At 61.9% G+C, this 229,400-nt stretch carries 207 protein-coding genes and 1 riboswitch (2 of these 208 cut by a window edge); of the genes, 136 read left to right on the top strand and 71 right to left on the bottom strand.

Features of this window, described 5'->3' with window-relative positions; translation table 11 throughout:
• Positions 1-384: the 3' portion of a DUF2177 family protein gene (locus PSH59_RS18520; protein ID WP_305393381.1), read on the top strand. The gene continues 15 nt to the left of window position 1, outside the view; only the last 384 of its 399 coding nucleotides appear in the window; its start codon lies off the left edge, out of view; its stop codon occupies positions 382-384.
• Between the two features lie 197 nt (positions 385-581).
• Complete coding sequence (locus PSH59_RS18515; RefSeq protein ID WP_305393380.1) at positions 582-2,024, top strand: NCS1 family nucleobase:cation symporter-1; 1,443 nt, start codon at positions 582-584, stop codon at positions 2,022-2,024.
• On the opposite strand, the gene PSH59_RS18510 is transcribed toward PSH59_RS18515, so the two are convergent.
• The gene (locus PSH59_RS18510; protein ID WP_305393379.1) at positions 1,936-3,135 is read right to left on the bottom strand and encodes a YbfB/YjiJ family MFS transporter; all 1,200 of its coding nucleotides are present in this window, start codon (positions 3,133-3,135) and stop codon (positions 1,936-1,938) included. The two genes, PSH59_RS18515 and PSH59_RS18510, sit on opposite strands and share 89 nt — an antisense overlap.
• A gap of 105 nt (positions 3,136-3,240) precedes the next feature.
• Here PSH59_RS18510 and PSH59_RS18505 point away from each other — a divergent pair, with 105 nt between their 5' ends.
• Entirely contained in the window at positions 3,241-4,134 is an 894-nt protein-coding gene (locus PSH59_RS18505) for a LysR family transcriptional regulator (RefSeq protein WP_305393378.1), read from the top strand.
• Between the two features lie 143 nt (positions 4,135-4,277).
• A complete protein-coding gene (locus PSH59_RS18500) occupies positions 4,278-4,400 on the top strand; it encodes a PA1414 family protein (protein ID WP_003193089.1) in 123 nt (40 codons plus the stop codon).
• 132 nt (positions 4,401-4,532) lie between these two features.
• Here PSH59_RS18500 and PSH59_RS18495 read toward each other — a convergent pair whose 3' ends face one another.
• The 4 genes from PSH59_RS18495 to speB are packed head-to-tail and all read right to left on the bottom strand — an operon-like array spanning position 4,533 to position 8,854.
• Entirely contained in the window at positions 4,533-5,915 is a 1,383-nt protein-coding gene (locus PSH59_RS18495; protein ID WP_248078018.1) for a sodium:solute symporter, read from the bottom strand.
• Between the two features lie 33 nt (positions 5,916-5,948).
• Complete coding sequence (locus PSH59_RS18490; protein ID WP_305393377.1) at positions 5,949-7,460, bottom strand: cytosine permease; 1,512 nt, start codon at positions 7,458-7,460, stop codon at positions 5,949-5,951.
• Positions 7,461-7,481: 21 nt separating this feature from the next.
• On the bottom strand, positions 7,482-7,904 hold the full coding sequence (locus PSH59_RS18485) for a nuclear transport factor 2 family protein (protein ID WP_305393376.1): 423 nt from the start codon (positions 7,902-7,904) through the stop codon (positions 7,482-7,484).
• Positions 7,904-8,854, bottom strand: coding sequence for an agmatinase (speB, locus tag PSH59_RS18480; protein ID WP_003175388.1), 951 nt, complete (start codon positions 8,852-8,854; stop codon positions 7,904-7,906). The genes PSH59_RS18485 and speB overlap by 1 nt, the downstream gene beginning before the upstream one ends.
• A gap of 148 nt (positions 8,855-9,002) precedes the next feature.
• On the opposite strand from speB, the gene PSH59_RS18475 reads away from it, so the two are divergent.
• The 8 genes from PSH59_RS18475 (at position 9,003) to PSH59_RS18440 (ending at position 22,615) form a co-directional block, all read left to right on the top strand.
• Positions 9,003-9,896: a LysR family transcriptional regulator gene (locus PSH59_RS18475; protein WP_017134867.1), complete on the top strand. Its 894-nt coding sequence runs from the start codon at positions 9,003-9,005 to the stop codon at positions 9,894-9,896.
• Positions 9,897-9,900: 4 nt separating this feature from the next.
• Positions 9,901-10,491 carry a tRNA-uridine aminocarboxypropyltransferase gene (locus PSH59_RS18470; protein ID WP_305393375.1) on the top strand — a complete coding sequence of 197 codons (591 nt, stop codon included), beginning with the start codon at positions 9,901-9,903 and terminating at the stop codon, positions 10,489-10,491.
• 73 nt (positions 10,492-10,564) lie between these two features.
• Complete coding sequence (locus tag PSH59_RS18465) at positions 10,565-16,471, top strand: NEL-type E3 ubiquitin ligase domain-containing protein (protein WP_305393374.1); 5,907 nt, start codon at positions 10,565-10,567, stop codon at positions 16,469-16,471.
• A gap of 106 nt (positions 16,472-16,577) precedes the next feature.
• Positions 16,578-17,480 carry a cysteine synthase CysM gene (gene cysM, locus PSH59_RS18460; RefSeq protein WP_305393373.1) on the top strand — a complete coding sequence of 301 codons (903 nt, stop codon included), beginning with the start codon at positions 16,578-16,580 and terminating at the stop codon, positions 17,478-17,480.
• Entirely contained in the window at positions 17,480-18,832 is a 1,353-nt protein-coding gene (gene rlmD, locus PSH59_RS18455) for a 23S rRNA (uracil(1939)-C(5))-methyltransferase RlmD (RefSeq protein ID WP_305393372.1), read from the top strand. The genes cysM and rlmD overlap by 1 nt, the downstream gene beginning before the upstream one ends.
• 123 nt (positions 18,833-18,955) lie before the next feature.
• Positions 18,956-21,202 (top strand): GTP diphosphokinase, encoded by a 2,247-nt coding sequence (relA, locus tag PSH59_RS18450; RefSeq protein ID WP_248078004.1) that lies wholly within the window; start codon positions 18,956-18,958, stop codon positions 21,200-21,202.
• Between the two features lie 8 nt (positions 21,203-21,210).
• A complete protein-coding gene (gene mazG, locus PSH59_RS18445; protein WP_248078003.1) occupies positions 21,211-22,044 on the top strand; it encodes a nucleoside triphosphate pyrophosphohydrolase in 834 nt (277 codons plus the stop codon).
• A 25-nt stretch (positions 22,045-22,069) separates the two neighbouring features.
• On the top strand, positions 22,070-22,615 hold the full coding sequence (locus tag PSH59_RS18440; protein WP_248078002.1) for a DUF2058 domain-containing protein: 546 nt from the start codon (positions 22,070-22,072) through the stop codon (positions 22,613-22,615).
• Positions 22,616-22,782: 167 nt separating this feature from the next.
• Here PSH59_RS18440 and PSH59_RS18435 read toward each other — a convergent pair whose 3' ends face one another.
• From PSH59_RS18435 to purM, 4 genes are all read right to left on the bottom strand, one after another.
• Complete coding sequence (locus PSH59_RS18435) at positions 22,783-22,971, bottom strand: hypothetical protein (RefSeq protein ID WP_305393371.1); 189 nt, start codon at positions 22,969-22,971, stop codon at positions 22,783-22,785.
• A gap of 268 nt (positions 22,972-23,239) precedes the next feature.
• Positions 23,240-23,953: a DUF3108 domain-containing protein gene (locus tag PSH59_RS18430; protein WP_248078000.1), complete on the bottom strand. Its 714-nt coding sequence runs from the start codon at positions 23,951-23,953 to the stop codon at positions 23,240-23,242.
• Between the two features lie 8 nt (positions 23,954-23,961).
• Positions 23,962-24,612, bottom strand: a complete 651-nt coding sequence (purN, locus tag PSH59_RS18425) for a phosphoribosylglycinamide formyltransferase (protein ID WP_305393370.1) — start codon at positions 24,610-24,612, stop codon at positions 23,962-23,964.
• Positions 24,612-25,670, bottom strand: coding sequence for a phosphoribosylformylglycinamidine cyclo-ligase (gene purM, locus PSH59_RS18420; RefSeq protein WP_248077998.1), 1,059 nt, complete (start codon positions 25,668-25,670; stop codon positions 24,612-24,614). Before purM ends, purN begins: the two co-directional genes overlap by 1 nt.
• A gap of 355 nt (positions 25,671-26,025) precedes the next feature.
• On the opposite strand from purM, the gene PSH59_RS18415 reads away from it, so the two are divergent.
• From PSH59_RS18415 to PSH59_RS18395, 5 genes are all read left to right on the top strand, one after another.
• The gene (locus PSH59_RS18415; protein WP_248077997.1) at positions 26,026-27,066 is read left to right on the top strand and encodes a DUF2066 domain-containing protein; all 1,041 of its coding nucleotides are present in this window, start codon (positions 26,026-26,028) and stop codon (positions 27,064-27,066) included.
• A 36-nt stretch (positions 27,067-27,102) separates the two neighbouring features.
• The gene (locus PSH59_RS18410) at positions 27,103-28,176 is read left to right on the top strand and encodes an AI-2E family transporter (protein ID WP_248077995.1); all 1,074 of its coding nucleotides are present in this window, start codon (positions 27,103-27,105) and stop codon (positions 28,174-28,176) included.
• Positions 28,177-28,380: 204 nt separating this feature from the next.
• On the top strand, positions 28,381-29,085 hold the full coding sequence (hda, locus tag PSH59_RS18405; protein ID WP_027603798.1) for a DnaA regulatory inactivator Hda: 705 nt from the start codon (positions 28,381-28,383) through the stop codon (positions 29,083-29,085).
• Between the two features lie 212 nt (positions 29,086-29,297).
• Complete coding sequence (locus tag PSH59_RS18400) at positions 29,298-29,927, top strand: C40 family peptidase (RefSeq protein WP_248077993.1); 630 nt, start codon at positions 29,298-29,300, stop codon at positions 29,925-29,927.
• A gap of 144 nt (positions 29,928-30,071) precedes the next feature.
• Positions 30,072-30,611 carry a C40 family peptidase gene (locus PSH59_RS18395; protein ID WP_248077991.1) on the top strand — a complete coding sequence of 180 codons (540 nt, stop codon included), beginning with the start codon at positions 30,072-30,074 and terminating at the stop codon, positions 30,609-30,611.
• Between the two features lie 40 nt (positions 30,612-30,651).
• Here the strand turns inward: PSH59_RS18395 and PSH59_RS18390 are convergent, their stop codons facing one another.
• The gene (locus tag PSH59_RS18390; RefSeq protein WP_248077989.1) at positions 30,652-31,965 is read right to left on the bottom strand and encodes a sorbosone dehydrogenase family protein; all 1,314 of its coding nucleotides are present in this window, start codon (positions 31,963-31,965) and stop codon (positions 30,652-30,654) included.
• A 99-nt stretch (positions 31,966-32,064) separates the two neighbouring features.
• Positions 32,065-32,311, top strand: a riboswitch (cobalamin riboswitch).
• A gap of 78 nt (positions 32,312-32,389) precedes the next feature.
• Here PSH59_RS18390 and cobO point away from each other — a divergent pair.
• The 14 genes from cobO (at position 32,390) to PSH59_RS18320 (ending at position 43,579) form a co-directional block, all read left to right on the top strand.
• A complete protein-coding gene (cobO, locus tag PSH59_RS18385; protein WP_305393369.1) occupies positions 32,390-33,001 on the top strand; it encodes a cob(I)yrinic acid a,c-diamide adenosyltransferase in 612 nt (203 codons plus the stop codon).
• Positions 32,998-34,302 carry a cobyrinate a,c-diamide synthase gene (locus PSH59_RS18380; RefSeq protein WP_248077985.1) on the top strand — a complete coding sequence of 435 codons (1,305 nt, stop codon included), beginning with the start codon at positions 32,998-33,000 and terminating at the stop codon, positions 34,300-34,302. Before cobO ends, PSH59_RS18380 begins: the two co-directional genes overlap by 4 nt.
• Positions 34,299-34,949 (top strand): 5,6-dimethylbenzimidazole synthase, encoded by a 651-nt coding sequence (gene bluB, locus PSH59_RS18375; protein ID WP_248077983.1) that lies wholly within the window; start codon positions 34,299-34,301, stop codon positions 34,947-34,949. The genes PSH59_RS18380 and bluB overlap by 4 nt, the downstream gene beginning before the upstream one ends.
• Entirely contained in the window at positions 34,946-35,854 is a 909-nt protein-coding gene (gene cbiB / locus PSH59_RS18370) for an adenosylcobinamide-phosphate synthase CbiB (RefSeq protein WP_248077981.1), read from the top strand. The genes bluB and cbiB overlap by 4 nt, the downstream gene beginning before the upstream one ends.
• A complete protein-coding gene (cobD, locus tag PSH59_RS18365; protein WP_305393368.1) occupies positions 35,847-36,836 on the top strand; it encodes a threonine-phosphate decarboxylase CobD in 990 nt (329 codons plus the stop codon). The genes cbiB and cobD overlap by 8 nt, the downstream gene beginning before the upstream one ends.
• Positions 36,833-38,299, top strand: a complete 1,467-nt coding sequence (locus PSH59_RS18360) for a cobyric acid synthase (protein WP_305393367.1) — start codon at positions 36,833-36,835, stop codon at positions 38,297-38,299. Before cobD ends, PSH59_RS18360 begins: the two co-directional genes overlap by 4 nt.
• Complete coding sequence (cobU, locus tag PSH59_RS18355; protein ID WP_248077978.1) at positions 38,287-38,808, top strand: bifunctional adenosylcobinamide kinase/adenosylcobinamide-phosphate guanylyltransferase; 522 nt, start codon at positions 38,287-38,289, stop codon at positions 38,806-38,808. Before PSH59_RS18360 ends, cobU begins: the two co-directional genes overlap by 13 nt.
• The gene (cobT, locus tag PSH59_RS18350; protein WP_248077977.1) at positions 38,805-39,860 is read left to right on the top strand and encodes a nicotinate-nucleotide--dimethylbenzimidazole phosphoribosyltransferase; all 1,056 of its coding nucleotides are present in this window, start codon (positions 38,805-38,807) and stop codon (positions 39,858-39,860) included. The genes cobU and cobT overlap by 4 nt, the downstream gene beginning before the upstream one ends.
• Positions 39,857-40,432, top strand: a complete 576-nt coding sequence (gene cobC, locus PSH59_RS18345) for an alpha-ribazole phosphatase family protein (RefSeq protein WP_305393366.1) — start codon at positions 39,857-39,859, stop codon at positions 40,430-40,432. The genes cobT and cobC overlap by 4 nt, the downstream gene beginning before the upstream one ends.
• Before the next feature lie 2 nt (positions 40,433-40,434).
• A complete protein-coding gene (locus tag PSH59_RS18340; RefSeq protein ID WP_305393365.1) occupies positions 40,435-41,163 on the top strand; it encodes an adenosylcobinamide-GDP ribazoletransferase in 729 nt (242 codons plus the stop codon).
• 42 nt (positions 41,164-41,205) lie between these two features.
• On the top strand, positions 41,206-41,610 hold the full coding sequence (locus PSH59_RS18335; RefSeq protein ID WP_248077974.1) for a MarR family winged helix-turn-helix transcriptional regulator: 405 nt from the start codon (positions 41,206-41,208) through the stop codon (positions 41,608-41,610).
• A gap of 63 nt (positions 41,611-41,673) precedes the next feature.
• On the top strand, positions 41,674-42,873 hold the full coding sequence (locus PSH59_RS18330; protein ID WP_248078198.1) for an MFS transporter: 1,200 nt from the start codon (positions 41,674-41,676) through the stop codon (positions 42,871-42,873).
• Positions 42,870-42,992, top strand: coding sequence for a hypothetical protein (locus PSH59_RS18325; RefSeq protein WP_282445859.1), 123 nt, complete (start codon positions 42,870-42,872; stop codon positions 42,990-42,992). The genes PSH59_RS18330 and PSH59_RS18325 overlap by 4 nt, the downstream gene beginning before the upstream one ends.
• Positions 42,993-43,027: 35 nt before the next feature.
• A complete protein-coding gene (locus PSH59_RS18320) occupies positions 43,028-43,579 on the top strand; it encodes a glutathione peroxidase (protein ID WP_248077972.1) in 552 nt (183 codons plus the stop codon).
• Positions 43,580-43,644: 65 nt separating this feature from the next.
• On the opposite strand, the gene PSH59_RS18315 is transcribed toward PSH59_RS18320, so the two are convergent.
• The 4 genes from PSH59_RS18315 to PSH59_RS18300 all read right to left on the bottom strand — a co-directional run bounded on the left by PSH59_RS18315 (position 43,645) and on the right by PSH59_RS18300 (position 46,814).
• Entirely contained in the window at positions 43,645-44,931 is a 1,287-nt protein-coding gene (locus PSH59_RS18315; protein ID WP_248077971.1) for an OmpP1/FadL family transporter, read from the bottom strand.
• 146 nt (positions 44,932-45,077) lie between these two features.
• Positions 45,078-45,560: a hypothetical protein gene (locus tag PSH59_RS18310; protein ID WP_305393364.1), complete on the bottom strand. Its 483-nt coding sequence runs from the start codon at positions 45,558-45,560 to the stop codon at positions 45,078-45,080.
• Between the two features lie 279 nt (positions 45,561-45,839).
• Positions 45,840-46,064, bottom strand: coding sequence for a hypothetical protein (locus PSH59_RS18305; protein WP_003175353.1), 225 nt, complete (start codon positions 46,062-46,064; stop codon positions 45,840-45,842).
• Positions 46,065-46,508: 444 nt separating this feature from the next.
• On the bottom strand, positions 46,509-46,814 hold the full coding sequence (locus PSH59_RS18300) for a hypothetical protein (RefSeq protein WP_305393363.1): 306 nt from the start codon (positions 46,812-46,814) through the stop codon (positions 46,509-46,511).
• 457 nt (positions 46,815-47,271) lie between these two features.
• On the opposite strand from PSH59_RS18300, the gene PSH59_RS18295 reads away from it, so the two are divergent.
• Together PSH59_RS18295 and rmuC are read left to right on the top strand one after the other, a co-directional pair.
• The gene (locus tag PSH59_RS18295) at positions 47,272-47,595 is read left to right on the top strand and encodes a sel1 repeat family protein (protein WP_248077968.1); all 324 of its coding nucleotides are present in this window, start codon (positions 47,272-47,274) and stop codon (positions 47,593-47,595) included.
• A 175-nt stretch (positions 47,596-47,770) separates the two neighbouring features.
• Positions 47,771-49,135 (top strand): DNA recombination protein RmuC, encoded by a 1,365-nt coding sequence (gene rmuC / locus PSH59_RS18290; RefSeq protein ID WP_305395313.1) that lies wholly within the window; start codon positions 47,771-47,773, stop codon positions 49,133-49,135.
• Between the two features lie 11 nt (positions 49,136-49,146).
• Here the strand turns inward: rmuC and PSH59_RS18285 are convergent, their stop codons facing one another.
• From PSH59_RS18285 to PSH59_RS18275, 3 genes are all read right to left on the bottom strand, one after another.
• Positions 49,147-52,617 carry a PAS domain-containing hybrid sensor histidine kinase/response regulator gene (locus PSH59_RS18285; protein ID WP_248077967.1) on the bottom strand — a complete coding sequence of 1,157 codons (3,471 nt, stop codon included), beginning with the start codon at positions 52,615-52,617 and terminating at the stop codon, positions 49,147-49,149.
• A 114-nt stretch (positions 52,618-52,731) separates the two neighbouring features.
• Entirely contained in the window at positions 52,732-53,115 is a 384-nt protein-coding gene (locus PSH59_RS18280) for a YbaN family protein (RefSeq protein WP_305393362.1), read from the bottom strand.
• 20 nt (positions 53,116-53,135) lie between these two features.
• Positions 53,136-53,723 (bottom strand): YecA family protein, encoded by a 588-nt coding sequence (locus PSH59_RS18275; protein WP_248077965.1) that lies wholly within the window; start codon positions 53,721-53,723, stop codon positions 53,136-53,138.
• Between the two features lie 277 nt (positions 53,724-54,000).
• Between PSH59_RS18275 and recQ the strand changes: the two genes are divergently transcribed.
• Positions 54,001-56,127, top strand: coding sequence for a DNA helicase RecQ (recQ, locus tag PSH59_RS18270; protein ID WP_248077963.1), 2,127 nt, complete (start codon positions 54,001-54,003; stop codon positions 56,125-56,127).
• A gap of 121 nt (positions 56,128-56,248) precedes the next feature.
• Positions 56,249-56,683, top strand: a complete 435-nt coding sequence (locus PSH59_RS18265; RefSeq protein WP_017527592.1) for a MarR family transcriptional regulator — start codon at positions 56,249-56,251, stop codon at positions 56,681-56,683.
• 215 nt (positions 56,684-56,898) lie between these two features.
• Here the strand turns inward: PSH59_RS18265 and PSH59_RS18260 are convergent, their stop codons facing one another.
• Entirely contained in the window at positions 56,899-59,088 is a 2,190-nt protein-coding gene (locus PSH59_RS18260; RefSeq protein ID WP_248077960.1) for a patatin-like phospholipase family protein, read from the bottom strand.
• Positions 59,089-59,172: 84 nt separating this feature from the next.
• Between PSH59_RS18260 and PSH59_RS18255 the strand changes: the two genes are divergently transcribed.
• Positions 59,173-59,460 carry a SelT/SelW/SelH family protein gene (locus PSH59_RS18255; protein WP_248077958.1) on the top strand — a complete coding sequence of 96 codons (288 nt, stop codon included), beginning with the start codon at positions 59,173-59,175 and terminating at the stop codon, positions 59,458-59,460.
• 41 nt (positions 59,461-59,501) lie between these two features.
• On the opposite strand, the gene PSH59_RS18250 is transcribed toward PSH59_RS18255, so the two are convergent.
• From PSH59_RS18250 to PSH59_RS18240, 3 genes are all read right to left on the bottom strand, one after another.
• Positions 59,502-59,783: a hypothetical protein gene (locus PSH59_RS18250; protein ID WP_305393361.1), complete on the bottom strand. Its 282-nt coding sequence runs from the start codon at positions 59,781-59,783 to the stop codon at positions 59,502-59,504.
• A gap of 128 nt (positions 59,784-59,911) precedes the next feature.
• Positions 59,912-60,796, bottom strand: coding sequence for a DMT family transporter (locus PSH59_RS18245; RefSeq protein ID WP_248077955.1), 885 nt, complete (start codon positions 60,794-60,796; stop codon positions 59,912-59,914).
• Positions 60,797-60,894: 98 nt separating this feature from the next.
• The gene (locus tag PSH59_RS18240) at positions 60,895-61,644 is read right to left on the bottom strand and encodes an AraC family transcriptional regulator (protein WP_305393360.1); all 750 of its coding nucleotides are present in this window, start codon (positions 61,642-61,644) and stop codon (positions 60,895-60,897) included.
• A 137-nt stretch (positions 61,645-61,781) separates the two neighbouring features.
• Here PSH59_RS18240 and PSH59_RS18235 point away from each other — a divergent pair, with 137 nt between their 5' ends.
• On the top strand, positions 61,782-62,591 hold the full coding sequence (locus PSH59_RS18235; RefSeq protein ID WP_305393359.1) for a UDP-2,3-diacylglucosamine diphosphatase: 810 nt from the start codon (positions 61,782-61,784) through the stop codon (positions 62,589-62,591).
• A 60-nt stretch (positions 62,592-62,651) separates the two neighbouring features.
• Here the strand turns inward: PSH59_RS18235 and PSH59_RS18230 are convergent, their stop codons facing one another.
• The 3 genes from PSH59_RS18230 to phhA form a co-directional block, all read right to left on the bottom strand.
• Positions 62,652-63,851: an amino acid aminotransferase gene (locus PSH59_RS18230; RefSeq protein WP_248077952.1), complete on the bottom strand. Its 1,200-nt coding sequence runs from the start codon at positions 63,849-63,851 to the stop codon at positions 62,652-62,654.
• Entirely contained in the window at positions 63,851-64,207 is a 357-nt protein-coding gene (locus PSH59_RS18225; protein WP_213547755.1) for a 4a-hydroxytetrahydrobiopterin dehydratase, read from the bottom strand. Before PSH59_RS18225 ends, PSH59_RS18230 begins: the two co-directional genes overlap by 1 nt.
• A 98-nt stretch (positions 64,208-64,305) precedes the next feature.
• Positions 64,306-65,112 (bottom strand): phenylalanine 4-monooxygenase, encoded by an 807-nt coding sequence (gene phhA / locus PSH59_RS18220; RefSeq protein ID WP_305393358.1) that lies wholly within the window; start codon positions 65,110-65,112, stop codon positions 64,306-64,308.
• Positions 65,113-65,370: 258 nt separating this feature from the next.
• On the opposite strand from phhA, the gene PSH59_RS18215 reads away from it, so the two are divergent.
• The 51 genes from PSH59_RS18215 (at position 65,371) to yegS (ending at position 117,014) form a co-directional block, all read left to right on the top strand.
• On the top strand, positions 65,371-66,933 hold the full coding sequence (locus PSH59_RS18215) for a sigma-54-dependent transcriptional regulator (RefSeq protein WP_305393357.1): 1,563 nt from the start codon (positions 65,371-65,373) through the stop codon (positions 66,931-66,933).
• A 318-nt stretch (positions 66,934-67,251) separates the two neighbouring features.
• Positions 67,252-67,992: a flagellar basal body rod protein FlgF gene (locus PSH59_RS18210; protein ID WP_248077949.1), complete on the top strand. Its 741-nt coding sequence runs from the start codon at positions 67,252-67,254 to the stop codon at positions 67,990-67,992.
• 61 nt (positions 67,993-68,053) lie between these two features.
• Positions 68,054-68,839: a flagellar basal-body rod protein FlgG gene (gene flgG / locus PSH59_RS18205; protein ID WP_248077947.1), complete on the top strand. Its 786-nt coding sequence runs from the start codon at positions 68,054-68,056 to the stop codon at positions 68,837-68,839.
• A 53-nt stretch (positions 68,840-68,892) separates the two neighbouring features.
• On the top strand, positions 68,893-69,588 hold the full coding sequence (gene flgH / locus PSH59_RS18200; RefSeq protein WP_065924947.1) for a flagellar basal body L-ring protein FlgH: 696 nt from the start codon (positions 68,893-68,895) through the stop codon (positions 69,586-69,588).
• Positions 69,589-69,615: 27 nt separating this feature from the next.
• On the top strand, positions 69,616-70,704 hold the full coding sequence (locus PSH59_RS18195; protein ID WP_248078194.1) for a flagellar basal body P-ring protein FlgI: 1,089 nt from the start codon (positions 69,616-69,618) through the stop codon (positions 70,702-70,704).
• Positions 70,705-70,708: 4 nt separating this feature from the next.
• Positions 70,709-71,977: a flagellar assembly peptidoglycan hydrolase FlgJ gene (gene flgJ / locus PSH59_RS18190; RefSeq protein WP_248077945.1), complete on the top strand. Its 1,269-nt coding sequence runs from the start codon at positions 70,709-70,711 to the stop codon at positions 71,975-71,977.
• Positions 71,978-71,987: 10 nt separating this feature from the next.
• Positions 71,988-74,036, top strand: coding sequence for a flagellar hook-associated protein FlgK (gene flgK, locus PSH59_RS18185; RefSeq protein ID WP_305393356.1), 2,049 nt, complete (start codon positions 71,988-71,990; stop codon positions 74,034-74,036).
• Positions 74,037-74,050: 14 nt separating this feature from the next.
• Complete coding sequence (locus PSH59_RS18180) at positions 74,051-75,679, top strand: flagellar hook-associated protein 3 (protein WP_305393355.1); 1,629 nt, start codon at positions 74,051-74,053, stop codon at positions 75,677-75,679.
• Between the two features lie 276 nt (positions 75,680-75,955).
• A complete protein-coding gene (locus tag PSH59_RS18175) occupies positions 75,956-76,885 on the top strand; it encodes a ketoacyl-ACP synthase III (protein WP_305393354.1) in 930 nt (309 codons plus the stop codon).
• A gap of 274 nt (positions 76,886-77,159) precedes the next feature.
• Positions 77,160-78,584 carry a flagellin gene (locus PSH59_RS18170; RefSeq protein ID WP_305393353.1) on the top strand — a complete coding sequence of 475 codons (1,425 nt, stop codon included), beginning with the start codon at positions 77,160-77,162 and terminating at the stop codon, positions 78,582-78,584.
• A gap of 74 nt (positions 78,585-78,658) precedes the next feature.
• Positions 78,659-79,009: a flagellar protein FlaG gene (locus PSH59_RS18165; protein WP_305393352.1), complete on the top strand. Its 351-nt coding sequence runs from the start codon at positions 78,659-78,661 to the stop codon at positions 79,007-79,009.
• 80 nt (positions 79,010-79,089) lie between these two features.
• Positions 79,090-80,481, top strand: a complete 1,392-nt coding sequence (gene fliD / locus PSH59_RS18160; RefSeq protein WP_305393351.1) for a flagellar filament capping protein FliD — start codon at positions 79,090-79,092, stop codon at positions 80,479-80,481.
• Between the two features lie 139 nt (positions 80,482-80,620).
• Positions 80,621-81,025: a flagellar export chaperone FliS gene (gene fliS / locus PSH59_RS18155; RefSeq protein WP_248077923.1), complete on the top strand. Its 405-nt coding sequence runs from the start codon at positions 80,621-80,623 to the stop codon at positions 81,023-81,025.
• A gap of 25 nt (positions 81,026-81,050) precedes the next feature.
• Entirely contained in the window at positions 81,051-81,347 is a 297-nt protein-coding gene (locus tag PSH59_RS18150; RefSeq protein WP_033901076.1) for a flagellar protein FliT, read from the top strand.
• A 167-nt stretch (positions 81,348-81,514) separates the two neighbouring features.
• Positions 81,515-82,990 (top strand): sigma-54 dependent transcriptional regulator, encoded by a 1,476-nt coding sequence (locus tag PSH59_RS18145; RefSeq protein ID WP_248077921.1) that lies wholly within the window; start codon positions 81,515-81,517, stop codon positions 82,988-82,990.
• Positions 82,991-83,100: 110 nt separating this feature from the next.
• Complete coding sequence (locus PSH59_RS18140) at positions 83,101-84,312, top strand: PAS domain-containing sensor histidine kinase (RefSeq protein ID WP_305395312.1); 1,212 nt, start codon at positions 83,101-83,103, stop codon at positions 84,310-84,312.
• A gap of 8 nt (positions 84,313-84,320) precedes the next feature.
• On the top strand, positions 84,321-85,697 hold the full coding sequence (locus PSH59_RS18135) for a sigma-54 dependent transcriptional regulator (protein WP_248077919.1): 1,377 nt from the start codon (positions 84,321-84,323) through the stop codon (positions 85,695-85,697).
• A gap of 132 nt (positions 85,698-85,829) precedes the next feature.
• On the top strand, positions 85,830-86,159 hold the full coding sequence (gene fliE, locus PSH59_RS18130; RefSeq protein ID WP_248077916.1) for a flagellar hook-basal body complex protein FliE: 330 nt from the start codon (positions 85,830-85,832) through the stop codon (positions 86,157-86,159).
• Between the two features lie 16 nt (positions 86,160-86,175).
• Entirely contained in the window at positions 86,176-87,957 is a 1,782-nt protein-coding gene (fliF, locus tag PSH59_RS18125; protein WP_248077914.1) for a flagellar basal-body MS-ring/collar protein FliF, read from the top strand.
• Positions 87,950-88,969 carry a flagellar motor switch protein FliG gene (gene fliG, locus PSH59_RS18120; RefSeq protein WP_248077912.1) on the top strand — a complete coding sequence of 340 codons (1,020 nt, stop codon included), beginning with the start codon at positions 87,950-87,952 and terminating at the stop codon, positions 88,967-88,969. The genes fliF and fliG overlap by 8 nt, the downstream gene beginning before the upstream one ends.
• 10 nt (positions 88,970-88,979) lie before the next feature.
• Positions 88,980-89,744 carry a flagellar assembly protein FliH gene (fliH, locus tag PSH59_RS18115; protein ID WP_305393350.1) on the top strand — a complete coding sequence of 255 codons (765 nt, stop codon included), beginning with the start codon at positions 88,980-88,982 and terminating at the stop codon, positions 89,742-89,744.
• Positions 89,734-91,092, top strand: coding sequence for a flagellar protein export ATPase FliI (gene fliI, locus PSH59_RS18110; protein ID WP_248077908.1), 1,359 nt, complete (start codon positions 89,734-89,736; stop codon positions 91,090-91,092). The genes fliH and fliI overlap by 11 nt, the downstream gene beginning before the upstream one ends.
• A 3-nt stretch (positions 91,093-91,095) precedes the next feature.
• A complete protein-coding gene (gene fliJ / locus PSH59_RS18105) occupies positions 91,096-91,545 on the top strand; it encodes a flagellar export protein FliJ (protein ID WP_248077906.1) in 450 nt (149 codons plus the stop codon).
• A 77-nt stretch (positions 91,546-91,622) separates the two neighbouring features.
• The gene (locus PSH59_RS18100) at positions 91,623-91,928 is read left to right on the top strand and encodes an STAS domain-containing protein (protein ID WP_248077904.1); all 306 of its coding nucleotides are present in this window, start codon (positions 91,623-91,625) and stop codon (positions 91,926-91,928) included.
• On the top strand, positions 91,925-93,643 hold the full coding sequence (locus tag PSH59_RS18095) for a fused response regulator/phosphatase (RefSeq protein ID WP_305393349.1): 1,719 nt from the start codon (positions 91,925-91,927) through the stop codon (positions 93,641-93,643). Before PSH59_RS18100 ends, PSH59_RS18095 begins: the two co-directional genes overlap by 4 nt.
• A gap of 30 nt (positions 93,644-93,673) precedes the next feature.
• Positions 93,674-94,021 carry an Hpt domain-containing protein gene (locus PSH59_RS18090; protein WP_305393348.1) on the top strand — a complete coding sequence of 116 codons (348 nt, stop codon included), beginning with the start codon at positions 93,674-93,676 and terminating at the stop codon, positions 94,019-94,021.
• A gap of 87 nt (positions 94,022-94,108) precedes the next feature.
• On the top strand, positions 94,109-95,449 hold the full coding sequence (locus PSH59_RS18085; RefSeq protein WP_305393347.1) for a flagellar hook-length control protein FliK: 1,341 nt from the start codon (positions 94,109-94,111) through the stop codon (positions 95,447-95,449).
• A 183-nt stretch (positions 95,450-95,632) separates the two neighbouring features.
• The gene (gene fliL, locus PSH59_RS18080) at positions 95,633-96,139 is read left to right on the top strand and encodes a flagellar basal body-associated protein FliL (RefSeq protein ID WP_248077897.1); all 507 of its coding nucleotides are present in this window, start codon (positions 95,633-95,635) and stop codon (positions 96,137-96,139) included.
• 9 nt (positions 96,140-96,148) lie between these two features.
• The gene (fliM, locus tag PSH59_RS18075; RefSeq protein ID WP_248077896.1) at positions 96,149-97,117 is read left to right on the top strand and encodes a flagellar motor switch protein FliM; all 969 of its coding nucleotides are present in this window, start codon (positions 96,149-96,151) and stop codon (positions 97,115-97,117) included.
• Between the two features lie 55 nt (positions 97,118-97,172).
• Positions 97,173-97,640: a flagellar motor switch protein FliN gene (gene fliN, locus PSH59_RS18070; protein WP_248077895.1), complete on the top strand. Its 468-nt coding sequence runs from the start codon at positions 97,173-97,175 to the stop codon at positions 97,638-97,640.
• 1 nt (position 97,641) lies between these two features.
• Positions 97,642-98,076 carry a flagellar biosynthetic protein FliO gene (gene fliO / locus PSH59_RS18065; RefSeq protein WP_248077894.1) on the top strand — a complete coding sequence of 145 codons (435 nt, stop codon included), beginning with the start codon at positions 97,642-97,644 and terminating at the stop codon, positions 98,074-98,076.
• Positions 98,076-98,819, top strand: a complete 744-nt coding sequence (fliP, locus tag PSH59_RS18060) for a flagellar type III secretion system pore protein FliP (RefSeq protein ID WP_248077893.1) — start codon at positions 98,076-98,078, stop codon at positions 98,817-98,819. Before fliO ends, fliP begins: the two co-directional genes overlap by 1 nt.
• Positions 98,820-98,823: 4 nt before the next feature.
• On the top strand, positions 98,824-99,093 hold the full coding sequence (gene fliQ / locus PSH59_RS18055) for a flagellar biosynthesis protein FliQ (RefSeq protein ID WP_010208761.1): 270 nt from the start codon (positions 98,824-98,826) through the stop codon (positions 99,091-99,093).
• A 4-nt stretch (positions 99,094-99,097) separates the two neighbouring features.
• Positions 99,098-99,883 carry a flagellar biosynthetic protein FliR gene (gene fliR, locus PSH59_RS18050; RefSeq protein ID WP_248077892.1) on the top strand — a complete coding sequence of 262 codons (786 nt, stop codon included), beginning with the start codon at positions 99,098-99,100 and terminating at the stop codon, positions 99,881-99,883.
• A gap of 2 nt (positions 99,884-99,885) precedes the next feature.
• Positions 99,886-101,022 carry a flagellar biosynthesis protein FlhB gene (flhB, locus tag PSH59_RS18045; RefSeq protein ID WP_305393346.1) on the top strand — a complete coding sequence of 379 codons (1,137 nt, stop codon included), beginning with the start codon at positions 99,886-99,888 and terminating at the stop codon, positions 101,020-101,022.
• A gap of 302 nt (positions 101,023-101,324) precedes the next feature.
• Positions 101,325-101,531 (top strand): cold-shock protein, encoded by a 207-nt coding sequence (locus PSH59_RS18040; protein WP_248077888.1) that lies wholly within the window; start codon positions 101,325-101,327, stop codon positions 101,529-101,531.
• A 227-nt stretch (positions 101,532-101,758) separates the two neighbouring features.
• Positions 101,759-103,873 carry a flagellar biosynthesis protein FlhA gene (flhA, locus tag PSH59_RS18035; protein WP_282445872.1) on the top strand — a complete coding sequence of 705 codons (2,115 nt, stop codon included), beginning with the start codon at positions 101,759-101,761 and terminating at the stop codon, positions 103,871-103,873.
• 12 nt (positions 103,874-103,885) lie between these two features.
• The gene (flhF, locus tag PSH59_RS18030; protein WP_248077884.1) at positions 103,886-105,202 is read left to right on the top strand and encodes a flagellar biosynthesis protein FlhF; all 1,317 of its coding nucleotides are present in this window, start codon (positions 103,886-103,888) and stop codon (positions 105,200-105,202) included.
• A 106-nt stretch (positions 105,203-105,308) separates the two neighbouring features.
• Positions 105,309-106,142 (top strand): flagellar synthesis regulator FleN, encoded by an 834-nt coding sequence (gene fleN, locus PSH59_RS18025; protein WP_003192912.1) that lies wholly within the window; start codon positions 105,309-105,311, stop codon positions 106,140-106,142.
• A complete protein-coding gene (gene fliA / locus PSH59_RS18020) occupies positions 106,139-106,879 on the top strand; it encodes an RNA polymerase sigma factor FliA (RefSeq protein WP_248077882.1) in 741 nt (246 codons plus the stop codon). The genes fleN and fliA overlap by 4 nt, the downstream gene beginning before the upstream one ends.
• A 169-nt stretch (positions 106,880-107,048) precedes the next feature.
• Complete coding sequence (locus tag PSH59_RS18015) at positions 107,049-107,423, top strand: chemotaxis response regulator CheY (protein WP_003192908.1); 375 nt, start codon at positions 107,049-107,051, stop codon at positions 107,421-107,423.
• An 18-nt stretch (positions 107,424-107,441) separates the two neighbouring features.
• Positions 107,442-108,230 carry a protein phosphatase CheZ gene (locus PSH59_RS18010; RefSeq protein ID WP_248077880.1) on the top strand — a complete coding sequence of 263 codons (789 nt, stop codon included), beginning with the start codon at positions 107,442-107,444 and terminating at the stop codon, positions 108,228-108,230.
• A gap of 11 nt (positions 108,231-108,241) precedes the next feature.
• The gene (locus tag PSH59_RS18005) at positions 108,242-110,485 is read left to right on the top strand and encodes a chemotaxis protein CheA (protein WP_305393345.1); all 2,244 of its coding nucleotides are present in this window, start codon (positions 108,242-108,244) and stop codon (positions 110,483-110,485) included.
• Between the two features lie 48 nt (positions 110,486-110,533).
• A complete protein-coding gene (locus tag PSH59_RS18000) occupies positions 110,534-111,667 on the top strand; it encodes a chemotaxis response regulator protein-glutamate methylesterase (RefSeq protein WP_248077876.1) in 1,134 nt (377 codons plus the stop codon).
• Positions 111,667-112,407: a flagellar motor protein gene (locus PSH59_RS17995; protein ID WP_248077874.1), complete on the top strand. Its 741-nt coding sequence runs from the start codon at positions 111,667-111,669 to the stop codon at positions 112,405-112,407. The genes PSH59_RS18000 and PSH59_RS17995 overlap by 1 nt, the downstream gene beginning before the upstream one ends.
• A gap of 64 nt (positions 112,408-112,471) precedes the next feature.
• Positions 112,472-113,359 (top strand): flagellar motor protein MotD, encoded by an 888-nt coding sequence (gene motD / locus PSH59_RS17990; RefSeq protein ID WP_248077873.1) that lies wholly within the window; start codon positions 112,472-112,474, stop codon positions 113,357-113,359.
• Between the two features lie 50 nt (positions 113,360-113,409).
• The gene (locus PSH59_RS17985) at positions 113,410-114,198 is read left to right on the top strand and encodes a ParA family protein (RefSeq protein WP_248077872.1); all 789 of its coding nucleotides are present in this window, start codon (positions 113,410-113,412) and stop codon (positions 114,196-114,198) included.
• A gap of 2 nt (positions 114,199-114,200) precedes the next feature.
• A complete protein-coding gene (locus tag PSH59_RS17980) occupies positions 114,201-115,001 on the top strand; it encodes a CheW domain-containing protein (RefSeq protein WP_305395311.1) in 801 nt (266 codons plus the stop codon).
• Between the two features lie 81 nt (positions 115,002-115,082).
• Positions 115,083-115,565 carry a chemotaxis protein CheW gene (locus PSH59_RS17975; RefSeq protein ID WP_005790025.1) on the top strand — a complete coding sequence of 161 codons (483 nt, stop codon included), beginning with the start codon at positions 115,083-115,085 and terminating at the stop codon, positions 115,563-115,565.
• Positions 115,566-115,961 (top strand): DUF2802 domain-containing protein, encoded by a 396-nt coding sequence (locus tag PSH59_RS17970; protein WP_248077871.1) that lies wholly within the window; start codon positions 115,566-115,568, stop codon positions 115,959-115,961. It begins immediately after the preceding gene.
• Positions 115,962-116,093: 132 nt separating this feature from the next.
• The gene (gene yegS, locus PSH59_RS17965) at positions 116,094-117,014 is read left to right on the top strand and encodes a lipid kinase YegS (RefSeq protein ID WP_305393344.1); all 921 of its coding nucleotides are present in this window, start codon (positions 116,094-116,096) and stop codon (positions 117,012-117,014) included.
• On the opposite strand, the gene PSH59_RS17960 is transcribed toward yegS, so the two are convergent.
• From PSH59_RS17960 to PSH59_RS17950, 3 genes are all read right to left on the bottom strand, one after another.
• Positions 116,973-117,632, bottom strand: coding sequence for a response regulator transcription factor (locus tag PSH59_RS17960; protein ID WP_248077869.1), 660 nt, complete (start codon positions 117,630-117,632; stop codon positions 116,973-116,975). The genes yegS and PSH59_RS17960 overlap by 42 nt on opposite strands.
• A complete protein-coding gene (locus PSH59_RS17955) occupies positions 117,629-118,522 on the bottom strand; it encodes a sensor histidine kinase (RefSeq protein ID WP_305393343.1) in 894 nt (297 codons plus the stop codon). Before PSH59_RS17955 ends, PSH59_RS17960 begins: the two co-directional genes overlap by 4 nt.
• Before the next feature lie 370 nt (positions 118,523-118,892).
• Entirely contained in the window at positions 118,893-119,342 is a 450-nt protein-coding gene (locus tag PSH59_RS17950) for a hypothetical protein (RefSeq protein ID WP_305393342.1), read from the bottom strand.
• Between the two features lie 557 nt (positions 119,343-119,899).
• Between PSH59_RS17950 and PSH59_RS17945 the strand changes: the two genes are divergently transcribed.
• Positions 119,900-120,835: a chemotaxis protein CheV gene (locus PSH59_RS17945; RefSeq protein WP_248077864.1), complete on the top strand. Its 936-nt coding sequence runs from the start codon at positions 119,900-119,902 to the stop codon at positions 120,833-120,835.
• Between the two features lie 40 nt (positions 120,836-120,875).
• The gene (locus PSH59_RS17940; RefSeq protein WP_248077862.1) at positions 120,876-121,682 is read left to right on the top strand and encodes an MOSC domain-containing protein; all 807 of its coding nucleotides are present in this window, start codon (positions 120,876-120,878) and stop codon (positions 121,680-121,682) included.
• Positions 121,683-121,745: 63 nt separating this feature from the next.
• On the opposite strand, the gene PSH59_RS17935 is transcribed toward PSH59_RS17940, so the two are convergent.
• The 8 genes from PSH59_RS17935 to PSH59_RS17900 form a co-directional block, all read right to left on the bottom strand.
• Positions 121,746-122,030, bottom strand: coding sequence for a pyrimidine/purine nucleoside phosphorylase (locus tag PSH59_RS17935; protein ID WP_058424671.1), 285 nt, complete (start codon positions 122,028-122,030; stop codon positions 121,746-121,748).
• Between the two features lie 64 nt (positions 122,031-122,094).
• On the bottom strand, positions 122,095-122,637 hold the full coding sequence (locus tag PSH59_RS17930) for an exonuclease domain-containing protein (RefSeq protein WP_248077860.1): 543 nt from the start codon (positions 122,635-122,637) through the stop codon (positions 122,095-122,097).
• 73 nt (positions 122,638-122,710) lie between these two features.
• Positions 122,711-124,594 carry an acetyl/propionyl/methylcrotonyl-CoA carboxylase subunit alpha gene (locus PSH59_RS17925; RefSeq protein ID WP_305395310.1) on the bottom strand — a complete coding sequence of 628 codons (1,884 nt, stop codon included), beginning with the start codon at positions 124,592-124,594 and terminating at the stop codon, positions 122,711-122,713.
• Positions 124,595-124,617: 23 nt separating this feature from the next.
• Positions 124,618-125,379: an enoyl-CoA hydratase/isomerase family protein gene (locus PSH59_RS17920; RefSeq protein ID WP_305393341.1), complete on the bottom strand. Its 762-nt coding sequence runs from the start codon at positions 125,377-125,379 to the stop codon at positions 124,618-124,620.
• Entirely contained in the window at positions 125,376-126,533 is a 1,158-nt protein-coding gene (atuD, locus tag PSH59_RS17915) for an acyl-CoA dehydrogenase family protein (protein WP_248077856.1), read from the bottom strand. The genes PSH59_RS17920 and atuD overlap by 4 nt, the downstream gene beginning before the upstream one ends.
• A 16-nt stretch (positions 126,534-126,549) precedes the next feature.
• On the bottom strand, positions 126,550-128,166 hold the full coding sequence (atuC, locus tag PSH59_RS17910; RefSeq protein WP_305393340.1) for a geranyl-CoA carboxylase subunit beta: 1,617 nt from the start codon (positions 128,164-128,166) through the stop codon (positions 126,550-126,552).
• A gap of 3 nt (positions 128,167-128,169) precedes the next feature.
• Positions 128,170-129,042 (bottom strand): SDR family oxidoreductase, encoded by an 873-nt coding sequence (locus PSH59_RS17905; protein ID WP_248077852.1) that lies wholly within the window; start codon positions 129,040-129,042, stop codon positions 128,170-128,172.
• An 11-nt stretch (positions 129,043-129,053) separates the two neighbouring features.
• A complete protein-coding gene (locus PSH59_RS17900) occupies positions 129,054-130,832 on the bottom strand; it encodes an acyclic terpene utilization AtuA family protein (RefSeq protein WP_305393339.1) in 1,779 nt (592 codons plus the stop codon).
• Positions 130,833-130,985: 153 nt separating this feature from the next.
• Here PSH59_RS17900 and PSH59_RS17895 point away from each other — a divergent pair, with 153 nt between their 5' ends.
• From PSH59_RS17895 to PSH59_RS17885, 3 genes are all read left to right on the top strand, one after another.
• Positions 130,986-131,609, top strand: coding sequence for a TetR/AcrR family transcriptional regulator (locus PSH59_RS17895; RefSeq protein WP_305393338.1), 624 nt, complete (start codon positions 130,986-130,988; stop codon positions 131,607-131,609).
• Between the two features lie 93 nt (positions 131,610-131,702).
• Complete coding sequence (locus tag PSH59_RS17890; RefSeq protein WP_305393337.1) at positions 131,703-132,491, top strand: ABC transporter substrate-binding protein; 789 nt, start codon at positions 131,703-131,705, stop codon at positions 132,489-132,491.
• 65 nt (positions 132,492-132,556) lie between these two features.
• Positions 132,557-133,570, top strand: coding sequence for a GNAT family N-acetyltransferase (locus tag PSH59_RS17885; RefSeq protein WP_305393336.1), 1,014 nt, complete (start codon positions 132,557-132,559; stop codon positions 133,568-133,570).
• A gap of 43 nt (positions 133,571-133,613) precedes the next feature.
• Here the strand turns inward: PSH59_RS17885 and PSH59_RS17880 are convergent, their stop codons facing one another.
• Complete coding sequence (locus tag PSH59_RS17880; protein WP_248077842.1) at positions 133,614-134,165, bottom strand: RNA polymerase factor sigma-70; 552 nt, start codon at positions 134,163-134,165, stop codon at positions 133,614-133,616.
• A gap of 299 nt (positions 134,166-134,464) precedes the next feature.
• Here PSH59_RS17880 and PSH59_RS17875 point away from each other — a divergent pair, with 299 nt between their 5' ends.
• A complete protein-coding gene (locus PSH59_RS17875) occupies positions 134,465-135,217 on the top strand; it encodes a thioesterase II family protein (protein WP_305393335.1) in 753 nt (250 codons plus the stop codon).
• A gap of 52 nt (positions 135,218-135,269) precedes the next feature.
• A complete protein-coding gene (locus PSH59_RS17870; RefSeq protein WP_305393334.1) occupies positions 135,270-148,193 on the top strand; it encodes a non-ribosomal peptide synthetase in 12,924 nt (4,307 codons plus the stop codon).
• 61 nt (positions 148,194-148,254) lie between these two features.
• Here the strand turns inward: PSH59_RS17870 and dsbG are convergent, their stop codons facing one another.
• From dsbG to dsbD, 3 genes are read right to left on the bottom strand one after another with little or no spacing between them, the layout of a single operon-like run.
• Entirely contained in the window at positions 148,255-149,016 is a 762-nt protein-coding gene (gene dsbG, locus PSH59_RS17865; protein ID WP_305393333.1) for a thiol:disulfide interchange protein DsbG, read from the bottom strand.
• A complete protein-coding gene (locus tag PSH59_RS17860) occupies positions 148,992-149,837 on the bottom strand; it encodes a TlpA disulfide reductase family protein (RefSeq protein ID WP_305393332.1) in 846 nt (281 codons plus the stop codon). The genes dsbG and PSH59_RS17860 overlap by 25 nt, the downstream gene beginning before the upstream one ends.
• Positions 149,837-151,564, bottom strand: coding sequence for a protein-disulfide reductase DsbD (dsbD, locus tag PSH59_RS17855; RefSeq protein WP_305393331.1), 1,728 nt, complete (start codon positions 151,562-151,564; stop codon positions 149,837-149,839). The genes PSH59_RS17860 and dsbD overlap by 1 nt, the downstream gene beginning before the upstream one ends.
• A gap of 176 nt (positions 151,565-151,740) precedes the next feature.
• On the opposite strand from dsbD, the gene PSH59_RS17850 reads away from it, so the two are divergent.
• From PSH59_RS17850 to PSH59_RS17830, 5 genes are all read left to right on the top strand, one after another.
• On the top strand, positions 151,741-152,421 hold the full coding sequence (locus tag PSH59_RS17850; protein ID WP_003175260.1) for a response regulator: 681 nt from the start codon (positions 151,741-151,743) through the stop codon (positions 152,419-152,421).
• Positions 152,418-153,740 carry an ATP-binding protein gene (locus PSH59_RS17845; RefSeq protein ID WP_305393330.1) on the top strand — a complete coding sequence of 441 codons (1,323 nt, stop codon included), beginning with the start codon at positions 152,418-152,420 and terminating at the stop codon, positions 153,738-153,740. The genes PSH59_RS17850 and PSH59_RS17845 overlap by 4 nt, the downstream gene beginning before the upstream one ends.
• 120 nt (positions 153,741-153,860) lie before the next feature.
• A complete protein-coding gene (locus PSH59_RS17840) occupies positions 153,861-154,634 on the top strand; it encodes an N-acetylmuramoyl-L-alanine amidase (protein ID WP_305393329.1) in 774 nt (257 codons plus the stop codon).
• Between the two features lie 139 nt (positions 154,635-154,773).
• Complete coding sequence (locus PSH59_RS17835; protein WP_305393328.1) at positions 154,774-156,186, top strand: aspartate aminotransferase family protein; 1,413 nt, start codon at positions 154,774-154,776, stop codon at positions 156,184-156,186.
• A gap of 82 nt (positions 156,187-156,268) precedes the next feature.
• Positions 156,269-156,490, top strand: a complete 222-nt coding sequence (locus PSH59_RS17830; RefSeq protein ID WP_248077824.1) for an MbtH family protein — start codon at positions 156,269-156,271, stop codon at positions 156,488-156,490.
• A gap of 27 nt (positions 156,491-156,517) precedes the next feature.
• Here PSH59_RS17830 and PSH59_RS17825 read toward each other — a convergent pair whose 3' ends face one another.
• The 7 genes from PSH59_RS17825 to minC all read right to left on the bottom strand — a co-directional run bounded on the left by PSH59_RS17825 (position 156,518) and on the right by minC (position 163,178).
• Complete coding sequence (locus tag PSH59_RS17825) at positions 156,518-158,686, bottom strand: mechanosensitive ion channel family protein (RefSeq protein WP_248077822.1); 2,169 nt, start codon at positions 158,684-158,686, stop codon at positions 156,518-156,520.
• Positions 158,687-158,738: 52 nt separating this feature from the next.
• Positions 158,739-158,915: a hypothetical protein gene (locus PSH59_RS17820; RefSeq protein ID WP_016970148.1), complete on the bottom strand. Its 177-nt coding sequence runs from the start codon at positions 158,913-158,915 to the stop codon at positions 158,739-158,741.
• Positions 158,916-159,028: 113 nt separating this feature from the next.
• Entirely contained in the window at positions 159,029-160,318 is a 1,290-nt protein-coding gene (locus PSH59_RS17815) for a M18 family aminopeptidase (RefSeq protein WP_248077820.1), read from the bottom strand.
• Between the two features lie 118 nt (positions 160,319-160,436).
• Positions 160,437-161,072 carry an RluA family pseudouridine synthase gene (locus tag PSH59_RS17810; RefSeq protein WP_005789965.1) on the bottom strand — a complete coding sequence of 212 codons (636 nt, stop codon included), beginning with the start codon at positions 161,070-161,072 and terminating at the stop codon, positions 160,437-160,439.
• Between the two features lie 96 nt (positions 161,073-161,168).
• Entirely contained in the window at positions 161,169-161,423 is a 255-nt protein-coding gene (gene minE, locus PSH59_RS17805) for a cell division topological specificity factor MinE (RefSeq protein WP_003175252.1), read from the bottom strand.
• A 3-nt stretch (positions 161,424-161,426) separates the two neighbouring features.
• Entirely contained in the window at positions 161,427-162,239 is an 813-nt protein-coding gene (gene minD / locus PSH59_RS17800; protein ID WP_248077819.1) for a septum site-determining protein MinD, read from the bottom strand.
• A gap of 201 nt (positions 162,240-162,440) precedes the next feature.
• Complete coding sequence (minC, locus tag PSH59_RS17795; RefSeq protein ID WP_248078186.1) at positions 162,441-163,178, bottom strand: septum site-determining protein MinC; 738 nt, start codon at positions 163,176-163,178, stop codon at positions 162,441-162,443.
• 119 nt (positions 163,179-163,297) lie between these two features.
• Between minC and PSH59_RS17790 the strand changes: the two genes are divergently transcribed.
• Both PSH59_RS17790 and PSH59_RS17785 read left to right on the top strand, forming a co-directional pair.
• Positions 163,298-164,230 (top strand): lipid A biosynthesis lauroyl acyltransferase, encoded by a 933-nt coding sequence (locus tag PSH59_RS17790; protein WP_248077818.1) that lies wholly within the window; start codon positions 163,298-163,300, stop codon positions 164,228-164,230.
• Positions 164,231-164,260: 30 nt separating this feature from the next.
• Positions 164,261-165,409, top strand: coding sequence for a patatin-like phospholipase family protein (locus tag PSH59_RS17785; protein ID WP_248077817.1), 1,149 nt, complete (start codon positions 164,261-164,263; stop codon positions 165,407-165,409).
• Positions 165,410-165,455: 46 nt separating this feature from the next.
• Here the strand turns inward: PSH59_RS17785 and PSH59_RS17780 are convergent, their stop codons facing one another.
• From PSH59_RS17780 to puuE, 7 genes are all read right to left on the bottom strand, one after another.
• On the bottom strand, positions 165,456-166,241 hold the full coding sequence (locus PSH59_RS17780) for an outer membrane protein OmpK (protein ID WP_305393327.1): 786 nt from the start codon (positions 166,239-166,241) through the stop codon (positions 165,456-165,458).
• 233 nt (positions 166,242-166,474) lie between these two features.
• Positions 166,475-167,821, bottom strand: coding sequence for a nucleobase:cation symporter-2 family protein (locus PSH59_RS17775; protein WP_305393326.1), 1,347 nt, complete (start codon positions 167,819-167,821; stop codon positions 166,475-166,477).
• 109 nt (positions 167,822-167,930) lie between these two features.
• Positions 167,931-169,214: a urate hydroxylase PuuD gene (locus PSH59_RS17770; protein ID WP_305393325.1), complete on the bottom strand. Its 1,284-nt coding sequence runs from the start codon at positions 169,212-169,214 to the stop codon at positions 167,931-167,933.
• A 51-nt stretch (positions 169,215-169,265) separates the two neighbouring features.
• The gene (locus PSH59_RS17765) at positions 169,266-169,769 is read right to left on the bottom strand and encodes an ureidoglycolate lyase (RefSeq protein WP_248077812.1); all 504 of its coding nucleotides are present in this window, start codon (positions 169,767-169,769) and stop codon (positions 169,266-169,268) included.
• 83 nt (positions 169,770-169,852) lie between these two features.
• Positions 169,853-170,848, bottom strand: a complete 996-nt coding sequence (gene alc, locus PSH59_RS17760; protein WP_248077811.1) for an allantoicase — start codon at positions 170,846-170,848, stop codon at positions 169,853-169,855.
• A 41-nt stretch (positions 170,849-170,889) separates the two neighbouring features.
• On the bottom strand, positions 170,890-171,405 hold the full coding sequence (uraD, locus tag PSH59_RS17755) for a 2-oxo-4-hydroxy-4-carboxy-5-ureidoimidazoline decarboxylase (RefSeq protein WP_248077810.1): 516 nt from the start codon (positions 171,403-171,405) through the stop codon (positions 170,890-170,892).
• Positions 171,402-172,328: an allantoinase PuuE gene (puuE, locus tag PSH59_RS17750; protein WP_248077809.1), complete on the bottom strand. Its 927-nt coding sequence runs from the start codon at positions 172,326-172,328 to the stop codon at positions 171,402-171,404. The genes uraD and puuE overlap by 4 nt, the downstream gene beginning before the upstream one ends.
• Before the next feature lie 378 nt (positions 172,329-172,706).
• Between puuE and uraH the strand changes: the two genes are divergently transcribed.
• Entirely contained in the window at positions 172,707-173,060 is a 354-nt protein-coding gene (gene uraH, locus PSH59_RS17745; protein WP_305393324.1) for a hydroxyisourate hydrolase, read from the top strand.
• 175 nt (positions 173,061-173,235) lie between these two features.
• Positions 173,236-178,458, top strand: coding sequence for a dermonecrotic toxin domain-containing protein (locus PSH59_RS17740; protein ID WP_305393323.1), 5,223 nt, complete (start codon positions 173,236-173,238; stop codon positions 178,456-178,458).
• A gap of 25 nt (positions 178,459-178,483) precedes the next feature.
• Here the strand turns inward: PSH59_RS17740 and PSH59_RS17735 are convergent, their stop codons facing one another.
• From PSH59_RS17735 to PSH59_RS17725, 3 genes are all read right to left on the bottom strand, one after another.
• A complete protein-coding gene (locus PSH59_RS17735) occupies positions 178,484-179,110 on the bottom strand; it encodes a LysE family translocator (protein WP_305393322.1) in 627 nt (208 codons plus the stop codon).
• 63 nt (positions 179,111-179,173) lie between these two features.
• Positions 179,174-180,532, bottom strand: coding sequence for an NCS2 family permease (locus PSH59_RS17730; protein ID WP_370694385.1), 1,359 nt, complete (start codon positions 180,530-180,532; stop codon positions 179,174-179,176).
• 237 nt (positions 180,533-180,769) lie between these two features.
• The gene (locus tag PSH59_RS17725) at positions 180,770-181,204 is read right to left on the bottom strand and encodes a MarR family winged helix-turn-helix transcriptional regulator (protein WP_305393321.1); all 435 of its coding nucleotides are present in this window, start codon (positions 181,202-181,204) and stop codon (positions 180,770-180,772) included.
• A gap of 82 nt (positions 181,205-181,286) precedes the next feature.
• Here PSH59_RS17725 and PSH59_RS17720 point away from each other — a divergent pair, with 82 nt between their 5' ends.
• The gene (locus tag PSH59_RS17720) at positions 181,287-182,453 is read left to right on the top strand and encodes a PLP-dependent aminotransferase family protein (protein ID WP_305393320.1); all 1,167 of its coding nucleotides are present in this window, start codon (positions 181,287-181,289) and stop codon (positions 182,451-182,453) included.
• Positions 182,454-182,463: 10 nt separating this feature from the next.
• Positions 182,464-183,066: a glutathione S-transferase family protein gene (locus PSH59_RS17715; protein ID WP_248077803.1), complete on the top strand. Its 603-nt coding sequence runs from the start codon at positions 182,464-182,466 to the stop codon at positions 183,064-183,066.
• Positions 183,067-183,133: 67 nt separating this feature from the next.
• Here PSH59_RS17715 and PSH59_RS17710 read toward each other — a convergent pair whose 3' ends face one another.
• Together PSH59_RS17710 and folE are read right to left on the bottom strand one after the other, a co-directional pair.
• On the bottom strand, positions 183,134-183,505 hold the full coding sequence (locus tag PSH59_RS17710) for a glutathione S-transferase N-terminal domain-containing protein (RefSeq protein ID WP_248077802.1): 372 nt from the start codon (positions 183,503-183,505) through the stop codon (positions 183,134-183,136).
• Between the two features lie 100 nt (positions 183,506-183,605).
• Entirely contained in the window at positions 183,606-184,151 is a 546-nt protein-coding gene (folE, locus tag PSH59_RS17705) for a GTP cyclohydrolase I FolE (protein WP_019826593.1), read from the bottom strand.
• Positions 184,152-184,334: 183 nt separating this feature from the next.
• On the opposite strand from folE, the gene PSH59_RS17700 reads away from it, so the two are divergent.
• Both PSH59_RS17700 and PSH59_RS17695 read left to right on the top strand, forming a co-directional pair.
• Positions 184,335-185,063 carry a zeta toxin family protein gene (locus tag PSH59_RS17700; protein ID WP_305393319.1) on the top strand — a complete coding sequence of 243 codons (729 nt, stop codon included), beginning with the start codon at positions 184,335-184,337 and terminating at the stop codon, positions 185,061-185,063.
• Positions 185,060-185,248 carry a hypothetical protein gene (locus PSH59_RS17695; RefSeq protein WP_248077798.1) on the top strand — a complete coding sequence of 63 codons (189 nt, stop codon included), beginning with the start codon at positions 185,060-185,062 and terminating at the stop codon, positions 185,246-185,248. Before PSH59_RS17700 ends, PSH59_RS17695 begins: the two co-directional genes overlap by 4 nt.
• A 44-nt stretch (positions 185,249-185,292) precedes the next feature.
• On the opposite strand, the gene PSH59_RS17690 is transcribed toward PSH59_RS17695, so the two are convergent.
• From PSH59_RS17690 to PSH59_RS17680, 3 genes are all read right to left on the bottom strand, one after another.
• The gene (locus tag PSH59_RS17690; RefSeq protein WP_305393318.1) at positions 185,293-185,850 is read right to left on the bottom strand and encodes a Smr/MutS family protein; all 558 of its coding nucleotides are present in this window, start codon (positions 185,848-185,850) and stop codon (positions 185,293-185,295) included.
• Positions 185,851-185,924: 74 nt separating this feature from the next.
• Positions 185,925-186,245, bottom strand: a complete 321-nt coding sequence (locus tag PSH59_RS17685; RefSeq protein ID WP_248077794.1) for a hypothetical protein — start codon at positions 186,243-186,245, stop codon at positions 185,925-185,927.
• A 135-nt stretch (positions 186,246-186,380) separates the two neighbouring features.
• Positions 186,381-186,971 carry a cysteine hydrolase family protein gene (locus tag PSH59_RS17680; RefSeq protein WP_248077792.1) on the bottom strand — a complete coding sequence of 197 codons (591 nt, stop codon included), beginning with the start codon at positions 186,969-186,971 and terminating at the stop codon, positions 186,381-186,383.
• A gap of 238 nt (positions 186,972-187,209) precedes the next feature.
• Here PSH59_RS17680 and prmB point away from each other — a divergent pair, with 238 nt between their 5' ends.
• Positions 187,210-188,118 carry a 50S ribosomal protein L3 N(5)-glutamine methyltransferase gene (gene prmB, locus PSH59_RS17675; protein WP_248077790.1) on the top strand — a complete coding sequence of 303 codons (909 nt, stop codon included), beginning with the start codon at positions 187,210-187,212 and terminating at the stop codon, positions 188,116-188,118.
• An 88-nt stretch (positions 188,119-188,206) separates the two neighbouring features.
• Here the strand turns inward: prmB and PSH59_RS17670 are convergent, their stop codons facing one another.
• On the bottom strand, positions 188,207-189,013 hold the full coding sequence (locus PSH59_RS17670) for a hypothetical protein (protein ID WP_248077789.1): 807 nt from the start codon (positions 189,011-189,013) through the stop codon (positions 188,207-188,209).
• A 99-nt stretch (positions 189,014-189,112) separates the two neighbouring features.
• On the bottom strand, positions 189,113-190,072 hold the full coding sequence (locus PSH59_RS17665) for an alpha/beta hydrolase (RefSeq protein ID WP_305393317.1): 960 nt from the start codon (positions 190,070-190,072) through the stop codon (positions 189,113-189,115).
• A gap of 142 nt (positions 190,073-190,214) precedes the next feature.
• Here PSH59_RS17665 and aroC point away from each other — a divergent pair, with 142 nt between their 5' ends.
• The 4 genes from aroC (at position 190,215) to PSH59_RS17645 (ending at position 193,494) form a co-directional block, all read left to right on the top strand.
• Entirely contained in the window at positions 190,215-191,306 is a 1,092-nt protein-coding gene (aroC, locus tag PSH59_RS17660; RefSeq protein WP_248077787.1) for a chorismate synthase, read from the top strand.
• 4 nt (positions 191,307-191,310) lie between these two features.
• Entirely contained in the window at positions 191,311-192,477 is a 1,167-nt protein-coding gene (locus PSH59_RS17655) for an MFS transporter (RefSeq protein WP_305395309.1), read from the top strand.
• Positions 192,474-193,004, top strand: coding sequence for an acireductone dioxygenase (locus PSH59_RS17650; RefSeq protein WP_305393316.1), 531 nt, complete (start codon positions 192,474-192,476; stop codon positions 193,002-193,004). The genes PSH59_RS17655 and PSH59_RS17650 overlap by 4 nt, the downstream gene beginning before the upstream one ends.
• Before the next feature lie 211 nt (positions 193,005-193,215).
• On the top strand, positions 193,216-193,494 hold the full coding sequence (locus PSH59_RS17645; RefSeq protein WP_248077785.1) for a response regulator transcription factor: 279 nt from the start codon (positions 193,216-193,218) through the stop codon (positions 193,492-193,494).
• Positions 193,495-193,546: 52 nt separating this feature from the next.
• On the opposite strand, the gene PSH59_RS17640 is transcribed toward PSH59_RS17645, so the two are convergent.
• Complete coding sequence (locus PSH59_RS17640; protein ID WP_010208870.1) at positions 193,547-193,825, bottom strand: DUF3509 domain-containing protein; 279 nt, start codon at positions 193,823-193,825, stop codon at positions 193,547-193,549.
• Between the two features lie 390 nt (positions 193,826-194,215).
• On the opposite strand from PSH59_RS17640, the gene PSH59_RS17635 reads away from it, so the two are divergent.
• The 5 genes from PSH59_RS17635 to PSH59_RS17615 all read left to right on the top strand — a co-directional run bounded on the left by PSH59_RS17635 (position 194,216) and on the right by PSH59_RS17615 (position 199,889).
• Positions 194,216-196,042, top strand: a complete 1,827-nt coding sequence (locus PSH59_RS17635) for a long-chain-acyl-CoA synthetase (protein WP_248077784.1) — start codon at positions 194,216-194,218, stop codon at positions 196,040-196,042.
• A gap of 94 nt (positions 196,043-196,136) precedes the next feature.
• Positions 196,137-196,652, top strand: a complete 516-nt coding sequence (locus PSH59_RS17630) for an ankyrin repeat domain-containing protein (protein WP_248077783.1) — start codon at positions 196,137-196,139, stop codon at positions 196,650-196,652.
• Between the two features lie 41 nt (positions 196,653-196,693).
• Positions 196,694-197,224 carry a hypothetical protein gene (locus tag PSH59_RS17625; protein WP_305393315.1) on the top strand — a complete coding sequence of 177 codons (531 nt, stop codon included), beginning with the start codon at positions 196,694-196,696 and terminating at the stop codon, positions 197,222-197,224.
• Between the two features lie 67 nt (positions 197,225-197,291).
• Positions 197,292-197,483 carry a PLDc N-terminal domain-containing protein gene (locus PSH59_RS17620; protein ID WP_003172956.1) on the top strand — a complete coding sequence of 64 codons (192 nt, stop codon included), beginning with the start codon at positions 197,292-197,294 and terminating at the stop codon, positions 197,481-197,483.
• A 318-nt stretch (positions 197,484-197,801) separates the two neighbouring features.
• The gene (locus PSH59_RS17615) at positions 197,802-199,889 is read left to right on the top strand and encodes an LTA synthase family protein (RefSeq protein WP_248077779.1); all 2,088 of its coding nucleotides are present in this window, start codon (positions 197,802-197,804) and stop codon (positions 199,887-199,889) included.
• Between the two features lie 55 nt (positions 199,890-199,944).
• Here the strand turns inward: PSH59_RS17615 and PSH59_RS17610 are convergent, their stop codons facing one another.
• The gene (locus tag PSH59_RS17610; protein ID WP_010208879.1) at positions 199,945-200,097 is read right to left on the bottom strand and encodes a DUF3309 family protein; all 153 of its coding nucleotides are present in this window, start codon (positions 200,095-200,097) and stop codon (positions 199,945-199,947) included.
• Positions 200,098-200,426: 329 nt separating this feature from the next.
• Between PSH59_RS17610 and PSH59_RS17605 the strand changes: the two genes are divergently transcribed.
• Together PSH59_RS17605 and PSH59_RS17600 are read left to right on the top strand one after the other, a co-directional pair.
• The gene (locus PSH59_RS17605; RefSeq protein ID WP_248077777.1) at positions 200,427-201,242 is read left to right on the top strand and encodes an SDR family oxidoreductase; all 816 of its coding nucleotides are present in this window, start codon (positions 200,427-200,429) and stop codon (positions 201,240-201,242) included.
• Between the two features lie 127 nt (positions 201,243-201,369).
• A complete protein-coding gene (locus tag PSH59_RS17600; protein WP_305393314.1) occupies positions 201,370-201,567 on the top strand; it encodes a carbon storage regulator in 198 nt (65 codons plus the stop codon).
• On the opposite strand, the gene PSH59_RS17595 is transcribed toward PSH59_RS17600, so the two are convergent.
• The 4 genes from PSH59_RS17595 to PSH59_RS17580 all read right to left on the bottom strand — a co-directional run bounded on the left by PSH59_RS17595 (position 201,568) and on the right by PSH59_RS17580 (position 206,697).
• Complete coding sequence (locus PSH59_RS17595) at positions 201,568-201,795, bottom strand: YheU family protein (protein ID WP_003236706.1); 228 nt, start codon at positions 201,793-201,795, stop codon at positions 201,568-201,570.
• Positions 201,796-201,854: 59 nt separating this feature from the next.
• Positions 201,855-203,039: an osmoprotectant NAGGN system M42 family peptidase gene (locus PSH59_RS17590; RefSeq protein WP_159936516.1), complete on the bottom strand. Its 1,185-nt coding sequence runs from the start codon at positions 203,037-203,039 to the stop codon at positions 201,855-201,857.
• Positions 203,040-203,175: 136 nt separating this feature from the next.
• Entirely contained in the window at positions 203,176-204,921 is a 1,746-nt protein-coding gene (ngg, locus tag PSH59_RS17585) for an N-acetylglutaminylglutamine synthetase (RefSeq protein WP_248077774.1), read from the bottom strand.
• A 3-nt stretch (positions 204,922-204,924) separates the two neighbouring features.
• Positions 204,925-206,697, bottom strand: a complete 1,773-nt coding sequence (locus tag PSH59_RS17580; protein ID WP_248077773.1) for an N-acetylglutaminylglutamine amidotransferase — start codon at positions 206,695-206,697, stop codon at positions 204,925-204,927.
• Positions 206,698-207,189: 492 nt separating this feature from the next.
• On the opposite strand from PSH59_RS17580, the gene PSH59_RS17575 reads away from it, so the two are divergent.
• On the top strand, positions 207,190-212,013 hold the full coding sequence (locus tag PSH59_RS17575) for an NEL-type E3 ubiquitin ligase domain-containing protein (protein ID WP_305393313.1): 4,824 nt from the start codon (positions 207,190-207,192) through the stop codon (positions 212,011-212,013).
• Positions 212,014-212,033: 20 nt separating this feature from the next.
• On the opposite strand, the gene mnmC is transcribed toward PSH59_RS17575, so the two are convergent.
• A complete protein-coding gene (mnmC, locus tag PSH59_RS17570) occupies positions 212,034-214,025 on the bottom strand; it encodes a bifunctional tRNA (5-methylaminomethyl-2-thiouridine)(34)-methyltransferase MnmD/FAD-dependent 5-carboxymethylaminomethyl-2-thiouridine(34) oxidoreductase MnmC (protein WP_248077771.1) in 1,992 nt (663 codons plus the stop codon).
• Positions 214,026-214,181: 156 nt separating this feature from the next.
• On the opposite strand from mnmC, the gene pap reads away from it, so the two are divergent.
• From pap to PSH59_RS17510, 12 genes are all read left to right on the top strand, one after another.
• The gene (gene pap, locus PSH59_RS17565; RefSeq protein ID WP_305393312.1) at positions 214,182-215,696 is read left to right on the top strand and encodes a polyphosphate:AMP phosphotransferase; all 1,515 of its coding nucleotides are present in this window, start codon (positions 214,182-214,184) and stop codon (positions 215,694-215,696) included.
• A gap of 186 nt (positions 215,697-215,882) precedes the next feature.
• A complete protein-coding gene (locus PSH59_RS17560; RefSeq protein WP_248077769.1) occupies positions 215,883-217,067 on the top strand; it encodes a thiolase family protein in 1,185 nt (394 codons plus the stop codon).
• A gap of 470 nt (positions 217,068-217,537) precedes the next feature.
• Positions 217,538-218,059 (top strand): fimbrial protein, encoded by a 522-nt coding sequence (locus tag PSH59_RS17555; RefSeq protein WP_248077767.1) that lies wholly within the window; start codon positions 217,538-217,540, stop codon positions 218,057-218,059.
• Positions 218,060-218,110: 51 nt separating this feature from the next.
• Positions 218,111-218,671 (top strand): fimbrial protein, encoded by a 561-nt coding sequence (locus PSH59_RS17550; protein WP_248077765.1) that lies wholly within the window; start codon positions 218,111-218,113, stop codon positions 218,669-218,671.
• A gap of 19 nt (positions 218,672-218,690) precedes the next feature.
• A complete protein-coding gene (locus PSH59_RS17545) occupies positions 218,691-221,294 on the top strand; it encodes an outer membrane usher protein (RefSeq protein WP_305393311.1) in 2,604 nt (867 codons plus the stop codon).
• Positions 221,291-222,040 (top strand): fimbria/pilus periplasmic chaperone, encoded by a 750-nt coding sequence (locus PSH59_RS17540; protein ID WP_282445857.1) that lies wholly within the window; start codon positions 221,291-221,293, stop codon positions 222,038-222,040. Before PSH59_RS17545 ends, PSH59_RS17540 begins: the two co-directional genes overlap by 4 nt.
• Before the next feature lie 21 nt (positions 222,041-222,061).
• The gene (locus PSH59_RS17535; RefSeq protein WP_248077761.1) at positions 222,062-222,634 is read left to right on the top strand and encodes a fimbrial protein; all 573 of its coding nucleotides are present in this window, start codon (positions 222,062-222,064) and stop codon (positions 222,632-222,634) included.
• Between the two features lie 10 nt (positions 222,635-222,644).
• The gene (locus tag PSH59_RS17530) at positions 222,645-223,139 is read left to right on the top strand and encodes a fimbrial protein (RefSeq protein ID WP_248077759.1); all 495 of its coding nucleotides are present in this window, start codon (positions 222,645-222,647) and stop codon (positions 223,137-223,139) included.
• A gap of 34 nt (positions 223,140-223,173) precedes the next feature.
• Positions 223,174-223,653 (top strand): fimbrial protein, encoded by a 480-nt coding sequence (locus PSH59_RS17525; protein ID WP_305393310.1) that lies wholly within the window; start codon positions 223,174-223,176, stop codon positions 223,651-223,653.
• An 11-nt stretch (positions 223,654-223,664) separates the two neighbouring features.
• Positions 223,665-224,201 carry a fimbrial protein gene (locus PSH59_RS17520; RefSeq protein WP_305393309.1) on the top strand — a complete coding sequence of 179 codons (537 nt, stop codon included), beginning with the start codon at positions 223,665-223,667 and terminating at the stop codon, positions 224,199-224,201.
• Between the two features lie 37 nt (positions 224,202-224,238).
• Positions 224,239-225,210, top strand: coding sequence for a fimbrial protein (locus PSH59_RS17515; RefSeq protein ID WP_305393308.1), 972 nt, complete (start codon positions 224,239-224,241; stop codon positions 225,208-225,210).
• Between the two features lie 96 nt (positions 225,211-225,306).
• Positions 225,307-226,263, top strand: a complete 957-nt coding sequence (locus PSH59_RS17510) for a DMT family transporter (protein ID WP_248077752.1) — start codon at positions 225,307-225,309, stop codon at positions 226,261-226,263.
• Between the two features lie 2 nt (positions 226,264-226,265).
• Here PSH59_RS17510 and PSH59_RS17505 read toward each other — a convergent pair whose 3' ends face one another.
• The gene (locus tag PSH59_RS17505) at positions 226,266-227,648 is read right to left on the bottom strand and encodes a class II fumarate hydratase (RefSeq protein WP_248077751.1); all 1,383 of its coding nucleotides are present in this window, start codon (positions 227,646-227,648) and stop codon (positions 226,266-226,268) included.
• A 181-nt stretch (positions 227,649-227,829) separates the two neighbouring features.
• On the opposite strand from PSH59_RS17505, the gene PSH59_RS17500 reads away from it, so the two are divergent.
• From PSH59_RS17500 to PSH59_RS17490, 3 genes are all read left to right on the top strand, one after another.
• On the top strand, positions 227,830-228,348 hold the full coding sequence (locus tag PSH59_RS17500; protein WP_248077750.1) for a DUF2059 domain-containing protein: 519 nt from the start codon (positions 227,830-227,832) through the stop codon (positions 228,346-228,348).
• Between the two features lie 6 nt (positions 228,349-228,354).
• Positions 228,355-228,648, top strand: coding sequence for a BolA family transcriptional regulator (locus tag PSH59_RS17495; RefSeq protein WP_248077749.1), 294 nt, complete (start codon positions 228,355-228,357; stop codon positions 228,646-228,648).
• Between the two features lie 197 nt (positions 228,649-228,845).
• Positions 228,846-229,400, top strand: partial view of a rhodanese-related sulfurtransferase gene (locus PSH59_RS17490; protein ID WP_248077748.1) — the 5' portion only. It continues 387 nt past the right edge of the window; 555 of the gene's 942 nt are visible here — the first part of the coding sequence; it begins with the start codon at positions 228,846-228,848; its stop codon lies beyond the right edge, outside the window.

Raw genomic sequence — 229,400 nt, 5'->3', positions numbered from 1 at the left:
CTGTTTGCCTACCTCGGCACTTTGCTCGCCTTCCTGGTTCTGGACGGCCTCTGGCTCGGGGTCCTTATGGGGCCGACCTACAAATCCCTGCTGGGCCCGCTGATGCTTGATCAGCCCCGTCTGTTGCCGGCAACGCTGTTCTATCTCTTGTATGTCCTCGGATGCGTGGTGTTCGTCGTATTGCCCAGCGCCAGTTGGCAGCGCGCGGCGCGTTTGGGGGCCTTGCTGGGCCTGGTGGCCTACGGCACCTATGACTTGAGCAACTGGGCCACGCTGCAAGGCTGGTCCGCTCAGTTGGCGCTGATGGACATGGCCTGGGGTACGTTCCTGACTGCCGCTTGCTGTACGGCCGGCTACCTGTGTGCACAACGGGTGCACCGCTGATTGTGTACAGGATTTTTGTGCACCGTTGCTGAGCGCCAGTCCAGCAGCTAAATCATCACAACCCCCTTTGGGCCGCAGTTGCAAGGGGATTGTGTGCCATTGGCACGTATTCTGCTGACTCTCTCGTATACAAACCATGCCGCCTGCCGTATGCACCCGCCACGGCAGCGCAGGCCGGTATTTCGAGGAGCCAAGCGATGACCGAGCAATTGCCCAAAGGCTACAGCCCACGCCTGTACAACAAGGACTTGGGCCCACTGCCGCAAAAGTGGACCTGGTACAACATCTTTGCGTTCTGGATGAGCGACGTGCACAGCGTCGGCGGCTACGTGTTCGCCGCCAGTCTGTTCGCCTTGGGCCTGGCCAGTTGGCAGGTATTGATCGCCTTGCTCGCCGGTATCTGCATCGTGCAGTTGATCGCCAACCTGGTGGCCAAGCCCAGTCAGCAAGCCGCAGTGCCGTATCCGGTGATTTGCCGGCTGGCGTTTGGTGTATTTGGTGCGAATATCCCCGCCGTCATTCGCGGGCTGATCGCGGTAGCCTGGTACGGCATTCAGACCTACCTGGCCTCCAGCGCGCTGATCATCGTAGTGCTGCGTTTCTTCCCGCAGATGGCGGTGTATGCAGAACCGCATTTCGCCGGCCTTTCCTACCTGGGGTGGTTTGGTTTCCTTAGCCTGTGGGTGTTGCAAGCCGCCGTGTTCTGGGCCGGGATGGAATCCATCCGTCGCTTTATCGATTGGGCGGGGCCGGTGGTGTATGCGGTGATGTTTGCCCTGGCCGGGTGGATCGTGTGGAAAGCCGGCTGGGCGAATATCAGCTTTACCCTGTCGGAAAAATCCTTGTCTGGCTGGCAAGCGTTTGGCCAGGTGATCGTGGCCACGGCGCTGGTGGTGTCGTACTTCTCCGGGCCAACGCTGAACTTCGGTGATTTCAGCCGCTATTGCCGCAGCATGCAGGATGTACGTCGCGGTAACTTCTGGGGGCTGCCGGTGAATTTCCTGGCGTTTTCCCTGGTCACCGTGGTGATCGTCTCGGGCACCTTGCCGGTGTTTGGCGAAATGCTCCATGACCCGATCGCCACCGTATCGCGAATCGACAACAACATGGCCGTACTGCTGGGCGCCTTCGCTTTTGTGACGGCCACCATTGGCATCAACATCGTCGCCAACTTCGTTTCACCGGCGTTTGACTTCGCCAACGTGGCGCCCAGCAAAATCAGCTGGCGCGCCGGGGGGATGATTGCCGCCGTGGCTTCGATCTTTATCACCCCATGGAATCTGTTCAATAACCCGCTGATGATCCACTACACCCTGGATATCCTCGCCGCCTTTATCGGGCCGCTGTTCGGGATTCTGCTGGTGGATTTCTACCTGATCAAAAAACAGAAGATCGACGTGGATGCGCTGTTCGATGACAGCCCGAGCGGACGTTATTACTTCGACGGCGGCGTGAACTGGACGGCGGTCAAAGCGCTGGTACCCGCAACGCTGGTGGGTGTAGCGATCACCTTCACTCCGGCGTTGCAGGGCATGGCCAACTTTGCCTGGTTCACCGGATGCTTCCTGGGAGGGCTGTTTTTCCTGGTGCTGGCACGGCGTGAGCAGGTGCGCGCGCCGACACCGCTGGTGGCCGGCTGACCAGCACGCCGCCCGCCAGTAACAGGCATGCACCGGCGATTACCAGCGCCGGTTGCAGGCCGCCGCTTAGATGGCTGCTTACGGAGGCCAGCAATGGCCCACTCAATTGGCCGATGGCAAAGCTGGCGGTCAGTAGCCCGGTGCCGCGCTGGTAGCCGTGTGGCGCCACTTCGCGCAAACGTGCCATCACCAACTGCATGCAGGCCAGGAACGGCCCACCGCATAACAACACCCCCAGTGCCAGCCCCCAGCCATTGCCCAGCAGGCAGGCGAACACGCCGGCCGCTTGCAGCCATAGCGTCGTCATCAGCCAGCGGCGTGTGGTGTTCGGGTCCTTGCGGCGCAGGCTCGCCACGCCTACGCCAATCGCCGCCGCCAGGCCAAAGCATGGCCAGAACAGGTCGGCCTGCCAGGCACCGTTGAACTGCGCGCTGGCCATCTGTGACAGAAAGGTCGCCGGAATGATGTAGCCCAGTCCGAACAGCACATAGATCCAGCACAAGTGCACGATGCTGCCGTTGTTCTCTGTAGAGGCGGTATGCGCGATCGAGGCGATCGGTTTTGGCAGAAAGGGCAGGATGGCCAGCAGCATCAGCAGCGCCACCCCGGCGTACACCAGCCACAGGGTGGCGGAGTCTTTTCCCAGTCGGTTAGCGCCCAGCGCCAGCAGCCCGGTCAACAGAATCCCCAGCCCTGGTCCGGCAAATACCAGGGCGCCCAGCCGCGGGCGACCGGCGGCCAGCGCCAGTGGTTGGCTCAAACTGGTGATCATCACCAACGCCCAGGCGCTGGCAACGCCGGTGCCAAAGCGCAGCAGCAGGTGCGGCCAGAAGCCGTGCGCCCAATACGAGGCGAGCGTCAGCAGCACGCACAGCCATAACCCGCCGTACAAGCGTGCGCGCACGTGGTGATGGGAGCGGGCGAAAATCGAATCCACCGCGCCCACCAGATACCCCAGGTAATTGGCGGCAGCGATCAGCCCGGCGCCGGTCAGGTCGATCTGCCCTTCACTGAGCAGGTGCGGCAGTTGCGGCGTGAGGGCGAAACGGCCAATGCCCATGGCCATCATCAGGGCGACGGCGCTGGCAACCAGGCTAATCAGGGGTGACATGTTCAGATGTCCTGTCAGGGGAAAGAGTGACCTTGAGCCTAAGGCGTATTGACTTTCTGTAAAAATGAATAATAGTGATTAACTTGTTCAGTTTTGGAGAAAGCTATGGAGTTCAGTCAATTGCGCATTTTCCAGGCCGTGGCGGAAGAGGGCTCCATCACCCGTGCTGCTGAGCGCCTGCATCGCGTGCCGTCCAACCTGTCGACCCGGCTCAAACAGATGGAAGAACAACTCGGTGTCGACCTGTTCGTGCGCGAGCGCCAGCGCTTGCAGCTGTCTCCCGCCGGCAAAGTGTTGCTGGACTACAGCACGCGCCTGCTGGCGCTGCACGACGAAGCCCATGGTGCGGTTCAGGGTGGGCAGCCGGCCGGCGACTTCGTGCTGGGCAGCATGTACAGCACCGGCGCGGTGCATTTGCCCAAGCTGCTGGCGCGTTATCACAAGGCCTACCCGATGGTGAACTTGCAGGTGCAATCGGCCCCCAGCGGTGAGCTGCTGGAAGGGTTGATCACCGGGCGTCTGGATGCAGCATTCGTCGACGGTCCACCGAGCATTGCGACGCTGGACGGCGTGCAGTTATGCGAGGAAAAGCTGGTGCTGATCTGCGAAGCCGATCATCCACCGGTGCGCGGTCCTCAGGATGTGATCGGACGCTCGGTATTCACTTTCCGACGCAGTTGCGCCTATCGCGCACGCCTGGAAAGCTGGTTTTCCAACGAGCGAGTGGCCATGGGCCGGGCGATTGAGATTGAATCGTACCAAGGCATGCTAGCTTGTGTGATCGCCGGGTCCGGCGTGGCGATGATGTCCCAATCCATGCTCGACAGCCTGCCAGGCAGGGGCAGCGTGTCCGTTCATCCGCTGACAGGGCAATTTGCCACCGCGACCACCTGGCTGATGTGGCGAAAGGGTATGCTCGGCGCTAACCTCAACGCGTGGATAGAACTGCAGCAAGACGGCCAGGCTGCGCTGCTCGAAGACACACGGGCCATCGCCTGATTGATCCGTCAGCATTTGGATGGATTCTGTAATAGTTCGTTGTGGTTTCGTTCAAGCAATACGTAGGACTTAGGGCTACTATCAGTGTAGGAAAAGGCGACAGAACTTGCGCCTACCAGCATTACCCTCAAAGGGGGCAAACCATGAAAGAGAAAATCCAAAACTGGCTCCACGACCTCGGCGTAGCGCTGGGCCTGATCGAGCCACCGCTGCAACCTGTGCCGATTCGCACGGATGATGAGCAGCGCCGTCCCCGCCGCAGGTAAGGTAACGCCTGACGCGCTTCTGCGATTGCAGCCTTGCGCGTCTGCGCGTCAAGGGAGTGCGTGATACCTCGGCGCGTACGCGCCGTTGAACGCACCCCTCTGGTATCCCATCCCATGGGATCCTCCTGTGCCTCACGCCACCCGAGTCGCCGCCGCCTCCGGCCTGCGCGACAGCACACTCACCAGCACAAAGCTCACCAACCCCACCGCCAGGCTGTAGTAGATCGGCGTGTTCGCGTCCAAGCCATCCTTGAACATGAACACCAGTGCCGTCACAAAGCCCAACGTCATGGAGGTGATCGCTCCCGACGTGGTTGCACGCTTCCAGAAAATCGCCCCGATCAGCGGGATCAGCATGCCGCCCACCAGCAGGTTGTAGGCCAACGTCAGGGCGCTGATCACATCGTTCACCACCAGCGCGATACCCAGCACGGCGCAGCCGGTCAGCAGGGTAAACAGCCGGTTGACGCTCAGGCTCGACTGTTTACCGCCGCGCAAACGCGGCAGCAGGTCTTCGGTGAGTACGGTGGAGGCCGCCAGCAAACCGGCGCTGGCGGTGGACATCATCGCCGCCAGTGCGGCCGCGATCACCAGGCCACGAATGCCATCGGGCAGCGACAGTTTGACGATGGCGGCAAACGCGTTGTTGACGTTATCCAGGTCCGGAATCAGTACATGTGCCGCCATGCCGATCAGGGCACAAGCCAGGCCGTAGAGGATGCAGTAGAAGCCGGCGAAGGAGCCTGCGTACTTGGCGACTTTTTCGTCGCGGGCGGTGAACACCCGCTGCCAGATGTCCTGGCCGATCAGGATGCCGAAAAAGTAGATCATGAAGTAGGTAATGATCGTGTCCCAGCCGATTGCCGTAAAGTTGAAGCTCGATGCCGGCAGCTTGGCCACCAGTTCATCCCAGCCGCCGACGCGGTACAGGCAGATCGGCAGCAGGATAAACATCAGACCGACGGTCTTTATCACGAACTGCACGATGTCGGTCAGCGTCAGCGACCACATGCCGCCGATGGTCGAGTAGACCACCACCACACCACCACCGAGCAACACCGAGACCCAGAACGGCAGACCGAACAACACTTGCAGCACGGTGCCGATGGCGAGGATCGAGGTCACGCCGATCATCAGCGCGTAGGCCAGCATAATCACCGCGCTGGCCTGTCGGGCCATGGGGTTGTAGCGTTTTTCCAGCACCTGGGTGACGGTGAAAATCTTCAGCTTGAGCAGCGGCTTGGCCAGGAACAGGTTCAGCGCGATGATCCCGGCACCCAGCGCGGCACACAGCCAGAAGCCGGAGATACCGTGCACATAGCCCAGGCGCACGGTGCCGACGGTGGACGCGCCGCCCAGCACCGTGGCTGCCATGGTGCCCATGTACAGCGATGGGCCCAGGTTGCGGCCGGCCACCAGGTAGTCTTCGTGGGTCTTGGCGCGGCGCATGCCGTAATAGCCGAGCACGAGCATGCCGGCGGCGTAGATGAGTACGACGAATAAATCCAAAGCCATGACGGCGTGTCTCCGATTGTCTTTTTTATGAGGTCAGGCGGCGTGTGGCATCGCCGGTTTGGCGAGCGAGTCCTTGCACTGGCTGCGAGGGTCAGTCGGCCCATAGACAGAGGCCGGTTCCGGAAACAAGCGCAGCAAGGTCAGGTACACCACCGACGCCAACCCCAGCGTTACCGGCAGGCTGATATCGATGCCGTCGGCCAGGTTGCCCAGCGGCCCGACGAACTGCCCCGGCAGGTTGACGAAGCACAGGCCCACCAGCGCACTCGGAATCCACGCCCCCAGCCCGCGCCAGTTCCAGCCATGGCTGAACCAGTAGCGCCCGCCGGTTTCGCCACGGGTGAACACCTGCAGGTCATCCGGGCAATAGAAGCCGCGACGCACGATCAGGCCGATGATCATCATCACCATCCACGGTGTGGTGCAGGTGATGATCAGCACGGCGAAGGTCGACACGCTCTGCACCAGGTTGGCGGCGAAACGTCCGATAAAGATGAAGGCAATCGACATCACCCCAATCAGCAGCGTGGCCTTGACCCGTGACAGCAGGCGCGGAAACACGCTGGACATGTCCAGCCCCGTGCCATACAGCGCGGTGGTGCCGGTGGACATGCCGCCGATTACCGCGATCAGGCACACCGGCAGGAAGAACCAGGTCGGTGCCACGGCCAAGAGGCCGCCCACATAGTTGTTGGCCGCGATGTAGTCCGGTGCCTTGATCGCCACGATGGTCGCAGTGGCCAGGCCGAACAGGAACGGGATCAGAGTGGCGATCTGCGCTGCGATCACGGCCAGCATGATGCGCATTTTCGGCGTCTCGCGCGGGATGTAGCGCGACCAGTCACCGAGGAACGCACCGAAGGAAATCGGGTTGCTCATGGCGACCAGCGCCGCGCCGATAAACGCCGCCCAAAAGCCGGGTTGGCCGATGGCGACACTGCCGGCGAAGTGGCTGTCAAAGGCCGGCGCGAACGCAAAGATCCCCAGCAGAAACAGCAGGCTCGCGGCCCACACCGCAATGCGGTTGACCCACAGCATGAAGCGAAAGCCGTAGATGCACACCGTAAGCACAAGCAGGGCAAACACCGCGTAGGCCAGGCCCAGGGTCAGGTCGGTTTCCGGCAGGCCAATCAGACGTTTCGCACCGCCGACCAGTGCATCACCCGAACTCCACACCGACAGTGAGAAGAAGGCAATCGCCGTCAGCAGCGACAGAAACGAACCGACGATCCGCCCATGCACCCCAAAGTGCGCACCGGAAGACACGGCGTTGTTAGTGCCGTTGATCGGTCCGAACAGGCCCATGGGCGCCAGGATCAGCGCGCCCACCAGCACGCCCAGCACAATCGCCCAGACACCCGCCTGGAACGACAAGCCGAACAGCACCGGGAACGAGCCCAGCACTGCGGTGGCAAAGGTGTTGGCACCGCCGAAGACCAGCCGAAACAGATCCTTGGGGCTGGCGGTGCGTTCGTGATCCGGGATCTGTTCGACCCCGTTGGTTTCTATTTTGCGAATACTGTTTGGGTTGTTTTTATTATTCATGATCAGCTCCGATCACATTGGCTAAGGGGGCGGCAGCCCTTCCGGCATACCGGACAAATGTTCGTGACAGGCCAGCCACAGGCCTTGTTTTTGTTGTGTGCCAGACCCTTGCCGTCTGAAGACAATGGTCTCGCGTTCCTGGCTAAAGAATTGCTCCCCGTTCATGCGCAGCTCGGTGGCCACGTCATGCACAAAAATCGCCGCGTCACCCTGTACGCTGACAAACGCGTTGCTTGAGGTGCACGACAGCACCTCGAAGCCCTCGTCCCGGCGCCAGCTGTCCCACAACGCCTGGTAGGCATCGCGGCTGAGCAGCGGCTGGGGGAGGGTGTAAAACACAAAGCTGGCATCGGCCGTGAACGCGCCGAAGTAGGCCGCGCGGTCATTGCGGGTGAAGGCCGCTACCAGATCGGCGGCGGCCTGCACCACCTCCTGCGTGCTCATCAGCGATGCGCCACGCCGGGCAGTACGCAAAGCATCTCGTACAGCAGGTTGGCGCCGAGCAGCGAGGTGTTGCCGGTGGTGTCGTAGGGCGGCGAAACTTCTACCAGATCGCAACCAATCAGGTCGAGGCCCTGGCAGCCACGGATGATCTCGATCGCCTGGATGGTGGTCAGCCCGCCGATTTCCGGGGTGCCGGTGCCGGGTGCCCAGGCTGGGTCGATGCCGTCGATATCAAAGCTCAGGTACACCGGGCCGCCGCCGACCTTTTCGCGCACTTCGGCCATCAGCGGGGCGAGGGAGTGATGCCAGCATTCTTCGGCCTGGACCACGCGAAAACCCTGTTTGCGGCTCCAGTTGAAGTCTTCGGCGGTGTAGCCCTGGGCGCGCAGCCCGATCTGCACCACGCGATCACAATCAAGCAGACCCTCTTCGACGGCGCGGCGGAAGGTGGTGCCGTGGGCGATTTTCTCGCCGAACATGTGGTCGTTGACGTCGGCGTGGGCATCAATGTGTACCAGTCCGACCTTGCCGTGTTTCTTATGGATCGCCCGCAGGATCGGCAAGGTGATGGTGTGGTCGCCGCCGAGGGTCATGGGGATCACATTGTGCTCGAGGATCTCGTCGTAGGCCTCTTCGATGATGCGCACGGCGTCGAGCAGGTTGAAGGTGTTGATCGCCACGTCACCGATGTCGGCTACCGACAGCGAGTCGAATGGCGCGGCGCCGGTGGCCATGTTGTACGGGCGGATCATCACCGATTCGGCGCGAATTTCCCGGGGCCCGAAGCGGGTGCCGGCGCGCAGCGAAGTACCGATGTCCAGGGGTACGCCGATAAACGCGGCGTCCAGGCCTTTGGCCGTTTGCAGGTGGGGAAGACGCATCATGGTGGCGATGCCGGCGAAGCGCGGCATTTCGTTGCCGCCCAGTGGTTGGTGGAAAATCTTGTCCACGGGAGTGCCTCATCGTTGTTGTGTTTATCAGGGGTCGATTCTGCGAAAAGCGCAGAGAGCGAAGAATCGGCTGGGGCAAATACTTAGTTCAGATTTTTCTAAACTATTACGGGCGGGTAGACTCCCCCGATCAACCCCGGAGCCGACCATGGCCAATGCCTTGCCCGACCTGAAACTCCTGCGCATCTTCGTCAGCGTCGTGCGCCACCAGGGGTTCGCCAATGCCCAGCACGAACTCAACCTGTCCACATCGGCGATCAGCACCTATATGAGCCAGCTCGAATCGGCGCTGGGCCTGGTGTTGTGCCATCGCGGTCGCGGCGGCTTCAGCCTGACCAGCAAGGGCGAGTTGTTCCACCAGGAAACCTTGCGCCTGCTGGGCGAGCTCGAAGGCTTCGAGCAATACGCCGCCGCGCTCAAAGGCGAGCTGCGCGGCACCCTCAAGCTCGGCGTGCTCGATTCGACCGTCAGCGACAAGGCGCTGCCGTTCGCCGAGGTGATCGGCGCCTACAGCCTGGAACACCCGGCGGTGCACCTGCATCTGTCGGTGATGAGCCCCTACGAATTGCAATTGGGTGTGCAGGACAATCGTCTGGACCTGGCCATCGGCGCGTTTTCCAACCGCATGAGCGGGCTGATCTACATGCCCCTGTACCGAGAGCAGCACTGGTTGTATTGCAGCACGCGGCATCCGTTGTTCAACGAGCGGCGCATTCCCGAACAGGTGATCACCCAGCAGCGCATGGTCGGGCGCGGTTACTGGAGCCAGGCGGAATTGGCGCGCCACGGGTTCAAGCACAGCGCGGCCACGGTGGAAAGTATGGAGGCGCAACTGATCCTGGTGTTGTCCGGCGCCTATATCGGCTACCTCCCCGAGCACTACGCCCAGGCCTGGGCCGACAAGGGCGACCTGCGCGTGCTGCTGCCGGCGACCTTCGGCTACCAGGCGCCGTTCTCGATGATCATGCGCCGTGGGCGCAGCCGCGAACCGCTGATCCAGACCTTCCGCGACTTACTCAAAGCCCAGCTCAATCAGGCCTGAAACCATGTCCAGACCCCAATGCTGCCGTTGTCTCAGGCCCATCACCCATTGCCTTTGCGCGCTGATCCCCAGCCTCGACAGCCGCACCCGCGTGTTGCTGTTGCAGCATCCGAGCGAGGTCAACCATGCGCTCAATACCGCGCGGTTGGCGGCGCTGGGGCTCAACAATGCGCAGTTGCTGGTGGGCGAAGTGTTCGATGACCTGGCCACGTTATTGAACCCGCCGGGCTATCAGGCGCGGCTGTTGTTCCCGGCCGATGACGCCCAACCGCTTTGCACCTACGCGTCCAGCGAGCAACCACTGTTACTGGTGGTGCCTGATGGCACCTGGCGCAAGGCGCGCAAGCTGCTGCATCTCAATCCGCTGTTGGCGGCGTTGCCGAGGGTCACCCTGGCCGCGGGTAGCGTCTCCCGTTACCGCCTGCGCAAGGCGCCGGGGCCGGGCGCGTTGTCGACGGTGGAGGCCATTGCGCAGGCGTTGCAGGTGTTGGAAGCACCGCGTTCGTTCGAGGCGTTGCTCGCCCCGTTCGAAGCACTGATCGACGGGCAGATCGCGGCGATGGGCCGCGCGGTTTTTGAGAAAAACCACACGTGATGCAGCGCGCTACATAGCTACCGGTGTGCTGGAATGCGGCGGGATAGGCTGACCTTTTTTCAGGAATAGAGAAATGGTCGAACCGCTTACCCCCGCCGTCTCGGATGACCCGCTGTCGGTGTTCATGGCCCAGCGTCGCGAGCCCGTGATGGCCGCTGCCGAGTGGTCTGTCCTGCAAACCCTGGATGTGCAGCGCGCCAAACTTGGGCGTTTTCTCGAAAGGCTCGACGACCAGGAAAAGCTCGAGTACGTGCGCCTGCAGAAAGCCTGGATCGATGCGCAGAGCGCCCAGGAGAAAGCCATTGGCCAACTGACTGAACTCTTCCAGCACCAGGCGTTGGCGTTACTTCGCAGCGAGCTGAAAACCCTGACTGGCGAGGAGGTCGATCCCACCGCCGCGCGGATACACACCCGTTACCTGCAGCGCTCGGACCGGGTGCGCCGTGCCGCCCAGGATGACGAGGTGGTGAAAGTCGCCAGTATCACGCTGTGGGACGCCGCGTGTATGAACTACGACGGCCTCACCGGTTGGAGTTACCCCGGACGCACCGGCCTGGCCGACGCCAGTTACCTGGACCCTGGCATTAACGCCAGCGCCGGGGATTTCATCGCGCTGGTGCGCCGGCTCGATATCGGTGGGCAGCTCAAAGCCCAGGTCGATCAGGCGCTGCAGCCTGGCGGCGTGCTGGGCACGCTGATGATCGCGCTGGCGCGGGCGGAATTTGAGTTTGCCCTGATAGACGCGCATAGAAGCGGCGGGGTCTGCCGTATCGACAGGCAAAAATACCAGTGTGTCAGACGGGCGCTGACAGGGGAGGTGCCTTGGGGTCGGGTGGAAGAGATGCGGTTGTTCATCCCCTATGGTATCGACAGCTACAGCTGGGTGCCTCAGAACATTGGCTTGACCGGGCAATACGTGGGCGCTCCCCCAGGGGACAGCCTGAACATTCCCCACATCGTGTTTGCCGTCGATGGCTGCCCGGGGGCCTTCAGCTTTTTCCCGAACAGGCCTGGCGGAGCGATGCGTCACCACGACAGCCATCGCAAGGCCTGCGAGGAATTTCATGTGCACTTCCAGGCCTTCTACCGCTTGGGAGAGGTCGATTGGCTGTACCAAATGATGGCGTTGCGTGACTGCGCCCGTCTGAAAAAAATCGCCCGATCCACCCCGCCGCCCCGCAACCTGCAGGGGTTCGCCAAATTAATCCACTCCCTCGCGCAATCGATCCCGAGGATCGACGGCATCAAAAGCATCGGCTACGTGCGTGACGAGGTGCACAAGGTGCCGGTCGTGAGCCTCAACGATTTCTATATCGAGCGCTGCCGGGCCAACCTGCAGGAGCTGGCCAATGAAACGCCGGGCTTTATGCCGACCGTGATCGAACTGTTCCAGACCCTGATCAATGAAATTCTCAACCTGTTGTTGATCCCGGTTCCCGGTGCGTTGAAAGGCTTGGGGCGGGTGCGTGCGTTCGCAATGTTCGTGGCATTGGAGCAATCGTTTCGCGAGGGGGCTTACCAGGCGCTGCAAGGTGAGTCCGGAGAATTGCTCCAGGGCTTCACCGACCTGGCTGATTTACTGATCAGTGGCCGGTTGCATACGCGTCTGGCCCTGAGCGTGCAGCGTCGCCATCAGCGGTTGCATCGTCGATTGGCGCAAATGCCTGGCGCTGTGGCTGCGCCGCAGTCTTTGACAAGCCCGCAACTGCTTGAGCGCATGCTGGGCAGTCAGGAAGCGCCCGCCCGGCAACTGGAAGCGCTGCTTGAGACCAGCAGCACCTCGCGGGAGGTGTTGAACCGGGTTTGGGACGGTGCGCCGCCGTCAGCTTCACTGGTCGAGGCGGTGCAGCGGTTCAGGGCCGACACCTTGATCGAGTGGGTGGCGGGCGGTGCCGATTTGACGGCGCCGGTGCCGGTCGGTGCCGTTGACGTGATGGCGCCGTTGCTTACCCAGTTGGAACGCTGGCCGGTGGATACGTCGTTGAGTATCAGGAACGCCCAAGGCCTGGAAATACGCCGCTACAGCAAGGATGGAGGGCAACCGACGACGCAGACGGTGAGCGTCAGCGTGCTGGAAAACTATCAATTCGCCTATGCCGAACCGCGTCGACTGAGCGTCCATTTGCCTCAGGCGATCGAGGCCCTGTTGCCGGATATTTTCGCGGCGGATGGGCCTACGCTTCGCCAACAACTGGCGGCGTTGGCCCAGGCCGTGAAAGTCGACTTGTTCGATGCGCTGACGCAGTTTGCCGACGCCACCCGAGCCCAGGCTGAGGGGGCCGCTGCCTCGGTGCGTCGATTGTTGCCGGACAGCGTGGGTGATGACCCGGCGGTGCCGGCGGTGATCACCCAATTGCAGGCGCTGCACCCCGGCCTGAGTCGGGCACGGCTGCTGGATGTACTGCGCGAACACCCGCTGTCCGAGCATCAACAGACGCAACTGCTGTTTTCGCAACTGCAACCCGAGGCGCTGTATAACGCCCTGCGTGCCGCCCGCCAGGTGGCCCGCCGAGAGACCCTTATCGATGGGCTCTTTAATCCGCGTCGCTTCGACCGGCAAACCCAACGCTGGGTGGCGCAACTTGCCCCTGACTTGGTGCGCGACCTGACGGGCCAGGGCTTGGTGGTGTGCGGCGCCGACCAGGCAGTGCCGTATGTTTCTAAAGGCCCATGGGACCGAACGATCGTCGTGATCGATCAGCGCCGCGGGCGGTTTTCAGTGTTTGACCACCGTACCTCGCGTACCGGAGCGGTGTTGGCCGGTGTCGACAGTTTTTATGAGGCTGTGGTGAGCCAACTGACCGAACGCAATCTGCTCCGGCTTGGGCAGAACGCCAGCCAGGCGATCAGCGAGCTACGGTATCGGGTTGCCCGCACCCTGCTGCGCAATCGTGCACCGCAGGGTGCGTTTTTTCTGGGGCGACGCGAGATTGCTGCCTACGCCAGCACCGCGCCGCTCGAGCTTTCCGAGCCCGATGCCCTGGGTCTTTACCCTTCGCAAACCGACCACTACGTGTTTATCGAGGGCATGAGTTTCAAGGTAGATCAGGCCGGGCCGCTGCAACCCTGGCGTATCCGGCACCCGTCGCTGATCAATGCCTATGCACCGCTGTTGACTCATAACGGCGTTGGCGCCTGGCGGCATGAATGGGAAAACCCGCTGACCTGGGACGGGCAGCAACCGTTTTACCGCTTGGGCCCCAGGGTGCGTGGTTTTTCACCGGATGCCATCGAACAGATTCAGCAGATCAGCGGTGTGACGGCAGCCATGCTGCGCCGCGTGCATGTGCGCAATGAGCGTCCACCCATAATGCTGCTGGACACCCTCGAACGCTTCAATGCTCATCAACGGGTCAAAGCCGGGGTGGACGTTGGGCGGGACTTTTTCGATGAACTGCTGGGGGAGGTCGGCCCCGACAAGGCGGACGCGCTGGTGGGGCGTGCAGGGGTGGGGCGTGCCGATCAGGTGACGGTGCTTGAAAGCAAGGTCGAACTCGATCAGGCGCAAATGGAACGCCTTTTTTTCAAAACGCTGACGCACAAAAGCGCGCTGTCGTCCGAGCCGTTGGGGCAGGTGATACAGCGCGATTTTCCCGCTTTGACCGCGGCTGTCGTCGACGACATGGTACGCGCGGCTACCGCGATGGAACGCCAAAGTCTGGAGGCGGGGCGCGTGCCGTTGAGCATGATGCGCACCGTGCGTTGGTGGTTGCGGTACCTGCGCAAAAACCGGGCGATAGAGGGGGTGTATCTGTCGGCAGCGATGAATGAGGACAGCGCCAGGTTGATCCTGCACACCTTGCCGGACATTCAGGGCTGGCCGGGTGATTTACGTGTCGAGGTGTGGGAAAGAGGGCGCCTGATTGACAGCATCGGCCCCGTCGACACCACGCAAGTCCGAGTGCTGGAGCCCATTGCCGCGCAGTACCAGGCGTATATCCCCGGCGGCAAGGATGGCGGGCAACCGACGGGCGACCCCGGTGCTTTCCTTGCTGTGCTGTTAGACCTGCTTACGCCCGCCGAACGTGAGGCGTTCGGGTACGCTCACCCAGGCGCCATCGAAGAGCTTACCGCGCAGATTGGCCACCGTTTGACCCGTCATGGGGCGTTTGCAGACACGCTGCTCGAAATAAGTCGGCACCCCTGGTACAACCCGCCGCGTCGCCTGGCTGACGGGCGGATCGGCTATCCCTTGAGCGGCGGTGACGAACTGGGACCGGTAGACCGTGAACAGCTGGCCCGGTTGCGCCAATTGTTTCCGGCCAAGACCGATCGGCAAGCGCTCGAATTACTGGAGAACCTCAGCGATTCGGTACGCGAGCGGGACCAGGCGATTGGCTTTTTGTTCAAGGAACGGGAGGTCATGGATAACGCGCTCGAGCGCTGGCGTGCACGAGGAGTGATCACCGAGCAGGCGGCGCGCCATGAAGCCGCCGAGCGTATTCGGCGCTGTTGGCGTAAAGAGGACTCCAGCCGCGGCGTACCCTACGAGTTGAATCTTGATGACCTGGCTTTGAACGACCTGCCGCAGCTGGGGGCGTACTTTGGCCACGTCAAAGTGATGAGCCTTAAAAGTAACCAGCTGACGACCGTGCCGAGCGGTTTTCTGCGGTGTTTTCCGCAAGTTCGCTGGATCCTGCTTGATCACAATCATTTGGAGCACTTGCCCTTGGGGTTGGCCCAGTTGCGCTATTTATCGCTGCTGAACCTCTCCAGCAACCGGATCAAACCACGGCTCGGTGATGTGACATTGCTGTCTGAGTTGACCAGCCTGGTAAAACTGGACTTATCAAACAACCCGTTGCGGCTGGGGCAGCATTTGAACCTGTATCCGTTGGTGAACTTGCGCGTGCTCAACCTGCGTAACACCCAGTTGGAGCACCTGCCTCGCGGGGCCGTCACCCTGAGAGCGCTTGAGGTGTTCGATCTTCGCGACAACCGAATATCGGTATTGACCAGTCATGACCTGTACCTGTTTGCGAATGTCCATCGCGGCATGAATTTGCACGGCAACCCCCTGTCTCAGGGCTCGCTCCAGTTGCTGCGACGTTACCGTGATCAGCCAGGGCAATCGGATATTTACTTTGGCTTGAATGGTGACCTAGCGTCAGCGCGCGCACGGCCAGACCGCTGGCTGGCGGTGTTGTCTGTCAGTGAGGTTCCTCGTCATCAGACGCTGTGGGAGCAGTTGCAGCAACGCCCGATGTCCGAGCATTTCTTCGCGCTGTTGAACAACATTGCGGATTATCCATTGCTCACGACGCCAGGATATCGGGCGCTGCGAGAGGACCTGACACGCCGCGTGTGGCAGTTGATCGAGAGCGCCAACGAGAACGAGTTGTTGGCCTTGACGTTGTTTCAGCATCGGTTCGAGCACCATCGAGGCGCCGATGGCTGGCTGCTGTCCTTGAATGACCTGGAGCTCAAGTTCCTGCCCATCCAATTGCTTGCGCGTGCGCCAGGCGCGCAGGCCGCGCCGGTGTTGAACTGCTTTCGCGCGTGGCATCGGCTCAAGGCCATTGAGGCGATTGTGCTGCGTGCCGATCCCGAGCAGTCCTGGCGCCTGGCGAGCAGCCGTATGCTTGCCTGTCGCATCGCGTTGTCGGCGAGCCTGGATCTGCCCCTTGGGTTTCACGAGCGACTGGACCGAGCGCTGCAGATACCGGATTTGGGCGCGTTCGCCACGATGCGCCAGCGGGTGATGGCGGCGCATGCGCAGCACGACTGGCCCGCATTGCTGGCACAGGAGGAGTATTGGGTGCAGTTTCTGGAGCGCAACCATCGCGCGCGTTTCGAGGCGCGTCTGGGCCAATACGATCGAGAACTGGAAGAGGCGCTGGCGCAGGTGGAAAGCGGAGAGATGGCCGAAGGTGATTACCTGCTGCGGGCGAGCAGCGTTCAAGTGTCACGGGCCAGTGCGGCGAATACCTTGATCGCGCAATTGACGGGGGAGGAGTGGCAGCGGTTTACCAGCGGTTGATCGGCGCTTATTCCTATAAGCCATAAGCACCGCACTTTGCGTGATATGGCCCGTCGATCTTTCCCGGTATGATGTTCGCCCCCGCAGTCTGGATTGCGAATACGCCATGACCTTGCAGTACCCAACAATCGCCGATTGCGTCGGCAATACACCCCTGGTCCGCTTGCAACGCATGGCGGGTGAGACTAGCAACACCCTGTTGCTCAAGCTCGAAGGGAACAACCCGGCCGGCTCGGTAAAAGACCGCCCGGCGCTGTCGATGATCACCCGCGCCGAGTTGCGCGGGCAGATCAAACCCGGCGACACCCTGATCGAAGCCACCTCGGGCAACACCGGGATCGCCCTGGCCATGGCGGCCGCGATCAAGGGTTACAAGATGATCCTGATCATGCCCGACAACTCCAGCGCCGAGCGCAAGGCCGCGATGACGGCGTATGGCGCCGAACTGATCCTGGTCACCCAGGAGCAGGGCATGGAGGGCGCGCGCGACCTCGCCGAGCGCATGGCCGCCGAAGGCCGTGGCCAGGTGCTGGACCAGTTTGCCAACGGCGACAACCCGCAAGCGCACTACACCTCCACCGGCCCGGAGATCTGGCGCCAGACCCAGGGCACCATCACCCATTTCGTCAGCTCCATGGGCACCACCGGCACCATCATGGGCAATTCGCGCTACCTCAAGGAGCAGAACCCGGCGATCCAGATCGTCGGCCTGCAACCGATGGAAGGCGCGGCGATCCCTGGCATTCGCCGCTGGCCCGAAGAGTACCTGCCGAAGATCTACAACGCGGCGCGGGTCGATCGCATCATCGACATGGCCCAGCGTGAAGCCGAGGACACCACGCGCCGCCTGGCCCGTGAAGAAGGCATCTTCTGTGGCGTGTCCTCCGGCGGTTCTGTGGCGGGGATGTTGCGCTTGTCCAAAGAAGTGGAAAACGCGGTGATCGTCGCGATCATCTGTGACCGAGGCGACCGTTACCTGTCGACCGGCATTTTTGACGAACCCAACTGATGGCCAAGCATGAGAGAGGCCTGCGCTTCCAACCGACGGGCGGCAGCCGGGCCCCACAGATTCCAGTGGGCAAGAAACAACGCCTGACCATCGAACGCCTGGCCAACGACGGCCGGGGCATCGTGTTCTTTGAAGGGCGCACCTGGTTCGTCAATGGCGCGCTGGCCGGCGAAGACGTCGAAGCGCGGGTGCTGGGTACCCACGGCAAAGTGGTCGAGGCCCGCACCGAGCGGGTGTTCAAGGCCAGCGAACTGCGCCGCCCCGCACCTTGCGCCCATGTTGGCCGCTGCGGGGGCTGCAGCGTGCAGCACCTGCCCCACAACGAACAACTCGCCCTGAAACAGCGCATGCTTGCCGAGCAACTGTCCCGTGTGGCGGGTGTCGAACCGCAAGAGTGGGCCGCACCGCTGAGCGGCCCCGAATTCGGTTACCGACGTCGCGCCCGTGTGGCGGTGCGTTGGGATGCCAAAGCGAAAACGCTGGAGGTGGGCTTTCGTGCCGTGGCCAGCCAGGACATCGTCGCCATCGATGATTGCCCGGTGCTGGTACAGGCCTTGCAACCGATCATGCAGCGTCTGCCGAACATGTTGCGGCGCTTGAGCAAACCGCAGGCGCTGGGGCATGTGGAATTGTTCAGTGGCTCGTCCGTGGCCGTATTGTTGCGGCATATGGCGCCGCTGTCCGAGGCGGACCTGCACATACTCAAAGAATTTTGCGTCTTCCATGACGCCCAACTGTGGCTGCAGGGTGAAGGCCGGCCGGAACCGGTTGCGCCTGAGCTGGCCCTGGGCTTGCGCCTGGAGACATGGGATCTGGAGCTGGCCTATCGGCCTGGGGATTTCGTGCAGGTCAACGCCGGGGTCAATGAGGCGATGGTTGCCCAGGCGCTGGCCTGGCTGGCGCCGCAACCCGATGAGCGGGTGCTGGACCTGTTCTGCGGCCTGGGCAATTTCGCCCTGCCGCTGGCTCGCCATGTGCGAGAAGTGCTGGCGGTGGAAGGCGTACAGACCATGGTGGACCGCGCGGCACTCAACGCCGTCAGCAACAATTTGCATAATGCGAGGTTTTTTCAGGCCGATTTGTCCCAGCCTTTGACTGACGCAGAATGGGCCAAACAGGGCTTTTCTGCGGTACTCTTGGACCCACCTCGCGAGGGTGCCCAGGAGGTTGTGCGCAAGCTCGCCACACTGGGGGCCAAGCGCCTGGTGTATGTGTCCTGCAACCCGGCCACGCTGGCGCGGGACACGGTTGAGTTGGTCAGGCAGGGCTACCGGCTAAAACGTGCCGGGATCCTCGACATGTTTCCGCAGACAGCGCATGTCGAGGCCATGGCGTTATTTGAAGCGGGCTAGGATGCCCGTTTAATCCGACTGGCCTGCGTTCTCCAAGGCCTATGAGCTGCCACGGAGATCGCAGTAAAAAGGTCGGCGATGATTTTGGCGCACCGAAGGTGCGTCGTAGGGAAGGTAAGCAAGATGGTACAGGTGAGAGCACACCAGCCGATCAACACTGACGGCAGTATCAATCTCGAGGCATGGCTGGATCATGCCATCAGTGTCGACCCGGCACTGGACCGTGAAGCCTTGAAAGCAGCCTGCGAGTTCGCTCGTGAGTCTGAGCAGCAAGACAACGCGGCGAAGAACCTGTGGGCCGAAGGCACTTCCAGCTTTCGCACCGGTCTGGAAATCGCCGAGATCCTCGCCGATCTCAAGCTGGACCAGGATTCGCTGATCGCCGCCGTGCTCTATCGCGGCGTGCGTGAGGGGCACATCCCGTTGGCCACGGTAGGCCAGCGATTCGGCTCCGTGGTGGCCAAGTTGATCGACGGCGTGCTGCGCATGGCCGCCATCAGCGCCAGCCTCAGCCCGCGCCAGTCCATGGTGCTGGGCACCCAGGGCCAAGTGGAGAACCTGCGCAAGATGCTGGTGGCGATGGTCGACGACGTGCGCGTCGCGCTGATCAAGCTGGCCGAGCGTACCTGTGCGATCCGTGCGGTGAAGACCGCCGATGACGAAAAGCGCAACCGCGTCGCCCGCGAAGTCTTCGATATCTACGCACCGCTGGCCCACCGCCTGGGCATTGGTCATATCAAGTGGGAGCTGGAGGACCTGTCCTTCCGCTACCTCGAGCCCGATCAATACAAACAGATCGCCACGTTGCTGCATGAGCGGCGGCTCGACCGCGAGCGCTTTATCACCGACGTGATGGGCCAGTTGCGCGCTGAACTGCAGGCCACCGGCGTCGACGCCGACATCAGTGGCCGCGCCAAGCATATCTATTCCATCTGGCGCAAAATGCAGCGCAAGGGCCTGGCCTTCAGCCAGATATACGATGTGCGCGCGGTGCGCGTGCTGGTGCCGGAAATGCGCGACTGCTACACCGCGCTGGGCATCGTCCACACCCTGTGGCGGCACATTCCCAAGGAATTCGACGACTACATCGCCAACCCCAAGGAAAACGGCTATCGCTCGCTGCACACGGCGGTGATCGGCCCCGAGGGCAAGGTGCTGGAAGTGCAGATTCGCACCCACGCCATGCACGAAGAGGCTGAGCTGGGCGTGTGTGCGCACTGGCGCTACAAGGGCACCGACGTCAAAGCCGGGTCCAACCAGTACGAAGAGAAAATCTCCTGGTTGCGCCAAGTGTTGGAATGGCACGAAGAACTCGGCGACATCGGCGGCCTGGCTGAACAGCTGCGGGTGGATATCGAGCCGGACCGGGTCTACATCTTCACCCCCGACGGCCACGCGATCGACTTGCCCAAGGGCGCCACGCCGCTGGACTTCGCCTACCGCGTGCACACCGAAATCGGCCACAACTGCCGGGGCGCCAAGATCAATGGGCGCATTGTGCCGCTCAACTACAGCCTGCAGACCGGTGAACAGGTCGAGATCATCACCAGCAAACACGGCACGCCAAGCCGTGACTGGCTGAACCCGAACCTGGGCTACATCACCACCTCGCGGGCGCGGGCAAAGATCGTGCACTGGTTCAAGTTGCAGGCGCGCGATCAGAACGTCGCCGCCGGCAAGACCCTGCTCGAGCGCGAATTGGCCCGCCTGGGCCTGCCTCAGGTGGACTTCGACAAGCTGGCCGAAAAGGCCAACATGAAGATCGCCGAAGACATGTTCGCAGCCCTCGGTGCCGGCGACCTGCGCCTGGCGCAGTTGGTCAACCTGGCCCAGCAACTGGTCGAGCCGGAGCGCGGCAATGAACAGCTGGAACTGATCCCGCGCAAAGCCACTGGCTACAAGCCCGGCAAGCGCGGCGATATACAGATCCAGGGGGTGGGCAACCTGCTGACGCAAATCGCCGGTTGCTGCCAGCCACTGCCGGGCGACGCGATCGTCGGCTACATCACTCAAGGCCGTGGCGTGAGCATTCACCGCCAGGATTGCGCCTCGGTGCTGCAACTGGGCGGACGTGAGCCGGAGCGGATCATCCAGGTCAGCTGGGGCCCGGTGCCGGTGCTCACCTACCCGGTGGACATCATCATCCGCGCCTACGATCGTTCCGGTTTGCTGCGTGACGTGTCGCAAGTGCTGCTCAACGAGCGGATCAACGTGCTGGCGGTCAACACCCGCTCGAACAAGGAGGACAACACCGCATTGATGTCCCTGACCATCGAGATCCCGGGGTTGGACGCGCTTGGGCGGCTGCTGGGGCGGATTTCCCAGTTGCCGAACATCATCGAGACCCGGCGTAATCGCACACCATCATGAGTAGCCCGATGTATTCGCTTGAAGACCTGCTGCACCTGATGAACCGCCTGCGGGACCCGCAATACGGGTGCCCGTGGGACATCAAGCAAACCTACGCCAGCATCGTGCCGCACACCCTGGAAGAAGCCTATGAAGTGGCGGATGCCATTGAGCGTGGCGACTTCGATCACCTGCAAGGTGAACTGGGCGATCTGTTGTTCCAGGTGGTGTATTACAGCCAGTTGGCGCGTGAAGAAGGGCGCTTTGAGTTTGCCGGGGTGATCGACAGCATCACCCGCAAGTTGATCCGTCGTCATCCGCACGTATTCCCCACCGGCGATCTGTATGCACCGCTGGATATCCCGCAACTGAGCGAAGAACAGGTCAAGCAGCGCTGGGAGCAGATCAAGGCCGAGGAGCGCGCAGAAAAGTCCGACGCTCCGGAGCAGCTTTCCCTGCTCGACGATGTGCCAGGCGCCTTGCCGTCTTTGTCCCGTGCCGCCAAATTGCAAAAGCGCGCCAGTCAGGTCGGTTTCGACTGGCCCTCGGCGTTGCCGGTGGTGGATAACGTGCGCGAAGAGTTGGGTGAAGTACTCGAAGCCATGGCCGATAACGATGCGCTGGCTATTGCCGATGAGGTGGGTGACCTGCTGTTTGCGGCGGTCAACCTCGCTCGTCACCTCAAGGTCGACCCGGAAACAGCGCTGCGCGGCGCCAATGCCAAGTTCGAACGACGTTTCCGATTTATCGAACAGGCATTGCGCGACACCCAGCGTCCCATGGAAGATTGCACCCTCGAAGAGTTGGACGCCCTGTGGGGCGAAGCCAAACGTCAGGAAAAGAACGTGTCCAGCTGCGGTTGAGCAGTTGCCTAAGTGAGTAAGCACCATGAGCCTTTCCCTTCGCGACCAGTTGCTCAAAGCAGGTCTGGTCAACCAAAAGCAGGCCAAGCAGGTCGGCAAAGAGAAACAAAAGCAGCAGCGTCTGGTCCACAAAGGCCAGGCCGAGGCGGATGACACCCAGGCGCGCCTGGCCCAGCAAGCGCACGCCGAGAAGGTCAAGCGTGACCAGGAGTTGAACCGCCAGCAGCAGGAAAAAGCCGAGGCCAAGGCCCGCACGGCCCAGGTCAAGCAACTGATCGAGACATCGCGCCTGCCCAAGCTGACCACCGAGGACTACTACAACTTCGTGGATGACAAGAAGGTCAAGCGCCTGTCGGTCAACACGCTGATGCGCAACAAGCTGAGCAACGGCTCCCTGGCGATCGTGCACCACGGTGGCGGTTACGAAGTGATTCCGCGCGAAGCGGCGTTGAAGATCCAGGAGCGCGCACCGGAGCGTATCGTGCAGCTCAATATCCTGACGGAAAGCCAGGTGCCGGATGAGGACGATCCGTACGCGGCCTACCAGATCCCGGATGACCTGATGTGGTAAGGCATTAAAACGTCGCTGCAGCGCGCCTGCTGACTGTACTGAGTGGGCTTGCTGCGGTGAGCGGGCTTGCCCCGCGCCGGGCTGCGAAGCAGCCCTGAACATACAAACCCCGCTCAAAAGGCGGGGTTTGTGTTTTCAGGCAGCGAAGGCCTGGGTATTCGGATAATTCAGGAGCTTTGTGTCTGGCGTTTCATCTCAAGCGATTCAAGTTCGTTCTTGTAGTTATGAGCATCGCTCTCATTGTGGAACATGCCGACCAGCAGGTCTTGTTGATAGACATCCCAGATATGAATCCCATGGCCCAAGGCTTCGTGGGACATATGTTCGTCGTCGCGCTCAGTTACTTTTACAGTCATCTGCTTGCTCCAATCTCTGGTTGATCTGCGGCAAGTCGTCGCAGGCCTTTGTTATATGTTTGGTTAGCTTGCTAAGTAAACCGGTTTTGCGTGCAACAATTTATTGCAGGAAATGCAACAGCGCCGCAGGCCTTGTAAACCGTGGGTTTGGCTCGCCGGGTATTGGGTTTTATGACAAAAGTTTCATGTGTTGCGCGGGCAATTCCCAACCTTCAGGCGAAAAAAAGCCCCGCATTTCGCGAGGCTCTTGTTCAGCACATCAGCGTCATTAGTTGCCTTTGACAGCCTTGCCGTCAACGGTACCGTCCTGCAGCATGATGTTGTATTCCTTGCCGTCGGTTTCTACCTGACGCAGGGCGACCAGGATGCCGCCCTGATCCTTGGCAAACCACATCTGGGTGATGCGCTTGCTTTGGGTCGGGTCACGCACGCGCTCGACCTTGATTGCATCGATGGAGCCGACCTTGGTCTGCACTTTCTCAGGGCCAATCACGCGGAAATCGTAGGTGTCGACGTCAGTGCCTTCAACCACGTTGTAGCTCATGCTCTTCTTGCCTGCCGCCACATCGCGCTGCAGCGCCAATTGGTAGGTTGACTTGTCGAGCATGCCGCTTTGCAGGGGCACGTTGACCGCGTCTTTGTTCTCAAACCCGGTGACTTTCTTGGCGCTCTGGTCGAAGTCCAGGTTGATCTTCTTGGCCTTGCCCAGGCCACCGCGTTCGAAGGTATAGCTCTTGGGTTGCAGGGTGTCCTTGTCAAACAGGATCACGCTGGTTTCGGTCAGGCTGGCGATCATCATGGAGGCCTTGAAATTCAAGGTCCAGGTGCCGTCGCCGTTCTTGGTCAGGCTGCGCTCAGCCGAACCACTCATGGGCAACTGTTTCCAGTCGGCGGTGTAGCTGGCGGAGAAGGGGTGAAGGTCCGCCGCTTGCACCGCAGGCAAGGCAAACAGAGCAAAAGCGAAGAGCAAGGCGCGACGCATAAAATCTCCTAGGTTCGAATCAAGTGGCCGCTGGCCGCGAGTAACTGACCGTCCAATAATGCACCCTGATCACCAAGAATCAACCGCCCCTCGGCAAACCAGCGTACGGCCAGCGGGTAAATCCTGTGTTCCTGGGTATGCACCCGTTGCGCAAGCGTCTGCGCCGAGTCGTCAGACTGTACCGGAACCACTGCCTGTACGACCAGAGGCCCGCCATCGAGTTCCTCGGTGACAAAGTGCACGCTGCAACCATGCTCGCTGTCACCGGCTTCAATCGCGCGCTGGTGGGTGTGCATGCCCTTGTATTTGGGCAGCAGGGACGGGTGGATATTGAGCAGGCGCCCTTCGTAATGCCGCACGAAATCAGCGCTGAGGATGCGCATGAAGCCGGCCAATACCACGAGTTTGGGGTTGAACGCGTCGATCAGTTCGACCAAGGCGGCATCGAAGGCTTCGCGGCCGTCGAACGCCTTGTGATCCAGTGAGCGGGTTTCGATACCCGCATCGCTGGCACGTTGCAGGCCGTAGGCGTCGCTGCGGTTGGAGATCACCGCAGCGATACGCACCGGGCTGTCGCCGGTGCGCGTGCTGTCGATCAGGGCCTGCAAGTTACTGCCGGTGCCGGAGAGCAGCACCACGACATCACAGGTCTGGGACATCAGTGAGCCTTGAGGTTCTTCAGTTCAACCTGCGCAGCGCCTTCAGCGGCGGTGGCGATCTGACCGATGACCCAAGGCTGCTCGCCAGCTTCACGCAGGACGTTCAGCGCGGTGTCTACGTGCTCTTGCGCCACGCAGATGACCATGCCCACGCCGCAGTTGAGTACGCGGTGCATCTCGGTTTCGTTGACGTTGCCTTTCTCTTGCAGCCAGTCGAACACGGCAGGACGCTGCCAGCTGGCCACGTCGACAATCGCCTGGGCGCCTTTTGGCAGTACGCGCGGGATGTTGTCCAGCAGGCCGCCGCCGGTGATGTGGGCCATGGCTTTGACGGCACCGGTGTCCTTGATCAGCTTGAGCAGGGGCTTGACGTAGATGCGGGTCGGAGCCATCAGCAGGTCGGTCAGTGGCTTGCCGTCGAGCTGGATGTTTTCGATGTCGGCACCGGACACTTCGATGATCTTGCGGATCAGCGAGTAGCCATTGGAGTGCGGGCCGGACGATGGCAGGGCGAGCAGGGCGTCACCGGCGGCCACTTTGGAACCGTCGATGATCTCGGCTTTCTCTACAACACCGACGCAGAAACCGGCCAGGTCATAGTCTTCACCTTCGTACATGCCAGGCATTTCAGCGGTTTCGCCGCCTACCAGCGAGCAACCCGACAGTTCGCAACCGGCGCCAATGCCGGTCACTACCTGGGTAGCGGTTTCGACGTTGAGCTTGCCGGTGGCGTAGTAGTCCAGGAAGAACAACGGCTCGGCGCCGCACACCACCAGGTCGTTGACGCACATGGCCACCAGGTCGATGCCGATGCTGTCGTGTTTGTTCAGGTTCAAGGCCAGGCGCAGCTTGGTCCCCACGCCGTCGGTGCCGGAGACCAATACCGGCTGTTTGTAGCCGGCCGGGATTTCGCAGAGGGCGCCAAAACCGCCCAGGCCGCCCATGACTTCGGGGCGCGCAGTGCGCTTGGCGACGCTCTTGATGCGTTCGACCAATGCTTCACCGGCGTCGATGTCTACACCGGCGTCCTTGTAGCTCAGGGAGGGTTGCTTGCTCATGATCCAGGCCTTTAGGGGGGATTTCTGGGTAACGACCGAGCGGGCAGGCGCTTTTGGTAAAAGGCCCAGCCGTTGACGGTCTGCGAAGGCGCGCGATTTTATCAGGCTTGAGGGGCAGCGGCCATCCTCGGGCCGACGGGCAGGGCCATATAGGCTAAAAAGCCGGTTAAAAAAATGCTAATCGGCTCTGCTTCGGGCCGTATTAAGGTATAGCCTTGGTGCCGCTATCGTTGTGACAGCATGAAAACTTATCAGGACCCTGTGAGTGTTTTGTCGGTGGCCGTGGTCACAGCCTTGGCAAACCGAGTTCATGCGGTCTGTTCCAGCCGCTAAATTTGTCGTTCGGGAATCTTCCATGCGTCTGTGTAATGTGTTTTTTGTGGGCTGCTTGTCATTGGTCAGCCTGGCGAGTCATGCCGAAACCCTCAATGGCCTGTATCAAGTACTTGAACCGGTCAGCAGCCAGTCGCCGCAAGAGCGCGACCAGGCGACCCAGCGCGCCGTGCAGACGATGGTGATCCGCCTGACCGGCGACGCCAAGGCCGCCGACGGCCCCGGTCTGGCGGCGATTCGCAAGGACCCGCAGCAAATCATCACCCAATACGGCTACGACGCCGGCCCGCCCGAGAGCCTGCAAGTGGACTTCGACCCGGTCAGCACCGACCGCGCCCTGCGTGACGCCGGGCTGTCGATCTGGGGCAGCAATCGGCCGTCGATTCTTGGCTGGTGGCTGAACGATTCCACGGAAGGCAGCAGCCTCGTAGGCGATGGTCAGGCCGTCGCCCAGGCCCTGCGCCGCGCCGCCCAGCACCGTGGCCTGCCGTTGCGCCTGCCCCTGGGCGACCTTGATGAGCAGGTGGTCGCCACGGCGCCGAACCTGGAGAGTGCCGACGCCACCCCATTGCGCGCCGCGTCCGAACGCTACGGCGCCGATGCGTTGCTGGCTGTACACGCGCGCCAGGAAGGCAGCCAATGGCAAGCCAAATGGCGGCTGTGGCTGGGCGACAAGAGCGAGCAGGGCACCGCCCAGGGTGCGGATACCGGCGCGGTGGCCGATGCGGTGATGCTGGCGGTCAGCCAAAAGCTGGCGCCGCGTTTTGCTGTCAAGCCGGGCGTGAGCACCGAGCAATTGCTGGAAGTGCAGGGGATGACTCTGGAGCGCTATGCGGCGCTGGGTCATTTGCTGGAGCCGTTTGGGGGCCAGCCGCTGCGGGTGGATGGCAATCGCATTGTGTATCGCGTCAACGGCAGTGCCGATCAGTTGCGCAGCCAATTGAGCCTGGCGAAGTTGCAGGAGATCCCGGCCGGTGAGGCACAGGCTGCGCAGCCGGTCGTTGAAGGCGCGCAACCGGCCGCTGCACCCGAACCACAGGCGCAACTGCGTTTTCGTTGGTAACAGTTCTTTCTATATATAGAAGCGATGGAGTGGTTTATGGCGGATACGCGTCGTTGGGTGTGGCTTGGCGGGATCGTCCTGCTGTGCGTTTTTGTGTTCTTGCTGCATTCGATCCTGACGCCGTTCCTGGTTGCGCTGCTGCTCGCCTATCTGTTCGATCCCGTGGTGGATCGCCTGGAGAAAGCCGGCTTGTCGCGGACCCTGGGCGTGGTCGCGGTGTTCGCACTGTTCACCTTGATCATCACTGTCTTGGTGCTGGTGTTGGTGCCGATGCTGGCCAAGCAACTGTTTCGCCTCTATGAGCTGGCGCCGCAGATGCTCGACTGGCTGCAACACACGGCGATGCCGTGGGTCCAGGCCAAACTGGGGCTGTCGGATGGTTTCTGGAGGTTCGACAAGGTCAAGGCGGCGATCAGCGAGCACATGGGCCAGACCACCGATATCGTCGGTGTGATCCTCAGCCAGGCCACGGCGTCCAGCCTGGCGCTGATCGGTTGGTTGACCAATCTGGTGCTGATCCCGGTGGTGGCGTTCTACCTGCTGCGTGACTGGGACGTGATGATGGCCAAGATCCGCAGCCTGCTGCCGCGTAACCGCGAGGAGCGCATCGTGTCCCTGGCAGGGGAGTGCCATGAAGTGCTCGGGGCATTCGTGCGCGGTCAATTGCTGGTGATGCTGGCCCTGGGGATCATCTACGCCGCCGGCTTGATGGCGATTGGCCTGGAGCTGGGGCTGTTGATCGGCCTGATCGCCGGTCTGGCGGCCATCGTGCCGTACATGGGCTTTGTGATCGGCATTGGCGCGGCACTGGTGGCCGGGTTGTTCCAGTTTGGCGGCGACCTGTATCCGATGCTCGGTATTGTCGCGGTGTTCATGGTCGGCCAGGCATTGGAGGGCATGGTGCTCACGCCATTGCTGGTGGGCGATCGAATCGGTCTGCACCCGGTGGCGGTGATCTTTGCGATTCTGGCCGGTGGCGAGTTGTTTGGCTTTACCGGGATCCTGCTGGCATTGCCGGTGGCGGCGGTGATCATGGTGCTGGTGCGCCATGTGCACGATTTGTACAAGGATTCCGAGGCATACACGGGCGTCGAAGACCCTGAGTTGTAATCGCTCCCCCCACAAACCCGGCCCATGTCGGGTTTGTGCTTCAGGGGCCTGCGCCGTCAAACAATCTGCACAAAACCGGCAAGTGAACGCAAACCTTTGATTTTGCTTGTGGTCTGCTGCATTGTGCGCCCGGCGTCACGGGTATAAACTTTGCAAACTTTACACAGAGGCCACTAACGGTTCGTACAGCGCCGTTCAGCCAGCATGAAACCGATTCAGCTGCCCTTGGGTGTGCGTCTGCGTGATGACGCCACCTTTATCAATTACTACCCAGGCGCCAATGCCGCTGCACTCGGCTATGTCGAGCGGCTCTGCGAAGCCGACGCCGGGTGGACTGAAAGCCTGATCTATCTGTGGGGCAAGCACGGCGTGGGGCGCACCCACCTGTTGCAGGCAGCGTGCCTGCGTTTCGAGCAAATGGGTGAGCCTGCGGTGTACCTGCCGTTGGCCGAATTGATGGATCGCGGCATCGGCATCTTCGATAATCTCGAGCAATACGAATTGGTGTGCCTGGATGACCTGCAGGCGGTCGCCGGCAAGGCCGATTGGGAAGAAGCGCTGTTCCATCTGTTCAACCGCTTGCGTGACAGCGGTCGGCGCTTGTTGATTGCCGCCTCCACCTCGCCGCGGGAGTTGCCGGTCAAGCTGGCCGACCTCAAGTCGCGCCTGACCCTGGCGCTGATTTTTCAGATGCGCCCGCTGTCCGACGAAGACAAATTGCGTGCCCTGCAATTGCGTGCCTCCCGTCGCGGCCTGCACCTCACCGACGAGGTCGGGCACTTTATCCTCACCCGTGGCACGCGCAGCATGAGTGCGTTGTTCGATTTGCTCGAACAGCTCGATCAGGCCTCTTTGCAGGCCCAACGCAAGCTCACCATTCCCTTTCTCAAGGAAACCCTCGGCTGGTAGCAGCCCTTTGTTTTCGCGGCTTTTGGCAAATTTCAGGCGTCAGAAAACCCGCGTTTGGGCCGCTTTGGCCACGCGAAGGGCGTGTATAGGGTGTTAAGGGCTTAGATGTCAGCGTCCAAACAAGAAGTCACATAGAGCACGATTGAATTTGCAAATCGATGTGATAGAAGGCATAGTCTCGGCTTCTTTACACATCAGCCACGGTCGTGCCCATGCTAAATCGCTTCGCACCCCTCGTGCCTCTCGCACTCGTTACCCTGTTGTTTGGCTGCGCCTCCCACCCTCAACAGGTGGCGGAACAGCAAAAACCACAGGTTCAAAATCAGGCAAAATTCGTTGCTGCACAGTCTGCTTCTGTTTACGAAGAAGAGTTGGCAACGGAAAAAGAGCTGGCCGATTTTTCCGGCAGCAAGCCTTACCAGCTTCCAGTGCTGGCCGACAGCATTCTCGAACGCGGCATGTCCCTGATCGGTACCCGTTACCGTTTCGGTGGTACCTCGGAAGCCGGTTTCGATTGCAGCGGTTTCATCGGTTATCTGTTTCGTGAAGAGGCTGGCATGAACCTGCCACGCTCGACGCGCGAAATGATCAACGTGAAAGCACCGTTGGTCGCACGCAACAACCTCAAGCCCGGTGATCTGCTTTTCTTCAGTACGGCAGGTCGCGGTCGTGTCAGTCACGCCGGCATCTACCTGGGTGACAACCAGTTTATCCACTCCAGCAGCCGTCGCAGTGGCGGTGTTCGAGTCGACAACCTGGGGGACAGCTACTGGAGCAAAACCTTTATCGAAGCCAAGCGCGCACTCGCCATGGCCCCGACAACGGTTACCGCCAGTAAGTAAACTTAAAGTGATACTTGAAGTTTGACGTGTAAGCGCTAGAATCCCTGGACATTGTTGTAATCCGTTCGCGCGAGCTTTGCTTGCGCGTTCTGGTTTTCAGCGTTCGGCAGCGAAAGCCGCATCCAGACCAGGATTGTTCTGCACATGTCGACCTCGGCCCGCCTGATTCTAATGCTTTGCGCCGCGCTCCTCAGCGCCTGCGCCAGCCGCACACCGCCGCCCGCACCCGTCGCGGTCAAGCCCAAGCCGGTGTTCAACTATTCCACCCAGAATTTTTCGCCTGTGGCCGAAGACGTACTCTTTCGCGCGCTGGGCCTGGTCGGCACGCCTTATCGCTGGGGCGGCAATACGCCTGACTCCGGTTTTGATTGCAGTGGCCTGATCGGCTTTGTCTACCGCGATGCCGCCGGGATCTCCCTGCCGCGCACCACGCGCGAGCTGATCGTAATGCGCGCCCAGGACGTGAGTGAGCAGAACCTGCAAACCGGCGACCTGTTGTTCTTCGCCACTGGCGGTGGCTCGCAGGTCAGCCATGCCGGGATCTACGTGGGCGAAGGCCGTTTCGTCCACGCGCCGCAAACCGGCGGTACGGTGAAGTTGGACACCTTGTCCAAAGCCTATTGGCAGAATGCCTACCTGAGCGCCAAAAGGGTGCTGCCGGGCAATCTGGCACGCAACCCTTAACGCAACGCTGCAGGAGGGGGTGCGCCCCTCCTGCAGTGGCTCATTTAGCCGCCGACACCCGCCACACTTTATTCCCCACATCATCCGCCACCAGCAAATCCCCCTGCTTGTCGATCACCACGCCTACCGGCCGGCCCATGGCTTTCTCATCCTTGTCGAGGAATCCGGTAAGCACATCCACCGGCTGCCCTTTCGGTTTGCCATTCTCAAACGGCACGAAGATCACCTTATAGCCACTGTGCGGTTTGCGATTCCACGAGCCATGCTGGCCGATAAACGCGCCGTTGCTGAACGCAGCCGGCAGCTTGCTGCCCTCGGCAAAAGTCAGCCCCAACGAAGCGGTATGCGGGCCCACTGCGTAGTCCGGCGCAATTGCCTTTGCCACCAGGACGGGGTCCTGCGGCGTGACGCGCACATCCACGTGTTGGCCGTAATAACTGAACGGCCAGCCGTAGAAGCCGCCGTCTTTGACCGAGGTAATGTAGTCGGGCACCAGGTCGCTGCCGATCTCGTCGCGTTCATTCACCGCCGTCCACAGTTTGCCGCTCTGCGGTTCCCAGGCCATGCCGTTGGGGTTGCGCAGGCCGGAGGCGAAAATCCGGTGCTGGCCGCTGGCGCGGTCGACTTCCCAGATCGCGGCACGCCCCTGTTCCGCCTCCAGGCCGTTCTCGCCGACGTTGCTGTTGGAGCCGACGCTCACGTACAGCTTGCTGCCGTCCTTGCTGGCCACCACGTTTTTTGTCCAGTGGTGATTCAGTGGGCCGCCGGGCAAGTCGACCACCTTGGCGCCCTGAGCCTTGATTTCGGTTTCGCCCGGCTGATACGGGAAGCGCAGCAGTTTGTCCGAGTCGGCCACGTACAGATCGTTGCCGACCAGGGTCATGCCGAACGGCGAGTTGAGGTTTTCCAGGAACACCGTGCGGGTTTCGGCGACGCCATCGTGATCGGCGTCGCGCAGCAGCGTGATGCGGTTCGCGCTCGGCACCCCCGCGCCGGCACGGCCCATGACCTTTTCCATGACCCAGCCGCGCAGGCCCTTAGCGTCATCCGGCTTGGGCGGAGCATTGGTTTCCGCTACCAGCACATCGCCATTGGGCAGCACATACAGCCAGCGCGGGTGGTCCAGGCCCTCGGCGAATGCGGCCACCTGGGTGCCAGCCGCCGCGGTTGGCTTGGCGCCCTCCGGCCAGCCGATGGCTGGCGCGATGTTGACGGTCGGGATCAGTGTCTTGTTCGGCTCCGGCAGCCTGGGCGACGGGCCGGTGCCGTCTGAGACTTGCAGGGTGGAGCTTTCGCCGCAAGCCACGAGGGTGCCGGCGAGCATGATCAGCAGGGCGAGTCTGGTTTTATGCATGGTGTTCTCCTTGATACCTGTAAGGGTAGAGGAGCGCTGCGGTGCGATGGTTCAAGTACTCGTCCAGCTTTCATTGACGCTCCACCCCCAACCCACTAACCTTCGCCGCTTGTTTCAGGTGCTCTGTGACCGATGGGTCGACAGGGTGAAACAGGGAAGCCGGTGAGTGAGCGCACTTGTACACAGTGCCGCCGCAATTCCGGCGCTGCCCCCGCAACGGTAAATGAGTCAAATCGCTGCCTTTTGCCACTGTATCGCGTGCGATATGGGAAGGCGCAGCGTCGGTCCGTTCTCTACAGGACGCCACTCATGAGCCCGGAGACCGGCCTGACTCATTCAACAGCATCACGGTGGGCGATGCTTGGCTGTCTGTTTGTGTTTTTTCCTGCCCGCCGTTTTTGTTCAGCCCCAACGGAGAGCTGCCATGACCGATACCCCCGACCGCGACGAACGCCACCTGGCGCGCATGCTGCGCAAAAAAGCCGTGATCGACGAGCGCATCGCCAACTCCCCCAACGAATGCGGCTTGCTGCTGGTGCTCACCGGCAACGGCAAAGGCAAGAGCAGTTCGGCGTTCGGCATGCTTGCCCGGGCCATTGGGCATGGCATGCAGTGCGGCGTGGTGCAGTTCATCAAGGGGCGCAACAGCACCGGCGAGGAGCTGTTTTTCCGACGTTTCCCCGAGCAAGTACGCTTTCATGTGATGGGCGAAGGTTTCACCTGGGAAACCCAAGACCGCCAACGCGATATCGCCGCCGCCGAGGCTGCCTGGGCCGTGTCGCGCCAATTGCTGCAAGACCCGGCCATCGGCCTGGTGGTGCTGGACGAGTTGAACATCGCCCTCAAGCACGGCTACCTCGACCTTGACCAGGTGCTCAGTGACCTGCAAGCCCGCCCGCCGATGCAGCATGTGGTGGTGACCGGTCGCGGCGCCAAGCCCGAGCTGATCGAAATGGGCGACACCGTCACCGAAATGGGCATGCTCAAGCACGCGTTCCAGGCCGGTATCAAGGCACAGAAGGGCGTCGAACTTTGAATCAGCCCCGTCATTGCCCAGCCGTATTGATCGCCGCACCGGCGTCCGGCCAGGGCAAAACCACCGTCACCGCTGCATTGGCCCGTTTGCACCGCAACCTGGGGCGCAAGGTGCGCGTGTTCAAATGCGGCCCGGACTTTCTGGACCCGATGATCCACGAGCGCGCCAGCGGTGCGCCGGTGTATCAATTGGACATGTGGATGGTGGGCGAGCAGGAAAGTCGCCGTCTGCTGTGGGAAGCGGCGGGAGAGGCCGATCTGATCCTGATCGAAGGCGTGATGGGCCTGTTCGACGGCACCCCGTCCAGCGCTGACTTGGCGCGGCACTTCGGTGTGCCGGTGCTCGGCGTGATCGACGGCACCGCCATGGCCCAGACCTTCGGCGCGCTGGCGTTAGGCCTGGCGCGCTACCAGCCGGACTTGCCGTTTGCCGGCGTCCTGGCCAACCGCGTCGGCACCCTGCGCCATGCACAGTTGCTCGAAGGCAGTCTCACCGAGGGCCTGCGCTGGTATGGCGCATTGTCCCGGGAGACCGGTATCGAGTTGCCCAGCCGTCACCTGGGCCTGGTGCAGGCCAGCGAATTGAATGACCTTGATGTGCGCCTGGACGCCGCCGCCCAAGCCCTGGGCAGCAGTTGCGAAGTGGCGTTGCCACCACCGGTGACCTTCGCCGCGCCGCAGGTGATCGAGGCCGAGCCTTTGCTGGCAGGCGTACGCATCGCCGTGGCCCGCGATGAGGCCTTTGCCTTCACCTACGGAGCCAGCCTTGACCTGTTGCGCGCGATGGGCGCCGAACTGAGCTTTTTCTCGCCGATCCATGATCGTGAGCTGCCCGCCGCCGACAGCCTGTATTTACCCGGCGGTTACCCGGAACTGCACCACCAGGCGCTGTCGGAAAACACCCCGATGCTCGCGGCCATCCGTGCCCATCACGCCGCCGGCAAACCGTTGCTCGCGGAGTGTGGCGGCATGCTTTACCTGCTGGACTCGCTCACCGATGTCGATGGCCACCGCGCTGAACTGCTCGGCCTGCTCCAGGGCGATGCGGTGATGCAAAAGAAACTCGCGGCCCTGGCCCTGCAAAGTGTCGAGTTGCCCGAAGGCGTGCTGCGCGGCCATACCTATCATCATTCCCTGACCAACACCGAGTGGCAGCCGATTGCCCGAGGGCTGAGCCCCAATGGTGGGCGCGGGGCGGAGGCCGTTTACCGACAAGGGCGGATGACCGCGTCCTACGTGCACTTTTACTTCCCGTCCAACCCAGCGGCAGTGGCGGCGCTCTTTGCGCCGCAACCCTCATGACTGACAACGCGTTCCCCCAGGCCGACCGCGCGGCGGTTTACCGCGCCATCGCCGAACGCCGCGACATGCGCCACTTCAGCGGCGGCACCGTGGCGCCTGAGTTGCTGCATCGCCTGCTCCAGGCCGCACACCAGGCACCCAGTGTCGGGCTGATGCAACCGTGGCGTTTTATCCGCATCAGCGACCGCCACCTGCGTGGGCAGATCCAGCATCTGGTGGAAGAAGAGCGCGTGCGCACCGCCGAAGCCCTGGGCGAGCGCTCCGATGCGTTCATGAAGCTCAAGGTCGAAGGCATCCACGATTGCGCCGAGGTGCTGGTCGCGGCACTGATGGATGACCGTGAGCGCCACATCTTCGGGCGGCGCACCTTGCCGGAGATGGACATGGCGTCGCTGTCGTGTGCCATTCAGAATCTATGGCTGGCCGCCCGCGTCGAAGGCCTGGGCATGGGCTGGGTGTCGTTGTTCGAGCCCCAGGCGCTGGCCGACTTGCTGGGCTTGCCGCCCGGCGCCAAACCCCTGGCCGTGCTGTGCCTGGGCCCGGTGGCCGAGTTTTATCCGGCACCGATGTTGCAGCTCGAAGGCTGGACCGAACCACGGCCGCTGAGTGACATGTTGTTTGAGAACAGGTGGGGAGTGAGTCAATGAGTGTGGCCTTGCTGTGTGTCGCTGCGGTGGCGCTGGATGCGCTGCTGGGTGAGCCCAGGCGCTGGCATCCGCTGGTGGCGTTCGGCAACTTTGCCGGGCGCATCGAGCAGCGTTTCAACTCCGGCGGCCGGGGCTGGCGCAGCCATGGTGTGACCGCCTGGTTTGTCGCGGTGGTGCCGCTGACCCTGCTGGCCACCGCCTTGTCGTGGGCGCCGTATATCGGCTGGGCACTGGAAATTCTGGCGTTGTACTGTGCCCTTGGCATGCGCAGCCTCGGCGAACATGTCATGCCTGTCGCCCAGGCCTTGCGCAGCGATGACCTGGATCAGGCACGCCTGCGCGTGAGCTACCTGGTGAGCCGTCAGACCAGCGAACTGGACAGTACCGAAGTGGCCCGTGCCGCAACGGAATCGGTGCTGGAAAACGGCAGCGACGCGGTGTTTGCCGCGCTGTTCTGGTTTGTCGTCGCCGGTGTGCCGGGCGTGGTGCTCTACCGCCTGAGCAATACCTTGGACGCCATGTGGGGCTATCGCAACGAACGCTTTGAGCGCTTCGGTTGGGCGGCGGCGAAAATCGACGACGTGCTCAACTACATTCCGGCACGTCTGGTGGCCTTGACCTACGCGGTATTGGGCAAAACCGCGCTGGCGCTCAAATGCTGGCGCACCCAGGGACCGACGTGGGACAGCCCCAATGCGGGCCCGGTGATGGCGGCCGGCGCAGGCGCGTTGGGCGTCGAGTTGGGCGGCGCGGCGATTTATCACGGCCAGTTGCACCAACGTCCACCTTTGGGCGAAGGCCCGGCTGCAGATGCCGATTCTATTGAGCGCGGCTGGCAACTGGTGCAGCGCGGCGTATGGTTGTGGCTGCTGGTCTTGTGCGCGGGGGCGCAATTCTATGCTTGAACACGGTGGTCGGCTGCGTAAGGCGTCCGTTGAGTACGGGATTGCCGAGGCCAATTGGCTTGATCTCTCCAGCGGCCTGGCGCCTTGGCCGTGGCCGATCCCCGAGATTCCGTTGCGCGCTTGGGCGCGCTTGCCGGAAACCGACGACGGCCTTGAGCAGGCAGCCAGCGACTATTACCGCGCCGCGCATCTATTGCCGGTGCCGGGTTCCCAGGCGGCTATCCAGTTGCTGCCGCGCCTGCGCCGTGCGGGCAAGGTCGGCGTGTTGTCGCCCTGTTATGCCGAACACGCCGAGGCCTGGCGTCGCGCAGGCTACGTGGTGCGTGAGGTGCAGGAGCAGGAAGTCGACTTTTTCCTCGATGGCCTGGATGTGCTGGTGGTGGTCAATCCCAACAACCCGACTGGCTTGAGCCTGCCCTCGCAGCGCCTGTTGGACTGGCATACCCGTCTGGCCCAGCGTGGCGGCTGGCTGGTGGTGGACGAAGCGTTTATGGACGTAACCCCCGAGTTGAGCCTGGCGGGCCAGGCCCATCAGGTCGGGCTGATTGTGCTGCGCTCGTTCGGCAAGTTTTTTGGCCTCGCCGGGGTGCGCCTGGGCTTTGTATTGGCCGAACGTCGGCTGCTCAAGTTGCTCGCCGAGCAAGTCGGACCGTGGGCGGTCAGTGGTCCGACGCGGGTGCTGGGTCAGGTTTGCCTGCGCGACAGCGTTGGCCACGCACGCCAGCGTGAACGGTGCATCGAGGCCGGCCAGCGCTTGTTCGCACTGCTTGAGCGCCATGGCTTTCAACCCCATGGCGGTTGCGCGCTGTTCCAATGGCTGATCACCCCGCACGCCGAGCGCATGTTCGAATTCATGGCTCAGCGCGGCATTCTGCTGCGCCTGTTCGTGCACAACAGCAGCCTGCGTTTCGGCCTGCCGGGCACTGAGGCTGACTGGCTGCGCCTCGACGAAGCCCTGGCGGCCTATAAGGATGCTTCATGAGCACGCTGATGGTACAGGGCACCACCTCCGATGCCGGCAAAAGCACCCTGGTGACCGCGTTGTGTCGCTGGCTGGTGCGCCAAGGCGTCGCAGTGGTGCCGTTCAAACCGCAGAACATGGCGCTCAACAGTGCCGTGACGGCCGAAGGAGGCGAGATCGGTCGCGCCCAGGCGGTGCAGGCCCAGGCCGCCAACCTCGCACCCCACACCGATATGAACCCGGTGCTGCTCAAACCCAACAGTGACACCGGCTCGCAGGTGATCATCCACGGCCGCGCCGTCACCAGCATGAACGCCGTGGCCTACCACGATTACAAAGCCATCGCGATGCAAGCGGTGTTGGCGTCCCACGCGCGCTTGAGCGAACGCTACCCGGTGGTGATGGTGGAGGGGGCGGGGTCGCCTGCAGAGATCAACCTGCGCGCCAATGACATCGCGAACATGGGCTTCGCCGAGGCGGTGGATTGCCCGGTGCTGCTGATCGCCGATATCAATCGCGGCGGGGTGTTCGCGCATCTGGTGGGCACCCTGGAATTGCTCTCGCCCAGCGAGCAGGCGCGGGTCAAGGGTTTCATCATCAATCGTTTTCGCGGTGACATCGCGCTGTTGCAACCCGGTCTGGATTGGCTGGAGGCGCGCACCGGCAAACCGGTGGTGGGCGTATTGCCCTACGTGATGGACCTGCACCTGGAAGCCGAAGACGGCATCGACCGGCGCCAGATCGACAAAACCGCACAAGTGCTCAAGGTGGTAGTGCCGGTGCTGCCGCGCATCAGCAACCACACGGATTTCGACCCGCTGCGCCTGCACCCCCAGGTGGACTTGCAGTTCGTCGGGCCCGGCCAGCCGATCCCTGGCGCCGACCTGATCATCCTGCCGGGCTCTAAAAGCGTGCGCAGCGACTTGGCCTACTTGCGCGCTAATGGCTGGGACAGCGCCGTGGCGCGGCACTTGCGCTATGGCGGCAAAGTGCTCGGCATTTGTGGCGGCCTGCAGATGCTGGGCGAGCAGGTGCACGACCCGCTTGGCCTGGAAGGCACGGCCGGGTCCAGCGACGGCCTCGGCCTGCTGGCGTTCAGCACCACCCTGGAAGAAGAAAAACAGCTGCGCAATGTGCGTGGGCGGCTGGTGCTGGAAGACGCCGAGGTCAGCGGCTATGAGATCCATGCGGGCGTGACGCGCGGCGATGGGTTATCGAACGCGGCCGTGCAGTTGGATGACGGTCGCCGTGACGGCGCCCGGAGTGCTGACGGGCAGATCCTCGGCACCTATCTGCATGGCCTGTTCGAGACCCCGGCGGCGTGCAGTGCCTTGCTGCGCTGGGCCGGTTTGCAGGATGTGCAGGACGTGGATTACCACGCCCTGCGCGAGCGCGATATCGAGCGCCTGGCGGACCTGGTGGAGAACCATCTGGACACCGATTTGTTACGCCGCCTGTGTGGGGTTGCCCCATGCACCAACTGATCCTCGGCGGCGCCCGTTCAGGCAAAAGCCGTCTCGCCGAACGGCTTGCCGGCGACACTGGGTTGCCCGTCATCTATATCGCCACCAGCCAACCCCTCGACGGCGAGATGAACGCCCGTGTGGCCTTGCATCGCCAGCGTCGCCCCGCGCATTGGGGCTTGATCGAAGAACCTGTGGAACTGGCACGCGTGCTGCGCGAGAACGCCGCGCCCGAACGCTGCCTGCTGGTGGACTGCCTGACGTTGTGGCTGACCAACCTGCTGATGCTGGAAGACCCAGAGCGTCTGGCGTTCGAGCGCGAGCAATTACTGGACTGCCTGGCCGCGTTGCCGGGTGAAATCATTTTTGTCAGCAACGAGACCGGACTGGGTGTCGTGCCGCTGGGCGAATTGACTCGCCGCTATGTAGATGAAGCCGGTTGGCTGCATCAAGCTTTGGCCGAGCGGTGTCAGCGTGTGGTGCTGACCGTCGCCGGCCTGCCCCTGACATTGAAAGGTACCGCGTTATGACTGACACCTGGTGGCTCAACCCGTGTAAGGCTATTGACGCCGTTGCGTCCGAACAGGCCCTGGCGCGTCAGCAGCAACTGACCAAACCGGCCGGCTCTCTTGGCCGTCTGGAAGCGCTGGCGGTGCAATTGGCCGGCTTGCAGGGCCAGGCCAAACCGTCGTTGGACCACTTGTGGATCGCGATTTTTGCTGGCGACCACGGCGTGGTTGCCGAGGGGGTATCCGCCTTCCCTCAGGAAGTCACCGGGCAGATGCTGCATAACTTTGTCAGCGGCGGCGCCGCCATCAGCGTGTTGGCGCGGCAGTTGGATGCGCGCCTGGAAGTGGTCGACCTCGGCACGGTAAACGCCGAGTTGAGCCTGCCGGGCGTGCGCCACCTGAACATCGGCGCGGGCACTGCCAATTTCGTGTACGGCCCGGCGATGACCGCTGCCCAGGGGCGACTCGCATTGCACGCCGGTCGCGACAGCGTGCTGCGTGCCCGCGAAAGCGGTGCGCAATTGTTTATTGGCGGCGAAATGGGCATCGGCAATACCACCGCCGCCAGCGCGCTGGCCTGTGCGCTGCTCGATTGCCAGGTCAGCGACCTCACCGGCCCGGGTACCGGCTTGAATGCGCAAGGGGTGAGCCACAAGGTCGTCGTCATCGAACGCGCCTTGGCGTTGCACGCCGCGCAGCGTGGTGAGGTGTTACACACCCTGTTCAATCTGGGCGGCTTCGAGATTGCAGCCTTGGTGGGCGCGTACCTTGCCTGTGCCCAGGAAGGCGTCGTGGTGCTGGTCGACGGGTTTATCTGCACGGTCGCCGCGTTGGTCGCCACGCGCCTGAACCCGGCGTGCCGCCACTGGTTGGTGTTCGGGCATTCGGGCGCCGAGCCTGGCCATCGCCATGTGCTGCACAGCCTCGATGCACAACCGTTGCTGGAACTGGGTCTGCGCCTGGGTGAGGGCAGTGGTGCGGCGTTGGCCGTGCCGCTGATGCGTCTGGCGTGTGCGCTGCACGGTCAGATGGCGACCTTTACCGAAGCGGCCGTCGCAGACCGCCCGGCATGACCTTGCACCTGGACCTGTTGCGTCACGGCGAAACCGAACAGGGCGGCGGCCTGCGTGGCAGCCTGGACGACGCACTGACCGCCAAAGGCTGGGCGCAGATGCGCGCTGCTGTGGCGGAGCAGGGGCCTTGGGATCGGTTGATCAGCTCGCCGTTGCAACGCTGCGCACGGTTCGCCGATGAACTGGGGGCGCGGCTCAAGCTGCCGGTCAGTCTGGAAAAGGACCTTCAGGAGCTGCATTTCGGCGCCTGGGAAGGGCGCAGCGCAGCGGCGTTAATGGAGACCGACGCCGAAGGGTTGGGGCTGTTCTGGGCCGATCCCTATGGCTTTACGCCCCCGGAAGGGGAGCCCGTCAGCGAGTTTTCCGAGCGCGTCTTAGCTGCCGTCTCGCGCTTGCATCAGGCGTATGCCGGTGAGCGCGTGTTGTTGATCAGCCATGGCGGCGTGATGCGTTTGCTGCTGGCGCGCGCTCGGGGCTTGCCCCGTGAGCAATTGCTGAATGTCGAGGTGGGTCATGGCGGGCTGTTCAGTCTGCGTGTCAGCGCCGACGGTGTATTGCAGGAAGGCCGTTGAACATGTCGCCTTTCTGGATTGCCCTGCAGTTTCTCAGCAGCTTGCCGATTCGCTTGCCGGGGATGCCTCAGCCTCAGGAGCTGGGGCGCTCGCTGCTGTTTTATCCGATGGTCGGGTTGCTGTTCGGGCTGCTGCTATGGGGCTTGAACCTGGCGCTGACGGGCGCGCCGTTGCTCCTGCATGCGGCGCTGCTGCTCACCGCCTGGGTATTGCTCAGTGGCGGCTTGCATCTGGATGGCCTGGCGGACAGCGCCGACGCGTGGCTGGGCGGCTTCGGCGATCGCGAACGCACCCTCACCATCATGAAGGACCCGCGCAGCGGACCAATTGCCGTGGTGACCCTGGGCCTGGTGTTACTGCTTAAGTTCAGCGCGTTGGTGGCGCTGATCGAGCAGCACAATGGCGCCGCGCTGATTTTGGCGCCACTGATTGGGCGGGCGTCGATGCTGGCGCTGTTTCTGACCACGCGCTATGTGCGTGCAGGCGGCTTGGGCCAGGCGCTGTCGGATCATTTACCAAGAACTGTCGGCCAGCAGGTGCTGATCCTCAGTGGCCTGGCCTGCCTGCTTATCGGCGGTTTCAGCGGCGGGATCGCCGTGCTGCTCGCCGCGCTGTGCTTTGTGGGCCTGCGTCAGTTGATGGTCAATCGCCTTGGCGGCACCACCGGAGACACCGCCGGGGCTCTGTTGGAGCTGCTGGAGACCGCTGTCGTGGTGGGCCTGGCGCTGTAACACTTTCTTGCATTTCCGTAATCGCGGGTATATACACGTTCCATGCTTGCCTCCCAATGCTTATGCACCAACCTGCGACGTGCCGCCCGTGGCGTCAGCAGGCATTACGACGGCGCCCTCGACGGCTTCGGGATCAACGTTGCCCAGTATTCTTTGCTGTGTAACCTGCAACGCCTCGATCAGCCAAGCATTTCCAGCCTGGCAGAAGCCATGGGTCTGGATCGCAGCACCCTGGGGCGTAACCTGCGGGTGCTGGAGTGCGAAGGGTTGGTGCAGTTGGTCGAAGGCGATGACTTGCGCAACCGTCTGGTGCTGTTGACCGATGCCGGTGCAGAGCGACTGGCCGCTGCCTTGCCGGCCTGGGAGGCGGCGCAACAGAAATTGATCGATAAGCTCGGCGCAGAAAAACGCGAAACCTTGTTGGCCTTGCTGGATGAACTCGCCTGAACGCGGGTTTGTTCGAACATAAGCGGGTATATACCCGCGAGCGGAGAATAAGAAATGACCTCGATGTGGCGCACCAGTGGTTGGATCCTTTTAGGGAGTGCGCTGATTCTGGCGTTGTCCCTGGGCGTACGGCACGGTTTCGGCCTGTTCCTGGCGCCGATGAGCAGCGAATTCGGCTGGGGGCGTGAGACCTTCGCCTTCGCCATCGCCCTGCAGAACCTGATCTGGGGCCTGGCGCAACCCTTTACCGGCGCGTTGGCCGACCGTTTCGGTGCCACCAGGGCGGTGTTCGTCGGCGGGGTGTTGTACGCCGCCGGTTTGGTGCTGATGGGCATGTCCGATTCGGCGTTCTCGTTGTCGCTGAGTGCGGGGCTGTTGATCGGTATCGGTCTGTCCGGCACCTCATTCTCGGTGATCCTGGGAGTGGTCGGTCGCGCGGTGGCGCCGGAGAAGCGCAGCATCGCCATGGGCATTGCCAGCGCTGCCGGTTCGTTCGGCCAATTCGCCATGGTGCCGGGCACCCTGGGGCTGATCAGTTGGCTGGGCTGGTCGGCGGCCTTGTTGGTGCTGGGCTTGATGGTCGCGCTGATCCTGCCGCTGGTCAGCATGCTCAAGGACCGACCGCTGCCGGTCATGGCGGGCCAGCAAACCCTGCGTGAAGCCTTGAAAGAGGCGTGCTCCCACTCGGGGTTCTGGCTGCTGGCGTTTGGCTTTTTTGTCTGCGGTTTCCAGGTGGTGTTTATCGGCGTGCATCTGCCTGCGTATCTGGTGGACCAGCACTTGCCGGCCACGGTGGGCACCACCGTGCTGGCGTTGATCGGCCTGTTTAATATCTTCGGTACCTACACCGCCGGCTGGCTTGGCGGGCGCATGTCCAAGCCGCGCTTGCTCACCGGTTTGTACCTGGCGCGCGCGGTGGTGATCCTGTTGTTTCTGTGGGCGCCGGTCACCGAAGTCACGGCTTATCTGTTCGGCATGGCGATGGGCTTTCTGTGGTTGTCCACGGTGCCGCTGACCAACGGCACCGTGGCCACACTGTTTGGTGTACGCAACCTCTCCATGCTGGGTGGGATCGTGTTTCTGTTTCACCAACTGGGTTCGTTCCTGGGTGGCTGGTTGGGCGGGGTGGTCTATGATCGAACCGGCAACTACGATTTGATCTGGCAAGTGGCGATCCTGCTCAGCGTGCTCGCCGCGGCCCTCAATTGGCCGGTGCGTGAGCGGCCGGTCGCGCGATTGCAGGCGCAAATGGAGGCGGCATGAGTTCGACGTGGTATTGGTTCGGCGGCGCAGCGGCCGTTGCCCTGCTGCTGGCCGTGGCATGGTGGGGATGGCAGCGCGGCGGATTGGCGTTGATGCAACTGGGTATGTCGATCTGTTAAGTTCGCTGCCTGAACTCTTTAAAGGACATTTCGACATGCATATGCGCTGGCTGGCTGTACCCGTGCTGATGGCGGCTTTTGGCAGTGTGGCGCTGGCCGCCGATTGCCCTCCCTTGCTCGAAGGCCAGTTGCCCAAGCTGCGCGCCAAGGAATCCATCGACCTGTGCCAGCGCTTTGCCGGCAAGCCCCTGGTGATCGTCAACACCGCCAGCTTCTGCGGGTTCGCGCCACAGTTCAAAGGCCTCGAAGCCTTGTATCAACGTTACAAGGACCAAGGGCTGGAAGTGATCGGCGTGCCGTCCGATGACTTCAAGCAGGAAGCCAAGACCGGTGAGGAGACCGCCAAGGTCTGCTACGTGAATTACGGCGTGACCTTCACCATGACCGAGCCGCAGAAGGTCAAGGGGCCGGATGCGGTGCAGCTGTTCAAGGTATTGGCGCAGCAGAGCAATGCGCCGAAGTGGAATTTCTACAAATACGTGGTGGATCGTCAGGGCAAAGTGATTGCCGATTTCTCCAGCCTGACCAAGCCGGACAGCCCGGAGTTGATCGAGGCGGTGGAGAAGGCGATAGCGTCCAAACCCTGATCTGCGCCCACTGAAAAGCCCCGCTTCCTGTGCAGGAGAGCGGGGCTTTTTTACACCTGTCTGAATCAGAAGGTGTAGGTCATGCCCAGGCCGAAACCGTTGGCACTGTTTTCGTATTTGGCGCGGTAGCTGGCGGTCGAAGGTGCAGCCGCAGTCTGGTTGATCTTGATGTCTTCTTCTTTGAGGTACGAGTAAGCCAGGTCGACGGTCATGTTATCCATGACTTTGTAGCCCAGGCCCACGCTGAAGATCGTGCGGTCGCCCGTTGGGATGCGCGGCGAGCGATTGGTGTTGTTGGTCGGCGACTGGTCGAAGGTCAGGCCGGTACGCAGCACGACTTGTTTGGTCAACTGATAGGACGTACCCACGGCGTAGGCCCAGGTGTCGTGCCAGTTTTGCTCTTCGGTGATTGCGCTGAGCTGGGTCGGAGCGAGTCCGCCACCGCCGACGGCGGTCACGCCTTCGTTGTTGACGGTTATTTCTTTGAGTCGGCTCCAGCGCGTCCAGGTTGCACCGCCATAGAGTTTCCAGGCATCGGTCAGGTCTTGAGTGACCGACAGGTCGTAGGACTCAGGTGTGTCGATCTTCAACGAGGCGTCATAACGGTTGTTGCGCAGGAACGGTTGGGTGGCGGCCGGACCGCTGACGGTGGTGTGGCCTTCGAGCTTGTACTTGACCTTGGAGTGGTAAGTCAGGCCCACACGTGTGGTATCGGTGGCTTGAACCAGTACGCCGACGTTGAAGCCCAGGGCGGTATCGTCACCCTTGATCTTGACGTTGGTATCGGAGACGAGCGGGTTCAGGGTTTTGTCGGACTCCAGCACGCCGGAAATCCGGTTGATGGTCGGACCGAAACCGATCGACACACGGTCATTGAACGCATAGCTGACAGTAGGCTGGAAGGTCATGACCTTCACTTCGCTCTTGCTGCCGAAGCCACGGCCCTGGAAGCCGTTTTCATAATCGGTCACCAGGCCGAACGGTGCGTATACACCAAAGCCGACGGCCCACTGATCGTTGAGTTTGTTGGTGTAGAAACCAAATGGCACAGCGGTGAAGGGAACCATGTCGCCTTTGTTGGAACCGCGAGAGTTGCCACCGGTATCGCTGATGTTCGTGGAGGCATCAATCGCCGCGACGCCGCCGGTGATCTGCTGACCATTGAGGCGAGACATACCGGCAGGGTTACCGTAGACAGTGCTCGCATCATCGGCAGAGGAGGAGCGACCTGCGAAACCGGTACCCATCCCGCTGACGCTCTGTTCGTTCAGTGCAAAGCCGCTTGCGAACAGTTGGGAGGAGGCCATGGCAACGGCGAGGCTAAGTGTGGTCTTGAGCATTACTTTTTTCATTATTAGAACTCCGGGGTGATCACCGCTGCGGAAAGTATCAATAAAATTAAGATCGCGCTATAGGCTGTAACACGCGAGATAGAGCTGTTTTGTAGGACAATCCGACCAGAATCAGGTTTTTTCGGCGAATCTTGCAAACTGCCCGATCAGCAAACCGAGTGATTCAAGGGTGAAACACAGGTGTGCCAGGCGCGAGTGAAATCGCGCAGTTTGCCTTGGGGATGAAAAATTTCTTTCCAGAGACGTGCCATGGCCAATACATCGCCGGGCGGTGGCAGTGCGGCGCTGTGTTGTTCCACCAGCAGCCAGGCAATGGCGGTGGCGTAACGCAGGTTGACGGTCAGCTCCAACTGGGGCGCGCTGAGGAACGCGTGTTGACTGGCCAGCCCGCGCACAAGGCTGGCGCGTTCGGGGTCCAATGCCAGGTAGTCATCCCACAAGGCGCGATGGCGCGGCTCGGTGATGCTGTACAGGCCGTGGCCGCGTCGGTCGTGCAAGGCCGAGCCCAGTTCCGACTGGCTGGCGGCAATCCCCAGCAGCAGAGACTCGGCGGATGGGTGGTGACGGTCGAGGTACATCAATGTTGGCCGGATCACGTAACGACACAATTCACTGGCTGCGATACCCATAGGCGCCTCAATCCGAGAAAGGGTCGGCGAGTCCTGAGACGTGGGGGCTTGGCAGCAGTGAATCGGATCTCAGGCTCGCCGAAAGCGGATCATGCCGCTTGAGTTGAAGTGTAGTGTCATATTCATGATGTAAAGGACTGTTTTTAAAACATCTTATTGGGCGAGTTATAACGGTTATATCGATTTGAAATGAGTCCGCGGGCTCAAGTGCCAAATCGCAGGCCATAAAAAACCCTGTGTTTTAAACAGGGTTTTTTGTGTTTCAGCAACTCGGGTCGATCAGGCAACCAGTGCCTGACGGGTACGCTCGATCACGGCCTGCAGCGGTTCTGCGCTGGAGTATTGATCGGGGTACAGGCGTTCGCTGTGACGAGCGATGCCGTGTTCGTTGACCAGGGTGAAGCTGAAGCAGCCTTTGCGAGCGGCCATGATCAGGCAGTTCATTGGGGCAAAAGCGTTGGTGAGGGTGCGAATCGCATCCTGAGTATGGATTTGAGCGTTCATATTATTGGTGTTCCTACAAATGACACGGATTCAGAACCGTGCAACGTTAAAACGTTCCAGTGACGTTGATCACTATTGATCAAACGAAGAACCCGACTGGAACAAAGCAGCCAGTTTGAAGCGCTATTAAATTAGGCGCGCTTGGGCTGGCAGGTAGGTACTTAGGAGGGCAGGCAGCACAACAGGGGCAAAGGTTCTGGGCCCAGGGTGAAGATCCTGATCAATTTGCAGATTGGTTCGGTCAGAGTATTTAAACTTCGCGGCACCCTTTGCTTGTTCAAAGGCAGTGTCGTCGCAAGTGATACCTGGAAACCATCGAGGTGGTCGATCCCGTGTTGTTCAGGGGAGTTGTTCGACCAGAATTGACTTTCAGCTTGGTACTAACGCCGCGGATAGTAACGGATTGAAACAGGCAAGGGAAGAGCGAGTATCAAAAAACTTCAATTAGCCTTCCAGCAAGCCTCGATAAACCAGCACGGTGGCCGCTGCCGCCAGCGAACAGCCCAGCCCGTAAGCGGCGAGCGTCAGGCGCAGGGACCGACCGGTCTCGATGACTTTCATCACATCGCCCATGTCATTGATGCGGCCTTCACCCAGCTCAATGCACAGGCTCACGGCCGTGAACGCGGCCGATAGCAGAATGGCGATGGCAAACAACGCGCCATCCGGGGAGGGCAGCACCGCATTGATACCCAGGGAGATGGCACAGATCACCAGTAACAACCCGGCAAATAATAGAATTCCTTTCATCGACCCTTCCGTTGTCGCACTGTCGGTGTGGCAGTGTGGCGAGCCTTTTGAGGTTTGAAAAGTCCCCGGTGGGACGTGGCGGTAACATTTTTGAAGCCCTTTGCTTCAAAAAAAGCCGGTTATATAACCAATGGCGCATGACTTGTGCACATTAGTTGCGAAGTGTGTAACCAGGCTGTCAGGTGCGTGGCCGGTGCGCCATTTGCCTGCAATGAAAATTTAAGTCAATGAAAAATCTGCCTTTTTTTAATTGGTGAAAAAATCGTCAGTTTGACTGCGGGCCCCGTTCCATGGGCGTTTGCGAGAGTTAAAGGCGGGTTGTCCACTGAGTTATCCACAGCTTCTGTGGATTGTCCCGAGCGCTTGCTCTAGGACGGGCGTGCACGGTTTTTTCAGCTTTACCTGTACGAAAAAAAGAGTAGAGTGGCGCGCCTTCCGTTCTGTCCCACAGTGCTTTATGAAGTTTCGCTCAGTATCACCTCCTGTTACCGATACCCCGCCGACTGTTACCGCACCCAAGCGCTTCTCCTTGAAGATTGCGCTGTGGTTGCTCGACAGCCCGCGCCTGGGCCATAGCACCAACGTCAAACACTTCGCCGGGCGCTTGCTCAAACAACCGGCCCGTGAAGGCGTGGTTGCCGCGCAAAGCCGCCTGGGCCAGTTGATGTGCCGTGAATGCGGCAATGCCCGCGACCGCCGCATCGGCCACGACCTGTTGCGTTTGGCCGCCCGTGCCGGCGACCGCCGTGCTCAGCGTGAACTGGGTCAGGTCGAAGACTGAGCTGTCCTCCGGCCCTATGCTTGGTTAACCTTGCTCCTTTTCGGTGATGGCAGAAATGGCTATGGCTTTTGACTGGACAGGTATCGCCCTGGGCCTTGCTGGTGCGGCAGTGCCGTTATTGGCACTGTGCTGGCAGCTCCAACGGCGACTGACCGCGCGCACCACCGGCTGGGAACTGCTTGAAGAGCGCCTGGCCATCGCGCAACTGGCCCAGGAGGGGCTTGCCGCGCAGCTGGACGCCAGCCGCGATGAAATCAGCGACCTGAGCCAGGCCAATGCCGCCAAGCAAGCCGACCTGGCCGCCGTGCGCCGCGAGGTCGAGCTGCTGCAGATCGATCGCGACAACGCCCGCGACGCCGCCCACGCCTGGAACCTTGACCGCAGCGCCAAAGAAACCGAATTGCGCCGTCTCGACGCGCTGGCTGCCGCGCTGCGTGCTGAACTGCGTGAGCAGCAAGAAAGCCACCAGCAACGCCTCGCCGACCTGCAAGGCTCGCGCGATGAGCTGCGTGCGCAGTTCGCCGAACTGGCCGGCAAGATCTTTGACGAGCGCGAACAACGCTTTGCCGAAACCAGCCAGGAGCGCCTGGGCCAGTTGCTTGATCCGCTGAAGGAGCGCATCCAGTCGTTCGAAAAACGTGTGGAAGAAAGTTATCAGAACGAAGCCCGCGAGCGTTTTTCCCTGGCCAAGGAGCTTGAACGCCTGCAGCAACTGAACCTGCGCCTGTCAGACGAAGCCACCAACTTGACCCGCGCCCTTAAGGGCCAGAAAACCCAAGGCAACTGGGGCGAACTGATCCTCGAGCGGGTGCTGGAGCACGCCGGTCTGGAAAAGGGCCGTGAGTACCAGACGCAAGTCAGCCTCAAGGGCCCGGATGGCGAGCGCTTCCAGCCGGATGTGCTGATCATGCTGCCCGGCGACAAGCAGGTGGTGGTGGACTCCAAGGTCAGCCTGACCGCCTATCAACAGTACGTCGCAGCAGATGACGAAGTGATTGGTCAGGCAGCGTTGAAGCAGCACGTGCTGTCGCTGCGTAATCATGTCAAAGGCTTGGCCGGCAAGGACTACAAGCAACTGGAAGGCTTGCACAGCCTGGATTTCGTGCTGTTGTTCGTGCCCATCGAAGCGGCTTTTTCCGCTGCATTGCAGGCTGAGCCGAACCTGTTTCAGGAAGCGTTTGACCGTCATATCGTGATCGTCAGCCCCACTACACTGCTTGCCACGCTGCGGGTGATCGACAGTCTGTGGAAGCAGGAACGCCAAAGCCAGAACGCGCGGGAAATCGCCGAACGTGCCGGTTGGCTGTACGACAAGTTCGTGCTGTTTATCCAGGATCTGGATGAGGTGGGTAACCGTCTGCAACAGTTGGATAAGGCTTACAGCGCGGCGCGGAACAAGCTGACCGATGGCCGCGGCAATCTGGTCAGCCGTACCGAGCAACTCAGGCTGCTCGGTGCGCGGGCCAGTAAAAGCCTGCCCGCGGACCTGCTGGAGCGGGCGATGACCGATGCCGATGGTGTCGCCCATCTGCCTGAATAAACGCGGCTTGATTAAAGCGGCAGATGCCGACTGAGCAATGCCCGCAACGCCGCCGGCTTCACTGGTTTCGCCAGGTAATCCAACCCCGCCGCGTGTACCTCGGCCACCATCTCCGGGCGGCCGTCGGCACTGATCACCACGCCGGGAATCGGCTCCGCCAGTTGCGTGCGCAGCCAGCCCATCAATTCAGTGCCGGTTTCGCCGTGGTCCAGATGGTAATCCACCAGTGCCAATTGCGGCCGTACGCCTTGCGCCAGCAGGGCCGCACACTGTGCCCGGTCGGTGGCGGTCCAGACCTCGCAGCCCCAGCGGGTCAGCAGGCTGCGCATGCCGATCAGGATGCTTTCTTCGTTATCCACACACAGCACCTGCGCGCCGCTCAACGGCACGCCATTTTCCTGGGGCGCTTTGATCTGCGGGCTGGTCTGGTTGCGCGCCAGCGGCACGCGCACGCTGAACACGCTGCCCTTGCCCGGCCAGGAGCGCACGCTGAGGCGATGGCCCAGCACGCGACACAGGCCGTCGGCGATCGCCAGGCCCAGGCCCAGGCCTTTTTCGGCGCGGGTCTGGTGGCTGTCCAGGCGCTTGAACTCTTCGAAGATCACCTTCTGTTTGTCCTGCGGGATACCGGGGCCACGGTCCCACACTTCCAGGCACAGTTCGCCACGGCGCCTGCGTACGCCAAGCAGGACTGGGCCGTCGGCATAACGGAAAGCGTTAGTCAGAAAATTCTGCAGGATTCGTCGTAGCAGCTTGATATCGCTGTCGACCCGCAAGCGACTGCCACGCAGGCGGAAGCGTAAGCCTTGCTCCTGGGCCAGCGCTTTGAACTCGGCGCCCAGGGTGTCGAACAGTTCATTGAGCACAAAGGGCTGGCGCTGCGGGTTGATCTTGCCGTTTTCCAGGCGTGAGATATCCAGCAAGTCGCTGATCAGGTCTTCGGCCGAGCGCAGCGAACTGTCCAGATGCTGCACCAGTTGCCGGGCTTCGCCTGACAGTCCCTCGTTCTGGTGGGAGAGGGCGGCGGAGAACAGGCGGGCGGCGTTCAGCGGCTGCATCAGGTCATGGCTGACGGCCGCGAGGAAGCGTGTCTTCGATTGACTGGCGGATTCGGCCACGCCCTTGGCGTCTGTGAGTGCCACATTGAGCTGCGACAGTTCATGGGTGCGCTCGGTCACCCGTTGCTCAAGACCTTCGTTGGCCTCGGTGAGGGCCTGCTCGGCTTCGCGGAACGCGGTGATGTCGGTGAAACTCATGACGAAACCGCCGCCCGGCATCGGGTTACCAATCAGCTCAATCACCCGGCCATTGGGAAACAGGCGCTCTGACGTGTGCGCGCGCCCTTGGCGCATCCAGTGCAGGCGGCGCGCTACGTGCACTTCGGCCTCGCCGGGGCCGCAGAGGCCGCGCTCGGCGTTGTAGCGGATGATATCGGCGATCGGCCGGCCTACGCTGATCAGTCCTTCGGGGTAATTGAACAGTTCCAGGTAGCGCCGGTTCCAGGCCACCAGTTTGAGGGACTGGTCCACTACGCTGATGCCCTGGGTGATGTTCTCAATGGCGCCTTGCAGCAACGCGCGGTTGAACTGCAGCACTTCCGACGCTTCGTCGGCGATGCGCACCACGTCTTCCAACTGCATGTCCCTGCCTTCGATCGCCGCTTTTACCACCGCGCGGGTCGACGAGGCACCGAGTACGCCGGCCAGCAGGCGCTCGGTGTGGGCAATCCAATCGTTGTCGGCATTCTGGTTAGGGTTGAAGCCTTTGCCCTGGCGATAAGCGAAGCGGATAAAACTCTGTTGGGCGCGCTCTTCACCGACAAAGCGCGCGGCCAGGCTGAGCAGGTCGCTGATCTGTACCGACAGCATCGTGCGTGCATTGGCGCGCTGGCTGATTTCCTGACCGATAAAGCGCCCGGCCTGCCAGTGTTCCGACACCCGGGTGCGCGACAGCATCGACACCCACACAAACAGCGTGAAGTTACCCGCCAGGGAAAACACTGTGCCCAGCGTCAGCGAGGTCACCGACAGGCCGAGTGGGTGTGAATGCAGCCACGTCAGCCCCGGGAAAAGGCTGAGGGACCAGCCCAGGCTTTTCGCCGTGACCGGTAGGACCAAGGTGTAGAACCACAGGAACGTACCGGCCGCCAGCCCGGCAAATACACCACGCCGGTTGGCCTGCTTCCAGTACAGCGCGCCGAGCATGGCGGGGGCGAGTTGAGTCACTGCGGCAAAGGCAATCTGGCCGATGGTCGCCAGGCTGGCGCTGGACCCCAGCAGCCGGTAACTGACATAGGCCAGCAGCAAAATAATGACAATGCTGACCCGGCGAACCGAGAGCATCCAGTGGCGGAACACTTCGAACGGCCGCTCGGCGCTTGATCGACGCAACAACCACGGCAGCAGCATGTCGTTGGAGACCATGGTCGACAGGGCGATGCTCGCCACGATCACCATGCCCGTGGCGGCCGAGGCACCGCCGATAAACGCCAGTACGGCGAGCGCCGGGTGGGCTTCGGCCATGGGCAGGCTGATGACGTAAGAGTCCGGCAGCACTGATGCGGGCAGCATCATTTTGCCGCCGAGGGCGATGGGCACCACAAACAGCGCAGCGAGGATCAGGTAGGCGGGGAATACCCATTTGGCCAGGCGCAGGTCCTGGGGCTCGATGTTCTCCACCACCGTGACATGGAACTGCCGAGGCAGGCAGATGATCGCCATCATTGCCACGCCGGTTTGCACCACCATCGATGGCCAATTGACGGTTTCTTTCCAATATTCTTCCAGCCGGGGCGCGAGCATCGCCTGGCTGAACAGATCGCCGAAACCGTCGTACAGGCCGTAGGTCACAAACGCACCGACCGCGAGAAACGCTAACAGCTTGACCAGGGATTCGAACGCGATCGCGAGCACCATGCCGCGGTGGTGTTCGGTGGCGTCGAGGTTGCGTGTACCGAACACAATGGTGAACAAGGCCAGCACCAGGGACACGATCAAGGCGGTGTCCTGGGCGCGCGTGCCGGTGGCGTCGGCACCGGCACCGATCAGCAGGTTCACCCCCAGCACGATGCCTTTGAGTTGCAGAGCGATATAGGGCAGCACGCCCACCAGGCAGATCAGCGCGACCACCACCGCCAAAGACTGGGATTTGCCGTAGCGTGCGGCGATAAAGTCGGCGATGGAGGTGATGTTTTCCTGCTTGCTGATCAACACCATTTTTTGCAGGACCCAGGGGGCCAGCATCAGCAGCAGCACGGGTCCCAGGTAGATCGGTAAAAATGCCCACAGTTGTTCTGCGGCCTGGCCTACTGAGCCGAAGAACGTCCAACTGGTGCAATACACCGCCAGCGACAGGCTATATACCCAGGCACGCATGCGCGGCGGCAATGGCGCGCGGCGGCGGTCACCGTAAAAAGCGATGGCAAACATAATGGCCATATAGGCCAGGGCAACGGCGGCGATAAGCCCGCTGGACAGCGTCATGGTAACTCCGAGCATAAGAACACCTGGGCATTCCAGGCCCGGTTGGACAGTCTCGCATGATGCTTGGGGTTAGTCAGTGTCGACCATGGTCTGAGCGCGACTTGATGTCGCTGTCTAGCGAGGCGGCAGGGTTTTCTGGCGCAGGATATAGATCGTCACCAGCACCGCGCTGGTCAGCATGAACCCGCGTGCCCACGGCAGGGGGACCAGGTAGCAGGAAAAACCGATGCTCAGCCACATCAGTCCAATGGAGTAGACCTTACCCTTGAGCGGAATGCCATTGCCGTCCAGATAGTCACGAATCCAGGGGCCCAGGCGCGGGTGTTCCACCAGCCATTGGTAGAAACGCGGGGAGCTTCGGGCGAAGCAAGCGGCGGCAAGCAGGAGGAAGGGTGTGGTCGGCAGCACCGGGAGGAAAATGCCGATCACCCCCAGCGCTACGCTAAGCCAGCCGATGGCCAGCAGCCCGTAGCGCAGGAGCGGCGAGCGGTTGCCCATGGGTGTCACGGGCAAACGACTCAGTGGTGACGTGGCTTGAGGATCGCCGGTTTTTCGTCAGGAGCGTTGCACAGCAGGTACAGCGCGGTGAGGGCTTCCGGGATCTGCACGATCATGTCGTCCATCAGGTTGGCATCGCTGGCGATGTCGGAGAATTCCGGCTGGTCGTCGAACAGACCCGAACCGACCATGATCGGCAGCAGCATTTCGCTGACTTCTTCCTCGGCGGTTTCGAACCAGGCGGCTTCACGCAGGAATACGCCTTCCATGAAGCCGATGCACCAGCCGCGCAGGTCGGAGTCGTCCGGGTCTTCACCCAGGTCCAGCTCGCAAGGCAGTTCGAATTCCTCGTCGGAGGCCAGTTGGCGACCGATGTGGGCTTTGAGGGCGAGCAGGGTGGATTCGATTTCTTCGCGCTGAGCGGCGTCGGCGTAATGCGGCTCTTCGGCGAACAGTGCATCGATCCATTCACGATCAGGGACTTCTTCGGCGCAGATCGACAGGGCGGTCAGGTAGCCGTGGGCGGCCACGTAGTCCAGCGCCTCGTCATGCAGCTCATCGGCGTCGAGGAAGGCTTGCAGGCGGGTTAGTTGCTCAGCGAAGGACATTGAAGGACTACCTTGGGAATAAACGATGCTGAATTCTAGGCGTTCTTGCGCGCCCAAGCCAGTCGGCATGCAGATTTGCCAGGTTTTTGAGACGGGCAGCAATTCGTCAACGGCGCCCTTTGGCGGATAACGCTCGGGTATACTGCCGCGTTTTGTGATGCCCTTGCAGGTTCGGCGACAGTCCGCGAAAACTTCGCTTACGGATTATTTTCCGTCAAGCCGTATTTTTTCGGCCAGCCTGTGCAGAGGGTTTTCGGGACTATTTTTGGAGTTTTACATGCTCGAGCAGGCTCAACGCGTCCTCAAGGACATCTTCGGCTACGACAGTTTTCGTGGCCGCCAGGGTGCGATCATTGAGCGCGTGGCCAAGGGGGGCGATGCCCTCGTATTGATGCCGACCGGCGGCGGCAAGTCGTTGTGCTTCCAGGTGCCGGCGCTGCTGCGCAATGGGCTGGCCGTGGTGGTGTCGCCGTTGATCGCGTTGATGGACGACCAGGTGGCGACCCTGGAAGAACTGGGCGTCGCTGCCGCTTCGTTGAACTCCACCCTCAGCGCCGAGCAGCAGCGCGACTTGGCGGCACGCATCAAGCGCGGCGAAGTCAAGATGCTTTACCTTGCCCCTGAACGTCTGGTGCAGCCGCGCATGCTGGCGTTTTTGCAGAGCCTGGAAATCGCCCTGTTCGCCATCGATGAAGCCCACTGTGTTTCACAATGGGGTCACGATTTCCGTCGCGAATACCTGCAGTTGGGCCAGTTGGCCGAGCTCTTCCCCGATGTGCCGCGTATCGCCCTGACCGCCACCGCCGACAAGCGTACCCGTGAAGAAATCGTCGAGCGCCTGCACCTGCAGAACGCCGAGCGTTTCCTGTCGAGCTTCGACCGCCCGAACATCTTCTATCGCATCGTGCCCAAGGAGCAGCCGCGCAAGCAGTTGCTCGCGTTTCTCTCCGAGCGGCGCAGCGATGCGGGCATCGTGTATTGCCTGTCACGCAAGAAAGTCGATGAAGTGGCCGCGTTTCTCTGCGAGCAGGGCTATCCGGCGCTGCCGTACCACGCCGGTTTGCCCAATGAAACACGCTCGGCGCACCAGAAGCGTTTCCTCAACGAGGAAGGCCTGATCATGGTAGCCACCATCGCCTTCGGCATGGGTATCGACAAATCCAACGTGCGTTTCGTGGCCCATATGGATCTGCCCAAGTCCCTCGAGGCGTACTACCAGGAAACCGGTCGTGCCGGCCGTGATGGCCTGCCGGCGGACGCCTGGATGGTCTACGGCCTGCAGGACGTGGTGATGCTCAAGCAGATGCTGCAAAACTCCGAAGGTGACGAGCGCCACAAGCGTCTGGAGCAACACAAGCTCGATGCCATGCTTTCGTTGTGTGAAGAGACCCGTTGCCGCCGTCAGACCTTGCTGGCGTATTTCGACGAAGACATGCCGCAGCCCTGCGGTCACTGCGACAACTGCACCGATGGCGTGCAGACCTGGGACGCCACTGAGCCCGCACGCCAGGCGTTGTCGACCATCTACCGCACCGGCCAGCGTTATGGCGTAGGCCATCTGGTGGATGTGCTGCTGGGCAAGGACAACGAAAAGGTCCGCAGCTTCGGTCACGAAAAACTGTCGGTCTACGGCGTGGGCAAGGCCCGTGCCGAAGGCGAGTGGCGCTCGTTGTTCCGGCAGATGGTCGCGCGTGGCCTGGTGGACATCGACATCGAAGGGTTCGGTGGCCTGCGCCTGAACGACAGTTGCCGCCCGCTGCTCAAGGGGGAAGTCAGCCTCGAACTGCGCCGCGACCTCAAGCCGCAGACCACCGCCAAGAGCAGCACCAGCCAGGCCAGCCAACTGGTGCGCTTTGAGGAGCGCGAACAGTGGGAAGCCCTGCGTACGCTGCGCCGCAAACTGGCCCAGGAACACAGCGTGCCGCCTTACGTTATTTTCCCCGACTCCACGTTGTTGGAGATGCTGCGCGAGCAACCCACCACCATGGCCGAAATGGCACGGGTCAGTGGCGTGGGTGCGCGCAAGCTGGAGCGTTATGGTCAGGCGTTCCTTGAAGTGCTCGGTGGCCAGGCCGAAGCGCCGAAGGAAGTGGCCGATATCCGCCACGAGCTGATCAGTCTGGCACGGGCCGGCATGACCCCGATCCAGATCGCCGGCCAATTGCAATGCTCTGAGAAAAACGTCTACACCCTGCTCGCCGAAGCCATCGGCGATCAGCAGTTGTCGCTGGAGCAGGGCCTGGATTTGCCGGAAGATCTGCTCGGCGAGATCCAGGACGCGTTCCTGGATGGCGAAGGCGAATTGCCCCCCGTGGCCGAGATCGCGCCGCTGTTCACCGGGCGCGTTCCTGAAGGCGTTTTGTACTGTGTACGGGCCGCCTTGCAGTCTGAATTCGAAATTTAGTGTGCCAATTACGACAATGTAACGAATCAGTACATAGCCACTCTTGCCTACTGACATGGCTCATGCTTAGCTGGCTAATAATTAGCCACAATTTATTTTCAGTCTAAATCATGAGTTTTTTATGCCGTTAACCGATCAACACCGCTTTGGTATGCAGTTGGCGCAAATGTCCCGTGGTTGGCGCGCCGAGCTGGATCGCCGTTTGGCGGGTCTGGGTTTGTCCCAGGCGCGCTGGCTGGTGCTGCTGCACCTGGCCCGTTTCGAAGAAGCGCCCACTCAGCGTGAGCTGGCTCAAAGCGTTGGCGTGGAAGGGCCGACCCTGGCTCGTTTGCTCGACAGCCTCGAAGGTCAGGGACTGGTACAGCGCCAGGCCGTGGTAGAAGACCGTCGTGCCAAACGCATCCTGCTGTGCGATACCGCCCGCCCGTTGATCGAGCAGATCGAAACCATTGCCACTGCCTTGCGCCATGAGCTGTTCGTGGGGGTGGATGAGGCTGACCTGCGTGTGTGCATGCGGGTGCATGGGCACATTCTGGCGAATCTGGAAAAGTCCTAGGCGGCGCTTATGCCTGGCGCACCTGGTTTGGTGAGCGGGCTTGCAGTGGCAGGGCGTGCTTGCCCCGCGTTGGGCTGCGAAGCAGCCCCACCATCGTTACCGCAGTTATCCAGATAAACCGCTGCGTCTGGTTTTCAGGGCCGCTTCGCGCCCCAGCGCGGGGCAAACCCGCTCACCACAAAAATCCTGCGCGCCGCTATAGGGGTAATGTTCTATCAGAACGTCTGCCCCAGATTCAGATACACCGCCCTCTGATTGTCATCATTGAACCCGTAGCTGAAATTCAGCGGTCCCAACGGCGTATCAAAGCCCAGGAAAATACTCGCAGCATTGATATAGCCGCTGTCGAATTCGTTGTCGTTGTTCCAAGCCCGGCCCCGCTCCAGGGACGCGCCCAGGTACAGCGGGAAATCCAGCGGCAAGTACGAACGCGGCGTCAGTCGGCGGTAATACACCGCGCGCATCAGGCTGATGTTCTGCCCCGAGATCGCATCCTGACGGAAGCCCGACAGCTGCCGCGCACCGCCCAGCAGGAAGCTGGATATCACCACGTCCGAATCGTCCAGAGTACGCCCGTAGCGTCCGCCCAGCACCAGCGTGTCCGGGCCGTGGCTCATGGCCTTGTCCAACTTGAATTCCCACTGTCGATAGCGCTGGTCCGAGCCCAGCCCTGGTGCGAATTCGCGGAAAGCCAAGCCGATGTCCTCGCCGGTGTGCGGGAAGTAGACGTTGTCCAGGGTGTCGAAGGAATACTTGAGCTCATAGAAGCCTTCGCTGAAGCTCACACTCGGCAGGTCGCGGTCGCCAATGCGCACATCCGCCTTGCCCCAGGCTTCGCCGACGCCGAAGCGGATCTCGCCACTGTTGCCGATTTGGCGTCCTACGTTCAGGCCGAATCCGTAGCGTTCCAGGCGGTATTCGGAGATGGGGTCGTTGTCCAGGATCAGCTCAACGTTCTGCGCCTGGGCGCTGAGGTAAGGTGCGACGAAGTAACGTGAACCGGCGTCCATCGGTTGGTAGAACTCGCTGTACAGCTCCTGCCGGTCGCCGATCTGTACGCGCGTCAGCCATTCGGCGCCAAGGCGGTTGATGCCGTTCATGCGGTAGCTCGCGCCGAGGTTGAAGGCGCTGTCGCCACGCATGTCGTCCGACAGGTTCAGGCCCAGGCGCAGGTAGTCAGTACCACTGCGCTTGCCGCGCGCGCTGATCACCAGGGTGTTTTCCTGGCCCTTTTTCACCACGCGGTATTGCACCTGCTCGAAGTAGTCCAGGCCGTACAGCGTGCCCATGTCGGTCTGCAGGCGACCCAGTTCCAAGGGTTCGCCCAATGGCTGGCGAATGTAGTAGCGGATCACGTCGTCGCTGACTTTCGAGTCGTTTTCCAGCTTGATTGCGGTGATCACTGGGGTTCGTTCGCCCGGCGTGCGTGCAGCCACCAGGGTCGGGTCGATGGGTTCGGCGGGGCGTAAATGCGCCAGGCGCAGGTCGAGGGCGCGGGTGGCACGGTAGCCAGCGTCGATCATGTCTTTGGCGCGGCCGAAGTCGGTCACGCCGTAGGCGGCCAGGGGCGGTTGGATCAGTACGTCTTTGGGGTTCAGGGCCTTGAGCTGTTCTTCGGAATTGCGCCGGGTCATCAGGGTAATGGACTGGTTAAGCACGTCCACCACGGTTGCCAGTTGCTTGCGCGAGCGCAGCGGGGTGCCGATGTCCACCACGATGGCGATATCCACCCCCATCTCCCGCGCCACGTCCAGGGGGATGTTGTCGGTCATGCCGCCATCCACCAGCAGCCGGCCGTCCAGCTCCACCGGGGCGAACACGGCGGGGATCGACATGCTGGCGCGGATCACCTGGGGCAGGTGGCCTTTGCTGAACACCACTTTTTCGCCGGTGGTGATGTCGGTGGCCACGGCGCGGAAGGGGATCGGCAGCTTGTCGAAATTCCGCGTGTTACTGCTGTGGGCGAACATGCTTTCCAGCAGCAGCGCCAGGTTCTGCCCCTGAATCACCCCCAGCGGCAGGCCCAGGCTGCCGTCATCACGAAAGCTCAGCTTCTGTTTGACCAGGAAATCGCGGTCATCCTGCTTGCGCCGAAATGGCACGTCTTCGCGCGGCGGCGCGTCGGACAAGGCCTGCTGCCAGTCGATACTCAGCGCCAGTTTCTCCAGCTCATCGATCTTGTAGCCCGAGGCATACAGCCCGCCAATCACGGCGCCCATGCTGGTGCCGGCGATGGCGTCGATATGGATACCCTGTTCCTCCAGCGCCTTGAGTACGCCGATATGCGCCAGCCCACGGGCGGCGCCGCCGGACAGTACCAGGCCGATTTTAGGGCGTGGCGGCTCGACGGCATCGGCAAGTAAAGGGAGGAGGCACAGGAACAGACAGGACAACAGGCGGCGCATCATGAATCTCGAGGCTGGGCGATAAAGGCCGGTATTATAGCCACCCGTTTCTCCTCCCTCGTTATGCCTGGAGCCAGTCAAATTATGTCCGCGAGCAAACCCGAGATTGTCATCACCTATTGCACCCAGTGCCAGTGGCTGTTGCGCGCAGCGTGGCTGGCCCAGGAGTTGTTGAGCACCTTTGCCGATGACCTGGGCAAAGTGTCGCTGGAGCCGGCGACCGGCGGTGCGTTTCGCATCACGTGCAATGGCGTGCAGATCTGGGAGCGCAAGCTGGACGGTGGTTTCCCGGAAGCCAAGGTGCTCAAGCAGCGCGTGCGCGATCAGATCGACCCGCAACGCGACCTCGGGCACAACGACCGTACAGCGTGACGGCCACCGCCGCGGGCGGACGGTGACCGGGCGGTACGTTGCTATTTCTCGGCCATCTTGCTTTTGATCAACCCCACGACCCACGTCAACACCAGGCCGCCTAAGCCGCCGCCGACCACATTGCTGCCGACCGTCGCCACATCCAGCGCTTCAGCGCCCGGACTACCGGCCATGACCGAGACGAGTTGACCCAGGACCAGCCCGCCGATACCGCCCAGCAGGGTATTGAGCCCGGCGCCCAGGCTCTGTTTGGTCATGCCGGCGAGGTTGCCGCCGATGGTGCCGCTGATGATCTGAACCAATACGTTGATGAGCATTTCCATGATCAAGCCCTTGCATCGCGTTTATGGAGTGACCCTCGCGTGCAGCAACTTCAAGCGTCATGGCTGTCGTCGAGCGGTCGGTTATCCGTTGAACGACGGCAGACTGTTGCGGATGTTCGGAGTATAGATCAGGCCGTTGCAGCGGGCTGCTTGGCTTGGCTGGCGCTGCCCATCAGCCCTGAGAGCACGATGGCGGCGATGATCAGCACGCCGCCCAGCAGCATGCGCAGGGTCGGGGTTTCGGCAAACAGCAGCCAGGCCGCCGTGATGCCGTACACCGGCTCCATGGCAAACACCACCGAGGCGGTGCGCGCCTTGATCACCGCGAGGCTGGCAACAAACAGGCTATGGGCCAGCCCGGTACAGAACACCCCGAGCAGACCGATCCACAGCCAGTCCAGCGCGCGTACCTCGGTCAAACCCGGCGCCGCCACTGGCAGCAGACACAGCGCGACCACCACGTTCTGGCACAACGCTGCCTGCACCGCCGGAATCCGCCCGGAGCTGGCACGGTTGTTCAGCGACAGCAGCGAGAACAACAGGCCCGAGGCGATGCCCCAGAGCAGGCCACCGGTGGCTTGGCTGGCAAGGTCGAAGTCGGGGGTCACCAACACCAGCCCGATGCTGACCAGCACCACCAGCACGATTTCATTGGCGCGGATGCGTTCGCGAAAAATCAGCCCTTCAAGGATCACGGTAAACGCCGGAAACGCTGTGAACCCCAGGGTGGCAACCGCAACGCCGGCCACCTTGACCGCCATGAAGAATGTCACCCAATGCGCGGCCAGTAGCAGGCCGCTCACCAGCAGGCGGCGCCAGTCGCGACGTTCGAGTGGCTTCCACGCCGTGTTGCTGGCGAATCGCGCGAAAATCGCCAGGGCCAGGACGGCAAACACGGCGCGGCCAAATACGATGATCGACGGTGAGGCGGCGGCCAGCTTGCCGAGTACGCCGGTAAGGCCAAACATTAACGCGCCGATATGCAGGGCGCCGAGGGCTGAGCGGGGAGTCATTGCGATCCTTGAACCAACGGGGTGACAGCTTCGCAGTCTAGAGGGTGGCGGGGCAGGCGTCTGTTGCGAGGCTCGCGATGTTTAGCGCCAGACTCTCGCTATCCAGACCGCCGCAGGGCTCCCGGAGACGCCCCGAACTCGCGCAGCATGGCGGCGGCAAATGCACTTTGCGAGGTGTAACCGACGCGTTCGGCGATTTCGCCAACCGGCAGCGAGGTGTCGCGCAACAGGTTCAAGGCCTTATGCAGGCGACGGCTGCGAATGTAGTCCATGGGTGTTTGCCCGCATTCGGCGACAAAACGCGCATGCAGGCGCGCCACCGAGAGCTCGGCGATGCGCGCCAGGTCGGCCACCTGCAAGGGGTGCGCGACGTGCCGTTGGATATGCGCATCGAACGCGGCATAGGGCAGGCGTCGGCCTGGCTGCGGTTGCGCCAGCGCCTGATTGAGGCTGGCCAGCAACAGCACCGCACCTTGCTGCACGATCAACGGGTCGTTCACCGGGCTGTGGGCCAGCCATTGCACTAATTGGTGCTGCCGGGCATCCAGAGCCAGGCGCGCGGGTTGTTCGAGCAGGCGGCGGCTGGCATCGGCGTGATCACCCAGCGATTGCAGCAGCCAGTGTTCGGTGGGTACGTCCAGCACCAGGCAGCGGCTGCCATCGCGGCTGCCGCAGGCGTGATGAGCGGAAAAAGGCAGGACCATCACGCTGCTTTCACGCACCTGGCTGGCGTGGCCCTCGACTTCCAGGTCGAGATGGCCGGACAGGCCGAACACCAATTGCGCATGGTCATGGCTATGGGCGATGGGCGCTTCGAGGTAGTGGCGTAGCGTGAGGGTCGGGCTCATCGCGGTCTCCTGGGTCGCAGGGCGCCAGTCTACAACGCTTGGCGATTGATGGGCGCTGTCATCAGACTGACGCACGGCTGTCATGGGCTATTAATCGCCAGGGCGCAAGCTCGTCAAAACAGCGTCGAGTGATGCCCATGACCAGTGCCGAGTTGACCAAGCCCAGCCGCAAGCAACGCGTGCGAACCCTGTGGATTTCCGATGTGCATTTGGGCACCCGGGATTGCCAGGCTGAACACTTGTCGCAGTTCCTCAAGGGTTACCACGCCGACAAGGTGTATCTGGTGGGCGATATCATCGACGGTTGGAAAATGCGCGGCGGCATGTATTGGCCCCAGGCCCACACCAACGTGATCCGCCGGCTGCTGACCATGGCCAAGCGCGGCACTGAGGTGATCTACGTCACCGGCAACCATGACGAGTTTCTGCGTCGCTACTCCAAGCTGATCCTGGGCAATATCCAACTGGTGGACGAGGCGGTGCACGTGACCGCCGACGGCCGCCACCTGCTGGTGATCCACGGCGACCAGTTCGATGTGATCACCCGCTATCACCGCTGGCTGGCATTTCTCGGCGATTCGGCCTACGAGTTCACCCTCACGTTGAACCGCTGGTTGAACCACTGGCGCGCCCGGTACGGCTATGGCTACTGGTCGTTGTCGGCGTATTTGAAGCACAAGGTCAAGACGGCCGTGAGTTTCATCAGCGATTTTGAAGAAGCCATTGCCCACGAAGTGACCAAGCGCGAATTACATGGTGTGGTGTGCGGGCATATTCACCATGCGGAGATCCGCAAAGTCGGCGAGGTGGACTACCTTAACTGCGGGGATTGGGTGGAGTCGTGCACCGCGTTGATCGAGCACTGGGATGGGCAGATCGAGTTGTATCGGTTGGCGGATGCGCAGGCCAAAGAGGCGCAGTTGAAAGCGCAGGTGGTCGCAAGCTGAAAGCCCTGCTCAGGGTAAATGTGGAAGCGCGCCAGCTCCCACATTTGAGTGCGTGTCCTGTCAGTTGGCGCGCGAGACGTCCGCGATTGCTTCTGCCAGCAGCGCCAACCGCGTCGCATCAGCGCCGGCCACGTTGGCCCGCCCGGAACTGACCATGTACACGCTGTGCTTCTCGCGCAGCTGCTTGACCTGCTCGGCACTCAAACCCGTGTAGGAAAACATCCCACGCTGCGCGCCGATATGGGCAAACCGCTCGGCCAACCCATGGGGCGCCAACGCTTCGACCAACCCTGCACGCAATTGGGCGATGCGCGAACGCATGGCTTCGACTTCGCCACTCCACAGCGCTTTGAGCTGCGTGTCACCGAGGATGGTTGCCACCACAGCGGCGCCGTGATCCGGTGGCGTCGACCACAGATTGCGCGCGATATTCGCCAATTGGCTGCGCACATCGGTGAGTTTTTCCGCGTCGGCGGCACACACGATCAAGGCGCCGACCCGGTCGCTGTACAGGCCGAAGTTCTTCGAGCAGGAACTGGTGATCAACACTTCCGGCAGTTCGGCGGCAAACAGGCGCACCGCCCAGGCATCCTGCTCCAGGCCATCGCCAAAGCCTTGGTAGGCAAAGTCGATCAATGGCAGCAGATGGCGCTCGCGCACGATCTGCAGCACTTGATGCCAGTCATCCTGGGATAAGTCGAAACCGGTGGGGTTGTGGCAGCAGGCATGCAGCAGCACCACGTCGCCCTCTGGCACGCTGGCCAGGGTGGCCAGCATCGCCGCCACATCCAGGCGGTTGTCGGCGCCTACGTAGGGGTAGTGGCAGACCTTGAGCCCGGCTTTGGCAAAGATGCTTTCGTGGATCGGCCAGGTCGGGTTGCTCAGCCACACGCCACGGCCCGGCAGGCTGTGGGCGATAAAGTCGGCGCTCAGGCGTAGGGCGCCGGTACCGCCAGGGGTTTGCGTGGCGCCGGCACGCCGTGCGTGAAGCAGGGCCGAATCGGCACCGAGTACGAGTTCGCTGATCCGCGCGCCGAAGGCCGCATTGCCATGCCCACCGATGTAGGTCTTGGTGGTCTGGGTGTCGACCAGGCGCTGCTCCGCCAGTTTTACCGCCTGCGGAATCGGCGTCAGGCCCTGATCGTCCTTATACACACCCACCCCCAGGTCGAACTTGTTCGGGTGGGTATCGTTGGCGTACAGGTCCATCAGCCCGAGGATCGGATCGCCGGGCACGCGGCCAATGGCATCGAAATGCATTACTTGCGGCCCTCGGCGCTCTTGGCCACTTCGTCGGTGCGCGCGGCCATGATGAAGTCGTTGCGGTGCAGGCCTTTGATCGAGTGGCTCCACCAGGTCACGGTGACTTTGCCCCATTCGGTGAGCAGGCCTGGGTGATGGCCTTCGGCTTCGGAGATCTCACCCACGGCGTTGGTAAAGGCCAGGGCGAACTTGAAGTTCTTGAACAGGAAAACCTTTTCCAGCTGCATCACGCCGTCGCGCACTTCGATGTTCCAGTCGGGGATCTGCTTGATCAGCACCGGCAGTTCTTCATCGCTGACTTGCGGGGCGTCGGCGCGGCAGGCTTCGCAGTGGGCTTGGTTCAAGGTGGTCATGGGGGTGTCCTGAATTCGAATGAGTGAAGATCAGTGGGGGTTACCCTAAAGCAACGCAGGGCCAGGGAAAAGACTCACCTGGCCGCAAAACCTCAGGTTCACGCAGCCTCTGGTTTGGGCGGGACTGCCTTTGGGGGGAAGAGCGGCGCATGCAGACCCAGCTGCATACCGCGTTCGACCATGCCCATGATGTCTTCCTGGGCCACGTCGAACAGGCGCTTGAGCTCGGGCAGCACGAAATAGAGCGGTTGCAGGATGTCGATCCGATAAGGCGTGCGCATCGCTTCCAGTGGGTCGAACGCCTGGTGCCGGGGTTCGGACGACAGGCTGTACACCGTCTCTTTGGGCGACGACAGAATCCCGCCACCGTAGATGCGTCGGCCAGCGGGCGTGTCCACCAGGCCGAACTCGATCGTCATCCAATACAGGCGCGCCAGGTACACGCGCTGTTCCTTGGTCGCGGCAAGGCCGAGCTTGCCGTAGGTGTGGGTGAATTCGGCGAACCAGGGGTTGGTCAGCAGCGGGCAGTGGCCAAAGATCTCGTGGAAAATATCCGGCTCCTGCAGGTAGTCCAGTTCTTCGCGGGTGCGAATAAACGTCGCCACCGGAAACTGCTTGCTGGCGAGCAATTCGAAGAAGGTCTGGAAGGGAATCAGCGCGGGCACACGGGCCACTTGCCAGCCGGTTGTCTCGGCCAACACCGTGTTGATCTCGCCCAATTGCGGAATACGGTCCAGGGGCAGCCCTAGTTTGTCGATGCCGTCCAGGTATTCCTGGCAGGCGCGGCCTTCGATCACTTTCAGTTGGCGCGTGATCAGGGTGTTCCACACCGCGTGTTCTTCAGGCGAATAGTGGATAAAACCTTGCGCATCGGGCTCGCGGGCCACGTACTGCGTCTGCTTCATACGGCTCTCCTGCTAGGCATTCGTTCTTGTTATGTCCTGCTGTGCCTGTATTGATACCCCGTTGATGGTGGGATTCCATCGGTCTGGAACGTGCTGGCGTAGGAAAATGCGCGGCTATTCGTAAAGTATTCGTTACGTATACGCGCTTGGTCGCTGTATCGGGCTGGGAAAAGCACACAACCTGTCACATAATCTTGACGACTATCTGCGCTCAGCGACAAAAAGACGCGGCGCCTACCCACCTTTTCGGGCCTTTTCATGCGTATCAAAGTGCACTGCCAGAACCGCATCGGCATCCTGCGGGACATTCTTAACCTGCTGGTGGAGTACGGCGTCAACGTCGCCAAGGGTGAGGTCGGCGGGGAGCATGGCAATGCCATTTACCTGTTCTGCCCGAACCTGGTGAACATGCAGTTCCAGGCGCTGCGCCCGCAGTTCGAGGCCATCGCCGGTGTGTTCGGTGTGAAGCGGGTAGGGCTTATGCCCAGCGAGCGTCGGCATATGGAGCTCAACGCTTTGCTCGGCGCGCTGGAGTTTCCGGTGCTGTCGATCGACATGGGCGGGTCGATCGTCGCCGCCAACCGTGCGGCCGCGCAGTTGCTCGGCGTGCGGGTCGACGAGGTGCCGGGCATTCCGCTGTCGCGTTACGCCGAGGATTTTGACTTGCCGGAGTTGGTGCGCGCCAGCAAGTCGCGGATCAACGGCTTGCGGGTCAAGGTCAAGGGCGACGTGTTCCTGGCGGATATCGCTCCCCTGCAATCGTCCGAGCACGATGACAGCGAGGCCATGGCCGGCGCGGTGCTGACCCTGCACCGCGCCGACCGCGTGGGTGAGCGCATTTACAACGTGCGTAAGCAGGAGTTGCGCGGCTTTGACAGCATCTTCCAAAGCTCCAAAGTCATGGCGGCGGTAGTGCGTGAAGCGCGGCGCATGGCGCCGCTGGATGCGCCTCTATTAATAGAGGGTGAAACCGGCACCGGCAAAGAACTGCTGGCGCGCGCCTGCCACTTGGCCAGCCCGCGTGGGCAATCGCCGCTGATGGCGCTCAACTGCGCCGGTTTGCCGGAATCGATGGCCGAGACCGAATTGTTCGGCTATGGCCCCGGCGCATTCGAAGGTGCGCGGGCCGAAGGCAAGTTGGGGCTATTGGAGCTGACGTCGGGCGGTACGTTGTTTCTCGACGGCGTGGGGGAAATGAGTGCGCGCCTGCAGGCGAAATTGCTGCGCTTTCTGCAGGACGGTTGTTTCCGCCGGGTGGGCAGTGATGAAGAGGTCTATCTGGATGTGCGCGTGATCTGCGCCACCCAGGTGGATTTGTCCGAACTCTGCGCCCGTGGCGAGTTCCGCCAGGACCTTTATCACCGGCTCAACGTGCTGTCCCTGCATATTCCGCCGCTGCGCGAATGCCTGGATGGGCTGGCGCCGCTGGTCGAGCATTTTCTCGATCAGGCCAGTCGGCAGATCGGCTGCCCGCTGCCCAGGCTGGCACCGGCGGCGATGGAGCGGCTCAGTCACTATCACTGGCCGGGCAACGTACGGCAGTTGGAGAACGTGCTGTTCCAGGCCGTCTCTTTGTGTGAAGGCGGGACCGTCAAGGCCGAGCATATTCGCTTGCCGGATTACGGCGTGCGTCAGCCCCTTGGCGATTTTTCCCTGGAGGGGGGGCTGGAGACGATTGTGGGGCGCTTCGAGAAGGCGGTACTGGAGAATTTGTACGCCGAGCACCCGAGCAGTCGCCAGTTGGGCAAGCGGCTGGGGGTGTCGCACACGACGATCGCCAATAAATTGCGCGATTATGAAATTCTCAAGGGTGGTAAATAGGCGTCAAGAGGGCAGCTGCGCAGCCCGGCGCAGGGCAAGCCTGCTCAGCACAACAAAACGGCTCACCAAGGCCAGCCTCTCATCTGCGCGAAGCCGCTCCCGCAGTGGATCTTTGTCGCCGGTGAGACCGGGGCTTGCCGCAGGCGGCAGTAGTCCGCCGTTTTTTCGACTCTGTGCAACACTTGCAAACTCGAGCCCCGCCGCCAAACCCCCGTCCTGTCTGCACTTGGTCCTCTTTTTGAAAGTTGGTTCGCAAATTGCTTAAGCCTCATCAGTACAGCGGTGGGCGGCAAGCCTGCGTCAGAAAGAGGAAAGAGTGTGGACAAGTACCTTTATGTGGCAATGACCGGCGCCAGCCAGAATGCACTGGCGCAGAAGGCCCATGCCAACAACTTGGCGAACATTTCCACCAACGGTTTTCAACGTGACCTGGAACAGGCGCGTTCGATGCCGGTGTTCGGTGACAGCTTTCCGGCGCGCGCCTTTGCCATGACCGAACGCCCAGCCACCGACTTCACGCCTGGCGCGATGATCGAGACCGGTCGTGACCTGGACGTGGCGGTTAACGGTGACGGCTGGATGGCCGTGCAGACCCCGGACGGCGGCGAGGCCTACGTGCGCAGTGCCAGCATGAACGTCGATGCATTGGGCGTGCTGCGCGCCGGCAACGGCATGCCGATCATGGGCAACGGTGGCCCGATTGCGGTGCCGCCTCAGCAGAAGATCGAAATCGGCGCTGACGGCACCATCAGCATCCGCGCCATGGGCGAAGGCCCGCGCGTGATGGCCGAAGTGGACCGGATCAAGCTGGTGCAGCCCGACCTCAGAAACATGAATAAAGGCTTGGACGGCACCATCCGTACCAAGGATGGCCAGCCGGCGGTAGCCGAGGCGAACGTCAAGCTGACCTCGGGCTTCCTGCAGGCGAGCAACGTCAATGCCGTTGAAGAGATGACGGCAGTGCTGGCGCTTTCCAAGCAGTTCGAGCTGCACATCAAGATGATGAACAGCGCTAAAGAAGATGATCAGGCCATGACTCGCGTCATGCAGATGAGCTGACAAGCCCACTAATCAATTTTTGAGTACGGCGCCAACAAACAGGCGCACGAAGGAGAACAGCATGCTTCCGGCTCTATGGGTTGCCAAAACAGGTCTGTCTGCCCAGGACACCAACCTGACCACCATTTCCAACAACCTGGCCAACGTCTCGACCACGGGCTTCAAACGTGACCGTGCCGAGTTCCAGGACCTGCTCTATCAGATCAAACGCCAGCCTGGCGCCCAATCGACCCAGGACAGCGAGCTGCCGTCGGGCCTGCAATTGGGTACCGGTGTGCAGATCGTCGGCACCCAGAAGAACTTCAACGCCGGTAACCTGCAGCAAACCGGTCAGCCCCTGGACATGGCCATCAACGGCAAAGGGTTCTTCCAGATCCTGCAACCGGACGGCACCACGTCCTACACCCGTGACGGCACGTTTCACTTGGACGCCAACGGCCAGATCGTGACCGCCAATGGCTTTGCCCTGGAGCCAGCGATCGTCGTGCCCAACAACGCTCAGACCTTCACTGTCGGCAACGATGGCACCGTGTCCATCACCGTGGCCGGCAACCCGGCTTCGCAAGTGATCGGCAACCTGCAAACCGCCGACTTCATCAACCCGGCCGGCCTGCAGGCGGTGGGTAACAACCTGTTCCTGGAAACCGCCTCCAGCGGCGCGCCGCAAATCGGCACCCCTGGCCTGAACGGCTTCGGCACCACACTGCAAAGCACCCTGGAAACGTCCAACGTGAGCACCGTTGAAGAGATGGTCAACATGATCACCACTCAGCGCGCCTACGAGATGAACTCCAAGGTGATCTCCACCGCCGACCAGATGCTTTCGTTCGTAACGCAGAATCTGTAATCAAGTCTATGGGGCGCCGCTGACGGCGCCTGCAACACCGTGAGGTTAGGGTCATGAATCGCTATGTTTCCGTTCTGGCATTGAGTGGGATTGCCGTGCTCGCGGGCTGTGTCGCCCCGACGCCAAAACCCAATGACCCGTACTACGCCCCGGTGTTGCCGCGCACGCCGTTGCCGGCGGCAGCCAACAATGGCTCGATCTACCAGGCCGGTTTCGAACAGAACCTGTACAGCGACCGCAAGGCATTCCGGGTCGGTGACATCATCACCATCACCCTGAACGAACGCACCCAGGCCAGCAAGAATGCCAACTCCCAGGTGGGCAAGAACAGCACCGCCAGCCTTGGTTTGAGTTCGCTGTTTGGCGCCGTGCCCAACGTCAATAACCCGTTGAGCGACGGTGACCTGACCTTGAACGCCGGCTACAGCGGCAGCCGCGCTACCGACGGCAAGAGTGCGGCGGGGCAGGGCAACAGCCTGACCGGCTCGATCACCGTGACGGTCGCTGACGTATTGCCCAATGGCATCATTGCCGTGCGCGGTGAGAAGTGGATGACCCTCAACACCGGTGACGAATTGGTGCGCATTGCCGGTATGGTCCGCGCCGATGATATTTCCACGGACAACACCGTGCCTTCCACGCGGATTGCCGATGCACGCATTACCTATTCCGGTACCGGTGCTTTTGCTGATGCGAGTCAGCCCGGTTGGCTCGACCGTTTCTTCCTCAGCCCGCTGTTCCCTTTCTAGGTGGCCACTTTGAAATTCAAACAGCTGATGGCGGCCGCAGTGTTGCTGAGCCTGAGCGCAGTCGCCCAGGCCGAACGCCTGAAAGACATCGCCAGCATCTCCGGCGTGCGTTCCAACCAGTTGATCGGCTACGGCCTGGTGGTGGGGCTCAACGGCACGGGTGACCAGACCACCCAGACCCCGTTCACCCTGCAAACCTTCAACAACATGCTCTCCCAGTTCGGCATCAAGGTGCCGGCGGGGTCGGGCAACGTGCAGCTCAAGAACGTGGCGGCTGTGTCCATCAGCGCCGACTTGCCGGCGTTTTCCAAGCCGGGCCAGGTGGTGGACATCACCGTGTCGTCCATCGGTAACTCCAAAAGCCTGCGTGGCGGCACCTTGCTGATGACGCCGCTCAAAGGTATCGACGGCAACGTCTACGCCATCGCCCAGGGCAACCTGGTGGTGGGCGGGTTTGATGCCGAGGGCCGTGACGGTTCGAAAATCACCGTTAACGTACCGTCGGCCGGCCGGATTCCCGGCGGTGCCACGGTGGAGCGCACCGTGCCCAGCGGCTTCAACCAGGGCAACAGCCTGACCCTGAACCTTAACCGCTCCGACTTCACCACCGCCAAGCGTGTGGTCGACAAGATCAACGACATGCTCGGCCCTGGCGTGGCCCAGGCCATCGATGGCGGCTCGATTCGCGTGACCGCGCCACTCGACCCAAGCCAGCGTGTGGATTACCTGTCGATCCTGGAAAACCTCGAAGTCGATCCCGGGCAGGCGGTGGCCAAAGTCATCATCAACTCGCGCACCGGTACCATCGTGATCGGCCAGAACGTCAAAGTGTCACCGGCCGCGGTGACCCACGGCAGCCTGACCGTGACCATCACCGAAGACCCTATCGTCAGCCAGCCGGGGCCGCTGTCCAACGGCCAGACGGCGGTCGTACCGCGCTCGCGTGTCAACGCCCAGCAGGAAGCCAAGCCGATGTTCAAATTCGGCCCCGGCACCACCCTGGATGAGATCGTGCGGGCGGTGAATCAGGTAGGCGCGGCGCCAGGCGACTTGATGGCGATCCTCGAAGCGTTGAAGCAGGCCGGCGCGTTGCAAGCCGACCTGATCGTGATTTAAGGCCATGGCTATGGACATGCGTAAGAGCGGCCTGACCAGCACGGCGGATTCGGGCTCGTATTCCGACTTGAATCGCTTGAACCAGTTGAAGGTCGGCGACAAGAACAGCGAAGGCAACATGCGCAAAGTGGCGCAGGAATTCGAGTCGCTGTTTTTGAGTGAAATGCTCAAGTCGATGCGCTCGGCCACTGAAGCCCTGGGTAAAGACAACCCGATGAACACGCCGGCGGCCAAGCAGTACCAAGAGATGTACGATCAGCAGTTGGCGGTGTCGATGTCCCGCGAAGGCGGCGGCATTGGCCTGGCCGACGTGCTGATGCGGCAGATGCAGAAGAACAAACCGGTGGACGCTCAAGCGGCCACCTTGCAGGGCCCGGCCGCGGCCGAACCGGTGAAGAAGGTCGATGTGCCGACCCAGATCGCCGCCGGTACCCAGGCCGAGGGCCCGTTGGGGCGCTCCAATGGCCAGCGTCCGTTGTGGGCCTACCGCGTGGCCGAGCCTCAGGCCGACGCCGCTGCCGTCCATGGCAACGACATGGCGCTGATGAACCAGCGTCGCATCGCTTTGCCGAGCAAACTGACCGACCGCCTGCTCGCCGGTATCGTGCCGAGCACCCAGGTGCCGAGCGACGCCAAGGCCGCGCCGCTGCGCAATAGTGTGGCCGATGACAACGTGATTAAAGGCAGCGCGCGCAGCTTTGCCGTACCCAGCGATCGCATGCAGATCTACAGCCGCGCAGTGGCCCAGCCGCCGTTGGCGCCGGCGAAGAAAGCGTTCAGCTCCCAGGATGAATTCGTCGCCACCATGTTGCCGATGGCCGAGGCGGCCGCCGCGCGTATTGGGGTCGATCCTAAGTACCTGGTGGCCCAGGCCGCGCTGGAAACCGGTTGGGGCAAGTCGGTGATGCGCGCCGAGGATGGCAGCAGCAGCCACAACCTGTTCGGCATCAAGGCCGGCCAGAGTTGGCAGGGCGGTCAGGCCCGTGCGATCACCAGCGAGTTTCGGGATGGGGCGATGGTCAAGGAGACGGCGCAGTTCCGTTCCTACGATTCCTATCAGGACAGCTTCCACGACCTGGTCACATTGCTGCAAAGCAATGATCGCTATAAAGAAGTTGTGAAGTCTGCCGACAACCCGGAACAGTTTGTGCGCGAGTTGCAAAAAGCCGGTTACGCCACCGACCCGGCCTACGCCAGCAAGATCTCGCAGATCGCAAAAACGATGAACAGTTACCAGAACTACGCTGCCGCGGGCGCGACCACTCATTTATAAGGTCTGAACCATGAGTTTGCTCAATATCGGGATGTCGGGGCTTAACGCCGCTCAAGGATCGTTGTCGGTCTTGAGTAACAACATCGCCAACGCCAATACCGCCGGCTATTCGCGTCAGCAGACCACCCAAAGCGCGAACACGGCGAACCAATACGGTGGCGTGTTCATCGGCAGCGGCACCACCCTGGCCGACGTGCGCCGGGTGTACAACGAATACCTGGACACCGCGTACCAGAACAGCACCTCGCTCAACAGCGATGCCAAGGCGTACCTGGACCAGGTGAGCGCGGTCGACAAGACGCTTTCGGACAAGACCACCGGCATGTCGGCGGTGCTCAGTTCGTTCTTTGCGGCGGTGCAGACGGCCTCGGCCAACCCGAACGATATGTCGGCTCGTCAGATCCTGCTCACCAACGCTCAGACCCTGAGCAACCGCTTCAACTCGATCTCCAGCCAGTTGAGTCAGCAGAAAGAGACTATCAACAGCCAATTGACCTCGATGAGTGACCAGGTCAATCAACTGACCTCGTCGATCGCCTCACTCAACAAGCAGATCGCTCAAGTGCAGGGGTCTTCGAACAGCACGCCGGCCAACCTGCTGGACGCGCGTGGCGAAGCCGTGCGTTCGCTCAATGAGCTGATCGGCGTGACCGCCATCGAAAAGAACGGCATATTCAGTGTCAGCACCGGCAGCGGCCAGTCCCTGGTGCTGGGTGATCGCTCCAACACCATTTCCGCGGTGCCGAGCCATTCCGATACCAGCCAATACACGATCCAGCTCAATGCGGCCGGCGGTACCACCCTCGACCTGGGCGGCGTGATCAGTGGCGGCAGCATCGGCGGCCTGTTGCGTTACCGCAGCGATGCGTTGATGCCGGCGATCAATGACCTGGGGCGTATTGCGTTGGTCACCGCTGATGCCATCAACAGTCAGTTGGGCCAGGGCCTGGACCTTAACGGTGAGTTCGGCGCCTCGATGTTCACCGACATCAACAATGCGGCGTCCGTTGCTCTGCGCAGCCAGGCGGCCCAGGGGAATCTGGGCGACGGTGCGTTGGGCGTCACTATTAAAGACAGCAGCAAGCTGACCAACTTCGATTACAAGGTCAGCTTCAACGACGGTACCGACCTCAATAAGGTCACCGTGCTGCGTTCCGATGGCAAAGCCATGGGCACTTACGATCTGAGTGCCACGCCGGCGCCGGTCATCGATGGCTTCACCCTGGCGGTCAAGACCGGCGCGGTGCAGGCCGGCGACAGCTTCAAAGTCAGCCCCACCGCCAATGGCGCCAAGGAGATCGGCACGGTCCTGACCGACCCAAGCAAGATTGCCTTTGCCGCTCCGCTGCAAGGCGAGGCCGGCAAGACCAACCAAGGCACCGGCACGTTCACGCCGCCGACGCTGACGGTGCCTCTGGATATCCAGGGCGGCGCCGACACCGCGCAACTGCGTACCGCGATTGAGCACTCGATGCCGGTGAAGATGGTGTTCGGCTCGCCGGCGGCGGATGGCACCCAGTCCTACACACTGAGTAACGCCCAGGGCGATCCGATCGGCTCCGGCACCATCATTCCGGGGCAGGCCAATAAAATCAGCATCAGCGTACCGATGCGCGATGCCAGCGGAGCCTTGGTGACGCCGGCGAAAAGCTTCAGCTTCGACACCACCGTGGGCGGCTCGCCATCGAACGGCGACAGCACCACGTTCTCGTTCAATGCTTCCGGCAAGTCCGACAACCGCAACGCCCAGGCTCTGCTTAATCTGCAGACCAAGGCGACCGTGGGCCTGGCGACTGACGGCAGCGGCGGCGCCAGCCTGGTCGGCGCCAACAGCAAACTCGTATCCACCGTCGGCGCCAAGGCCGCGTCGGCCGGCACCGACAGCAGCGCCACCGCTGCACTGCTGACCGCCAACAAGAACGCGCGCAACTCGGTGTCCCAGGTCAACCTGGATGAAGAGGCGGGCGACATGATCAAGTTCCAGCAGTACTACACAGCGTCGTCGCAGATCATCAAAGCTGCGCAAGAAACCTTCAGCACGCTGATCAATAGTCTTTAAGGGAGTCTGGGACGATGCGTATTTCTACACAGCAGTTTTTTGAAACCAGTGCCAGCAAGTATCAGAACAACTATTCCGGCGTGGTGAAGGCCCAGGAGCAGGCGAGTTCCGGCGTGCGTGTGCAGACCGCCTCCGATGACCCCGTGGCTGCGCAACGCCTGCTGATGCTGCAACAGCAGAAAGACATGCTGGCCCAGTACAGTGGCAACATCACCAGCATCCAAAACACGCTGACCAACGAAGAAAGCGTTCTGACGGCGATCAACACTACCCTCCAGGCCGGTAGCCAGTTGGCGCTGCGCGCAGGTGGCGTGACCAGCGATGCGGACCGCAAGTCGATTTCGGTCGAGGTGGGCGCCCTTGAAGAACAACTGCTGGGCTTGCTCAACAGCAAGGATTCGGCCGGCAACTATCTGTTCTCCGGCTCCAAGACCGACACGCCGCCCTACTCGCGCAACAATGATGGTACTTATAGCTACCAGGGCGATGAGAACGAACTGAGCCTGCAGGTCTCCGAGACGCTGAATGTTCGCACCAGCGACACGGGCAAGACCATCCTGGAGGGGGCGGTCAACAGCAGTCGCACCCAGTCCAACTACACGACGCCTGCGACGGTTCCGCCGAGCTTGCCGTCGTCGGTCGATGACCACAAAGTCGGGATCTCGGCGGGCCTCATAACGTCGGGCATCGACTACACCAAGCAGTTCGCCGACGGTCAGCCGTACAAGGTGACCTTTACCAGCAGCACCCAGTACGTTGTGACCGACAAGGACAACAACGACATCACCTCGCAGCTTCCAGGTAATGGCACGTTCGATTCCACCAAGGAAGGCAACGCCAGTATCAATCTGCGCGGGGTCAAGTTCGATATCACAGTGGACCTGACCAATACCGCCTCCGGTCCGGATGCCGATGCGCTGGTCAAAGGGCGCGAGTTCACCCTGAGCGCCAAGCCGGACGCATTCAATGTGTCGCGCACCGCGAGCAACACCTCGGCGACGCAGTTGGTCAATGCCCAGGTCAGCAGTGCAGCCGACTACGCCAGCACCTTTCCAGGCAACAACGGCATCCTGATCAAGTTCGACGACGTCGACCCGACGGCCTTCAAGGTGTATGCCCAGCCTTATAGCGCTAACAGCAAGCCGATTGTCGACAATGGCGTGATCACCCCCGGTGTTCCGCCGGCCCTGGACACGATCACCGCAGCGGGCGTGACCTTCCAGCTCAGCAGTGCGCCGAATGTCGGCGATCAGTTTGCGGTCGGCAATACCACCCAGAAAACTCAGAATGCCCTCGACACCCTGAGCCAGTTGCGCCAGGCCCTTGAGCAGCCGGCGGACGGAATCCCCGGGGCCCGAGGCAAGCTGCAGGACGCCTTGAACGCTGCGGTCGGCAACCTGACCAACTCGGCCGATCAGGTGGATAACGTACGTGGCTCCATCGGTGCGCGCCAGAACGCACTCACCGTGCAGGCCAGTGAAAACACCAGTGTCGGTCTGGCCAACAAGACTACGATGAGTGACCTGGCCAACATCGACATGGGCGAGGCGGCGATCAATCTGACTTTGCAGCAAACCATGCTGGAAGCCTCGCAGTTGGCGTTCGTGAAAATTTCCCAGTTGAGCCTGTTCAACAAGATGTAAGCGGCGTAACCCCGCACGGCCCACCCTGGAAACGGGGTGGGCCGTTGTCGTTTCTGGGGTCAAACGGTTGAAACGTTTTGCACAAAGCGCACAAAATTGAGTGACCTGTGAGTCATAAAGCGCATCTTCACTGTATCGTGTGAAAAGGCTAAGTCGTCGCAGGGTCCTTGCGCGGCGGCTTTCAGTGAGATTGTTATGGGGTTATCCCCTTTATTGTCAGCACTCCAGGCGTAGCCCGAGGGGTGTTCTCCAGCTATTTAGTATTGGGAAGCCACAATGATTGGCATAAAAAGCATCGCCAGTTACGTGCCGGCAGACGGGATCGATAACTACGCCCAGGGTGCCAAATTCGCCAAGGATGAGGAATTCATCATTGGCAAGATCGGTTCGGCGTTTCTGCCGCGCAAGGAAGCGGCGCAGGAAACCTCCGATCTGTGCGTCGAGGCGGTCAACGCTTTGTTTGCCAACAACCCGAATTTGAAGCGCGAGTCGATTGACGCGCTGATCGTGGTCACCCAGAACGGTGATGAAGAGGGTTTGCCCCACACCGCGGCTATCGTCCAGGACAAGCTCGGCCTGCCGACCCACGTTGCTGCCTTTGATATCTCCCTGGGTTGCTCCGGCTACGTCTACGGCATCTACGCGATGAAAGGTTTCATGGAAGCCGCCGGCCTGAAAAACGGCCTGCTGGTCACCGCCGATCCGTACTCGAAGATCGTCGACCCGGAAGACCGCAACACCACCATGCTGTTCGGCGATGCCGCCACCGCCACTTGGATGGGCGACGACGCCGCCTGGCACCTCGGCAAGGCCAAGTTCGGCACCGACGGTTCCGGCGCGCCGCACTTGAAGGTCAGTAATGGTGTGTTCTTTATGAACGGTCGCCAGGTGTTCAACTTCGCCTTGCTCAAAGTGCCGGCGCATTTGCACGAGCTGCTCAATGAGTCGGACCTCAAGGCCGATGAGATCGATGCGTTCTGCATCCACCAGGGCAGCGCGGCGATTGTCGACGCCGTGGCGCGGCGCTTTGAAGACGCGCCGGTGGACAAGTTCATCAAGGACATGGTCGAGACCGGCAACACCGTGTCGTCGAGCATTCCATTGCTGCTGGAAAAGCACGTGATGGACGCCGCCTGGAAGCGCGTAGCCATCAGCGGGTTTGGTGTGGGCCTGTCGTGGGGTTCGGCGATTCTTCACCGTCCGTGACGCTGCGGTAGTCCGCATTTACCGCAAACGCAAACGCCGATGATCAAAAGATCATCGGCGTTTTTTATTTGGCGTCAAAAAACCCGGCAAAATCGGGTGCTGTGGGCGGTCTAAGCCCTTGAATTGCAAGGGGTGGCACGGCGCCAGTAAAAAAAATCAAAAAAATCCTCAAGCAACCGGCTACCACGACGATAACTATTACGTAGGTTCTCAGGCCACACCCGGCGGTTGCCAGGGCCGGAAGCCGCAGTATCCATCCAACGAGGATTTCGTCATGGCTTTAACAGTAAACACCAACATTGCTTCGATCACTACTCAGGGCAACCTGAACAAAGCTGGCGGCGCCCTGGCCACTTCCATGCAGCGCCTGTCTTCCGGCCTGCGTATCAACAGCGCTAAAGACGACGCTGCCGGCCTGCAGATCGCTAACCGCCTGACCAGCCAAATCAACGGCCTGGGCCAAGCAGTCAAAAACGTGAACGACGGTATCTCCATCGCTCAGACCGCTGAAGGCGCGATGCAGGCTTCGACCGACATCCTGCAAAAAATGCGTACCCTGGCTCTGTCGTCCGCTACTGGCTCCCTCAGCTCTGACGACCGTAAGTCGAACAACGACGAATACCAGGCTCTGACTTCGGAACTGACCCGTATCTCGCAAACCACTACTTTCGGTGGCCAGAAGCTGCTTGACGGTTCGTACGGTACCAAAGCCATCCAGGTTGGCGCCAACGCTAACGAAACCATCAACCTGAGCCTGGAAAACGTTGCAGCCAACAACATTGGTTCGCAGCAGATCAAAACCAAGGCAATCGTTCCAAGTGCTACCGGCCTGGCTGGCGGCGCCATCACTGTTACCGGTAACGGTCAAACCAAAACCGTTAACTACGCAGCTGGCGCTTCGGCAAAAGACATCGCTTCCGGCCTGAACGGTTCGATCGGTGGCCTGACCGCTACCGCCAGCACCGAAGTTAAGCTGGAAGTGGGTGCTGCTACCCCTTCGAACTTCACCCTGGCAGTAGGCAACAGCGGCGCAGTGTCCTTCGTCGGTGTTACTGACCTGGCTGGCCTGGCTGACCAACTGAAGTCCAACGCTGCCAAACTGGGTATCAGCGTTAACTACGACGAAGTTAACAAGAGCCTGTCGGTTAAGTCTGACTCCGGCGAAAACCTGTCCTTCGCTGGCGCTGATGCCAACGCTCAGACAAACATCCTGGTAGGTGCCAAAGACGGCGCTGGTGCGTTCGCTACCCCTGCTGCTCTGGGTGCTGCTGCCATCGTTGTGACTGGTCAAGTCTCGCTGGATTCGGCCAAAGGCTACTCCCTGAGCGACGCTGGTACCGGTGTTTCGGATCTGTTCTCCGCGGCTACTGTTTCGTCGACCAAGACCACCATCGCTCAAACCGACGTGACCGACGCCACCAAGGCCCAAAACGCCCTGGCTGTAATCGACAAAGCCATCGGCACCATCGACGGCGTTCGTTCGGGCCTGGGTGCTACCCAGAACCGTCTGACTACCACTGCAGACAACCTGCAGAACATTCAGAAGAACTCCACCGCTGCACGTTCCACCGTTCAGGACGTCGACTTCGCTTCCGAAACCGCCGAGCTGACCAAGCAACAAACCCTGCAATCGGCCTCCACCGCGATCCTGTCGCAGGCCAACCAGCTGCCATCCGCTGTACTGAAGCTGCTTCAGTAATCCCAGCGCTTGGTAACTAACGGAAGGGCGCGTCTACGTGCCCTTCCGTTTTTTCGGTTTAGAGGAGATTGGACATGGACATGAGTATAAAGCTGAACCAGTCTTATCCGCCGGTTGCACCTCCAAGCGCACCTGCTCAGGTGACGGCCGACAAAAGCGTCAACAAAGTCCAGGAAGCAGCGGCCCCAGGCAAAGAGCCTGAGCGCGCGGACCTGGAAAAAGCGGTAACCGATATTCGCGAATTCGTTCAAGCTGCCCAGCGCAGCCTGGATTTTTCCATTGATGACTCCACCCATCGCGTGGTGGTCAAAGTCATCGCCACCGACAGTGGTGAAGTGATTCGCCAGATTCCGTCGGAAACGGCATTGAAGCTGGCGCAGAACTTGTCCAGCGCGAGCAACGTGTTGTTTAACGACAAAGCGTGAGCTGGCATGAAACTTGTTGCTGTCGGGTCTTGCGGCGTAATAAGTCAAGATAACGGCAGCCACCGAACAGGAGATAGATGATGGCGGGTTCAACGGTAAGTGGTATCGGTTCGAATATCGATACGCAAGCGATCGTGAAGTCCTTGGTGGACGCCGAAAAGGTGCCCAAGCAGACGCAGATCAATACCGCGTCCCAGAAAGCGACCACCACGCTGTCTTCGATCGGCAAGATTCAAGCCGCGCTGGATGCGTTTCGTGGTGCCCTGGACACCATGGGCAAGGACAGCAGTTTTACCGGGTTGACCGGCTCGTCTTCGGATGAAAAGACCGCGACCATGACGGCCAGCAACACGGCCTCCAGCGGCAGTTTTCGACTGATCATCGATCAGTTGGCCCAGCCGTCCAAGCTGTCGAGCAAAAACTTCGCCGGCGGCACTTCGGCTGTTGTGAACGCCACGAATAGCCCGACCACCTTGACCATCAAGCAGTCGGGCAAGGCATTCGATGTGACTGTTCCGGCCGGTGCGACCTTGCAGCAGGTGCGGGACTCGATCAACACCCAGTTCGGTACGTCGGGGCTCAGTGCCAACATCCAGACCGACGCCAACGGGTCTCGATTGATCCTGACCTCTACCACGATGGGGACCGGATCGGATCTCACCCTGTCCGGCACGTCGGGGCTGGATGTGGGCGCCACGGTCGTCGATGAGCCCAAGGATGCGCTGTACAGCATCGATGGCGTCTCGTCCGTGTCCAAGACCAACAGTATCGAAGGCGCGCTCAGCGGGGTGAACATCAAGCTGTTGGCCACCTCGACGCTGAAGACGAACAGTACGACCGACAAAAACGCGACGCTCATCACCGTCAGCACCAACAACACCGCGCTCAAGTCCGGCGTCAAAGGTTTCCTGGATACCTACAACGCCTTGATGACCGCAATGAATGCCGAAACCAAGGTCACCACGAACCTGGACGGCAGCACCACGGCGGCGGCCTTGACGGGTGACTCGACGATGCGTTCGCTGCAGAGCGCGATCCGTAACGAGTTCAACGCGCTGTCTGGCACCGGTGCCTTCAAATCTCTGGCTCAATTTGGTGTGACCACCAGTTCGAGCACGGGCTTGCTGACGATCGATGACAAGAAGTGGGACGCGGCGATTAAAACCAACGCAGCCGATATCAACAGCATGTTCAGCGGTAAAACCGGCATCCTGGCGCGAATGAAAAGCGCCACCGATGATTTTGCCAAGTCGAGTACCGGCATCCTGGCGACACGCTCGTCGACATTGTCCGAGAGCTTGAAGGATCTGACCAAGCAGCAATCCGCGCTCGACGAGCGCATGACCCTGCTCACCAACAGCCTCTCCGCCAAATACAACGCCATGGACACCCTGGTCGCCCAATTGCGCCAGCAAAGCACCAGCGTCATGACCACGCTCAATGCGTTGAACAACCCCAAGACCAATAATTAATCGCAGCCTGCGATAAAGGCCAGGCCATCTGCCTGGCCTTTTTTTATCGGAACACGATGGGCGCTAAAGCTTTTTGCAAATCCGTCGACATATCTGTTACTAGAATCCTTTTCGCTGTCGCCTGTCACGAGGTAGAAACATGAATCCCATGAGAGCCCTTCGCCAATACCAGAAGGTCAATTCCCATGCTCAGATCTCCGAAGCCAGCCCGCATCGTCTGGTGCAGATGCTGATGGAAGGCGGCCTGGACCGTATGGCTCAGGCCAAGGGCGCACTGGCACGCGGTGACATTGCCCAGAAGGGCTTGATGCTCGGCAAGGCCATCGACATTGTGATCGGCCTGCGTGATGGCCTGGATGCGGAAAAAAGCGATAACCCGGCCTACGTCCAGCAACTGGAAAGCCTGTACGCGTACATGACCAACCGTCTGATGGAGGCGAACCTGCACAACGACGCCGACATGATCGACGAAGTCGCCCGTTTGATGATTACCGTTAAAGAAGGCTGGGATGCCATCGGCGCGCCACAAGGCGCAGCAGAATAAGGCCTGCGGCCTTGAGGAACCTGTCATGAGCCATGCACTGCAACGCATTGATGAAACCCGTGAAGCGCTGATGGGCGCGCTGGCGGACCGTAACTGGGACGCCATTGGCGAACTGGACATGGGTTGTCGCGACGTGATCGAGCAGGTGCTCAGTGAGGCGCCGGTGGACGAGGATGCGTTGCGTGAGAAGCTTGAGAGCCTGTTGGCGGTGTACCAGCAGTTGCTCGAGGTGACGACTGGCGAGCGCCAGGCGATTTTCGAAGAGATGTCGCAGATCAACCAAGCGAAAAATGCGTCAAAGGTCTACCATCTGTTCGGCTGAACAGACGCAGTTAATCCATCCGGCGCGTCATAAATTTGACCGTGCCAGCTTTTTTGACTTAACTAGTGCTGTTTTCAGAGTTCAGACGTCTATAGAGTAAGAAGTCCTACAGCCGTCTCGATTGCCCTGACACCGGGCAGGAAGTTTACTAGGGAAGTTGCTATTGCATGTGGCGTGAAACCAAAATTCTGCTGATCGATGACGATAGCGTCCGGCGCCGCGACTTGGCGGTGATTTTAAATTTTCTTGGCGAAGAAAATTTAGCCTGCGGCAGCCATGACTGGCAGCAGGCTGTCAGCTCGTTGTCATCGAGCCGTGAAGTCATTTGCGTGCTGATCGGGACGGTAAACGCTCCTGGTGCTGTTTTGGGCTTGTTAAAGACACTGTCTACCTGGGATGAGTTCCTTCCCGTGTTGCTAATCGGTGATATTTCTTCCATCGAGCTGCCGGAAGACCAGCGCCGCCGCGTGCTTTCCACCCTGGAAATGCCACCCAGTTACAGCAAACTGCTCGACTCCCTGCACCGTGCCCAGGTCTATCGCGAGATGTATGACCAGGCTCGTGAGCGCGGTCGCCACCGTGAACCCAACCTGTTCCGCAGCCTGGTCGGCACCAGCCGTGCCATCCAGCATGTGCGCCAGATGATGCAGCAAGTGGCCGACACCGACGCCAGCGTGCTGATTCTCGGCGAGTCGGGCACCGGCAAGGAAGTGGTCGCGCGCAACCTGCACTACCACTCCAAGCGCCGCGACGGGCCTTTTGTGCCGGTCAACTGCGGGGCGATCCCGGCAGAACTGCTTGAAAGCGAACTGTTCGGCCACGAGAAGGGCGCCTTTACCGGGGCGATCACCAGCCGTGCCGGGCGTTTCGAGCTGGCCAACGGCGGCACCCTGTTCCTTGACGAAATCGGCGACATGCCGCTGCCGATGCAGGTCAAGCTGCTGCGCGTGCTGCAGGAGCGCACCTTCGAGCGCGTGGGCAGTAACAAGACCCAGAGCGTCGACGTGCGCATCATCGCCGCGACCCACAAGAACCTCGAGAGCATGATCGAGGTCGGCAGCTTCCGCGAAGATCTTTACTACCGCCTCAACGTATTCCCCATCGAGATGGCCCCGCTGCGTGAGCGCGTCGAAGACATCCCGCTGCTGATGAACGAACTGATCTCGCGCATGGAACACGAAAAGCGCGGCTCGATTCGCTTCAATTCCGCCGCGATCATGTCGCTGTGCCGTCATGGCTGGCCGGGTAACGTGCGTGAACTGGCCAATCTGGTGGAGCGCATGGCGATCATGCATCCCTACGGTGTGATCGGCGTGGTCGAGTTGCCGAAGAAGTTCCGCTACGTCGACGACGAAGACGAGCAGATGGTCGACAGCCTGCGCAGCGACATGGAAGAGCGGGTGGCGATCAACGGTCATACCCCGGACTTCGGTTCCACTGCCATGCTGCCGCCCGAAGGTCTCGACCTGAAAGACTACCTCGGCAACCTCGAGCAAGGCCTGATCCAACAGGCTCTGGACGACGCCAACGGCATCGTCGCCCGTGCCGCCGAGCGTCTGCGCATCCGTCGAACCACCCTGGTGGAGAAGATGCGCAAGTACGGAATGAGTCGTCGCGAAGGCGATGAACAGGCGGATGATTGACGCCTAAAACACAAACCGCTGATTCGTCAGCGGTTTTTTTTTAGGCACGGGTATTGCTACAGCCCTCGCAACGTTCCGTTTAACTGACGGTCAGCCAGCGAGAGAGCATGATGCCCCACGCCGCCCAACTATCTTCGGCCCCCGATCTTTCGGGGCTCGTCCCCTGTGTCGAACAGCAAAGCCGCAATGGCCTGGAGCAGGCCTTCTCGCTGTTCAATCAGATGTCCAGCCAGCTGACGGATTCCTACAGCCTGCTCGAAGCCCGGGTGTCCGAGCTCAAAGGCGAGCTGGCAGTGGTCAGCGCCCAGCGCATGGAAGAGCTGGCCGAGAAAGAACGCCTGGCCAACCGTCTGCAAAACCTGCTCGACCTGCTGCCCGGTGGCGTTATTGTCATCGACGACCAAGGCCGTGTGCGCGAAGCCAACCCAGCCGCGTGCGACTTGCTTGGCCTGCCGTTGGAAGGCGAGTTGTGGCGCCATGTCATCACCCGCTGCTTCGCGCCGCGTGAAGACGATGGCCATGAAATTTCCCTCAAGGACGGGCGCCGGCTGTCGATTGCCACCCGCTCCCTGGACGCCGAGCCCGGCCAGTTGGTGTTGCTCAACGACCTGACTGAAACCCGCCACCTGCAAGACCAGTTGGCGCGCCATGAACGGTTGTCCTCGTTAGGTCGAATGGTCGCTTCTTTGGCGCATCAGATCCGCACGCCGCTGTCGGCCGCGTTGATCTACGCCAGCCATTTGACTGATGAGCAACTGCCCGCCGCCACCCAGCAACGCTTTGCCGGGCGCCTCAAAGAGCGTTTGCATGAGCTGGAGCACCAGGTGCGTGACATGCTGGTTTTTGCCCGTGGCGAATTACCGCTGACCGACCGCCTGACCCCGGCGCAACTGATGCAGGCGCTGCAAGCGGCGGCCACTGCCCATATCCAGGACACTCAGGTGCGCTGGCAGTGCAACAGCCACCTCGGCGAGCTGCTGTGCAACCGCGACACCCTGGTGGGGTCGCTGCTTAACCTGATCGAAAACGCTATCCAGGCGAGTGGGGCGGGGGCGCGGCTCAAAGTGCACCTGTACAACCGCGGGCAAACCCTGCGCCTGTGCATCAGCGACAGCGGCAGCGGGATCGAGCCCGCTGTGCTGCAACGCCTGGGCGAACCCTTTTTCACCACCAAGACCAACGGAACCGGGCTCGGCCTGACCGTGGTCAAGGCCGTGGCACGTGCGCATCAGGGAGAATTGCAACTGCACTCCCGTGTGGGGCGCGGCACCTGTGCATTGATGACCTTGCCGCTGTTTTTGTGCGCGGCAAGCGCGGAGTAACGAAGAACATGGCTATCAAGGTTCTATTGGTTGAAGACGATCGCGCCCTGCGTGAAGCATTGGCTGACACGCTGCTGTTGGCGGGCCATGACTACCGGGCGGTCGGTTCAGCCGAGGACGCCTTGGAGGCGGTCGAGCAGGAGTCCTTCAGCCTGGTGGTCAGCGACGTGAACATGCCGGGCATGGACGGTCACCAATTACTCGGGCTGCTGCGTGCGCGTCAGCCGCAACTGCCGGTGTTGTTGATGACGGCCCATGGCGCGGTCGAGCGTGCGGTGGATGCGATGCGTCAGGGCGCGGCGGATTATCTGGTCAAGCCCTTCGAGCCCAAGGCCCTGATGGAGCTGGTGGCGCGCCACGCCCTGGGCGTGATTCCGGCCGGCGAAGGCGAGGGCCCGATTGCCTTCGAGCCGGCCAGTGCGCAATTACTCGAATTGGCGGCCCGCGTGGCACGCAGCGATTCCACCGTGTTGATCTCCGGCGAGTCCGGCACCGGTAAAGAGGTGCTGGCGCGCTATATCCACCAGCAATCGACCCGCGCCAAACAGCCGTTCATCGCGATCAACTGCGCGGCGATCCCCGACAACATGCTTGAAGCCACCTTGTTCGGCCATGAAAAGGGCTCGTTCACCGGGGCCATCGCCGCCCAGGCGGGCAAGTTCGAACAGGCCGACGGCGGCACCATCCTGCTCGATGAAATTTCGGAAATGCCCCTGGGGCTGCAAGCCAAGCTGCTGCGGGTGCTGCAAGAGCGCGAAGTGGAGCGGGTGGGCGCACGCAAGCCGATCCAGTTGGATATCCGCGTGGTCGCCACCACCAACCGCGACCTTGCCGGCGAGGTGGCGGCGGGGCGTTTCCGTGAAGACCTGTTCTACCGCTTGTCGGTGTTTCCCCTGGCCTGGCGCCCGTTGCGCGAACGTCCGGCCGACATCGTTCCGTTGGCCGAGCGTCTGCTGAACAACCACGTCAAAAAAATGAAGCACGCCCAGGCGCGGTTGTCGGCCGAGGCCCAGGCGTGCCTGATCAGCTACCCATGGCCGGGCAACGTGCGGGAGTTGGACAACGCCATCCAGCGCGCGCTGATTTTGCAGCAGGGCGGCCTGATTCAGCCCCAGGATTTCTGTCTGGCCACGGGCAGCGGGGCCGCGCCATTGCCCACGCTGGCACCGGCACCGGTGGTGGTCGAGGCGGAGCCTGCCGGCGGGCTGGGCGACGACCTGCGTCGACGTGAATTCCAGATGATCATCGACACCCTGCGCGCCGAGCGCGGCCGCCGCAAAGAAGCGGCCGAGCGCCTCGGCATCAGCCCGCGCACCCTGCGCTACAAGCTGGCGCAGATGCGTGACGCCGGGATGGATGTGGAAGCCTATCTGTTTGCCACATAACCGGTAACAAGCCTGACAACGTTTGTCGCCTTTTCTTACGAGTTGATACAGAGCTGGCACCCTTGTTGCTACTTCCCCTAGTAATTGCGGCGTAGCGTCAAAAAAAATACGGGTTGTCGGAGAGAGAAGGTCATGAGCCAGGGTATTGAGTTCAATCGGTTGATGTTGGATATGCGCTCCATGCAGATGGATGCCATGGCTCAGCCGAAATCCGTCGCGCCAGCGCCGGAATTGAGCCAAAGCAGCTTCGCCGACATGCTCGGCCAGGCCATCAACAAAGTCAGTGATACCCAGCAAGCCTCCAGCCAGTTGGCCAACGCGTTCGAGATCGGCAAAAGCGGCGTGGACCTCACCGATGTGATGGTCGCTTCGCAAAAGGCCAGCGTCTCCTTTCAGGCCCTGACCCAAGTGCGTAACAAGCTGGTTCAGGCCTATCAAGACATCATGCAGATGCCGGTTTAAGGGCGAGATTTAAGTCATGGCAGAAGCAGTCGTGGACAACGTACCCGCCAAGGCAGACGGCAAGCCGCCGCTGTTCGGCCTGTCGTTCCTGGAAAACCTCTCGGAAATGACCATGTTGCGTCAGGTGGGCCTGTTGGTTGGCCTGGCTGCCAGCGTGGCGATTGGTTTTGCCGTGGTGTTGTGGTCGCAGCAACCTGATTACCGGCCGCTGTACGGCAGCCTGGCGGGTATGGATTCCAAGCAGATCATGGAAACCCTGGCCGCCGCCGACATCGCCTATACCGTAGAACCCAATTCCGGCGCTTTGCTGGTCAAGGCCGACGATGTGGCCCGTGCGCGCATGAAACTGGCCGCCGCCGGTGTGACGCCGTCCGACAGCAACATCGGCTTTGAGATCCTCGACAAGGACCAGGGCCTGGGTACCAGCCAGTTCATGGAAGCGACTCGCTACCGTCGGGGCCTGGAAGGCGAGCTGGCGCGCACCATCTCCAGCTTGAACAACGTCAAGGGCGCCCGCGTGCACCTGGCTATTCCGAAAAGCTCGGTGTTTGTGCGCGATGAGCGCAAGCCAAGCGCTTCGGTGCTGGTCGAGCTGTTTTCCGGCCGCTCCCTGGAGCCTGGCCAGGTGATGGCGATCATCAACCTGGTGGCCACCAGCGTTCCCGAACTGAGCAAATCCCAGATCACCGTGGTGGACCAAAAGGGCAACCTGCTGTCCGACCAGGCGGAGAACTCCGCACTGACCATGGCCGGCAAGCAGTTCGACTACAGCCGCCGCATGGAAAGCATGCTCACCCAGCGTGTGCACAACATCCTGCAGCCGGTGCTGGGCAACGACCGCTACAAAGCTGAAGTGTCCGCCGACGTGGACTTCAGTGCCGTCGAGTCGACCTCCGAACAATTCAACCCTGACCAGCCGGCCTTGCGCAGCGAGCAGTCCACCAGCGAACAACGCACTGCCAGCAATGGCCCGCAAGGTGTGCCGGGTGCCCTGAGCAACCAGCCACCGGCACCGGCCTCGGCCCCGCAAACCACTGGCGGCACTGCGGCTGCGGCGGGCGCGATTCAGCCTGGCCAGCCACTGTTGGACGCCAACGGTCAGCAAATCATGGACCCGGCCACCGGCCAGCCGATGCTCGCCCCGTACCCGGCGGACAAGCGTAACCAGTCCACCAAGAACTTCGAACTCGACCGTTCCATCAGCCACACCAAGCAGCAGCAAGGGCGCGTCAATCGTCTGTCGGTGTCGGTGGTGGTCGATGACCAGGTCAAGGTCAACCCCGCGGACGGCGCCGTTACCCGCGCTCCATGGAGCGCCGACGAATTGGCGCGCTTCACCCGTCTTGTGCAGGACGCCGTCGGTTTTGACGCCAGCCGTGGGGACAGCGTGAGCGTGATCAACATGCCGTTCTCCGCCGAGCGTGGTGAAGTCATCGCCGAAGCGGCGTTCTACACCCAGCCGTGGTTCTGGGACATCGTCAAGCAAGTGCTGGGGGTGTTGTTCATCCTGGTGCTGGTGTTCGGCGTGCTGCGCCCGGTGCTCAACAACATCACCGGCAACGGCAAGAAGCAACAGCTGGCGGCGTTTGGCGGCGGCGATGTCGAGCTCGGTGGCATGGGCGGCCTGGATGGCGAACTGGCCAACGACCGCGTCAGCCTCGGCGGCCCGCAAAGCATTCTGTTGCCTAGTCCGAGCGAAGGTTACGACGCTCAGTTGAACGCAATCAAAAGTCTGGTAGCAGAAGACCCGGGTCGTGTGGCCCAGGTCGTGAAAGAGTGGATCAACGCAGATGAGTGATAATCGAGCCGCTGTTGCCAAACTCTCCCGGGTCGACAAAGCCGCAGTCCTGCTGCTGTCGCTGGGGGAAACCGACGCCGCCCAAGTGCTGCGCCACATGGGCCCCAAAGAGGTTCAGCGTGTCGGCGTGGCCATGGCGCAAATGCGCAATGTGCACCGTGAGCAAGTCGAACAGGTGATGAGCGAGTTCGTCGAGATCGTCGGCGACCAGACCAGCCTGGGCGTGGGTTCCGACAGCTACATCCGCAAGATGCTCACCTCGGCCCTGGGCGAAGACAAGGCCAATGGGCTGATCGACCGCATCCTGCTGGGCGGCAACACCAGTGGCCTCGACAGCCTCAAGTGGATGGAGCCGCGTGCCGTCGCCGATGTGATCCGCTACGAGCACCCGCAGATCCAGGCAATCGTGGTGGCCTACCTCGACCCCGACCAGGCCGGTGAAGTGCTGGGCCACTTTGACCATAAAGTGCGTCTGGACATCATCCTGCGCGTGTCGTCGCTGAACACCGTACAGCCGGCCGCCCTGAAAGAATTGAACACCATTCTGGAGAAGCAGTTCTCTGGCAACTCGAATGCCTCGCGCACCACCTTGGGTGGCATCAAGCGCGCGGCCGATATCATGAACTTCCTCGACAGTTCGGTCGAAGGCCAGTTGATGGACTCGATCCGCGAGATCGACGACACCCTGTCCGGTCAGATCGAAGACCTCATGTTCGTGTTCAACAACCTCTCCGATGTCGACGACCGTGGCATCCAGGCGTTGCTGCGCGAAGTGTCTTCGGACGTGCTGGTGCTGGCCCTCAAGGGTTCCGACGAAGGCGTCAAAGAGAAGATCTTCAAGAACATGTCCAAGCGGGCTTCCGAGCTGCTGCGCGACGACCTGGAGGCCAAGGGCCCGGTGCGTGTCAGCGACGTGGAAACCGCGCAGAAAGAAATCCTCACCATTGCCCGCCGTATGGCCGAAGCCGGAGAAATCGTTCTCGGTGGGAAGGGCGGCGAAGAAATGATCTAAGGCGCTTTGCATGTCGAACAAAGATGAGGCGCCCAGCGATCTGATTCGCGCACGGGATGTCGGTGGGTTCGACATCTGGTCGTTGCCCAGCTTCGACCCGCACGTGCCCGAGCCCGAGCCGGAACCGGTTGTCGAACAACCGGTGGAGATGGAAGAAGTACCGCTCGAAGAGGTCCAGCCACTGACCTTGGAAGAGTTGGAAAGCATCCGCCAGGAAGCCTACAACGAAGGCTTCGCCGCCGGTGAGAAAGACGGTTTTCGCAGCACCACTCTCAAAGTGCGCCAGGAAGCCGAGGCGGCGCTGAGCGTCAAGCTGGCCAGCCTGGAACGCTTGATGGGCGGGCTGTTCGAGCCCATCGCCGAGCAGGATTCGCAGATTGAAAAAGCCATGGTGCGCCTGGTGGAGCACATTGCGCGCCAGGTGATCCAGCGCGAACTGGTGCTCGATTCCAGCCAGATCGAAAGCGTGATGCGCGAAGCCCTCAAGCTGCTGCCTCTGGGCGTGGGCAACGTGCGGTTGTATATCAACCCGCAGGACTTCGAGCAGGTCAAAGCCCTGCGCGAGCGCCACGAAGAAACCTGGCGCATCGTCGAAGACGCCGCGCTGCAACCGGGCGGTTGCCGGGTCGAGACCGAACACAGCCGCATTGATGCCACGGTGGAAACCCGCATCAGTCAGATCATGGCCAAGCTGCTGGACCAGCAGCACGAGCAAGCGCTCAACCCGGCCGAGCCCGACCTGAGCGTGGACCTGGACGCCGCCGATGCGCCTTGATCGCACCAGCTTCGCCAAGCGTCTGGACGGTTATACCGAGGCCACCGAGTTGCCTGGGCAGCCGATCCTCGAAGGGCGCCTGTTGCGCATGGTCGGCCTGACCCTCGAAGCCGAAGGCCTGCGCGCCGCCATGGGCAGCCGCTGCATGGTGATCAACGACGACAGCTACCACCCGGTGCAGGTCGAAGCCGAAGTGATGGGTTTTTCCGGCAATAAAATCTTTTTGATGCCGGTCGGCAGCCTGGCGGGCATCGCCCCCGGTGCGCGCGTGGTGCCCCTGGCAGACACGGGCCGCCTGCCGATGGGCATGAGCATGCTCGGCCGTGTGCTCGACGGCGCCGGTCGCGCGCTGGACGGCAAGGGTGGCATGAAGGCCGAAGACTGGGTGCCGATGGACGGCCCGACCATCAACCCCCTCAACCGCAACCCCATCAGCGTGCCGCTGGATGTGGGGATTCGCAGCATCAACGGTTTGTTGACGGTCGGCCGCGGCCAGCGTCTGGGCCTGTTCGCCGGTACGGGTGTAGGTAAGTCGGTGTTGCTGGGCATGATGACCCGCTTTACCGAGGCCGACATCATCGTGGTCGGGCTGATCGGCGAGCGGGGCAGGGAAGTCAAGGAGTTCATCGAGCACAGCCTCGGTGAAGAAGGTCTCAAACGCTCGGTGGTGGTGGCGTCGCCCGCCGACGATGCGCCGCTGATGCGCCTGCGCGCCGCGATGTATTGCACGCGCATCGCCGAATATTTTCGCGACAAGGGCAAGAACGTCCTGTTGCTGATGGACTCGCTCACACGTTTCGCCCAGGCCCAGCGGGAAATTGCCCTGGCCATCGGAGAGCCGCCCGCGACCAAAGGCTACCCGCCCTCGGTGTTCGCCAAGCTGCCCAAGCTGGTGGAGCGCGCGGGCAATGCCGAGGCCGGTGGCGGTTCGATCACGGCGTTCTACACCGTATTGTCCGAAGGCGATGACCAGCAGGACCCGATTGCCGACTCGGCGCGGGGTGTGCTCGACGGCCACATCGTGCTGTCGCGGCGGCTGGCCGAAGAAGGGCACTACCCGGCCATCGATATCGAAGCGTCCATCAGTCGGGTCATGCCGGCGGTGGTCACACCGGAACACATGATCCGCGCCCAGCAGTTCAAGCAGTTGTGGTCGCGCTATCAACAGAGCCGCGACCTGATCAGCGTGGGCGCCTACGTCGCCGGTGGTGACCGCGACACCGACCTGGCGATTGCCCTGCAACCGCAGTTGGTGACCTACCTGCGCCAGGGCCTCAACGACAAGATCAGCATGGGTGAAAGCGAAGCGCATTTGCAGTCCATCTTCGCCCCTGCGCCAGGCGGCTAAGCCATGGCCAACAGTCGTGCTGCCCGCCTGGCGCCCGTGGTGGACATGGCCGAGAAGGCCGAAAAAACCGCAGTGCAGCGCCTGGGCTACTTTCAGGGCCAGGTGCGCCTGGCCGAAAGCAAGCTGGGCGATCTTGAACGCTTTCGCGCCGAGTACCAGCAACAGTGGATCGAGCGCGGCACCCAGGGCGTGTCGGGCCAGTGGCTGATGGGCTATCAGGGCTTTCTCAATCAACTGGAAACGGCGGTCGGTCAGCAGCGCCAAAGCCTGGCCTGGCATCAGAACAACCTCGATAAGGCCCGTGAGAGCTGGCAGCAGGCATTCGCCCGCGTGGAAGGCCTGCGCAAGCTGGTGCAGCGCTATATCGACGAGGCGCGGGCGTTGGAAGACAAGCGCGAGCAGAAGCTGCTCGATGAGCTGTCCCAGCGCATGCCGCGCAAAGATGTGTATTGATCCTGGCCAGAAGTTGCCCACATCCCCATCACCTGCTACACCTTGTTGCATATTGCCAATGACAAGGAAGCAGTCGCATGTCAGTCGAGTCAGAAGTATCCCTGGACGGGAAGAAGTTGACGATTGCAATCAAGGGCCGGTTCGATTTCGGCAGCCATCAGATGTTTCGTGACGCTTACGAGCGTTTCTACAAGGTGCCTGAGCTGTATGTGATCGACCTCAAAGAAACCACCTACATGGACAGCTCGGCCCTGGGCATGCTCCTGCTGCTGCGTGATCACGCAGGCGGTGACGAGTCGCAGGTCATGGTGATCAACACCAGCTCCGACGTGCGCAAGATCCTCGCCATCTCCAACTTCGACAAGTTGTTCGACATCAATTGAGCGCCCTGGCCCCGGCTATTGAGCCGTTGACGATCCTGATCGTCGAAGACAGTGCCGCCGACCTGCTGTTGCTGTCGACCATCGTACGGCGACAGGGCCATCACGTGCTGACCGCCAGCAATGGCGAGGAAGCCGTGGAGGTGTTCGCCCGTGAGCGTCCGCAACTGGTGTTGATGGACGCCATGATGCCGGTGATGGATGGCTTCAGGGCGGCGCGGTGGATCAAGCAACTGGCGGGGGAGGCGCTGGTGCCGATCATCTTCCTGACCTCGCTGCGCGAAAGTGCCGCCCTGGCTGAATGCCTGGACGCCGGCGGCGATGACTTCCTGCCCAAGCCCTATAACCAACTGATCCTGGCCGCCAAGATCAATGCCATGGACCGCTTGCGCCGGCTGCAGGCCACGGTGTTGCAGCAGCGCGACCAGATCGCCAAACATCATGACTATCTGCTGCATGAGCAACGGGTGGCCAAGGCGGTGTTTGATAAGGTCGCGCATTCCGGCTGCATCAACGCCGCGCCGAATATCCGCTACCTGCAATCGCCCTATGCGCTGTTCAACGGTGATTTGCTGCTCGCGGCCTACACGCCGTCGGGCGACATGCACGTGTTGCTCGGTGATTTCACCGGGCACGGCTTGCCGGCGGCGGTGGGGGCCATGCCCCTGGCGGAAGTGTTCTACGGCATGACCGCCAAGGGCTACGGCCTGACGCAGATCCTGCGAGAGATGAACGCCAAGCTCAAACGCATCCTGCCGGTGGACATGTTCTGCTGCGCCACCTTGTTGTGCCTGAGTACCGAGCGGCGCGCGGTGGAGGTGTGGAACGGCGGCATGCCGGAAGGCTATGTACACGAAGTGGCCTCCGGCAAGCGTACGCCGCTGCAATCGCGGCATTTGCCGCTGGGCGTGCTGTCGGCGCACGCCTTTGATGATCGCACTGAAGTCTGGCCGATGGCCGTGGGTGATCGAGTGTTCCTGCTGTCTGACGGCGTGCTGGATACCGCTGATGCCAATGATCAACTGTTTGGTGTCGAGCGTTTGCAGCAGGTATTTGCCGCCAATCGCGAGCCGAATCGTCTGTTCGACGACATTGAGCAGGCGCTGGCGGCGTTTCGTGGCGAGGCGCGCGATGATGTGAGCATGGTCGAAATCACCTTGCAACCCGGTCAGTCGCTGCGGGCCACGGGGCCGTTGTATGCCGACAGTGGCCAGTCGTGCCCGCTGGACTGGTCGGTGAGTTTTGAGTTTCGCGCCGACACCCTCAAGCGTTACAACCCTTTGCCCTACCTGTTGCAACTGTTGCTGGAGATCCATGGACTGCGCGAGCAGAGCGGGGCGCTCTATAGCGTCATGGCCGAGCTGTACTCCAACGCCCTGGAGCACGGCGTGTTGGGGCTGGACTCGCAACTCAAGCGCGATGCCCAGGGGTTTGCCGAGTACTATCGCCAACGTAACGACCGCCTGGCGCAGTTGAACAATGGTTATGTGCGCGTGCATGTGCAGGTGGTGCCCACCGGGACGGGGGGCAAGATGACCCTGCGCGTGGAAGACAGCGGCCCAGGCTTTGACGTGGAACAGGTGCTGGCGCGACCGCTGGATGTCGACCGTCTGTCCGGGCGCGGCCTGAGCCTGGTGCGTCAATTAAGCAGCGAGGTGCGCTGGTCCGACGGCGGGCGCAGTGTCTGCGTGGAGTTTTGCTGGGGGGCTCTGGCATAATCCGCCGATTCTTGATCAGGGAGCGAGCAAGTGGCAGAGATTCATTTGGACCCGCAGGTGTTGTCGGGTTTGCAGGAAGTCATGGAAGGCGAGTACCCCAGGTTGCTCGATACCTTTCTTGATGATTCCCAGAAACGCATCGAAGCGCTGCGCAACGCGCGCGATGATGCCAAGGCATTGGGGCGCATTGCCCATAGCTTCAAGGGCAGCAGCGGCAACCTGGGGGCATTGCGCCTGGCGGAGCTGTGCCGGCGCCTGGAGGACGGTTCGGCGCAACCGGTCGAGGCTGACCTGGGCCGCCTGGTGGATGAGATCGATCAGGAATTCGCGCTGGTGCGGCCGTTGTACGAGCACGAGCGGCAGCGCTTTGAGCTGTGATTGAAGGTTGCTGACAAATCTGGCCCGACTCTTGCTCTAGCTCCTGATACTGCATCCCCGATCCCCATGCAGTGGAGACCTTTATTTATGCCAGTCGCCCCTAATTCGCTTCTTCAGGCTGCCCCTGCGGCCAAGCCTCAAGCGCCTGTCGCCACCCCGTCGGTAGCGGCTGCGGACCCACGGGACAAGGGCCCTGGCTTCGCTCAAGTGTTTGCCAGCCAGGGCTCGAAACCCACGGCAAAGGCCGACGACAACGCGGCCAGGCCCACGCGGGACAAGCCTGCCGATGCCAGCGCCAAGCCGTCATCCGGCAGCGACAAGCCTGCCGCCAGTACACCGGCGGTTGCCGATAGCGGCAATACCTTGCCTGCCAAGCCGCCGGCTGCGTCCGACGACAGCGCCGACACCGAGAGCGAAACGCCGGTCGACCCGACTCTGGTGCAACAGCCTGCGGTTGATCCGGTGGTCGACCCGGCCATGATTGCCTCCGTCACACCGGTGGCCGTGCCGGTACCGGTGGAAACCCCGGCCCCGGTCGCAGCGGCCAAGGATGACAAGGCCCAACCGTTGGTGGCCGCGCCGATCGCCGCCACCGAAGAGGCCAAGCCGACCTTCGACCCGGAGGCCGACCCGCTGGATGCCATGCCGGTTGTGCGTCTGGCGATGGAGCAGGGCGGACATGTGTCAGCCAGCAGTCAGGCGCCGGCCAAAACCGCGCCGACCACTCTTCAGGATCAGCCGACGGCCGCGCAGAACTTCGCCGCCGGCATGGCCACGATGGTCGATCAGCAAGCCACCAAAGACAGTACCGACCAGGGCGGCGACAAGGCCTTCAGCGGCTTGATCGAAGACGGCCTCAAAGACCTGAAGAGCGCCAGCAGCGATACCCGCGTTGACGACTTCGCCAATCGTCTGGCGGCACTGACCCAGGCCGCCACGCCGAAAACCGCGAACGCCCTGCCGCCGGTGACCAATGCGCCACTGGCCATGCACCAGAGCGGTTGGACCGATGAAATCGTCAACCGCGTGATGTACCTGTCCAGCGCCAACCTCAAGTCGGCGGAGATCCAATTGCAGCCTGCTGAACTCGGACGCCTGGATATCAAGGTCAACATGACGGCCGACCAGCAGGCCCAGGTCAACTTCATGAGTGCACATCCGGTGGTACGTGAAGCGCTGGAAAGCCAGTCCGGTCGCCTGCGAGAGATGTTCGCCCAGCAGGGGATGGGGCAGGTGGACGTCAATGTGTCCGACCAGTCCCGTGGGCAGGAGCAGCAGCAACAGCAGGCTCAGACCCGTGGCGTTGGCAGCGCTGGCGGGCGCGGCGCTGACAATGGCGACAGCGGCAACGCCATCGATGTGGCTGAAGCCGTGACGCCGGTGACCTCCACCGTGATCGGCTCCAGCGCCGTCGACTATTACGCCTGATTGCAGTGGTGAGCGGGCCCGCCCCGCACGGGGCTGTCCAGCAGCCCTCTCACCACAGCGAGCACCGCCCCACATTTGATGGGTGACGTGCCTTGCTCTGCGCTTACCAGACAACTCTGGCATAACACTTGCTCTTGCCTTTCCGTAGATCTATGAATCCCCGAATAGTGACGGATTATTGGCATGGCGAAGAGCGACGACGCAGCAAAAGCACCCGCACCCGCAGGCAAAGGTAAGCTCAAGCTTATTCTGTTGATAGTCGTGGGCTTGCTCCTGGCCATCGGCGCGTCGGTGGGCGGCACTTGGTACATCATGCACAGCAGTGCGAGCAAACCGGCACCTGCCGCCGAAACCGCCACCAACGCCAAGCAACCGGCGATCTTCGAACCGATGCTTCCGGCTTTTGTTGCCAACTTCAATCAGAACGGCCGTCAACGCTACCTGCAGGTGAGCATCACCTTGCTGGCGCGTAACCAGGCGGACCTGGACGCACTCAAGGTGCACATGCCGGTGATCCGCAACAACCTGGTGATGCTGTTCTCCGCCCAGAGCTTCGACACGCTGGCCACCCCGGTAGGCCAGGAAATGCTGCGCCAGAAGGTCACTGCCAGCGTGCAGGAAGTGGCTCAGAAGGAGCTTGGCAAAGTCGTGGTCGAGCAGGCGCTCTTCACTAACTTCGTATTGCAGTAGGATCACGACATGGCCGTGCAAGACCTGCTGTCCCAGGATGAAATCGACGCCCTGTTGCATGGTGTCGACGACGGTCTGGTACAGACCGAACTGGCTGCCGACCCCGGCAGCGTCAAAAGTTATGACCTGACCAGCCAGGATCGCATCGTCCGTGGACGCATGCCGACTCTGGAGATGATCAACGAGCGTTTCGCCCGTTATACCCGCATCAGCATGTTCAACATGCTGCGCCGCTCGGCGGACGTGGCGGTGGGCGGCGTGCAGGTGATGAAATTCGGCGAGTACGTGCATTCGCTGTACGTGCCCACCAGCCTCAACCTGGTCAAGATCAAGCCCCTGCGCGGCACCGCGTTGTTCATTCTTGACGCCAAATTGGTGTTCAAGCTGGTGGACAACTTCTTCGGCGGTGACGGGCGTCACGCCAAGATCGAAGGCCGTGAGTTCACCCCCACCGAGCTGCGGGTGGTGCGCATGGTGCTCGAGCAAGCCTTTATCGATTTGAAGGAAGCGTGGCAAGCGATCATGGAAGTCAGTTTCGAGTACATCAACTCGGAAGTGAACCCGGCCATGGCCAACATCGTCGGGCCCAGCGAAGCCATTGTGGTCTCCACGTTCCACATCGAACTCGATGGCGGCGGCGGCGACCTGCACGTGACGATGCCGTACTCGATGATCGAGCCGGTGCGTGAAATGCTCGACGCCGGCTTCCAGTCCGACCTGGACGACCAGGACGAACGCTGGGTCAAGGCCCTGCGCGAAGACCTGCTGGACGTCGATGTGCCGCTGAGTGCCACCGTGGCCCGCCGCCAACTGCGCCTGCGGGATATTTTGCACATGCAACCGGGGGACATCATCCCCGTCGAATTGCCGGAAGAAATGATCATGCGCGCCAACGGCGTGCCGTCATTCAAGGTCAAGCTGGGTTCCCACAAGGGCAACCTGGCGCTGCAGGTGGTGGAGTCGATCACTCGCCGTTGATGCCACCTGTTGATACATCCCTATTTATGAATGTTTGCTCCGCCGAGGACATGTAATGGCTACCGAACACGAAAACACTTCTGCCGAAGACCAGGCCCTGGCTGACGAATGGGCGGCTGCCCTGGAAGAAACCGGCGAGGTTGGCCAGGACGATATCGACGCACTGCTGGCGGCGGATGCCGCCACCGCACCAGTGGGCAACCGCCTGCAAATGGAAGAGTTCGGCAGCGTGCCGAAGAACAACGACCCGGTGACCCTCGACGGGCCGAACCTGGACGTGATCCTCGATATCCCGGTGTCGATTTCCATGGAAGTGGGCAGCACCGACATCAACATCCGCAACCTGCTGCAACTCAACCAGGGCTCGGTGATCGAACTTGACCGCCTGGCCGGTGAGCCATTGGACGTGCTGGTCAACGGCACCCTGATTGCCCACGGTGAAGTGGTGGTGGTCAACGAAAAGTTCGGCATCCGCCTGACGGACGTGATCAGCCCAAGCGAACGCATCAAGAAGTTGCGCTGATATGAAACGGCTGATGGTGGGACTGTTGCTCGCGCTGCCATTGGACGCCTGGGCCGCCGAGCCGCTGGCCCAGGCCGTCGCCGCACCGGTCGGCAGTGGCCTTGGTGGTCAGCTGACGCAGTTGGTGTTGGGCCTGCTGCTGGTGGTGGGCTTGATCTTTGTGCTGGCCTGGCTGTTGCGCCGTGTGCAGCAGGTCGGCCCGGGCAATGCTCAGGTGATCGAGCTGATCGGCTCGCGTGCCCTCGGCCCGCGTGACCGGCTGGTGCTGGTGCAGGTGGGGGAGGAGCAGATCCTGCTCGGCCTGACGCCTGGCCGGATCACCCCGCTGCATGTGCTCAAAACGCCGGTGAACGTGGCCCAGACCGAGGCCGCCACGCCAGAATTCGCTCAGCGTCTGATGGAGTTGCTGGGCAAGGATCAGAAGGATAAGAAGTAATGCGCGTTTTATTGACGCTCATGCTGTTGCTGGCTGCGCCGTTGGCGATGGCCGCCGACCCGTTGTCGATCCCGGCCATTACGCTGGGTACCAATGCGGCCGGGGCCCAGGAATATTCGGTCAGCCTGCAGATCCTGCTGATCATGACGGCGCTGAGTTTTATCCCGGCGTTCGTCATGCTGATGACCAGTTTCACGCGGATCATCATTGTGTTCTCGATTCTGCGTCAGGCCCTGGGCCTGCAGCAGACCCCCTCGAACCAGATCCTCACCGGCATGGCCCTGTTCCTGACCATGTTCATCATGGCGCCGGTGTTCGACAAGGTGAACCAGCAGGCCCTGCAGCCCTACCTGGCAGAAAAAATGACCGCCCAGGACGCGATCGACAAGGCCCAGGGCCCGATCAAGGATTTCATGCTGTCGCAGACCCGTTCCAGCGACCTGGAGCTGTTTGTGCGCCTGTCCAAGCGCACTGACATTGCCACCCCGGATCAGGCGCCGCTGACCATCCTGGTGCCGGCGTTCGTCACCTCGGAACTCAAGACCGCGTTCCAGATAGGGTTCATGATTTTCATCCCGTTCCTGATCATCGACCTGGTGGTGGCAAGCGTGCTGATGGCGATGGGCATGATGATGCTGTCGCCGCTGATCATCTCGTTGCCGTTCAAGATCATGCTGTTTGTGCTGGTGGACGGTTGGGCGCTGATTATCGGCACCCTGGCCGGCAGTTTCGGCGGGGTATAGGGCCATGACACCAGAAGTCGCCGTCGACCTGTTCCGTGAAGCGCTGTGGCTGACCACCGTGATGGTCGCCGTGCTGGTGGTGCCGAGCCTGTTGGTGGGCCTGTTGGTGGCGATGTTTCAGGCCGCGACCCAGATCAACGAACAGACCTTGAGCTTCCTTCCGCGTTTGCTGGTGATGCTGGTCACCCTGATCGTCGCCGGCCCGTGGCTGGTGCAAACCTTCATGGAATACATCCTGCAGTTGTACGGCAGTATTCCGCAGTTGATCGGCTGATCGGATGAACTCGCTGCTGGCCTTGACCGACACCCAGATCAGCACCTGGGTGGCGTCGTTTATCCTGCCCTTGTTTCGGGTCACGGCCATGCTGATGGCCATGCCTGTGTTCGGCACGACCCTGGTGCCGCGCCGCGTGCGCCTGTATTTCGCCGTGGCGATCACGGTGGTGCTGGTGCCGGGGTTGCCGCCGATGCCGCCGGTCAATGCGCTGGACCTGAGTGCCCTGATGTTGATTGCTGAACAGGTCCTCATCGGCGCCATGCTCGGCTTCTCCTTGCAACTGTTCTTCCAGGCTTTCGTGGTCGCCGGGCAGATTATCTCGGTGCAGATGGGCATGGGTTTTGCGTCCATGGTCGACCCCACCAACGGCGTGTCGGCCGCGGTGATCGGGCAGTTCCTGACCATGCTGGTGACCTTGCTGTTTCTGGCCATGAACGGTCACCTGGTGGCCTTCGAAGTGCTGACCGAAAGCTTCACCACGCTGCCTGTGGGCTCGGGGCTGGTGGTCAACCATTTCTGGGAAGTGGTCGGGCGTCTCGGTTGGGTGCTGGGGGCGTCGCTGCTGCTGGTGCTGCCGGCGATCACAGCGCTGCTGGTGGTCAATATCGCGTTCGGCGTGATGACCCGTGCGGCGCCGCAACTGAACATCTTTTCCATCGGTTTCCCATTGACCCTGGTGCTGGGCATGGGGATTTTCTGGGTCGGCCTGGCTGACATTCTCAATCAGTATCAACCGCTGGCGACGGACGCCTTGCAGTTCTTACGTGATCTGGCACGGGCGCGCTGAGCATGGCCGAGAGTGAGAGTGGTCAGGACAAAACAGAAGACCCCACGGAGAAACGTAAAAAGGACTCCAGGGAAAAGGGCGAGATTGCGCGCTCCAAAGAGCTCAATACCGTGGCGACCATGATGGCCGGCGCGGGCGCCTTGCTGATCTATGGCGGCGGCCTGGCGCTGGACTTGCTCGAGATGATGAAGCACAACTTCAGCTTGCCCCGTGAAGTGTTGCTCAACCCCGACTCCATGGGGCAGTACCTGCTGCACTCGGGCAAAATCGCGCTCCTGGCGGTGCAGCCGATCCTCATCACCTTGCTGTTGGCGGCGCTGATCGGGCCGGTCGCTCTTGGCGGCTGGCTGTTCGCTGCCGGCAGCATGGCGCCCAAGTTCAGCCGCATGAACCCGGCGGCGGGGCTCAAGCGTATGTTTTCGGCCAAGGCCCTGGTGGAGCTGCTCAAGGCCCTGGCCAAATTCATCCTGATTCTGTTCGTGGCGCTGATGGTGTTGTCGTCCGACATTGACGACCTGCTGCGCATCGCCCACGAGCCGCTGGAGTCGGCGATCATCCACAGTGTGCAGGTGGTGGGCTGGAGCGCGCTGTGGATGGCGGCGGGGCTGATCATCATTGCGGCGGTGGATGCGCCGATCCAGCTGTGGGAAAGCCACAAGAAACTGCTGATGACCAAGCAGGAAGTGCGCGATGAGCACAAGGATCAGGAAGGCCGACCTGAGGTCAAGCAACGCATTCGTCAACTGCAGCGGGAAATGTCCCAGCGCAAGATGATGGCGGCGGTGCCGGATGCCGACGTGGTCATCACCAACCCGACCCACTACGCCGTGGCCCTCAAATACGACCCGGAGAAGGGCGGCGCGCCCATGCTGCTGGCCAAGGGCAGCGACTTCACCGCATTGAAAATCCGCGAAATCGCCGTGGCCAACGACATTCTGCTGCTGGAGTCGCCGGAACTGGCGCGCTCGATCTTCTACTCCACCGACCTCGACCAGGAAATCCCCGCCGGGTTGTACCTGGCGGTGGCGCAGGTGCTGGCGTATGTCTATCAGATTCGCCAGTACCGTGCCGGCCAGGGCAAGCGCCCGGACCCGCTCAAAGACCTGCCGATCCCACCGGAACTGCGCCGCGATTCCTGACCCTCCCGGTGGCCTGCCCCCCCCAAAAAAAACCTGCCTCTTCGTGAATCCTGGCACGCGGCGGTGATCTTGTTGGGGCCGCTTCGCAGCCCGGGGCAGGGCAAGCCTGCTCACCACAACAACCCTGCTTACAACAACCCTGCTCATCACAGCACATTGCGCTCACCAGAGAGACCGTCGCTTGCCTCCCGTACCACCCGTCGCCCGTGTGTGTCTACCTGTCAACTCTGACAGTAGCCAACCCGGTTTCCAGACGGTTTGATAAGGCGTAAGCCTCACATCAAGCCGTTCGGAGATTGGCAATGGCAACAGGCACCGTGAAGTGGTTCAACAAGGAAAAAGGGTTTGGTTTCATCAGTCCTGACGATGGCACGGCCGATGTGTTCGTACACTTTTCGGGTATCAATTCAGGCAATTACAAAAGCCTGGAAGAGAATCAAAAGGTTGAGTACGTGCTGGTCGAGGGCCCCAAGGGGCAGCAGGCAACGGAAGTGACAACGCTAAAATAATCTTCGACCCTCATCAGGGTGTTCCCACGCGCGGGGAACGATCAACCTTGTCGGAAAACTCTCCATAAAGCGGGTCTCCACACCTGGGTAATTGGCGCGCCTGTGAGGTTATCCAAGCCCAAAACCAAAGTTGGACAGCTTCTTGCAATACCGCCACCAGGACGCCTCCCGGCGTCAAAAGTTTGCTTCAAGGGAAACGAGGAATACCGGTGGTGGATCGCTCTCAAATGCTCGGCACGGCACGTACAACCCTGACTGACCTCTCGCGGGGCAATCTGGGTGTGCCGTTGTTGTTGCTGGTGATGTTGGCAATGATGATGTTGCCGATGCCGCCGTTCCTGCTGGATGTGTTCTTCACCTTCAACATCGCCCTGTCGGTGGTGGTGCTGCTGGTGTGCGTGTACGCCTTGCGGCCGCTGGATTTTGCGGTATTTCCCACGATTTTGCTGGTGGCGACCCTGTTGCGCCTGGCCTTGAACGTGGCCTCGACCCGTGTGGTGATGCTTCACGGTCAGGACGGCCACGCCGCCGCCGGTAAGGTGATCCAGGCCTTCGGTGAGGTGGTGATCGGCGGTAACTACGTGGTGGGTATCGTGGTGTTCGCGATCCTGATGATCATCAACTTCGTGGTGGTGACCAAGGGTGCCGGGCGGATTTCCGAGGTGAGCGCGCGGTTTACCCTCGACGCCATGCCCGGCAAACAGATGGCCATCGACGCCGACCTCAACGCCGGCCTGATCGACCAGAACCAGGCCAAGTCCCGTCGTCTGGAAGTGGCCCAGGAAGCCGAGTTCTACGGCTCCATGGACGGTGCCAGCAAATTTGTGCGCGGTGACGCCATCGCCGGCCTGCTGATTCTGTTCATCAACCTGATCGGTGGCGTGGCTGTGGGCATGTTCCAGCACGGCATGACCTTCGGCGATGCGGGCAAGGTGTACGCCTTGCTGACCATCGGTGACGGTTTAGTGGCGCAATTGCCATCACTGTTGTTATCCACAGCAGCAGCCATCATGGTAACCCGTGCTTCGGGCTCCGAAGACATGGGCAAGCAGATCAGCCGGCAGATGTTCGCCTCGCCCAAGGCTCTGGCCGTGGCGGCGGGCATCATGGCGATCATGGGGATCGTGCCGGGCATGCCCCATGTGTCGTTTCTGAGCATGGCGGCCTTGGCGGGCGGTGGTGCGTATCTGTTCTGGAAGAAACAGAACCAGGTCAAAGTCATCGCCCAGCAGGAAATCGCACGCCAGCAGGAATTGCTGCCATCCCCGGCGCGGGCCCAGGAAACCAAGGAGTTGGGCTGGGATGACGTCACTCCGATCGACATGATCGGCCTGGAAGTCGGCTACCGCCTGATTCCGCTGGTGGACCGCAACCAGGGCGGCCAATTGCTCGCGCGGATCAAGGGCGTGCGCAAGAAGTTATCCCAGGACCTGGGCTTTTTGATGCCCACCGTGCACATCCGCGACAACCTCGATCTGGCCCCGAGCGCCTATCGCCTGACCCTGATGGGCGTGATTCTGGCCGAAGCCGAGATCTACCCGGACCGCGAGTTGGCGATCAACCCCGGCCAGGTGTTCGGCAGCCTCAATGGCATTACCGCCAAAGATCCGGCTTTTGGCCTGGAGGCGGTATGGATCGAAATCAGCCAGCGCAGCCAGGCGCAGTCCCTGGGCTACACCGTGGTGGACGCCAGCACCGTGGTCGCCACTCACCTTAACCAGATCCTGTACAAGCACTCCCACGAGCTGATCGGCCACGAGGAAGTCCAGCAATTGATGGGCCTGCTGGGCAAAGCCTCGCCGAAACTGGCCGAAGAGCTGGTGCCTGGCGTGCTGTCGCTGTCGCAATTGCTCAAAGTGCTGCAGGCGCTGTTGGCCGAACAGGTGCCGGTGCGAGACATCCGCAGCATTGCCGAAGCCATCGCTAACAACGCCGCCAAGAGTCAAGATACTGCCGCGCTGGTGGCGGCGGTGCGGGTTGGATTGTCTCGCGCAATCGTGCAAAGCATTGTGGGGCTTGACTCCGAGCTGCCTGTGATCACCTTGGAGCCAAGGTTGGAACAGATATTGCTCAATAGTATTCAGAAGGCAGGACAAGGCCAGGAAGAGGGCGTTCTGCTGGAGCCAAGCATGGCTGAAAAACTGCAGCGTTCGTTGATCGACGCCGCACAGCGCCAGGAAATGCAGGGCCAACCGGTGATTCTGCTGGTGGCGGGCCCAGTCCGGGCGATGTTGTCGCGGTTTGGACGCCTGGCAGTACCGAATTTGCACGTTTTGGCTTATCAGGAAATTCCTGACAACAAGCAAGTGACTATCGTCGCGACAGTAGGGCCCAACGGCTGAGGGTAGTGGGATATGCAAGTGAAGCGTTTTTTCGCCGCCGATATGCGTCAGGCCATGAAACTGGTCCGTGATGAGCTGGGCGCCGACGCCGCGATTATCGGTAACCGTCGTATTGCCGGCGGTGTCGAGCTGACGGCTGCCCTGGATTACACGCCCCAGGCCCTGGCGCCACGTGTGCCGAACATGGAACTTGAAGACGAGCTGCGCAAGACCGCGTCGCGCATCGTCTCGGCCCAGGCTGAACTGAGCATGCGTGGCGACAGCGATGCCACCACCAATCGCCAGTTGTTCGCCGGCCTGCCATTGACCGCCGCCGAGCCACTGGTAGAGCCCACCTTCATCGAACCGCCGCGTCCTGCAGCGCCAGCCCCGGCCGCCGCAGTCGACCAGCGCGTGTTCGACTCGATGCGCTTTGAACTCAATGGCCTGCGCGAACTGCTGGAAGTCCAGCTCGGTTCGTTGGCCTGGACGCAGTTGCAAGGCAGCAAGCCGCAGCAGGCCAACCTGTGGCGCCGCCTGCAACGCATAGGCCTGTCCGGCCCGTTGTCCCGCGACCTGCTGGCCCTGACCACCGAAATCGAAGAGCCTCGCCAGGCCTGGCGCATGTTGCTGGCCCATCTGGCGCGGATGATCGCCACCCCGGAAGTCGAACCCCTGGAAGAGGGCGGTGTGATCGCCATGGTCGGCCCTGCCGGCATGGGCAAGACCACCACCCTGGCCAAGCTGGCCGCCCGTTATGTGCTCAAATACGGCGCCCATAACATTGCGTTGGTGAGCATGGACAGCTACCGCATCGGTGCCCAGGAGCAGCTCAAGACTCTGGGGCGCATCCTCAATGTGCCGGTGACCCACGTCGACCCGGGCCAATCCCTGGCCAACGCCCTCGATCCGCTGTTGCGCAAGCGCGTGGTGTTGATCGATACCGCGGGCCTGCAAGCCAGCGATCCGGCGTTGCGCATGCAGCTGGAAAGCCTGGCCGGGCGTGGCATCAAGTCGAAAAATTACCTGGTGCTTGCAACCACCAGCCAGAAACAGGTTCTTACCGCTGCTTATCACAGCTACAAGCGCTGCGGCCTGGCCGGTTGCATCCTGACTAAACTGGATGAAACCGCCAGCCTGGGCGAAGTGTTGAGCCTGGCGATCAGCCATGAACTGCCGGTTGCCTACCTGACCGATGGCCCGCGGATTCCGGATGACCTGCATCTGCCGCGCCGTCATCAGTTGGTCAGCCGCGCAGTGAGCGTGCAAATGCAAGAAGAGCCTAGCGAGGAAGCGATGGCCGATATGTTCGCCGACCTCTACCACAACCCCGCCAAACGGGTCGGTTGAAGTCAGGATGAACACCGTGAAATGTACCTACATTGATGGTCTGCAAGCGATTCAAGCGGCCAAGCCATGTAGCCTGCGTCTAAGCAAGACAAGGTAAAGAAATAAAATGGGCAGCATGCATCCCGTACAGGTGATCGCGGTGACCGGCGGCAAAGGTGGCGTCGGGAAAACTAACGTGTCAGTGAATTTGTCCCTGGCCCTGGCAGAGCTTGGCCGTCGCGTCATGCTGCTGGATGCTGACCTGGGGCTGGCGAACGTCGACGTTCTGCTGGGGCTGACGCCCAAACACACCCTTGCCGATGTGATCGAGGGGCGCTGTGAACTGCGCGATGTGCTGCTGCAGGGCCCTGGCGGTATCCGCATCGTGCCGGCCGCGTCCGGCACCCAGAGCATGGTGCACCTGAGCCCGGCGCAGCATGCCGGTCTGATTCAGGCCTTCAGTGATATCGGCGACAACCTCGACGTGCTGGTGATCGACACCGCCGCCGGGATCGGCGAGTCCGTGGTCAGCTTCGTGCGCGCGGCGCAGGAAGTGCTACTGGTGGTCTGCGATGAGCCCACCTCGATCACCGACGCCTACGCCCTGATCAAACTGCTTAACCGTGACTACGGCATGAACCGCTTCCGCGTGCTGGCCAACATGGCCCAGAGCCCGCAGGAAGGGCGCAACCTGTTCGCCAAGTTGACCAAGGTCACGGACCGCTTTCTCGATGTCGCCCTACAATACGTTGGTGCAGTGCCCTACGACGAGTGTGTGCGCAAGGCTGTGCAAAAGCAGCGTGCAGTCTACGAAGCGTTCCCTCGTTCCAAGTGCGCATTGGCGTTCAAGGCTATTGCTCAGAAGGTCGATACCTGGCCGTTGCCCGCCAACCCACGGGGGCATCTGGAGTTTTTCGTCGAGCGATTGGTACATCAGACGAGCGCAGGACCCGTGCTATGACAGCGAACGGCTATAACGCCTACAAGAAGTCTGCCCGTGACAGTCAGGGTGAGTTGATCGAGCGTTATGCGCCACTGGTCAAACGCATCGCTTATCACCTGCTGGCTCGCCTGCCCGCCAGCGTCCAGGTCGAAGACCTGATCCAGGCCGGCATGATCGGTCTGCTCGAAGTGTCGACCAAATACGACGCGAGCAAGGGTGCGAGTTTCGAGACGTATGCGGGTATCCGTATCCGTGGCGCCATGCTCGATGAAGTGCGCAAGGGTGACTGGGCGCCCCGTTCGGTGCACCGCAATACACGTATGGTCAGTGACGCAATTCGCGCAATTGAAGCAAAAACCGGTCGCGACGCTAAAGATCACGAAGTTGCGGCCGAACTCCAATTGAGTCTCGACGATTATTACGGGATTTTGAACGATACCTTGGGCAGCCGCCTGTTCAGTTTCGACGACCTGTTGCAGGACGGCGAACACGAAGGGTTGCACGAGGACGGCGCGAGTACTCACATGGAGCCGGCGCGCGACCTGGAGGATGAACGCTTCCAGGGGGCGTTGGCTGACGCGATTGCCAATTTGCCTGAGCGTGAGCGACTGGTATTGGCGCTGTACTACGACGAAGAGCTGAACCTCAAGGAAATCGGTGAGGTCCTGGGGGTCAGCGAATCGCGGGTCAGCCAGTTACACAGCCAGTGCGCCGCCCGCTTGCGGGGGCGTTTGGGAGAGTGGCGAGCGCGCTGACAGGCAGTGTGGGGACACTGCAAAGCGATACCGCGACGGTGATTGACCGTCGCGGGTTCGGCTCGTGGTGCCCCCGGCAGTCCTTTTTGTGTAATGCCTGTTGATTGAAATGGCGCGTCCAGGTGCTGGGCGCGTTTAAGACTGCTTGGAGGTCGAATTGGACAAGAACATGAAAATCCTCATCGTTGATGACTTCTCAACGATGCGGCGGATCATAAAAAACCTGTTGCGTGACCTTGGGTTCACAAACACGGTCGAGGCGGATGACGGCCTTACGGCGATTCCGATCCTCAACAGCGGGAGCATCGACTTTCTGGTAACCGACTGGAACATGCCGGGCATGACTGGCATCGACCTGCTGCGCCACGTGCGCGCCGACGAGAAACTTCGCAGCCTGCCTGTGTTGATGGTCACCGCCGAAGCCAAGCGTGAGCAGATCATCGAAGCCGCCCAAGCCGGGGTTAACGGTTACGTGGTCAAGCCATTCACTGCATTGGCCTTGAAAGAGAAGATCGAAAAAATCTTCGAACGCATCCACGGCTAATGCCATCGCGGGGGAGCTATGGAGCATAAAGAAACGACACTGGGAGACTTTGAGTCAACCCTGAAAAAGCATGCTCACCAGTTGGTCGACAGCCTTGAAAAAGGCCATTTCGGCGACGCGGTGCAGTTGATCCATGAGCTCAACCAGACCCGTGACCGCGGCCTGTACCAGGAAGTGGGCAAGCTCACACGCGAGCTGCACAGTGCAATTGTCAATTTTCAGATTGACCCGCACATGCCCCAGGCCGAAGAAATCTCGCAGATTACTGATGCCACCGAACGCCTGTCCTATGTGGTCAGGCTGACTGAGGCGGCGGCCAACCGCACCATGGACCTGGTGGAAAACGCCACGCCCCTGGTCAACGGCATGGCCACTGAAGCCCAGGCCCTGAGCAACGACTGGGGCCGCTTCATGCGCCGGGAAGTGGGAGCTGAAGAGTTTCGTGAGCTGGCACGTCGGGTTGAAGGGTTTTTGTCGCGCAGCGAGCAGGACAACCGCACGGTGTCCAGCAATCTCAACGATATTTTGCTGGCCCAGGATTACCAGGACCTCACCGGTCAGGTGATCAAGCGTGTGACTCAACTGGTCACCGAAGTGGAGAGCAACCTGCTCAAACTGGTGCTTATGGCAGGCCAGGTTGACCGTTTTGCCGGCATCGAACATGACCGCGAAGCGATCCTCTCGGAAAAAGATCCACAAAAACATCTCGCCAAGGGTGAAGGTCCGCAGATTCATGCCGATAAACGTGAAGACGTTGTGTCAGGTCAGGATGACGTAGATGACCTGTTATCCAGTTTAGGCTTCTAAGGAGCACCCACATGAGCTTCGGCGCCGATGAAGAGATCCTTCAGGATTTCCTTGTAGAGGCCGGCGAAATTTTAGAGCAACTGTCCGAACAACTGGTCGAGCTGGAAAGCCGTCCGGATGATGCGAACCTGCTCAATGCAATTTTTCGCGGTTTTCACACTGTAAAAGGGGGCGCCGGCTTCCTCCAGCTCCATGAGCTGGTGGAGTGCTGCCACATCGCCGAGAACGTGTTCGACATCCTGCGCAAGGGTGAGCGTCACGTTGATTCGGAGTTGATGGACGTGATTCTCGAAGCACTGGATGCGGTCAACGGCATGTTCAGCGAGGTGCGTGAACGTGCCCCGATCACCGCGGCAACGCCGGAACTGCTCGCGGCCCTGGCACGCTATGCAGAGCCTGCGGACACCACGGCAGCGCCGGTGGTTGAAGCGGCGCCTGAGCCGGTGGCCGAGCCTGAAGCGGACGTCACGGACAGCGAGTTCGAGCAGCTGCTCAACTCCCTCAGCGCCGTCAAGGCCGAAGCCGAAGCGCCTGCCGCCGTTGCCCCGGCAGTGGAGCCGACCAGCGAAGACATCACCGACGCAGAGTTCGAGTCGCTGCTCGACCAATTGCACGGCAAAGGCCAGTTCGCCGCCGATGCGGTGGCGCCGGTCGCAGCTGCGCCGGCCGGTGAGCAGGTGCCTGCCGCGCCTGTCAGCACTGACATCACCGATGACGAATTCGAAGCGTTGCTCGACCAACTGCATGGCAAAGGCACGTTTGCTGCCGACGCCCTGCCGGCAGTCGCGGCCACCGCTACCGCCGCAGCGCCTGCCGCCAGTGCAGCGCCTGCCGGTGATGGTCTGATCACCGATCACGAATTCGAAGCCCTGCTGGACGATTTGCACGGCAAGGGCAAGTTCAGCGAGGTGCCTGCGACCGGCGCCGTCGCCACAGCAGCCCCGGCTGCCGCTAAAGCGGCTGCCCCGGCCAAAGCCGCTGCGCCTGCCGCCGCCGCCAAACCTGCGGCTGCCCCGGCAGCAGCGCCGGCGCCGGCGCGTGCCGCCGCAGCCGCTGCACCGGCTGCGGACAAACCGGCCAGTGAAGCCGAAACCACCGTGCGGGTCGATACCGCGCGTCTGGACGACATCATGAACATGGTCGGCGAACTGGTACTGGTGCGTAACCGCCTGGTGCGCCTGGGCTTGAGCAGTGGCGATGAAGCCATGCAAAAGGCCGTGTCGAACCTCGACGTGGTCACCGCCGACCTGCAAACCGCGGTGATGAAAACGCGGATGCAGCCGATCAAGAAAGTCTTCGGCCGCTTCCCGCGTCTGGTTCGTGACCTGGCGCGTCAACTGAAGAAAGAGATCAACCTGGAACTGGTGGGTGAAGAAACCGACCTCGACAAAAACCTTGTCGAGGCCCTGGCCGACCCGCTGGTCCACTTGGTGCGCAACGCCGTCGACCACGGCGTGGAAACCCCGGAAGAGCGCGAAGCCTCGGGCAAGTCCCGCGGCGGCAAAGTGATTCTGGCGGCGGAGCAGGAGGGCGACCACATCCTGCTGTCGATCACCGATGACGGCAAAGGCATGGACCCGGCCATTCTGCGCAATATCGCGGTCAAGCGTGGCGTGATGGACAAGGACGCTGCCGATCGCCTGACCGACACCGAGTGCTACAACCTGATCTTCGCCCCTGGCTTCTCGACCAAGACCGAGATCTCCGACGTGTCGGGCCGTGGCGTGGGCATGGACGTGGTGAAGACCAAGATCAGCCAGCTCAACGGCTCGATCAATATCTACTCGACCAAGGGCCAGGGCTCGAAGATCGTGATCAAGGTGCCGTTGACCTTGGCGATCATGCCGACCCTGATGGTGATGCTGGGCAACCAGGCCTTCGCCTTCCCACTGGTCAACGTCAACGAAATCTTCCACCTCGACCTGTCGCGCACCAACGTGGTGGACGGCCAGGAAGTGGTGATCGTACGCGACAAGGCATTGCCCCTGTTCTACCTCAAGCGCTGGCTGGTTGCATCGGCCGCCCATGAGGAGCAGCACGAAGGCCATGTGGTGATTCTCTCGGTGGGCACCCAGCGTATCGGCTTTGTCGTCGATCAACTGGTGGGTCAGGAAGAAGTGGTCATCAAGCCTTTGGGCAAAATGCTGCAGGGAACCCCGGGCATGTCGGGTGCGACCATCACCGGTGACGGTCGGATCGCGCTGATTCTCGATGTTCCGAGCATGCTCAAGCGTTACGCCGCTCGGCGTATTTGATTCTGGTGGGGCAGGGCGGTAAAGCCTGCCCCACCTAACGGAGTGTTTATGGCAGTCAAGGTCCTGGTGGTGGACGATTCAGGTTTCTTCCGCCGCCGCGTCTCGGAAATTCTTTCCGCCGATCCAAGCATCCAGGTGGTCGGTACGGCCACCAACGGCAAAGAGGCGATTGATCAAGCCATTGCGCTCAAGCCGGATGTGATCACCATGGACTACGAGATGCCGATGATGGATGGCATCACGGCAGTTCGGCACATCATGCAACGCTGCCCGACCCCGGTTTTGATGTTTTCCTCGCTGACCCACGAAGGCGCCCGAGTGACCCTCGATGCGCTGGACGCGGGGGCGGTGGACTTCCTGCCGAAAAATTTCGAAGACATCTCGCGCAATCCCGAGAAGGTCAAGCAACTGCTGTGCGAGAAAGTCCACAGCATTTCCCGCAGTAATCGTCGCAGCTTGTTCAGTGCGCCGGCGCCCACTCCGGCACCGGTGGCGGCACCTGCTGCGCCCACCGGTTCCACGTTCGGCCGCCCGGCGCCAGCACCGCTTGCACGGCCTGCCGCGCCGCCGGTACGCGCCGCCGCGCCTGCTGCCGCGCATTCGCCGGCACCCAAGCGCAAGGCCTACAAGCTGGTCGCCATCGGCACCTCCACCGGTGGCCCAGTGGCGTTGCAGCGGGTGTTGACCCAGTTGCCGGCCAACTTTCCGGCGCCGATCGTGTTGATCCAGCACATGCCTGCGGCCTTTACCAAGGCGTTTGCCGAGCGTCTGGACAAGCTGTGCCGCATCAGCGTCAAGGAAGCCGAGGACGGCGACATCCTGCGCCCTGGCCTGGCGCTGCTGGCCCCCGGTGGCAAGCAGATGATGGTTGACGGGCGTGGCGCGATCAAAATCCTGCCGGGCGATGAGCGCCTGAACTACAAACCGTGTGTGGACATCACCTTCGGTTCGGCAGCCAAGTCTTACGGCGACAAAGTTCTGGCGGTGGTGCTCACCGGCATGGGTGCCGACGGCCGCGAAGGCGCGCGCCTGCTCAAGCAGGGCGGCAGTGCGATCTGGGCCCAGGACGAAGCCAGCTGCGTGATCTATGGCATGCCCATGGCGATCGTCAAAGCTGATCTGGCCGACGCCATCTACAGCCTGGACGATATCGGCAAGCATCTGGTGGAGGCCTGCCTCTGATGGATGTGTTGAGCCTGATCGGCATCATCATGGCGTTTGTCGCGATCATTGGCGGCAACTACTTGGAGGGCGGCCACCTTGGCGCCCTGGCCAACGGCCCGGCGGCACTGATTGTGATTGGCGGCACCGTGGGCGCCGCCTTGCTGCAATCGCCGATGAGTTCGTTCAAGCGTGCGATGCAGATTGTGATCTGGATCATTTTCCCGCCGCGCGTGGACCTGGCGGGCGGCATCGACCGTGTCGTCAACTGGAGCCTCACCGCACGCAAGGAAGGCCTGCTGGGCCTGGAAGGCGTGGCCGATGCCGAGCCCGACAGCTACGCACGCAAAGGCCTGCAATTGCTGGTGGACGGCGCCGAGCCGGAGGCTATCCGCAGCATTCTCGAGGTGGATTTCTACACCCAGGAAAGCCGCGATATCAACGCCGCCAAAGTCTTTGAAAGCATGGGCGGCTATGCGCCGACCATCGGCATCATCGGTGCAGTGATGGGGTTGATCCATGTGATGGGCAACCTCGCCGACCCTTCGCAACTGGGCAGCGGCATCGCCGTGGCGTTCGTCGCCACCATTTACGGGGTTGCCAGTGCCAACCTGGTGTTGCTGCCGGTGGCGAGCAAGCTCAAGTCGATTGCCATGCGCCAGTCGCGTTACCGCGAAATGTTGCTCGAAGGGATCCTGTCGATCGCCGAGGGCGAGAACCCACGCTCCATCGAACTCAAGCTCCAGGGCTTCATGGATTGATGGGCATGAACACTTACTTGTGGCAGTGCGGCTACGAACGTTGTGTACAGAGAGGTGCCTGCCTGTGAGCCGTCGCCGTCGCGAGCCTGAAGAACACGTTAACCACGAACGCTGGCTGGTGTCCTACGCGGATTTCATCACCCTGCTGTTCGCGTTTTTTGTGGTGATGTATTCCATCTCGTCGATCAACGAAGGCAAGTACAAAGTCATTTCCCAGGCGCTGATCGGCGTGTTCAACGATACCGATCGCGCACTCAAGCCGATCCCTATCGGTGAAGAGCGGCCCAGGACCGTGACGCCGGCCAAACCGCTGGTTAACGACAGTGATGAAACCGCTGCCGGCGTGGGCGGCACCAGCGACCCGCTCAAAAGCATCGCCGATGACATCAGCGCGGCGTTTGGCGACCTGATCAGCTCCAACCAGATGACTGTGCGCGGCAACGAGTTGTGGGTCGAGATCGAGCTTAATTCCAGCCTGCTGTTCGCCAGTGCCGATGCGATGCCCAGCGACCAGGCGTTCACCATCATCGACAAGGTGGCGGCGATCCTCAAACCGTTCGACAACCCGGTGCATGTCGAAGGCTTTACCGACAATGTGCCGATCAGTACGGCGCAGTACCCGACCAACTGGGAGCTGTCCTCGGCGCGTGCCGCGAGCATCGTGCGCATGCTTGCGATGCAGGGTGTGAACCCAGGGCGCCTGGCGTCGGTGGGTTATGGCGAGTTCCAGCCGGTGGCCAATAACGCCACGTTCGAAGGCCGCGCGCGCAACCGTCGAGTGGTGTTGGTGGTCTCACGAAACCTGGATGTGCGCCGTAGCCTGACTGGTACGGGCACCGCCAATGCAACACCGGACGCGGCTTTGAAGCGTGCTGGCACACAAACTGCACCGGCCCCTGTTAAGCCGCCGGTTCGGCAGAGTGCCGTCAATTCTCCGTCACCGGCTCAATAACTTATGCAATGTCTCGGTCGCGCATGTGCCCACCGGGAGGAACCATCCGAATGAGAGTCTGGGCAGTTGCCAATCAAAAAGGTGGGGTCGGCAAGACCACCACCTCCATCGCCTTAGCCGGCTTGCTGGCCGAAGCGGGCAAGCGCGTGGTCGTGGTTGACCTCGACCCCCATGGCTCGATGACCAGCTATTTCGGTTACGACCCGGATGCCCTGGAGCACAGCTGTTTCGACCTGTTCCTGCACAAGGGCAGTGTGCCGAGCGACTTGCCCGGCCAATTGTTGCTGCCCACCAGTAGCGAGAGTATTTCCCTGCTGCCATCGAGCACCGCGCTGGCCACCCTTGAGCGTCAGTCGCCGGGGCAGAGCGGTTTGGGCCTGGTGATCGCCAAGACCCTGGCGCAACTTTGGCAGGATTTCGACTACGCCATCATCGACAGCCCACCGTTGCTGGGCGTGCTGATGGTCAACGCCCTGGCGGCCAGCCAGCAATTGGTGATCCCGGTGCAGACCGAGCACCTGGCGGTCAAGGGCCTGGAGCGTATGGTCAGCACGTTGGCGATGATCAACCGTTCGCGCAAACAGGCACTGCCGTACAGCATCGTGCCGACCCTGTTCGACCGCCGTACTCAGGCGTCGATGGGTACCTTGCGCGTGCTGCGCGACGCCTACCCGGAGACCATCTGGAACGGTTACATCCCCGTGGATACGCGCTTGCGCGATGCCAGTCGTGCCGGGCTCACGCCGTCGCAGTTCGACGGTAAAAGCCGCGGCGTTCTGGCCTATCGCGCGTTACTCAAACACCTGCTGTCCCAGCAGCTTGTGGCGCAGGTGGCCTGATGATGAACCGTCCCGTGGAACTCAAGGTCAAGACCCGGCCGCAACTGGCGCTGGAATCCTATCTGGATGCCTTGTTGCAGGATGCGACCGAGGAAGAACTGCCGGAGCCGATCCTGGTACTCGAGCCTGCGCTGGACGTGCCGGCATCGAGCACGCTGGATGAGTTCCAGCTGGCCGTATTGGAAGAGCAGGCCCGCGATGCGCAAGTGGTCGCGCCGGTAGTGGTGCCGAGCGCGCCCGCCGTGGTGGCGCCAGTGGTGGTCGAGCCCGTCGTGGAAGTGCATCTGCCGCCGAGCATAACGCCGCCGCCGGTCACCGGTGACGGGCGCCCGGCCTGGGCAGCCGAGCCGTTCGAATGTTTGCTGTTCGACGTTGCCGGGTTGACCCTGGCGGTACCGCTGGTGTGTCTGGGGTCGATCTATTCCCTGGAAGGCCAGGAGCTGACGCCGTTGTTCGGGCAGCCGGAGTGGTTCCTTGGCATCCTGCCGAGCCAGGCCGGCAACCTCAAGGTGCTGGACACCGCGCGCTGGGTGATGCCCGACCGCTACCGCGATGACTTCCGCCAGGGCTTGCAATACGTGATTTCGGTGCAGGGCTACGAATGGGGGCTGGCGGTGCATCAAGTCAGCCGCTCGTTGCGCCTGGACCCCAATGAAATTAAATGGCGCAGCCACCGGGGCCAGCGGCCTTGGCTGGCGGGCACCGTGATCGAACATATGTGCGCGTTGCTTGACGTCGCCGAACTGGCCGAGTTGATCGCCAGCGGTGCCGTCAAAGCGATGCCGGTTACCAAACGCAGTTGATTGAACAATAAGGGCCGCGCGCGAGTAAGGCCAAAAGAAGTACACACGCCGCCTACATCGGCATTTGAAGGGGTCACAGCTATGAACAAGTCAGCGTCTGCACAAGGTTTGGATGATCCGATCCTGCAATGGGTTACCTTCAAACTGGACAATGAAACCTACGGCATTAACGTGATGCGCGTGCAGGAAGTGCTGCGCTACACCGAGATCGCGCCGGTCCCGGGTGCGCCAAGCTACGTGCTGGGCATCATCAACCTGCGCGGCAACGTGGTGACGGTCATCGACACCCGCCAGCGCTTTGGCCTGGATACCGTCGAAGTCAGCGACAACACGCGTATCGTCATCATCGAAGCCGATAAGCAAGTGGTTGGCATCATGGTCGACAGCGTCGCCGAAGTGGTTTACCTGCGCCAATCGGAAGTGGAAACCGCGCCGAACGTGGGCAACGAAGAATCGGCCAAGTTCATCCAGGGCGTGTGCAACAAGAACAACGAACTGCTGATTCTGGTTGAGCTGGACAAGATGATGAGCGAAGAAGAATGGTCGGAACTGGAGAGTATCTGATTGTTCTTTGAGGCCCTGGTGATTGTCCTGGCCCTGTTGTGGGCCGGGACACTTGCGTTTTTTCTGCGCTACGTGCGCCAGCAGCGGGAGCTGGCGTTGCAACAGGCCGAGCGCGATGCGTTGCGGGACCGGCGCATCCTGGAGCTGGTCAAGCGTGTCGATCACTACCAGCAAAGTGCGGTGAAGGTGGGGGATGAGGTGCATGAACTGCGCGCCATTCTCGGGCCGTTGCCGGACAAACTGGCGCAGATCGAGCAGCGTGACCCCTCCAGCCTGTCGTTTGCCCAGGCGGCGAAATTGGTGGGCATGGGGGCGACGGTGGATGAGCTGACCCAGTCGTGCGGCTTGACCCAGGCCGAAGCGCAATTGATGAGTAAGTTGCATAAGGGCGGCTGAAAGCTTCGAGATTCAAGCGGCACGTGTCGAGTTTTGGCTTGCCGCTGATAACTTGGCGCTTGTGGCTGCACTTTCCCTACTGGTTCAAGGTCCACATCCTGCGAGCATTTTTGAACCAGGAGATTTCCCTCGATGACCACTCCCAAAGCACTGTTGATCCTTCACGGCAAGCAGGCCCTCAACGAGGACGTGCGCGCCGCCGTGCAGGCCCGGCGTGAGCAAGGCTGGGAGTTGGCGGTACGGGTCACGTGGGAGGGCGGCGACGCCCGGCGCCTGGTTGAAGAAGCCTTGGACGCCGGGTATACCCGGATCATCGCGGGTGGCGGAGATGGCACCTTGCGCGATGTCGCCGAAGCGATGGCCCAGGCCCGGACCGATGCCAGCCTGGTGCTGATGCCGCTGGGCACTGCCAATGATTTCGCCAAGGCCGCGGGGGTGCCGCTGGAACCTGCGATGGCCTTGGCGTTGCTGGACGTGCCGCCGCGGGCGATCGACCTCGGCCGTGTCGGCGGGCAAATCTTCCTGAATATGGCCACCGGCGGCTTCGGCAGCCAAGTGACTGCCAATACCTCTGAAGACTTGAAAAAAATCTTAGGTGGTGCCGCCTATCTGTTCACCGGGTTGACGCGTTTCAGCGAGCTCACGGCGGCCTATGCCGAGCTGGATGGGCCGGACTTTCACTGGAAAGGCGAGCTGCTGGCGCTGGGCATCGGTAACGGTCGCCAGGCCGGCGGTGGGCATGAACTATGCCCCGGCGCCATGGCCGATGATGGCTTGCTCGACGTCAGTATCCTGCCGGCGCCCCAAGAGGTGGTGGGCGCCTTGCGCGAGCTGATGAGCAACGGCTGGGGCCTGGACGCCATGTTCGTGCGTGCACGCTTGCCATGGGTGCAGATCAAGCAGGCCGAAGGGCTTTACATCAATCTCGACGGCGAGCCGCTCGAGGGCGACGATCTGCGTTTTGAGGCCTTGCCGGCGGCGCTTCGCGTGCACCTGCCGCTGGGTTCGCCCTTAGTCGTCCAGGCTGATGATCTGCTCACGCACGGCGAATAACACCAGGCCCGCCACGTCGAAAATCTGCAGACGCTTCATGATTTGCGAGCGGTGCGCTTCCACCGTCTTGATGCTCAGGCCAAGGCCGTGGGCAATTTCCCGAGTGGACTTGCCGCGCACGATCAGGCGCAGGATTTCCAGTTGGCGGGCGGTGAGGTTATGGCTGTGGCCTGCCGGGGTGGTGCCGCCGCCGCTGCGCACCAGGGCTTGGGTGATCACGGTGTGGGCGATGGCCGGGCTCAGGTAGCGCTCGTTGTTGCGCAACGCCAGCAGTGCGTGTTCCAGCTCGTTGGCGGTGGTGTCTTTGAGCAGGTAGCCATGGGCGCCGGCCTCCAGCCCGCACATGATCAGTTCCGGGTCGGTGTGCATCGACAGGATCAGCACTTTGCTGTTGGGGTACACGCGCTTGAGTTGCTGCAAGGCGTCCAGGCCGCCGGTGTGCTTCATCGAGAGGTCCAGCAGAACGATATCGGGCTGCAAGGCGTGAAACTGCTCCAGCAATTGCGCGCCATCGCTGGCTTCGCCGACCACCGTATAGCCGGGCATGTCTTGGATCAGCGCGCGTACGCCGGCCCTGATCAGCACGTGGTCATCCACCAACAGTAATGTGCACGTCACTCGATAACCTTAGGGGAACTGGCCCGTTCGAGGGCGCGCGGCGCCCAGGGGAAAAGCGCGTCGATCCGCGTGCCTTCGCCAGGCTGGCTGCTGACGGACAAGCGACCGCCCAGTTGATCAACCCGCTCGGACATACCCGCCATGCCCCGTTGCCCTTCCAGGCCGGGGTTGATGGCGGGTGAAAAACCCTGGCCGTCATCGCAGATAATCAGCGACAGGCCTTCGGGCAGGCGTTGCAGGCGCACCAGCAAGTTACGCGCCTGGGCATGGCGCAGCATGTTGGTCACTGCTTCCTGGGTAATGCGAAAGGCCGCCACGGCCATTTCTTCCGGAATGCCGGTCAGCCGCTGGTGGCATTCCAGGCTCCAGTGCACCGGGGTATTTTCCAGGGTTTTGAGCAGGTGCGCCCGCAGGCTGGCTTCCAGGCCCAGGCTGGCCAGCTGCCGGGGGTTGAGGATAGCCGAGACGTCGCGCACCTTGGCCAGGGTCTCATTCAGGGTGTTGCACAGCACCGTGCACTGGCTTTGCAGCTCATCCGGCAGGCGCCGCTTGAGCCATTCGCTTTGCAGCTTGGCGGCGGTGAGCAATTGGCCGATGTCATCATGCAGTTCGCGGCTGAGGCGGTGGCGTTCGTTTTCCTGCACCTGCAGCAGGCGCTCGGCGAGTTCCTGGGGGTGGAACTTGATGGATTTACGCGAGTACCACTGTTGCGCGCCCACCACGAGCAGCGTGGCCAGGTTAAGCAGCAATACCAGAAGTGGCAGCGGCGCGGATTGACTGTAGGCCCACAGGCTCAACAGCAGCGAGCCAAGGCACAGGGCGAGGATCAAACGGCGTGCATTGCTGCGGGACGTTGACCTGGCGATGAGGGTCTTTAGGCTGGCATGCATAGCGGATGGAGCCAATGAAGGTTCACTGCAGGAAGACCGGTCATGGCGATTGGCCGGGCTGTGTTTGGAGTACGTTATTGATTCGTTTATTTGCATCATGAAGTTGAGTCACTTCGAGCGGGGGCATAGTACCACCACTCTTACCGTTGGTCGCCTGGTGCCTTGCCTTGCGGGTTATTAACCGCGTGAACACCCCGGGATAGTAAACCCGGAGTTGAGGGAGTGGGGAAGTTAACGTAATTCAATCGGTTTGTATCGTTGTTACAATTAGTGGCTAATTGATATCTTTTTGCGCAATATTTAGTTGCAAAAGATAGGTTGAATTTGTCGTTTTCGGATAACTACAGGTCGAGTACGAGATGCTGAGTCGTCAAGACGCGTGATGCATACGTTGCTGCGGTTTATGACCCAAGCCCTTTTGCGGGATCTGTACGGCAACCGTGGCGATCAACGTGGTTTGTTCGGTCTCGTCCAATGTCAGCTGACCGGTTTTTGCGTCGATCAACTCCAACTGCCACGCGAGCAAGGTCAGGCAGTCATGCAGTGCGTCAAGGGCTTGATCATGCAGTTGAAGCGGGTTTTCGGCATTGGCGATCAGGCATTGGATGTGCCGCGAGAATTCGCTGATCGCCAGCAGCGCCAGGCAATCGGCTTTTTCGGCCAGCCTGATCAGGCTGGTTTTTATGCAGTCGATGGCGTCACTGTCGTTTCGGATCAAATGCAGGTGGCTCAGGCACTCTTCCGATTTGGCCAGCAGGCTTTGCGCCTCGAGCAGGAACTCGGGAAGTGCCGATTGCCACTCGTTACCGTCGTTCATCATGCAAGTCTCCACAACATAAGCTCGGGTGATGAGAGGTCGCACCGGGTGAATGGCGTAAAACTAGCGCTGAAATATAACCGGAGTATGTAGGCCGCTTCTGAGTTTTCAGTAGGACGAATACTTGAATAACGGCAAGGGGCGTGCACAGCCCCCGTGAGCAGGCTTTGTTGCACACCTTCAATGGCCGCGACGTGGACGTCTGAAAGGCCTGTGGGCCGTGGGCTTGGCATGGCAAACAAAAGCCTGACTCCATTCATGCAATGAGAATGGCGTCACATTAATGGCTATTAGATATTGCGAATATCAGGTTGGGCCTGATTGTGTATAGGGGAATCCCTTATATAGCGGAACCAAGCGTCGATTTGAATGTCGCGCAGCGGTGCTCTATTGCCATCTGGAACAGCCAGCGCAGTAAAGCATGATGTCAGTGTGACATCAATTGGTTTCCGTGGCATTTTACTAGGGGTCAAGGTCTGCCGTTCGCCGCCGATAACTAGCGTAAGTGAACAGCACATCCCCTTAGCGCCACACTTTCCAGCGCACACCAGGAGCATTTAATGGCCGGCATTCTCGACACGGTAGACCAACGCACGCAACTGGTGGGTGAGAATCGCCTGGAGATCCTCATGTTCCGCCTGTTCGGGCGGCAACTGTTTGCGATCAACGTGTTCAAGGTTCAGGAAGTCCTGCAACTGCCCAAGCTCACCCTGATGCCCCAGCGTCATCCGTTCGTGTGTGGCGTGGTCAACCTGCGTGGCCAGACGTTACCGGTGATCGACCTGTCCCAGGCCATCGGCATGCGCCCGCTCGTGCCGGGCCCGAACAGCACCATCATCGTCACCGAGTACAACCGCTCGGTGCAGGCCTTCCTGGTCGGTGGCGTGGACCGTATCGTCAACATGAACTGGGAAGCCATCCTGCCGCCGCCGACCAGTGCCGGTCGCCAGCACTACCTCACGGCCATCAGCAAGGTCGATGACCAGTTGGTGGAAATCATCGACGTGGAAAAAGTCCTCGCCGAAATCGTGCCCTACAACGCCAAGGTCTCCCGTGAAAAACTCGAAGACCCGGTACTGGAGCGTGCCCGCGGCCGCGAAGTACTGCTGGTGGACGACTCCAACGTCGCCCTGTCGCAACTGCGCGACACCCTCGGCCAGTTGGGCGTGAAGATGCACATCGCCAGCGACGGTCTCAAGGCGCTGAACATGCTCAAGGGCTGGGCCGATGCGGGCCACGTGATGACCGACAAGCTGCTGATGATCTTCACCGATGCCGAAATGCCTGAGATGGACGGCTATCGCCTTACCACCGAAATCCGCAACGACCCGCGCCTGCGCAAGCTCTACGTGGTGCTGCACACCTCGCTGTCGGGCAGCTTCAACGAGTCGATGGTGAAGAAGGTCGGATGCGACAACTTCCTGTCCAAATTCCAGCCGGACAAGCTGGTGGATGTGGTGCGTCAACGACTGATGCTGGACGAAGCCTCGGCTTGACCTTAGGGTGGCACCTTTGCCCCCTCAGGAATGCAGGCCCATGCTTCGTCTCAGCGCGTTGTACCGTTACCCCTTGAAGTCCGGCAAGGCCGAGACGTTGCAGCACGTTGGCCTGGATAAACTCGGGCTGGCCGGGGATCGACGCTGGATGCTGGTGGACGAGGCCAGCGGGCGTTTCCTCACGCAGCGTGCGGTGGCGAAGATGGGCCAGTTGTCGGCCTTGTGCAGCAGCGCCGGCGGCCTGACCCTCAGCTCGCCTGGGCACGCCACCGTGGAGGTGGCGCTGCCGGGCCCTGACACCGACTTGCGCGGGGTGACCATCTGGCGCGACACCCTGCGCGTGCCGGACGCCGGTGATGCGGCGGCGGCCTGGGTCAGCGACTTTATCGGCAAGCCGACGCGACTGGTGCATGTCCCGGTCGAACGGGCGCGTACCACGCAAGACGGCTACGGCAAGGACGACGACAAGGTGGCCTTCGCCGACGGGTTCCCGCTGTTGCTTATCGGCCAGGCGTCGCTGGACGACGTATCCCAGCGCATCGGCCGCCCCATGGAGATGCTGCGTTTTCGACCCAATCTGGTGATCGAAGGCGGTGAGGCGTTTGCCGAAGATGGCTGGAAGCGTGTGCGCATCGGCGATGTGGAGTTTCGCGTGGTCAAGCCCTGTTCACGCTGCATCCTCACCACCATCGACCCTGCCAGCGGCGAGCGCAGTGCGGACCGTGAGCCCCTGGCCACCCTCAAGACCTATCGCGAGCGCGACGGTGACGTGATGTTTGGCCAGAACCTGGTCAACGATGGTCTCGGGCGCCTGGAGGTGGGCATGCCGGTGACGATCCTCGAATAATTCCCGAGCCCATAAAAATGCCCGTCTCCTGCGAGACGGGCATTTTTATGCGCGGTGTAACCCTCAGCCGCGGTATTCGCACAGGTAAGCGGTGTCCACGGCGACTTTCAGTTGGAACTTGCTGTTGGCCGGTACGTTGAACTGGCTGCCGGCGGCGAAGGTTTCCCAGTCGCTGGCGTCGGGCAGTTTGACGGTCAGGGCGCCGGAGACCACGTGCATGATTTCACGCTGGGCCGTGCCGAATTCGTATTCACCCGGAGCCATCACGCCGATGGTCGCCGGACCTTCTGCGGTGCCGAAAGCGATCGACTTGACGGTGCCGTCGAAGTACTCGTTGACTTTGAACATGGGCCAATCCTCGGAAAAAGGGTCTGAAAAGGTCGGCCAGTATGCCCAACGCCAGGGGAGCTGCCTAGACCGGCAAAATCAGCGGCAGCAGGCGTGCGGTGTTACGCGCATCTTCCAGTGCCCGGTGTTGCTGACCCTGGAACTGCATCCCCGCCAATTGCAGGGCGCCATTGAGCCCCAGGGGTTTGTCCAGACGCCGGGCCTTGGCGAAGCGCTGCTTGAGGTTCACGTGGGGCGTTTGCGCCAGAGCACTGGCCAAGCGGTTGCGCTGCCATTCGAGTTCAAGCTGCGCGCGGTCATAGTCGCCCCAACTGGCCCAGCCTTCCAGAGGGCCGAGATGCCGGCCCAGCCAGCGCTCGAACAGCGGCCACACCTCGGTGATGGGCGCGGCCGTGTCGATATTCGCTTGGGTGATGTGGGTCAGTTGGCGACAAAAGGGCGTCAGCAAGGGACGGCGCAACGGCCGCACAAAACGCTGGAAGTGATCCAGTTCACGGCCCTGGCGGTTCACCAGGCTTGCGCCGATCTCGATGACTTCCATCTCCGTCACGGGCCAGCCGCCTTCATCCGTTGTGGCTTCAAGGTCAATAATCAGCCAATGAGGCATCGTGCAGGTTCCCGTACTCTTCCCTTCTTGATGGGGATAGAGCGTAGCCCGGCCTTGTAGTTCCGCCCAGGGCCTATTCGATCTCCAGTAACACCTGACGATTGCGCACCTGATCGCCGGCCATGACCCGCACGTGTTTGATAATGCCGTCGATGCCCGCCGTGAGCGGCTGCTCCATTTTCATCGCTTCGAGCACCAGCAGCAGTTGGCCTTTGCTGACGTGCTCACCGGCCTGTACGCGCACCTCGACAATAGCCCCGTCCATCGGCGCCTTGACTGTGCCGCTGCTGGCGTCGGCGTGGCGGCTGGCGACCTGGTGAGTGCGGTTGGTCACGCTCAGGCCCGCCAGCCACAGCCGATCACCGTCCAGGTGATAGGCGATGCGGCGGCGGATGCCGTCGCGCACCAGGGTCGCGTGGCGGCCGTCGGTGGTCAGGTGCAGCGGGGCTACGGTGACGCTGTGAATGTCGCCGTTGACCTCAAGGCGCAAGGTGTTGGGCACACTGGCGTTGTTCCGCCATCCCGCCAGGCCGTGCGGGTGCAGGTCGGCACTGTGTTGATGGAACAGCGCAGCGGCCAGGGCCAGTTGTTCATCGGTGACCGTCGGCTGCGCTATGACATTGAAGTGCTCGGCGAGAAACCCGGTGCTGAAATCGCCGTTGATAAAACCCGGATGCTTGAGCACGTCGATCAACAGCTGCTGGTTGGTCGCGACCCCCAGTAGCCGCGTATCTTCCACCGCGCGCAGCAATTTGCGCCGCGCCTCTTCACGGGTGGCGCCGTGGGCGATGATCTTGCCTTGCATGGCGTCGTAGAACGGGCTGATTGTGTCGCCTTCGCGCAGCCCATGGTCGATCCGCACACCGGGCGCCGGTTCCCAGCGCAGCACGTCCCCGGTTTGCGGTACGAAGCCGCGTGCCGGGTCTTCGGCGTACAGGCGCACTTCCATGGCATGGCCGGTCAGCGTCACTTGCTCTTGGGTGACCGGCAGCGTCTGGCCGGCGGCGATCTGCAGTTGCCAGGCCACCAGGTCGAAGCCGGTGGTCAGCTCAGTGACCGGGTGCTCGACCTGCAGGCGCGTGTTCATTTCCAGAAAATAGAACTGGCCGTGGCGGTCGAGCAGGAACTCCACGGTGCCGGCGCCCACGTAGCTCACCGCACGACCGGCCTTGAGCGCGGCTTCGCCCATGGCCTGGCGCAAGGCGGCGGTCATCACCGGGCAGGGCGCTTCTTCGATGACTTTTTGATGGCGGCGCTGGATCGAGCAGTCGCGCTCACCGAGGTAGATCAGGTGGCCGTGGCTGTCGCCGAACAGCTGGATTTCGACGTGACGCGGTTCGATCAGCGCCTGTTCCAGAATCAGCTCATCACTGCCGAAGGCGTTCAGCGCTTCGGAACGCGCGGTGCGCAGTTGCTCCAGCAGCTGCTCGGGTTGCTGCACCAGGCGCATGCCGCGCCCACCGCCGCCGGCGCTGGCTTTGATCATCAACGGGTAGCCGATGCGCTCAGCCTGCTGTTGCAGGGTGCTGTCGTCCTGGTCACTGCCCTGGTAGCCGGCGATGCAGGGCACGCCGGCGTTGAGCATGGCCAGTTTCGACAGGCGCTTGCTGCCCATCAATTCGATGGCTTCGACGCTGGGGCCGATGAAGGTGAGATTGGCGTCGAAGCACGCTTTGGCGAACGCGGGATTTTCAGAAAGAAAACCGTAACCGGGGTGCACCGCATCGGCGCCGGTGATCTTTGCCGCGTGAAGAATGGCCGGGATGTTCAGGTAGGACTGCTGCACGGGGGCCGGGCCGATACACACGGCTTCGTCGGCCATGTGCACATGCAGCGCTTCGGCATCGGCATCGCTATAGACCGCCACCGTGCGGTAACCCAGAGCGTGGGCGGTGCGCTGGACGCGGCAGGCAATTTCGCCGCGGTTGGCGATGAGGATTTTGCTGAACGCCCCCATGGCGTTGTCCCGTGGTGGAGGCGTCATATGCACCACCCCGGCTGGCGCTTCTGCACGAACGCCTGCGTGCCCTCAATCCCTTCTTCACCTCTCACCGCCTCGGCAAACCACTGTGCGGCCTCATCCAGCAAAGGCCCCAACGGCTGCTCGACACTGGCCAGCAACAGCGCCTTGGTGCGCGCATTGGCCCCCGGTGCGCACTGCAAGACCTGGCCCAGCACCTGATCGAGTCGTTCGGCCAAGGCTTGGGGGTCATGTTCGGTGAAATGCACCAGCCCCAGGCGCTCGGCTTCCACGCCATCGAAGCGCGCGGCCGTGAGGGCCAGGCGACGCGCCTGGGTCAGGCCGATACGCTTGACCACGAACGGCGCAATCTGCGCCGGCAGCAGGCCCAGGCTCGTTTCGGGCAAGCCGAAGCGGGCCTTGTGGTCGGCAATCGCGATGTCACTCACGCAGGCCAGGCCGAAGCCACCGCCCAGCACGGCGCCTTGCAGCACCACAATCACCACCTGCGGCAGGGCTTCGACCGCTTGCAATAAGGCACCGAAAGCGCGGTTCAGCGCGGCCAATTGATCACCCGCGCTGACCATGTCTTTCACATCGGCGCCGGCGCAAAAGTGCCCGCCCGCGCCGCTGATCACCACGGCGCGCACCTGGCTGTCCAACTGCGCCAAGGCCGCATGCAGTTCGTTGACCATCTGCAGGCTCATGGCATTGCGGCATTCGGGGCGATTGAGGGTGATATGCAACACACCGTTATGGGATTCGAGCAGCAGGGTGTTCATGATTTTTTCCCCGGCAGGGTGCCCATCAGTTTGCAGATGATGCCCAGCATGATTTCGTCGGCGCCGCCGCCGATCGACACCAGGCGTACGTCGCGATACGCCCGCGCGACCGGGTTGTCCCACATGAACCCCATGCCGCCCCAGTACTGCAGACAGCTGTCGCTGACCTCGCGACCCAGGCGCCCGGCCTTGAGTTTGGCCATGGAGGCCAGGCGGGTCACGTCCTGGCCTTTGATGTACTGCTCGGTGGCCTGGTAGACCAGCGCCCGCAGGCATTCGATCTCGGTGGCCAGCTCCGCGAGGCGGAAGTGGATCACCTGGTTGTCGATCAGCGCTTTGCCGAAGGTCTGGCGCTCCTTGCAATAGGCGATGGTACTGTCGATGCAGTACTCCAGGCCCTTGATCATATTGGCCGCGCCAAACAGACGTTCCTCCTGGAACTGCAACATCTGCATCATGAACCCCGCGCCTTCATGGCCGATGCGGTTGCGCTGGGGGATACGCACATTGTCGAAAAACACCTGGGCGGTCTCCGAGCTGTGCATGCCGAGCTTTTCCAGGGGCGGGCTGACGCTGATCCCGGGGGTGTTCATCGGCACCATGATCAGCGACTTGTTGATATGCGGCTTGTCGTCCGAGGTGTTGGCCAGCAGGCAGATAAAGTCGGCGCTTGGCGAATTGGTGATCCACATTTTGCTGCCATTGATCACGTAGTCGGCACCGTCCTTGCGCGCGTGGGTCTTGAGCCCGGCCACGTCCGAACCGGCACCGGTTTCCGAGACCCCGATGCAGCCCACTTGCTCGCCGCTGATGGCGGGACGCAGGAATTCATCGCGCAGTTCATCCGAGCCGAAACGGGCGAGGGCAGGGGTGCACATGTCGGTCTGCACGCCGATGGACATGGGGATGCCGCCGCAGTGGATGGTGCCGAATTCTTCGGCGGCGACGATCGAGTAGCTGTAGTCCAGGCCCATGCCGCCAAAGCGTTCGGGCTTGGAAATGCCCAGCAGGCCCAGGTCGCCGGCCTTGCGGAAAATCTCGTGGATGGGAAAGCGCCCGGCCTTTTCCCATTCATCCACATGGGGGTTGATCTCGCGGTCGACGAAGGCGCGCACGGTGCGGCGCAGTTCCTGGTGTTCCTGGGTGAAGATCATTGTTCTTGTTCTCCTGTTAGAAACGCGCCACACCGAAGCTGTTGGGTTGCAGTTCCCGCACCTGGGCTTCATGGCAGATATCCAGCAAAAAACCGAGCAGGGTACGGGTGTCGCGTGGATCGATCAGCCCGTCATCCCACAGGTTTGCCGTGCCATACAGCGCAGTGGATTGGCTGTCGAGTTTCTGCGCGGTGACCTGCTCCAGCATATCCAGCACCTTGGGGTCGGGCACCAAACCGTCTTTCAACTGCTTGGCCTCGGTAACGATGCGCAGCACCTTGCCCGCCTGGGCGCCACCCATGACGGCCGTGCGGCTGTTGGGCCAGGCGAAGATAAAGCGCGGGTCCAGGCCTCGCCCGCACATCGCATAGTTGCCCGCGCCGTAAGAGCCACCGACCACCACCGTGAGTTTAGGCACCCGTGCATTGGCCACCGCCTGGATCATCTTCGCGCCGTGCTTGATCACCCCCTGCTGCTCCGACTCGGTGCCCACCATGAAACCGGTGGTGTTGTGCAGGAACAGCAGCGGCGTGCGGCTCTGGTCACACAGCTGGATAAACTGCGCGGCCTTGCTCGCCCCTTGGGGGGTGATCGGACCGTTATTGCCGATTACCCCCACGGCACGGCCCTGGATGTGCAAGTGGCCGCAGACGGTGTGGGCGTCGAACTCGCCTTTGAACTCGAGGAAATTGGAACCGTCGGCCAGGCGCGCCAGGATCTCGCGCACGTCGTAGGGCTTTTTCGGGTCATCGGGGATCAGCCCCAGCAGTTCGTCGATGGCATACAGCGGCTCCTTGAACATACGTGCCGGCGCCGGCGGCAGGTGGGCATTCCAAGGCAGCAGACTGACGATCTCCCGCACGATGCGGATCCCATCGGCGTCGTTTTCCGCCAGGTATTCGGCGGTGCCGGCTATCTGCGCGTGCATTTCGGCGCCGCCGAGTTCTTCATCGGTGGCGACTTCGCCGGTAGCGGCCTTGAGCAGCGGCGGCCCGGCGAGAAACAGCTTGGCCTTGCCGCGCACCACCACCACGTAATCCGACAACCCCGGCTGATAAGCCCCGCCCGCCGTGGCCGAGCCGTGCACCACGGTGATTTGCGGCAGGCCCATGGCCGACATACGCGCCTGGTTGGCAAAGCTGCGCGCGCCTTCGACGAAAATCTCGGCGGCATAGTTGAGGTTGGCGCCGCCGCTCTCGGCCAGGGTCACCACCGGCAGTTTGTTTTCCAGGGCGATCTGTTGCAGGCGCAGGGATTTTTTCAGGCCGCTGGGGGAAATGGTGCCGCCCTTGATCGCGCTGTTGTTCGCCACCACCAGCACGCGCACGCCGCTGACATAGCCGATACCCGCGATCAAGCCGCCACCGGCCGCGCTGCCATCCTTGTCATCGTGCAGCTTATAGCCGGCCAGGCTCGCCAGTTCCAAAAACGGTGCACCGGGGTCCAGTAAGAGGTTGAGGCGCTCGCGGGGCAGCAGTTGACCGCGTCTGTCGAACTTGGGCTTGGCTTGCTGGGCCTTGTCCAGCAGGGTTTGCTCCAGTTGGCGCAGGTGCTCGATGCTCGCCAGCAGGGCATCGCGGTTCTGCACGAACTGCGGGCTGTGGGGGTCGATCAGGCTTTCGATCAGCGGCATGGTTCAGGTCCCTTCCTTGAGCACATCCGGCAGATAGGCGCGGTGGAAACCATTGAACGCCGCGCTCGGCGGCTGTGCCTTGTGCAGCGGCCAGGCGCGGCTGCCCAGGCTGGCGGCGCCGTCGATGCGCAGGGTGCTGCCGCTGATAAACGCCGCAGCCGGGCTGAGCAGGAACACGATGGCCGCGCTGACTTCCGATTCGGTGCCGATACGCTTGAGCGGCACATGCTCGCGCAGGGTGGGGATCACCGCCTTGAACGCGCCTTCGTAGGTGTCCATGCCGCTGGACGCAATCCAGCCCGGCGCCACCGCGTTGACCCGCACCCCGGCGCAGCCCCACTCGACCGCGGCGGTCTTGGTGAAGTTGTCCATGCCCGCGCGGGCGGCCCCCGAGTGCCCCATGCCGGGCATGCCGCCCCACATGTCGGCGAGCATGTTGACGATGGCGCCGCCGTGACGGCTCATCGACTGGTTGAACACTTCGCGGGCCACCAGAAAGCCGCCCACCAGGTTGGTGCGCAGCACGGTTTCGAAGCCTTTCTGATTGATCGATGCCAGCGGGGAGGGGTACTGGCCCCCGGCATTGTTGACCAACCCGTGGATGGGACCGTGTGCGTGAAGGATCCGGCTGACCAGTGCTTTCACCGCCTCTTCATCGCGGATGTCACACACCTGCCAATGGGCGCTGCCGCCGTCTTCGACGATTTCTGCCGCGACGGTTTGCAGCTTGTCCGGCTTGCGCCCCACCAGCACCACCTGGGCGCCCAGGGCCGCCAGTTCGTGGGCGGTGCAGCGGCCGATACCGCTGCCGCCACCGGTGACCATCACGGTCTGCCCGTGAAACAGGTCGGCTTTGAAGATTGAATCGAAGGCCACGGCAGCGCTCCTTAGGTGAGTTGATCGGCGAGGTGTTGCGGCACGGCGATGGGGATTTCCAGCAGTTGCTGGGCGAAGGCCTTGCCTTGGGGGTCGATGCGCAGGCTGGCGATACCGCCGCCGCCCAGGGCGTTTTCCAGCAGGAAGTTCAAGCTGTGGCTGCCCGGCAGATACCAACGCTCGACGCGGCCGATGAGGGGGTCAAGTACGTGGCTCATCCAGTCGACGACCACCTCGGGCGTCAGGGCCTCGGCGATCCACGGCAGGTACTCGGGGCGGCGCGCGATCACGCCGATATTGCTGTGGTTGCCCTTGTCGCCGGAGCGCGCCACCGCGAGTTTTACCAGGGGGACGCTGGCGTCGGCGCGGCCTTGGGGTTTTGGCGCTTCCATCGGCGCGGTGGGCGTGGCCAGGGGCGTCGCGGGCGGCAGGATGCAGGGGTGGCGCTGGCCCTGGAAGTCGACCACCGGTTCACACTGGGCTTTATCGATCAGGAACGAAAACAGCCGAATCAACGGATAAACCGTCGGCCGCCCGCCAACGATCCCGGTCAACCCCGGCGCCATGCCCGTCGCCGCCTGGGCGATCTCGCGGGCGAACAGCACCAGCGCCTGTTTGTTCGGATGGCGTACGGCGAGCTTGACCACCACCTCACGGCAGTCATGGCGCAGGGCGTGGGCGCCGTAGGTGGCTTCGCTGCCCAGCAGTTCGATGTTCACCTCGGTGTAAGGCGCCCAGCCGCGCTGGCTGAACAAGTGCGAGGTTTTGTTGATGATGGCCTGGCTGACCCGCTCGGCCTTGGCCACGGCGTCGATCCCGGCGATCAGGCAACTGGCGGTGCAGCGGAAACCGTCGGGGTAAGTGGCGCTGACCTTGTAGGTGTCGGTCGGCGGCATGCCGTGGGCGCCGCTCAGGTGAACGCGGTTTTCGCCCTGTTGCTGCACCTCAACCTGGCTGAAGTCGCAGATCACATCGGGCAATAAATAAGCGCGCGGGTCGCCGATTTCGTACAGCAGTTGTTCGGCCACGCTCAGTTCACTGATCAGCCCGCCGGTGCCGTCGACCTTGCTCACCGTGAACGCGCCGTCGGCGCTGACGTCGACGATAGGGAAACCGATGTTTTCGTAGTCGGGCACATCGCGCCAGTCGGTGAAATTACCGCCGGTGCACTGCGCGCCGCATTCGATGATATGCCCGGCGAGGGCGGCCTGGGCGAGGCGGTCGTAGTCGTGCCACGCCCAATTGAATTCGTGCACCAGCGCGGCACTGACCACCGCGCTGTCGACCACCCGACCGGTGATGACGATATCGGCGCCCAGCTGCAAGGCCTGGGTGATGCCCGGCGCGCCGAGGTAGGCATTGGCGGACACACACATCGGCGGCAGCGGCGCGCCGTTGAACATGTCGCTGACCGTACGCAGGTGTTTGAGCTGGGGGTGCAGATCGTCGCCGAGCAACACGGCGATTTTCAGCGGGATGTGTGCCTTGTCGCAGGCCGCTTGCAGGGCGGCGGCGCAGGCCTGGGGGTGGATGCCGCCGGCATTGCTGATCACGCGAATGCCCTGGCGCTGGATCTCGGCCAGCAGGGGTGTCAGCACCTCGACAAAATCCGTGGCGTAACCGGCTTGAGGGTCTTTCAACCGTGCGCCGGCCAGGATCGACATAGTGACTTCCGCCAGGTAGTCGAACACCAGGTAATCCAGCTTGCCGCCGTGCACTAACTGCGCGGCCGCGGTGCAGGTGTCGCCCCAGAAGGCGCTGGCACAGCCGATACGAACCGTCTTGCTCATGAGAAATCCTTCCTCGAGTGGCTGTTGCCGAGACTACCAAGCAAGCGCTTGGTTTGTAAACGCCTGTCACAAGTTTTAGCCAAGCGCTTGCTTGGGTGGCGGGCACGGCCTAAATTGCCGGCCACGACGTGAGTAGAAGTAAAGGAGAGTGGCATGGATGAGCAAACAGCCCTGCGGGTGATGCGCACCCTGATCGACGGCGGCCAATTGACCGACCCCGACAGCGCCCGGGGCAAGTTGCTGCAAACCGCGGCTCACCTGTTTCGCAACAAGGGCTTCGAGCGCACCACCGTGCGTGACCTGGCTGGCGCGGTGGGGATCCAGAGCGGCAGTATTTTTCATCACTTCAAGAGCAAGGACGAGATCCTGCGCGCGGTGATGGAGGAAACCATCCGCTACAACACCGCGCTGATGCGCGCGTCGCTGCAGGAGGCGGGGAATGTGCGTGAGCGCGTGCTGGCGCTGATTCGCTGCGAATTGCAGTCGATCATGGGCGGCAGTGGCGAGGCCATGGCGGTGTTGGTGTACGAATGGCGCTCGCTGTCGGACGACGGCCAGGCCCGGGTGCTGGCCCTGCGCGATGTGTACGAAGAGATTTGGCTGCAGGTGCTGGGGGAAGCCAAGGCCGCGGGCTATATCAAGGGGGACGTGTTCATTGCGCGGCGCTTTCTCACCGGGGCGTTATCGTGGACCACCACCTGGTTCCGTGCCGAAGGCAGTCTGACCCTGGAGCAACTGGCCCAAGAGGCGTTGTTGATGGTTCTGAAAGCCGATTGAGGCGCAAGCCATTAATTTGCCGATGAAAAGTTGTCTCGCCAGTTAAAAACGCCTAGCTTATCGCCATCAATGTGTTGAACGGTGCGTGCCTTGATGTTAACGCCATGGCGATTGGCTGCAGGACTTACTCTATGGGCACTCGGCACCGCGTGGTGGATGCCGGCGTCGGCGGCGCAGTTGGTGCGCATCGGTGCGGCACATTTCCCGCCCTATACCGTGCGCCCGGAGCAGGGCGCCGACACCGGTCTGTTGCCGCAACTGGTCGAGGCTTTGAACGCCGCGCAAAGCAATTACCAATTTGTGCTGGTGCCCACCTCCATTCCCCGGCGCTTTCGCGATTTCGAACAAGGCCGGATCGACATGGCCATCTTCGAAAACCCCGACTGGGGCTGGCAGGAAATCCCCCATACGGCCGTCGACATGGGCCTTGAGGATGCGGAAATTTTCGTTGCCCAACGCAAACTCGGTCGCGAGCAGCGTTATTTTGCGGACCTGGACGGCAAACGCCTGGCGGTGTTCAGCGGTTATCACTATGCCTTCGCCCACTTCAACTCCGACCCCAAGTACATGGCCGAGCACTTCAACGCCACGTTGACCTACTCCCATGACAGCAACCTGCTGATGGTCGCCCGTGGGCGGGCCGACATCGCCTTGGTGACCCGCTCCTACCTGAGTGACTTCATGGTGCGTAACGCCGACATGGCGGGGCAGTTCCTGGTGTCGGAGCGCATCGACCAGGTGTATCACCATTACGCCTTGCTACGGCCCAAGGCGCCGATCACCGCGGAGGCGTTTTCGGCGTTGCTCAAGGGGCTGCGCGACAGCGGGCAGATGCTGAAGATTTTCGAGCCGTACCGCATCGATGTGATGGCGGCACCTTGAACGGCTAAATTTGCGCGTGTGGCTCACGTCACTTCTTTATCTGTCGACGAGCGTGAGCCCTTTCCATGTCCAATCTGAATGACCTGTCGGTCTTGCCGTTGCCGGCCGGGCCTGCCCTGAATGCCGATGAAACCGAAAGCCACCTGAGCCTGACCCTGGAAGGCCAGCCGTTGGCCCGGCTGCGCCTGGAGCGCGGTGACGAACTGCACGTGCACCTGCAGCAGGCCAACGAGGTGCCATCGGCAAGGGCGTTGTGGGCGGCCTGCTACTGGTTGTTCGTCAAGGAGCCGACCCGCCAGCGCCTGACCTGGCATCTTGAGCATGCGCCCGAAGAAGCCTTGCGCAGTGGGCTGTTGGTGAGCAGTGACAGCCCCGGGCAATACCACTGTGAGCGCACCCTGTTCTGGCAGTTACCCCAGCCGTGGCTGGGGCACGCGCCCAGTGGCAGTTACCCGCAACAGATGATCATCAGTGATGGCAAGCGCCATCCCGCCCGTGCGCCCAAGCCGCGTGGTGAGGTGTACCGCCGTTTCGACGCACGTCTTGGCGCGTGGATTTCACTGCGTACCGTGGAGATCGACGTGGACGTAGCGCGCTTCAATCGCTGGCAGAACAGCGCGCGGGTGGCGAATTTCTGGCAGGAAAGCGGCAGCCTCGAACAGCACCGTGACTACCTCGGCAAGCTGCAAGCCGACCCGCACACCCTCACGTTGATCGGCTGTTTCGATGACGAACCCTTTGCCTACTTCGAAGCCTACTGGGCCAAGGAAGACCGTATCGCACCGTTCTACGATGCCGGCGACTATGATCGGGGCATTCACATGCTGGTGGGCGAGGAACATCATCGCGGTCCGCACAAGGTTGCCAGTTGGTTGTCGGCGCTGGTGCACTACCTGTTTCTGGATGATCCGCGTACCCAACGCGTGGTGGCGGAGCCCCGTGCCGATAACGCAAAGATGATCGGTCACATGCACAACCAGTGCTTCCATTGCGAGAAGGAGTTCGACTTCCCGCACAAGCGCGCGGCGCTGATGATCCTGGGGCGGGAGCGGTTTTTTGCGCGGTGTGGATTAGTCTGAACCACCGCTGATCGTTCCCGCCCTGGGAGCGATCAGCGGGCCGTCAAACCCGCCGTGCAAAGGTGTCGCTGTGGTTGCCCGAGACCTTGCGGCAATGCACCAGCGCGTCGCGAATCATGAAATTCACCAATGTGGGCGAGACCCCCAGTTCCTTGGCGATGTCCTTTTGCGGCACGCCGTGCAGACGGTACATCTCGAACGCGTAGCGGGTACGCTGGGGTAGCTGCGTCAGGGCGTCGGCGATGTTTTCCAAGGTGTTGAAATTGATATGGGAGGTTTCCGGTGACGCGCCGTGAATGACCACATTCAAGCCTTCCTCTTCCGTCCCGGAGTATTTGAGCTCCAGTGCCTGCTTACGGTAGTGATCGATGGCGAGGTTGCGCACGATCTGGAACAGATAGCTCAACTGGGCCTTGAACGAAGACGTAATGGTCGGCGCCGACTGCAATCGGAAGTAGGCGTCCTGCACCACATCTTCCGCACGGGAGCGGCACCCGGTGATGCGTGCTGCAATCTTCACCAGGATCAGTCGATTGTCGACGAACGCCTGCAGAAGTGGTGAGTCGCACCTGCCTGTGGATACTTGTTCCGTCATGGAAATCACCTTGATAAAGAGGTTGGGGGAGGGCGTCCTTGCTGAGGCCTCCTACACATCGGGCAACAAATTAGGCTGAATGATAATGATTGTCAAATGAGAAGGCGAACTAATCTTGTGCCTTCTCGTAAGCTGTGATGTGTGTCTCGTAGGTGGCCGACGACTAATTATTTGCCGATGCCGTCCGTTCTTTTGGGTGACAGGTCCGTTAGTCAGGCGGCCAAGGATCAGCACCCGCAGGAGGACGAGATGGGTTTTTATCGTGCACACAGCGTGTTTCAGTTCGCGGTACTCGAGCGATGAGTACCCCCACCCGACTGCGCCTGTTCTGCCTGCCCTATTCAGGCGCCAGTGCCATGGTGTATGCGCGCTGGCGTCGAGCCCTGCCGGAGTGGTTGCAGGTGTGCCCGCTGGAATTACCGGGCCGTGGCATGCGCATGGACGAGCCGTTGCAGCGCGACATCACGGCCTTGGCCGCCCAGTTGGCCGATGAGATCAGCCGCGACCTGAATGGGCCCTACGCCTTGTTCGGGCACAGCCTTGGCGGGCTGCTGGCATTCGAATTGGCCCACGCGCTGAAAGCGCGCAATGCGCCGGCGCCCCTGGCCCTGTTCGCCTCCGGCACGGCCGGTCCGGCGCGCCGCGACGTCAGCGAATACGCCATCGAAAAGACCGATGAGCAACTGATCGAGCGCCTGCGTGAGCTCAAGGGCACCGCCGAAGAAGCCCTGGCCAACCCCGAATTGATGCAACTGATGCTGCCGATCCTGCGCGCGGACTTCCTGCTCTGCGGCAGCTTCACCTACGGCCGGCGCGCGCCCCTGGGAATGCCGATCCACGTGTTTGGCGGCAAGCAGGACAGCGTGCGCGCCGACCAATTGCTCGACTGGCAACTCGATGCCGCCAGTGGTTTTTCCCTGGACATGTTTGACGGCCACCACTTCTTTCTCGTGCAGCACGAAAGCGCCGTACTGCGCTGCATGCGGCGCTACGCCGAGCAGCACCTGGCCCGCTGGCGCAATGGCGCGGCGCGGCAACTGGCCGCCGGCTGAACGCCCCCTAATTTCCCGATTTCCCTGTAAGCCGATTTCAGGCAGGAACCCCATGATGGACGCCTTCGAACTTCCTCAAACCCTGGTCCAGTCCCTTCAGCGTCGCGCGGCGCAGACCCCGGACCAGGTCGCCCTGCGCTTCCTCGCCGAGTCCGCCGAGCACAGCGTGGTGCTCAGCTACCGCGACCTCGACAGGCGCGCCCTCACCATCGCCGCCGCCCTGCAAGCCAACGCGGCGCCGGGCGAGCGTGCCGTGCTGTTGTTCCCCAGTGGTCCGGATTACGTCGCAGCGTTTTTTGGTTGCCTGTACGCCGGGGTGATCGCCGTGCCGGCCTATCCGCCGGAATCCACGCGCCGTCATCATCAGGAACGTTTGCTGTCGATCATCGGCGATGCCCAACCGCGCCTGCTGTTGACCATCGCCAGCCTTGCCGATGACCTGGCACGCATCGACAACGCGCCGCCTGTGCTGAGCGTCGACACCCTCGATGCGCAAAGCGCTCTCGACTGGCGTGCGCCCGACCTGAAGCCTGACGACATCGCCTTCCTGCAATACACCTCCGGCTCCACGGCGCTGCCCAAGGGCGTGCAGGTCAGCCACGGCAACCTGGTGGCCAACGAAGTGCTGATACGCCGCGGCTTCGGCATCGACCTCAACCCGGATGACGTCATCGTCAGCTGGTTGCCGCTGTACCACGACATGGGCCTGATCGGCGGCCTGTTGCAACCGATCTTCAGCGGCGTGCCCTGCGTGCTGATGTCGCCGGCGTACTTCCTCGGCCGGCCGTTGCGCTGGCTGGAAGCGATCAGCGAGTACGGTGGCACCATCAGCGGCGGCCCGGATTTCGCCTATCGCTTGTGCACTGAGCGGGTCAGTGAGTCGGCCCTGGAACGCCTGGACTTGAGCCGCTGGCGCGTGGCCTATTCCGGCTCCGAGCCGATTCGCCTCGACACCCTGGAACGCTTCGCCGAGAAGTTCGCTGCCTGTGGCTTTGGCTCCGAGCAGTTCTTTGCCTCCTACGGCCTGGCCGAGGCGACGTTGTTCGTCGCCGGCGGCACCCGTGGTCACGGCATCCCGGCGCTGCGCGTGGATGCGCAGGCCCTGGCCGCCAACCGCGCCGAGCCCGGCGAGGGCACTGCGGTGATGAGCTGCGGCACCGCCCAGCCGGACCATGCGGTGCTGATCGCTGACCCGCACACCCTGAGCGAACTGCCCGACAACCGCGTCGGCGAACTCTGGGCCACTGGCCCGAGCATCGCCCACGGCTACTGGCGCAACCCTGAAGCCACCGCCAAGACCTTTGTGAAGCATGCCGGGCGCACCTGGCTGCGCACCGGCGACCTGGGGTTTATCCGCGACGGCGACGTGTACATCACCGGTCGCCTCAAAGACCTGCTGATCGTGCGCGGCCACAACCTGTACCCGCAAGACATCGAACAGACCATCGAGCGCGAAGTGGAAGGGGTGCGCAAGGGTCGCGTCGCCGCGTTTGCGGTGCATGACCAGGGCCTGGAAGGCATCGGCATTGCCGTCGAAATCAGCCGCAGCTTGCAGAAAATTCTGGCGCCGCAAGCGCTGATCAACGCCATCCGCCAGGCCGTGGCCGAAGCCTGCCAAGAGGCGCCGAGCGTCGTGGTGTTGCTCAACCCCGGCGCGTTGCCCAAGACCTCCAGCGGCAAAGTGCAGCGTGCCGCGTGCGCCCTGCGCCACGCCGACGGCAGCCTCGACAGCTACGCGCAGTTCCCCGACCTGCAAGGGCCGCTAAGCGACGCGCCGTTGGCGTGCGAGCTGCAAAGCCAGATCGCCGCGATCTGGTGCGAGCAGCTGCAGGTGGCGAGTGTCGCCGCCGATGATCACTTCTTCCTGCTGGGCGGCAACTCCATCACCGCCACCCAGGTGATTGCGCGCCTGCGGGAAGCTCTTGGCCTGGAACTGAACCTGCGCCTGCTCTTCGAAGCACCGACCCTGGCCGCGTTTGCCGCCGGTGTCGCGCAGTTGCAGCAAGACGGCGGCGTGGCCCAGGGCGCGATCCGCGCCTTGTCGCGCCACGACGAGTTGCCGCAATCCCTGGCCCAGAACCGTCTGTGGATCACCTGGCAACTGGACCCGCAGAGCAGCGCCTACACCATTCCCGGCGCGTTGCGCCTGCGCGGCGAGTTGGATGAAGACGCCGTCCGCCTGAGCTTCCAGCAGTTGGTCCAGCGTCACGAAGCGCTGCGCACGCGCTTCTATGAGCGCGATGGCCAGGCCTTCCAGCGCATCGATGCCAAGGGCGCGTTCGACCTGCAGGTCATCGACCTCAGCGACCTGCCCGTGGCCGAGCGCGAGGTTCGCGCGCAGCAGATCCGTGAAGACGAAGCGCGCACCCGGTTCGACCTGGAAAAAGGCCCGCTGCTGTGGGTGACCCTGTTGCGCCTCGACGAGGAAGACCATCAGTTGCTGGTGACGCTGCACCACATCATCGCCGATGGCTGGTCGCTGAATATCCTGATCGATGAATTCTCGCGGCTGTACGCCGCTGCCGCCCAGGGCCAGCGCCTTGAGCTGCCGCCACTGACCCTGCAATACGCCGACTACGGCAGTTGGCAGCGTCAATGGCTGGCCGAAGGGGAAGGTCAGCGCCAACTGGCGTACTGGAAAACCCAGCTGGGCGACGAACACCCGACACTCAGCCTGGCCACCGACCACCCGCGCTCGGCGAGGCGCCTCAACACGGCCGCGCGCCATACCACGCGCCTGAGCGTTCAGCTCAGCGAGGCGATTCGCCAGACCGCCAACGTCAATGAGTCCACGCCGTTCATGCTGCTGCTGGCGGCGTTCCAGACTTTGCTCTATCGCTACAGCGGCCAGCGCGATATCCGTATCGGCGTGCCCAATGCCAACCGCTCACGCCAGGAAACCCAAGGCCTGGTCGGCTTCTTTATCAACACCCTGGTGCTGCGCGCCGAGCTGGACGGATGCCTGCCTTTCAACCAGTTGCTGGCCGCCACGCGCCAGACGGCTCTGGGCGCCCAGGCTCACCAGGACCTGCCGTTCGAACAACTGCTCGAAGCCTTTCCCCAGGCCCGCGAACAAGGTCTGTTCCAGGTCATGTTCAACCACCAGCAGCGCGACCTCAGCGCCTTGCGCCGCCTGCCGGGCATGCTCGCCGATGAGTTGCCGTGGCACAGCCGCGAAGCCAAGTTCGACCTGCAGTTGCACAGCGAAGAAGACCGCAACGGGCGCCTGAGCCTGTCGTTCGACTACGCTGACGAACTGTTCGACCGCGCAACCATCGAGCGCCTGGCCGAGCACTTTATCCACCTGCTGCACGCCATTTGCCAACAGCCACACCAGGCCCTCGGCGAGCTGCCGTTGATGCCCGCGCACACGCCGCAACCCTGGAGCCAGGCACCGTGCGCGCCGGCCCGGCAGTGGTTGCCCGAATTGCTCAACCAACACACCTCGGAGCGCACCGCGCTGGTCTGGCAGGGCGGCAGCCTGAGCTTTGCCCAATTGCACACTCAGGCCAACCGCCTGGCCCATTACCTGCGCGACAAAGGCGTCGGCCCGGAAGTGTGCGTGGCGATCGCCGCCGAGCGTTCGCCGCAACTGCTGATCGGCCTGTTGGCGATCATCAAGGCCGGTGGCGCCTATGTGCCGCTGGACCCGGATTACCCCGCCGACCGCCTGGCCTACATGCTCAAAGACAGCGGTGTGCACCTGCTGCTGAGCCAGACCTCGCTGCTCGCGCAGCTGCCAACTGCCGAAGGCGTGTGCGTCATCGCCATGGATACCCTGCACCTGGACCGCTGGCCGACCCAGGCGCCGGGCCTGCACCTGCACGGCGACAACCTGGCCTACGTGATTTACACCTCCGGTTCCACCGGCCAGCCCAAAGGCGTGGGCAATACCCATGGGGCCCTGGCCGAGCGCTTGCAGTGGATGCAAGCCACTTACCTGCTCAACGACACCGACGTGCTGATGCAAAAGGCCCCGATCAGCTTTGACGTGTCGGTGTGGGAATGCTTCTGGCCGTTGATCACCGGCTGCCGCCTGGTACTGGCCGGCCCGGGTGAACATCGCGATCCGCACCGCATTGCGCAACTGGTGCAGGAGCACGGTGTAACGACCCTGCACTTTGTGCCGCCGCTGTTGCAGCTGTTCATCGACGAGCCCCTGGCGGCCGACTGCACCAGCCTGCGTCGTCTGTTCTCCGGCGGCGAAGCGTTGCCTGCCGAGCTGCGCAACCGCGTGTTGGCCCAGTTGCCGGCGGTGCAATTGCACAACCGGTATGGCCCGACCGAAACCGCGATCAACGTCACCCACTGGCACTGCCAGGCCGACGATGGCGAGCGCTCGCCGATCGGCCGCCCGTTGGGCAATGTGATCTGCCGCGTTCTCGACGATCACCTCAACCTGTTGCCCGCCGGGGTGCCGGGAGAGCTGTGCATCGGTGGCATCGGCCTGGCGCGGGGTTACTTGGGGCGCGCCGGGCTGACCGCTGAACGCTTCGTTGCCGACCCACTGGGCGAGCCGGGCGCGCGCCTGTACCGCACCGGTGACCGGGTGCGCTGGAGCGCCGATGGCGTACTCGAATACCTCGGCCGTCTGGATCAACAGGTCAAGCTGCGCGGCTTCCGTGTGGAGCCCGAAGAAATCGAAGCGCGCCTGCTGGCGCTCGACGGTATCGCCCAGGCCGTGGTGCTGGTGCGCAACGCCACGTTAATCGGCTACTACACCGCCAGCACTGCGCTGGACGAACACACGGTGAAAACCGCCCTGGCCGCCGAGTTACCCGAATACATGGTGCCCGCGCTCTTGATGCGTCTGGACGCGATGCCCCTGAGCCCCAGCGGCAAACTCGACCGTCGTGCATTGCCCGAGCCGGTGTGGCACACCCGTGAGCACGTCGCGCCTGAATCGCCGTTGCAACAGCAGATCGCCGCGATCTGGCGCGAAGTCCTGGGGCTGCCGAACGTCGGCCTGCGCGATGACTTCTTCGCCCTGGGCGGCCACTCTTTGCTGGCCACGCAAATCATCTCGCGCACTCGCCAGGCCTGTGACGTCGAGCTGCCATTACGCACCTTGTTCGACGCCAGCGAACTGGAAGCGTTTGCCGAACAGGTCGGCCGGATCCAGGCGGCAGGCCAGCGTAACCGGCAAACCGCGATTGCCACGGTCGACCGCAGCCAACCGGTGCCGCTGTCCTATTCCCAGCAGCGCATGTGGTTCCTCTGGCAGATGGAACCGGACAGCCCGGCCTACAACGTCGGCGGCATGGCACGCCTGCGTGGCGTGCTGGATGTGGGGCGCTTCGAGGCGGCGTTGCAGGCCTTGATCATGCGCCACGAAACCCTGCGCACCACGTTCCCGAGCGTCGACGGCGTGGCCTGGCAAAAGGTCGCGGCGCAGACCGGCCTGCGTATGGACTGGCAGGACATCAGTGCGCTGGATGAAGCCGCGCGCGCGCAGCGTTTGAAGCAATTGGCCGATCACGAAGCCCATACGCCGTTCAACCTCGAAACCGGGCCGTTGCTGCGTGCGTGCCTGGTCAAGGCCGGCGAGACCGAGCACTACCTGGTGCTGACTCTGCACCATATCGTCACCGAAGGCTGGGCCATGGACATTTTTGCCCGTGAACTCAGCGCACTCTACGAAGCCTTTATCGACGAGCGCCCGTCGCCGCTGGCTCCCTTGCCGGTGCAGTACCTGGACTACAGCGTGTGGCAGCGCCAGTGGCTGGAGTCCGGCGAGCGCCAACGCCAACTGGACTACTGGACCGCACAACTGGGCAACGAGCATCCGTTATTGGAGTTGCCGGGTGACCGCCCACGGCCACCGGTGCAAAGTCATCAGGGCGAGCTGTACCGCTTCGATTTGAGCGACGAACTGGCCGCCCGCGTGCGCGCGTTCAACGCCGAGCGTGGCCTGACCCTGTTCATGACCATGGCCGCGACCCTGGCCGTGTTGCTCTACCGCTACAGCGGCCAGACCGACCTGCGCATTGGCGCCCCCGTGGCCAACCGTATCCGCCCGGAAAGCGAAGGGCTGATCGGCGCGTTCCTCAACACCCAGGTGCTGCGTTGCCAGCTCAACGGGCAGATGAGTGTCGGTGAGCTGTTCGAGCAGGTGCGCCACACCGTGATCGAAGGCCAGTCGCACCAGGACCTGCCGTTCGATCATCTGGTGGAAGCTCTGCAACCGCCGCGCAGTGCGGCGTATAACCCGCTGTTCCAAGTGATGTGCAACGTGCAGCGCTGGGAGTTCCAGCAAAGCCGCCAACTGGCGGGCATGACCGTCGAATACCTGGCCAACGATGCCCGCGCCACCAAGTTCGACCTCAACCTGGAAGTCACCGACCTCGACCACCGCCTGGGCTGCTGCCTGACCTACAGCACCGACCTGTTCGATGAACCGCGCATTGCGCGCATGGCCGAACATTGGCGCAACCTGTTGCAAGCCTTGATCGCCAGCCCCGAGCAGCGCCTCAGCGAGCTGCCGTTGCTGAGCGTCGGCGAGCAGCGGGTGTTGCAGGACAGTCTGGGTGTGGAACCCGGCGAACACCGTCTCGATCAGTGCATCCATCAGTTGTTCAGCCGGCAGGCGGTCAAGCGTGGCGATGCGCCGGCGCTGACCTTTGCCGGTGTCACCCTCACGTACGCCGAGCTGGACGCTCGCGCCAATCGCCTGGCCTGGATGCTGCGCGAGCGCGGCGTGGGCCCGCAGGTGCGGGTGGGCCTGGCGCTGCCGCGCTCGCTGGAAATGGTCATCGGCCTCCTGGCGATCCTCAAGGCCGGCGGTGCCTATGTGCCGTTGGACCCGGAGTACCCGCTGGATCGCCTGCATTACATGATCGAAGACAGCGGCATCGGCCTGTTGCTCAGCGATGCGGCAATGTTCGAAGCCCTCGGTGAACTGCCGGCAACGGTGGCGTGCTGGTGCCTGGAGGATGACGCGCCGGTGCTGGCCAACTACCCGGCGAGTGAGCTGCCGTTCATCAGCCTGCCACAGCACCAGGCGTACCTGATCTACACCTCCGGCTCCACCGGTAAACCCAAAGGTGTGGTGGTGTCCCACGGCGAAATCGCCATGCATTGTCAGGCCGTGATCGAGCGCTTCGGCATGCGCCCGGACGACTGTGAGCTGCATTTCTATTCGATCAACTTTGACGCCGCCACCGAGCGCTTGCTGGTGCCGCTGCTCAGTGGTGCGCAGGTGGTGTTGCGGGCACAGGGCCAGTGGGATGCGGAAGAAATCTGCGCGCTGATCCGCACCCATCGCATCTCCGTTCTCGGCTTTACCCCCAGCTACGGCAGCCAGTTGGCGCAGTGGCTGGCAACGCAACAGCAGACCTTGCCGGTGCGCATGTGCATCACCGGCGGCGAGGCCCTGACCGGCGAGCATTTGCAGCGCATCCGCGCGGCGTTCCAGCCGCAGGTGTTTTTCAACGCCTATGGCCCGACGGAAACCGTGGTGATGCCACTGGCCAGCCTGGCCCCCGAGCAACTGGAAGAGGGCGCCGCCAGCGTGCCCATCGGCAGCATCATTGGTGAGCGCGTCGCTTACATCCTCGACGCCGACCTGGCGTTGGTGCCCCAAGGCGCGACCGGCGAGCTGTATGTCGGCGGCGCCGGCCTGGCCCAGGGTTACCACGAGCGGCCGGGCATGACCGCGGAACGGTTTGTCGCTGACCCGTTCGCGCGCAACGGCGGGCGCCTGTACCGCACCGGCGACCTGGTGCGCCAGCGCGCCGATGGCCTGGTGGAATACCTGGGGCGGATTGACCATCAAGTGAAAATCCGGGGTTTCCGTATCGAACTGGGCGAGATCGAAACCCGCCTGCTCGAACACACCGCCGTGCGCGAAGCCGTGGTGCTGGCCCTGGATTCGCCGAGCGGCAGGCAATTGGTGGCGTACCTGGTCAGCGACGCCGAGCACGGCGCCTTGCGCGACGCGCTGAAGGCTCATCTGAAGGCACAACTGCCGGACTACATGGTGCCTGCGCACCTGATCGTGCTCGACAGCATGCCGCTCACCGCCAACGGCAAGCTCGACCGCCGCGCCCTGCCGGCGCCTGACCCCGAGGCCAATCGTCAGCAGTATGTGGCACCGCGCAACGCGCTTGAGCACACCCTGGCAGCGATCTGGGCCGCCGTGCTGAACGTGCAGCAAGTCGGCCTGGACGATAACTTCTTTGAACTGGGCGGCGACTCGATCCTGTCGATCCAGGTGGTCAGCCGCGCGCGGCAGGCGGGTATCCATTTCAGCCCCCGCGACCTGTTCCAGCACCAGACCGTGCAGACCCTGGCTGCCGTCGCCACGCGCACCGAGCGTGTGACCGCCGAGCAGGGCGTGCTCACCGGCAGCTCGGGCCTGACGCCGATCCAACAGTGGTTCTTCGACAGCGAGATTCCCGCGCGTCAGCACTGGAACCAGGCCCTGGTGCTCAAACCGCTGCAACTGCTTGAACCCCATCGCCTGGAGCAAGCGCTGTTGGCGGTGCTGGAACACCATGACGCGCTGCGCCTGAGTTTCAGCCAGCGCGATGCGCACTGGCACGCCGAACACTTGGCCGTACCCCAGGGCGGCGTACTGATGCAGGCGCACGTGCGGGATATGGCGCAGTGCACCGCGCTGTTCACCGACACCCAGCGCAGCCTCGACCTGCAACACGGCCCGCTGCTGCGTGCGTTGCTGGTGGACGGGCCCGACGGTCAACAGCGCCTGCTGATTGCGATCCATCACCTGGTGGTGGACGGTGTGTCGTGGCGCGTGCTGCTTGAGGACCTGCAGAACGTCTATCGCCAATTGAGCGACGGCCAATCGGTGAGCCTGCCGGCCAAGACCAGCCCACTGCGTGACTGGGCCGCGCGTTTGCAGGCCTATGCCAGCAGCGAATCCCTGCGTGAGGAACTGAGTGTGTGGCAAGCGCAGTTGGCCGGTCCCGCCGTGGCGTTGCCGGTCGACCGTGCCCACGGCTCGCTGCGTCATCGCGATGCCGAGACGGTCAGCGTGCGCCTGGACGCCGAGCACACGCGCCAGTTGCTGCAACACGCGCCGAGCGCCTACCGCACCCAGGTCAATGACCTGCTGCTGACTGCCCTGGCCCGTGTGCTGTGCCGCTGGAGCGGCCACGCGTCGGCGTTGATCCAACTCGAAGGCCACGGCCGCGAAACCCTGTTCGATGAGATCGACCTGACCCGCAGCGTCGGTTGGTTCACCAGCGCTTACCCGCTGCGCCTGACCCCGGTGGACATCGAAGAAGCGGCCGGGCAGGGCGCCTCGATCAAGGCGATCAAAGAGCAACTGCGTGGCGTGCCGCACAAAGGCCTGGGCTATGGCGTGCTGCGCTACCTGACGGACGACCTGTGCCGGCAAACCATGGCGGCACTGCCCAGCGCCGGCATCACCTTCAACTACCTCGGTCAGTTCGACCAAAGCTTTGGCAGCGATGCGCTGTTCCATCCGCTGGATGAGCCCGCAGGCCAGGCCCATGACCCGGATGCACCGCTGCCCAATCAACTGAGCGTCGACAGCCAGGTGTACGGCGGTGAGCTGGTGCTGCGCTGGACCTTCAGCCGCGAACGCCATGACACACACACCATCAGCGAATTGGCCGAGGCCTACCTGGCGGAGCTGCAAAGCCTGATCGCCCACTGCCTCAAGGACGACGCCGGCGGCCTCACGCCGTCCGACTTCCCGCTGGCGCGGCTGACGCAGCCGCAACTCGACAGCCTGCCGGTCCCGGCGCACGCCATCGAAGACGTCTACCCGCTGACGCCGATGCAGGAAGGCCTGTTGCTGCACACCTTGCTGGAGCCGGGCACCGGCCTGTACTACATGCAGGACCGCTACCGCATCAACAGCGCCCTGGACCCTGAACGTTTCGCCCAGGCCTGGCAGGCGGTCATCGCCCGTCACGAAGCCCTGCGCGCCTCGTTCTGCTGGAACGTCGGCGAAGACATGTTGCAAGTGATCCACAAACCGGGCAGCACGCCGATCGAGTACCTGGACTGGCGCGACGCGCCTGAAGCCGAGCAGGAGCCGCGTCTGCAAGCGCTGCTCAAGGCTGAACGCGAAGCCGGTTTCGATCTGCTCAACCAGGCGCCGTTCCACCTGCGCCTGATCCGCGTTGGTCAAGCGCGCTACTGGTTCATGATGAGCAATCACCACATCCTGATCGATGCCTGGTGCCGTTCGCTGCTGATGAATGACTTTTTTGAGCTCTATATGGCCCTGGGTGAAGGCCGTGATGCGCAACTGGCCATGCCGCCGCGCTACCGCGACTACATCGCCTGGCTGCAACGCCAGGACCTGGCGCAGGCACGCCAGTGGTGGCAGCAGAACCTGCAGGGCTTCGAGCGCACCACGCCGATCCCGAGCGACCGGCCGTTCCTGCGCGAACACGCGGGCCACAGCGGCGGGATGATCGTGGGCGACTGCTACACCCGCCTGGATGTCCGCGACGGTGCGCAACTGCGCGAATTGGCCCAGGCCCATCAACTGACCATCAACACCTTCGCGCAGGCGGCCTGGGCTCTGGTACTGCGCCGTTTGAGCGGCGATCGCGACGTGCTGTTCGGTGTCACCGTGGCCGGGCGCCCGGTGGACATGCCCGAGATGCAACGCACCGTCGGCCTGTTTATCAACAGCATCGCGCTGCGGGTCAAACTGCCGCAGGACGATCAACCGTGCAGCGTGCGCCAGTGGTTGAGCGACCTGCTCGACAGCAATATGCAACTGCGCGAGTACGAATACCTGCCGCTGGTGGCTATTCAGGAACACAGCGAGCTGCCCAAGGGCCAGCCGCTGTTCGATAGCCTGTTCGTGTTCGAAAACGCCCCGGTGGAAAGCTCGGTGCTGGACCACGCCCACAACCTGAACGCCACCTCGGACTCCGGCCGCACCCACACCAACTTCCCGTTGACCGCCGTGTGCTACCCAGGCGATGACCTCGGTTTGCACCTGTCCTATGACACCCGTTATTTCGACGAAACCACCGTGCAAGGCATGCTCGGCGAGTTCAAGCGCCTGCTGCTGGCGCTGGTGCAAGGTTTCCACGGCGACGTGGCTGACCTGCCGCTGATCGGCGAGCAGGAGCGTGAGTTCCTGGTGGACGGGTGCAACCAGAGCGAGCACGACTACCCGCTGGACAGCAGTTACATCGAGCTGTTCGAGCGCCAGGTAGCGGCCCATCCACAGCGCATTGCCGCCCGTTGCCTGGACCAGCAATGGACCTATGACGAACTGAACCGGCGCAGTAACGGGCTGGGCCATGCCTTGATTGCAGCGGGCGTCGGCCTCGATCAGCCGGTGGCGCTGTTGGCCGAGCGTAGCCTGGACCTGTTGGGCATGATCGTCGGCAGTTTCAAGGCCGGTGCCGGTTACCTGCCGCTGGACCCAGGCTTGCCGAGCCAGCGCTTGAGCCGAATCATCGAGCTGAGCCGCACGCCGTTGCTGGTGTGCACCGAGGCCTGTCGCGCGCAGGCGCTGGAACTGCTGGAGGAATTGGGCTGTGCCGGGCGGCCCAAGTTGCTGGTGTGGGACACGCTGGCGGCCTCGGCGCAGAACCCTGGCGTTTACAGCGCCCCGGACAACCTGGCCTACGTGATCTACACCTCGGGCTCCACCGGTTTGCCCAAAGGGGTGATGGTCGAACAGCGCGGCATGCTCAACAACCAACTGAGCAAGCAGCCGTACCTGGACCTGAGCGCGACGGACGTGATCGCACAGACGGCGTCGCAAAGTTTCGATATTTCCGTGTGGCAGTTCCTCGCCGCGCCGCTGTTCGGCGCGCGGGTGGATATCGTGCCGAACACCATCGCCCACGACCCGCAAGGCTTGCTGGCCCACGTTCAGGCACACGGCATTACGGTGCTGGAAAGCGTGCCGTCGCTGATCCAGGGCATGCTGGCCCAGGAGCGTATCGGTCTCGACGGCCTGCGCTGGATGCTGCCCACCGGTGAAGCCATGCCGCCGGAGTTGGCGCACCAATGGCTATTGCGTTACCCGCAGATCGGCCTGGTGAATGCCTACGGCCCGGCCGAATGTTCGGATGATGTGGCGTTCTTCCGCGTCGACCTGGCGTCGACCCGTGGTACCTACCTGCCGATTGGCACACCCACCGACAACAACCGGTTATATGTGCTCGACGGTGCGCTGGAGTTGGTGCCGCAAGGCGCCGTGGGGGAGCTGTGTGTTGCCGGCACCGGTGTCGGTCGAGGTTACGTCAGCGACCCACTGCGCACCGCTGCGGTCTTTGTACCGAACCCGTTCGGTGCGCCGGGCGAGCGCTTGTACCGCACCGGCGACCTGGCGCGGCGGCGCAGCGATGGGGTGCTGGAATACGTCGGGCGTATCGACCATCAGGTGAAGATTCGCGGTTACCGCATCGAACTGGGTGAAATCGAAGCGCGCCTGCACGAGCAACCGCACGTACGCGATGCGGCGGTGGCGGTGCAGGAAGGCGTCAACGGCAAGCACCTCGTCGGCTACCTGGTCGCGGCTGATCAAAGTCTCAACCCCACTGAACGCCTGGACCGTATCAAGCAACGCCTGCGTGCCGAACTGCCGGAATACATGGTGCCGCTGCACTGGCTGTGGCTCGAGCGACTGCCCCTCAATGCCAACGGCAAGCTCGACCGCAAGGCCCTGCCGACCCTGGAGATCGGCCAGTTGCACAGCCAGGACTACCTGGCCCCACGCAACGAACTGGAAACCACCCTGGCGGCGATCTGGGCTGAGGTGCTCAAGGTCGAACGGGTTGGTGTGCAAGACAACTTCTTTGAACTGGGCGGGCACTCGTTGCTGGCCACGCAGATTGCCTCGCGGGTGCAGAAAAGTTTGCAGCGTGATGTGCCGTTACGGGCGATGTTCGAGTGCAGCACGGTGGCGGAGTTGGCCGAATACATTGAGGGGCTGGCGGCCAATGAGATCAGCGCGGAGAAGGTGGATCGGTTGAGTGATTTGATGGCGGAGCTGGAAGGGCTCTGACCTCAGTTGCCTGTCAGGTCTCATCAGGGGCAAGCCCCCGACGAGACCTGACAGGCACTGCCTATTTGGGGCCCATAATCGTCGCCAGCTTGCCTGGCGACGGTGCGCCTTGCTGTTGCTGCAAGCCACCCTTGTCATCCAGGTAGAAAATTGCCGGCGTCGCCGACAATTCCAGCGCGTCCATCAATTTCATGTTGGCGTCGAGCTTGGCCTCGATGTCGGCCGGGATCTTGGTCAGTGCCTGCAACGTGCTGCCCTTGCCGGCGGCTTCGTGCTCCTGCAGGGCCTTTTGCGGGTCTTTGGCGGCGAACAGGGCGGCTGACTTGGCGGCGCTGTCTTCGCGGATGATACCCACCATGATATGGCGCAGTTGCACCTTGCCGGCCTTGACCCACGGCCGCGCCTGCTCCCAGAACATGTTGCAGTAGGGGCAGTTGGGGTCGCTGAACAGGTAGACGATGCGCGGTGCGTTTTTATCGCCGTCCTGGATCCAGCTGCTGTTTTCCATCTTGGCCCAGACTTCCTTGGCCATTGGTGCGTAGACCAGTTTTTCCAGGGGCGCGTTGCTCAGGTCATTGCCTTGGGCGTCGTAGAGGTTGCCGGCGATCACGTGTTTGCCGTCGGCGGTCAGGTACAGGGCCATGCCGCGGTTCTGGTACTGCGCGGCGTAGCCGGTGAGGCCGCTGGGCGCATCGAATTTGCCGAGGATCCTGGCACCCTTGGCTTCGATCTGTTTGATCGGTGCCGGCCAGTCTTCGGCTCTGACCAGAGTGGCCGCCGCCATCAGGGGCAGCAGGGTCAGCAGGTGGCGGAGGCTTGGCATGTCGGTTTCCTTTCTGGGGCGGTGTCGAAGGGTTCCATGGCGCGGGCCAGACTGGCCTGGGACAACTCGCCCAGGTGGCTGTTGATCAGGCGCCCGTCGGCTGTGTAGAACAGCGTGGTCGGCAACGCCATGGAGCCGACGGCCTGGCCGAGGCGGCCGCTGGCGTCGAACAATACGTTATCCAGGGTCAGGCCCTGGGTGGCCAGGTAGGTGCTCACGCTTTGCATACTTTCGGCCTGGTTGACGAACAGGAAAGTCACGTCAGGGCGTTGGCGTTGGGCGCGTTCGAGCACCGGCATTTCCCGGCGGCAGGGCGGGCACCAGGTCGCCCACAAATTAATCACCAGCGGGCCGCCCTTGTAATCGGTCAGGTGCACCTCTTGGCCTTCGGCCGTGTGCAAGGTGATGTGCGGCAGTTGCGTGCCCTTGTCATAGAGGTTCAGGGCCAGGCCCGTCAGGCCCCAGAACACCAGGCCGGTGATGACCGCGGCACTCAGTGGCTTGCGCAGCGCCGGGCGCCGCCAGCCGTAGGCCAGTGCGCCAAGGAGCAGCGCAATAATGCCGGGCCAGGCAAGAAAGCCACCGTCACGCAGGTCGACCATCTGCAGCCAGTCGTCGCTGTAGTAACGCCAGTACATCAGCACAAAGCTGACGCGCGCCGCGAACATGCCCAACAGGAACAGGCTGAACAGCACTGACTCGGGGTTCTCACCGCCACGCTTGGCCACGCGCCAGCCCACCAGGGTGGCGAGAATCAGCGCGCTGATCAGCAGGATGTGATTCAGCGCAATGGCGAAGGTGCCGATGGTCAGGGTCAGCATCAGAGGGCGTCCCGGGCTTGATTCCAGCGTTGCAGGAAAGCCTCGGCATCGACTTCACCGGTGATGCGCTGGGCGCGGCGTTCCTCACCGTTGGGGCCGATCCAGATGAACGTGGGTGGACCCGGTACCTTGTAGCGTCCCAGCAGTTCGCGGCTGGCGGCGTTGTCGGCGGTGACGTCCAGGCGCAGCAGGCGCACGTCTTTCAAGGCGTCGAGCACTTCGGGGCGGCCGAACACCTGTTTTTCCATGATCTTGCACGCCACGCACCAGTCGGCGTAGTAGTCCAGCAGCACCCATTGGCCCTGGGCCTTGGCACTGTCGAGCTGGCTTTGCAGCACGGCAGAGTCGTTGACGGTCATGAAGGCGTCGTGGGCGGTCGGTGTGCCGATGGCCGGCGAACCGCTGTACACCTTCAGCGGCTGCCACAGGTCATCGCTGCCACCGGCGGCGCCCACCACCAGCACCGCGCCCCACAGGCCCAGCACCACGGCGCCGGCGCCGAATACCTTGGCGGCCAGCCCGTACTCGCGGGCCAGTGCCCAGCCGCAGTAGGCCATGACCAGGGCCAGTACGCCCCACAGGCCAATCCACAGGGTGTCGCCGACCACGGGGCGAATCATCAGCACGGCGGTGCCGAGGAACAGGAAGCCGAAGATGCCCTTGAGCACGTTCATCCACGTGCCCGGCTTGGGCAGGAAGCGGTTGCCCACGGTCACCAGCAGCAACAGCGGAATCCCGATGCCGATGCCCATGGAGAACAGGATTAAACCACCGTGCAGCGCATTGCCGCTCTGGGCGATATACAACAGGGCGCCGGCCAGTGGCGCGGTCATGCACGGCCCCACCAGCAGGCCGGACAGCGCGCCGAGCACCCCGGCGCCGACCAGGCTGCCACCGCTTTGCCGGCGGCTGACGGTGTCCAGGCGATCACGCAGGAACGCCGGCAGTTGCAGTTCAAAGAAGCCGAACATCGGCAGGGCGAGGATCACGAACAGCGCGGCAAAGCTGCCCAGGATCCAGGGGGTTTGCAACAGGGCGGCGAGGTTGGCGCCAAGCAGGGCGGCCAACACACCGAGTGCGGCGTACACCAGCGCCATGCACACCACGTAACTGCCGGCCAGGGCCAGGCCGCGCCGTGGGCTGGCGCCGCTGCCTACCACCAGGCCGGCGAGGATCGGCAACATCGGTAATGAGCACGGCGCAAACGCCAACAGCAGGCCCAAACCGAAGAACACCAGCAGGCTCCAACCCAGGCTGCGCTGTCGCAGGCCGCTGGCCAGGCTTTGGTCCTGGGCTTGTGCGGTGGCCGCGACGGCCGGGTTACCACCCAGGTCGACGGTGATCGACTGCGGCGGGTAACACAGCCCGGCATCGGCGCAACCCTGCCAGCCCAACTTGACCTGGCCGGTGGCACCGGCCGGGATCTTCACTTCCAGGCCCTGGCGATACACTTGCTGCTCGCCAAAGAACTCGTCGCTGTGGGCTTCACCCTGGGGCAGCATGGGCTTTTCGGCCGGGCCATCGAACTTCATGCGTTGCTGGTACAGGTAATAACCGTCGGCAATCTGCCAATACAGCTGGGTCTCGCCGCTTTCCAGGCGTTCGGAAGTAAAGGTGAACGCCTTGCCCACTGGGAGAAAATCGGGTTTGGTCGCAAACGGGTCGCCCGGCGCGGCCTGGGCGAACCCCGCGAATAACACCAGCAGAAAGGTAAACAGATACCGCATGGTCAAGCCTTAGTTCGATGCAAGTGAGGCACACAATGTGTGGCGTTGATTAACCGATGATTAACCGGGCGCTATTCTAGAGCCTACGGATTGTCGGGTGTTGCGAACTTTGGCGGCATAATGCGCGCTTAATCCATGGCTTTTCTAATCGCCCCATCTTTCATGAAGGGTTCAGCATGCACGTACTGGTCTGTGAAGACGACGAACTGATCGCCAGCGGCATTGTGGCCGGCCTCGGCGCCCAGGGCTTTACCGTCGAGCGCGTGGCGACCGCGGCGGCGGCGCGGGCGATGCTCAAGGCGGCGACGTTCGACATCATGGTGCTCGATCTCGGCCTGCCCGACGAAGACGGCCTCAAGCTGCTGCAACAACTGCGCAGCCAGGGCCTGGAGATTCCGGTGCTGATCCTCACCGCGCGGGACTCGGTGACCAACCGCGTCGACGGCCTGCAAGCCGGCGCCGACGATTACCTGCTCAAACCTTTCGATCTGCGCGAACTGGCCGCGCGCCTGCAGACCTTGCTGCGCCGCATGGCCGGGCGCAGCGTCAACCTGATCGAACACGGCCGCTTGAGCTACGACCCCAGCAGCCGCGAAACCCTGTTGGGCGGCCAGCCGGTGGACCTGTCCCGGCGCGAACAGGCGCTGTTGCAAGCCCTGCTGCACAACAAGGGCCGGGTGCTGTCCAGCGAGCAACTCAAGGACAGCGTGTACGGTTTCAACGATGAGCTGGAAAGCAACGCCCTCAACGTGCATATCCATCACCTGCGGCGCAAGCTGGGCAACGGCATCGTCGAGACCGTACGCGGCCTGGGCTATCGCCTGGGCCCTGCCGATGACGGAGAAAACGCTTCGTGAAAAGCCTGCGCCTGCGCCTGACGTTCAAGCTCGGCGCCGCGTTTGTGCTGATCTGGGCCCTGGCGGCGGCCTGGATGCTCAACGACCTGCGCAACCAGATGATGTTTTCCCTCGACCAGCGCCTGGTCGCGTCGGCACGCATGGTGGCGGGCCTGACCGAGCAGATGCCGGGGCTGGCCAGTGTCAGTGGCGGCGCGCATTTCAGTGCCGAGCAGCTGCATGTGCCGGGCGGCATGGCGTGCCAGGTCAGTTCGTTGCGCGGAGAAATCCTCGCGCGCAGCCACACCACGCCGGATCAGGGCCTGGAGTCGCAACGCAGTGGCTTTCGCGACCAGATGATCGACGGCGTGGGCTGGCGCAGTTTTACCTTGTCCCGTGGCGACCTGCTGATCACCACCGCTGATCGCCAGGTGGAGCGTGAAGCGCTGAATATGTCGATCCTGCTGGCGGCATCGGTGCCGGTCGGCGTGGCCATGCTGGGCTGCCTGTGCCTGCTGTGGCTGGGGATCGGCCAAAGCCTGCTGCCGCTCAACCGCATGCGTGATGCGCTGATGCGGCGCAGTGCCGACTCCCTCGAACCGCTGCAGATCCACCCGTTGCCCAGCGAACTCAAGCCGCTGCTCGACACCCAGAACCAACTGCTGCAGCGCATCGCCAAGACCATCGAGCGTGAACGCCGCCTGACCGGCGACGCCGCCCACGAACTACGCAGCCCGCTGACGGCGATCAAGACCCACCTGCAAGTGGCACGCATGACCGACGGCGCGGCGCGCGACCAATCCCTGGCCCATGCCGAAGAAGGCGCTGACCGCCTGCACCGCACCCTGGAGCAGTTATTGCTGCTGGCGCGGGTGGAAGGCAGCCTGTCGTTTGACGATGGCTTGCAGTCCAGTGCCGAAGAGGTCGCGCGCTTGGCAATCCAGGACGCCAATACCGGCGACAACGGCCGCATCGACCTGATCCTGCCGGACAACCCGTCCGGCGCGCCGGTGGACATGCCCGTGGGCCTGGCAGTCGCGGCCCTGCGTAACCTGCTGGACAACGCCTTGCGCCACACCCCGGCGGACACCCGTGTGGAACTGCACGTGAACACCGGCCCCGACCGGGTGGTGTTCTGCGTGCGTGACCACGGCAAGCAGATTTCCAGCGAAGACCTGCAATACCTGACCCAACGCTTCTGGCGCAACGGCAACAGCGAAGGCTGCGGCCTGGGCCTGGCGATCGTGCAAGCGATTGTGCAGCGCTGCGCCTGTTCGCTGACGTTCGACAGCCAGGCCGATGGCCTGCGCGTTGAACTGGGCATGCCGCTGCGACGCTGATCCTTTTTCACGTGCCAAATAGTTACCGCCCGCCTGAGGTTCCAGCCTTCAGGATGGCGGTAATTTTTTTGCGCTTGAACGGGCCGAAAGACTCGGCCTGTATTGAAAAGGACGGTTCTTATGTTGGTCATCGACACCAGTTTCCCCGCCACAGGCTTCAACGAGCGTAATGGCGAGCCCGTCGCACAGTTGGTTTTGCACTACACCGCAGCCCCGTTCGCAGCCGCCTTGCGCACCCTGACCGGGGAGGCGGTCAGCGCTCACTATCTGCTGCCCGACCCTCACGAGCCCAGCTATCGCGCCGCCGGTTATGACGAGTTGCGCGCGTTTCGCCTGGTCGACGAACACCGACGTGCCTGGCACGCGGGCGTCAGCCAGTGGGGCGGGCGCGACAACCTCAACAGCCGCTCGATCGGCATCGAACTCGTCAATCTGGCGAGGGATGACGGCGGGGTGTTCACCTTTCCTGACTACGGCGAAGAACAGATCGAGGTCCTGATCGCATTGCTTCGCGACCTGCTTGGCCGCTACCCGCAGCTTGGACCGACAGACATCCTCGGGCATTCGGACGTGGCCTACTGGCGCAAGAGCGATCCGGGGCCGCGCTTGCCGTGGCGGCGATTATTCGAAGCGGGCATCGGCGCCTGGTTCGATGAGGCCACGCGGGCGATGTACCAGCGTCGGTTTTGCCTGGGGCTGCCGCCGGAGGTGGAGGTGGAGCGGGCTTTCCAGCGTTATGGCTACGCACCGGCGAAAAATCGCCGGGACTTTGAACACCGTACGCGAGCCTTTCAGATGCACTTTCGTGCGCAGGACTATTGCGGGGTATTGGATGCGCAGACGTGCGCGATTCTGTATGCACTGAACGAAAAGTACCTGGGACTGTGTGGCTGAGGGCTTTTCGCGACCGGAGGAGTAAATCCTCTCCACGCTGATGCGTTTCCAGAACAGGAAATCCGTGCGCATGCCCCTGGGCCAGCCGCCAACGGATGGCAGTTTGGTCACCATTATCAGTGTATTGAGGGATCGAGAGATGTCAGTCGCTACCAGTCGTATCGAAGACGCCCCGGTGCAAGTCAGCCCGGCACCCGTGGAAACGCTCTATCAGTTCGATGAAACGCCACTGCTGGCCCGTCAGCGTCAGCAGGAGTCCAACGCCCGCAGCTACCCACGGCGCATTCCGCTGGCCCTGAAGCGGGCCAAAGGCATCTATGTGGAAGACGTGGAAGGCCGTCAATTCATCGATTGCCTGGCCGGTGCCGGCACCCTGGCGTTGGGGCATAACCACCCGGCGGTGATCGAGGCTATCCAGCAAGTGCTGAGCGATGAACTGCCCCTGCACACCCTCGACCTGACCACGCCGGTCAAGGACCAGTTTGTGCAGGACCTGTTTGGTCTGTTGCCGGCAGCGTTGGCGCGCGAAGCGAAAATCCAGTTCTGCGGCCCCACCGGCACCGACGCGGTAGAAGCGGCGTTGAAACTGGTGCGCACCGCCACTGGGCGCAGCACGGTGCTGTCGTTCCAGGGCGGGTACCACGGCATGAGCCAGGGCGCGTTAAGCCTGATGGGCAGCCTGGGGCCGAAGAAACCCTTGGGCGCGTTGCTCGGCAACGGCGTGCAGTTCCTGCCGTACCCGTATGACTACCGTTGCCCGTTCGGCCTCGGCGGCGCCGAAGGCGTGCGCGTCAACCTGCATTACCTGGAAAACCTGCTGAACGACCCGGAGGCCGGGGTGTTGCTGCCGGCGGCGGTGATTGTTGAGGTGGTGCAGGGCGAGGGCGGTGTGATCCCGGCGGACCTCGACTGGCTGCGTGGCCTGCGCCGTATCACCGAGCAGGCCGGTGTGGCGTTGATCGTTGATGAGATCCAGAGCGGTTTCGGGCGTACCGGCAAGATGTTTGCCTTTGAGCATGCCGGGATCATCCCGGACGTGGTGGTGATGTCCAAGGCCATCGGCGGCAGCCTGCCGCTGGCGGTGGTGGTGTACCGCGACTGGCTCGACACCTGGCTGCCGGGGGCCCATGCCGGGACGTTCCGTGGCAATCAGATGGCGATGGCTGCGGGGTCGGCGGTGATGCGCTACCTCAAGGACCACGATGTGCCCGGCCATGCGGCGGCGATGGGCGAGCGCCTGGGCGAACACCTGCGCATCCTGCAGCGGGATTTCCCGCACCTGGGGGATATTCGTGGTCGCGGGCTGATGCTCGGCGTGGAACTGGTGGACCCGGATGGCGCCCTCGATATCCAGGGCCACCCGCCGCTGCACCGCCAATTGGCGCCGCTGGTACAGCGCGAATGCCTCAAGCGCGGGCTGATTCTGGAGCTGGGTGGTCGCCATGGCAGCGTGGTGCGCTTCCTGCCGCCGCTGGTGATCACCGCCGCCGAAGTCGACCGCGTGGCCGAAATCTTCGGGCGCGCCCTGGCGGCGGCAGTGGCCAGCCTCTAATTTTTCGACGGTTTGGTACGTTTCTACAGATATCAGCGCTGCGCGTGGTGCGCAGCCGGCCTTTTAGCGACGGAGCACAGCAATGACCTCAGTATTTGACCGCGACGACATCCTGTTTCAGGTAGTGGTCAACCATGAAGAACAGTATTCCATCTGGCCGGACTACAAGGCCGTGCCGCAAGGCTGGCGCACCGTTGGCAAGAGCGGCCTGAAAAAAGAGTGCCTGGCCTACATCGAAGAAACCTGGACCGACATGCGCCCCTTGAGCCTGCGCCAGAAGATGGACGGCGCTGCACTGACCTGACACACCTTTTTTGTGAGCAGGGTGTCTTCAGGCATTCTGCTCTTTCTCCAACCCGCCCGACGCCCCCGTCACCACCTGCACACTCAAGCGTGGCGTGGCCAGGTCCAGCCCGGCCTCGTCCAGATGCCGTTTGAGTGACAGGTTGAACGCCCGCGACACTTCCCACTGTTTGATCGGCGCTGTCTTGAAGCGGGCGCGCAGGATCGCGCTGCCGGACTCAAAGCTCTCCACCCCCTGGATCTCCAGCGGCGACCAGATATTGCGGCGCTGCAAGGGGTCGTTGCGCATTTTCTGGCCGACATCGCGGATCAACTTGATCGCCGCATCGATCTCCATGTTGTAAGGGATCGCCACCCGGAAGATCGCGTAGCCGAACTCCCGCGAGTAGTTCTTGATGCTTTTGATTTCGCTGAACGGGATGGTGTGCACGATGCCGTCGATGTCGCGCAGGCGCACGGTGCGGATGGTCAGGCCCTCGACGGTGCCAAGGTGACCGCCCACGTCCACGTAGTCATCGATCGCCAGCGAGTCTTCGATGATGATGAACAGCCCGGTGATCAAATCCGCCACCAGCGATTGCGCACCGAAACCGATGGCCAGGCCGATGACACCGGCACCGGCCAGCAACGGCGTGACGTTCATGCCCATGTTCGCCAGGGCGACGATGGCGGCGATGATGAAGATGGTCACAAACAGCACGTTGCGGATCAGCGGCATCATGGTTTGCGCCCGCGCATTGGCCAGGCCTTTGCGCGAGCGGGTGAGGGCGTGATGGATCGCAGTGTCGCTGAGGATCCAGATCAGCCAGGCAAACAGCAGGGTGCCGGCCAGGCCAAACAGCTTGACCGCGATGTCATGGCCTTCGCCTTCGGCAAAACCAATCAATGACAGGCCCCACACTCGCAGGCCCAGCTCGATGAACACCAGCCACACCGCCAGGTGCGCCAGGGTGTAGATGAAGCTCTTCAAGCGCTCGGAATACAACGCGTGACGCTTGTGCCCGCGCAATGGCTTGAGGGCATGGCGACGCACCAGGCCGTTGATCACCATGCACAGCACCAGCAACACCGTGCACAACAGCGACTGGCGCAGGGCAGTGCTGGTGTCGCCGGCCGACAGGAACGTGGCAAACAGCGAGATGCCCACCAGCAACAGCGCCGGCAGGTACCAGAAGGTGCCGATGATCGACAGCGTGTCGGTGACCGCCCGGCGCGTGAGGCGGCGTGACAGCGGCTGGTTGCGGATCAGGTGGGCGATCGGCCGGCGGAAACGCAGGATAAACACGCCGGTGGACAGCGCCGCCATCACATTGGCCACGGTGGCTGCGGTATGGGCCAGATGCTGGCCGAGGGCGTTGACCAGGCGCGGGTCACTCAGGGCCTCGCCAAAGGCGGCAAAACTGCCGATCAACCACAATGGGCGGAAGGCCTGGCGCCGCAAAATATACAGCGCGCGATGGCGGTGCGGGCCGTCCAGCAGGGAGAAGGCAATCACGCAGATCGCCGAGAAACAGGTGCCGACCACCAGGGCGTAGGCCAGCACCATCGCCAGGGATTTGCCCAGGGACGAGGGCAGGGCGTAGCTCAGGTAAACCGTGATCACCAGGGCGATCAGCCATGGCCCCAGTTTGCGCAAGGCAAAGCGCAGCATGTCCCAGGTGCGTGGGTGTTGCGGCAGTTCTTCGGGCAGGCCGAAGCGTTCACGTACGCGGTGGCTGAGCCAGATCAGCGCGGCGGCCAGCAGGCTCCATACCGCCAGGATCAGCGCAAAACCGAAGATGATCGGCAGCCATTCACTGGCCGGCAGCATCAAGGCGTCAAGTTCGTCCTTGGCCAGGTCGACCTCATTGGACCAGCGCCCCAGCGGGCTGTCGTTGCCGGAGAACTGTTGTTCCAGGCTGGACAGCGTGTTGCCGATCAACCCGAGCACGCCGGGTTCGGCGGCCGGCTGGGCCTTTTGGGTGGCGGCCCGCAGCTTTTTCAGGTCGCTGAGCAATTGGGTGCGCTGCCTGTCGTTTTCCAGGGTTTTGATCACCTCGTCCAGCGACTGCCCCAGAGGCACTTCGGCTTGAGGCTGGGCCTTGGTGGTGCCACCCAGCAGCCCAGGCAAGCCCACGGCCTGGGCAGGCAAGGTCGGCAGCAGGGTCAGCAGGATGATCAGCAGATAAGAGGGCAGAGCGAACAGACGGGAAAGCACGAGGCGGTCAACCTTGGAGACGACGGGTTGGCCGAGTGTACGAGTGCCCGCGTCATTCGGCCAGTTTGGCGAGGATCTTGTACACCACAGTGCCCAGGATCAGCAGCATGCCGACCCACATGCCGAACACGCCCAGAGGCTTGTCGCGAAAGTTGAAACCCACCGCGAGCATGATCATGCCGATCAGAATAGGGATGAGCATGGCGTGGAAGGAGGACATGGAAATCATGAGACGACGGCCTTGTCGGGGTGGGAATACTGACAAGTCTAGGTCGGATTGCGGGAAGTGCAGATGATCTGGATCAGATGAATGCGGGAGGGGGAGAACCCCCTCCCGGATTGTCAGGGCAGGTCGCGACTGGCGTAGAACGCGCCCAGCACCTTCACCAGGTGCGCCAGGTCGTGGCTGCCGCACAGCTCACGGATGGAGTGCATGGCGAACGTCGGCAGGCCGATGTCCACGGTGCGCACGCCCAGGTGGCTGGCGGTAATCGGGCCGATGGTTGAACCGCAGCCCATGTCGCTGCGCACCACGAAGCTCTGCACTGGCACTTCTTCGGCCATGCACAGGTGGCGGAAGAATCCGGCGGTTTCGCTGTTGGTGGCGTAGCGCTGGTTGCTGTTGACCTTGATCACCGGGCCGGCATTGAGCTTGGGACCGTGGTTGGCGTCGTGTTTGTCGGCGTAGTTGGGGTGCACACCGTGGGCATTGTCGGCCGACACCAGCAGCGATTTTTGAATGGTGCGCACGAACTCATCACCTTCGGGCAACAGGCGGCGCAGGGTCTGTTCCAGCATCGGTCCATCGGCGCCGCACGCCGAGCAGGAACCGACTTCTTCGTGGTCGTTGCACACCAGCACGCAGGTTTCATCGCTTTCGCTGGTGAGCAAGGCTTGCAGGCCGGCGTAGCACGACAGCAGGTTGTCCAGCCGCGCACCGGCGATAAAGTCACCGTTGAGGCCAATCACCGCGGCGCTTTGGGTGTCGTAGAAGCTCAGCTCGTAATCGAGCACCACATCGGCATTGAGCCCATGTTCGCGCGCCAGTTGCTCGGTGAGCACGGCGCGGAAGTCCACGCGCTCGTCACCGGCGAACTGCGCGAGGATCGGCGGCAGCTCGGTCTGGGCATTGATCGCCCAGCCCTGATTAGCTTCACGGTTGAGGTGAATGGCCAGGTTGGGAATGATTGCGATGGGCAGCTTGAAGTCGATCAGTTGGCTTTCGACCTTGCCGTCGCGCCGGAATGTCACGCGGCCGGCCAGGGACAGGTCACGGTCGAACCAAGGCGCCAGCAGCGCGCCGCCGTAGACTTCCACGCCCAGCTGCCAGAAGCCCTGCCGTTGCAGTTCGGGCTGCGGCTTGACCCGCAGGCATGGGCTGTCGGTGTGGGCGCCGACCAGGCGGATACCGCCCTGCAACGGCGAGTGACGGCCGAGTTTGAAGGCGATGATCGAGGAGTCGTTACGGGTGACGTAATAGCGACCGTTGGCTTCGGTGGTCCAGGTTTCGCGCTCATCCAGACGCTGGTAACCCGCCGCTTCCAGGCGTTGGGCCAGGGCGGCAGTGGCATGAAAAGGAGTAGGGGAGGCCTTGAGGAAGTCGATCAGGCCTTGATTCAACGCTTCGCGCATAAATAGCTCCAGACAGCAATGCGCGGAGTTTACCGTATTGGTTTAGCTCGGTGGCGAAGAAGACGCAGAACAAATGTGGGAGCGCGTTTGCTCCCACACGCTTGGCCAATTGCCAAACTTAGAACGGCGCCGGGCACTCGAAACGCAAGCGCTCGCCGCTTTGCGGGTGCGTAAAGCTCAGCATGCTGGCGTGCAGGCACAGGCGTGGCCATGCCGCGAGGGCTTGTTCGTGGGCATACAGGCCGTCACCCAGCAGCGGGTGACCGATGGAGAGCATGTGCACGCGCAACTGGTGCGAGCGCCCGGTGATCGGCGTCAGTTCCACTCGGCACCAATCGCCACAGCGTTCCAGCACTTTCCAGAAGGTCAGCGCGTGCTTGCCGAACTCGTGGTCCACCACGTGGCGGGGCTTGGTCGGCGGGTCGTAGCGCAGGGGCAGGTCGATACTGCCGCTGTCCAGTTCCGGCTGGCCCCAGGCCAATGCGGTGTAGGCCTTTTCGGTTTCACGGTCGTGAAACTGGCGGGACAGTTCGCGATGGGTGTCGGCGTCGCGGGCCAACAGGATGATCCCCGAGGTTTCCCAATCCAGGCGATGGACGATGCGGGCTTCGGGGTAGCCGTTTTCCTGCAGGCGGGTGATCAGGCAATCCTTGTTGTCGTCGGCGCGGCCAGGCACCGAGAGCAGCAGGGTCGGCTTGTTCACCACCAGGACAGCGTCGTCCTGATGAAGGATATGGATGTTGGACAGCGGCATTAAACAGCCTCGTAACAAACGCCAACGGCGGCTCGACCGCCCAGGCCCCGCAATGGGATCAGGGTGATCGAGCCGCCGTGGCGGCCGCCTTTTCGATTAACGATCAGGCAGGGTGATATTGAGTTCCAGAATCGAGCAGCTGCCGTCATTTTCCAGGGCGACATGCACGTCATCGTTGCCGATATTGACGTACTTGCGGATCACCTCGACCAGCTCCTTCTGCAAGGCTGGCAGGTAGTCCGGGGTGCTGCGTTGGCCGCGTTCGTGCGCCACGATGATCTGTAGACGCTCTTTCGCGACCGATGCGGTACTTGGTTTTTTGTTGGCGCGAAAGAAGTCGAGAAATTTCATTGTTTAGTTGCCTCCAAAGATACGCTCGAAGAATCCCTTCTTCTTTACATCGAGGAAGCGATGTTCCACGGTCTTGCCCAGCAAGCGATCGACAGCATCGCTGTATGCCTGGCCGGCGTCGCTCTGGTCGTCGAGAATCACCGGCACGCCCTGGTTGGAAGCCTTCAGCACGGCCTGGGATTCCGGGATCACGCCCAGCAGGGTCACGGCGAGGATTTCCTTCACGTCTTCAACACCAAGCATTTCGCCATTGCTGACGCGCTCAGGGTTGTAACGGGTGAGCAGCAGGTGCTCTTTGATCGGGTCCTCACCTTTTTCGGCGCGCTGGGACTTGCTGGCCAACAGGCCCAGCATGCGGTCCGAGTCACGTACGGAGGAGACTTCCGGGTTGGTCACCACGATGGCTTCATCGGCGAAGTACATCGCCAGGTGAGCACCGGTTTCGATACCGGCCGGGGAGTCGCAGACCACGTATTCGAAGTTTTCTTTCAGTTCAGCGAGAACTTTGCCTACGCCTTCTTTGGTCAGCGCGTCTTTGTCGCGGGTCTGGCTGGCGGCCAGGACGTACAGGTTCTCAAGACGCTTGTCCTTGATCAGGGCCTGTTGCAGGTTCGCTTCGCCGTTCACCACGTTGACGAAGTCATACACCACGCGGCGTTCGCAGCCCATGATCAGGTCGAGGTTACGCAAACCGACGTCGAAGTCGACGATGACTGTCTTGTGGCCGCGCAGAGCGAGGCCGGTACCGATAGCGGCGCTGGTGGTGGTCTTACCCACACCACCCTTGCCGGATGTAACCACGAGAATCTTGGCCAAGGTGTTTCACCCCTAAGGAAAAAGGACTTTTCAGCCCCTGAAAAACATCTCTTGAAACTCGCTGCAGGCGGACAGCCCTTGTAGGAAAAAGATGTGGTTCCCGTAAAGGGAACGCCAACTTCCGATTATTCCTACACAAGTAATGCCGGTTTCGCTGTGCTATCAGAGTCTAGAGATGCTTGGAAAATGCGGCAGTATCCGTTAAAGCCGGGTGATGTTCAACACATCGCCCGCCAGGCTGACTTGCACCCCGGCCCCCCACAGCGGGTCACGGCGCAAATCTTCGGAAACCTTGTACCGGCCTGCGATGGACACCAGCTCAGCGGTCAACTGCTGACAAAAAATACGCGCCTTGATATCGCCCTTGATGCCAGCGAGTGCACGTCCGCGCATCGGGCCGTATACATGGATGTTCCCATCGGCGAGAAGTTCCGCGCCGGGGCTGACCGAGGCGATCACTACCAGGTCGCTTCCATCGGCGTAAATCTGCTGCCCGCCGCGTACGGGAGAGGTGATGATCTTTGTAGGCTTGATCATCGGCTCCGGCGGTTTTTCCGGTTTTTTCTTCACTTCGTCGACTAACGGTTCCAGTGGACGTTCGCGCGCACCGGACGGCGGCAGTACTGGCAGTTCAATCGCGATGGCGGCGGCAATGTCTTCAATACGGCTGGCACGAATGGCCAGAGTGCGCAGGCCATGGGAGCGGCACACGCGCATCAGACCGGGCAGATCGATGACGCCCTGGCCGGCCGGCAGTTTGTCCAGCGCCAGCACCAGCGGGGCATTGTTGAAGAAGTTCGGCGCCAGGGCGACCTTGGCGGCGAGCTGGCGGTCCAGGGCCTCGAGGTCGTTGCGGGCCAGTTCCAGCACGGTAATGGCGAGCATGCTGCCCTTCAGCTGGAACACGGGATCTCTGTCTAGCGGTTCGGTTTGGCTCATGGTCGGCATAAAGCGGCTTGTCACGAAAAGTGTCGAGACTTATAACGAGAACACTCACCCGCCGCAAGCCGAGTCGAACCGTTGTAGAATGCGCGGCCCTGTCTTTACCGGAATCTGTAATGGATCGCCCGCGTTTTCGAGCTGCATTCTTTCACCCGCGTTTCTGGCTGTTATGGCTGGGGCTCGGCCTGTTGTGGCTGGTCACCCAGCTGCCTTATCGCGCGCTGCTGACCATTGGTCGGCTGCTGGGCGCCGGCATGTACCGTGTGGCCGGCGAACGTCGGCGCATCGCTGCGCGCAACCTGGAACTGTGCTTCCCGGAAAAATCCGCCAAAGAACGCAAGCAACTGCTCAAGCAGAACTTTGCCTCCACCGGCATCGCCTTCTTTGAAATGGCCATGAGCTGGTGGTGGTCGCGCCAGCGTCTGGCACGCCTGGCCCATGTCGAAGGCCTCGAGCACCTCAAACAGGCCCAGTTGGAAGGCAAGGGCGTGATCCTGATGGCCCTGCACTTCACCACCCTGGAAATCGGCGCGGCACTGCTCGGCCAAAAGCACACCATCGATGGCATGTACCGCGAGCACGGCAACCCGTTGTTCGACTTTATCCAGCGCCGTGGCCGCGAGCGGCATAACCTCGATTCCCTGGCCATCGAACGCGAAGACGTACGCGGCATGCTCAAGCTGCTGCGGGCCGGTCGCGCCATCTGGTACGCGCCGGACCAGGACTACGGCGCTAAACAAAGCATCTTCGTGCCGCTGTTCGGCATCCAGGCCGCCACCGTCACCGCCACCAGCAAGTTCGCCAAGCTGGGCAAGGCGCTGGTGGTGCCGTTCACCCAGGAGCGCCTGGCCGATGGCAGTGGTTACCGCCTGGTGATCCACCCGCCGCTGAGCGACTTCCCCGGCGAAACCGACGAAATCGATTGCCTGCGCATCAACCGGTGGATCGAAACGGCGGTGCGTGAATGCCCCGAGCAATACTTGTGGACCCACCGCCGCTTCAAGAGCCGGCCACCGGGCGAACCGAAGCTCTACGAAAAACGCCGTTAACACCGACTTTCCCCACCATGGAGTGACGCGATGCGCCCAGCTGAACCGGTTACAGGCTTGATTCTTTCCGGCGGGGGGGCGCGAGCGGCGTATCAGGTGGGGGTATTGGCGGCGATTGCCGAGTTGTTGCCGCCGGGGGCAGCCAATCCGTTTCCGGTGATCGTCGGCACGTCGGCCGGTGCGATCAACGCCGTGAGCCTGGCCAGCGGTGCGATGGACTTCAAGGCCTCGGTGCAACATCTCACCGCGTTCTGGCAAAGTTTTCGCAGCCATCAGGTGCTGCGCAGCGACTGGCCGGGCGTGGTGCGCCAGGCCAGTCGTTTCCTGATCCACAGCCTGTTTGGCTTCGGCCGCCAGTTTCCAGTGGCGTTGCTCAACAGTTCACCGCTGCGCGATTTGCTGCAGGACAAGCTGCACTTGGCCGGCATCGACGAGGCCATCCGACAAAAACACCTGCATGCGGTCGCTGTCACCGCGTTCGGCTATGAGTCGGGGCAAGCGGTGACCTTCTACCAGGGCGGCGGCAGCATCGACGCGTGGTTACGCCATCGGCGTATCGGCGTGCCCACCCAACTGACGGTTGAACACCTGTTGGCCAGTTCGGCGATCCCGCTGTTGTTTGCCCCGGTGAAACTCGACCAGGAATATTTCGGCGACGGTGCCGTGCGCCAGTCAGCCCCGATCAGTCCGGCCCTGCACCTGGGCGCCAGCCGCGTATTGGTGGTGGGTGTCAGCGGCAACCCACGGGGTAATGAGCCGGCGATACAACGCAGTTACACCGGCCAGCAACCGACCCTGGCGCAGATCGGCGGGCATATGCTCAACAGTACGTTCATCGACAGCCTGGAAAGCGATATCGAACTGCTGGAGCGCCTGAACCAGTTCAGTCATTTGCAGCCTGCCGACAGTGCCGCGCGCGGCCTGGCGCCGGTCGATGTGTTGGTGATCGCGCCGAGCCAGCCGATCGATGAAATCGCGGCGCGGCATCGCCAGGAATTGCCGGCGGCGTTGCGTCTGTTCTTGCGTGGGCCTGGGGCGACCAAGACGAGCGGGGCGGGGGTGTTGAGTTACTTGCTGTTCGAGGCGGGGTATTGCAGCGAGTTGATCGAGTTGGGGCGCAGTGATGCGTTGGCCAAGCGTGACGAGATCACCCGATTCCTGGGGCTTGACCCGAACTGAATGCGGAAGCTGGCGAGCCAGCTCCCACAGGGGCCGCGTCCCACTTTTAGAAGTGGTATTTGACCAGGAAGCTTGCGGTGTCTTGCGTCGTTTTGAACGCGCCGGAATCTTCGATCCCGTACTTGTTCTTCCAGTAGTCGTATTCAAAGCCGACATACAGTTGTTTGTCGCCCCAACGCAGCGCCTTGCCCAGGTCATATTTGACCTGCGGGTTGAAGTGCAGGTTGGCGTGGTAAGTGCCGCGGGCGTTCTTGTCGTTGTCCACCACCCAATCCATAAAGCCGTCGATCACGATGTCGGAATTGCCCACCGGCAGGGTGTACGACCACACCGGAGTGATCTGCCACACACCGTCGCCGGCGCGATTGCCTTCGGTCTGGCGCTGGTAGAAGTTGAGCTGGAAGTAGTCGAAACCGGGGATGTTCAAATCAAAGCCGGGACCGACCAGGTACGACTCGTTATCGCCTTCGCCGAACTCGTAAGTGAGGGCCAGCAATACATCCTTGATCGGGCCGAAAGACAGGTCCTTGTCGAGCATCTTGCCGAATGACAACCGTGGGCTGATCTCGCCGTAATAGGTGCTCGGGCCGACGTTGCCGTCTTCCTTGCCGTTGTAAAAGATGCGGTCGACGAACACAAAGTTGTCGCCGTACTTCCACGCGTCGGCGTGTTCGAAGGTGACGGTTTGCTGGATCTGCGGGTTGACGGTAAAGCTCTTGCCCCACAGGTAGGTCAGGCTGTTGTTCTGCCACTGCAATAAGTCACCGGCCACGGCCTGGCCGCCGGCCAGCAGGGATCCTGCCAACATCAGGCCTTTGAACATAGGTTTCATTCGGTTGCTCCCGAGTTAAAGTTTTATGGTTTTTCTTTTACGCAGGCGCTCTGGTGTGGCGCCTTTGGGTTCGCTTAAAAACTCGTCTGATTGGTCAGCTTTATGGCTACAGCAAAAGCCGCGCCAAGGCGGTAAAACCACCGTCGATTCAAGCGGGCGCGGAGAATACTGGCTCCCAGGTTTGGGCTCAAGTGCGCCGTTACAGCGCGCACGCGGCGACAATGGGGCATGCTTTAGCTGTGGGCGTGCCCAACGGCAACGCGCTCAGCGCCGCCGAGGATGTTGAACAGGATGTTCAGCGACAAGGCGCTGAGGGTGGCCATGGCGATGCCGCTGTGGGTGATCGGGCTCATCCACAACGGCAACTGCGCGAAGAACTCCGGGCGCACCACGGGAATCAGGCCCATGCCGATGCTCACCGCCACCAGCAACTGGTTGCGGCGGTCGGCGATGTCGGCTTCCTGGAGGATCTTGATCCCCGTGGCCGCGACCATGCCGAACATGGCAATCGCCGCGCCGCCAAGTACCGCCGGCGGGATCGACGCCACCAGGTACGCGGCCTTGGGCAGCAGGCTGAGCACAATCAGGAAGGCGCCGGCCATGATCGTCACCGAGCGGCAACGCACGCCGGTCATCTGCACCAGGCCGATGTTCTGGGCGAATGAGGAGTGGGTAAAGGTGTTGAAAAAACCGGCGAAGAACGACGCGCCGGCATCGCACAGCAAGCCACGGCGCAGCATCCTGGGCGTGACCTCCTGATCGGTGATTTTGCCCAGGGCGAGGAACATGCCGGTGGACTCGACAAAAATGATCACCACCACCAGGCACATCGACAGGATGGGGGCCAGCTCGAATGTGGGCATGCCGAAATGCAGCGGCGTCACCACCTGCATCCACGGCGCCTGGGCCAGGCCACTGAGGTCGACCATGCCGATGGCCCCGCACAAGGCGTAGCCCAGGCCCATGCCGATCAGCACCGAAATATTCACCCAGAAGCCGCGCATAAAGCGGTTGATCAACAGGATGGTGGCCAGTACCAGAGCGGCGATCGCCAGGTAAATCGGCGACCCGAAGGTGGCTGCCGCGCTGCCGCCCCCGGCCCAGTTCACGGCCACGGGAAACAGCGACAGGCCGATGGCGGTGATCACGGTGCCGGTCACCAGCGGCGGGAAAAAACGTACCACCTTGGACATGAACGGCGCGATCAGCATGCCGAAGAACCCGGCGGCGATGGTCGCGCCGAAGATGCCCTGCAGGCCGATACCGGGCATGCCGGCCATGGCGACCATGCTGCCGACGGCGGCGAAACTGGCGCCCATCATCACCGGCATGCGAATGCCCACCGGGCCGATGCCGAACGATTGCACCACGGTGGCGATGCCGGCGACCAGCAGGTCGGCGTTGATCAGGAAGGCGATTTCTTCACGGCTCAGGCCCGCAGCCTGGCCGATGATCAGGGGGACGGCGACGGCGCCGCCGTACATCAGCAAGACGTGTTGCAGGCCTACCAGGATCAGTTGCAAGAGAGGCAGCCGCACCATGGCGGGCACGGCAGAAGTCTGCGGTTCTAACTGGGACATGCAACACCTCGAATCTTTTTATTGTTGTGTTGGTTGGAGCGCGTTTTCTATGGCAACGCAAACCCTGTGGGTGCGGGCAAACCCGCACCACCGGATTTGCATCAGGCTGTCAGTTGGTACGTGCCCCTTGATTGATCCAGGTGCCGATCAAGTCCCGCTCCTGCTGGGTCATCTGCGTGATGTTGCCCAGCGGCATGATCTGGCTCGCCACGGCCTGTGCTTGAATGCGCGCCGCTTGCTGCTGGATCTGCGCCGGCGTATCGAAAATCACGCCGGCCGGGGCGGTGCTGAACAGCGGGCTGGTCGGCTTGGCCGAGTGGCACACGGTGCAGCGTTGTTCGATCACGCTGTGGACCTGGGCGAAATCCGTGGTGGCCTGCGCGGGTGCGGGTTCCACGGCGGGTGCGGCAGGTGCGGCGGGTTTCACGCCACCGCCCAATGCCGTTTCCGGCAGTGGCTGGTACTCGATGGCTGCCGGTGCCTTGGCAATCGGCTCGGCCGGCTTGGGCCCGGTGACGTACGCCAGGCTGATCATCGCCAGGGCGCCAACCGGCAAGGTCCACGCATATTTCTGGCTGTTGTGCCGGGTGTTGAAGTAGTGGCGCACCAACACCGCCGCCACCGCGATCCCGGCCAGGATCAGCCAGTTGTATTGGCTGCCGTAGGTGCTCGGGAAGTGGTTGCTGATCATGATGAACAGCACCGGCAAGGTGAAATAGTTGTTGTGGCGTGAGCGCAGCAGGCCCTTGGCCGGCAGGGCCGGATCCGGGGTGCGGTTCTCGGCGATGGCCGCCACCAGCGCGCGTTGCGCCGGCATGATGATGCGGAACACGTTACCCACCATGATGGTGCCGATCACCGCACCCACGTGCAGGTAGGCGCCACGGCCACTGAACACTTTGCTGAAGCCGTAGGCCGCCGCAATCAACAGCACGAACAGGATGAAACCAAGCAGGGCAGGGCGTTTGCCCAGGGCCGAGTCGCAGAGAAAGGAGTAGATGAACCAACCGGCGAACAGTGAGCCGATGCCCAGCAGGACACCTTCGGTGCCGCTCAGGCTGCTGCCGGGGGCGAGCAGGTACAGCGTCGGGTTGAGGTAGAACACCACGCACAGCAGCGCAACGCCTGACATCCAGGTGAAGTAGGCTTCCCATTTGAACCAGTGCAGGTTGTCCGGCATGGTCGGCGGGGCCAGTTTGTATTTTTCCAGGTGGTAGATGCCGCCACCGTGGATCGCCCACAAGTCACCGGCCAGGCCGCTCTTGGGGTTGACGCGATTAAGGTTGTTTTCCAGCCAGACAAAGTAGAAAGAAGCGCCGATCCAGGCGACGCCAGTGATCATGTGAACCCAGCGCACGCTAAGGTTCAGCCATTCCAACAGATGTGCTTCCACAGTCTTTACCTCTCGCCTGTCACCCTTGTTGTCGGGTGATCCGGCCTTCTCTTATTGGTGGGGGGCGAGGATCAACCGCTCATCCTCTTTGAAAAAATGCTCATCGCAGTTATTGCCTGTGCCACTGCGATCAACCACCAGGAAGTCATCCCGCTTTTCGATCGTCAGCACCGGGTGGTGCCAGACGCCGCGATGGTAATTAATGCCCTGCCTGCCGTTGGTAACGAAGGCGCGGACCAAGCCTGATACAGGTGCATCGCCAAGTGGCGCGACCACGATCAGAAAGGGGTTGCCGAGCAGCGGAATGAAGGCCTGGCTGCCCAGCGGGTGTCTCTCCAGCATGCACACGGTCAGCGGCATCTCCAGCGCATCGGCGCGGAAGATGCTGATGATTGCGTTGTCCTCAGGCTGTGCGGTTTCTACCGTTGCCAGCTTGTGAAAGCGCATGGTCGAGCCGTTGTTGATCATGAAGTGATCGCTGCCGTCGGTTTCGATAACGTCTCCGAAAGGGGCGAAGGCTTCTTTGGTCAGCGGTTCGATCATCAATGTGCGCATGGCTGTCTTCTTATCTTGTCTATAGATCGTTCCCACGCTCTGCGTGGGAACGCTGCCCTGGACGCTCTGCGTCCGATCGGGTGTTATTTGGAGACCTTGCCCAAAACCCGCAGGCGGCTCACACCGCCATCCGGGAACACGTTCAGGCGGATATGGGTGATCGGGCCCAGTGCCTTGATCTGCTCGGCGAAGGTGTGTTCGGCGTGCATTTCCAGTTTCTGTGCCGGCAGCAGTTCGCGCCAGAACAGCGATTGGGTTTCGATCTGGCTGTCGGTGCCGCCCTTGACGAAGGCGCCCTGGATCGAGCAGGTGTCCGGGTAATTGCCTTTGAAGTGCAGGGTGTCGACGATGATTTTTTCCACCTCGCCTGGGTGGCCCAATGCGACGATCACCCAGTCATTGCCCGGGGTACGACGACGCGCGGTTTCCCAGCCATCGCCCATGTTGACGCCACGGCCTGGGTTGAGGATGTTGCTCATGCGCCCAAAGTGCTCGTCGGAGCAGGCCAGCGCGCGGCCACCATTGAGTGCGGCTGCCAAGTCAACTTGTTCGTTGTCACCCACCGAAGACCAGTCGCGGTACGGCACGCCGTACACACGCAGACGGGCCACGCCGCCATCCGGGTAGATGTTGAAGCGCAGGTGGCTGAAGGCCTGGTCGTTGTTGATTTCGTGGTAGTGGTGGCTGTTGCCTTGCAGCTCGACGGCCGACAGCACTTCGGTCCACTGAGTGTTTTCGTCCGGCTCGCCCGAGGTCAGGAAACAGGCTTCCAGGGAGGCCGACGGCGGGAAGTTGCCGGTGAAGAATGAAGTGTCGATGTCCACGCCCTTGATCGAACCCGGTACGCCGAGTTGAATCACCGCGCTGTCGTAGCCTTCGAAGCGCTTGCGGCGAGACTCCCAGCCGTCCATCCACTTGCCGTTGTCATCGAAAACGCCCTCCTTCCACACGGCCGGGGTCGGCTGGAACAGACGGTTGGCGTCAGCAAACCAGTCGTCGGTCACCGAGAGAATCTTGGTGCCCAGACGGGCATCGGCCAGGTTGACGAATTTTTCGAAAGGTAACGGTTGCGCTTTCATTCTTCTTGTCTGCCTTAGATAGAGTGGCTGGGGATGGTCGTTTAGAGGGTCAGTAAACGGAACAACGCGATCTTGTTGATCTCGTCCAGCGCGCACTTGAACTCGGTGTCTACCGAGTGGTGAATGCGCGTTTCGAACGCGGCCAGGATTTGATGCCGGTTGCTGCCTTTTACCGCCATGATGAAGGGAAACTTGAACTTGGCCTTGTAGGCCTCGTTCAGCTCGGTGAAGCGTGAGAACTCTTCGGCCGTGCAGTGGTGAATCCCCGCGCCAGCTTGCTCATCGGTACTGGCTTGGGTGAGTTGGCCCTGGACGGCGGCTTTGCCGGCCAGGTCCGGGTGAGCGTTGATCAAGGCCAGCTGGCGGGCATGATCGGCACTCAACAGGATGTCGCTCATGCGCTGGTGCAGGGTTTCGATCTGGTCGATCGACGCATCCTGGCCCAGGTCGAAGGCCTTTTCGGCCACCCATGGCGAATGTTCGTAGGTATCGGCGAAGGCGGCGACGAAGGCATCGCGGCTCAGGGTCGATGGCTTGAGGGTCTTGAACGCCGTCATTTCGCCGCTCCCGTGTACGGGTGGGTGTCGTGCCAGTGACGGGCGATGTCCACACGGCGGGTGAACCACACCTGCTCATGACTTTTGGCGTATTCGATAAAGCGCTTCAATGCGGCCAGGCGCGCCGGGCGGCCGATCAGGCGGCAATGCAGGCCGATGGAGAGCATCTTCGGCGCCTCGGCCCCTTCGGCGTAAAGCACGTCGAAGGCATCCTTTAGGTACTCGAAAAAGTCATCACCCTTGTTGAAACCCTGCACCTGGGTGAAGCGCATGTCGTTGGTGTCCAGGGTGTAGGGGATCACCAGGTGCGGCTTGCCGGTGGGGGTGTCAGGTTCCCAGTAGGGCAGGTCGTCGTCGTAGGTGTCGCAGTCATACAGGAAACCACCTTCTTCCATCACCAAACGACGGGTGTTGGGGCCGGTGCGTCCGGTGTACCAGCCCAGGGGGCGTTCGCCGGTCAGCTCGGTGAGGATACGGATGGCTTCGAGCATATGCTCGCGCTCCTGGGCCTCGTCCATGTACTGATAGTCGATCCAGCGGTAGCCGTGACTGCAGATCTCGTGGCCGGCCTCGACCATGGCACGGATCACATCCGGGTGGCGCTGGGCAGCCATGGCCACGGCGAAGATGGTCAGCGGGATATCGAATGCTTTGAACAGCTTTAAGATGCGCCACACGCCGGCACGGCTGCCGTATTCGTACAGCGACTCCATGCTCATGTTGCGCTCACCCTGCAACGGCTGGGCCGAGACCATTTCCGAGAGGAACGCTTCGGATTCTTTGTCGCCATGCAAAATATTGCGCTCGCCACCTTCTTCGTAGTTGAGTACGAAAGACAACGCGATGCGTGCCTTGCCCGGCCAGTGGGGGTGAGGAGGGTTACTGCCGTAACCGATCAGGTCGCGTGGGTAGTCAGCGCTCACTGCAGTCTTCCTTCTTGTTCGTGGTAGCAAGTGCGTGGCAGCCAGCGGAAAGACCTGGTGGCGTCACAGCGATGGGCTGATTGTATACAACTTGATGCGTACTTTGTAAGCCTGTATTTCTGCATTTTTTCCAGGCGCTTGTCACGGTATGCACCTGCAAGAAACTTGCCCATCTGGTCAGTAAATGGATGAAAGGTTGTTTAAAAGCAATGCTTAGTGGTCATTTATCGTTAAGACGGCGCGCCAAACCTCTGCGAAAAACTTTGTGGTTTTTATTGTGTACAATTTTTATGAAAAATGTCTTAATCAGCCCGTCGCCGATTTTTTGTGCCCTGTAAAGGGGCGGCCTTTTCACTCGACTTAACGGAGCCCCGTGCCATGGGACGACTGACCACACACGTACTGGATGCTGCCCACGGCTGCCCCGGCAGTGCCATCCAGGTAGAACTGTACCGCGTCGATGGCGCTCAGCTCGAACTGGTCGCCAGCGCCGTGACCAACAGTGACGGCCGTTGCGATGCGCCGTTGCTGCAAGGTGATGACTACCGTAGCGGCGTTTACCAGTTGCAGTTCAGTGCAGGCGAGTACTACCGCGCCCGTGGCGTGCAATTGCCGCAGCCGGCCTTCCTGGATGTGGTGGTGCTGCGTTTCGGTATCAGTGCCGAACAGGATCACTACCACGTCCCTCTGCTGATTTCGCCTTACAGCTACTCCACTTATCGCGGTAGCTGAGCGTCACCTCGCTTCACACCCCCAAAGCTCTTCGTTGGTTTCGCCCGCGCACACTGCGGGCTTTTTTTCGTCGGCCGCCAGCCTCCGCAGCACCTGCCTGACGCCATCTATGTAACGCCAGCCGTGCGCGTCGGCCGCGTAACCTGCGCTTTTCAAGCGAAGAGCGAATGCAGGCATGGAACCCGAACAGTTGCTGTCTACGGAAAACGACCCAGGGGCACAGGCCCACCCACCCGGTGGCCGGGCCTGGTGGGAGCGGGTATTGAGCGAGCGCCTGCAGACCAGTGCGCACCCCAGTCACCTGCTCAACCGGTTGTATGACGCTCAGAGGCGCTGCGCCGCGCATGCCCACGTCCTGCAACAGGCGCTGGTGCGTTCGCCGCGCATCAGTCGACTGATCCGACAGGCTCTGCGCGAAACCTTCCAGACCGATCCTGACGCGTTGCGGCTCAATGTGCCATTGACCCGCCGCGACCCGCCCTGGCGTCCCAGCTTGACCGACACGGTGATGCGTCTGCTCGCCGAGCGCAGCTGTGCCAGGGCCGAGCAACTGAGTGAACAGGCGTGCCGGGTCGGGGCGCTGGCCGACAAGGTGTTGGATGAGGTGCTGGATGAGGACCTGCTGACGCGGATCGAAGCCGCAGCGCCGGCGTACTGGCAGGTATTGGCCGAAGGCGACATGTGTTCACGCCGTCAGCGCTGGTGCGCGTTATATAAAACCTACGTGGCAGACCATGCGCTGTTGGCCCACGCGTTGAATCAACTTTCCGACACGGGCCTGGCCATGCTGATGACCCTGGTTGAGGCGCCCACGGCCCAAGCGCGCACGCGGGCCGGCGGCGCGCGCGCCGGGTTGCAGGTGGCCGACGTGGTCTGCCCGGGGCAGGTCAACAGCCTGACTGTGTTCAGCGGTGCGCTGCATCTGTTCTATGCCGGCGACACTGCCGATACGCGCCAGGTGCTGTTCCTGCCGGGCTTGGACCCGCTGTTCTATGAGTTCAGCACGTACGCGCACTGGCAACGCGATTTTCCGGCGCTGGCCCAGGCCCATTGGGGACGGTTGTGGGGCGTGCTGCCCCTGCGTGATCGCCACCGGTTGCCCGATTGGAACATCAACGGGCGCGCGCCGATGAGCGCAGGCCACCGGGGCACGCTGATCACAGACGATGCCCTGGCCCACAGCGCCGAGGCGTTGTTGCAGGTGCAATGGGACAACGAACTGGCCACATTGCTTGAGGTGAACATCGCCTACCTGTTTCCCGACAATGCCATCAAGGGGACCGCCATGAGCCCTGCCGAGCGCTTGTTGCATGTCGAGCAAGGGCGCAGCGCCGCCTGTGTGCAGCCCGGCTTGAAAGCCGTGCTGGCGCAGTTGCTGGAACGTGACAGGCAGCGCCGGCGCCTGGAAATCAGTTTCGCCAGCCTTTCGACACGCCTGCCGTTGCGCACCTGCGAAGCCAAGGTGCGTCGCCACGAGCAGGCCTTGCAAAGCCTGCTTGATCCGCTGGATCCCGGCCGGGAAAGCCAGGACTTCGGCACCGTCGTCGCGCTGCACCAACAGTGGCAACAGGCACGTGCGCGCTGCGCCGCGTTGCTTGATGGGCATGAAGAGCGTCTGGATGACCCGGCGTTCTGGCGCGCCAAGGGCGGCGGCGGTGACAGCGTGGAGCAAAGCCTGCTGGCCGCCCGTGGCTCGGCGCTGGTGGCCGAAGCCCAGCTGCAGCATCGTTTGAAGCGCATCGATGGTCTTTTGCTGGCGCGGATCAGCGCCGTGGTGGATCCGCCGGCGCGCGCGCGTGAGGCTGACCGCAGCCAGGTACTGGCGCTCAGCATCGGCGGCCAAACCCAGCCCAGGTACTCGCTGGTGGGGGCGTTTGTGGTGGCGGGAGGCACTGAGCCCGGCGATGTTTCCGCCAGCCAGGCGGTGTTGTTGTACGTGCCGGGCAGCGAGGGTGGCCTGCAACGGTTCAGGTCCCTGGCGGTGCTGTCCCAGCGCGTGCAGGTCAGTTTCACCGCGGGCGAACCGGGCGCGCTCTGGCATTGCATCGCGCGTGGCCAGCGCACTGCCGCGCGCGCCTGGGTCCAGGGCCTGGCTGCACAGAGTGTGCCGGTGGTGTCGTTCGAAACGATCGACGGTGATGCCATGAAGGCCGGGCTGCAGGCACAGCTCGCCGCCTTCGCCGAGGCGCGCGAACGCCTGCAACGCAATGAGCGGTTGTTCAGCGAGGTGAGCGACACGGCGCTGGCGATGCGCCTGTTAGCGATGGAAACCTCCCGGAACCTGCAGGTGCCGTCAAACGACGCCCGCGAGCGCGCGCTCAGCAACATCGAACTGGTGATTGCCGCTGCGCGGCTCAGCGCGGCGCTGCCGGTCGGCACGGTGGATGCGCCGGCGTCGGTGCGCAAGCAGCGCAGACGACTGTTCGTGCGGCAACAACACAGCGCGCTCAACCTGCAACGCTGGCTGGTCAGGCACCTGGGGGACGTTGAGCATTTCGGCCGTCAACGCTTGATCCGGCAACTGACGCAGGACGGGGTGTACCCGCAGGTGAATATCGACACCCCGCTGTTCGATGTACCCGACGATGTGAGCATGGTCTGGGCGGGCCATCCCGAGCGCCTGCCCGGTGAGGCCGGACCGAAAACCGTGGTCAGTCCCCAGCGCACCACCTTCAGCTTTGTGCAACTGGCGCTGCATAACCTGGACCCCGAAGCACCGTGGACCCGCTGGCGCCTGAACCACATGAAATGCCTGGACCCGGCCTGGCGGGCGCGCTTGAACGTGGACTACCTGATCAGGACCATCGCCGCCCTGGATATCGGCGGCCACTACGAGCGCAAGATTTTCCAGGTGTGTTATGGCGAGGACGGCATGGCAGCGACGGCCCAGGCCGCGCCGCTGTTGCATGAGTTGTTGCGCAGGCCGGTTCGGCGCGAGGCGAAACTGCAGTTGATCGATGCCCGGCAGCGCGCGCTGAGCGACAAAGGTGTGCGTTTGTTCGAGCAGGCATTGAAGGCGGCGTCTGGGCCGGGACGGGCTGCTTCGTCGTTGTCCGTGGTCCGGCTGGAGGCGCTGACCTTACCGTGGGCGCGACACATCGCCGGGATGGTGGTCATCCAAGACCGCCACAGCCCTCATTGCCTGCTGTATTGGCCGCAGGCCAACGGCTTACCGACGCTGACCGAATACCCCGACCTCAATGCCTTGCGTCAGGCCTTGGTGGCGCAAGGGCAGACGAAGGAGGCCCTCGCCGCGCTGGCCAGCAGTGTCGCCGCCGGCTCCGAAACCGAAGCACTGGCCAGCTACCCCGGCGAGCTCAGGGCACAAGTGGAACCAGCCTCGCGTTGGCGCTGCATGCTGGAGCGCTCCAGACTATTCACGCTTTCGTCGCTGCTCGGCCCGGCCGTGGCGGTGGGCAGATGCCTGTATCAATGGTTCCAGACCAAGCGCGTATTTCCGGCGACGACCCTGAGCGAGATAGAAACCGAACTGCACGAGCAGCGCGACGCTGATCCGCAACAATGGCTGGGGATCAGCGCCACGAACGCCGAGGACATGCTCGGGCTGCTGGCCCACGCGCACGTGCTGCAGGTGCAGCGTCAGGCGCGCGCCGAATCCAATTCCAGGCACAGCCTGCAAGCCTATCGCGCCTGGCGCCAGGATGAAGCCACCGCGCGGGTGACCCGTGGGCTGCTGGCGCTGATACCGCTGGTGGGGCTGGGGGTGTTGGCTTATGAGGCGCTGGTGGCTGCGCGCCGGTTTTATCACAGTGGCAGTGCCGACGATGCTGTCGAGTTGGCCATCACCCTGCATCAAGTGCTGATCGAGGTGGCACTGACGTTTGTGCCGGTCAAAGGGGCAGGCGCGGTGGCCAAGCCGCTGACGGGCGCGTCTGGACGCTTGATGGGCTCGGCGTTAAGGCACTTGCGTCGCGGTTATCGCAGGCTGGGCACCCTGGCTGTGGGGCCGCCGCCGTCGCCCATCCGGCTCAAGGGCCTGGACCTCTATAAGCTGCCCGGCGCCGCCAGCGAGGCCATCGAACTGAAGGCGCCGCTGGACAAGGGCACATTCATACGCAACGGCGAACACTATGTGCCCGACGCCAACGGCCAGCGTTTTGGCGTCTACCAGCGTGAAGGCGAGCAGCGGTTGCGTTTCAGAAACCGGCAGACACCGGGAGAAAACGAGCTGTTCGTGTACGTCGAGGAACCACGGGATTGGTTGCTGGGCGCGGACCGGTTGGAGCCACAGCCGGGGACCAGTGCCGGCGCGGGGCCTTTCTGGCAGCCCACCCCGTCGTCCACCCCGGTCAGTTGGGCCCCGCCCTCGCAGTATCTGGCCGGAGACCTGACAAAACGCGCCCACAACCTCACCAGTTACTGGCGCGAATGGGGGCAGGCGCTGGACGCCGCCCAGGTCAGGGAGTTGGTGCCGGACAAACGGTTGTACATCGCCGATGGGCGACGAGGGGCGCTGCTGAAAATAGGCGAGCACTATTACGACACGCTCCCGGCCGGCGCCCAGTCCCAATCCGATGTGGTTTTCCTCAAGCCCAGGGGCGAGCTCATGCAGAGCATCGATCAGTTGACCCGCTGCCTGAGTGAGAACCTTCCCCAGCAACCTGCGCCTTTCACCTTTGGCGAAGACCTGCGCTGGACGGCGCGCGAACCGCTGTTCAGTCAGCCGCTGCCTGCTTCAATGGGCGCGCGCTTCCCGGACCTGACCCCCTCAAGCGTTCAGCAGGTCACGCGCCGTTTGGTGGAGCTGGCCGATGCGGGTACCGCTGTGACCGGTACCCGCCTGTTGAACATCCGCGCGGCGCTGAATAAATGGACGCCTCGCAGCATAGGCGCAATGGTTGAAACCGATGATTTGCTGACCATGCTGCGGCCGCTGAGCCCACGCAAGAAAGGCACGCTTTATGTCGGCGCGGACACTGAAGTGGGAGGCTTCGAACGGGTGGACTTCTACCTGCCTGCTGCCCTGGACGTAAAGTTATTCAGCAGGCGCACTGGTGACAGGGCGACCACACACGCTCGGGTAACCGCCAGCGCCGATGCGGTCAGCGATGTTCTCAGGCGCCAGGGGTTTGTGGTCAAGCGAGTGCCCGTTCCACACCATCCTCAATACCTTCACTTGGACTGCACGCACCCGGCATCTGGTAACCGGTATTTCGTGTTGATCAAATGGTTGGACGGTCGAAGCCTTTCCATGAAGCTCGGCAGAGAACGCGCGATGTCGCATGCCTGGCTTATGGATAAGAGCAGATTGCACCCGGACATCTACAAGCCATTCCAGGCGGCCCAGGAGCAGGGGCGGCTGGTCAAACTGTTCGCGGGGATCCAGAACGTCAACCCGCCCACCGTGTACTTCATCAGGCCGGCCGACCTGCCATAGGTTCGACCGGCTTGAGGGAGGGGGGTCAGTGGCTGAGCAACGATGCGGCCCCGGCGCCGCCAAACAACCCGGCGCTCACGCGATTGAACCAACTCTGGCCCTTGCCGCTGCGCAGGTACCGCGCAGCACCATGGGCGCCGAGGCCGTAAGCCAGCTTGCACAGCAGGTCGAGCACGGTCCAGGTGGCGATCATGATCAGCAACTGCGGTAAAAACGGTTGCTCACTGCTGAGAAACTGCGGCAGGAACGCGGCAAAAAACAGGATGTCCTTGGGGTTGCTGGCGCCCAGTACAAAGGCGCGGCCAAACAAGGCACGAAAGCGCGGCACCGCAGCCGCTTGCGGCACAACCGCGCCCTGGGACGGCAGGCGCGATTGCTGCCAACTCTGCCAGGCGAGGTAGAACAGATACAGCGCACCGGCGATCTTCAAGGCGCTGAATAGCTGCTCCGAGGCCAGCAACAGCGCGCCCAGGCCCAGGGCCGAAGCGCTCAACAGACAGATCGAGGCAAACACTCCGCCGAGAAAGGCCGGGTACGAACGGCGCAGGCCGTAGTTGAGGCTGTTGCTGATCATCAGCAACGACAGGGGGCCTGGAATCAGGATCACGATCAAGGCAGCGCCGCTGAACAGCAGCCAGGTTTCCACACTCATTACAGTTCTCCATTCATGCAAAAGCCCCGCCCGAAGGCGAGGCAGTGTTCGCCACTTCCCGATTTACAGGAAGACAAACTTGGCGATGAAAATTGCGCACAACGCCCACAGGCTCAAGGAAATTTCCTTGTGCTTGCCGGTGCCGGCCTTGAGCGCCACGTACGTGATAAAGCCCAGGGCGATGCCATCGGCGACCGAGAAGGTCAGCGGCATCATGATCATGGTGACGATCGCCGGAATGCTGTCGGTGGCTTCGTCCCATTCGATATGCGCCATGCCGCTCATCATCAGCATCGCCACGTAGATCAACGCGCCCGCCGTGGCATATGCAGGAATCATGCCTGCCAGCGGTGCAAAAAACATCGCCGCCACAAACAATACGCCCACCGTGACGGCTGTCAGCCCGGTGCGCCCACCGGCCGCCACGCCCGCGGCACTTTCTACGTAGCTGGTTACCGGGGGCACGCCGACCATGGCGCCGAACACGCTGGACGCACTGTCGGCTTTCAAAGCGCGGGAGAGGTTTTCGATCCTGCCGTCGGGGTTCACCAGGCCGGCGCGCTGGGCCACGCCCATCAAGGTGCCGGCAGTGTCGAACATGTGCACAAACAAAAAGGCAAACACCACGCTGATCATGCTGACGTTGAACACGCCCATCACATCCATGGCCATCCAGGTCGGCGCCAGGCTCGGCGGGGTGGCGACGATGCCCTGATACTGCACCAGACCCAAGCCCCAGCCGGCCAGCGTCACGGCGATGATGCTCAGCAGGATCGCGCCGAATACACGGTGATAGCTGAGGATCGCGATCAGCAAAAAGCAGATGGCCGCCAGCAGTGGCGCCGGTTCATGCAGTGAACCCAGCTTGATCAGCGTGGCCGGGCTGTCGACGATGATGCCGGCGGTCTTCAGGCCGATCACCCCGAGAAACAGACCGACACCTGCGCCCATGGCATGGCGCAGGCTCACCGGGATGCTGTTGAGCAGCCATTCGCGAATGCGCGACAGGGTCAGGATCATGAACAGCACGCCCGAGATAAACACCGCGCCCAGCGCGGTTTCCCAGTTGTAGCCCATGGTTCCGACCACGGTGTAGGTAAAAAACGCATTCAAACCCATGCCCGGCGCCAGCCCCACGGGCCAGTTGGCGTACAGGCCCATCAACAGGCAACCGAGTGCTGCGGCAATGCAGGTGGCGACGAACGCGGCGCCGTGATCGATGCCGGCGTCGGCCATGATGTTGGGGTTGACGAAGATGATGTAGGCCATGGTGATGAAGGTGGTGAGGCCGGCGATCAGCTCGGTCTTCACTGTGGTGCCATGCACGCTCAATTTGAACAGGCGTTCCAGCCAGCCCTGCTTGACGGGGGCGAGGTTTGGCGGGGCAAGGTCCAGCGGGGCTTCGGATTTGCGGCTATCCACAGCGAGTACTCCTCAAGCATTTTATTGTTATGTCCAGCGCCAAGGCGCTGTGAGGTACCTGCGGGTTTGTTGACTGAAAGGTCAGGAACTCGCACGAAGCGAATTATGCTTTTGTATACAAATAAAGCAAATAATGTTTTGTATTTTGTGTGCGAAAGAGATGAAAGGCAACGCCCACATGACGCCTGTGGCGAGCGGGTTTGTGCACGTTGGGACGCGCAGCGGCCCTTCAGGGGGTCAAGGTTGGCCCGCCAGTGCCTGGTTCACCGCCAACCATCCGTTCACCGCCTCTTCGCCGGCCTCATTGAACGCGCGTTGCAACAACTTCACCTGTTCACGGCGCAACGACTGTTCGAAACGCAGCCCCTCTTCGGTCAATTGCAGCAGGCGTTTGCGCTTGTCGGTCGCGGACGCAACGCTGTCCACCAGCTGCATTTCCTGCAATTGGCGCAGTGGCATATTCAGCGCCTGCTTGCTCACACCGAGTAATTCCAACAGCTCCTTCACGCTCAACGTCGGGTAGCGCGCGATAAAAAAAACGATGCGCTGGTGCACCCGGCTCAGGCCGCGACGCTCGAGCATTTCGTCAGCCTTGGCGGTAAACGCCTGATAGCCGAAGAAGAACGCCTCCATGGCTTGTTGCTGGCTGGTCTGGTTTTTAAGGTCAAGCATATTGACGTATCTACTCGGGTCGGCGTAATTTCGGTCAACCAGTTTGACGTATTTCCTACAGCCTTCGCTAGCGGTGACCTCCATGGCCTTCTCTGAACGTGTTACACGCCTTAAAAGCTCCCTGATCCGGGAAATTCTCGCGGCGGCCCAGCGCCCGGAAGTGATGTCGTTCGCTGGCGGTCTGCCGGCCGAAGCCATGTTGCCCGCGCTGAACTGGGACGACATGCCGTTGAACATCGGCCAGTACGGCATGAGCGAAGGTGAACCGCAGCTGCGCGAACTGCTCGCCGCCGAAGCCCGCGCACTGGGCGTGCCGTGCCAGGCCAGCCAAGTGCTGGTGGTCAGTGGCTCCCAGCAAACCCTGGACCTGGCGGCCAAGCTGTATATCGACAAAGGCACGCAGATCCTGCTGGAAGGCCCGACCTACCTGGCCGCGTTGCAGATCTTCCAACTGTTCGGCGCCGAATGCCTCACCGTGCAACTGGAAGCCGACGGCCCGGACTTGGCCGCGTTGCGCGCCAACCTGGAGCGCCATCGCCCGGCATTCATCTACCTGATCCCGACCTTCCAGAACCCCTCGGCCGTGCGCTACAGCGACGCCAAGCGCGACGCCGTGGCGGCCTTGCTCGATGAGTTCGGCGTGACCCTGATCGAAGACGAGCCCTACCGCGAACTGAGCTTCGACGGCGCCAGCGCGCAGCCCATCGTCAGCCGCCTGACCAAAGCCAGCTGGATCTACACCGGCACCGTGTCCAAGACCCTGTCGCCCGGACTGCGTGTGGGTTACCTGATCGCCAGTCCCGACCTGTTCCCGCATCTGCTCAAGCTCAAGCAATCGGCCGACCTGCACACCAACCGTGTGGGCCAATGGCAGGCGATGCAGTGGATCGGCACAGAAAAATACCAGCACCATCTGGGGCAACTGCGCCATTTTTACCGCGAGCGCCGCGATGCTTTCCAGGCCGCCCTCGAGCGCCACTTTGGTGAGCTGGCCGACTGGCAAGTGCCCCAGGGCGGATTATTCTTCTGGCTGACCTTGAAACAACCGCTGGATACCCGCACCTTATTGGCCCAAGCGCTGGAGCAGAACGTCGCGTTTATGCCCGGTGAACCGTTCTTCTCCGAGCCGGACCGACACCTGGGCTCGTTGCGCCTCAATTTCAGTCATATCGACCCGGCCCGCCTGGACGAAGGTCTCAAGCGCCTGGCCGCGGTGGTCCGTCAAGCACAGCACGCGCAAGCGGCATAAGGGGAGCCCCATGTACAAGGTTTATGGCGATTACCGTTCGGGCAACTGCTACAAGGTCAAGTTGATGCTCAACCTGCTGGGCATTCCGTACCAGTGGGTGGATGTCGACATCCTCAAGGGCGATACCCAGACCGCAGAGTTCCTGGCCAAGAACCCCAACGGCAAGATCCCGGTGCTGGAACTGGAAGACGGCACATGCCTGTGGGAGTCCAACGCGATCCTCAACTTCCTGGCCGACGGCAGCGAATTTCTGCCGACCGAGCCGCGCCTGCGCACCCAAGTGCTGCAATGGCAGTTCTTCGAGCAGTACAGCCACGAGCCGTACATTGCGGTAGCGCGGTTTATCCAGTTTTACCTGAACATGCCCGAGGATCGTCTTGAGGAGTACAAGACCACCCATAAGGGCGGTTACAAAGCCCTGCGGGTCATGGAGCGTCAGTTGCAGGCCACGCCGTACCTGGTGGGCGAGCAATATTCGATCGCCGATATCGCGTTGTATGCCTACACCCATGTGGCCCACGAAGGCGGGTTTGATTTGACGCCTTACCCGGCCGTGCAGGCGTGGTTGAAGCGCGTGGCCAGCCATCCCAAACATGTGGCGATGCTGGATTAAACGCCGGTCAAATGGTGGCAGCGGATGTAGGACCGCTCACACAACCCCCATAGCGGGTCGGTGTCGGTCAGATCGCGGCGAAGCGCTTGTCGAGGTAATCGATGATCACTTTGGAGTCATACATCCAGGTGGTCTGGCCGTTTTCTTCGATGCGCAGGCACGGCACTTTGATCTTGCCACCTTGCTCCAGCAGGGTCTGGCGGTCCTGCTCGTTGTTTTTCGCATCCTTCAACGCCACCGGTACGTTCAGGCGGTGCAGGGTGCGACGGGTCTTCACACAGAACGGGCAAGCGTGGAATTGATACAGCGTCAGGCCTTTGGCCGCCGCATTGACCTGCGCCTGTTGTTCGGCCGGGCGCTGCTTTTTGCGTGGACGGGTCAGGAAGTCGCCCGCGATGATGACGTGGCCGAGGCCCACTCGAAGTGCTTTGACGAACATGGCTGTTACCTCTTGCCCAGAACTGAGGGGGCGCAGCTTACCTGATTTCTGCAGACGAAAAAAAACCGGCGATGAACGCCGGTTTTTCCTACCCGGCCCGTTACTTGATCAGGCTGAGGAATTCGCTGCGGGTGGCCGCGTTTTCGCGGAACTCACCGAGCATCACCGAGGTGATCATCGAAGAGTTCTGTTTCTCCACACCGCGCATCATCATGCACATGTGCTTGGCTTCAATCACCACGGCCACGCCCAGGGCGCCGGTCACTTGCATCACTGCATCGGCGATCTGGCGGCTGAGGTTTTCCTGGATCTGCAGGCGGCGCGCATACATGTCGACGATCCGCGCGACCTTGGACAGCCCCAGCACCTTGCCGCTGGGGATATACGCCACGTGGGCCTTGCCGATAAACGGCAGCAGGTGGTGTTCGCACAGCGAGTACAACTCGATGTCCTTGACCAGCACCATTTCGCTGTTGTCGGAGCTGAACAAGGCACCGTTGGTGACTTCTTCGAGCGTCTGCTCATAACCGCGGCAGAGGTACTGCATTGCCTTGGCGGCACGCTTGGGCGTGTCGAGCAGGCCCTCGCGGGAGACGTCCTCGCCGAGTTGGCCGAGGATCGCGGTGTAATTCTGTTCCAATGTCACAGCACTGTTTCCGTATGGGTTGCAGAACGGTACGGTGTATGCCTGTACCAATGTGAAGCGTTTTTTCACCGCAAATACCGCAGTGTGCGCTGATTATTGGCGCACATAGTAGCGTAGGTATGCCGACAGGTGTATTCCTGGTCGATGCTGATGTTAGAGTCGGTCTCCAGTCAGGAGGACTCGATGACACCACTGGAACGAAGCATTTCTGAGCGGGCCGTGCTTTTTGCCAAGGCTAATCGGACACGCATAGCCAGGGAATTGGCTTGTTTGGAGCGCTATCCAGGCGAAGAGTATCCCGTCTCGGTCTTTATGGCCGGTTCTCCTGGCGCGGGTAAGACGGAAGTATCAAAGTCCTTTATCCAATTGATGGAAATCCATGGTGCCAAGGCTCTTCGTATCGACCCAGACGATTTCAGAGCGTATTTTCCCGTGTACACCGGTGCGAATTCGAGTCTTTTTCAGCGTGGTGTAACTGTCATGGTTGAGCGGGCCATTGACCTTGTTTACCAGCAGCAGTCGTTTATTCTGGATGGGACACTGGCGAATCTCGACGTTGCGCGAAAAAATGTTCAACGTGCGCTTGATAAGGCAAACCGGTCGGTTCAAGTCATCTATGTTTATCAGAAGCCGCAACTGGCGTGGGAGTTTGTGCTTGCGCGCGAGGCCATAGAAGGCAGAAATATCCCCTGCATGGAATTCGTACGCCAGTTCTACGCATCCAAGGTAACCGTATGCCAACTGAAACGTGAGTTTCTGGGAGATCTTCAGGTCGACGTCATTCTAAAAGACACCGATGGAAGCGACGCCGAGATTGGTATTGACCTTTCAACCGACGAAATTGACGAACTGGTCAGGCAGCCCTACCATCCAGATCAACTTGAGCAATTGTTGACCGGAGTAGCCTCATGAAAGGCGAAATCACGGAAGCATTAGAAAAATACCCTTCAACGACCCTGTCCGATTTTTTCCGAAGCTGTTCGGTAGAAGAGAGGCGAGCGGTTTATCGAAGCGCAGCCAATACTGCGATCACGATGCAAAAAGCCGTGATTTCCCTGGCTAGAGAAAAAAGGGCTAAAGAGCTCGCCAGCGAATAGACGCGAAAAAGGAAGCCCAGCCAGCGTACTGGGCTTTTTTATTTTTACTCGTCGCGCCCTTCCATCATCATACGCTTGAGCATCACATACACCGCACCCGCGCCGCCGTGGCGGGCCTGGCACGAGGTAAAGCCGAGTACCTGGGCATGCTGACGCAGCCAGGTATTGACGTGGCTTTTGATCATTGGCCGCTTGCCATCCAGGCGCACGGCCTTGCCGTGGGTGACGCGCACGCAGCGGATTTCGAACTTGGTGGCTTCGGCCAGGAAGGCCCACAGGGTTTCGCGGGCTTTCTCTACGGTCATGCCGTGCAGGTCCAGGCTGCCTTCGAAGGGGATCTGGCCGGCCTTGAGCTTACGTATCTGGCTTTCCTGCACGCCGTCGCGCGCCCACATCAGCTCATCTTCAGGGCCCACGTCGATCACGAACTGGTCCGACAGGCCATCGACCGTGGTGGCGTCGGTGCGCACGGTCGCGGCCTGGCGCAGTTTGGCGATCTGCGCCCGGTCAGCCTTGGGTTTGCCGGTGTCGGCGCGGTCGTGCTTGATCGGCTTGACGCCGCGCAGCTCGTTTTTGAACAGGGAAAAGTCGTCGTCTTGCATGTCAGCCTCCGCGAAGGGCGGGCAGTTTACCTAATCGCGGCGGCCTGGGCGCAGGAAACGCTATCCAAGCGCCACTAGTCGTGCTTTTTCATCAGGTGTGAGGCGATGTTCAGCGACAGCGGCTGGCGCATTTTGCGCCGGCTGCGGCGCCACAACCACACGCCCAACCACAGCACCACCAGCCCGACGCCGAGCAAGAGGGCTGCACCGCCTGGGCTGGCATTCAGTTCCCCGAGCGCCGGCGAGTGACCCAACAAACCGGCGCCACCAGCGCCGGCCAACAACAGACCTACGATCGCCAGCAGTGCGGCAATGCCGGCCACCAGGCGCAGACGCCAATTACTCGGGCCCTTGGGGCGCAAGCGACGAGCGTCAAAACCATCGGATATCTTCATTCCGACCTTTCCTCCAGGGTATCGGCCCTTCGACCGGAAGATGCACAGGTTGTTCCTGTACGGGAGGCAAATGCGCCAAATGAGCAGGCTTTGCAGATGAGCGGGCCACTGAAGCACCGCTCACCGGGAGGTCGATCAGATCAGGTCTTTGGTCAGCGCGAGGGTGGCGAAGTTGTCGGCCATGATTGCCATCTCCGTCTGCTGCACGTGCTCGGCAGTCAGGATGCCGCCTTTATAGGGCAGGTCACGGGTGGCACAGGCGTCTTCCACCAGGGTGCAGCGAAAGCCCAGGTTCTTGGCGGCGCGCACGCTGGTGCTGACGCTGGAGTGGCTCATGAAGCCGCAGACGATCAGGTCCAGGGAACCGAGGTCCTGCAGGTGTTTTTCCAGGCCAGTGCCGTGGAAAGCGCTCGGCAGCAGCTTGCCGATGATGGTCTCGTCACCTTCAGGCTCGAGGCCGGGAATGAACTCCCCGCGCTCGCCTTGCGGGTCAAACAGGCCGCCGACGGTGCCCAAGTGGCGCACATGCACGATCGGGCGCCCGGCGTTGCGTGCAGCACCGACCAGTTGTTTGATGTTGCCGACGGCGGCGTCCATGCCCGAAAGGGCGAGTGGGCCACTGAGGTATTCCTTCTGGGCGTCGATGATCACGAGGGTCGCATGGGCAAGGTTGGCAGCTGCGTAACCACGACCGCTGAGTTGAAACATCGTCTTTGGAACGGACATTCTGGGGCTCCTGTGAGGGGGGCTTTTGCGACATTGTCCACTGGCTGAGCGGTTCTGTGAATCGCTACGATCGTAAGGTACGCCGTTGCTGGCGTGCAGCCATGTCAAGAGGTGGGCTTGTTTACCACAATGCCGGCAAATTGGATGAAATCCGACGTATGGCAACACGTTTTCGTACATCGTCGGTACAGGCGAAGGCTGTTAGAATCGCCAGTCGTTTTTTCCAGGAGCTTGCCCCGTGATCACTTCCCGCCTGCGCACTCTGCGCGACCATATCCGTTGGGCTGTCAGCCGTTTCCATGGGGAAGACCTGTTTTTTGGCCATGGTACCGACAATGCCTGGGACGAAGCTCGGCAATTGGTGCTCGGCGCCTTGAACCTGCCGTGGGAAATTGCCGACAGCTACCTGGACTGCAACCTGGAGGAAGAGGAAATCTCCCACGTGCAGCGTTTGCTGCATCGGCGCATCCACGAGCGCGTGCCCACCGCTTACCTGCTGGGTGAGGCCTGGTTCTGCGGCATGTCGTTCATCGTCGACAAGCGAGTGTTGATCCCGCGCTCACCGATTGGCGAACTGATCGAAAACCGCTTCGAACCCTGGTTGGCCCAGCCGCCGGCTCGCATCCTTGATCTGTGCACGGGCTCCGGCTGCATCGGCATCGCCTGCGCGTACGAGTTCCAGGACGCCGAAGTGGTGTTGGGCGATTTGTCCTTCGAAGCGCTGGAGGTGGCTAACCAGAATATCGAGCGTCATGGCGTGGACGAGCGCGTGTACACCGTGCAGGGCGACGGCTTTGATGGCCTGCCGGGGCAGCGTTTTGACCTGATCGTGTCGAACCCTCCGTACGTGGATGCCGAAGATTTCGCTGACATGCCGGACGAGTACCAGCACGAGCCGGAGCTGGGTCTGGCCTGTGGCGACGATGGCTTGAACCTGGTACGCCGGATGCTCGCCGAAGCGGCGGACCACCTGACCGAGAAGGGTTTGCTGATTGTCGAAGTGGGCAACAGCCAGGTGCACGTCGAAGCGCTGTACCCGGAGGTGGACTTTGCCTGGCTGGAGTTCCAGCGCGGTGGGCATGGGGTATTCATGCTCACGGCCGAGCAGTGCCGGGCGCATCAGGCGGTGTTTGCTGCGCGGGTTTAACCTGACAGGTTGAAAAGGCTGGATTTAATGTGGGAACGAGCAAGCCCGTTCCCACAATTGCATTCGGTATGCACAGGTAAATCGTGACTTACCGGTGAGTGGCAATCCAGATCAACAAGCCCGCCTGAAACACGGTAAACGCCACCAGGCAGGTGATGGTAAAGCGCAGACCGCTGTCCTCGCGCTTGAACTTGGTGACCTTTTCTTCTTCCTTGCGCAGCTTCACTTCCTGCTCCAGCAGGTTGTGCTCAGCCTGTTGCAGCATCTGCGCGGCTTCAAGGATCTCGACAAACTGCACCTTCTCGGTGTTCCAGCTGTCCAGCACATCGCTGACCTTGCCCGGCTGCACGTTACCTTTCAAATGCTGCACATCGGCGTAGGCCACATCAAAGCCCTGGACACGCAGGAAGTGATCGCGGCGCAGGCGTGTGGCTTCGTTGAGCGCGTCCTTGTTGGCCAGGTCGACGCCGTCGACACGGTAGTGTGACCACTTCTTTTTTGCCCACGCCGCGCCTTGGGCCACCAGGAAGCGGCCGATCCCCCTGTTGGCCGGTTCGATCTCCAGGCTGTTGCCCGGGCCGAAATGCACGCGATGGGTGTCGTGATCGACCCAGATATCCAGATGGTTCTGCTCGCGCCGCACACGCTGACCGGGCAATTGGATAACCATGCGCAGCAGGCTGTGATGCTTGTCATTGCGCTCGGCATAACCGAACTGCACGAACCGCAGCGGCCGCACGCCGGTGGCGCGGTCAGTGGCCAGGGGCGCCAGGCGCAGCATCTTGAAATGCTCGGCCTGAACGTCCGCCCACGGCAGGGGGGCGGTGTTGGTGGCCTCGGTCGTTTCAACCGCGGTTTCGGCGGTCGGTTCGGGTATTGCTTCAGAGGTTGTCATGCGGTGCGATCCTGTCCAAGCCCAGCGAGTCGACTGTCTTGTTTCTGTCGACCCTGGACTTATCGGCCGCTGTCGCCAGGACTGGAGGCAATTTGTCGCTTAACGGGATTGAAGTCCGGCGATAAACCGCACTACACGGTCGCCCAGCTCAGCGGCGAGGGGCAATTGCGGGTCGTTGTAGGAGGCCAGTTGCTGTTTGACCTCGTTGGGCACGATGCGCATCACGTGGTTCATGCCTTCGATCAGCGTCAACTGCGCGTCGGGTTTGGCGCGTTTGAGCTGCCTGGCGTCGCCGACACCGACCTGAATATCGTTGGTGCCCTGGATGATCAGCGCAGGCATGCGCAGTTTGGCGAAGGCCGCCGCGGGGTCGGCGCGAAACAGGCTGATGAGATAAGGCTGGACGCTGGGGCGGAAAATTCCCTGAAGCGGGGCAGGCACGTCGGTGTCCACTTGGCCGGCCTTGAGATGATCGAGGATTTCATTGCTGCGCAGCAGCAGGGCAGGTGGCATGTGGTCAGCCAGTTGCTGGCGGATCACCTGGTCCACCGGGCGTGCGCTGCCGGACAGGGAGATGACGCCTGCAGGGTCCAACTGCGGCGCCGCGAGGGCGGCCACCAGCGCGCCTTCGCTGTGACCGAGCACAATCAGCGGGCCCATGCGCTTGTCGGCCTTGAGCAATTGGCCCCAGGCCACCGCGTCGGCGACGTAGGCGTCGAGGGTCAGATTGCGCTCGTCCGGCGTGGCGGCGAGGCTGGCGGCCACACCGCGCTTGTCATAGCGCACGCTGGCGATATTGTGCCGGGCGAGCACCCAGGCCAGGCGCTTGAGGCTGTCGTTGCGCGCGCCGTCGGCGCTGTTGCCGTTACGATCGGTGGGCCCGGAGCCGGCGATGATCAGCACCACAGGCACGGGTTTATCCGACTGTGGCAGTAACAGCGAGCCAAACAGCTCGCCGCTGCCGGTGTCCAGGCTGATGGGCCGTTGCAGCACGACAGGGGCGGCGTGGGCCACGGCGGTAAACAAGGTGAGGGTTAGCAGCAGAACTCGAAGCATCATCGCGCCATCATGGGAAGGTGCCGGTTGGACAGGCGCCTACCGGGAAGGTTTCGAGGATGAACTAGTCGGTTAGCCTGCGTATACTGGCCGCCTTAAGTTATTACGGTTGACTTGATTCAACTGATTTCACGGAGCGCTCTGCATGTCCGGCAATACCTTCGGCAAGCTGTTCACTGTCACCACCGCGGGCGAAAGCCATGGCCCGGCGTTGGTCGCCATTGTCGACGGCTGCCCGCCCGGCCTCGAGCTGTCCCTGGAAGACCTGCAGCGTGACCTCGACCGGCGCAAGCCCGGCACCAGTCGCCACACCACTCAGCGCCAGGAGCCCGACGAAGTCGAGATCCTCTCCGGCGTGTTCGAAGGCCGCACCACCGGGTGCTCTATCGGCCTGCTGATCCGCAACACCGACCAGAAGTCCAAGGACTACTCGGCGATCAAGGACCTGTTCCGCCCGGCCCATGCCGACTACACCTACCACCACAAATACGGCGAACGCGACTACCGTGGCGGTGGCCGCAGCTCGGCGCGCGAAACCGCGATGCGCGTGGCCGCCGGCGCCATTGCCAAGAAGTACCTGGCCACCCAGGGCATCGTGATCCGTGGCTACATGAGCCAGTTGGGCCCGATCGAGATTCCGTTCAAGACTTGGGACTGCGTGGCGGACAACGCCTTTTTCTGCCCGGACCCGGACAAAGTGCCGGAGCTGGAAGCCTACATGGACCAGTTGCGCCGTGATCAGGACTCGGTGGGCGCCAAAATCACCGTGGTGGCCGAAGGCGTGAAGCCTGGCCTGGGCGAACCGATCTTCGACCGCCTCGACGCAGAATTGGCCCATGCGCTGATGAGCATCAACGCAGTCAAGGGTGTGGAAATCGGCGCCGGTTTCGCGTGTGTCTCCCAGCGGGGCACCGAACACCGCGATGAGCTGACCCCTGAAGGCTTCCTCAGCAACAACGCCGGCGGCATCCTCGGTGGTATTTCCTCCGGCCAGCCGATCGTTGCGCACCTGGCGCTCAAGGCCACGTCGAGCATCACCACGCCGGGCCGCTCAATCGATGTACACGGTCATCCGGTGGACGTGATTACCAAGGGCCGTCACGACCCGTGCGTCGGTATCCGTGCCACGCCGATTGCCGAGGCGATGATGGCCATCGTGCTGATGGATCACCTGCTGCGCAACCGTGGGCAAAACGCGGATGTGCGTGTGAGCACACCGGTGCTGGGCCAGCTGTGACGGGCTGGTTGTGACAGCCCTTCCTTATTGGCGCCTTTCCAGCTTCTACCTGTTCTACTTCGCCCTGCTCGGGGCGACAGCGCCGTTCCTCGCGCTGTACTTCGATCATCTGGGCTTCTCCAGCGCGCGCATCGGTGAGCTGGTGGCCATCCCCATGCTCATGCGTTGCGTGGCCCCCAACCTGTGGGGCTGGCTGGGGGACTACAGCGGCCGACGCCTGGCCATCGTGCGTTTTGGCGCGGTGTGCACGCTGATCAGTTTTTCGCTGGTTTTCTTCAGCAAAACCTATGCCTGGCTGGCGCTGGTGATGGCCTTGCATGCGTTCTTCTGGCACGCGGTGCTGCCTCAGTTTGAAGTGATCACTCTGGCTCATTTGCAACACCAGACATCGCGCTACAGCCAGGTGCGCTTGTGGGGCTCCATCGGTTTTATCCTCACCGTTGTGATAATGGGCCGCCTGTTCGATTGGCTGAGCCTGGACATTTATCCGGTGGTCATTGTGGTGATCATGGCCGGCATCATTGGCGCCAGCCTGTGGGTGCCGAACGCGCAGCCTGCGACCGGGGGTAATCGCCTGGCGGGCGATGGGTTCCTCAGGCAACTGCGCAGCCCTGGCGTGCTGGCGTTTTACGTTTGCGTGGCATTGATGCAAATGAGCCATGGCCCGTACTACACCTTCCTCACCCTGCACCTCGAACACTTGGGCTACAGCCGAGGCGTGATCGGTATGCTGTGGGCCCTGGGGGTGGTGGCCGAAGTGCTGATGTTCCTGGGCATGAGCCGCATCCTCACGCGCTTTTCGGTGCGCCGGGTGCTGCTGGCCAGTTTCCTGTTGGCGGCGCTGCGTTGGTTGCTGTTGGGCTCGTTTGCCGAATACTTTTGGGTGCTGCTGCTGGCGCAGGTGATGCACGCCGCCACGTTCGGCAGCTTTCACGCGGCCGCGATTGCCTTTGTACAACGCAGTTTCGGCGATAAACAACAAGGCCAGGGCCAAGCCCTGTACGCCGCTCTGGCCGGCACCGGCGGTGCGCTGGGCGCGCTGTATTCCGGCTATAGCTGGAACCTGCTGGGGCCCACCTTCACCTTTAGTATCGCCAGCGTCGCCGCCCTGGCCGCAGCCGTTATCATTGGTCTTCGAATGCACGAGCAGAACCAAGGAACCCTTCAATGAGTTATGTCGCCGTCTACTCCGTTACTACGCCGGATACCCCGAACAAGGTGCTGACCCATGCCGACGACATCGCCGCCGCTCTGGCCGAGCACGGCGTGCGGTTCGAGCGCTGGCAGCCCAGCCCGATCGAGAAGGGCGCCAGCGACGCTGCGATGATCGCGGCGTACCGGACGCAAGTCGACGCCCTTGGCTACGCGCACGTGGACGTGCTCAGCATCACCAGCGAGCACCCACAGAAAGCCGAACTGCGCGCGCAGTACCTTGATGAGCGACGCAATAAACAAGATGAGGCGCTTTTTTTCATCGCCGGCCAGGGCTTGTTCAACGTGCACGCTGGCGATTACGTCTACGCCGTGCGCTGTGAGAAAAACGATCTGTTGATCATCCCGGCAGGCGTGGCGCACTGGTTTGATATGGGTGAGAACCCGCATGTGGTGGCATTGCGTTTATCCAGTGGGCAAAAAGGCGCAGCGCCCGAGTTCACTCGCGACGCTATTGCCCGTCGTTTCCCAGGCTTGGACGACTGAGGTCCACTGATTAGGCTCTTCAACCCCGGTAAGGTGGAAGTTGCTGTGGGAAGAAGCCTAAGTTTTTGTTGGGATCGGCTGTTTGTTGGCCTCTCTGCGCACTGATTCCATCCGTTATGTAACTCTCTGCGGCCTCAACGTTTATATCGCCTGTCTATAGGAGGAATCCGAACGGTAATAGGCATGCGCCAATAAGAAAGGAGAGAACGTAATGAATGGCCCAGAGGAACCGAGCCCGCCGCTTTATCGTGTGCCCAACGCCGTGAGACGGCGCCTGAATTTATCCGGCAAGCCCCTGACTCCGGCGGAGCTGGAGATCCTGCGCTGGGCCTCGGAAGGCAAGACCGTGTGGGAGATCAGCCAGATCCGTGCCACGTCCGAGGCCACGGTCAAGTTCCACTTGCGCAATATCTACGGCAAATTGGAAGTGACCAACCGCGTGCAGGCCATGAATGAGGCGACGCGCCAGGGCCTTGTGGCGAGCCCATGAAAAAGGGCCGCGACGCTCAACGGCGTCGCGGCCCTTCTTTGTAGTACGTGGTTTAAGCCGAGTGGTAGGTCGGCAAGGCAAAGCGGTTCTGGCTTTGCAACATCGAAATCTGCGGCAGGTCGCTGGCCTGTTCGGCCAAGTCACGGCGAATGGCGCTGATGACCCAGGTCAGTTGATCGGCGGTGTGCAACTGTTGGTAAGAGATCGAGCGCTTGACCTGTTTGCCTTCACTGTTGCGCAGGGTCAACAGGATACCGCCGTCAGGGCGTGGCTGGGTGGTGACGTCATAGTTGGAGAATACTGAAGCGAATTTATCTTGGATCAGGCTCATGTCTATCAGCTCCATTGGCTCAAGTGGGCAAGCATGGAGAGATAGGTGCAGTGATTGTGCCAGCTATTGAATTATAAAAATGTTCTTATAAATCAATACATTACAAGTTCCATGGATTTTCGATTTCGTGCAATTTGCATGAATGGCCATCGTGCATCCTGCATTTTGCGCTACTCGGACGGTGCACATAGGGTACCGTTATCCATAAAGACTGCCATTACGCGGCAAAATTCCTTTTTTGATCGCCGGCGTGCCGGGATACAAAACATTTCAAATCCTGCGTGTACAGCTGAAGAACGGCTGACGTATTTTCCTGCAAGGCATTTGGCCTCCTGCCTACGAATGCCGGCGTTTCTGGATCATACGAAGAATAAGAAAAAGGACGTTCCAATGAGCCATCCGCAGAACGACATGATCACCTGGAGCAAGCTGCTGCGTAAGGTGCCCGCCATCGTGCGCGCCTTGCCTCGGGTGGTACGCGGCATGCGTGCCGCCAACGTCACCGACCCTGCGCAGCCCTGCGGGTTGGGCTGGCACTTTGAGCAAGCAGCCCAGCGCAACCCTGAAGGCGATGCCCTGCTGTACGGCGACAGCGTGCTCAGCTACCGCGAAGCCAACGCGCGCGCCAACCGTATTGCCCATCACCTGCACGCTCAGGGCATCGGCAAGGCGGATGTGGTGGCACTGTTTATCGAAAACCGCCCCGAATTGCTCTTGACCGTATTGGCCGTGGCCAAGCTGGGTGGCATCTGCGCCATGCTCAACACCGCGCAAACCCAGGCGGCGCTGGTGCACAGCCTGAACCTGGTAAGCCCGGTGGCGATTGTGGTGGGGGCAGAGCTGGTGACGGCCTTTGACGCGGTGCGTGATCAGGTTCAGATTCCTCGGCAAAGGACCTGGTTCGTTGCTGACCAAGCATCGGGCACGGTGCCGGAGCGCTACATCGACCTGCTGGCGACCAGCGCCGAGTGCCCCGCGGACAACCCGGCCAGCACTGCGCAGGTGTTCTCCAACGACCCCTGCTTCTATATCTACACCTCTGGCACCACTGGCCTGCCCAAGGCCGGCATCATGAAACATGGGCGCTGGACCAAAACCGCCGTCAGCTTCGGCAGCATTGCCCTGGACATGGGCCCGGACGACGTCATGTATTGCACGTTGCCGCTCTACCACGCCACCGGGCTCTGCGTGTGCTGGGGCTCGGCGATTGTCGGCGCGTCAGGCTTCGCCATCCGCCGCAAGTTCAGCGCCAGTCAGTTCTGGGAGGATGCGCGTAAATTCAACGCGACCACCCTCGGTTATGTCGGCGAGCTGTGCCGTTACCTGCTGGACCAGCCGCTCAGCGAAAACGACCGCGACAACCGCGTGACCAAGATGGTTGGCAATGGCTTGCGTCCAGGCGTGTGGGCACAGTTCAAGGCGCGGTATGGCGTCGAGCATATTTGCGAGTTGTACGCGGCCAGCGACGGCAATATCGGCTTTACCAATGTATTGAATTTCGACAACACCATCGGCTTTTGCCTGCAACAGTGGGCGCTGGTGGACTACGCCCATGACAGCGGTGAACCGCTGCGGGGCGGCGATGGCTTTATGCGCAAAGTGCCCACGGGCGGGCAGGGGCTGTTGCTGGCGCGCATCGACGATAAGTCACCGTTCGACGGCTACACCGACCCGGAAAAGAACCGCAACGTGGTGCTCACGGACGTCTTCGAAAAAGGCGACCGCTACTTCAACACCGGCGACTTGTTGCGCAGCATTGGCTTCGGTCATGCGCAATTCGTCGACCGTCTGGGGGATACCTATCGCTGGAAGGGCGAAAACGTGTCCACCACCGAAGTCGAGAACGTGCTGCTGCAACACCCTCAGATCGCTGAAGTGGTGGCCTATGGTGTGGAGATCGAAAACACTAACGGACGCGCGGGCATGGTCGCCATCACGCCGAGCGAGTCGCTGGCCGCCTTGGATATGCGCGAGCTGCTGCAGTTTGCCCACGGCCAGTTGCCGGCGTATGCGGTGCCATTGTTTTTGAGAATCAAGGTCAAGATGGAGACGACTGGCACCTTCAAGTACCAGAAGGTCAAGCTCAAGGAGGAAGCGTTTGACCCGGCCAGGGCGGGCAATGACCCGGTGTATGCCTGGCTGCCGGGCTCGGACAGCTACGTGCCGGTAACCGTGCAATTGCTTGCGCAGATCCAGGGGGGTCAGTTCCGTTATTGATTATGCCTATGGGCGCTTTTGACAAAAAAGCCATGACAGGTGGGAACTCCGTCGCGACACTGACGCCTATTCAGTATTCGAAAAGGAGCCCCACATGTCCGACCAGCCTAAACAAATGACCGAAGACGAAGCCGCCGAATTTGCCGAGCAAGTCTTCGATGTGGCCCGCCGTGGTGATGCTGCGATGCTCGCTGCACTGTTGGCCAAAGGCTTGCCGGCCAATTTTCGCAATCACAATGGCGACACTCTGCTGATGCTTGCGGCCTACCATGGTCACGCCGAGGCGGTCAAAGTGCTGCTGGAGTTCAAGGCGGACCCACTCATCGCCAATGACAAGAACCAGTTGCCGATTGCCGGCGCGGCGTTCAAGGGCAACCTGGAGGTGGTCAAGGCGCTGATTGACGGGGGCACGCCGGTGGAGGCGGCATCGTCTGATGGCCGCACGGCCTTGATGATGGCGGCGATGTTCAACCGTGTCGAGATGCTCGACTACCTGCTCGGCCAGGGCGCAAACCCCAAGGCCACTGACGCCCAGGGTGCCACGGCGCTGGCGGCGGCGCTGACCATGGGCGCGGCGGATACGGCGGCGCGGTTGCAGAAACTGGTGTAGGCTACGCGCCCTCGAAAACCCGCCCGTCACAGGATCGCCCCATGAAAACCGCCCTCGTCGAACTTATCAGCAAAATCAGCGCCGGGGTCATGGGCGAGGATGAGGTGGCGCGCATCGCCGATGAGGCCGCCCAGGCCTACGCCGATCCTGTGGAATTCCTGGCGGCCAACCCGGACATCAACTACGACGACAGCTTCCCGATCCCGCTGGGTGAATGGGTGGTGGTGGGCAGCTTGCCGGACACCGTGCTGTTTCAGGCGGACACCTATGGCGACTTGTTTGCGCAGATCGTCGCCTCGTTTGGTCCAGGCGTGGCGTTCAACCTCAAGCCCAAGCAACTGGCCAAGACCGAAGACCTCACGGCGTTGAACCGCATCCAGATCCAGATGAGCGCTCTCAGCCCGGAAGACGGCGGCTATGTGCTGCTCAACTTCAGCCAGCTGTTGGATGACGAGATCCAGGCCGTACTGGTGTTCGGCAACGACCTGCCGCGCGTGTTGCAATTGTGCGCCGAGGTGGGCATCAAGGCCGAGCCGTCGCTGGAAGCGCTGAAGATCGCCGTGCACGTCTGAAATAAAACGGAACCCCTGGCTGCGCTGACTATCCTAGAAGGGCATGCCCTCACTTAGGAGCGACACCATGGGTTCCACTTTTAACGGCTTGATCGGCCTGATCATCCTCGCGCTGGATATCTGGGCGATCATCAACGTGTTCAAAAGCGGCGCGAGCACAGGCGCCAAAGTCTTGTGGATCCTGTTGATCCTGCTGCTGCCGGTACTGGGCCTGATCATCTGGGCGATTGCCGGGCCGCGCGGTAACGTGCGCATCTGATCGCCCGCCCCCGGTCACCGCGGCCGGGGGCTTCCTGCACATTCCTCCGTTTAATTTTGTGTGTCGAAATATTCGCTGCACAGAATTTTCACATCTGATCCAAGACAATTCGCCGGCTTTATCTGCCTGCCAAGGCTCTATCTCAAAGGCCATTAAAGGCGGGGCAGGGGTGTACGTTCAGTAATTAATAGCCTTGCCGGTCTTGATCGGGCACCATTTGCGCCACCGCGTTAACCGCCTACCCCAGCCAGCCTGGGCGAGGGACGGACGCCCCTGCATTATTTCGCAACTTAAACTTCCATTGGGTCCTGAAACGACATGGCTAACCCGGACGCCCTGAGTCAGCAGCGAGCTTCAAATCGCCTGCTGCAACCGACCGTCAAATCCCATCTGGCGTACACGCTGCTCTGCGCACTGGTCATGATGGTGATGCTCTCCCTGCTGCGCCTGGCGCTGCTGGTCTATAACCGCGAAATGATCCTCGACACGCCGGCCTCGACCTTCCTTGAAGCGTTCGCCAACGGCCTGCGCCTGGATATTCGTCTGGTGGTGTACCTGCTCATTCCGTTGCTGCTGGCACTGTTCAGCGTGCGCGCCATGGCCGCGCGAGGCTTATTCCGTTTCTGGCTGACGCTCGCCTCCAGCATCGCCTTGTTCCTGGGCTTGATGGAGATGGACTTCTACCGCGAGTTCCACCAGCGCCTCAACGGCCTGGTCTTCCAGTACGTCAAGGAAGACCCGAAAACCGTGATGAGCATGCTCTGGTACGGTTTTCCGGTGGTGCGCTACCTGTTGGCCTGGGCCGTGGGTACGCTGATCCTGAGTATGGCGTTCAAAGGCGCCGACCGCGCCACCCGTCCACGAGGGCCGTTCAGCGGCGGCAGCATCGGCACCCGTCAGGTGGCGCCATGGTATTCACGCATTGCGGTGTTCGTGGTCTGCCTGTTGATCGCTGTGGTCGCCGCGCGCGGCACCCTGCGCCAGGGTCCGCCGCTGCGCTGGGGTGACGTGTATACCACCGATTCCAACTTCGCCAACCAACTGGGCCTCAATGGCACGTTGTCGTTGATCGCCGCGGCCAAGGCGCGCTTCGGTGAAGACCGTTCCAACGTGTGGAAGGCCACCCTGGACCAGCCGCTGGCGACTCAGACCGTGCGCGACATGCTGGTGCTGCCGCAAGAGAAACTGGTCGACACCGACAGCGCGGCCGTACGCCGTGACTACATGCCACCGGCCGAGAAGACCCTGCCGATCAAGAACGTGGTGGTCATCCTGATGGAAAGTTTCGCTGGTCACTCGGTGGGCGCATTGGGCCGTCCGGGTAACATCACGCCGTACTTCGACAAATTGTCCAAGGAAGGCCTGTTGTTCGACCGCTTCTTCTCCAACGGCACCCACACCCACCAGGGCATGTTCGCCACCATGGCGTGCTTCCCGAACCTGCCAGGCTTCGAATACCTGATGCAGACCCCGGAAGGCAGCCACAAGCTGTCAGGCCTGCCGCAACTGCTCAGCGCCCGTGATTTCAACGACGTGTATGTCTATAACGGCGACTTTGCCTGGGACAACCAGTCGGGCTTCTTCAGCAACCAGGGCATGACCGACTTCATCGGCCGCAACGACTTCGTCAACCCGGTGTTCTCCGACCCGACGTGGGGCGTGTCCGACCAGGACATGTTCAACCGTGGCCTGGAAGAGCTCAAGGCGCGCGAAGGCGGCAAGCCGTTCTATGCGCTGCTGCAAACCCTGTCCAACCACACGCCGTATGCATTGCCGACCCCGTTGCCGGTCGAGAAAGTCACCGACCGTGGCAGCCTCAACGAGCATTTGACGGCCATGCGCTACTCCGACTGGGCCCTGGGCCAGTTCTTTGAAAAGGCCCGCAAGGAGCCGTACTTCAAGGAGACCCTGTTTGTGATTGTGGGCGACCACGGTTTCGGCAACGAACAGCAGATCACCGAAATGGACCTGGGCCGCTTCAACGTGCCGATGCTGATGATCGCACCGGGCATGCAGGAGAAGTTCGGCGAGCGTGACCATACCGTGGGCACGCAGATCGACATCGTGCCGACCATCATGGGCCGCCTGGGTGGCGACACCCTGCACCAGTGCTGGGGACGTGACTTGCTTAACCTGCCGGAAGGCGACAAAGGCTTCGGCGTGATCAAACCATCGGGCAGCGATCAGACCGTGGCTCTGGTCACGGGCGACCGTATTCTGGTACTGCCCAAGGAGATGCCGCCGAAGTTGTGGGCATACCAACTGGGCGCGGAGCCGAGCGGTAAAGTCATTCCTGAGTCGCCGGACGAGGCGGCCCTCAAGCAAAAGCTTGAGTCGTTCTTGCAGACCGCCACCAAAAGCTTGCTGGACAACACCGCCGGTGTAGTGGACGGTAAGCCGGACTAACTGACGCGCAATAAAAAAGAGGCCTTCGAAAAGGCCTCTTTTTTTTGTCTGCGTTTTATATCTTGCCGAGCAGCAACAGCACCAGCAGCACCACCAGCACAACACCCAGGATACCCGACGGGCCATAACCCCAGCTGCGGGAGTGAGGGAACACTGGCAGACCACCGACCAGCAGGAGGATCAGGATAATGATCAGAATGAGGCTCATGGTTTTTTTCCTTATTGGCCTTCTATAAAGACCGGTCATTAACGACACGCTCGCACATCTTGTTACGAACGCCTTAACAACTCCGACTCGTGCGCTTCACAGAAAATTCCAAGTTTTTTTTAAAGCATTTCGCTGCGTGGGTTATTTCTTTTAACGCGTGCACTAAAAGCATCGCTTAGTTGAAAAACATTGAACTTAGCCACGCCGCCGAAATCCGACCGGGCCCGCGGTTTGCCTGGGGCATTCATCAGCCTGATGGTGCGTGGGTGCGGGAAAAACCTTCGCTACACTGCCGATCACTTCTTCTGTGAACCACAAGGCTACTTCCTATGCAAAATCGCATGATGATCACTGGCGCCGGGTCCGGCCTGGGTCGTGAAATCGCTCTGCGCTGGGCCCGTGAGGGCTGGCAGTTGGCCTTGTCGGATGTCAGCGAGCCGGGCCTGCAGGAAACCCTCAAGCAGGTGCGCGAGGCCGGTGGCGATGGTTTTATCCAGCGCTGCGATGTGCGTGACTACAGCCAGCTCACCGCGTTTGCCCAGGCCTGCGAGGTCAAGTTGGGCGGCATCGACGTGATCGTCAATAACGCGGGGGTGGCGTCCGGTGGCTTTTTCGCCGAGCTGTCCCTCGAGGATTGGGACTGGCAGATCGCAATCAACCTGATGGGCGTGGTCAAGGGCTGCAAAGCCTTCCTGCCCCTGCTTGAAAAGAGCAAGGGCCGCATCATCAACATCGCGTCCATGGCCGCGTTGATGCAGGGGCCGGCCATGAGCAACTACAACGTGGCCAAGGCCGGTGTGGTGGCGCTGTCGGAGAGCCTGCTGGTGGAACTCAAGCAACAGGAGGTGGGCGTGCACGTGGTGTGCCCGTCGTTCTTCCAGACCAACCTGTTGGACTCGTTCCGTGGGCCAACGCCGGCCATGAAGGCGCAGGTGGGCAAGTTGCTTGAAAGCTCGCCGATCTCGGCGGCGGACATTGCCGATTACATCTATCAGCGTGTGGCGGAGGGGGAGTTCATGATTCTGCCCCACGAGCAGGGGCGGATGGCGTGGGCCTTGAAACAGAAGAACCCGCAGTTGCTCTACAACGAAATGACCACCATGGCCGACAAAATGCGCGCCAAGGCGCAGGCTGTTAAAGGCTGAATAAGGCGCGGTCTGTCAGGCAAATTACCTTGTTATGTAGGTCGCGCCTGATTTGACCGCAAGCCATTGCTGCAAATCTGCTGAGCGCGCATGGTCGAGGTCCTGTTACTGCAAAAGGACACACGCCATGTTGGTTTTAAGCCGCGCCGTAGGCGAAGTCATCTGCATCGGCGATGACATTGCCGTGCACATCCTCGAAGTGAACGGTCATCACGTGAAGGTCGGCGTTCAGGCGCCTGCCGGAGGGCACGTGCGCCGCGACGAGGCGCACCGCACGCTTCTCAAGCGCTCGCTCACGTCAACGCAACCGGAAAGTAACCCCTAGTCAGTCGAACAGGTGCTTGGGCACGTCGTGCTTGAGCATCAACTGGCATTGCTCGCTGTCGGGGTCGAACACGATCAGCGCCTGGCCCTTGGTCAGCGCCTGGCGCACGCGCAGTACGCGGGTTTCCAGGGGCGTGTCGTCGCCATTGTCGGTGCCGTCACGGGTGACGAAATCCTCGATCAGGCGCGTCAGGGTGTCGACTTCAAGTGCGTCGTAGGGAATCAGCATACAAGCCTCAGGTATTAAGTCCCGGCGATGCTACTGCGCCGGGACCCGTGTGACCAGTCTCAGGACTTCTGACCGACCAGGCTGTCCACCGACGGCACCCGTGTGTCGCTCTCCATCTGCGTCTCATGTTCCAACTGATGACTGAAACGGTCCAGCGAACCCTGGGCCGGCTGCGCGTCGCTGGCGAACACCGGTGGGCTGAGGATATACGCGCCCAGCAAGCGGCTCAGGGCGGCCAGGCTGTCGATATGGGTCCGTTCGTAGCCGTGGGTCGCATCGCAGCCAAACGCCAGCAACGCGGTGCGGATGTCGTGGCCGGCGGTGACCGCCGAATGCGCGTCACTGAAGTAATAGCGGAACAGGTCGCGGCGCACCGGCAGGTCATTGTCCGCGGCCAGACGCAGCAGATGGCGCGACAAATGATAGTCGTAGGGGCCGCCGGAATCCTGCATGGCCACGCTTACCGCGTGCTCGCTGGAATGCTGGCCCGGCGCAACCGGGGCGATATCGATGCCGACGAACTCACTCACGTCCCACGGCAATGCGGCCGCGGCCCCGCTGCCGGTTTCCTCGGTAATGGTGAACAGCGGGTGGCAGTCGATCAGCAGCGGCTCGCCACTGTCGACAATGGCCTTGAGCGCGGCGAGCAGGGCGGCGACGCCGGCCTTGTCGTCCAAGTGGCGCGCGCTGATATGCCCGCTCTCGGTGAACTCGGGCAAGGGGTCGAAGGCCACGTAGTCGCCGACGCTGATGCCCAGCGAATCGCAATCGGCGCGGGTCGCGCAGTAGGCGTCCAGGCGCAGTTCCACATGGTCCCAACTCACCGGCATTTCATCCACCGCCGTGTTGAATGCGTGCCCGGAGGCCATCAGCGGCAACACGCTGCCACGGATCACACCGTTGTCGGTGAACAGGCTGACGCGGCTGCCTTCGGCAAAGCGGCTCGACCAGCAACCCACCGGCGCGAGGGTCAGGCGACCGTTGTCCTTGATCGCGCGTACGGCGGCGCCGATGGTGTCGAGGTGGGCTGAGACTGCGCGGTCAGGGCTATTTTTCTGGCCCTTGAGCGTGGCGCGAATAGTGCCGCGCCGGGTCATTTCAAACGGGATGCCCAGCTCTTCCAGGCGTTCGGCGACGTAGCGCACGATGGTGTCGGTAAAGCCGGTGGGGCTGGGAATGGCGAGCATTTCCAGCAGCACCTTTTGCAGGTAATTGAGATCCGGTTCTGGGATGGTTCGGGTCATGGAAACTCCTGATGACAGGTGAGCGGGTGGCGCCTGTGACAGCCGCATCGTGGGCAAGCCGGCTCCAGCAGGGAAAGGCAATCAACCTGCAGGGCCGGGCTTGCCCGCGACAGCGGCGGTACGGGCAGCCTGTGTCTCAAGCCGTCGGCTGACTGTGGGGGAACAGCAGATCCACAAACTTTTCCGCCGTGGGTTGCGGTTCATGGTTGGCCAGGCCGGCTCGTTCATTGGCTTCGATAAACACGTACTCGGGTTGATCGGCGGCGGGCACCAACAGGTCCAGGCCCACCATGGGAATGTCCAGGGCACGGGCGGCGCGCACGGCGGCATCCTTGAGCGTGGGGTGTAGGATCGCAGTGACGTCTTCCAGGCATCCACCGGTGTGCAGGTTGGCCGTGCGGCGCACCGCCAGGGTCTGGCCACGCGGCAGGATGCTGCTGTAGTCAAAGCCGGCGGCGGCCAGGGTGCGTTCGGTTTCAGCGTCCAGCGGGATTTTGCTTTCACCGTCGGTTGCGGCCTGACGGCGTCGGCTTTGCGCTTCGATCAGCGCGCGGATGGAATGCTGCCCGTCCCCGGTCACTTCGGCAGGGCGGCGAATCGCAGCGGCGACCACTTCGAAACCGATTACCAGAATGCGCAGATCCAGGCCCTCGTGGAAGCTTTCGAGCAGCACCCGGCTGTCGAACTGGCGCGCGGTTTCAATCGCCTGCTGCACCTCTTCGATACTCTGCAGGTCGACCGCCACGCCCTGGCCCTGTTCGCCATCCAGCGGCTTGACCACCACGCGCTGGTGTTCGTCGAGGAACTCCAGGTTGTCGTCGGCGCTGCCTGCCAGTTGCTGCGACGGCAGCTGCAAGCCGGCGGCCTTGAGCACTTTGTGGGTCAGGCTCTTGTCCTGGCACAGGGTCATGCTGATGGCACTGGTCAGATCACTCAACGACTCACGGCAGCGCACGCGGCGCCCGCCGTGGCTGAGGGTGAAGAGGCCGGCGTCGGCGTCATCGACCTGCACATCGATGCCGCGTCGGTGGGCTTCTTCAACGATGATCCGTGCATAAGGGTTGAACCCCGCCTCCGGGCCTGGCCCAAGAAACAGCGGCTGGTTGATGCCGTTCTTGCGCTTGATCGCAAAGGTGGTCAGCGCGCGAAACCCGAGCTTGGCGTAGAGGCTCTTGGCCTGGCGGTTGTCGTGCAGCACCGAGAGGTCGAGGTAACTCAGGCCACGGCTCATAAAGTGCTCCACCAAATGGCGCACCAGCACTTCGCCGACGCCGGGGCGACTGCATTGCGGGTCGACCGCCAGGCACCACAAACTGCACCCGTTTTCCGGGTCGTGAAAGGCTTTCTGGTGGTTCAGGCCCATGACACTGCCGATTACCGCGCCGCTGTCTTCGTCCTCTGCCAGCCAGTACACCGGGCCGCCTTGATGGCGGGGCGTAAGGCGTTCGGGGTCGACCGGCAACATGCCGCGCCCCTGGTACAACTGGTTCACCGCCAGCCAGTCGGCCTCGGTTTGCGCGCGGCGAATACGGAAACCGCGAAACACGCGGGTTGCCGGGCGGTAGTCGCTGAACCACAGGCGCAGGGTGTCGGACGGGTCGAGGAACAACTGCTGCGGGTCGATGCCGAGAATCTGCTGCGGCGCGGCCACATACAGCGCGATGTCGCGCTCGCCAGGCTGCTCATGCAGCAGTTCCTGGGCCAGGCTCGCGGGGTCGGGGAAGGTGTGCCCGATCAACAGGCGGCCCCAGCCGCAATGCACGGCAATCGGTTCGGCGGCCAGGGGGCTGCCGTCTTCGGCCAGTCGGGCCTGCAGGCGCTCGTAGGTGGGCGCCTGGCCTTTTATCAAGCGTTGGCTGTAAGCCGCTGCGTGGGGTTTCATCAATCAGATTCCTTGTTCGCTGAGCCATAGGTTCAGCGCCGCCAGTTGCCACAGCTTGGAGCCGCGCAGCGGGGTCAGTTGGCCTTGGGGATCAGTCAGCAGGCGGTCGAGCATGGCCGGGTTGAACAGGCCGCGATCCTGGCTCGGGTCCAGCAACAGGTCACGTACCCAGTTCAAGGTGTCGCCCTGCAAATGCTTGAGGCCGGGTACTGGGAAGTAGCCTTTTTTACGGTCGATGACTTCGCTCGGGATCACCCTGCGCGCAGCTTCCTTAAGCACCTGCTTGCCGCCATCGGGGAGCTTGAATTTTCCGGGCACACGGGCCGACAGCTCCACCAGGCGGTAGTCCAGGAAAGGCGTGCGCGCTTCCAGGCCCCAGGCCATGGTCATGTTGTCGACGCGTTTGACCGGGTCGTCCACCAGCATCACCGTGCTGTCCAGGCGCAATGCCTTGTCGACTGCGGCATCGGCACCGGGCATGGCGAAGTGTTCGCGCACGAAGTCGCCGGCGGCGTCATTGGCGGTCAGCCATTTCGGCGCGACGGTGGCGGCGTAATCGTCGTAGCTGCGGTCGAAGAACGCATCGCGGTAGGCGGCGTAGGGATCGCTGGCGCCATCCACTTGCGGGTACCAGTGGTAACCGGCGAACAGCTCGTCCGCACCCTGGCCGCTTTGCACCACTTTGCAGTGCTTGGCCACTTCCCGCGACAGCAGGTAGAAGGCGATGCAGTCGTGGCTGACCATCGGTTCGCTCATGGCGCGGAACGCCGCCGGCAGTTGCTCGATGATCTCGCTTTCGGCAATGCGCAGTTGGTGGTGACGGGTGCCGTAGTGCCTGGCGATCAAATCCGAATACTGGAACTCGTCACCGCGTTCGCCGCCGGCATCTTCAAAACCAATCGAGAAGGTCGACAGGTCCTGCACCCCGACTTCCCGCAGCAGGCCGACGAGCATGCTCGAGTCGACACCGCCGGAGAGCAACACGCCCACATCCACTGCCGCCCGTTGGCGGATGGCCACGGCTTCGCGGGTGCTCTCGAGCACGCGGTCGGTCCAGTCGTGCAGGGTCAGGTTTTTCTCATCGTCGTGGGGGCCGTAGGGCAGGGTCCACCAGGTTTTCTGCTCGGTGGCGCCGTCGGCGTCGATGCGCATCCAGCTGGCTGGCGGTAGCTTTTCGATACCCGCCAGCAAGGTGCGCGGTGCCGGCACCACGGCGTGGAAGTTCAAGTAATGGTTGAGCGCCACCGGATCGAGGATCGGGTTGATATCACCACCCTTGAGCAGCGCCGGCAGCGCCGAGGCAAAGCGCAGGCGCTGGCCGGTGCGCGACAGGTACAACGGCTTCACCCCCAGGCGGTCGCGGGCGATGAACAGACGCTTGGCATCGCGCTCCCAGATGGCGAAGGCGAACATGCCGTTGAGCTTGGGCAGCAACGCTTCGCCCCAGGCGTGATAGCCCTTGAGCAGCACTTCGGTGTCGCCGCCGGAATAGAAGGCATAGCCCAGAGCTTCGAGCTCCTGGCGCAGTTCCGGGAAGTTGTAGATGGCGCCGTTGAAGGCCAGAGACAGTCCCAGTTGGGCATCGACCATCGGTTGGGCGGAGCCGTCCGACAGGTCCATGATTTTCAGGCGGCGATGGCCCAGGGCAATCGGCCCCTGAGCATGGAAACCCCACGCGTCCGGGCCTCGCGGGGCCAGGTGATGGGTGATGCGTTCCACGGCTGCAAGGTCCGCAGGTTGATGATCGAAACGTAACTCGCCAGCTAATCCGCACATGGTGCTAAAGCCCTTGTTTTGGCTGGGCCTCGGCGCTACTTCTGAGTGTCGGTACGCCTGTGGTACCGATGTTCACCCTGTCCGATACGTTCAGCTCGACCGGTACGGACGAACGGATTCAGTTGCAGCATCAGTAGCGCTGCGGCCCTGTTTCGGAGCGGACGTACTGCTCTGATCTGCGCCCGTTCCCTGCGGCGCGAAAGCATGATCAGAGCGCGCCGTCGTAAGGAGTCTGGTTTTTACGAGTCCCGGTGGCGCTTGATCGTTCCCTGAAATTTGCCTGGATGTTACCAACGGTCGCTCCCAGCGGGGCCAGGCGCACGGCGTTCGGCGTTGCGCCGGGGCGTTGCCGGCAGGGCGTTAGTTACGTCAATTCGGCATGCAAAATTCGGGTCGCTTCGCAGGCCGTCCCAGCAGCTATTCAAACCTTTCCCGCGGGGCGCCGGGTTTATCGTAGGGCGCGTTCATCAAGCACCATCAAGGAGGAATGACATGGGCGAAGAACGCACATTGAACGACGTGGTCACCCCTGAAGTCTTGGCCGAGTTGCCCAAGGTTTTGCTGGAAGTCACCCAGGACCTGGACACCGCCCAGACGCTGCAAGCCACTTTGCCGGGATGGCTGGTAGAAGCGGAGGCGCAAACGCTGTCGGCGCTCGAACAGGCTCACCAGGACAGTGGGCCCCTGCGTGAAAAGGTCCAGGCCACGCTGAACAGGCTGGAGCCGCTCGACACGTTCTGCGCCGAACGGTTGGACGCGTTTCTGGCGGCCAAGGGCGTGCACGGTGTTGATGTCAAACAGGACATGCTGGAACTGGCCCACCGCTCGTTGACCAACCTCAACCCCGACCTCGCAGGGCCGCTGCTGGTCACGGTCACCACCGAAAAGCACAGCCTGTTGCAGGCGGCCATGCAGAACTTCAGCGCCTCACAGGCCCAAAACGGCGGCCTGTCGATCACTGCGATGATCCGCAGCGCCGCCACGGGTGAGCGAAACGCGTCGATCAGCGCCGGCGAGTTTGTCCGGCACTGCCGCGAACTGGACCTGGGCAGCGCATACCAGCGCCATGTGCGCGAGGTGTTCAACCTGCCGGCTCCCGGCGAACAAACGGTTGCCGGCCGCTATAACGAGGTGGCCAGCGACATTGGCCGGCTCAAGCTGCTCGACATGCGTACCGACCTGCATATCGCCCTGGCGAAGGGGGACGTCAGCAAGCCGATGTACGAGCGGTTGCTCGCCATGCTGGCGCGCAATGCCGATACCCATCCGATCGAGGACCTGTTGATAGAGGGGCGTGCGCTGACTTGGCACGGCTTGAACATGAACCAGGCGTGCCTGTGGAGCGTGCTGGTATTTGCCGGCCATACGGGCAAAGGTTTATCCAACGGCCGCTGTGTGGTGTACATGCCCAATGAGCCGGTTCGGCCCTGGTTCGAGTACGAGACGCTGGAGGACTTTACGGGCTATCTCAGCTTGAAGTTGCAGATCCCGGCCTATCGTGAGTTTTTTAAAGGCTATCTGGATGAGTCCGAGCGCCCGGATTTCTTCGTGGGCTTTGATCGCGACAAACGCCTGAATCTGCAAGGGCTGGCGGTAAACGTCAGCGTGTCGCAGAGTTTTTTCGAGGCCTACGTGGGCAAGGCGCAGTTGGACGCGATGGTCCTGGCCGTGCCCGTCGTTCAGGTGGATGAGGAGGCTCGCCGCGCCTTGCTTCGACGGTATCTGGATGCTGGTCTGACATTGGCCAATATCGCCGGTTTTTTCACCCCTGGCCTGGGCCAGTTGATGATGGGCGTGGCCATCGGGCAATTACTGGCCGAGGTCTATGAGGGCGTTGAGGACTGGACCCACCAGCGTAAAACCGAGGCGTTGGAGCACCTGTTGAATGTGGCGCAAGGCGTCGCTTCGATGGCGCTGTTTATGGCGGCGGGCAAGGTCGTGGGCTCGCTGTTCAAACGGACGGCGGAACCGCCCGCTGCGTTTTTCGAGCAGTTCGATGCCGTGAAGCTGTCCAGCACGCAGAAGCGCCTGTGGCGCAACAGTCTGCGTCCGTATCGTCACGTGCCCGAGGCCGACATGCTGGCGACCCCCAGTTATCGCGGGATTTATCAAGCCCATGGGCGTGCCTATATCGCCATCGACGGCGCGTTCTACCGGGTGTCTTATGACCCTGCCATCAGCCGCTGGCGCGTGCTGCATCCCTCGCGTGAGGCAGCGTACAGCCCGCCGCTTGAGCACAATGACGCCGGTGGCTGGCGCCACATGGGCGAGCGGGTGGATCAATGGCGCACGCCGACCTATGCGTTCGAACGCCTGTCGCCGGGGGTGAATTCGCTGCCGGACGGCCGACTGGCCGAAATCATCACCGCCACCCACTGCCGACTGCATGATTTGCGCCTGCTCGTCGAGCAAAACCAGGCGTTGCCGTCGCGGCTGCGCGACAGCGTGGCGCGCTGGCGGTTGGACCAGACTATTCGCGACCTGCTTTGGCAGTTGGACTATCACGGCCAGGGCCAGCCAAGCACCGCGCGCGTGCAAATGACTGCGTTGCCGCTGCTGGACGGCTGGCCCAGGGGGCGCTTTTTCGAATTGCTGGATGAGAGCGGCAACTTGCTCAAGCGTTATCCGGACACCGCCCCGTTCGATTACGAAGACCTGAGCATCCATGTCAGCGAACAGCAACTCAAGGACGGTCAATTGACCCAGATCCTGCTTGATGCCCTGAGCGACGAAGAACGCCGCACGCTGCTGGGCGCAGACGTCGCGCCCGAGCAGTTGCAGCAGCGGCTGTCGGTGCGTTTGCTGGCCAGCGTCAAGCGCCATTATCAGACACTGTTCGAGCAACTCTACCGAGACTATGACCCGCTTGCCGAAGGCAGTGTCGCCTTGCTCAAGAAACGCTTCCCGCAGTTGCCGACGGGCGTGGCCCAGGAATTGTTGGGCGAAACTTCGTCCGTCGACCGCCAACTGCTGCGCAATACCGAACGTGTGCCGCGCCGCCTGCACGCACGAGCGCGGCAGGCGTTACATGCGTTGGTGGAGGATCGCGCGGTGGCGGGGCTGTATTTACCCCCATTGGCCACGGCGCCGACCGAACGCCTGGCGATCGGCTTGCTCGGGCGCCTGCCCCATTGGCCGCGGGAAATCCATGTGCAACTGCGTGCCGGGGCCCTGGACGGCGCGTTGCTGGCCGAGCGCGCAGAGGCATCGACCGGCGTGTTGCATACGCTGGTCACGTCCGAACGTGGCTATCAGCTGTTCGACGCGCAAGGGCAGGCCCTGCACGCCCCGGTGCCTGGGCCGTCAGGGTTTTACCAGGCGCTGCTGGGCAGCTTGTCAGCGTTGCAGCGCAGCCGGCTGGGCATCTATTCCAGCGGTGAGCAGGGCGCTGCGCAACTGCAGGCCAAGCTGCGCTTGCTGGTCGCTGAAGCGCGCGACCATGTGGGTGGATACCTGCGTGAGCCTGCACCCGAACCCCTGGCGCCATCGCAACTGGGTTGCATGCAGGCGGCTCCCCCGGCCACGACGTTGCAGCCGCGGCAACTGATCCGCAAGGTGCAAACACTCTACCCCATGCTCAACGAGGTTCAGGCGTCGGGGCTGATCGAAGGGTTGGGCGAGGACCATCTGGCCCGCGCCCATGTGGTCAAGCTGTTGCAACTGTCCTTTGAGGCGCTGCACCGCACGCTCGATGCCTGGCGCAACGACCGGGCCGGGTTGGAACGCATCAATGAGCCGTTGGTAGAGGCGCGCCTGAGCCGCAAGCACGCGGCGCAGCAATTGGAGCAGTGCTGGCGACGCCTGACCGGGCTGGGTGAAGATTCGCGGCTGGCGCTCGACGGCATGCGGGTGGGGGCGCTGCCGACATTGCCGCCGGTGGTCAATTTTGATCACGTGCGCCACCTGACCCTGAAAAATATGGACGTCGGCGATGAAGCGGCCTATTTCCTCAAGTATTTCAAAGGGCTCAAGTCCCTGGACCTGTCGAGCAACCGCCTGACGCGACTGCCCGAGGCGCTGTCGCACATGCCCCACCTCGAAGCGCTGTACCTGGACCACAATAACCTTGAGCTGACGGTGTACACCCGCGCCAAGCTTGCCGACTTGCGCAACCTGCGGGTGTTGAGCCTGGCCGGCAACCGGCTGGTCGATCCGCCGCCACTGGACCACCTGTTCGACCTGCGCCGCTTGATCCTGCGTGATTGCCGGCTCAAGACCTTTCCCGAAGGCTTATGGCGCTTGCCGTTCCTGGAAACGGTCGACCTGCGCCAGAACGACATCAGCCGCCTGCCGGACTGGCTGTTCCGCGCGCCTCGCCAGCGTACCCAGGCGATCAACCTGCGCCACAACCCGCTGTCGTCCTCGACGCTGTCGCAGTTGACCGACTACCGCCGGCAAACCGGAACCGGCCTGGGCTATTTTGAAGACGATATCGCGCGCCTTAACGAACAGGCCGCCCGTGAGTTGTGGATGCCCGACCCGCGCCTGCCCGATTACCCGCAGAAAAATGACCTCTGGCTGATGCTGCGCGACGACAAGGACAGTGATGGGCTGTTCAAGCTGCTGGCTGAACTGGGCGGCTCGGCAGACACCGAGCACGTGCGCGAAGACATGACACGCCGGGTCTGGCGTGTGCTCGAAGCCACCGGCCAGCGTGCGGAACTGGCGACTGAAGTGTTCGAACGCGCTGCGACACCGATCAACTGCGATGACGCCGCCGCGTTGAACTTCAGCAGCCTGGAGATACTGGTGGAAATCAGCGACGCCGGTCTCCAGATCGAGGGTGGGCACGTTTCCGCCAAAGCACTGCTGGCTTTGGGTCAGGGCCTGTACCGACTCGATCGACTGGAAAGCATCGCGCGCTCCCACAGCCTCGACAATCCGGGCACTGATCCGTTGGAAGTCAGCCTGGCCTACCGCACGGGCCTGGCCGACATGTTTTATTTGCCGGGCCAACCCAGGCATATGCGCTATGCCAGTTTGAGCGGTGTCACACCGGCGCAGTTGAACGCCGCTGAAGCCACCGTGCGGGCCGCCGAGCTGACGCCTGCGCTGCTGCGCTTTCTAGGTGAGTTACCGTTTTGGCAGAGCTACCTCAAGAAAATCCACGCCACCCGTTTCGAAACCCTCAACGAACCGTTCGATACCCGCATGCGCGAGGTGTTCGATCAGGCCTTGGATCTCGACAGCGAAACCTACCGTACCCGCATGAATAGCGTCCTCAGGGAGCAACGGGTCGCCGAGGAAATTGAGATTGAGCGCCTGACCCGCGCGGCACTGGAGGTCGACAAACTGGCGGTGTGCGAGTTGCCTTAGCACGGCTCACGGCTCACGGCTCACGGCGCCGGCCGGCGTTTGCCGCGGATCAGTTCGCGCAGCGCAAAGCGGTTCGGATGGCAGGCATGGGCCACGGCGGCGGGCAGCGGCAGCGGTTCGTTCTCCAGCCACGCCACCAGCAGCTCGGCGGCCAGCGGCGCGGTGATCAGGCCGCGTGAGCCGTGGCCGCTATTGATGTACACGCCCTCCAGCCAGGGGCAGGGCGTGTCGGGAACTTGCCGGGCATCCCTGGCGAGTACGTCATATGCCTCGGTAAACGCCGCTGCGTCGGCCAATGGCCCGACAATCGGCAGGTAATCGGGGCTGGTGCAACGAAACGCAGCGCGGCCCTCCAGGGCCTCGATCGGCAGGCTGTCGACGTGCAATGCGTGCAGTAGATCGGCGGAGATTTCCTGCAGCAACGCCAGGTTGCCCACATGCTCGGCATGGGTCGGCGTCAGGTCATCGCTATTGAAATCGAAGCTGGCGCCGAGGGTGTGTTCGCCCAGGCGCGCGGGGGCGACATAGCCTTGTGCGCAGACCACGGTACTCAAGCGCCGGCTCTCGGCGGTGGCGGGCAAACGCGTGATTTGCCCGCGAATACGCTTGAGTGGCAACTCGGCACTGAAAGGGAAGCGCTTGATCTCGGCGGCGCCGGCCAGCACCACCACCGGCGCGCTGGCCAGCAGGCGCTCGCCATCATGGGCCTGCCATTGGCCATCGACCCGTTGCAGGGTAAGGGCATCGTGATGCACCTGCACCGTGATCGCTGGATGGCGCGCCTGCCATTGGCACAAAGCGGGGGGATGCACCCAACCGCCTTCAGGATAAAACAGCCCGCCGTGCTCCAGCGGCACACCCGCCAGGGCTGCGGCTTGCGTGGCGTCCACCGGGTGCAGCAAGTCGCTCGGGAACGCGGCGGCCAACTGGGCCTGACGCTCGGCTTCTTTGGTGTTGAACGCCAGCTGCAGCACACCGCAGTCATCCCAGTCCACCCCGCGTTGCAGCTGTTCCAGCAACCGGCGGGTGTGGCCGAAACCGCTGACGATCAATTGCGACAGCGCGGTGCCGTGGGCGGAGAGTTTGAGATAGAGCACGCCCTGGGGGTTGCCGGAAGCTTCCTGGGCCAGTCCATCGTGGCGCTCGAGCACGTTCACCTGCCAGCCCCGGGCCGCCAGGCTGGCGGCGGTGGTGCAACCGGCCATGCCGCCGCCGATCACCAGGGCGCGGCGTTCGCCGGCAGGTGGCGCAGGCCGTGCGAACCATGGAGCGGTGGCGGGAGGCAAGGCTGTCGCTTCGGGCCAGCCGACGAATTCACCGCGCAGAATCTCCCACTTATGGCCGATGCCGGGGGTGCGCTTCATCTTGAACCCGGCGGCATTGATCAGGCGGCGTACCCAGCCGGTGCTGGTGAACGTGCTGATGGTTGCACCGGGTGCGGTCAGCCGCGCCAGTTCGGCGAACAGCTCGGCGGTCCACATGTCGGGGTTTTTCGCCGGGGCGAAGCCGTCGAGAAACCACGCGTCGATCTGTGCGTCCAGTTGTGGCAACTGTTCCATGGCGTCGCCGATCAGCAGGGTCAGGGTGACACGGCCGCCGTCCAGAATCAGGCGTTGGAAGCCCTGATGGATGGCGACGTACTGGGCCAGTAATTGGGCGGCGAAGGGCTGCAGCTCAGGCCACAGAGCCAATGCCCGTTGCAGGTCGGCGTGGCTCAGGGGGTATTTTTCCACGCTGACAAAATGCAGGCGTGCCCCGGTCACGGCGTGCTGCTCGAACAACTGCCAGGCGCAGAGGAAGTTCAGCCCGGTGCCGAAACCGGTCTCGCCGATCACCAGGCGCCCATCGGCCGGCAGGGCGGCAAAGCGCGCCTGCAAGCGGTTCTGTTCCAGGAACACATAGCGGGTTTCTTCAAGGCCGGACTTGTCGGAGAAGTACACGTCGTCGAATACCCGCGAGTGCGGGCGACCTTGTTCATCCCAGTCGAGCTGGGCGTGGGATACGGGGTTCATGGGCGGCTCATCGAAAATAAAGCAGGCAAAGGCAAGGCGGCCATTCTAGCTGATCAACAGGCAATCAATTGACCCATGGCAAGCGTGTGTGGAATTTCCTCCCGCGTGGTGCTGCCCAATCCGCTAGTCTTGAGCCATCTTGAAACGGAGCTGCCCATGTTCGAATCCGCCGAAATCGGTCACGCCATCGACAAAGACACCTACGACGCCGAAGTGCCCGCGCTGCGCGAGGCCCTGCTGGAGGTGCAGTATGAGCTGCAACAGCAAAAGCGCTTTCCGGTGATCATCCTGATCAATGGCGTCGAAGGCGCCGGCAAGGGCGAAACGGTCAAGTTGCTGAACGAATGGATGGACCCGCGCCTGATAGAAGTGCGCACCTTCGACCAGCAGACCGACGAAGAACTGGCGCGGCCACCGGCCTGGCGTTACTGGCGCCAGCTACCCGCCAAAGGCCGCATGGGTGTGTTTTTTGGCAACTGGTACAGCCAGATGCTGCAAGGCCGTGTACACGGGCACATCAAGGATGCGCGGCTCGACCAGGCGATTGCCGGTGCCGAGCGTCTGGAAAAAATGTTCTGCGACGAAGGCGCGCTGATCTTCAAGTTCTGGTTTCACCTCTCCAAAAAGCAGATGAAGGCACGCCTCAAGGCTCTGGCCGACGATCCGCTGCACAGCTGGCGCATCAGCCCGCTGGACTGGCAACAGTCGAAGACCTACGACAAGTTCGTGCACTTTGGTGAACGTATCCTGCGCCGCACCAGTCGCGACTATGCGCCGTGGCATGTGATTGAAGGCGTGGACAGCAACTACCGCAGCCTCACGGTGGGCAAGTTGCTGCTCGAAGGCATGCAGAATGCGCTCAAATTGCCCAAGCGCAAAGCCAGCGGCATGAACCCGGCGCCGCTGATAGCAGCGGTGGACAAGAAGAGCCTGCTGGACAGCCTCGACTTGACCCAGCGCCTGGAAAAGGACGATTACGAAGAACAGTTGATTACCGAACAGGCGCGTCTGTCCGGTCTGATGCGCGACAAACGTATGCGCAAACACGCGTTGATCACCGTGTTCGAAGGCAACGATGCGGCCGGCAAGGGCGGCGCGATTCGCCGGGTGGCGGCGGCCCTGGACCCGCGTCAATACCATATCGTGCCGATTGCCGCGCCGAGTGAGGACGAACGCGCGCAGCCCTACCTGTGGCGGTTCTGGCAGAAAATCCCGGCGCGCGGCATGTTCACCGTGTTCGACCGCTCCTGGTATGGCCGCGTGCTGGTGGAGCGTATCGAAGGCTTCTGCGCCCCGGCGGACTGGATGCGCGCCTATGGCGAGATCAACGACTTTGAAGAACAACTGCGCGATGCTGGGGTGATCGTGGTCAAGTTCTGGCTGGCGATCGATAAGCAGACCCAACTGGAACGCTTCCAGGCCCGTGAAGAAATCCCCTTCAAGCGTTTCAAGATCACCGAGGACGACTGGCGAAACCGCGATAAATGGGACGATTACCGTGCCGCCGTGGGCGATATGGTCGACCGCACCAGCACCGAAATCTCGCCCTGGACCCTGGTGGAAGCCAATGACAAGCGCTGGGCGCGGGTCAAGGTACTGCGCACCATCAACCTGGCGCTGGAAGAAGCGTTCGAGCAGTCCGACAAACACGACAAGAAGAAAAAGAAGTAACCCCACGGCCGATGCGAAGCCCCCTGTGGTGAGCTCGCTCACCACAATACGCCCGCTCATCCCCACCACTGCGATTCGCCCCTCTCGCCATGCTTTTGCATCTACGTGATGAATGATCGTCGCGGTTGCCGGGGTGCGGATCTATCCTCGATCCATCTCCCAAAAACCACAAGATCGAGGTAGCCCATGCGTGAAGTAGTGATCGTCGACAGCGTGCGAACCGGCCTGGCCAAGTCCTTTCGTGGCAAGTTCAACCAGACCCGTCCGGATGACATGGCGGCCCATTGCGTCAATGCGCTGCTGACGCGCAATGGCATCGACCCGGCCGCGGTGGAAGACTGCATTGTCGGCGCCGGCTCGAACGAAGGTGCCCAGGGCTATAACATCGGGCGCAACGTAGCGGTGCTGTCGCAACTGGGTACCGGCACGGCAGGGATGACCCTCAACCGCTTCTGTTCCTCGGGGCTGCAGGCAATCGCCATCGCGGCGAACCAGATCGCGTCGGGGTGCAGCGACATCATCGTCGCCGGGGGTGTCGAGTCCATCAGCCTGACCATGAAAAGCGTCAACACCGACAACCTGATCAACCCGTTGCTCAAAGAGCAGGTGCCAGGCATTTACTTCCCCATGGGCCAGACCGCCGAAATCGTCGCGCGCCGCTATAACGTCAGCCGCGAGGAACAAGACCTTTACGCCCTGCAAAGCCAGCAGCGCACCGCCCAGGCTCAGGCCGACGGCTTGTTCGATGATGAAATCGTGCCCATGGCGGTCAAGTACAAGGTCGAGGACAAGGCCACCGGCGCGGTGCAGATCCTCGACGGCGTGGTCGATCGTGACGACTGCAATCGTCCCGACACCACCCTTGCCAGTCTGCAGGGCCTGAAACCGGTGTTCGCCGAAGATGGCTCGGTGACGGCGGGCAACTCTTCGCAGTTGTCCGATGGCGCGTCGATGACCCTGGTCATGAGCCTGGAAAAAGCCCTGGCGCTGGGACTCAAGCCCAAGGCTTTCTTCCGCGGTTTCGCGGTGGCCGGTTGCGAGCCGGATGAGATGGGCATCGGCCCGGTGTTCTCGGTGCCCAAGTTGCTCAAGGCGCGCGGCTTGCAGGTGGCGGATATCGACCTGTGGGAGCTCAATGAAGCGTTCGCGTCCCAGTGCCTCTACGCCCGCAATCGCCTGGACATCGATAATGCCAAGTACAACGTCAACGGTGGTTCCATCTCCATCGGCCATCCGTTTGGCATGACCGGCTCGCGGCAAGTCGGGCATCTGGTGCGGGAGTTGCAGCGGCGCAACCTGCGTTACGGCATCGTCACCATGTGTGTGGGCGGTGGCATGGGCGCGACGGGGTTGTTCGAGGCGGTGCGCTAGCGCACTCAGGCGCTGTGGCACCCGACAACTATAAAGGGGGAGCTTGCTCCCCCTTTTCTATATCTTCCATTTATCAGTCAGTTATTAACGGCTTGGAATTTAACAAGGCTGAAATGTTTAAAAGCGTCGTTTTTTTCTTGTGGAGTTTTTCCGTTGAACATCAGTTTTAATTAAACATATGTAGTCCGCGTCCTTCAGACGTTCTTAATATTTTTGTAGGAAGCAATAAGTTTCCTATGCATCGTGATGCAGTTTGCCTACGCGACCATCTGACGTCGCTGGGTTGTTTATTCAAGTGTGGAGTGGGAACTTGCATGCCGTTGATCGGCGGCCTGATTTCGCAGTGAAAAAGTTGCAAAGGCGAACACGGCTGGCCGAGCAAACGCATTGTTTAAAACCGCTGGTTAGTTAGCGCTTTGCCCGTCTGTGGCGGCGCTTTTTAATGACACTTGTTAAGTGGGAAACTGTGAATGAAAACGATATTTAACGTTGCGCTGTTGTCTGCCTGTGTGTTGGCTGGTTCGTTGTCTGTTGCGCAGGCGTCGCAGGGAACGGTGACGTTTTTGGGCTCGGTTCATTCGGGCGCGTGCTCTATCAAGCCTGAGTCCGTTGATCAAACCGTTAACCTGGGCGCCATTGCCAAACATCAATTGCAAGCCGGTGGCAAGTCCGAGGCCCGACCTGTGCTGATCGAACTGCAAGGCTGCGATCTGGCCGGGCTCACCGATAACACCGTGACCACCACCTTCACCGGGGCACCTTCAAACACAGTGCCGGGTGCTATCGGTACCGTGGGCGGCGCCGGCGGCGTCGGCATCATGATGACTCACGGCGGCAGCCCTGTGCAGTTAGGCGTGCCAACCGCCCCGCAGCCAATCAGTGCCGGCGATAACACCCTGGAATTCGGTGCCTATGTGCAAGGCGTCGCCACGGGGGACATCGTTCCCGGGGACTTCAGCGCAGTCGCCAATTTCACTCTGGCCTATCAGTAAGTTCTGCCCCCGCCACTGTCTGTGGCGGGGGCACGCTGGCGGGAGGTCCACGTGAACATATCCATACATATCCCGATCGCCTTCTCATTGACGGCGCTCATTGGCCCTTGCGTTTTCGCGCAGTCGTCTTCCCAGGGCGAGGGGGCCGTCACGTTAGGTGGCGAGGTGGTTGATTCAGCCTGTGGGCTGGAGCTGAGCAGCCTCGATCAAACCGTCGAGATGCCTGCTGAGCCGGTGGGGCGGCTGCTGCGAAACGCGCAGGGTGAAACACATCCCTTCCAGTTGCGCCTGGTCAATTGCACGTTGACGCGTCCCGACCCTTCGCGTCCAGGCGAGACGTTGCCGGATTGGCAGCACATGCAAGTGACGTTTGACGGCCCGACCGATCGGAGCGGGCGCTCATTCGCGGTCTTCGGCGGCTCACAGGGCGTTGCCCTGCATATCGTCGATTCCGCCGGTCAGGAAAGCGTGCCGGGTGAACGGATGGCACCCAGGCCATTGAGTGAAGGCGATATGACCCTTCACTACACGCTCAATTTGGTCGGCAACGGATTGCCACTGGTCGTCGGGCCCCACAGTGCCGCCGTGCGGTTCAGGTTGGAATACTTTTGAACAGTGATGGATTGCTTGCATGTTGAATACATCGAAAGTCAGACAGACGTTTCGCCCAAGTCTGTTGGGAGGGTTGATGTCGTTGGCCGGAACGGCATTGGGTGCAGGGGATATCGAGTTCAATACTGACGTGCTTGACCTGAGTGATCGCCGCAATATTGACTTGTCCCGGTTTGCGCGCAGCGGGTTTATTCTGCCGGGCACTTACTCAATGGTTGTGCAGGTCAACGCCCAGCCTGTTTCCGAACAATCAGTGACGTTCTATCCCCCCGACGATGATCCAAAGGGCAGTCAGGCGTGTGTCTCGCCCACCCTGGTGGAGCAACTGGGCCTCAAGGCCGCACACGCCGCTGGCCTTGCAGCGTGGCGAGATGGGGAATGCCTTGATGTTCAAGGCTTGCCGGGCGCGCAGGTGAGTGCAGACCTGGCCACGTCCACGCTGAGCATCAGCCTGCCCCAGGCTTACCTTCGCTACAACGCGATCAACTGGGATCCGCCGTCACGCTGGGATGATGGCGTACCGGGCTTGCTGGTTGACTACAACCTGACGGCGCAGTCGATCTTCCAGCGCAATGACGGCCAGCGCAAAAACCTGAGTGGCAACGGCACGGTGGGGGCCAATGCCGGGGCCTGGCGCCTGCGGGCGGATTGGCAGGGGCGTGTCGAAAACGGTCGCGAGTCGGCGGCCGGGCCCCAGAAGCTGGAGTGGAGCCGTTATTACGCCTATCGCGCGCTGCCAGGGCTGAGCGCCCGTTTGATGCTGGGTGAGAACTACCTGTATTCGGACCTGTTCGACAGCTTCCGTTTTACCGGTGCCGCGCTCAACTCAGATGAAAGCCAGTTGCCCCCCAACCTGCGAGGTTACGCGCCGGAAGTGGTCGGGGTGGCGAAAACCAATGCCAAGGTGATCGTCAGCCAGCAGGGCCGTGTGCTGTATGAAACCCTGGTTGCGGCGGGGCCTTTTCGTATCCAGGACCTCAATGACGCGGTGACGGGCACCCTGGATGTGCGGGTCGAAGAGCAGGACGGGTCGGTCCACACCTTCCAGATCGATACGGCGGGCGTTCCCTACCTGACACGTCCCGGCCAGGTTCGTTACAAGTTGGCGAGTGGGCGACCGAGTCGACTTCAACACGGTGCTGACGGCGATACGTTTGCTTCCGGCGAGTTCTCCTGGGGGATCAGTAACGGTTGGTCCTTGTTCGGCGGCGGCATCACCGATAACAACTACCGGGCACTGTCAGTGGGGGCAGGGCGCGACCTGCTGGCGTTCGGCGCCGTCTCGCTGGACGTGACGCAATCGCGGGCCAGCGTCTGGAATGAAAGCCTCTCGGGCAAGTCGTTGCGCCTTCAATACTCGAAGAACTTTGAAGACTACGACAGTCAGGTGACGTTTGCCGGTTACCGGTTCTCCCAGGAAAACTTCCTGAGCATGAGTGAATACCTGGACGCTCGTTATTACGGGCTCAACGGCGAACGCGGCAGCCGTGATGAGTACGGTGTGGAACGCGACAACTGGAAGCCGCTTGGCGCCAGCAAAGCCCTTTATACCGTGACACTGAACAAGCAGTTTCGCGACCTGGGCACCACCGTCTATGCCAGTTACAACAAGCAGACGTATTGGAATCGCTCGGACACCCAGCGCTGGAATCTGTCGGTGTCGCGCTACTTCAATGTGGGCACGGTGAAAAACATGAGCCTGTCCCTGAACATGTACCGCAGCGAGGACTACAACTATAAGGACAACGGCCTGTCGCTTATGGTCAGCCTGCCGCTGGGGCGCACCGGCACCCTGTCGATGGATGCCAACAGCGCTGCGGGTAAAAACTCATTGGCCACGCGCTACAGCGATCGCCTGGATGAGCGCAACAGTTACCAGATCGGTGCGAGCAACCAGTCGGCCAGTGGTTATTTGAGCCACATGGGGGACGGGGCCGACATTGATCTGAGTGCCAGTACGCAAAAGGGCGCTTACAGCAGCCTCGGCGTGTCCGCACGTGGCGGTGCCACGCTCACCCCTTACGGTGCGGCCCTGCATCGTACTCAAAGCACCGGCGGTACCCGGTTGATGATCGACACCGCGGGTGTGCCCGATGTGCCGGTGCGCGGTTACGGCTCGCCGACCCGCAGTAATGCGTTTGGCAAGGCGGTGATTGCCGACATCGGCAGCTATCAGCGCACCTCCGCCAGTGTCGATCTGGAGCGTTTGCCCGGCAATGTCGAAGCCACCCAATCCGTGACACAACTGACGCTCACCGAGGGCGCCATCGGTTATCGCTCGCTGCAAGTGATTTCCGGTGACAAAGCCATGGCGGTGCTGCGCCTGCCGGACAGCAGCGCACCGCCCTTCGGCGCCACGGTGAAAAACCTCAAGCAGCAGGACACCGGCATTGTGAATGACGACGGTCATGTCTACCTGAGCGGGATTCAGGCTGGCGAACGGATGATCGTCAGTTGGGGAGGTGCCGAGCGTTGCACCCTCACGCTGCCGACCATTTTGCCCGCCGATGGCCTGACCGATGCGCTGAACCTGGGCTGCCAGCTATTGGCCGCCGATCAACCTTCACCCGACCCGGCCGTATTGACCGGGACGCCTATCGATACGGAGAACACATCCTCATGATGCCGAACACGTGCCTCATCGTCCTGGCCTTTGCGCTGCTGGGGCCTGGCTTTATCCAAAATGCCAGCGCCGCTGTCGGCCTGGATCGTACCCGCGTGATTTTCGACGGCGGCAAACAGGCTACCAGCGTGAACATCACCAATAACAACACTCAGTTGCCGTACCTGGCCCAGGGTTGGATTGAAGATGAAACCGGCCAGAAAATCACCACGCCGCTGATCGTACTGCCACCGGTGCAGCGGCTGGAGCCCGGCAAGCAAAGCCAGGTCAAGGTGCAGGCCTTGCCGGCGGCCAGGTTGCTGCCGCAGGACCGGGAAACGGTGTACTACTTCAACCTGCGGGAGATTCCGCCGCGCAGCGACAAATCCAACACCCTGCAAATTGCCCTGCAGACCCGCATCAAGTTGTTCTATCGGCCGCAGGCCATTGAGCCGAGCCAGCAGGACCTGTCCAACCCTTGGCAGGAAAAGCTCACCCTGACTCGCGAGGGCGACCACTACACCGTTAACAACCCCACGCCTTACTACGTGACCCTGGTGGATGCCCGCAGCACCAAGGACGGTAAAACCGTGGCGGGCTTCGAGCCCATGATGGTTGCGCCCAAAGGCTCGCTGAAATTGAAACCCTCTGCGACGGCATTGGGAACTGCTCCCTACTTGAGCTACGTGAATGACTACGGCGGACGTCCGTTGCTGGCCTTCACCTGCCGTGGCGAAACCTGCCAGGTAGCACCGTCCAATGAGTAACGTCTGGGGATGGAGAACGTCATGAAGTCGAACACCGTGAAAGTACTCGGTGGCCTGTTACTGATGCTGACGGGATGGGCGAAGGCCCAGGACGTCGAGGGTATGAATGGCATGCTGAACGTGCTCGGGTCGCTGCATGAAAGCCCTTGCAGCCTGGAGATGACCTCCGTCAATCAAACGATTGACCTGGGAGATGTCTCGACCAGCCAGTTGCAACGCCCCGGCGATCAAGCGAACCCGGTGGCCTTTCAACTGCGCTTCGATGATTGCCAGCGCACCGCCGGCAGCATCCGTAATGAACGTACCGGAAACCTGACATGGAGTGCCTATCAGCCGGTGTTGTCGGTGGCGTTTATCGCACCTGCCGATGCCGATGACCCGCGACTGGTCAAGGTGCAAGGCATCACCGGGATGGGCCTGCGCCTGACCGATGCGCTGGGGCGGGATGTGCAGTTGGGGTCAAGGGGCCAACCGCTGTTCCTGGCCGTGGGCGCTACCACCCAGACCTGGAAGGTTCAACCCACACGCACCGCCGCGCCCCTGACCAGCGGAGCGTTCAGGGCCGTCGTGGACTTCAGGCTCAACTATGAGTAAGGGCAGAACAATGGTTAACACAAACGGCTCGCGCGCCATTCTGGCCGGGGGCACCTTGCTGTGGGCGGCCTGCCAGGCGGTACAGGCCGACACCAGTCTGATCATTCGCGCGGTCATCGTTGCGCCGCCGCCGTGTGTCATCAACGGCGGCGGTACGCTGGATGTGCCGTTTGGAAATGACCTGCTGACGTCGCGGATCGATGGGGTCAATTATCGTCGTGAGGTGCCTTACACCGTCACCTGTGATTCTCCCTTCAGTAACGCCTTGACCCTGGAACTCAAGGGCACGGGCGCCGCGTTCGACAGCCGCGTGCTTGCGACCCGCAAGGCGGATCTAGGGGTCAAGCTGTTCGTCAATGGCGCCGACTGGCCGTTGAACAGCGCCGTGAACTTTACCCATCCGGATTTCCCCGTGGTGCAGGCGGTGCCCGTCAAGCGTGCCGGTAGCCAACTGACCGGGGGGGCGTTCGATGCGACCGCCACCCTGGTGGTCGATTATCAATGATGGCGTCTGATGCCGTGATAAAGAGGAACGATCAATGACAATCAGGCAGCAGCGAGCGCTGCTCTTCCTGTGCGCCATCGGCCTGTGTGGCGGCGCGTCGGCCAACGTGACGTTCAGCGGAACGTTGAATGAGCCACCGCCCTGCACGATTGATGGCGGCGACACCATTGAAGTCGACTTTGGCGATGTGGGGGTCAAGCGCGTCGATGGCGTGAGGTACCGCAAGCACGTGGGTTACACCATCCGCTGTGGTACCGACACGCTGCCTTGGGCGTTGAAGTTGAGCGTCAACGGTACACCCACCAAGTTTGACGGCTCGGCGGTGCAGACCAGCGCGCCTGCGCTGGGGATACGGGTTTTTCAGGACAACCAGCCGTTTGCGCTCAATACCCCCCTGGATATCACTCTGTCGTCACCGCCGACATTGGAAGTGGTGCCCGTCCAGCAGCCCGGCGCAATCCTGAGCCCCACCGGATTCACGGCGGTGGCCACGTTGTTGGCTGAATACCAGTAGGAGTCGAGTCTATGCGACATGAAAGGGTTCATAAGGGCGCACTGGCCCTGCTGCTCTCCTGCGGCCTGATCCCGCTCGGACAGGCAGCGGACAACCTGCGTTTTAAGGGCAATCTGGTAGAGGAAGCCTGCACCCTGCGCCCCGGTGACGAGGCCATCACCCTGGAACTGTGGGACCTGACCAGCAAGTACCTCTATATCAACACGCGTTCGGTGGGCAGGCGTTTCAAGCTGCACTTGGAAGACTGCGACACCACCATCGGCGACTCGGTGACCATCACCTTCGGCGGTGCAGGAAACCCCGAGCTTCCCGGTTTGCTCGCGCTGGACGCCGGCAGTGGTGCCTCGGGCATCGGGGTCGGCCTGGAAACACTCGGCGATAAGCCGTTGCCCTTGAATACCGAAAGCGACAGGCAGGCGTTGAGTGATGGCAGCAACGTGATCGAGCTCAAAGCCTATGTGCAGGGCGAGCCGGCTGCGATCAGGGATCAAACCATTGGGCACGGGGCGTACTCGGTGACCTCAACCTTCACGTTGGACTATCCATAGGCTGTGCCTGGACAGGGCAGAGCGACGAGAAATAAACATGAAAAAAACAGCTGGCGCCATGGCGCTTTTGTTCCTTGCCGGTGTGGCTACGACGGCTGGCGCCGTTGACTGTCGTATGAATGGCGGTCCCTGGATCACGGTAGGCGCGGGGCAGGATATCAACTTGCAGGTGCCTGTGAATGTTCGGCTGGATACCAACCAGAATCGAATCTTAATGGAAGGGGCGAACCTCGAATGTCGATACACGCCCGGCCCTCAAACTCCTTCTCGTGCCGAAGACTATTGGGCCACCGGCAGTTCCGCCGGTATTCCGTGGACACCCGGTCCGAAGTTCGCCTCCGAAGGCACGGGCCTGCGCGTCAACGGTGTGTACCGAAACTACCCGGTGGCCGGTGGTATCCGGGTGGCTACGCTGCCGGACAACAGGGTCGGCTATCCAATCAATGTCGCGCCCTACATAGTGATGCGTAATAGTCCGGGGAATCCGATCAACATCCGGGTCGGTGACAACCTGGGGCTGCTGCGCATGACCCAGACGAACAACTCGGGGAGCGGTTCGTCGCGGCTTGCCGTCACCTACCTGGCCAACAACAATTTCACCATCTCGCCGTCGACCTGCACGATCAACAATAACAACCCGATCGAAATCAACTTCGGCGAGGTCAATCAACGGGCCATCGGCAGCGACCCGCTGACCACCCCCATCATCAGCAATCGCAGGCTGAATTACTCATGCCCCCAGGGCGGGATCAGCACACCAATCACCATTACTTACAAGGGAACCCGGTCGTCGTTCGACACCCGGCTGCTGATGATGAGCAACCCGCAAGTGGGTACAGCCCTTGTGCGTGGCGGCGTTGCCGTTCCGGTGAATGGATCGTTCCTGACTCAGATCAGCAACAGCGTCGGGGGTGACGATGTGACGTTTTCGCTGGTGCGGCGAGCGGCATCGCTGCCGGCCGCCGGGGCCATAAGCGGGAGCGGAGTACTGGTCATGGGGGTGCCATGAGCCACGGCTGAAGCCGCTTGAGGAATGACCTGTACCCAAAGCGCACCGCAGCGCCCTAGAATGCCCGCTCTTCCACCTTTGGCTTTTGGGGCATTCATGCATATCTCTTCCGGTCGCTGGGTCTACGGTTTTTTATTGACCCTGTTGACCGCGCTGCTTTGGGGCATCCTGCCGATCAAACTCAAACAGGTGCTGCAGGTGATGGATCCGATCACCGTGACCTGGTTTCGCCTGACGGTCGCCGGCAGCCTGCTGTTCGTTTACCTCGCGGCCACCAAGCGTTTGCCCAGCCGCAAGGTGCTGGGTCCTAAAGGCGGCTGGCTGGTGGCGATGGCGGTGTGCGGCCTGGTGGGCAATTACGTGTTGTACCTGGTCGGTCTCAAGCTGCTCAGCCCCGGCACGGCCCAGTTGGTGGTGCAGATGGGCCCGATCTTTTTGATGGTCGCCAGTGTGTTCGTATTCAAGGAGCGTTTCAGTCGCGGGCAGGTACTTGGCCTGATCGTGTTGATTGCAGGCTTCGGGTTGTTCTTCAACCAACGCCTGGAGGAACTGCTCACGTCCCTGGGCGCCTACACCGCCGGCGTGCTGACCATTCTGCTGGCGACGTCGGTCTGGGTGTTCTACGCCCTGGGCCAGAAGCAACTGCTGACCGTGTGGAATTCGCTGCAAGTGATGATGGTGATCTACCTGACCTGCGCCTTGCTGCTCACGCCGTGGGCGCATCCGCTGGAGGCGCTGCAACTGAGCCCGCTGCAAGGCTGGCTGTTGCTGGCGTGCTGCATGAATACCCTGGTGGCGTACGGTGCGTTTGCTGAGGCGCTGGCACATTGGGAGGCCTCGCGGGTGAGTGCGACCCTGGCCCTCACGCCGCTGGTGACGTTTGTTGCGGTGGCGTTGGCGGCGTGGTGGTGGCCGGACTACGTGCAGGCCGAAGAGATCAACGCCCTGGGTTACTTCGGCGCACTGGTGGTGGTGCTGGGCTCGGCGACGGTCGCGCTGGCACCGTCGCTGCTCGCCGGGCTCAAGGCCCGGCGGCTGCGCATGGCTTCGTAAGGTCAACTGCCGAGCATGTTTTCCGGGCGTACCCACTGATCGAATTCCGTATCCGTGAGGTAGCCCAGCGCCAAGGCCGCCTCGCGTAGCGTCAGCCCTTCGGCGTAGGCTTTCTTGGCGATCTCCGCCGACTTGTCATAGCCGATATGCGGGTTCAGCGCCGTCACCAGCATCAGCCCGCGCTCCAAGTGATCGGCCATTTGCCCGGCGTCCGGTTCAAGGCCTGCAATGCAATGCTCTTGGAAGTTATTGCAGCCGTCGGCCAGCAGTCGGATCGATTCCAGCAGGTTGTGGATGATTACCGGCTTGTACACGTTCAACTGTAAATGCCCCTGGCTGGCGGCAATGCCGATGGTCACGTCATTGCCCAGCACCTGGCAGGCCAGCATCGACAGCGCTTCACACTGGGTCGGGTTGACCTTGCCCGGCATGATCGAACTGCCCGGCTCGTTGGCCGGCAGTTTGACCTCCGCCAACCCGGCACGCGGGCCCGAGCCCAGCAGGCGCAGGTCGTTGGCGATTTTCATCAGGGCCACGGCCAGGGTTTTCAGGGCGCCGTGCAGGGTCACCAGTGGCTCGTGGCCGGACAGGGCGGCGAACTTGTTCGGTGCGGTTACAAACGGCAATCCGGAGAGGGCGGCCAGCTCTGAGGCAATCGCCTCGCCAAAGCCATGGGGCGCATTCAGCCCGGTGCCCACCGCCGTGCCACCCTGGGCCAGCTCGCAGGCAGCGGGCAGGGCGCTGCGCACGGCGCGTTCGGCGTAATCGAGTTGGGCGATAAACGCGGAGAGTTCCTGGCCGAAGGTAATTGGCGTCGCATCCATCATGTGGGTGCGACCGGTCTTGACCAGCTTCATATGCCGCGCGGCCAGTTCCGCCAAACCGCCGGACAGGCAGGCGATCGCCGGCAACAAGCGTTCATGCACCGCTTGCACCGCCGCAATGCTCATGGCCGTGGGGAAGCAATCGTTGGAGCTCTGGGAGCGGTTCACGTGATCGTTGGGGTGCACCGGGCTTTTGCCACCGCGCGGGTTGCCCGCCAGCTCGTTGGCGCGGCCGGCGATCACTTCGTTGGCGTTCATATTGCTTTGAGTGCCGCTGCCGGTCTGCCAGACCACCAGAGGAAACTGGTCGTCGTGCTGGCCGTCGAGAATTTCATCAGCGGCCTGTTCGATCAGGCGGGCGATGTCGGCGGGCAGGTCGCCGTTGCGGTCGTTGACCCGTGCGGCGGCCTTTTTGATCAGGGCCAGGGCGTGCAGCACCGCCAGGGGCATGCGTTGTTCGCCGATGGCGAAATTCACCAGTGAGCGTTGGGTCTGGGCACCCCAGTAGGCGTCATCCGGGACGGCTACTTCTCCCAGACTGTCGGTTTCGATACGGCTCATCGGGCACTCTCCTTGAAGTCAGTCAGCGCAGTTTAGGCCGTGATCGGCCAAGTGGGTTCCCTCAAAAGACGTTTCATCGGCCAATCCACGGCCGATAAGGCTCGGGGTTGAGCCGCAAGCTTTTTTAGGCGCAGAATGGGCGCCCTTGGGGACTGACCCCGCCAGCTAGAAAGGAAACTCGATGACTCGTCTTCGTGCCATCTGTACCGCGGTTGCTCTGGTATGCGCCAGCGGCCAGGTTCTTGCCGATACCGCCAGCCACAACGCCAGTGCCGAAGCCTTCCTGACCCTGGCCCATGCCGACAAGCTGGGTACCCCGGTGTACATGCAAGTGCAGCAGATGTTCGCCCAGCGTTTCGAACAGACCAAGGCACCGGCCACCAAGCAGTCCGTACTGGACAGCTACCAGGCCAAGGCCAACGCCGCTCTCGACCAGGCCATCGGCTGGCCGAAGCTGAAGCCGGACATGGTCAAGCTCTACACCACCAACTTCAGCGAGTCCGAGCTCAAGGACCTGGTCGCTTTCTACCAGTCGCCACTGGGCAAGAAAGTCCTGGAAAAAATGCCGCAGTTGACCCAGCAATCGGCCCAGATGACCCAGGCCAAGCTGGAAAGCGCAGTGCCGGTGGTCAACAAGCTGTTGGAAGACATGACCAACGAGCTGGCGCCAAAAGCCGCCGCACCGGCCAAGAAGAAGTAAGCAGGAATGACCATGCAACAGCGTATCGAAACGACGCTCGCCGCTCTGGAGCCTCAACACATGAGCGTGCTGGATGAAAGCCATATGCACAGCCGTGGGTTGCAGACCCACTTCAAGGCCGTGCTGGTCAGCCAGCAGTTTGAGGGGCTCAACCGCGTCAAGCGCCACCAGAAGGTCTACGCCACCCTGGGTGACCTGATGAGCGAGTTTCATGCCCTGGCGCTGCATACCTATACGCCCGAAGAATGGGCGACCATCGACGCAGCGCCGGCCTCGCCGACCTGCGCAGGGGGAGAGTGAAGCAGCGGAACGTGTTCAGTTGCCAACGACAAGATTGAAGCACTCTTACCGCACGTAGCTTCCTTCTTGTTAGAATCCCCACGCGCCGCTCAGTCGGCGCGTTTTTTTTGCTTTTACTTGCAGCCTGCAGCTAAAAACCTGCAACTGCCGTTATCCGGTTCACCCCTTACGAGGGTAGCCACCTGGAGAGAACACCCATGACTCAACCGATTGTCGTGGCGGCACTGTATAAGTTCGTCACCCTCGAAGATTACGTCGCCCTGCGCGAGCCCCTGCTGCAGGCGATGGTCGACAACGGCATCAAAGGCACTTTGCTGATCGCCGAAGAAGGCATCAACGGCACCGTTTCCGGCAGCCGCGAAGGCATCGACGGCCTGATGGCCTGGTTGAAGAACGACCCTCGCATGGACGACATCGACCACAAAGAGTCGTACTGCGATGACCAGCCGTTCTACCGCACCAAGGTCAAGCTCAAGAAAGAGATCGTGACTCTGGGCGTCGCAGGCGTCGACCCGAACAAAAAAGTCGGCACCTACGTCGACCCCAAAGACTGGAACGCGTTGATCAGCGACCCGGAAGTGCTGTTAATCGACACCCGTAACGACTACGAAGTGTCCATCGGTACCTTTGAAGGCGCGGTCGACCCGAAGACCACCAGTTTTCGCGAATTTCCCGACTACATCAAAGCCAACTTCGATCCGGCCAGACACAAGAAAGTCGCCATGTTCTGCACCGGTGGCATTCGTTGCGAG

It is taken from the genome of Pseudomonas sp. FP2309, assembly GCF_030687575.1.
Classification (GTDB): domain Bacteria; phylum Pseudomonadota; class Gammaproteobacteria; order Pseudomonadales; family Pseudomonadaceae; genus Aquipseudomonas.
This window is presented reverse-complemented; position numbering and strand designations above follow the sequence as displayed.

What these genes read in the sequence shown, in the direction of transcription:
- PSH59_RS17650 (WP_305393316.1), top strand. Translation starts at nt 192,474, where the DNA reads ATGAGTTATGTCGCCGTCTACTCCGTTACTACGCCGGATACCCCGAAC.
- PSH59_RS18320 (WP_248077972.1), top strand. Translation starts at nt 43,028, where the DNA reads ATGCATATGCGCTGGCTGGCTGTACCCGTGCTGATGGCGGCTTTTGGC.
- PSH59_RS18285 (WP_248077967.1), bottom strand. Translation starts at nt 52,617, where the DNA reads ATGACGCTGTCCAGCGGGCTTATCGCCGCCGTTGCCCTGGCCTATATG.
- PSH59_RS17685 (WP_248077794.1), bottom strand. Translation starts at nt 186,245, where the DNA reads ATGAAGATATCCGATGGTTTTGACGCTCGTCGCTTGCGCCCCAAGGGC.
- PSH59_RS17790 (WP_248077818.1), top strand. Translation starts at nt 163,298, where the DNA reads ATGGATCGCCCGCGTTTTCGAGCTGCATTCTTTCACCCGCGTTTCTGG.
- PSH59_RS17515 (WP_305393308.1), top strand. Translation starts at nt 224,239, where the DNA reads ATGAAAAAAACAGCTGGCGCCATGGCGCTTTTGTTCCTTGCCGGTGTG.
- cbiB (WP_248077981.1), top strand. Translation starts at nt 34,946, where the DNA reads ATGAGTGTGGCCTTGCTGTGTGTCGCTGCGGTGGCGCTGGATGCGCTG.
- PSH59_RS18495 (WP_248078018.1), bottom strand. Translation starts at nt 5,915, where the DNA reads ATGGCTTTGGATTTATTCGTCGTACTCATCTACGCCGCCGGCATGCTC.
- PSH59_RS17740 (WP_305393323.1), top strand. Translation starts at nt 173,236, where the DNA reads ATGGAACCCGAACAGTTGCTGTCTACGGAAAACGACCCAGGGGCACAG.
- PSH59_RS17945 (WP_248077864.1), top strand. Translation starts at nt 119,900, where the DNA reads ATGGCCGGCATTCTCGACACGGTAGACCAACGCACGCAACTGGTGGGT.
- PSH59_RS17850 (WP_003175260.1), top strand. Translation starts at nt 151,741, where the DNA reads ATGCACGTACTGGTCTGTGAAGACGACGAACTGATCGCCAGCGGCATT.
- PSH59_RS17600 (WP_305393314.1), top strand. Translation starts at nt 201,370, where the DNA reads ATGTTGGTTTTAAGCCGCGCCGTAGGCGAAGTCATCTGCATCGGCGAT.
- PSH59_RS18360 (WP_305393367.1), top strand. Translation starts at nt 36,833, where the DNA reads ATGAGCACGCTGATGGTACAGGGCACCACCTCCGATGCCGGCAAAAGC.
- PSH59_RS17690 (WP_305393318.1), bottom strand. Translation starts at nt 185,850, where the DNA reads ATGCAAGACGACGACTTTTCCCTGTTCAAAAACGAGCTGCGCGGCGTC.
- fliA (WP_248077882.1), top strand. Translation starts at nt 106,139, where the DNA reads ATGACAGCGAACGGCTATAACGCCTACAAGAAGTCTGCCCGTGACAGT.
- PSH59_RS17840 (WP_305393329.1), top strand. Translation starts at nt 153,861, where the DNA reads ATGTTGGTCATCGACACCAGTTTCCCCGCCACAGGCTTCAACGAGCGT.
- fliS (WP_248077923.1), top strand. Translation starts at nt 80,621, where the DNA reads ATGAATCCCATGAGAGCCCTTCGCCAATACCAGAAGGTCAATTCCCAT.
- PSH59_RS17615 (WP_248077779.1), top strand. Translation starts at nt 197,802, where the DNA reads ATGGCTAACCCGGACGCCCTGAGTCAGCAGCGAGCTTCAAATCGCCTG.
- fliR (WP_248077892.1), top strand. Translation starts at nt 99,098, where the DNA reads ATGAACTCGCTGCTGGCCTTGACCGACACCCAGATCAGCACCTGGGTG.
- PSH59_RS17830 (WP_248077824.1), top strand. Translation starts at nt 156,269, where the DNA reads ATGACCTCAGTATTTGACCGCGACGACATCCTGTTTCAGGTAGTGGTC.
- PSH59_RS17810 (WP_005789965.1), bottom strand. Translation starts at nt 161,072, where the DNA reads ATGCCGCTGTCCAACATCCATATCCTTCATCAGGACGACGCTGTCCTG.
- PSH59_RS17735 (WP_305393322.1), bottom strand. Translation starts at nt 179,110, where the DNA reads ATGAGTGTGGAAACCTGGCTGCTGTTCAGCGGCGCTGCCTTGATCGTG.
- fliO (WP_248077894.1), top strand. Translation starts at nt 97,642, where the DNA reads ATGAAACGGCTGATGGTGGGACTGTTGCTCGCGCTGCCATTGGACGCC.
- PSH59_RS17510 (WP_248077752.1), top strand. Translation starts at nt 225,307, where the DNA reads ATGCATATCTCTTCCGGTCGCTGGGTCTACGGTTTTTTATTGACCCTG.
- PSH59_RS17555 (WP_248077767.1), top strand. Translation starts at nt 217,538, where the DNA reads ATGAAAACGATATTTAACGTTGCGCTGTTGTCTGCCTGTGTGTTGGCT.
- PSH59_RS18330 (WP_248078198.1), top strand. Translation starts at nt 41,674, where the DNA reads ATGTGGCGCACCAGTGGTTGGATCCTTTTAGGGAGTGCGCTGATTCTG.
- uraH (WP_305393324.1), top strand. Translation starts at nt 172,707, where the DNA reads ATGGGACGACTGACCACACACGTACTGGATGCTGCCCACGGCTGCCCC.
- flhA (WP_282445872.1), top strand. Translation starts at nt 101,759, where the DNA reads ATGCTCGGCACGGCACGTACAACCCTGACTGACCTCTCGCGGGGCAAT.
- PSH59_RS18435 (WP_305393371.1), bottom strand. Translation starts at nt 22,971, where the DNA reads ATGACTGTAAAAGTAACTGAGCGCGACGACGAACATATGTCCCACGAA.
- PSH59_RS17530 (WP_248077759.1), top strand. Translation starts at nt 222,645, where the DNA reads ATGGTTAACACAAACGGCTCGCGCGCCATTCTGGCCGGGGGCACCTTG.
- PSH59_RS17775 (WP_305393326.1), bottom strand. Translation starts at nt 167,821, where the DNA reads ATGTCCCAGTTAGAACCGCAGACTTCTGCCGTGCCCGCCATGGTGCGG.
- PSH59_RS18505 (WP_305393378.1), top strand. Translation starts at nt 3,241, where the DNA reads ATGGAGTTCAGTCAATTGCGCATTTTCCAGGCCGTGGCGGAAGAGGGC.
- PSH59_RS17710 (WP_248077802.1), bottom strand. Translation starts at nt 183,505, where the DNA reads ATGTTCGTCAAAGCACTTCGAGTGGGCCTCGGCCACGTCATCATCGCG.
- PSH59_RS18255 (WP_248077958.1), top strand. Translation starts at nt 59,173, where the DNA reads ATGTCCGCGAGCAAACCCGAGATTGTCATCACCTATTGCACCCAGTGC.
- fliJ (WP_248077906.1), top strand. Translation starts at nt 91,096, where the DNA reads ATGGCCAACAGTCGTGCTGCCCGCCTGGCGCCCGTGGTGGACATGGCC.
- PSH59_RS17545 (WP_305393311.1), top strand. Translation starts at nt 218,691, where the DNA reads ATGTTGAATACATCGAAAGTCAGACAGACGTTTCGCCCAAGTCTGTTG.
- PSH59_RS17860 (WP_305393332.1), bottom strand. Translation starts at nt 149,837, where the DNA reads ATGCTGACCCTGACCATCGGCACCTTCGCCATTGCGCTGAATCACATC.
- PSH59_RS17500 (WP_248077750.1), top strand. Translation starts at nt 227,830, where the DNA reads ATGACTCGTCTTCGTGCCATCTGTACCGCGGTTGCTCTGGTATGCGCC.
- PSH59_RS18235 (WP_305393359.1), top strand. Translation starts at nt 61,782, where the DNA reads ATGACCAGTGCCGAGTTGACCAAGCCCAGCCGCAAGCAACGCGTGCGA.
- PSH59_RS18500 (WP_003193089.1), top strand. Translation starts at nt 4,278, where the DNA reads ATGAAAGAGAAAATCCAAAACTGGCTCCACGACCTCGGCGTAGCGCTG.
- phhA (WP_305393358.1), bottom strand. Translation starts at nt 65,112, where the DNA reads ATGAAGCAGACGCAGTACGTGGCCCGCGAGCCCGATGCGCAAGGTTTT.
- PSH59_RS18300 (WP_305393363.1), bottom strand. Translation starts at nt 46,814, where the DNA reads ATGAAAGGAATTCTATTATTTGCCGGGTTGTTACTGGTGATCTGTGCC.
- PSH59_RS18470 (WP_305393375.1), top strand. Translation starts at nt 9,901, where the DNA reads ATGTCCAGACCCCAATGCTGCCGTTGTCTCAGGCCCATCACCCATTGC.
- PSH59_RS17590 (WP_159936516.1), bottom strand. Translation starts at nt 203,039, where the DNA reads ATGACCCGAACCATCCCAGAACCGGATCTCAATTACCTGCAAAAGGTG.
- atuC (WP_305393340.1), bottom strand. Translation starts at nt 128,166, where the DNA reads ATGCCGCTGATCGAAAGCCTGATCGACCCCCACAGCCCGCAGTTCGTG.
- aroC (WP_248077787.1), top strand. Translation starts at nt 190,215, where the DNA reads ATGTCCGGCAATACCTTCGGCAAGCTGTTCACTGTCACCACCGCGGGC.
- fleN (WP_003192912.1), top strand. Translation starts at nt 105,309, where the DNA reads ATGGGCAGCATGCATCCCGTACAGGTGATCGCGGTGACCGGCGGCAAA.
- PSH59_RS17995 (WP_248077874.1), top strand. Translation starts at nt 111,667, where the DNA reads ATGGATGTGTTGAGCCTGATCGGCATCATCATGGCGTTTGTCGCGATC.
- dsbG (WP_305393333.1), bottom strand. Translation starts at nt 149,016, where the DNA reads ATGCCAAGCCTCCGCCACCTGCTGACCCTGCTGCCCCTGATGGCGGCG.
- flhF (WP_248077884.1), top strand. Translation starts at nt 103,886, where the DNA reads ATGCAAGTGAAGCGTTTTTTCGCCGCCGATATGCGTCAGGCCATGAAA.
- PSH59_RS18490 (WP_305393377.1), bottom strand. Translation starts at nt 7,460, where the DNA reads ATGAATAATAAAAACAACCCAAACAGTATTCGCAAAATAGAAACCAAC.
- bluB (WP_248077983.1), top strand. Translation starts at nt 34,299, where the DNA reads ATGACTGACAACGCGTTCCCCCAGGCCGACCGCGCGGCGGTTTACCGC.
- PSH59_RS18085 (WP_305393347.1), top strand. Translation starts at nt 94,109, where the DNA reads ATGCCAGTCGCCCCTAATTCGCTTCTTCAGGCTGCCCCTGCGGCCAAG.
- PSH59_RS18430 (WP_248078000.1), bottom strand. Translation starts at nt 23,953, where the DNA reads ATGCGTCGCGCCTTGCTCTTCGCTTTTGCTCTGTTTGCCTTGCCTGCG.
- PSH59_RS17875 (WP_305393335.1), top strand. Translation starts at nt 134,465, where the DNA reads ATGAGTACCCCCACCCGACTGCGCCTGTTCTGCCTGCCCTATTCAGGC.
- PSH59_RS18010 (WP_248077880.1), top strand. Translation starts at nt 107,442, where the DNA reads ATGGAGCATAAAGAAACGACACTGGGAGACTTTGAGTCAACCCTGAAA.
- PSH59_RS18400 (WP_248077993.1), top strand. Translation starts at nt 29,298, where the DNA reads ATGCTAAATCGCTTCGCACCCCTCGTGCCTCTCGCACTCGTTACCCTG.
- yegS (WP_305393344.1), top strand. Translation starts at nt 116,094, where the DNA reads ATGACCACTCCCAAAGCACTGTTGATCCTTCACGGCAAGCAGGCCCTC.
- PSH59_RS18295 (WP_248077968.1), top strand. Translation starts at nt 47,272, where the DNA reads ATGAAGTTTCGCTCAGTATCACCTCCTGTTACCGATACCCCGCCGACT.
- rlmD (WP_305393372.1), top strand. Translation starts at nt 17,480, where the DNA reads ATGGCCAAGCATGAGAGAGGCCTGCGCTTCCAACCGACGGGCGGCAGC.
- PSH59_RS18140 (WP_305395312.1), top strand. Translation starts at nt 83,101, where the DNA reads ATGCCCCACGCCGCCCAACTATCTTCGGCCCCCGATCTTTCGGGGCTC.
- PSH59_RS17895 (WP_305393338.1), top strand. Translation starts at nt 130,986, where the DNA reads ATGGATGAGCAAACAGCCCTGCGGGTGATGCGCACCCTGATCGACGGC.
- PSH59_RS17930 (WP_248077860.1), bottom strand. Translation starts at nt 122,637, where the DNA reads ATGCCTCATTGGCTGATTATTGACCTTGAAGCCACAACGGATGAAGGC.
- PSH59_RS17635 (WP_248077784.1), top strand. Translation starts at nt 194,216, where the DNA reads ATGAGCCATCCGCAGAACGACATGATCACCTGGAGCAAGCTGCTGCGT.
- PSH59_RS17835 (WP_305393328.1), top strand. Translation starts at nt 154,774, where the DNA reads ATGTCAGTCGCTACCAGTCGTATCGAAGACGCCCCGGTGCAAGTCAGC.
- cobC (WP_305393366.1), top strand. Translation starts at nt 39,857, where the DNA reads ATGACCTTGCACCTGGACCTGTTGCGTCACGGCGAAACCGAACAGGGC.
- PSH59_RS18440 (WP_248078002.1), top strand. Translation starts at nt 22,070, where the DNA reads ATGAGCCTTTCCCTTCGCGACCAGTTGCTCAAAGCAGGTCTGGTCAAC.
- PSH59_RS17645 (WP_248077785.1), top strand. Translation starts at nt 193,216, where the DNA reads ATGAATGGCCCAGAGGAACCGAGCCCGCCGCTTTATCGTGTGCCCAAC.
- atuD (WP_248077856.1), bottom strand. Translation starts at nt 126,533, where the DNA reads ATGATCTTCACCCAGGAACACCAGGAACTGCGCCGCACCGTGCGCGCC.
- PSH59_RS17700 (WP_305393319.1), top strand. Translation starts at nt 184,335, where the DNA reads ATGACACCACTGGAACGAAGCATTTCTGAGCGGGCCGTGCTTTTTGCC.
- pap (WP_305393312.1), top strand. Translation starts at nt 214,182, where the DNA reads ATGTTCGAATCCGCCGAAATCGGTCACGCCATCGACAAAGACACCTAC.
- flgJ (WP_248077945.1), top strand. Translation starts at nt 70,709, where the DNA reads ATGGCTATGGACATGCGTAAGAGCGGCCTGACCAGCACGGCGGATTCG.
- PSH59_RS18510 (WP_305393379.1), bottom strand. Translation starts at nt 3,135, where the DNA reads ATGTCACCCCTGATTAGCCTGGTTGCCAGCGCCGTCGCCCTGATGATG.
- cysM (WP_305393373.1), top strand. Translation starts at nt 16,578, where the DNA reads ATGACCTTGCAGTACCCAACAATCGCCGATTGCGTCGGCAATACACCC.
- uraD (WP_248077810.1), bottom strand. Translation starts at nt 171,405, where the DNA reads ATGACGGCGTTCAAGACCCTCAAGCCATCGACCCTGAGCCGCGATGCC.
- PSH59_RS18475 (WP_017134867.1), top strand. Translation starts at nt 9,003, where the DNA reads ATGGCCAATGCCTTGCCCGACCTGAAACTCCTGCGCATCTTCGTCAGC.
- PSH59_RS18195 (WP_248078194.1), top strand. Translation starts at nt 69,616, where the DNA reads ATGGCGGCCGCAGTGTTGCTGAGCCTGAGCGCAGTCGCCCAGGCCGAA.
- PSH59_RS18215 (WP_305393357.1), top strand. Translation starts at nt 65,371, where the DNA reads ATGCGTATCAAAGTGCACTGCCAGAACCGCATCGGCATCCTGCGGGAC.
- relA (WP_248078004.1), top strand. Translation starts at nt 18,956, where the DNA reads ATGGTACAGGTGAGAGCACACCAGCCGATCAACACTGACGGCAGTATC.
- PSH59_RS17525 (WP_305393310.1), top strand. Translation starts at nt 223,174, where the DNA reads ATGACAATCAGGCAGCAGCGAGCGCTGCTCTTCCTGTGCGCCATCGGC.
- flhB (WP_305393346.1), top strand. Translation starts at nt 99,886, where the DNA reads ATGGCCGAGAGTGAGAGTGGTCAGGACAAAACAGAAGACCCCACGGAG.
- PSH59_RS17540 (WP_282445857.1), top strand. Translation starts at nt 221,291, where the DNA reads ATGATGCCGAACACGTGCCTCATCGTCCTGGCCTTTGCGCTGCTGGGG.
- purM (WP_248077998.1), bottom strand. Translation starts at nt 25,670, where the DNA reads ATGAGCAAGCAACCCTCCCTGAGCTACAAGGACGCCGGTGTAGACATC.
- PSH59_RS17625 (WP_305393315.1), top strand. Translation starts at nt 196,694, where the DNA reads ATGAAAACCGCCCTCGTCGAACTTATCAGCAAAATCAGCGCCGGGGTC.
- PSH59_RS17950 (WP_305393342.1), bottom strand. Translation starts at nt 119,342, where the DNA reads ATGATGAACGACGGTAACGAGTGGCAATCGGCACTTCCCGAGTTCCTG.
- fliI (WP_248077908.1), top strand. Translation starts at nt 89,734, where the DNA reads ATGCGCCTTGATCGCACCAGCTTCGCCAAGCGTCTGGACGGTTATACC.
- PSH59_RS17940 (WP_248077862.1), top strand. Translation starts at nt 120,876, where the DNA reads ATGCTTCGTCTCAGCGCGTTGTACCGTTACCCCTTGAAGTCCGGCAAG.
- PSH59_RS18135 (WP_248077919.1), top strand. Translation starts at nt 84,321, where the DNA reads ATGGCTATCAAGGTTCTATTGGTTGAAGACGATCGCGCCCTGCGTGAA.
- PSH59_RS18250 (WP_305393361.1), bottom strand. Translation starts at nt 59,783, where the DNA reads ATGGAAATGCTCATCAACGTATTGGTTCAGATCATCAGCGGCACCATC.
- PSH59_RS18015 (WP_003192908.1), top strand. Translation starts at nt 107,049, where the DNA reads ATGAAAATCCTCATCGTTGATGACTTCTCAACGATGCGGCGGATCATA.
- cobU (WP_248077978.1), top strand. Translation starts at nt 38,287, where the DNA reads ATGCACCAACTGATCCTCGGCGGCGCCCGTTCAGGCAAAAGCCGTCTC.
- flgK (WP_305393356.1), top strand. Translation starts at nt 71,988, where the DNA reads ATGAGTTTGCTCAATATCGGGATGTCGGGGCTTAACGCCGCTCAAGGA.
- PSH59_RS17505 (WP_248077751.1), bottom strand. Translation starts at nt 227,648, where the DNA reads ATGAGCCGTATCGAAACCGACAGTCTGGGAGAAGTAGCCGTCCCGGAT.
- PSH59_RS17715 (WP_248077803.1), top strand. Translation starts at nt 182,464, where the DNA reads ATGTACAAGGTTTATGGCGATTACCGTTCGGGCAACTGCTACAAGGTC.
- PSH59_RS17980 (WP_305395311.1), top strand. Translation starts at nt 114,201, where the DNA reads ATGAACCGTCCCGTGGAACTCAAGGTCAAGACCCGGCCGCAACTGGCG.
- mnmC (WP_248077771.1), bottom strand. Translation starts at nt 214,025, where the DNA reads ATGAACCCCGTATCCCACGCCCAGCTCGACTGGGATGAACAAGGTCGC.
- cobO (WP_305393369.1), top strand. Translation starts at nt 32,390, where the DNA reads ATGACCGATACCCCCGACCGCGACGAACGCCACCTGGCGCGCATGCTG.
- PSH59_RS17620 (WP_003172956.1), top strand. Translation starts at nt 197,292, where the DNA reads ATGGGTTCCACTTTTAACGGCTTGATCGGCCTGATCATCCTCGCGCTG.
- fliF (WP_248077914.1), top strand. Translation starts at nt 86,176, where the DNA reads ATGGCAGAAGCAGTCGTGGACAACGTACCCGCCAAGGCAGACGGCAAG.
- mazG (WP_248078003.1), top strand. Translation starts at nt 21,211, where the DNA reads ATGTATTCGCTTGAAGACCTGCTGCACCTGATGAACCGCCTGCGGGAC.
- PSH59_RS18340 (WP_305393365.1), top strand. Translation starts at nt 40,435, where the DNA reads ATGTCGCCTTTCTGGATTGCCCTGCAGTTTCTCAGCAGCTTGCCGATT.
- PSH59_RS18005 (WP_305393345.1), top strand. Translation starts at nt 108,242, where the DNA reads ATGAGCTTCGGCGCCGATGAAGAGATCCTTCAGGATTTCCTTGTAGAG.
- PSH59_RS17885 (WP_305393336.1), top strand. Translation starts at nt 132,557, where the DNA reads ATGTCCAATCTGAATGACCTGTCGGTCTTGCCGTTGCCGGCCGGGCCT.
- PSH59_RS17560 (WP_248077769.1), top strand. Translation starts at nt 215,883, where the DNA reads ATGCGTGAAGTAGTGATCGTCGACAGCGTGCGAACCGGCCTGGCCAAG.
- PSH59_RS18485 (WP_305393376.1), bottom strand. Translation starts at nt 7,904, where the DNA reads ATGAGCACGCAGGAGGTGGTGCAGGCCGCCGCCGATCTGGTAGCGGCC.
- PSH59_RS18280 (WP_305393362.1), bottom strand. Translation starts at nt 53,115, where the DNA reads ATGGGCAACCGCTCGCCGCTCCTGCGCTACGGGCTGCTGGCCATCGGC.
- PSH59_RS18230 (WP_248077952.1), bottom strand. Translation starts at nt 63,851, where the DNA reads ATGCATTTCGATGCCATTGGCCGCGTGCCCGGCGATCCGATCCTCGGG.
- PSH59_RS17520 (WP_305393309.1), top strand. Translation starts at nt 223,665, where the DNA reads ATGCGACATGAAAGGGTTCATAAGGGCGCACTGGCCCTGCTGCTCTCC.
- PSH59_RS17720 (WP_305393320.1), top strand. Translation starts at nt 181,287, where the DNA reads ATGGCCTTCTCTGAACGTGTTACACGCCTTAAAAGCTCCCTGATCCGG.
- PSH59_RS17535 (WP_248077761.1), top strand. Translation starts at nt 222,062, where the DNA reads ATGAAGTCGAACACCGTGAAAGTACTCGGTGGCCTGTTACTGATGCTG.
- PSH59_RS18150 (WP_033901076.1), top strand. Translation starts at nt 81,051, where the DNA reads ATGAGCCATGCACTGCAACGCATTGATGAAACCCGTGAAGCGCTGATG.
- PSH59_RS17880 (WP_248077842.1), bottom strand. Translation starts at nt 134,165, where the DNA reads ATGACGGAACAAGTATCCACAGGCAGGTGCGACTCACCACTTCTGCAG.
- fliL (WP_248077897.1), top strand. Translation starts at nt 95,633, where the DNA reads ATGGCGAAGAGCGACGACGCAGCAAAAGCACCCGCACCCGCAGGCAAA.
- purN (WP_305393370.1), bottom strand. Translation starts at nt 24,612, where the DNA reads ATGTCCCAGACCTGTGATGTCGTGGTGCTGCTCTCCGGCACCGGCAGT.
- PSH59_RS18170 (WP_305393353.1), top strand. Translation starts at nt 77,160, where the DNA reads ATGGCTTTAACAGTAAACACCAACATTGCTTCGATCACTACTCAGGGC.
- PSH59_RS18100 (WP_248077904.1), top strand. Translation starts at nt 91,623, where the DNA reads ATGTCAGTCGAGTCAGAAGTATCCCTGGACGGGAAGAAGTTGACGATT.
- PSH59_RS17780 (WP_305393327.1), bottom strand. Translation starts at nt 166,241, where the DNA reads ATGAAACCTATGTTCAAAGGCCTGATGTTGGCAGGATCCCTGCTGGCC.
- PSH59_RS17630 (WP_248077783.1), top strand. Translation starts at nt 196,137, where the DNA reads ATGTCCGACCAGCCTAAACAAATGACCGAAGACGAAGCCGCCGAATTT.
- fliN (WP_248077895.1), top strand. Translation starts at nt 97,173, where the DNA reads ATGGCTACCGAACACGAAAACACTTCTGCCGAAGACCAGGCCCTGGCT.
- fliP (WP_248077893.1), top strand. Translation starts at nt 98,076, where the DNA reads ATGCGCGTTTTATTGACGCTCATGCTGTTGCTGGCTGCGCCGTTGGCG.
- fliM (WP_248077896.1), top strand. Translation starts at nt 96,149, where the DNA reads ATGGCCGTGCAAGACCTGCTGTCCCAGGATGAAATCGACGCCCTGTTG.
- minC (WP_248078186.1), bottom strand. Translation starts at nt 163,178, where the DNA reads ATGAGCCAAACCGAACCGCTAGACAGAGATCCCGTGTTCCAGCTGAAG.
- hda (WP_027603798.1), top strand. Translation starts at nt 28,381, where the DNA reads ATGAAACCGATTCAGCTGCCCTTGGGTGTGCGTCTGCGTGATGACGCC.
- flgG (WP_248077947.1), top strand. Translation starts at nt 68,054, where the DNA reads ATGCTTCCGGCTCTATGGGTTGCCAAAACAGGTCTGTCTGCCCAGGAC.
- PSH59_RS18260 (WP_248077960.1), bottom strand. Translation starts at nt 59,088, where the DNA reads ATGCGCCGCCTGTTGTCCTGTCTGTTCCTGTGCCTCCTCCCTTTACTT.
- fliD (WP_305393351.1), top strand. Translation starts at nt 79,090, where the DNA reads ATGGCGGGTTCAACGGTAAGTGGTATCGGTTCGAATATCGATACGCAA.
- PSH59_RS18395 (WP_248077991.1), top strand. Translation starts at nt 30,072, where the DNA reads ATGTCGACCTCGGCCCGCCTGATTCTAATGCTTTGCGCCGCGCTCCTC.
- PSH59_RS17495 (WP_248077749.1), top strand. Translation starts at nt 228,355, where the DNA reads ATGACCATGCAACAGCGTATCGAAACGACGCTCGCCGCTCTGGAGCCT.
- alc (WP_248077811.1), bottom strand. Translation starts at nt 170,848, where the DNA reads ATGAAAGCGCAACCGTTACCTTTCGAAAAATTCGTCAACCTGGCCGAT.
- PSH59_RS17670 (WP_248077789.1), bottom strand. Translation starts at nt 189,013, where the DNA reads ATGACAACCTCTGAAGCAATACCCGAACCGACCGCCGAAACCGCGGTT.
- PSH59_RS18275 (WP_248077965.1), bottom strand. Translation starts at nt 53,723, where the DNA reads ATGTCCTTCGCTGAGCAACTAACCCGCCTGCAAGCCTTCCTCGACGCC.
- PSH59_RS18410 (WP_248077995.1), top strand. Translation starts at nt 27,103, where the DNA reads ATGGCGGATACGCGTCGTTGGGTGTGGCTTGGCGGGATCGTCCTGCTG.
- PSH59_RS17605 (WP_248077777.1), top strand. Translation starts at nt 200,427, where the DNA reads ATGCAAAATCGCATGATGATCACTGGCGCCGGGTCCGGCCTGGGTCGT.
- cobT (WP_248077977.1), top strand. Translation starts at nt 38,805, where the DNA reads ATGACTGACACCTGGTGGCTCAACCCGTGTAAGGCTATTGACGCCGTT.
- minE (WP_003175252.1), bottom strand. Translation starts at nt 161,423, where the DNA reads ATGAAATTTCTCGACTTCTTTCGCGCCAACAAAAAACCAAGTACCGCA.
- PSH59_RS18175 (WP_305393354.1), top strand. Translation starts at nt 75,956, where the DNA reads ATGATTGGCATAAAAAGCATCGCCAGTTACGTGCCGGCAGACGGGATC.
- recQ (WP_248077963.1), top strand. Translation starts at nt 54,001, where the DNA reads ATGCTCGAGCAGGCTCAACGCGTCCTCAAGGACATCTTCGGCTACGAC.
- PSH59_RS18040 (WP_248077888.1), top strand. Translation starts at nt 101,325, where the DNA reads ATGGCAACAGGCACCGTGAAGTGGTTCAACAAGGAAAAAGGGTTTGGT.
- PSH59_RS18335 (WP_248077974.1), top strand. Translation starts at nt 41,206, where the DNA reads ATGCTTGCCTCCCAATGCTTATGCACCAACCTGCGACGTGCCGCCCGT.
- PSH59_RS17955 (WP_305393343.1), bottom strand. Translation starts at nt 118,522, where the DNA reads ATGCATGCCAGCCTAAAGACCCTCATCGCCAGGTCAACGTCCCGCAGC.
- PSH59_RS17695 (WP_248077798.1), top strand. Translation starts at nt 185,060, where the DNA reads ATGAAAGGCGAAATCACGGAAGCATTAGAAAAATACCCTTCAACGACC.
- PSH59_RS17640 (WP_010208870.1), bottom strand. Translation starts at nt 193,825, where the DNA reads ATGAGCCTGATCCAAGATAAATTCGCTTCAGTATTCTCCAACTATGAC.
- PSH59_RS17975 (WP_005790025.1), top strand. Translation starts at nt 115,083, where the DNA reads ATGAACAAGTCAGCGTCTGCACAAGGTTTGGATGATCCGATCCTGCAA.
- fliH (WP_305393350.1), top strand. Translation starts at nt 88,980, where the DNA reads ATGTCGAACAAAGATGAGGCGCCCAGCGATCTGATTCGCGCACGGGAT.
- PSH59_RS18315 (WP_248077971.1), bottom strand. Translation starts at nt 44,931, where the DNA reads ATGAAAAAAGTAATGCTCAAGACCACACTTAGCCTCGCCGTTGCCATG.
- PSH59_RS17920 (WP_305393341.1), bottom strand. Translation starts at nt 125,379, where the DNA reads ATGAACACCCTGCTGCTCGAATCCCATAACGGTGTGTTGCATATCACC.
- fliQ (WP_010208761.1), top strand. Translation starts at nt 98,824, where the DNA reads ATGACACCAGAAGTCGCCGTCGACCTGTTCCGTGAAGCGCTGTGGCTG.
- PSH59_RS17925 (WP_305395310.1), bottom strand. Translation starts at nt 124,594, where the DNA reads ATGGGGGCGTTCAGCAAAATCCTCATCGCCAACCGCGGCGAAATTGCC.
- PSH59_RS18515 (WP_305393380.1), top strand. Translation starts at nt 582, where the DNA reads ATGACCGAGCAATTGCCCAAAGGCTACAGCCCACGCCTGTACAACAAG.
- flgH (WP_065924947.1), top strand. Translation starts at nt 68,893, where the DNA reads ATGAATCGCTATGTTTCCGTTCTGGCATTGAGTGGGATTGCCGTGCTC.
- PSH59_RS18265 (WP_017527592.1), top strand. Translation starts at nt 56,249, where the DNA reads ATGCCGTTAACCGATCAACACCGCTTTGGTATGCAGTTGGCGCAAATG.
- PSH59_RS18415 (WP_248077997.1), top strand. Translation starts at nt 26,026, where the DNA reads ATGCGTCTGTGTAATGTGTTTTTTGTGGGCTGCTTGTCATTGGTCAGC.
- PSH59_RS17575 (WP_305393313.1), top strand. Translation starts at nt 207,190, where the DNA reads ATGGGCGAAGAACGCACATTGAACGACGTGGTCACCCCTGAAGTCTTG.
- PSH59_RS17985 (WP_248077872.1), top strand. Translation starts at nt 113,410, where the DNA reads ATGAGAGTCTGGGCAGTTGCCAATCAAAAAGGTGGGGTCGGCAAGACC.
- dsbD (WP_305393331.1), bottom strand. Translation starts at nt 151,564, where the DNA reads ATGCGGTATCTGTTTACCTTTCTGCTGGTGTTATTCGCGGGGTTCGCC.
- cobD (WP_305393368.1), top strand. Translation starts at nt 35,847, where the DNA reads ATGCTTGAACACGGTGGTCGGCTGCGTAAGGCGTCCGTTGAGTACGGG.
- PSH59_RS18165 (WP_305393352.1), top strand. Translation starts at nt 78,659, where the DNA reads ATGGACATGAGTATAAAGCTGAACCAGTCTTATCCGCCGGTTGCACCT.
- PSH59_RS17870 (WP_305393334.1), top strand. Translation starts at nt 135,270, where the DNA reads ATGATGGACGCCTTCGAACTTCCTCAAACCCTGGTCCAGTCCCTTCAG.
- ngg (WP_248077774.1), bottom strand. Translation starts at nt 204,921, where the DNA reads ATGAAACCCCACGCAGCGGCTTACAGCCAACGCTTGATAAAAGGCCAG.
- PSH59_RS17820 (WP_016970148.1), bottom strand. Translation starts at nt 158,915, where the DNA reads ATGATTTCCATGTCCTCCTTCCACGCCATGCTCATCCCTATTCTGATC.
- PSH59_RS17900 (WP_305393339.1), bottom strand. Translation starts at nt 130,832, where the DNA reads ATGAGCAAGACGGTTCGTATCGGCTGTGCCAGCGCCTTCTGGGGCGAC.
- PSH59_RS17890 (WP_305393337.1), top strand. Translation starts at nt 131,703, where the DNA reads ATGTTAACGCCATGGCGATTGGCTGCAGGACTTACTCTATGGGCACTC.
- PSH59_RS18310 (WP_305393364.1), bottom strand. Translation starts at nt 45,560, where the DNA reads ATGGGTATCGCAGCCAGTGAATTGTGTCGTTACGTGATCCGGCCAACA.
- fliE (WP_248077916.1), top strand. Translation starts at nt 85,830, where the DNA reads ATGAGCCAGGGTATTGAGTTCAATCGGTTGATGTTGGATATGCGCTCC.
- PSH59_RS18240 (WP_305393360.1), bottom strand. Translation starts at nt 61,644, where the DNA reads ATGAGCCCGACCCTCACGCTACGCCACTACCTCGAAGCGCCCATCGCC.
- PSH59_RS17725 (WP_305393321.1), bottom strand. Translation starts at nt 181,204, where the DNA reads ATGCTTGACCTTAAAAACCAGACCAGCCAGCAACAAGCCATGGAGGCG.
- PSH59_RS18225 (WP_213547755.1), bottom strand. Translation starts at nt 64,207, where the DNA reads ATGACCACCTTGAACCAAGCCCACTGCGAAGCCTGCCGCGCCGACGCC.
- PSH59_RS17665 (WP_305393317.1), bottom strand. Translation starts at nt 190,072, where the DNA reads ATGATGCTTCGAGTTCTGCTGCTAACCCTCACCTTGTTTACCGCCGTG.
- PSH59_RS18145 (WP_248077921.1), top strand. Translation starts at nt 81,515, where the DNA reads ATGTGGCGTGAAACCAAAATTCTGCTGATCGATGACGATAGCGTCCGG.
- PSH59_RS17680 (WP_248077792.1), bottom strand. Translation starts at nt 186,971, where the DNA reads ATGTCCGTTCCAAAGACGATGTTTCAACTCAGCGGTCGTGGTTACGCA.
- PSH59_RS17935 (WP_058424671.1), bottom strand. Translation starts at nt 122,030, where the DNA reads ATGTTCAAAGTCAACGAGTACTTCGACGGCACCGTCAAGTCGATCGCT.
- PSH59_RS18000 (WP_248077876.1), top strand. Translation starts at nt 110,534, where the DNA reads ATGGCAGTCAAGGTCCTGGTGGTGGACGATTCAGGTTTCTTCCGCCGC.
- PSH59_RS18325 (WP_282445859.1), top strand. Translation starts at nt 42,870, where the DNA reads ATGAGTTCGACGTGGTATTGGTTCGGCGGCGCAGCGGCCGTTGCCCTG.
- PSH59_RS18390 (WP_248077989.1), bottom strand. Translation starts at nt 31,965, where the DNA reads ATGCATAAAACCAGACTCGCCCTGCTGATCATGCTCGCCGGCACCCTC.
- fliG (WP_248077912.1), top strand. Translation starts at nt 87,950, where the DNA reads ATGAGTGATAATCGAGCCGCTGTTGCCAAACTCTCCCGGGTCGACAAA.
- PSH59_RS17610 (WP_010208879.1), bottom strand. Translation starts at nt 200,097, where the DNA reads ATGAGCCTCATTCTGATCATTATCCTGATCCTCCTGCTGGTCGGTGGT.
- PSH59_RS18245 (WP_248077955.1), bottom strand. Translation starts at nt 60,796, where the DNA reads ATGACTCCCCGCTCAGCCCTCGGCGCCCTGCATATCGGCGCGTTAATG.
- PSH59_RS18180 (WP_305393355.1), top strand. Translation starts at nt 74,051, where the DNA reads ATGCGTATTTCTACACAGCAGTTTTTTGAAACCAGTGCCAGCAAGTAT.
- PSH59_RS17580 (WP_248077773.1), bottom strand. Translation starts at nt 206,697, where the DNA reads ATGTGCGGATTAGCTGGCGAGTTACGTTTCGATCATCAACCTGCGGAC.
- PSH59_RS17785 (WP_248077817.1), top strand. Translation starts at nt 164,261, where the DNA reads ATGCGCCCAGCTGAACCGGTTACAGGCTTGATTCTTTCCGGCGGGGGG.
- PSH59_RS17765 (WP_248077812.1), bottom strand. Translation starts at nt 169,769, where the DNA reads ATGCGCACATTGATGATCGAACCGCTGACCAAAGAAGCCTTCGCCCCT.
- PSH59_RS18305 (WP_003175353.1), bottom strand. Translation starts at nt 46,064, where the DNA reads ATGAACGCTCAAATCCATACTCAGGATGCGATTCGCACCCTCACCAAC.
- PSH59_RS18465 (WP_305393374.1), top strand. Translation starts at nt 10,565, where the DNA reads ATGGTCGAACCGCTTACCCCCGCCGTCTCGGATGACCCGCTGTCGGTG.
- PSH59_RS17815 (WP_248077820.1), bottom strand. Translation starts at nt 160,318, where the DNA reads ATGCGCGAAGCGTTGAATCAAGGCCTGATCGACTTCCTCAAGGCCTCC.
- PSH59_RS17595 (WP_003236706.1), bottom strand. Translation starts at nt 201,795, where the DNA reads ATGCTGATTCCCTACGACGCACTTGAAGTCGACACCCTGACGCGCCTG.